The 225906-nt window shown below is 64.0% G+C and carries 212 protein-coding genes, 2 tRNA genes and 2 pseudogenes (2 of these 216 only partly in view); 83 read left to right on the top strand and 133 right to left on the bottom strand.

Annotation, left to right across the window (positions count from 1 at the left end; all coding sequences use genetic code 11):
• A protein-coding gene (locus QNA11_RS02850) for a type II toxin-antitoxin system TacA family antitoxin (RefSeq protein ID WP_283481900.1) crosses the window boundary here: on the bottom strand, window positions 1-250 show its 5' portion. It extends 26 nt beyond the left edge of the window; 250 of the gene's 276 nt are visible here — the first part of the coding sequence; its start codon is at window positions 248-250; its stop codon lies beyond the left edge, outside the window.
• Window positions 251-381: 131 nt separating this feature from the next.
• Entirely contained in the window at window positions 382-1791 is a 1410-nt protein-coding gene (gene mgtE, locus QNA11_RS02845; protein ID WP_283481899.1) for a magnesium transporter, read from the bottom strand.
• Window positions 1792-1861: 70 nt separating this feature from the next.
• Between mgtE and QNA11_RS02840 the strand changes: the two genes are divergently transcribed.
• Window positions 1862-2737, top strand: coding sequence for a polysaccharide deacetylase family protein (locus QNA11_RS02840; protein ID WP_283481898.1), 876 nt, complete (start codon window positions 1862-1864; stop codon window positions 2735-2737).
• Here the strand turns inward: QNA11_RS02840 and QNA11_RS02835 are convergent, their stop codons facing one another.
• From QNA11_RS02835 to QNA11_RS02820, 4 genes are all read right to left on the bottom strand, one after another.
• Window positions 2738-3664, bottom strand: a complete 927-nt coding sequence (locus tag QNA11_RS02835; RefSeq protein WP_283481897.1) for a hypothetical protein — start codon at window positions 3662-3664, stop codon at window positions 2738-2740.
• 326 nt (window positions 3665-3990) lie between these two features.
• Window positions 3991-4797: a molybdate ABC transporter substrate-binding protein gene (modA, locus tag QNA11_RS02830; RefSeq protein ID WP_283481896.1), complete on the bottom strand. Its 807-nt coding sequence runs from the start codon at window positions 4795-4797 to the stop codon at window positions 3991-3993.
• A 329-nt stretch (window positions 4798-5126) separates the two neighbouring features.
• On the bottom strand, window positions 5127-5549 hold the full coding sequence (locus QNA11_RS02825; protein WP_283481895.1) for a VOC family protein: 423 nt from the start codon (window positions 5547-5549) through the stop codon (window positions 5127-5129).
• Window positions 5550-5819: 270 nt separating this feature from the next.
• Window positions 5820-5904: transfer RNA gene (locus QNA11_RS02820), tRNA-Leu, on the bottom strand.
• A gap of 384 nt (window positions 5905-6288) precedes the next feature.
• Between QNA11_RS02820 and QNA11_RS02815 the strand changes: the two genes are divergently transcribed.
• Window positions 6289-7380, top strand: coding sequence for a fatty acid desaturase (locus QNA11_RS02815; RefSeq protein WP_283481894.1), 1092 nt, complete (start codon window positions 6289-6291; stop codon window positions 7378-7380).
• A 69-nt stretch (window positions 7381-7449) separates the two neighbouring features.
• Here QNA11_RS02815 and QNA11_RS02810 read toward each other — a convergent pair whose 3' ends face one another.
• The gene (locus QNA11_RS02810) at window positions 7450-7662 is read right to left on the bottom strand and encodes a hypothetical protein (RefSeq protein ID WP_283481893.1); all 213 of its coding nucleotides are present in this window, start codon (window positions 7660-7662) and stop codon (window positions 7450-7452) included.
• A gap of 327 nt (window positions 7663-7989) precedes the next feature.
• Between QNA11_RS02810 and QNA11_RS02805 the strand changes: the two genes are divergently transcribed.
• Window positions 7990-8592: a J domain-containing protein gene (locus QNA11_RS02805; RefSeq protein WP_283481892.1), complete on the top strand. Its 603-nt coding sequence runs from the start codon at window positions 7990-7992 to the stop codon at window positions 8590-8592.
• Here the strand turns inward: QNA11_RS02805 and QNA11_RS02800 are convergent.
• Window positions 8583-9383, bottom strand: a complete 801-nt coding sequence (locus QNA11_RS02800) for a DUF72 domain-containing protein (RefSeq protein ID WP_283481891.1) — start codon at window positions 9381-9383, stop codon at window positions 8583-8585. The genes QNA11_RS02805 and QNA11_RS02800 overlap by 10 nt on opposite strands.
• A 263-nt stretch (window positions 9384-9646) precedes the next feature.
• Here QNA11_RS02800 and QNA11_RS02795 point away from each other — a divergent pair, with 263 nt between their 5' ends.
• The 6 genes from QNA11_RS02795 to lipB all read left to right on the top strand — a co-directional run bounded on the left by QNA11_RS02795 (window position 9647) and on the right by lipB (window position 13500).
• Window positions 9647-10051: a DUF350 domain-containing protein gene (locus tag QNA11_RS02795; RefSeq protein ID WP_283481890.1), complete on the top strand. Its 405-nt coding sequence runs from the start codon at window positions 9647-9649 to the stop codon at window positions 10049-10051.
• A gap of 4 nt (window positions 10052-10055) precedes the next feature.
• Window positions 10056-10409 carry a hypothetical protein gene (locus tag QNA11_RS02790; protein ID WP_283481889.1) on the top strand — a complete coding sequence of 118 codons (354 nt, stop codon included), beginning with the start codon at window positions 10056-10058 and terminating at the stop codon, window positions 10407-10409.
• On the top strand, window positions 10409-11566 hold the full coding sequence (locus tag QNA11_RS02785; protein ID WP_283481888.1) for a glutathionylspermidine synthase family protein: 1158 nt from the start codon (window positions 10409-10411) through the stop codon (window positions 11564-11566). Before QNA11_RS02790 ends, QNA11_RS02785 begins: the two co-directional genes overlap by 1 nt.
• A 65-nt stretch (window positions 11567-11631) precedes the next feature.
• On the top strand, window positions 11632-12090 hold the full coding sequence (locus QNA11_RS02780) for a YbhB/YbcL family Raf kinase inhibitor-like protein (protein WP_283481887.1): 459 nt from the start codon (window positions 11632-11634) through the stop codon (window positions 12088-12090).
• A gap of 346 nt (window positions 12091-12436) precedes the next feature.
• Entirely contained in the window at window positions 12437-12784 is a 348-nt protein-coding gene (locus QNA11_RS02775; protein WP_283481886.1) for a hypothetical protein, read from the top strand.
• Entirely contained in the window at window positions 12781-13500 is a 720-nt protein-coding gene (gene lipB / locus QNA11_RS02770) for a lipoyl(octanoyl) transferase LipB (protein ID WP_283481885.1), read from the top strand. Before QNA11_RS02775 ends, lipB begins: the two co-directional genes overlap by 4 nt.
• A 181-nt stretch (window positions 13501-13681) precedes the next feature.
• Here lipB and QNA11_RS02765 read toward each other — a convergent pair whose 3' ends face one another.
• Together QNA11_RS02765 and panC are read right to left on the bottom strand one after the other, a co-directional pair.
• Window positions 13682-13972: an acylphosphatase gene (locus QNA11_RS02765; RefSeq protein ID WP_283481884.1), complete on the bottom strand. Its 291-nt coding sequence runs from the start codon at window positions 13970-13972 to the stop codon at window positions 13682-13684.
• Entirely contained in the window at window positions 13969-14829 is an 861-nt protein-coding gene (panC, locus tag QNA11_RS02760; protein ID WP_283481883.1) for a pantoate--beta-alanine ligase, read from the bottom strand. Before panC ends, QNA11_RS02765 begins: the two co-directional genes overlap by 4 nt.
• A 468-nt stretch (window positions 14830-15297) precedes the next feature.
• On the opposite strand from panC, the gene QNA11_RS02755 reads away from it, so the two are divergent.
• The 4 genes from QNA11_RS02755 to QNA11_RS02740 all read left to right on the top strand — a co-directional run bounded on the left by QNA11_RS02755 (window position 15298) and on the right by QNA11_RS02740 (window position 17077).
• Window positions 15298-15576 carry a hypothetical protein gene (locus tag QNA11_RS02755; protein WP_283481882.1) on the top strand — a complete coding sequence of 93 codons (279 nt, stop codon included), beginning with the start codon at window positions 15298-15300 and terminating at the stop codon, window positions 15574-15576.
• 227 nt (window positions 15577-15803) lie between these two features.
• Window positions 15804-16013 carry a cold-shock protein gene (locus tag QNA11_RS02750; protein ID WP_202073445.1) on the top strand — a complete coding sequence of 70 codons (210 nt, stop codon included), beginning with the start codon at window positions 15804-15806 and terminating at the stop codon, window positions 16011-16013.
• 225 nt (window positions 16014-16238) lie between these two features.
• The gene (locus tag QNA11_RS02745) at window positions 16239-16616 is read left to right on the top strand and encodes a hypothetical protein (RefSeq protein WP_281928168.1); all 378 of its coding nucleotides are present in this window, start codon (window positions 16239-16241) and stop codon (window positions 16614-16616) included.
• A gap of 176 nt (window positions 16617-16792) precedes the next feature.
• On the top strand, window positions 16793-17077 hold the full coding sequence (locus QNA11_RS02740; RefSeq protein WP_283481881.1) for a hypothetical protein: 285 nt from the start codon (window positions 16793-16795) through the stop codon (window positions 17075-17077).
• 15 nt (window positions 17078-17092) lie between these two features.
• Here the strand turns inward: QNA11_RS02740 and QNA11_RS02735 are convergent, their stop codons facing one another.
• Entirely contained in the window at window positions 17093-17545 is a 453-nt protein-coding gene (locus QNA11_RS02735) for a gamma-glutamylcyclotransferase family protein (protein ID WP_283481880.1), read from the bottom strand.
• A gap of 60 nt (window positions 17546-17605) precedes the next feature.
• Here QNA11_RS02735 and QNA11_RS02730 point away from each other — a divergent pair.
• A tRNA-Ser gene (locus QNA11_RS02730) sits at window positions 17606-17695 on the top strand.
• A gap of 47 nt (window positions 17696-17742) precedes the next feature.
• Here QNA11_RS02730 and QNA11_RS02725 read toward each other — a convergent pair.
• Together QNA11_RS02725 and QNA11_RS02720 are read right to left on the bottom strand one after the other, a co-directional pair.
• Window positions 17743-18939 carry a GGDEF domain-containing protein gene (locus tag QNA11_RS02725; protein WP_283481879.1) on the bottom strand — a complete coding sequence of 399 codons (1197 nt, stop codon included), beginning with the start codon at window positions 18937-18939 and terminating at the stop codon, window positions 17743-17745.
• Window positions 18940-19328: 389 nt separating this feature from the next.
• On the bottom strand, window positions 19329-20024 hold the full coding sequence (locus QNA11_RS02720; RefSeq protein WP_283481878.1) for a LysM peptidoglycan-binding domain-containing protein: 696 nt from the start codon (window positions 20022-20024) through the stop codon (window positions 19329-19331).
• Between the two features lie 133 nt (window positions 20025-20157).
• On the opposite strand from QNA11_RS02720, the gene QNA11_RS02715 reads away from it, so the two are divergent.
• Entirely contained in the window at window positions 20158-21369 is a 1212-nt protein-coding gene (locus QNA11_RS02715; RefSeq protein ID WP_283481877.1) for an NADH-quinone oxidoreductase subunit D, read from the top strand.
• Window positions 21370-21496: 127 nt separating this feature from the next.
• Here QNA11_RS02715 and QNA11_RS02710 read toward each other — a convergent pair whose 3' ends face one another.
• On the bottom strand, window positions 21497-22030 hold the full coding sequence (locus QNA11_RS02710; RefSeq protein WP_283481876.1) for a hypothetical protein: 534 nt from the start codon (window positions 22028-22030) through the stop codon (window positions 21497-21499).
• A 260-nt stretch (window positions 22031-22290) separates the two neighbouring features.
• Between QNA11_RS02710 and QNA11_RS02705 the strand changes: the two genes are divergently transcribed.
• Entirely contained in the window at window positions 22291-22548 is a 258-nt protein-coding gene (locus QNA11_RS02705) for a hypothetical protein (protein WP_283481875.1), read from the top strand.
• Window positions 22549-22573: 25 nt separating this feature from the next.
• On the opposite strand, the gene QNA11_RS02700 is transcribed toward QNA11_RS02705, so the two are convergent.
• From QNA11_RS02700 to QNA11_RS02625, 16 genes are all read right to left on the bottom strand, one after another.
• Window positions 22574-24769 (bottom strand): CDC48 family AAA ATPase, encoded by a 2196-nt coding sequence (locus QNA11_RS02700; protein WP_281928179.1) that lies wholly within the window; start codon window positions 24767-24769, stop codon window positions 22574-22576.
• A gap of 12 nt (window positions 24770-24781) precedes the next feature.
• Window positions 24782-25366 (bottom strand): hypothetical protein, encoded by a 585-nt coding sequence (locus tag QNA11_RS02695; RefSeq protein ID WP_283481874.1) that lies wholly within the window; start codon window positions 25364-25366, stop codon window positions 24782-24784.
• 30 nt (window positions 25367-25396) lie between these two features.
• On the bottom strand, window positions 25397-25915 hold the full coding sequence (locus tag QNA11_RS02690; protein WP_283481873.1) for an Hsp20/alpha crystallin family protein: 519 nt from the start codon (window positions 25913-25915) through the stop codon (window positions 25397-25399).
• Complete coding sequence (locus QNA11_RS02685) at window positions 25912-26250, bottom strand: gas vesicle protein (protein WP_202073468.1); 339 nt, start codon at window positions 26248-26250, stop codon at window positions 25912-25914. The genes QNA11_RS02690 and QNA11_RS02685 overlap by 4 nt, the downstream gene beginning before the upstream one ends.
• A gap of 11 nt (window positions 26251-26261) precedes the next feature.
• A complete protein-coding gene (gvpJ, locus tag QNA11_RS02680; protein ID WP_283481872.1) occupies window positions 26262-26849 on the bottom strand; it encodes a gas vesicle protein GvpJ in 588 nt (195 codons plus the stop codon).
• A gap of 7 nt (window positions 26850-26856) precedes the next feature.
• Window positions 26857-27105 (bottom strand): gas vesicle protein GvpG, encoded by a 249-nt coding sequence (locus QNA11_RS02675; RefSeq protein ID WP_283481871.1) that lies wholly within the window; start codon window positions 27103-27105, stop codon window positions 26857-26859.
• Window positions 27106-27257: 152 nt separating this feature from the next.
• Window positions 27258-27992: a GvpL/GvpF family gas vesicle protein gene (locus QNA11_RS02670; protein WP_283481870.1), complete on the bottom strand. Its 735-nt coding sequence runs from the start codon at window positions 27990-27992 to the stop codon at window positions 27258-27260.
• Between the two features lie 57 nt (window positions 27993-28049).
• Entirely contained in the window at window positions 28050-28454 is a 405-nt protein-coding gene (locus QNA11_RS02665) for a hypothetical protein (RefSeq protein ID WP_202073472.1), read from the bottom strand.
• Between the two features lie 39 nt (window positions 28455-28493).
• Window positions 28494-28811, bottom strand: a complete 318-nt coding sequence (locus QNA11_RS02660; protein ID WP_283481869.1) for a hypothetical protein — start codon at window positions 28809-28811, stop codon at window positions 28494-28496.
• Window positions 28812-28833: 22 nt separating this feature from the next.
• The gene (gene gvpN / locus QNA11_RS02655; protein WP_202073474.1) at window positions 28834-29850 is read right to left on the bottom strand and encodes a gas vesicle protein GvpN; all 1017 of its coding nucleotides are present in this window, start codon (window positions 29848-29850) and stop codon (window positions 28834-28836) included.
• A gap of 124 nt (window positions 29851-29974) precedes the next feature.
• Entirely contained in the window at window positions 29975-30427 is a 453-nt protein-coding gene (locus tag QNA11_RS02650) for a hypothetical protein (RefSeq protein WP_283481868.1), read from the bottom strand.
• Between the two features lie 82 nt (window positions 30428-30509).
• Window positions 30510-30728, bottom strand: coding sequence for a gas vesicle structural protein GvpA (gene gvpA, locus QNA11_RS02645; protein ID WP_165053833.1), 219 nt, complete (start codon window positions 30726-30728; stop codon window positions 30510-30512).
• A 228-nt stretch (window positions 30729-30956) separates the two neighbouring features.
• Window positions 30957-31307, bottom strand: a complete 351-nt coding sequence (locus QNA11_RS02640; RefSeq protein ID WP_202073476.1) for a response regulator — start codon at window positions 31305-31307, stop codon at window positions 30957-30959.
• A gap of 75 nt (window positions 31308-31382) precedes the next feature.
• Entirely contained in the window at window positions 31383-32846 is a 1464-nt protein-coding gene (locus QNA11_RS02635; RefSeq protein WP_202073477.1) for an ATP-binding protein, read from the bottom strand.
• 96 nt (window positions 32847-32942) lie between these two features.
• Window positions 32943-33776: a GvpL/GvpF family gas vesicle protein gene (locus tag QNA11_RS02630; RefSeq protein WP_283481867.1), complete on the bottom strand. Its 834-nt coding sequence runs from the start codon at window positions 33774-33776 to the stop codon at window positions 32943-32945.
• Window positions 33773-35167, bottom strand: a complete 1395-nt coding sequence (locus QNA11_RS02625; protein ID WP_283481866.1) for a sigma-54-dependent transcriptional regulator — start codon at window positions 35165-35167, stop codon at window positions 33773-33775. Before QNA11_RS02625 ends, QNA11_RS02630 begins: the two co-directional genes overlap by 4 nt.
• 364 nt (window positions 35168-35531) lie before the next feature.
• Here QNA11_RS02625 and QNA11_RS02620 point away from each other — a divergent pair, with 364 nt between their 5' ends.
• The 6 genes from QNA11_RS02620 to QNA11_RS02595 all read left to right on the top strand — a co-directional run bounded on the left by QNA11_RS02620 (window position 35532) and on the right by QNA11_RS02595 (window position 40336).
• On the top strand, window positions 35532-36887 hold the full coding sequence (locus QNA11_RS02620; protein WP_283481505.1) for a transposase: 1356 nt from the start codon (window positions 35532-35534) through the stop codon (window positions 36885-36887).
• 133 nt (window positions 36888-37020) lie between these two features.
• Complete coding sequence (locus tag QNA11_RS02615; RefSeq protein WP_281928199.1) at window positions 37021-37212, top strand: hypothetical protein; 192 nt, start codon at window positions 37021-37023, stop codon at window positions 37210-37212.
• 222 nt (window positions 37213-37434) lie between these two features.
• Entirely contained in the window at window positions 37435-38160 is a 726-nt protein-coding gene (locus QNA11_RS02610) for a DUF1614 domain-containing protein (protein ID WP_283481865.1), read from the top strand.
• 22 nt (window positions 38161-38182) lie between these two features.
• Window positions 38183-38977, top strand: coding sequence for a DODA-type extradiol aromatic ring-opening family dioxygenase (locus QNA11_RS02605; protein ID WP_283484150.1), 795 nt, complete (start codon window positions 38183-38185; stop codon window positions 38975-38977).
• 44 nt (window positions 38978-39021) lie between these two features.
• Window positions 39022-39264, top strand: coding sequence for a hypothetical protein (locus QNA11_RS02600; protein WP_283481864.1), 243 nt, complete (start codon window positions 39022-39024; stop codon window positions 39262-39264).
• A 22-nt stretch (window positions 39265-39286) separates the two neighbouring features.
• Window positions 39287-40336, top strand: a complete 1050-nt coding sequence (locus QNA11_RS02595) for an SGNH/GDSL hydrolase family protein (protein WP_283481863.1) — start codon at window positions 39287-39289, stop codon at window positions 40334-40336.
• Window positions 40337-40613: 277 nt separating this feature from the next.
• Here the strand turns inward: QNA11_RS02595 and QNA11_RS02590 are convergent, their stop codons facing one another.
• Window positions 40614-41432 (bottom strand): cell envelope integrity EipB family protein, encoded by an 819-nt coding sequence (locus QNA11_RS02590; RefSeq protein ID WP_283481862.1) that lies wholly within the window; start codon window positions 41430-41432, stop codon window positions 40614-40616.
• A 113-nt stretch (window positions 41433-41545) separates the two neighbouring features.
• Here QNA11_RS02590 and QNA11_RS02585 point away from each other — a divergent pair, with 113 nt between their 5' ends.
• Window positions 41546-42028, top strand: a complete 483-nt coding sequence (locus tag QNA11_RS02585; RefSeq protein WP_283481861.1) for a RidA family protein — start codon at window positions 41546-41548, stop codon at window positions 42026-42028.
• Window positions 42025-42792, top strand: a complete 768-nt coding sequence (locus tag QNA11_RS02580) for a glycerophosphodiester phosphodiesterase family protein (protein ID WP_283481860.1) — start codon at window positions 42025-42027, stop codon at window positions 42790-42792. Before QNA11_RS02585 ends, QNA11_RS02580 begins: the two co-directional genes overlap by 4 nt.
• A 398-nt stretch (window positions 42793-43190) precedes the next feature.
• On the opposite strand, the gene QNA11_RS02575 is transcribed toward QNA11_RS02580, so the two are convergent.
• The 3 genes from QNA11_RS02575 to QNA11_RS02565 form a co-directional block, all read right to left on the bottom strand.
• Window positions 43191-44756, bottom strand: coding sequence for a SulP family inorganic anion transporter (locus QNA11_RS02575; protein WP_283481859.1), 1566 nt, complete (start codon window positions 44754-44756; stop codon window positions 43191-43193).
• A gap of 208 nt (window positions 44757-44964) precedes the next feature.
• Window positions 44965-45612: a carbonate dehydratase gene (can, locus tag QNA11_RS02570; RefSeq protein WP_283481858.1), complete on the bottom strand. Its 648-nt coding sequence runs from the start codon at window positions 45610-45612 to the stop codon at window positions 44965-44967.
• Window positions 45613-45775: 163 nt separating this feature from the next.
• Entirely contained in the window at window positions 45776-47314 is a 1539-nt protein-coding gene (locus QNA11_RS02565) for an NAD(P)H-hydrate dehydratase (RefSeq protein WP_283481857.1), read from the bottom strand.
• Between the two features lie 122 nt (window positions 47315-47436).
• Here QNA11_RS02565 and QNA11_RS02560 point away from each other — a divergent pair, with 122 nt between their 5' ends.
• Entirely contained in the window at window positions 47437-47952 is a 516-nt protein-coding gene (locus tag QNA11_RS02560; RefSeq protein ID WP_283481856.1) for a transposase, read from the top strand.
• Here the strand turns inward: QNA11_RS02560 and ypfJ are convergent, their stop codons facing one another.
• From ypfJ to QNA11_RS02545, 3 genes are all read right to left on the bottom strand, one after another.
• Window positions 47953-48849: a KPN_02809 family neutral zinc metallopeptidase gene (gene ypfJ / locus QNA11_RS02555; RefSeq protein WP_202073490.1), complete on the bottom strand. Its 897-nt coding sequence runs from the start codon at window positions 48847-48849 to the stop codon at window positions 47953-47955.
• Between the two features lie 393 nt (window positions 48850-49242).
• Entirely contained in the window at window positions 49243-51441 is a 2199-nt protein-coding gene (locus QNA11_RS02550; RefSeq protein WP_283481855.1) for a TonB-dependent receptor, read from the bottom strand.
• 323 nt (window positions 51442-51764) lie between these two features.
• Window positions 51765-52589, bottom strand: a complete 825-nt coding sequence (locus QNA11_RS02545; protein ID WP_283484149.1) for a TIGR00282 family metallophosphoesterase — start codon at window positions 52587-52589, stop codon at window positions 51765-51767.
• A 322-nt stretch (window positions 52590-52911) separates the two neighbouring features.
• On the opposite strand from QNA11_RS02545, the gene QNA11_RS02540 reads away from it, so the two are divergent.
• Window positions 52912-54099: an aminodeoxychorismate synthase component I gene (locus tag QNA11_RS02540; protein ID WP_283481854.1), complete on the top strand. Its 1188-nt coding sequence runs from the start codon at window positions 52912-52914 to the stop codon at window positions 54097-54099.
• Between the two features lie 145 nt (window positions 54100-54244).
• Window positions 54245-55060: an aminotransferase class IV gene (locus tag QNA11_RS02535; protein ID WP_283481853.1), complete on the top strand. Its 816-nt coding sequence runs from the start codon at window positions 54245-54247 to the stop codon at window positions 55058-55060.
• 244 nt (window positions 55061-55304) lie between these two features.
• Here the strand turns inward: QNA11_RS02535 and QNA11_RS02530 are convergent, their stop codons facing one another.
• Window positions 55305-56600: a cell wall hydrolase gene (locus QNA11_RS02530; protein WP_283481852.1), complete on the bottom strand. Its 1296-nt coding sequence runs from the start codon at window positions 56598-56600 to the stop codon at window positions 55305-55307.
• A 462-nt stretch (window positions 56601-57062) separates the two neighbouring features.
• Here QNA11_RS02530 and glyS point away from each other — a divergent pair, with 462 nt between their 5' ends.
• Window positions 57063-59231 carry a glycine--tRNA ligase subunit beta gene (glyS, locus tag QNA11_RS02525; RefSeq protein ID WP_283481851.1) on the top strand — a complete coding sequence of 723 codons (2169 nt, stop codon included), beginning with the start codon at window positions 57063-57065 and terminating at the stop codon, window positions 59229-59231.
• Window positions 59232-59571: 340 nt separating this feature from the next.
• On the opposite strand, the gene QNA11_RS02520 is transcribed toward glyS, so the two are convergent.
• Complete coding sequence (locus tag QNA11_RS02520; RefSeq protein WP_283484148.1) at window positions 59572-60795, bottom strand: penicillin-binding protein activator; 1224 nt, start codon at window positions 60793-60795, stop codon at window positions 59572-59574.
• Between the two features lie 199 nt (window positions 60796-60994).
• On the opposite strand from QNA11_RS02520, the gene rsmI reads away from it, so the two are divergent.
• Window positions 60995-61909: a 16S rRNA (cytidine(1402)-2'-O)-methyltransferase gene (rsmI, locus tag QNA11_RS02515; protein WP_283481850.1), complete on the top strand. Its 915-nt coding sequence runs from the start codon at window positions 60995-60997 to the stop codon at window positions 61907-61909.
• Between the two features lie 202 nt (window positions 61910-62111).
• A complete protein-coding gene (locus QNA11_RS02510; protein ID WP_283481849.1) occupies window positions 62112-62492 on the top strand; it encodes a YraN family protein in 381 nt (126 codons plus the stop codon).
• 62 nt (window positions 62493-62554) lie between these two features.
• Here the strand turns inward: QNA11_RS02510 and QNA11_RS02505 are convergent, their stop codons facing one another.
• Together QNA11_RS02505 and QNA11_RS02500 are read right to left on the bottom strand one after the other, a co-directional pair.
• On the bottom strand, window positions 62555-63487 hold the full coding sequence (locus QNA11_RS02505) for an IS110 family RNA-guided transposase (protein ID WP_283481848.1): 933 nt from the start codon (window positions 63485-63487) through the stop codon (window positions 62555-62557).
• A 253-nt stretch (window positions 63488-63740) separates the two neighbouring features.
• The gene (locus QNA11_RS02500) at window positions 63741-64475 is read right to left on the bottom strand and encodes a metallophosphoesterase family protein (protein WP_283481847.1); all 735 of its coding nucleotides are present in this window, start codon (window positions 64473-64475) and stop codon (window positions 63741-63743) included.
• A gap of 147 nt (window positions 64476-64622) precedes the next feature.
• Between QNA11_RS02500 and QNA11_RS02495 the strand changes: the two genes are divergently transcribed.
• The gene (locus QNA11_RS02495; protein WP_283481846.1) at window positions 64623-66326 is read left to right on the top strand and encodes a multiheme c-type cytochrome; all 1704 of its coding nucleotides are present in this window, start codon (window positions 64623-64625) and stop codon (window positions 66324-66326) included.
• A 114-nt stretch (window positions 66327-66440) separates the two neighbouring features.
• Entirely contained in the window at window positions 66441-67388 is a 948-nt protein-coding gene (haoB, locus tag QNA11_RS02490; RefSeq protein WP_283481845.1) for a hydroxylamine oxidation protein HaoB, read from the top strand.
• 264 nt (window positions 67389-67652) lie between these two features.
• Here the strand turns inward: haoB and QNA11_RS02485 are convergent, their stop codons facing one another.
• Window positions 67653-67868, bottom strand: coding sequence for a hypothetical protein (locus QNA11_RS02485; protein ID WP_283481844.1), 216 nt, complete (start codon window positions 67866-67868; stop codon window positions 67653-67655).
• Between the two features lie 119 nt (window positions 67869-67987).
• On the opposite strand from QNA11_RS02485, the gene QNA11_RS02480 reads away from it, so the two are divergent.
• Window positions 67988-68176, top strand: coding sequence for a hypothetical protein (locus QNA11_RS02480; protein WP_283481843.1), 189 nt, complete (start codon window positions 67988-67990; stop codon window positions 68174-68176).
• 12 nt (window positions 68177-68188) lie between these two features.
• On the opposite strand, the gene pdxR is transcribed toward QNA11_RS02480, so the two are convergent.
• Window positions 68189-69721, bottom strand: a complete 1533-nt coding sequence (gene pdxR, locus QNA11_RS02475; RefSeq protein WP_202073501.1) for a MocR-like pyridoxine biosynthesis transcription factor PdxR — start codon at window positions 69719-69721, stop codon at window positions 68189-68191.
• 245 nt (window positions 69722-69966) lie between these two features.
• On the opposite strand from pdxR, the gene QNA11_RS02470 reads away from it, so the two are divergent.
• Both QNA11_RS02470 and QNA11_RS02465 read left to right on the top strand, forming a co-directional pair.
• Complete coding sequence (locus QNA11_RS02470) at window positions 69967-70167, top strand: hypothetical protein (protein ID WP_283481842.1); 201 nt, start codon at window positions 69967-69969, stop codon at window positions 70165-70167.
• Between the two features lie 765 nt (window positions 70168-70932).
• Window positions 70933-71928 (top strand): AraC family transcriptional regulator, encoded by a 996-nt coding sequence (locus QNA11_RS02465; protein ID WP_283481841.1) that lies wholly within the window; start codon window positions 70933-70935, stop codon window positions 71926-71928.
• 396 nt (window positions 71929-72324) lie between these two features.
• On the opposite strand, the gene QNA11_RS02460 is transcribed toward QNA11_RS02465, so the two are convergent.
• Both QNA11_RS02460 and QNA11_RS02455 read right to left on the bottom strand, forming a co-directional pair.
• Window positions 72325-72618, bottom strand: a complete 294-nt coding sequence (locus QNA11_RS02460; RefSeq protein WP_283481840.1) for a type II toxin-antitoxin system RelE/ParE family toxin — start codon at window positions 72616-72618, stop codon at window positions 72325-72327.
• Window positions 72615-72875, bottom strand: a complete 261-nt coding sequence (locus QNA11_RS02455) for a CopG family ribbon-helix-helix protein (protein ID WP_202073505.1) — start codon at window positions 72873-72875, stop codon at window positions 72615-72617. The genes QNA11_RS02460 and QNA11_RS02455 overlap by 4 nt, the downstream gene beginning before the upstream one ends.
• A 193-nt stretch (window positions 72876-73068) precedes the next feature.
• Here QNA11_RS02455 and QNA11_RS02450 point away from each other — a divergent pair, with 193 nt between their 5' ends.
• Both QNA11_RS02450 and QNA11_RS02445 read left to right on the top strand, forming a co-directional pair.
• Window positions 73069-74487 carry a DUF1236 domain-containing protein gene (locus tag QNA11_RS02450; protein ID WP_283481839.1) on the top strand — a complete coding sequence of 473 codons (1419 nt, stop codon included), beginning with the start codon at window positions 73069-73071 and terminating at the stop codon, window positions 74485-74487.
• 310 nt (window positions 74488-74797) lie between these two features.
• Entirely contained in the window at window positions 74798-76525 is a 1728-nt protein-coding gene (locus tag QNA11_RS02445) for an MEDS domain-containing protein (RefSeq protein ID WP_283481838.1), read from the top strand.
• Between the two features lie 254 nt (window positions 76526-76779).
• On the opposite strand, the gene clcA is transcribed toward QNA11_RS02445, so the two are convergent.
• From clcA to QNA11_RS02425, 4 genes are read right to left on the bottom strand one after another with little or no spacing between them, the layout of a single operon-like run.
• A complete protein-coding gene (clcA, locus tag QNA11_RS02440; protein WP_283481837.1) occupies window positions 76780-78111 on the bottom strand; it encodes a H(+)/Cl(-) exchange transporter ClcA in 1332 nt (443 codons plus the stop codon).
• Window positions 78108-78995 (bottom strand): transglutaminase family protein, encoded by an 888-nt coding sequence (locus QNA11_RS02435; protein ID WP_283481836.1) that lies wholly within the window; start codon window positions 78993-78995, stop codon window positions 78108-78110. The genes clcA and QNA11_RS02435 overlap by 4 nt, the downstream gene beginning before the upstream one ends.
• On the bottom strand, window positions 78992-81529 hold the full coding sequence (locus tag QNA11_RS02430; RefSeq protein ID WP_283481835.1) for a circularly permuted type 2 ATP-grasp protein: 2538 nt from the start codon (window positions 81527-81529) through the stop codon (window positions 78992-78994). The genes QNA11_RS02435 and QNA11_RS02430 overlap by 4 nt, the downstream gene beginning before the upstream one ends.
• On the bottom strand, window positions 81519-84812 hold the full coding sequence (locus tag QNA11_RS02425) for a transglutaminase family protein (RefSeq protein WP_283481834.1): 3294 nt from the start codon (window positions 84810-84812) through the stop codon (window positions 81519-81521). Before QNA11_RS02425 ends, QNA11_RS02430 begins: the two co-directional genes overlap by 11 nt.
• 302 nt (window positions 84813-85114) lie before the next feature.
• On the opposite strand from QNA11_RS02425, the gene QNA11_RS02420 reads away from it, so the two are divergent.
• Window positions 85115-85777 (top strand): transglutaminase-like domain-containing protein, encoded by a 663-nt coding sequence (locus tag QNA11_RS02420; protein ID WP_283481833.1) that lies wholly within the window; start codon window positions 85115-85117, stop codon window positions 85775-85777.
• Here the strand turns inward: QNA11_RS02420 and QNA11_RS02415 are convergent.
• Both QNA11_RS02415 and QNA11_RS02410 read right to left on the bottom strand, forming a co-directional pair.
• A complete protein-coding gene (locus QNA11_RS02415) occupies window positions 85741-87078 on the bottom strand; it encodes a PAS domain S-box protein (protein WP_283481832.1) in 1338 nt (445 codons plus the stop codon). The two genes, QNA11_RS02420 and QNA11_RS02415, sit on opposite strands and share 37 nt — an antisense overlap.
• A 107-nt stretch (window positions 87079-87185) precedes the next feature.
• Window positions 87186-88421, bottom strand: coding sequence for a M48 family metallopeptidase (locus tag QNA11_RS02410; RefSeq protein ID WP_202073513.1), 1236 nt, complete (start codon window positions 88419-88421; stop codon window positions 87186-87188).
• 297 nt (window positions 88422-88718) lie between these two features.
• Here QNA11_RS02410 and QNA11_RS02405 point away from each other — a divergent pair, with 297 nt between their 5' ends.
• Window positions 88719-89738 (top strand): linear amide C-N hydrolase, encoded by a 1020-nt coding sequence (locus tag QNA11_RS02405; RefSeq protein ID WP_283481831.1) that lies wholly within the window; start codon window positions 88719-88721, stop codon window positions 89736-89738.
• 96 nt (window positions 89739-89834) lie between these two features.
• On the opposite strand, the gene QNA11_RS02400 is transcribed toward QNA11_RS02405, so the two are convergent.
• Window positions 89835-90698, bottom strand: coding sequence for a hypothetical protein (locus tag QNA11_RS02400; protein ID WP_283481830.1), 864 nt, complete (start codon window positions 90696-90698; stop codon window positions 89835-89837).
• 74 nt (window positions 90699-90772) lie between these two features.
• On the bottom strand, window positions 90773-91828 hold the full coding sequence (locus tag QNA11_RS02395; RefSeq protein ID WP_283481829.1) for a polysaccharide deacetylase family protein: 1056 nt from the start codon (window positions 91826-91828) through the stop codon (window positions 90773-90775).
• Window positions 91829-91942: 114 nt separating this feature from the next.
• On the opposite strand from QNA11_RS02395, the gene QNA11_RS02390 reads away from it, so the two are divergent.
• A complete protein-coding gene (locus QNA11_RS02390) occupies window positions 91943-93133 on the top strand; it encodes a GNAT family N-acetyltransferase (RefSeq protein ID WP_283481828.1) in 1191 nt (396 codons plus the stop codon).
• Window positions 93134-93485: 352 nt separating this feature from the next.
• Here the strand turns inward: QNA11_RS02390 and QNA11_RS02385 are convergent, their stop codons facing one another.
• The 3 genes from QNA11_RS02385 to QNA11_RS02375 form a co-directional block, all read right to left on the bottom strand.
• Window positions 93486-94295, bottom strand: coding sequence for a class I SAM-dependent methyltransferase (locus QNA11_RS02385; protein WP_283481827.1), 810 nt, complete (start codon window positions 94293-94295; stop codon window positions 93486-93488).
• Between the two features lies 1 nt (window position 94296).
• The gene (locus QNA11_RS02380) at window positions 94297-95049 is read right to left on the bottom strand and encodes a class I SAM-dependent methyltransferase (RefSeq protein ID WP_283481826.1); all 753 of its coding nucleotides are present in this window, start codon (window positions 95047-95049) and stop codon (window positions 94297-94299) included.
• A 105-nt stretch (window positions 95050-95154) separates the two neighbouring features.
• The gene (locus QNA11_RS02375) at window positions 95155-97236 is read right to left on the bottom strand and encodes a GumC family protein (RefSeq protein WP_283481825.1); all 2082 of its coding nucleotides are present in this window, start codon (window positions 97234-97236) and stop codon (window positions 95155-95157) included.
• A 224-nt stretch (window positions 97237-97460) separates the two neighbouring features.
• On the opposite strand from QNA11_RS02375, the pseudogene QNA11_RS02370 reads away from it, so the two are divergent.
• The 6 genes and pseudogenes from QNA11_RS02370 to QNA11_RS02345 all read left to right on the top strand — a co-directional run bounded on the left by QNA11_RS02370 (window position 97461) and on the right by QNA11_RS02345 (window position 103915).
• Window positions 97461-97996, top strand: a pseudogene (locus QNA11_RS02370) (polysaccharide biosynthesis/export family protein).
• A 34-nt stretch (window positions 97997-98030) separates the two neighbouring features.
• On the top strand, window positions 98031-99203 hold the full coding sequence (locus QNA11_RS02365; RefSeq protein ID WP_283481824.1) for a glycosyltransferase: 1173 nt from the start codon (window positions 98031-98033) through the stop codon (window positions 99201-99203).
• A gap of 16 nt (window positions 99204-99219) precedes the next feature.
• On the top strand, window positions 99220-100758 hold the full coding sequence (locus tag QNA11_RS02360) for an undecaprenyl-phosphate glucose phosphotransferase (protein WP_283481823.1): 1539 nt from the start codon (window positions 99220-99222) through the stop codon (window positions 100756-100758).
• Between the two features lie 20 nt (window positions 100759-100778).
• The gene (locus QNA11_RS02355) at window positions 100779-101159 is read left to right on the top strand and encodes a DUF423 domain-containing protein (RefSeq protein ID WP_283481822.1); all 381 of its coding nucleotides are present in this window, start codon (window positions 100779-100781) and stop codon (window positions 101157-101159) included.
• Between the two features lie 71 nt (window positions 101160-101230).
• Window positions 101231-101671, top strand: coding sequence for a response regulator (locus QNA11_RS02350; RefSeq protein WP_283481821.1), 441 nt, complete (start codon window positions 101231-101233; stop codon window positions 101669-101671).
• Between the two features lie 339 nt (window positions 101672-102010).
• A complete protein-coding gene (locus tag QNA11_RS02345; protein WP_283481820.1) occupies window positions 102011-103915 on the top strand; it encodes an AsmA family protein in 1905 nt (634 codons plus the stop codon).
• Window positions 103916-103918: 3 nt separating this feature from the next.
• Here the strand turns inward: QNA11_RS02345 and QNA11_RS02340 are convergent, their stop codons facing one another.
• The 3 genes from QNA11_RS02340 to QNA11_RS02330 all read right to left on the bottom strand — a co-directional run bounded on the left by QNA11_RS02340 (window position 103919) and on the right by QNA11_RS02330 (window position 106585).
• The gene (locus tag QNA11_RS02340) at window positions 103919-104215 is read right to left on the bottom strand and encodes a hypothetical protein (protein WP_281928270.1); all 297 of its coding nucleotides are present in this window, start codon (window positions 104213-104215) and stop codon (window positions 103919-103921) included.
• A 106-nt stretch (window positions 104216-104321) separates the two neighbouring features.
• Window positions 104322-104525: a hypothetical protein gene (locus tag QNA11_RS02335; RefSeq protein WP_202073526.1), complete on the bottom strand. Its 204-nt coding sequence runs from the start codon at window positions 104523-104525 to the stop codon at window positions 104322-104324.
• A gap of 335 nt (window positions 104526-104860) precedes the next feature.
• Entirely contained in the window at window positions 104861-106585 is a 1725-nt protein-coding gene (locus tag QNA11_RS02330; protein ID WP_283481819.1) for an aq_1923 C-terminal domain, read from the bottom strand.
• A 171-nt stretch (window positions 106586-106756) separates the two neighbouring features.
• On the opposite strand from QNA11_RS02330, the gene QNA11_RS02325 reads away from it, so the two are divergent.
• The 4 genes from QNA11_RS02325 (at window position 106757) to QNA11_RS02310 (ending at window position 110894) form a co-directional block, all read left to right on the top strand.
• A complete protein-coding gene (locus QNA11_RS02325) occupies window positions 106757-107290 on the top strand; it encodes a SixA phosphatase family protein (RefSeq protein WP_281928272.1) in 534 nt (177 codons plus the stop codon).
• Window positions 107291-107320: 30 nt separating this feature from the next.
• Window positions 107321-108427, top strand: coding sequence for a hypothetical protein (locus QNA11_RS02320; RefSeq protein ID WP_283481818.1), 1107 nt, complete (start codon window positions 107321-107323; stop codon window positions 108425-108427).
• A 57-nt stretch (window positions 108428-108484) separates the two neighbouring features.
• The gene (aroC, locus tag QNA11_RS02315) at window positions 108485-109558 is read left to right on the top strand and encodes a chorismate synthase (protein WP_283481817.1); all 1074 of its coding nucleotides are present in this window, start codon (window positions 108485-108487) and stop codon (window positions 109556-109558) included.
• Window positions 109559-109889: 331 nt separating this feature from the next.
• Window positions 109890-110894: a histone deacetylase family protein gene (locus tag QNA11_RS02310; protein WP_283481816.1), complete on the top strand. Its 1005-nt coding sequence runs from the start codon at window positions 109890-109892 to the stop codon at window positions 110892-110894.
• A 7-nt stretch (window positions 110895-110901) separates the two neighbouring features.
• Here QNA11_RS02310 and QNA11_RS02305 read toward each other — a convergent pair whose 3' ends face one another.
• Window positions 110902-111660 carry a phosphodiester glycosidase family protein gene (locus QNA11_RS02305; RefSeq protein WP_283481815.1) on the bottom strand — a complete coding sequence of 253 codons (759 nt, stop codon included), beginning with the start codon at window positions 111658-111660 and terminating at the stop codon, window positions 110902-110904.
• 127 nt (window positions 111661-111787) lie between these two features.
• Between QNA11_RS02305 and QNA11_RS02300 the strand changes: the two genes are divergently transcribed.
• From QNA11_RS02300 to QNA11_RS02290, 3 genes are all read left to right on the top strand, one after another.
• Window positions 111788-112177 (top strand): hypothetical protein, encoded by a 390-nt coding sequence (locus tag QNA11_RS02300; RefSeq protein WP_202073533.1) that lies wholly within the window; start codon window positions 111788-111790, stop codon window positions 112175-112177.
• Between the two features lie 75 nt (window positions 112178-112252).
• On the top strand, window positions 112253-113335 hold the full coding sequence (gene ribB / locus QNA11_RS02295; RefSeq protein ID WP_202073534.1) for a 3,4-dihydroxy-2-butanone-4-phosphate synthase: 1083 nt from the start codon (window positions 112253-112255) through the stop codon (window positions 113333-113335).
• 125 nt (window positions 113336-113460) lie between these two features.
• Entirely contained in the window at window positions 113461-114555 is a 1095-nt protein-coding gene (locus QNA11_RS02290) for a right-handed parallel beta-helix repeat-containing protein (protein ID WP_283481814.1), read from the top strand.
• 23 nt (window positions 114556-114578) lie between these two features.
• Here the strand turns inward: QNA11_RS02290 and QNA11_RS02285 are convergent, their stop codons facing one another.
• Both QNA11_RS02285 and QNA11_RS02280 read right to left on the bottom strand, forming a co-directional pair.
• Window positions 114579-115571, bottom strand: coding sequence for a tyrosine recombinase XerC (locus QNA11_RS02285; RefSeq protein ID WP_283481813.1), 993 nt, complete (start codon window positions 115569-115571; stop codon window positions 114579-114581).
• A 139-nt stretch (window positions 115572-115710) separates the two neighbouring features.
• On the bottom strand, window positions 115711-116034 hold the full coding sequence (locus tag QNA11_RS02280) for a DUF1476 domain-containing protein (protein WP_281928288.1): 324 nt from the start codon (window positions 116032-116034) through the stop codon (window positions 115711-115713).
• A gap of 364 nt (window positions 116035-116398) precedes the next feature.
• Between QNA11_RS02280 and purC the strand changes: the two genes are divergently transcribed.
• From purC to purQ, 4 genes are all read left to right on the top strand, one after another.
• A complete protein-coding gene (gene purC, locus QNA11_RS02275; protein ID WP_165047872.1) occupies window positions 116399-117193 on the top strand; it encodes a phosphoribosylaminoimidazolesuccinocarboxamide synthase in 795 nt (264 codons plus the stop codon).
• 24 nt (window positions 117194-117217) lie between these two features.
• Window positions 117218-117784 (top strand): Uma2 family endonuclease, encoded by a 567-nt coding sequence (locus tag QNA11_RS02270; RefSeq protein WP_283481812.1) that lies wholly within the window; start codon window positions 117218-117220, stop codon window positions 117782-117784.
• Between the two features lie 81 nt (window positions 117785-117865).
• On the top strand, window positions 117866-118102 hold the full coding sequence (gene purS / locus QNA11_RS02265; RefSeq protein WP_202073539.1) for a phosphoribosylformylglycinamidine synthase subunit PurS: 237 nt from the start codon (window positions 117866-117868) through the stop codon (window positions 118100-118102).
• A gap of 117 nt (window positions 118103-118219) precedes the next feature.
• Window positions 118220-118909 (top strand): phosphoribosylformylglycinamidine synthase subunit PurQ, encoded by a 690-nt coding sequence (purQ, locus tag QNA11_RS02260; RefSeq protein WP_283481811.1) that lies wholly within the window; start codon window positions 118220-118222, stop codon window positions 118907-118909.
• Between the two features lie 74 nt (window positions 118910-118983).
• Here the strand turns inward: purQ and holA are convergent, their stop codons facing one another.
• The 3 genes from holA to leuS form a co-directional block, all read right to left on the bottom strand.
• On the bottom strand, window positions 118984-120006 hold the full coding sequence (gene holA / locus QNA11_RS02255) for a DNA polymerase III subunit delta (RefSeq protein ID WP_283481810.1): 1023 nt from the start codon (window positions 120004-120006) through the stop codon (window positions 118984-118986).
• A gap of 153 nt (window positions 120007-120159) precedes the next feature.
• Window positions 120160-120762 carry a hypothetical protein gene (locus tag QNA11_RS02250; RefSeq protein WP_283481809.1) on the bottom strand — a complete coding sequence of 201 codons (603 nt, stop codon included), beginning with the start codon at window positions 120760-120762 and terminating at the stop codon, window positions 120160-120162.
• Entirely contained in the window at window positions 120749-123382 is a 2634-nt protein-coding gene (gene leuS / locus QNA11_RS02245; protein WP_283481808.1) for a leucine--tRNA ligase, read from the bottom strand. The genes QNA11_RS02250 and leuS overlap by 14 nt, the downstream gene beginning before the upstream one ends.
• 116 nt (window positions 123383-123498) lie before the next feature.
• Between leuS and QNA11_RS02240 the strand changes: the two genes are divergently transcribed.
• Window positions 123499-123807 (top strand): CCDC90 family protein, encoded by a 309-nt coding sequence (locus tag QNA11_RS02240; RefSeq protein ID WP_283481807.1) that lies wholly within the window; start codon window positions 123499-123501, stop codon window positions 123805-123807.
• A 61-nt stretch (window positions 123808-123868) separates the two neighbouring features.
• On the opposite strand, the gene QNA11_RS02235 is transcribed toward QNA11_RS02240, so the two are convergent.
• Window positions 123869-124453, bottom strand: coding sequence for an HdeD family acid-resistance protein (locus QNA11_RS02235; protein WP_202073545.1), 585 nt, complete (start codon window positions 124451-124453; stop codon window positions 123869-123871).
• A 198-nt stretch (window positions 124454-124651) separates the two neighbouring features.
• Between QNA11_RS02235 and QNA11_RS02230 the strand changes: the two genes are divergently transcribed.
• The gene (locus tag QNA11_RS02230; protein WP_283481806.1) at window positions 124652-125326 is read left to right on the top strand and encodes a YggS family pyridoxal phosphate-dependent enzyme; all 675 of its coding nucleotides are present in this window, start codon (window positions 124652-124654) and stop codon (window positions 125324-125326) included.
• A 171-nt stretch (window positions 125327-125497) separates the two neighbouring features.
• On the top strand, window positions 125498-126808 hold the full coding sequence (locus QNA11_RS02225; RefSeq protein WP_283481805.1) for an IS4 family transposase: 1311 nt from the start codon (window positions 125498-125500) through the stop codon (window positions 126806-126808).
• A 115-nt stretch (window positions 126809-126923) separates the two neighbouring features.
• Here the strand turns inward: QNA11_RS02225 and QNA11_RS02220 are convergent, their stop codons facing one another.
• Window positions 126924-127454: a L,D-transpeptidase family protein gene (locus QNA11_RS02220; protein WP_283481804.1), complete on the bottom strand. Its 531-nt coding sequence runs from the start codon at window positions 127452-127454 to the stop codon at window positions 126924-126926.
• Window positions 127455-127508: 54 nt separating this feature from the next.
• Here QNA11_RS02220 and QNA11_RS02215 point away from each other — a divergent pair, with 54 nt between their 5' ends.
• The 4 genes from QNA11_RS02215 (at window position 127509) to QNA11_RS02200 (ending at window position 131001) form a co-directional block, all read left to right on the top strand.
• Entirely contained in the window at window positions 127509-128084 is a 576-nt protein-coding gene (locus QNA11_RS02215) for a winged helix-turn-helix domain-containing protein (protein ID WP_283481803.1), read from the top strand.
• 34 nt (window positions 128085-128118) lie between these two features.
• Window positions 128119-128568 carry a cyclic nucleotide-binding domain-containing protein gene (locus QNA11_RS02210; RefSeq protein WP_283481802.1) on the top strand — a complete coding sequence of 150 codons (450 nt, stop codon included), beginning with the start codon at window positions 128119-128121 and terminating at the stop codon, window positions 128566-128568.
• A gap of 146 nt (window positions 128569-128714) precedes the next feature.
• Entirely contained in the window at window positions 128715-129101 is a 387-nt protein-coding gene (locus QNA11_RS02205; RefSeq protein ID WP_283481801.1) for a hypothetical protein, read from the top strand.
• A 271-nt stretch (window positions 129102-129372) separates the two neighbouring features.
• The gene (locus QNA11_RS02200; RefSeq protein ID WP_283481800.1) at window positions 129373-131001 is read left to right on the top strand and encodes an alpha-D-glucose phosphate-specific phosphoglucomutase; all 1629 of its coding nucleotides are present in this window, start codon (window positions 129373-129375) and stop codon (window positions 130999-131001) included.
• Between the two features lie 296 nt (window positions 131002-131297).
• Here the strand turns inward: QNA11_RS02200 and QNA11_RS02195 are convergent, their stop codons facing one another.
• The gene (locus QNA11_RS02195; RefSeq protein WP_283481799.1) at window positions 131298-133049 is read right to left on the bottom strand and encodes a pilus assembly protein TadG-related protein; all 1752 of its coding nucleotides are present in this window, start codon (window positions 133047-133049) and stop codon (window positions 131298-131300) included.
• A 16-nt stretch (window positions 133050-133065) separates the two neighbouring features.
• On the bottom strand, window positions 133066-133488 hold the full coding sequence (locus tag QNA11_RS02190; protein WP_283481798.1) for a TadE/TadG family type IV pilus assembly protein: 423 nt from the start codon (window positions 133486-133488) through the stop codon (window positions 133066-133068).
• A 270-nt stretch (window positions 133489-133758) separates the two neighbouring features.
• Between QNA11_RS02190 and QNA11_RS02185 the strand changes: the two genes are divergently transcribed.
• The gene (locus QNA11_RS02185) at window positions 133759-134574 is read left to right on the top strand and encodes a lytic murein transglycosylase (RefSeq protein ID WP_283481797.1); all 816 of its coding nucleotides are present in this window, start codon (window positions 133759-133761) and stop codon (window positions 134572-134574) included.
• Window positions 134575-134840: 266 nt separating this feature from the next.
• On the opposite strand, the gene QNA11_RS02180 is transcribed toward QNA11_RS02185, so the two are convergent.
• The 5 genes from QNA11_RS02180 to QNA11_RS02160 all read right to left on the bottom strand — a co-directional run bounded on the left by QNA11_RS02180 (window position 134841) and on the right by QNA11_RS02160 (window position 140761).
• Window positions 134841-136427: a peptide chain release factor 3 gene (locus QNA11_RS02180; RefSeq protein ID WP_283481796.1), complete on the bottom strand. Its 1587-nt coding sequence runs from the start codon at window positions 136425-136427 to the stop codon at window positions 134841-134843.
• A 495-nt stretch (window positions 136428-136922) separates the two neighbouring features.
• Window positions 136923-137513: a DUF3501 family protein gene (locus QNA11_RS02175; RefSeq protein WP_283481795.1), complete on the bottom strand. Its 591-nt coding sequence runs from the start codon at window positions 137511-137513 to the stop codon at window positions 136923-136925.
• A gap of 160 nt (window positions 137514-137673) precedes the next feature.
• Window positions 137674-139017 carry a heterodisulfide reductase-related iron-sulfur binding cluster gene (locus tag QNA11_RS02170; protein ID WP_283481794.1) on the bottom strand — a complete coding sequence of 448 codons (1344 nt, stop codon included), beginning with the start codon at window positions 139015-139017 and terminating at the stop codon, window positions 137674-137676.
• A gap of 165 nt (window positions 139018-139182) precedes the next feature.
• The gene (locus QNA11_RS02165) at window positions 139183-139602 is read right to left on the bottom strand and encodes a rubrerythrin family protein (protein ID WP_165051722.1); all 420 of its coding nucleotides are present in this window, start codon (window positions 139600-139602) and stop codon (window positions 139183-139185) included.
• Window positions 139603-139741: 139 nt separating this feature from the next.
• Window positions 139742-140761, bottom strand: coding sequence for a methyltransferase (locus tag QNA11_RS02160; protein ID WP_283481793.1), 1020 nt, complete (start codon window positions 140759-140761; stop codon window positions 139742-139744).
• A gap of 34 nt (window positions 140762-140795) precedes the next feature.
• Here QNA11_RS02160 and QNA11_RS02155 point away from each other — a divergent pair, with 34 nt between their 5' ends.
• On the top strand, window positions 140796-141383 hold the full coding sequence (locus QNA11_RS02155) for a poly-gamma-glutamate hydrolase family protein (protein ID WP_283481792.1): 588 nt from the start codon (window positions 140796-140798) through the stop codon (window positions 141381-141383).
• A gap of 7 nt (window positions 141384-141390) precedes the next feature.
• A complete protein-coding gene (locus QNA11_RS02150; protein ID WP_283481791.1) occupies window positions 141391-141648 on the top strand; it encodes a hypothetical protein in 258 nt (85 codons plus the stop codon).
• 102 nt (window positions 141649-141750) lie between these two features.
• On the opposite strand, the gene der is transcribed toward QNA11_RS02150, so the two are convergent.
• Window positions 141751-143154 carry a ribosome biogenesis GTPase Der gene (der, locus tag QNA11_RS02145; RefSeq protein ID WP_283481790.1) on the bottom strand — a complete coding sequence of 468 codons (1404 nt, stop codon included), beginning with the start codon at window positions 143152-143154 and terminating at the stop codon, window positions 141751-141753.
• 249 nt (window positions 143155-143403) lie between these two features.
• Between der and QNA11_RS02140 the strand changes: the two genes are divergently transcribed.
• Complete coding sequence (locus tag QNA11_RS02140) at window positions 143404-144714, top strand: IS4 family transposase (protein ID WP_283481789.1); 1311 nt, start codon at window positions 143404-143406, stop codon at window positions 144712-144714.
• 85 nt (window positions 144715-144799) lie between these two features.
• Here QNA11_RS02140 and QNA11_RS02135 read toward each other — a convergent pair whose 3' ends face one another.
• Complete coding sequence (locus QNA11_RS02135; protein ID WP_283481788.1) at window positions 144800-146107, bottom strand: UDP-glucose dehydrogenase family protein; 1308 nt, start codon at window positions 146105-146107, stop codon at window positions 144800-144802.
• A 244-nt stretch (window positions 146108-146351) separates the two neighbouring features.
• On the opposite strand from QNA11_RS02135, the gene QNA11_RS02130 reads away from it, so the two are divergent.
• The 3 genes from QNA11_RS02130 to QNA11_RS02120 are packed head-to-tail and all read left to right on the top strand — an operon-like array spanning window position 146352 to window position 147587.
• Entirely contained in the window at window positions 146352-146609 is a 258-nt protein-coding gene (locus tag QNA11_RS02130; RefSeq protein ID WP_202073720.1) for a type II toxin-antitoxin system Phd/YefM family antitoxin, read from the top strand.
• 4 nt (window positions 146610-146613) lie between these two features.
• Window positions 146614-147024, top strand: a complete 411-nt coding sequence (locus tag QNA11_RS02125) for a type II toxin-antitoxin system VapC family toxin (protein WP_283481787.1) — start codon at window positions 146614-146616, stop codon at window positions 147022-147024.
• Between the two features lie 32 nt (window positions 147025-147056).
• Window positions 147057-147587, top strand: a complete 531-nt coding sequence (locus QNA11_RS02120; protein ID WP_283484147.1) for an AAA family ATPase — start codon at window positions 147057-147059, stop codon at window positions 147585-147587.
• 297 nt (window positions 147588-147884) lie between these two features.
• Here QNA11_RS02120 and QNA11_RS02115 read toward each other — a convergent pair whose 3' ends face one another.
• From QNA11_RS02115 to QNA11_RS02070, 10 genes are all read right to left on the bottom strand, one after another.
• Entirely contained in the window at window positions 147885-149972 is a 2088-nt protein-coding gene (locus QNA11_RS02115) for an acetate--CoA ligase family protein (RefSeq protein ID WP_283481786.1), read from the bottom strand.
• Window positions 149969-150970: a coenzyme M biosynthesis enzyme XcbE gene (gene xcbE / locus QNA11_RS02110; protein WP_283481785.1), complete on the bottom strand. Its 1002-nt coding sequence runs from the start codon at window positions 150968-150970 to the stop codon at window positions 149969-149971. The genes QNA11_RS02115 and xcbE overlap by 4 nt, the downstream gene beginning before the upstream one ends.
• Window positions 150967-152328, bottom strand: a complete 1362-nt coding sequence (gene xcbD, locus QNA11_RS02105; RefSeq protein WP_283481784.1) for a 3-sulfopropionylcysteine synthase XcbD — start codon at window positions 152326-152328, stop codon at window positions 150967-150969. Before xcbD ends, xcbE begins: the two co-directional genes overlap by 4 nt.
• Complete coding sequence (xcbC, locus tag QNA11_RS02100) at window positions 152325-153836, bottom strand: 2-phosphosulfolactate phosphatase XcbC (RefSeq protein WP_283481783.1); 1512 nt, start codon at window positions 153834-153836, stop codon at window positions 152325-152327. Before xcbC ends, xcbD begins: the two co-directional genes overlap by 4 nt.
• Window positions 153833-154714 carry a phosphosulfolactate synthase gene (comA, locus tag QNA11_RS02095; RefSeq protein ID WP_283481782.1) on the bottom strand — a complete coding sequence of 294 codons (882 nt, stop codon included), beginning with the start codon at window positions 154712-154714 and terminating at the stop codon, window positions 153833-153835. The genes xcbC and comA overlap by 4 nt, the downstream gene beginning before the upstream one ends.
• On the bottom strand, window positions 154711-155628 hold the full coding sequence (locus QNA11_RS02090) for an XcbA family protein (protein ID WP_283481781.1): 918 nt from the start codon (window positions 155626-155628) through the stop codon (window positions 154711-154713). The genes comA and QNA11_RS02090 overlap by 4 nt, the downstream gene beginning before the upstream one ends.
• Window positions 155628-156488, bottom strand: a complete 861-nt coding sequence (locus tag QNA11_RS02085) for a CoA transferase (protein WP_283481780.1) — start codon at window positions 156486-156488, stop codon at window positions 155628-155630. The genes QNA11_RS02090 and QNA11_RS02085 overlap by 1 nt, the downstream gene beginning before the upstream one ends.
• A complete protein-coding gene (locus QNA11_RS02080; protein WP_283481779.1) occupies window positions 156485-157441 on the bottom strand; it encodes a CoA transferase subunit A in 957 nt (318 codons plus the stop codon). The genes QNA11_RS02085 and QNA11_RS02080 overlap by 4 nt, the downstream gene beginning before the upstream one ends.
• A complete protein-coding gene (locus QNA11_RS02075) occupies window positions 157438-159036 on the bottom strand; it encodes a GMC family oxidoreductase (RefSeq protein ID WP_283481778.1) in 1599 nt (532 codons plus the stop codon). The genes QNA11_RS02080 and QNA11_RS02075 overlap by 4 nt, the downstream gene beginning before the upstream one ends.
• Before the next feature lie 299 nt (window positions 159037-159335).
• Window positions 159336-160466 (bottom strand): cobalamin-independent methionine synthase II family protein, encoded by a 1131-nt coding sequence (locus QNA11_RS02070; protein ID WP_281928347.1) that lies wholly within the window; start codon window positions 160464-160466, stop codon window positions 159336-159338.
• A 505-nt stretch (window positions 160467-160971) separates the two neighbouring features.
• Between QNA11_RS02070 and QNA11_RS02065 the strand changes: the two genes are divergently transcribed.
• Both QNA11_RS02065 and QNA11_RS02060 read left to right on the top strand, forming a co-directional pair.
• A complete protein-coding gene (locus QNA11_RS02065) occupies window positions 160972-162528 on the top strand; it encodes an FAD-dependent oxidoreductase (RefSeq protein WP_283481777.1) in 1557 nt (518 codons plus the stop codon).
• A 10-nt stretch (window positions 162529-162538) separates the two neighbouring features.
• Window positions 162539-163306, top strand: a complete 768-nt coding sequence (locus QNA11_RS02060; protein WP_283481776.1) for an SDR family NAD(P)-dependent oxidoreductase — start codon at window positions 162539-162541, stop codon at window positions 163304-163306.
• A gap of 619 nt (window positions 163307-163925) precedes the next feature.
• Here QNA11_RS02060 and QNA11_RS02055 read toward each other — a convergent pair.
• From QNA11_RS02055 to QNA11_RS01955, 21 genes are all read right to left on the bottom strand, one after another.
• Complete coding sequence (locus tag QNA11_RS02055) at window positions 163926-165914, bottom strand: tetratricopeptide repeat protein (RefSeq protein ID WP_283481775.1); 1989 nt, start codon at window positions 165912-165914, stop codon at window positions 163926-163928.
• A gap of 158 nt (window positions 165915-166072) precedes the next feature.
• Window positions 166073-166801 carry a hypothetical protein gene (locus QNA11_RS02050; RefSeq protein ID WP_283481774.1) on the bottom strand — a complete coding sequence of 243 codons (729 nt, stop codon included), beginning with the start codon at window positions 166799-166801 and terminating at the stop codon, window positions 166073-166075.
• A gap of 56 nt (window positions 166802-166857) precedes the next feature.
• Window positions 166858-168195, bottom strand: coding sequence for a YiiX/YebB-like N1pC/P60 family cysteine hydrolase (locus tag QNA11_RS02045; protein WP_283481773.1), 1338 nt, complete (start codon window positions 168193-168195; stop codon window positions 166858-166860).
• Window positions 168192-169061, bottom strand: coding sequence for a nucleotidyl transferase AbiEii/AbiGii toxin family protein (locus QNA11_RS02040; RefSeq protein WP_283481772.1), 870 nt, complete (start codon window positions 169059-169061; stop codon window positions 168192-168194). The genes QNA11_RS02045 and QNA11_RS02040 overlap by 4 nt, the downstream gene beginning before the upstream one ends.
• Complete coding sequence (locus QNA11_RS02035; protein WP_502867506.1) at window positions 169054-169671, bottom strand: type IV toxin-antitoxin system AbiEi family antitoxin domain-containing protein; 618 nt, start codon at window positions 169669-169671, stop codon at window positions 169054-169056. Before QNA11_RS02035 ends, QNA11_RS02040 begins: the two co-directional genes overlap by 8 nt.
• A 130-nt stretch (window positions 169672-169801) precedes the next feature.
• Window positions 169802-170029: a DUF2274 domain-containing protein gene (locus QNA11_RS02030; protein WP_283481771.1), complete on the bottom strand. Its 228-nt coding sequence runs from the start codon at window positions 170027-170029 to the stop codon at window positions 169802-169804.
• A 1-nt stretch (window position 170030) separates the two neighbouring features.
• The gene (locus tag QNA11_RS02025; RefSeq protein WP_283481770.1) at window positions 170031-171254 is read right to left on the bottom strand and encodes a TraB/TrbI/VirB10 family type IV secretion system protein; all 1224 of its coding nucleotides are present in this window, start codon (window positions 171252-171254) and stop codon (window positions 170031-170033) included.
• Entirely contained in the window at window positions 171251-172318 is a 1068-nt protein-coding gene (trbG, locus tag QNA11_RS02020) for a P-type conjugative transfer protein TrbG (RefSeq protein WP_283481769.1), read from the bottom strand. The genes QNA11_RS02025 and trbG overlap by 4 nt, the downstream gene beginning before the upstream one ends.
• Window positions 172315-172998: a conjugal transfer protein TrbF gene (trbF, locus tag QNA11_RS02015; protein WP_283481768.1), complete on the bottom strand. Its 684-nt coding sequence runs from the start codon at window positions 172996-172998 to the stop codon at window positions 172315-172317. Before trbF ends, trbG begins: the two co-directional genes overlap by 4 nt.
• Window positions 172998-174323: a P-type conjugative transfer protein TrbL gene (trbL, locus tag QNA11_RS02010; protein ID WP_283484145.1), complete on the bottom strand. Its 1326-nt coding sequence runs from the start codon at window positions 174321-174323 to the stop codon at window positions 172998-173000. Before trbL ends, trbF begins: the two co-directional genes overlap by 1 nt.
• Before the next feature lie 2 nt (window positions 174324-174325).
• Window positions 174326-174595 carry a putative entry exclusion protein TrbK-alt gene (gene trbK-alt, locus QNA11_RS02005; protein ID WP_283481767.1) on the bottom strand — a complete coding sequence of 90 codons (270 nt, stop codon included), beginning with the start codon at window positions 174593-174595 and terminating at the stop codon, window positions 174326-174328.
• 10 nt (window positions 174596-174605) lie between these two features.
• Window positions 174606-175364: a P-type conjugative transfer protein TrbJ gene (trbJ, locus tag QNA11_RS02000; RefSeq protein WP_283481766.1), complete on the bottom strand. Its 759-nt coding sequence runs from the start codon at window positions 175362-175364 to the stop codon at window positions 174606-174608.
• Complete coding sequence (gene trbE / locus QNA11_RS01995; RefSeq protein WP_283481765.1) at window positions 175361-177799, bottom strand: conjugal transfer protein TrbE; 2439 nt, start codon at window positions 177797-177799, stop codon at window positions 175361-175363. The genes trbJ and trbE overlap by 4 nt, the downstream gene beginning before the upstream one ends.
• 12 nt (window positions 177800-177811) lie before the next feature.
• Window positions 177812-178093 carry a VirB3 family type IV secretion system protein gene (locus QNA11_RS01990; RefSeq protein ID WP_283481764.1) on the bottom strand — a complete coding sequence of 94 codons (282 nt, stop codon included), beginning with the start codon at window positions 178091-178093 and terminating at the stop codon, window positions 177812-177814.
• Window positions 178093-178386 carry a TrbC/VirB2 family type IV secretion system protein gene (locus tag QNA11_RS01985; protein ID WP_502867553.1) on the bottom strand — a complete coding sequence of 98 codons (294 nt, stop codon included), beginning with the start codon at window positions 178384-178386 and terminating at the stop codon, window positions 178093-178095. Before QNA11_RS01985 ends, QNA11_RS01990 begins: the two co-directional genes overlap by 1 nt.
• Before the next feature lie 35 nt (window positions 178387-178421).
• Window positions 178422-179429: a P-type conjugative transfer ATPase TrbB gene (gene trbB, locus QNA11_RS01980; RefSeq protein WP_283481762.1), complete on the bottom strand. Its 1008-nt coding sequence runs from the start codon at window positions 179427-179429 to the stop codon at window positions 178422-178424.
• 226 nt (window positions 179430-179655) lie between these two features.
• The gene (locus QNA11_RS01975; RefSeq protein WP_283481761.1) at window positions 179656-182946 is read right to left on the bottom strand and encodes a DEAD/DEAH box helicase; all 3291 of its coding nucleotides are present in this window, start codon (window positions 182944-182946) and stop codon (window positions 179656-179658) included.
• Entirely contained in the window at window positions 182939-183820 is an 882-nt protein-coding gene (locus tag QNA11_RS01970) for a hypothetical protein (protein ID WP_283481760.1), read from the bottom strand. Before QNA11_RS01970 ends, QNA11_RS01975 begins: the two co-directional genes overlap by 8 nt.
• Before the next feature lie 210 nt (window positions 183821-184030).
• Window positions 184031-184468 carry a ribbon-helix-helix domain-containing protein gene (locus QNA11_RS01965; RefSeq protein ID WP_283481759.1) on the bottom strand — a complete coding sequence of 146 codons (438 nt, stop codon included), beginning with the start codon at window positions 184466-184468 and terminating at the stop codon, window positions 184031-184033.
• An 8-nt stretch (window positions 184469-184476) separates the two neighbouring features.
• Entirely contained in the window at window positions 184477-186468 is a 1992-nt protein-coding gene (locus QNA11_RS01960; protein WP_283481758.1) for a conjugal transfer protein TraG, read from the bottom strand.
• A gap of 117 nt (window positions 186469-186585) precedes the next feature.
• Window positions 186586-186885, bottom strand: coding sequence for a DNA -binding domain-containing protein (locus QNA11_RS01955; protein WP_283481757.1), 300 nt, complete (start codon window positions 186883-186885; stop codon window positions 186586-186588).
• Between the two features lie 106 nt (window positions 186886-186991).
• Between QNA11_RS01955 and QNA11_RS01950 the strand changes: the two genes are divergently transcribed.
• From QNA11_RS01950 to QNA11_RS01930, 5 genes and pseudogenes are all read left to right on the top strand, one after another.
• Window positions 186992-187255 carry a helix-turn-helix domain-containing protein gene (locus QNA11_RS01950; RefSeq protein ID WP_283481756.1) on the top strand — a complete coding sequence of 88 codons (264 nt, stop codon included), beginning with the start codon at window positions 186992-186994 and terminating at the stop codon, window positions 187253-187255.
• Window positions 187256-187315: 60 nt separating this feature from the next.
• Window positions 187316-187432: pseudogene (locus QNA11_RS01945) on the top strand (helix-turn-helix domain-containing protein); the annotation flags it as partial.
• 252 nt (window positions 187433-187684) lie between these two features.
• Window positions 187685-188338 carry a hypothetical protein gene (locus QNA11_RS01940; RefSeq protein ID WP_283481755.1) on the top strand — a complete coding sequence of 218 codons (654 nt, stop codon included), beginning with the start codon at window positions 187685-187687 and terminating at the stop codon, window positions 188336-188338.
• Complete coding sequence (locus QNA11_RS01935; RefSeq protein ID WP_283481754.1) at window positions 188335-190263, top strand: coiled-coil domain-containing protein; 1929 nt, start codon at window positions 188335-188337, stop codon at window positions 190261-190263. The genes QNA11_RS01940 and QNA11_RS01935 overlap by 4 nt, the downstream gene beginning before the upstream one ends.
• 25 nt (window positions 190264-190288) lie before the next feature.
• Complete coding sequence (locus QNA11_RS01930; RefSeq protein ID WP_283481753.1) at window positions 190289-192205, top strand: hypothetical protein; 1917 nt, start codon at window positions 190289-190291, stop codon at window positions 192203-192205.
• A 219-nt stretch (window positions 192206-192424) separates the two neighbouring features.
• Here the strand turns inward: QNA11_RS01930 and QNA11_RS01925 are convergent, their stop codons facing one another.
• Together QNA11_RS01925 and QNA11_RS01920 are read right to left on the bottom strand one after the other, a co-directional pair.
• Window positions 192425-193408: a LysR family transcriptional regulator gene (locus QNA11_RS01925; RefSeq protein WP_283481752.1), complete on the bottom strand. Its 984-nt coding sequence runs from the start codon at window positions 193406-193408 to the stop codon at window positions 192425-192427.
• A gap of 18 nt (window positions 193409-193426) precedes the next feature.
• A complete protein-coding gene (locus tag QNA11_RS01920; RefSeq protein WP_283481751.1) occupies window positions 193427-194575 on the bottom strand; it encodes an MFS transporter in 1149 nt (382 codons plus the stop codon).
• A 99-nt stretch (window positions 194576-194674) separates the two neighbouring features.
• Here QNA11_RS01920 and QNA11_RS01915 point away from each other — a divergent pair, with 99 nt between their 5' ends.
• Window positions 194675-195328 (top strand): TetR/AcrR family transcriptional regulator, encoded by a 654-nt coding sequence (locus QNA11_RS01915; RefSeq protein ID WP_283481750.1) that lies wholly within the window; start codon window positions 194675-194677, stop codon window positions 195326-195328.
• A 26-nt stretch (window positions 195329-195354) separates the two neighbouring features.
• Here the strand turns inward: QNA11_RS01915 and gstA are convergent, their stop codons facing one another.
• Window positions 195355-195972, bottom strand: coding sequence for a glutathione transferase GstA (gstA, locus tag QNA11_RS01910; RefSeq protein WP_502867552.1), 618 nt, complete (start codon window positions 195970-195972; stop codon window positions 195355-195357).
• A gap of 101 nt (window positions 195973-196073) precedes the next feature.
• Here gstA and QNA11_RS01905 point away from each other — a divergent pair, with 101 nt between their 5' ends.
• On the top strand, window positions 196074-196952 hold the full coding sequence (locus QNA11_RS01905; RefSeq protein WP_283481748.1) for a LysR family transcriptional regulator: 879 nt from the start codon (window positions 196074-196076) through the stop codon (window positions 196950-196952).
• Between the two features lie 39 nt (window positions 196953-196991).
• Here the strand turns inward: QNA11_RS01905 and QNA11_RS01900 are convergent, their stop codons facing one another.
• A complete protein-coding gene (locus QNA11_RS01900) occupies window positions 196992-198509 on the bottom strand; it encodes an MFS transporter (protein ID WP_283484144.1) in 1518 nt (505 codons plus the stop codon).
• Window positions 198510-198698: 189 nt separating this feature from the next.
• Between QNA11_RS01900 and QNA11_RS01895 the strand changes: the two genes are divergently transcribed.
• Window positions 198699-199559, top strand: a complete 861-nt coding sequence (locus tag QNA11_RS01895) for a LysR family transcriptional regulator (protein ID WP_073625748.1) — start codon at window positions 198699-198701, stop codon at window positions 199557-199559.
• A 59-nt stretch (window positions 199560-199618) separates the two neighbouring features.
• Here the strand turns inward: QNA11_RS01895 and QNA11_RS01890 are convergent, their stop codons facing one another.
• Window positions 199619-200542: an EthD domain-containing protein gene (locus QNA11_RS01890; RefSeq protein ID WP_283481747.1), complete on the bottom strand. Its 924-nt coding sequence runs from the start codon at window positions 200540-200542 to the stop codon at window positions 199619-199621.
• Window positions 200539-201762 carry an MFS transporter gene (locus QNA11_RS01885; RefSeq protein ID WP_283481746.1) on the bottom strand — a complete coding sequence of 408 codons (1224 nt, stop codon included), beginning with the start codon at window positions 201760-201762 and terminating at the stop codon, window positions 200539-200541. Before QNA11_RS01885 ends, QNA11_RS01890 begins: the two co-directional genes overlap by 4 nt.
• Window positions 201763-201884: 122 nt before the next feature.
• Here QNA11_RS01885 and QNA11_RS01880 point away from each other — a divergent pair, with 122 nt between their 5' ends.
• A complete protein-coding gene (locus QNA11_RS01880; RefSeq protein WP_283481745.1) occupies window positions 201885-202808 on the top strand; it encodes a LysR family transcriptional regulator in 924 nt (307 codons plus the stop codon).
• 30 nt (window positions 202809-202838) lie between these two features.
• Here the strand turns inward: QNA11_RS01880 and QNA11_RS20705 are convergent, their stop codons facing one another.
• From QNA11_RS20705 to QNA11_RS01795, 17 genes are all read right to left on the bottom strand, one after another.
• The gene (locus tag QNA11_RS20705; RefSeq protein ID WP_502867551.1) at window positions 202839-203993 is read right to left on the bottom strand and encodes a DUF3363 domain-containing protein; all 1155 of its coding nucleotides are present in this window, start codon (window positions 203991-203993) and stop codon (window positions 202839-202841) included.
• Between the two features lie 1186 nt (window positions 203994-205179).
• Complete coding sequence (locus tag QNA11_RS01870; protein WP_283481743.1) at window positions 205180-206109, bottom strand: lytic transglycosylase domain-containing protein; 930 nt, start codon at window positions 206107-206109, stop codon at window positions 205180-205182.
• Window positions 206110-206113: 4 nt separating this feature from the next.
• A complete protein-coding gene (locus QNA11_RS01865) occupies window positions 206114-206449 on the bottom strand; it encodes a DUF736 domain-containing protein (protein ID WP_283481742.1) in 336 nt (111 codons plus the stop codon).
• Window positions 206450-206494: 45 nt separating this feature from the next.
• Complete coding sequence (locus QNA11_RS01860) at window positions 206495-207040, bottom strand: S26 family signal peptidase (protein ID WP_283481741.1); 546 nt, start codon at window positions 207038-207040, stop codon at window positions 206495-206497.
• On the bottom strand, window positions 207037-207558 hold the full coding sequence (locus QNA11_RS01855; protein ID WP_283481740.1) for a DUF2840 domain-containing protein: 522 nt from the start codon (window positions 207556-207558) through the stop codon (window positions 207037-207039). Before QNA11_RS01855 ends, QNA11_RS01860 begins: the two co-directional genes overlap by 4 nt.
• On the bottom strand, window positions 207555-207806 hold the full coding sequence (locus tag QNA11_RS01850) for a hypothetical protein (RefSeq protein ID WP_283481739.1): 252 nt from the start codon (window positions 207804-207806) through the stop codon (window positions 207555-207557). Before QNA11_RS01850 ends, QNA11_RS01855 begins: the two co-directional genes overlap by 4 nt.
• Window positions 207803-208456 (bottom strand): ParA family partition ATPase, encoded by a 654-nt coding sequence (parA, locus tag QNA11_RS01845; RefSeq protein WP_283481738.1) that lies wholly within the window; start codon window positions 208454-208456, stop codon window positions 207803-207805. The genes QNA11_RS01850 and parA overlap by 4 nt, the downstream gene beginning before the upstream one ends.
• Window positions 208453-209523: a replication initiator protein A gene (locus QNA11_RS01840; protein ID WP_283481737.1), complete on the bottom strand. Its 1071-nt coding sequence runs from the start codon at window positions 209521-209523 to the stop codon at window positions 208453-208455. The genes parA and QNA11_RS01840 overlap by 4 nt, the downstream gene beginning before the upstream one ends.
• Window positions 209524-209793 carry a helix-turn-helix transcriptional regulator gene (locus QNA11_RS01835; RefSeq protein ID WP_073625759.1) on the bottom strand — a complete coding sequence of 90 codons (270 nt, stop codon included), beginning with the start codon at window positions 209791-209793 and terminating at the stop codon, window positions 209524-209526.
• Window positions 209794-209948: 155 nt separating this feature from the next.
• The gene (locus tag QNA11_RS01830; protein WP_283481736.1) at window positions 209949-210434 is read right to left on the bottom strand and encodes a DUF2285 domain-containing protein; all 486 of its coding nucleotides are present in this window, start codon (window positions 210432-210434) and stop codon (window positions 209949-209951) included.
• Between the two features lie 49 nt (window positions 210435-210483).
• Entirely contained in the window at window positions 210484-210738 is a 255-nt protein-coding gene (locus QNA11_RS01825; RefSeq protein WP_283481735.1) for a transcriptional regulator domain-containing protein, read from the bottom strand.
• Between the two features lie 296 nt (window positions 210739-211034).
• Window positions 211035-211877: a DUF932 domain-containing protein gene (locus QNA11_RS01820; RefSeq protein WP_283481734.1), complete on the bottom strand. Its 843-nt coding sequence runs from the start codon at window positions 211875-211877 to the stop codon at window positions 211035-211037.
• Between the two features lie 376 nt (window positions 211878-212253).
• Complete coding sequence (locus QNA11_RS01815; RefSeq protein ID WP_253709073.1) at window positions 212254-212568, bottom strand: DUF736 domain-containing protein; 315 nt, start codon at window positions 212566-212568, stop codon at window positions 212254-212256.
• Window positions 212569-213274: 706 nt separating this feature from the next.
• Window positions 213275-213787, bottom strand: coding sequence for a hypothetical protein (locus QNA11_RS01810; RefSeq protein WP_283481733.1), 513 nt, complete (start codon window positions 213785-213787; stop codon window positions 213275-213277).
• A gap of 44 nt (window positions 213788-213831) precedes the next feature.
• Window positions 213832-214254 carry a hypothetical protein gene (locus QNA11_RS01805; protein WP_283481732.1) on the bottom strand — a complete coding sequence of 141 codons (423 nt, stop codon included), beginning with the start codon at window positions 214252-214254 and terminating at the stop codon, window positions 213832-213834.
• Between the two features lie 131 nt (window positions 214255-214385).
• Window positions 214386-216404 carry a ParB/RepB/Spo0J family partition protein gene (locus QNA11_RS01800; RefSeq protein WP_283481731.1) on the bottom strand — a complete coding sequence of 673 codons (2019 nt, stop codon included), beginning with the start codon at window positions 216402-216404 and terminating at the stop codon, window positions 214386-214388.
• Window positions 216405-216798: 394 nt separating this feature from the next.
• Window positions 216799-217152 carry a DUF2958 domain-containing protein gene (locus QNA11_RS01795; RefSeq protein ID WP_283481730.1) on the bottom strand — a complete coding sequence of 118 codons (354 nt, stop codon included), beginning with the start codon at window positions 217150-217152 and terminating at the stop codon, window positions 216799-216801.
• Between the two features lie 258 nt (window positions 217153-217410).
• Between QNA11_RS01795 and QNA11_RS20595 the strand changes: the two genes are divergently transcribed.
• Complete coding sequence (locus QNA11_RS20595) at window positions 217411-217896, top strand: helix-turn-helix transcriptional regulator (RefSeq protein ID WP_349362177.1); 486 nt, start codon at window positions 217411-217413, stop codon at window positions 217894-217896.
• Window positions 217897-218144: 248 nt separating this feature from the next.
• Here QNA11_RS20595 and QNA11_RS01785 read toward each other — a convergent pair whose 3' ends face one another.
• The 3 genes from QNA11_RS01785 to guaA all read right to left on the bottom strand — a co-directional run.
• The gene (locus QNA11_RS01785) at window positions 218145-222590 is read right to left on the bottom strand and encodes an NACHT domain-containing protein (protein ID WP_283481729.1); all 4446 of its coding nucleotides are present in this window, start codon (window positions 222588-222590) and stop codon (window positions 218145-218147) included.
• A gap of 237 nt (window positions 222591-222827) precedes the next feature.
• Entirely contained in the window at window positions 222828-224075 is a 1248-nt protein-coding gene (locus QNA11_RS01780; RefSeq protein WP_283481728.1) for a tyrosine-type recombinase/integrase, read from the bottom strand.
• 316 nt (window positions 224076-224391) lie between these two features.
• On the bottom strand, window positions 224392-225906 hold the 3' portion of the coding sequence (gene guaA, locus QNA11_RS01775; RefSeq protein WP_283481727.1) for a glutamine-hydrolyzing GMP synthase. It continues 87 nt past the right edge of the window; 1515 of the gene's 1602 nt are visible here — the last part of the coding sequence; the start codon falls outside the window, past its right edge — the gene reads right to left on this strand; its stop codon occupies window positions 224392-224394.

The following is a 225906-nucleotide window of genomic DNA, read 5'->3' as shown; positions in this document are numbered from 1 at the left end:
CGAGGCGCGCCAACCGCGCGGTCGGTTTGGGCGGCGCATCGAGAGCAGCCTGGAAGGCCTCCCAATCCGTCGCCCCGAGCTTGATCACCCGGCGTTCCGCCAGCACTTCGTCCGCCTTGAGGAGGGCGCTCTCCAGCACGAAGTCGCTGACGGTCTTGTGGCTGGCGTCGGCAGCCTCGCGCAGCGCCTGCTTCGCCGCCGCCGTCAGGCGGATGTCGATTTTCTCGGTGCGAGTCGCGCGAGCGGCCATGTCATCTCTTTCCTCAGACAAATCCTACCGTGGGCGCCCGACATTGTCAGCACAATTTCTGTCGGTCAGGCGAGCCTGAAGGCTCGCGGTCCAGGGGGGGCGGACTTTGGACCGCGAGCCTTCAGGCTCGCTTATTTCAAATGGAACCACATGGTCGCGATCGTTAAAAACGCCCCATAACCGACCACATCGGTAATCGTCGTCACGAACGGCCCCGAGGACACCGCCGGATCGAATTTGAAGCGGTTGAACAGCAACGGCACCGCGATGCCCCCAAAAGCGCCCGCCACCAAATTCGTGAACATCGCCAGGGCCATGACCGGCCACAGCCCGACATTCTGGAACCAGTTGGCGGCGACGATCCCGGTCACCAGGCCGAAAGCCGCGCCATTCACCGCGCCGATCGCCAATTCGCGGAAGATGATCTTCATCGCGTTGGCGCGGTTCAGTTCGCGGGTGGCCAGCGCGCGGACGGCGACGGTCATCGTCTGGGTCGCCGAATTGCCGCCCTGCCCCGCGATGATCGGCCCAAGCACCGCAAGCGCGACCATCTGCTCCAGTTGCGACTGGAAGGTCTTGAGCACGCTGGAGGTGATGAAGGCGGTCAGCAGATTGATGAACAGCCAGGTGAAGCGGCTTTTGGCGATCCACCAGAAATCATCGGTCAGCTCTTCTTCCGGGTTCACGCCGCCGAGCGCCTTGATCTCCTCCGAAGCCTGCTCCTGAATGACGTCGACGATGTCGTCGATGGTGAGTGCGCCGACGAGCCGCTCGCTTTCGTCGACGACCGGCGCTGACACGAGATTGTAGCGCTCGAAAAGACGGGCTGCCTCGGTTCCGTCCTCGGTCGCCTTCACCCGGCGCCGGTCGGCCTGCATGATCTCATCGAGCCGCGCATTCGGCTTGGCGCGCACGAGGGCGTCGAGAAAGACCGTGCCGAGCAGGTGATAGCCGGGGTCGACGACGAAGACCTCGAAGAAAGTTTCAGGCAATTCGTCGCCATCCGTCTCGCGGAAGAAGTCGAGCACGCGGCCCGCCGTCCAGAAGGGCGGCACGGCGATCAGCGTCGTCTGCATCAGACGGCCGGCGGAGCCTTCCGGATAATCGAGCGAGCGGCGCAGGACGATGCGTTCCTGCGCCGGCAGGGCTTCGAGAACCTCCGCCTGCTCCGCAGGCTCGAGCGTCTCGAGAATGGCGACGGCGTCGTCGCTTTCGAGATCGCGCATCCCCTCGACCAGGGTCTCGACCGGCAGCTCTTCGAGAATATCTTCGCGGGTGGCTTCACCCACTTCCATCAGCGCGGTAAAATCGAAGTCCGCGCCCATCAGCTCGACGAGGCGCGGGCGGGCCTCATGGCTCAAAAGCTCGAGCAGCGCGCCGAGATCGGCCTCGTGAAGATCGCCGACGAGTTCATGGACCTTGTCGGAGTCGCCGAGCGCGACGGCGGCCTCGACCGCGAAGACGAAATCGCGGTCCGGCCCGCCGTTTTCTTCGCGGAAACCCTCGGCGCCCGCCGCCGTTTCTTCATGATCGAGTGGCATGCCGATTCCCGCTACCAGGCTTCAGGCTCCTTAACCCGCGCAGATGCGGAAGCAAACCGGCAAAACCGAAATGATCAAACTTTCCAGCGTAGCGCTCTGCGCCCTCCTGACCCTCGGCGCGACGGCCGCCGTCGCCCGCGACTGCGAGCCTGACGCGCTCGGCGTCTCGCGCACCATCGCCATCGGCCCGAAGGGAACCGCCGTCGGATTGCAAAGCTATCCGCGCACGCTCGATCTGCAGGACCATGAGGTTGTCCTCACTTTCGACGACGGGCCGGCCGAGCCGACCGCGCGCGTGCTCGATGCGCTCGCCAAGGAATGCGCGCTCGCGACATTCTTCGTCATCGGCCGCAACGCCGAGGAGGCGCCGGCGATGGTGCGGCGCGAGGCGACCGAAGGGCACAGCGTCGGCTATCACTCCTACAGCCATCCCGCCAATACGCTTCGGCTGATGTACGACGAGGGGGCAAAGGCCGATATCGAGAAGGGCGTTGCGGCGGTGCAGAAGGCGTCGGGCGACAAATCCGCGCCCTTCTTCCGCTTTCCCGGCTTTGCCGATACGCCGGAGCTTGTCGCTTACCTGGAAGGCAAGGGCTTCACCATTTTCGGCTCGGACTTATGGGCCTCCGACTGGTCGCCGATGGCGCCGAAGGCCGAGCTTGATCTCGTGATGTCGCGGCTGGAGAAGGCCGGCAAGGGAATCGTGCTCTTCCACGACTCCAAGGCGCAGACGGCCGCGATGTTGCCCGATTTTCTAAGCGCGCTGAAAAGCCGGGGCTATAAGCTCGTCCACATCGTCCCCGGCGAGGGCGAGACGCCTATCGTCGAGGCGGGACCGGATTGGACGTCGACCACCGAGCCGATCATCGCGAAGACGCTTGCGGGCAAGGTAAAGGGCGCCGCCGCGGGAGACGGCCATGGCCACTCCCACGGCGGCGAGAAGTAATCAGCCGTTCTCGCAGGCGTAGAAGCCCTTGGCGCCCCAGCAGGCGCCGGTCTTGTAGACTTGGCCGAGATTGCGGCCGCCGAGCGTCGCCGTCCAGACGCGTCCGTGCTTATGGGCGATTTCGAGCGGCTTGCCCGGCAGGTCGAAGGTCACGGCCTCGGCGGTATGATGCACCTTGCAGCTTCCGCTGTTCTGCACGCGGCCAGAAAGCTTCAAATAGCATTTCGCCATATGCGCGTCATCCGCGGGCGCTTCCGCCTGCCTTGCGGGTGAAGCAGGTTCCGCCTTGGCCTGCGGCGCCGGCGCGGCGGGAAGCTCGGCGACATTGGCGTCGTCGGGCGGCGTCGCCGTCTCCTGGCTTTCGCCGCCCTGCCCGGCTCCGAGCTTCTCCCGCACGGAGACTGGCGGCGGCGCCAAAGGCTCCGGCGCGCGCGCGGGCGCGGCCGCTGTTTCGGTCATGGGACGCGCATCAAGGAAGGGATCGAGGGCCGATGTCTTCAGCGCGGGAGCCGCAGGCTGCGGCGCGGCTGGCTGCATAGCGGCGGCGGGCGCCGTCTCGGTCGCCGGCGCCGGTTTCGCGCCCATCTCCTCCTCGACGGGCGCCGCGACGGCGACGGCTGCTTTCGGCGCCACGAACTCGGGCTGGGCTTCGCTCGTTCCGCCGAGCGGCGCGCCCGGGCCAAAGAGCGCCGTGCTCATGATCGCGGCGGCGCCGCCGACAATCGTGAAGGCGAGAACCAGATGGATAACGCCTTCGACGCGATCGTAGGACAGGCCCCACAGCGGCGCACGATAAGCGTCGCCCCCTGGCGGCGCCGTGCGTGGGCGAGACAGAAAGGCAGAAATGCTGGAGGCGCGCGCGACGGGGCGCTTGGCTTCCGGCTTGGCGGCGCCGTTACGACGGCGGTTTTCTAGAATGACGCTCATGTTACTCTCTCCGGGCACGAGGCTCGAGAGACGACAGGGGCGCGCCGCGCTTCCCGAGCGGCCTTTGACGCGCCACGTCTCGCGAGTCCGATATGCCGGGACGCTCTCCCGGACGGTTTTTCCCAGCCCAACCAGCGCGGGCAGCCATGCTCGGCCCTCTCTCTGCGCCAGTTCCAGACGCATCTTGTGAGGGAAAATGTGGCTGATCTTTGCCCTGGCCGGAACTTCCGCTTTCGGACCGCCGGCGGCGCCCAAAAGAGGCGCCCACTTGGATAATCAATAATTTGGCGTCGCGGATCGACTGCCTCGATCCGCGACGCGAAGGATCAATGGGAAACGCTGAACCCCTGCTCGGCGAAGATCGCCTTGCCGGGCTTGCTCAGAAGGAAGGAGAGCAGCTTGGCCGCCCCGTCGCCCTGCGCCGTGGCGGTGAGGGCGATCGGGTAAACGATCGCCGGGTGAGAGTTCGCCGGGAAGGTGGCGACGACTTTCACCTTGGGCTCCGATTTGGCGTCGGTGAGATAGACGATCCCGAGCGGCGCTTCGTCACGCGCAACGAAATTGAGCGCCGCGCGCACATTATCGGTGAAGGCGAAATTCGGCTCGGCGACAGACCACAGCCCCAACTTCTCCAACGCCGCCTTCGCATATTTGCCGACGGGGACGGAGGCGGGGTCGCCGGTCGCGATCTTGCCTGAGCCGATCGCCTGCGTCAGCGCGTCCTTCGTGAAGGCGAGCTTTTCCAGCTTCGATGATTTCGGCGCGACGACAACAAGCACATTGCCGAGGAAATCGGCGCGCGTATCGGCGCGGATCAGATTTTTGCCGGCCAGATAGTCCATCGACGCCGCATCGGCCGAGACGAACACATCCGCCGGCGCCCCCGATTCGATCTGCTTGGCGAGCGCCATCGAGCCCGCATAGCTGATTTTCAGCTCGATCCCGCTTTTCGCCTTGAAGGCGGCGGCCGCCGTGTCCAGCGCGTTTTTGAGGCTCGCCGCGGCGAACACGGTCACCGTAGGCGCGCTCGCCTGGGCATTTGGCGGCGGCGACGCGACGGGACCTTCCGCGAAAACCGAGGCGGCGACGAGCGAGAAGGTGAGCGTGAAGGCGAGGGTGAGTAATCTGATCATGGACAATCCTCGAAGAGGCGTGGGCTCCCGCAGAACCGCGGACATGAATATGTGAACTTAGGAATAGTTTAACGCCACGCTGGAGTCATGCGCATATTTTCCGCAAATAACGCCTAACTTTACACCAAAATGCACCTATGCAGCAGGGCCAACGACCGTTGCGCGGACTGCTGTCATTCCCGACGCCCGCAAAGCGGGCGATCGGGAATCCAGAGCAAAACCAATGCTCTTGTGGCTCTGGGTTCCCAGTCGCGATGCGTGCTATTCAAAGGGGAGTGGATTAAGGGGTCGGTCCGGGCTAAGCGGACCCAGGCCCGCTCCCGTACCCCCTAGACGCCGAAGGTCACGAGACCGCGCTCGTCGATTGGCCAGGCGGGGTTCCACGCGATCTCCCAGGCATGATCGTCGGGGTCGGCGACGTAGCCGCGAAAACCGCCATGCGGCGGCTCGTCTGCAGGGCGGATGATGACGCCGCCTGCCTGCGCGAGCCTGTTCATCAAGGGAATCACGTCCTCTTTCGCCGATACATTATGTGCGAGAGAGAAAGCGCCCGGTTGCAGCAGACCGGCGCGATTCATATCGGCTTCCAGGGCGGCCTTCAGGAAGGTTCCCAAAACGAAGCCGTTCATTTGATAGAAGACGATCTGGCTGGCCTCGAAAACCGGCGACCATCCGAAGCCATCGACGTAAAAGCGCCGCGACCGATCGAGATCGACGACGCCAAGGGTAATGACGGAAATTTGCTGTTGCACCCTACGACCTCCTGTTCGCCGACACGCGATTGCATCGGACGTTAAAGGCCAGGGGACTCATCGCTGTCGCGAAGGTCAGGACCCGCTTCCACGGGGATCGGGCTAACCGCACCGATCTCTCCTTTTTTGACAGTCGGGGATTAGCAGCGCTTCGCCTGCTGTTCAATGCCCCGTTGGGCAGAAACAGGCGTGTTTGCGTTGAAGAATTGCAGCGGCTTTAGAGCCGCTCACCGATCTTCCGCGGCTCAGGGAATGCCCGCTGGAAAATTTTGGTGCGGTCGAGAGGACTCGAACCTCCACTGGTTGCCCAACTAGCACCTCAAGCTAGCGCGTCTACCAATTCCGCCACGACCGCATCGGGCGCTTCGACTTGTGCTGTGAAGCGCCGGCGCGCAGCCTCTAACAAATTGACCGGGCGCTGACAAGGGCGGCGCCATAATTTTGCAATCGACCGGGCGCCAACGGGGGAAAAGTCGAGCCAAACCAAGGGAAAACCACGCATGGGGACATCTGGAAGAGCGGCCGGGCGCCCATGCGGGGCCTCGGGCGGGGGGCTTAGACCGTCCCTCCTCGGGCGTACAGATTCGACGCGCCCGAGCCTGGGTCGAGATGCCGCATAATCTTTCAGAAATGCAGGGGCCTGAGTGATTTGACAAGAGCGCGGCTATAGCCGAAGGGTTTCCCGGCGGCAAAAAACAAGAACGAAATGGCGCGTCGCGCGCCCCCGGGGAAGAAAAAATTGAACGACACGATCGCTACTTTAGGCGGTAGCCTGGAAACAGGCGAACCGGACGGGCGGGCGCTCGCCCAACGCATGGCGGCGCTCAAAAACGAGGCGCGCGAAAAGGGCTATTTCAACGTCCCGCTCTGGGAGCAGGCGCTTCGCGGCGTCGAGCTCGTCGGCGTTCCGACGCTGGCTTTCGCTTTGCTCGCGAAAGGCGGGCTCGCGGCCGCGGCCGGCGCGCTGCTGCTCGGCGTCCATTATCCGCGCACGGCCTACCTCGGCCATGACGTCGCCCATAACCAATGGGGACCGCGCGAGGAGCCGAAAGCGCGCGTCATGCTCGCGGCGGCGGCGCTGTTCCAGGGCTTCGGCGCCTCCTGGTGGGTGGAGAAGCACGAGCTGCATCACTCCTTCCCGAACGGGTGCAAGACGAACGCCGACGGCGTGCTGACGCCGATCGACGGCGACATCGATTCGGCGCCGTGGATCGTGTGGGACAAGCTCCTCGTCCAGCACAATGATACGGCCCAGATGTCCGGCTTGTCGAGGTTCCTCGCTCCCTTCCTGCGGCGGTTCCAGGTCGCCCTCTTCTTCCCGCTGCTCATGCTCGCCCGCTTCAACTGGAGCTGGCAGAGCATCGCGACCGCAGCGCGCAAAGAGAAGACGCTCGAGACGGCGCTTTGCGTGGCGCATTGGGTTCTGGGCCTCACGCTCGCGGGCTTTCTCACGCCGGGCGCCGCCTGGACGGGTTGGGCCTGGTTCGTGTTCGCGCAGCTTCTCGGCGGCTTCATCCTCGCCTTCGTCTTCGTCCTCAATCACACGGGGATGGAAGTCTATGACGCGGCGAAGGCCATGGGCTTCTATGACCGTCAGGCGCGCTCGACCCGCAACACGCCAACCTCGACCTTCCTGGATTGGCTTACCGGCGGCCTCAACAGCCAGATCGAGCACCATATGTTCCCGACCATGGCGCGGCGCAATTTGAGCAAGATGCGCGAGGCGACCCGCAAAGCCATGCAGGAGTGCGGCTACGCCTATGACGAGCTGAACAACCGCGAGGCCATGCGCGCGGTTCTGACGACCTTGGACGAAGCCGCAAGGGCTTAAAACAATTCGGGAGGCTGATGCTTTCAGCCTCCCTACCAAAGGGCGCCAGAGCCCAGCCTCGCCTAAAAATTAGATTGGCAGAATCGCAGCCATTGCGCCGATCGTGATGAAGCCGGCCAAGGCGATCATTATCGTAAGCTTGTCCATCCGACCCTCCCCTGCCTCCGCCCAAATTGGCGCGAGCACGTCAATAACGCTGGCGTTTTCCTTTGGTTGCATTTTGTGACGCAGCAAAATGCGCTGGAATTCTTCGCAGACGCACACGCGCGCTGAGGCGGTCACAGTCGAGCCCGAGCAAAATACTGTTCAGTGTCGAGATCCGCTCGATAAGTTCGTCGCCATCCGCGCCGCTCGCGCCGTTTGGGCACACAGGAAATCACCGCCGTCATTGCGAGGAGGCGGAGCCGACGAAGCAATCCAGAGCCGTATCGCCGCCCTGGATTGCTTCGCTTCGCTCGCAATGACGGGCTCTGGGCAAAACTTCGGCCCGTGGAATGACAAAATCGCCTCAGTGTTCCACAACCGCCGAAAGAGACGTGTCGCTTCCGCCTTGATCCTGCCCGCCAACTCGGCAAAAGATAGCCGCATTCACCCGATCCGGTCTGAGCGATGGCGAGTCACTACGAGGTTCTTGGCGTCAACGAGGACGCGACGCGGCGCGAGATCAACGCGGCCTATCGCCGTCTCGTCAAGCAGCATCATCCGGACAAGGGCGGCGACCCCGCCAAATTCCAGCGCGTCACGCAAGCCTATAATGCGCTCAAAAGCGCGCCCGAGCGCGAGGCCTATGACTTCGAACATAAGTTCGGCAGCTTCCTCGACGAGACCGCCAACAAGCGCACGCTGCTGCAGCGGCTGAACGCGTTTCTACGCGACCGCGCCTTCGCAGCGCTGAGCGCGCTGTCTTTTCTGCTCGGCGTGCTGCTGATCGACGCCGGCGACGGCGTCAACGAGAGTTACAACCCCTTTCTGCTCGCGGCGGGCTGCGCTTTCATCCTGCTATGCGTCGGCTTTTTCGCCAATCGCGGACAGGCTTACGACGGCCTCGGCGCGGCGCTGCTGCGCGCTGTGTTCTCGATCCTGTTTTTCCTGTTCGACGTGCTCATGCGCGTCTATGTGATTCTGGCGCTGATGTTTTCGGTCGTCGTTCTCGTCGCGCTGCTCAATTGGCTCAAGAAAAACTTCCTGCACCTGCTTCCGCTTCATTTCTGAAGGCGTTCGATCAGCGCCATGGCGGCGGCGGGGTTTTTCTCCTTCGCGCCGCGAATGACATAAAGATAAACATCGCGCCCGCTGCGTTTGGGCGTATTGGCGCAGATCCGCGGCAGATCGCTAGGCGCGCCGCCTTCCGCCCATTTTTGGGCGCGGGCGGCCCAGAGATCGAGCCGCTCGCGATCGTAGCCTTGCTTGCGCGACGCGCGCGTTCCCATGATGCGCGCATAGACGAAGGGCGCGGTGAGATCGGCGATCAGCGGAAAATCAGAATCGCCTTCGACGACGATCGCTGCGTGATGCGCGCGCGCCAAAGCGATGAATTCGCTCGTCACGAAGCTTTCGTCGCGCGCCTCGATCGCATGACGCAGCGCGACGCCTTCGCTCTCTCGCGGCAATGCTGACAAAAACGCCGCGCAAAAATCAGGATCGAACTTGCGCGTCGGCGGGAATTGCCACAGCACAGGCCCGAGCTTTTCGCCGAGCGCCGCGACGCCGCTGTCGAAGAAATGCGCAATCGACTCTTTCACATCATGCGGCGTTCGCCGGCTCATGGCGTAGCGCGGCGCCTTCACGCTGAAGACGAAGCCCTCGGGCGTCTGGTCGCGCCAGCTCAGATAGGTCTCGCGCGTTTGCGTTCGATAGAAAGTCGCGTTGATTTCGATCGAGGTGAGATGACGGCTCGCATATTCCAGCTCATGCGACGTCGGCAGTCCCGGTGGGTAGAACGCCTCGCGCCAGGGCGCAAAGCTCCAGCCGCCGACGCCGACATAAATGCGGCCCGTCGTCATCCGCGCTCCTTTGCCCACGACTGGAGTTAGCGCGCGCGTCGCGGCGAGCGAGGGTGAACCGGCGCTGGGAAATTGTCTTGTGATCATTGCTCCTCGAAAAAGTGATCGAGAAGAAAGGAAGGATTATGGCTGAGCGGCGGGAAGACGGCGCCGAAATGTGATTGTCCTCGATTACAATCGAGCGCGATGTGCGGGCGCGCACAGGACTTTTTTGCGGAGCTTGTTACTGTCGCGCCCAACTCGAACCAAGAGAGATTCGGCTCGTGCCAGACTTTTTCTCCGGCCTTTTGGCGTTCGCTGTTTATTTCACGGGCGCAGCAGGCTTCTGCGCCATTTTCTGTCTCGTTTATACGCGGGTGACGCGGCACGACGAATTCGCGCTCATTGTCGCGACGCAGAGCGCCTCCGCGGCAATCGCCTTCGGCGGCAGCCTTGTGGGATTTGCGATCTCGCTTGCGGCGGCGATCCACCATACAGGCTCCATCGCCGAATTCGCCGTCTGGGGCGTTGTCGCGCTCGTCACGCAGATCATCGCCTATGGGCTTGCACGGCTTGCGCATCCGGGGCTGTCGCAGGCGATCCAGGAGAATGTGCTCTCGGCGGCCATCTGGGTCGCCGCGGTCTCCATCGCGGCCGGCCTGCTCAGCGCCGCCTGCATGAGCCCGTAACGCCATGGCCGACGGGACGCCCAAGGAATTCGGCAGGCGCGCGCCGCCCGTCGTTCTGCAGAAACCCAAAACGTCGAAGGAACGACCGAACCCGATCCTTCCCCAACGGAAGCGTTCGCTCGCCGTGTCCCTCGCAGTAATGGGCGCGGTCTCGCTCGGCGGCTACGGGCTCTACGAATGGATCGAAAGCCCGCACTGCGAGCCGGACCCGAAAAATCCCGACCAGCAGATCTGCAGGCATAGCAACGGCTCGACCTCACACAGCTCCAGGGGCTGGCATTGGTCGTCGGGCTCCAGCGCCTCGACCCATGGCGTCTCCTTCGGCGGCTTCGGACACTCTGGCAGCGGCGGCGGCTGATGAAACGAGAAATCTCACGACCCCGCCACGGCGTCGAAGCGCATTTCAAAAACATCGGCTTCGCCTACGCCCATATGGACGGCGAGCCTTATTGGGAGGAAAGCGCGCGCTATATCTTCACCCTTCGCGAGATCGAAGACGACATCGAGGCCGCAACGCGCGAGCTCGACGCGCTCTGTCTGGAGCTCGTCGGCCGCATCGCGGAAAGCGAAGAGACGATGAATCGCCTGCATGTGGCGAAACATGCGCGCGAGCTTATCGCCGAGAGCTGGAAGCGGCGCGACCCTTCGCTTTATGGCCGCTTCGACCTTGCTTACGACGGCAAGGGCCCGGCGAAGCTCCTCGAATATAACGCCGACACCCCGACGAGCCTGTTCGAAACAGGCGTCGTGCAATGGCATTGGCTGGAGCAGCTCACAGCGAGCGGCGAGCTGCCGCAGCACGCCGATCAGTTCAACTCGCTGCACGACAGGCTGATCGCGCGCTGGGCAGAGATCGCGCCCGAGCGTCTCGTGCATTTCGGCGCGATGAGCGACAGCGTCGAGGATTTCGGCACCGCGGCCTATCTCGCAGATTGTGCGGTGCAAGCGGGATGCGGCGCCGCGCTGCTCGACATGCACGACGTCGGCCTCGACGGCGCGCATTTCTGCGACCGCGACGGGCGCAAGATCGAGACGCTGTTCAAGCTCTATCCTTGGGAGTGGATGTTCGCGGATACGTTTTCCCATGCGCCGGCCATGCGCGCCACGCGCTTCGTCGAGCCGCCATGGAAGGCGCTGCTCTCCAACAAGGGCATGTTGGCGCTGTTGTGGGAGATGGCGCCGGGACATCCAAATTTGCTCGAATGCTATTTCGCCGACGATCCCCGCGCGGCGGCGCTCGGCCAGAGCTACGCCAAAAAGCCGATCTACTCGCGCGAAGGCGCCAATGTGCTGCTGGTGAACGACGGCGCCGCCATCGCCAGCGCGCCCGGCGATTACGGCGCCGAGGGCCATGTGCGGCAGGCGTTGCATATGCTGCCCTGTTTCGATGGGCGCTATCCGGTCGTCGGCTCCTGGGTGGTTGGCGGCGAACCGGCCGGCATGGGGCTGCGCGAGGACGCGACGCCCCTCACCTCGAACCGCTCGCGCTTCGTTCCACACGCGATCGTCGGCTAGGCGCGCGACCGCCGCCGCCCGGCCGCTAAATAAATCCCTAGCCGGACCAACAGACGGAGGCGATCATGCGGCTGACCTCGACGGCGTTACAGGACGGCGGCAATATTCCGCGCGACTTCACCTGCGACGGGGACGACCGCTCACCGCCGCTCGCTTGGGCGGAGGCCCCCGGCGAGACGCAAAGCTTCGCTCTGATTGTCGACGATCTCGATGCGCCGAGCGGCGTGTTCGCGCATTGGGCCTGCTACGACATTCCCAAGGATTTCGCTGCTCTCGAGGAAGACTCCGGGCGGCCTACGACCTCTGACATTCTTCGCCACGGCCAGAATGATTTTCGGGAGCTTGGCTACAATGGCCCCTGCCCGCCGCATGGCCACGGGCTGCATCGCTACCGTTTTCGTCTGTTTGCGCTGGACTGCCCCAAACTGCCGCTCGGCCCGCGCCCGAGCTGTAAGCAGGTCGAGGAGGCGACGCATGGGCGCGTTCTCGCGGAAGCGCGGCTGATGGGACGTTACGGGCGCTGAGACGAGATTCAAGTTCGTTGTCATTCCCACGCTCGCGAGCGAACGATCGGGAATCCAGAGCAGACCAGCGCCGTCATTGCGAGCGAAGCGAAGCAATCCAGAGCGCCGCCTCGGCCCTGGATTGCTTCGTCGCTTCGCTCCTCGCAATGACGGTGGGGGCTGGATTTCTGATCGGGCCTTCGGCCCGCCGGGAATGACAAGGGCTCGACGCGTGCTGTTTAAACGGAAAGTATGAGACGCCTACAATCTGACGCTTTCGCCGCATCTCCCTGTCGTGCTTGCGTGCATAATCTGGATTCAAAAATGCTGTAAAAGAGAGTCATTGCTTTTGTTATCGGAGGTTGTCATGGCGGTTTTCAAGCTTCCCCTCTCGGGCGACGTGCCTGTCAACGTCGCTCCCTTTTTGAATCCCTTCGGGATTGTCGGCAGCAATTTCTCCTTCATGAATATAGATCTTGGCCAATCCAGCGCGCCGCAGGTCGAGCAACAGGTGCTGAAAGACGTGGGCAGCTATGGCAAACAACTCGGGCGCGTTGGCGACGCGCTACGCGTGCTCGTCGAAAAGCTCGACGAGAATGACTTGTCGAAGAAGGAGAAAAAGGCCGTCCGCGCTTTTCTCGCCATGCTCGATGAAATCGACGACATCAAGCGCGCGCAAGGCCGCGCGCCGGCGTCGAATGGCGAGGCGCCATGACGGCTTCCTCCTGCCCTCCCCGCGGCTCGATCGCGCCCGCGCTCTCGCCGCACGCCGGCGCGCCGCCGGTTGAATGGCGCGTCAGCGAGGGGCTCGTCGGCTATGAGGAGGCGCTCGCCTTTATGGAAGACCGCGTGGCGGTGATCGCGCACGGCGCAGCGCCGGAATGCGTCTGGCTACTGGAGCATCCGCCGATCTACACGGCCGGAACCTCGGCCAAGGACGGCGACCTTCTCGACGCGCGCTTCCCCGTCCACCGCACGGGACGCGGCGGGCAATTCACCTATCACGGCCCCGGCCAGCGGATCGCCTATGTAATGCTCGACCTTACGCAAAGGCGCCGTGACATCCGCGCCTATGTCTGTGCGCTGGAATCCTGGCTTATCGCCACGCTCGCGGATTTTGGCGTCGCCGGCGAACGCCGGGAGGCGCGCGTCGGCGTCTGGGTGCAACGGCCCGACAAAGCGCCCGGCCCGAACGGCGAAATGGCGGAAGACAAGATCGCCGCCATCGGCGTGCGTCTGCGCCAATGGGTGAGCTTTCATGGCGTCGCACTCAATGTCGCGCCCGACCTATCGCACTTCTCGGGCATCGCGCCCTGCGGCGTGCGGGAGCGGCATCTGGGCGTTACGAGCCTGAAAGACTTGGACGCGCCCGCCACGATGGCGGACGTCGACGCGGCGCTGCGGCGCCATTTCGAGGCGATCTTCGGCTGACTCTGCTCTCATACGAGATCTGCTTGACTGGTTCGGCGTCATTCCCGACGCTCGCAAAGCGAGCGATCGGGAATCCAGAGCCAAACCAGCGCTTTTGTGGCTCTGGATTCCCGGTCGGGCTTTCAGCCCGCCGGGAATGACACGTCCCCCATGCGAGCTATTCAACCGGAAGCGGTCTTGTCTAAACGGTCTCGCCCACTGTGAAGGCCGTGGCGTCGCCAAGCTCTGCGAAGTCCGCCTCCGCCTCGCGCAAGCTCTCGACCCGCGCGAGAAGGGGGCCGCGCCGGGCCGCTGCCATCAAGGCCGCGACTTTCTCCTCCGGCCCTGCGGCGAGAGCCTCCACTGAACCATCCCGGCAATTGCGCGCCCAGCCGACGAGCCCAAGCGCATTGGCCTGCCGAATGAGAAAGGCGCGGAAGCCGGCGCCCTGCACGCGGCCGGTCACGAAGAAACGGACGACGCGGCGGCTCATGTGTTCGGAACCGCGACATTGTCGATGAGCCGGGTGGCGCCGAGCCGCGCGGCGGCGAGGATGCGCATCGGCCCGTCGAGGCGGCGCGCAACGCGCGCAAGCGTATCGGCGTGGCGCGCCTCGACATAGTCGATATCGAAGCCCGCGCCCACGATCGCCTCGTGGGCCTCGCCCATCACATGCCCGACGACCTCGCCCTCTCCAATGCGGCGCGCCGCCTCGGAGAGGGCGCGATAGAGCCGCGGCGCGCGGGCGCGATCCTCCGCCGAGAGATAGATGTTGCGCGACGACATCGCGAGCCCGTCGGGATCGCGCAGCGTCGGCCCCGCCAGGATGCCCGTCCCAATGTCGAGATCGCGCGCCAAATGGCGAATGACGAGAAGCTGCTGATAATCCTTCTCGCCGAAAACCGCGACATCCGCCTGCGCCTGATTGAGCAGCTTGGCGACGACCGTGGCGACGCCGGCGAAATGGGTGGGGCGGAAACGGTCCTCGAGGTCGGCCTTGGCCGGGCCTTCGAGCGTCACCGTCGTGCAAAAGCCTTCCGGATACATCTCTTCGACCGCCGGCGCGAAGACGAGATCGGCGGAGACGCTTGCGAGCTTCTCGCAATCGGCCGCCAGCGTGCGCGGGTAACGCGAGAAATCCTCAGTGGGGCCAAACTGCGTGGGATTGACGAAGATTGTCGTGATGACGCGATCCGCGTGGCGGCGCGCCTCCTCGACGAGCGAGAGGTGGCCGGCGTGCAGCGCGCCCATGGTCGGCACGAGGCCAATGCGCTCGCCCGCCGCACGGCGCGCGCGCACGAAGGCGCGCATGTCCTCGACAGTATGGACGACAGGAACCTCATAGCTCATCCGCGCAGGCCTTTCGTTTGTTCCGCCGGCATAAGATGGAGCTTGCCAGAGCATGTCAATACACGCCAAAGCGCGTGCGCAGGCTCCTGTATTTCTTGGTTTTCAGACGACTTGACGCAAAATCGTGCGCCCCTTGGCGACACTTCCGGGCCGCCCCTTTTAGCGAGCGCTAAACAACTCGGGACAAAGAGAGCGCTGGAGGGTATTCGCAGGTGCACAGCGCCCTATATGGCGGGAATGCCCAAGCGACCATACGAAGATGAGGCCACGCGTCTCGCGAAAGCCAGACGCCAGTTGAGAGCCAAAATGGTTCAGTCTGGCATGCTGCCAGGCCTCTTCGTGAAAGGGACCAAGACGCTGCGTCCCGAGATCAAGGCGCTCATAGACAAGGCAGTCGCGGAAAAAGCCCGCGAAAAGTGAACGTGACCGCCAAAGACCGACCCGCTCTGCTCAGACTGGAGGGCCGAGATGTCCCTCGAACGGCTCGACACGGAAACCTTGCGCGAGGCGCAGGGGTTTTCGTTCTCCATGCGCATCACCGGAACACATGAGAATGTGCGGGTGTTCGTCGCCGACGACGCGCTCGATGACGGCATGGCGCGCGGCCTTGCCGAGCTGCGCTCGCAGTTCGATAAAGACAAGCAAGGGTTCCAGGATATTGCCAGCGCCCGACATTCGCACGGGAGAGTGGCGGCGAATGGCACCGTCACGATTACGGCGGCCGACCTTTTCGGGATCATCGACTAGACTTTTAGGCCTCGCCCGAGGAGCGGGATCGAAATCCCATCTGTCCGCGCAGGCGGCGGATCGGCTACGATTGTTTATTCGTTCGCGAGACGTTATCATCCACCCATCGATAACGAACGGCCTGACGACTCGGCCCTGTTCCTCCGGGAACTGCTGATGATCACCCTCCAGACATCGATCGACCCGGCCCCGCGCATGCGGGCCTTTCTCCGTGCTTGGAGAGAAGAATGGCAACTGGAACCGTAAAGTGGTTTAACGCCCAAAAGGGCTTTGGCTTTATTCAGCCTGACGAGGGCGGGCCGGACGTTTTCGTCCACATCAGCGCCGTCGAACGCGCGGGCATGAACGACCTCCGCGAAGGCCAGAAGATCAGCTATGAGATCGTGGCGGACCGCCGCTCGGGCAAGTCGTCGGCCGATCAGCTCAAGCCGGCCTGAGGCGCTGACCCCGAACAAGATCGAGGGCCGCCGTCGCAACGGCGGCTCTTTTTGTTTTTGCTGGACGCAAAAAAGCAGGGCGCGACTGGGCGTTCGAGCCGCCTGCAGCAAGCGCGGCGGGCGCGCGGGCGCTTTCTACGTAGTTTCCCTAATTGAGCGTCACCATGAGCGGCGCCAGCATCTGGCGGTAGCGGCGATAAGCCGCAATTTACCCGCGTGACCGCGATGCGTCTTGTCCTCGTCGAGTGGGCCTCCGACAGAGTCCTTGGAGACACGGCGGATTTTGCCAAAGATTCGGCCGAATGGGCCGATTGCGCTTTTCGTGAAATTGCCCTCGAGCAACTCGCCGTCGTCGCCGCGCGGCTCTTCGATGAAAGTCGGGGACGGCGAGGGTGGCGCTACCAGTTCGCCTGTTTCGGTCGGAAAGAAAACACGACGTATGAGATTTTCACGGTGAACGAAGAAGAGGAGGAGGCGATCTTCCGTCCTGACGCCTCTTCGATCATGCAAGCCGTCATCACCCGCTGCGCCTATGCCGGCTTTGTCCGCCGAAAGCCGCCAGAGCCGCGGATAGCCACTTTGCCGAATACGAAAGCAGCATAGCCGGGGCCTCGCCCTCGATATATCGGTTTGACGCGCAGCGCGCCGCGAGATGATTTGTCCTCACGGAGTCAACAGGCTCCGATGAGTTATCCAAAGAATAAGTAAATTTACGCAATTGAAAGCTGGCCCCTAAGTGCGGCAATCTGTCGCAGAGCTGGTTGGGCAAGGATTGCAAGATGCTGAATGTTCAAGAGATTACGATCGCGACACGCCCGCACGCCGGCGAGACGATCCTTGCGGCCGCGCCATCCGCCAGGAGCCGCGTGCTGCTCTCGTCTTATCTGCTCAACCTCTGGCGTGGGCCCGACGCCGTGCGCGACATGATCGTTGCTGATTTCTGCGCGGCGACCGATTTGGGGGCGTCGGCGCAGGCGGCCGACCTCTTGCTGGTTCTGCGCCAGTTTCTCGAAGACTGGCCCGAGGCCGGCCTTGTTCCATGCGCCTGCCTGCGCCAGTGGTGAAAGCGCGGCGGCGTTTCAGCGGCCTTTCTTCTGCTCCGCCGCGAGATAAGCCAGATAGGCGACATGCGCGGCGGGCAGCTCCAGCGCCTGCGCCGCCGCGATAATGTCGGCAAGATAGCCCGGCCAGGCCGACGCGCCGGCCGCGCCCGGCGGCGGGGCGGCGCCAATATAGACGAGCGCCGGGGACGCGCCGAAGGGCTCGCGCAGGACGGGTATGATTTTCTTGGCGTAGAGCCCCTGCCCCACCTGCTCGTAGCGGTCGAGCGCCGCAACGTCTGAGGCCGGAACGTCCCACAGCGCGCCATGGACGGCGGCGCGCGCATCGGGAACGACGCTGGCGAAGCCCGAGGGCAGAATCACGAAACGCCAGCGCGCGAGCCGCGCCCGCCCGAGAAGCCGCGAACGCGGACAACGCCGCGCCATGGCGGCGGCGTCCATATTGGAGCCATAGGCAAAATGCAGCGGCACAGTCGATCTCTTCCTTTGCCCTCTCGCGCAACGGCGCCGCCGTGCTATATCACGCGCCGGGGAAGGGTGGCCGAGTGGTTTAAGGCAGCGGTCTTGAAAACCGCCGTGGGGGCAACTCCACCGTGGGTTCGAATCCCACCTCTTCCGCCAACCTCCAATTCCGCCTTTCACAGGCGAGGCGCCGGGCGTCCGCCCGCTCAGGCCGCCGTCAACGGCGGTAAGAAGTCGTCGAACCGGTTTCTTGTCGCTCGCGACGCAACGCGGGCGGCGTCTGGAGACAGAAAAACCCGGTTCCTGCCTGCGGCCTTCGCCATGTAAAGCGCTTCATCCGCCGCGCGCATCAACGCCGCCAAACCGGCGGTCCGATCCTGCATCGCCGCAACGCCCGCGCTGACCGTTGCGAATCCATCCGCAAGGGTGGCCGCTTCCTCGGCGAAATCGCACCGAATCCGTTCTGCGGTCGATAAGCCTGTCGATGGTTCGCAGATCAGCAAGGCGGCGAATTCTTCTCCGCCGACCCGAGCCAGCACGCCGCCCGCCGCTTTTGTGTTACGCGCGGCAACATCGGCGAAGCGCCTCAGCACCCGATCGCCCTCGGCGTGTCCGAAACGGTCGTTGATCATCTTGAAGCGGTCGAGATCGAAGACGAGCAGAACCAGAGTCTCAGTTCCACGCGATTTCTCGATGGCGCGTTCCGCAGCAAGATCGAAGGCGCGCCGATTCCCCAAGCCCGTCAGCGGATCGGTCAGCGCCGCAATCTTCTGCCGCGCCGTGGCCCGCACCTTCGAAAGCGCGAGCAGCATGAAACCAAGCACGATCCCGTGGCTCATGCCTTCGGCGGCCATGAATTTCGCGATTGGCGAATCGTAAACCGACTTCATTGGCATATCGACAGTCACGAACTGGGCGTAGATCCCCATGAGCGCCATGAAGCAGCCATGGAACGCCGAAAGCGCCGCCGTCGCGCGCGCGATGGTCAGACGCTCCTTGTTGTAAGAGTAGAGCTCATAGGCGATCGAAAACGCATAGGCCGCGGCGATCGTCACGCGCCCGTCGATGCGAATGAGAAGCGAGACGTCGGAAAAAGCCAGGATCCAGATGGCGCCGCCGGCTATCGCCGTGACTCTGCTGAATGGTTTTTCGACAAAAACCCGGATCCCCGCCCAAAGCGCGCCCACCCCCCAGAGATTGAGGGCGCCCGCGAGGACGGGAGGGATCGCGGCGAGATCGCTCGCCGCATACACCAGCAACGCGCCGCTGTTGAGGAAAAACGCCAGGGACCAGAAGCGGAACTCTCCCGCTCTATCCTCGCGCCAGATGAAATACATGAACGCGCCCAGGAGCGCATAGATGAAGGTGTTGAAGGCAAAAAGCGTCGGTAGCAGAATGCTCATCAGACTCTCGCCAACCTTGCCGATGCACGCGCCTGCAGCCGCCGGCCACGCGAGCGCCTCCATCGCTGTTCTTCCTGGATTCGCGCTACATCACGCGACGTTTCCGCCTCGTCTGCATGACAAGGTTTGGCCGAACCTTAGCCCGCTCTCCGCTCGCAGGAATCGTGCCCGCGATGAGGAAAGCGCGCAGATTCAAAAAGCTGGAGCGCACTCATATCGCAAAAGTCTATCGACTTTTGCGGAATGCGTTCCAGCGGCCCGCGCCACTGCTCCAATTGAGAAGCTTTATACTGCAACATGTTAGCGCGCGCATATTTAATTGTTAATTTAAAGCGTCATTCGTGGTTAGTCGTTCGCAAACAAATCAGAATACGCCGGCCGCTATCGGATTATTTGTGTCCCGCCAGCCTGGGCGCCTTTGGCAGCGCGATGACCTGCCCGGGGCGTAACCGATTGGGATCGATGTCGGGATTTGCCTGCGCAATGTCCCGCCAGCGCCCGGCGTCATGGAAGAGCTTCTTCGCGACCCCGCGCAAAGTGTCGTTGGCGACGACAGTATAGCTGCTCGGCGCGCCTTCGCCCGAGCCCATCGGCTCCCCGCCGTGGGAGCCAGCCGGTTGTTCCTTCGCGGCCTGTGCCGAGGGCCCGCCGCCTGTTTCGGGCTCTGGCTTTGGGGCCTCCACGGGGCCCGTCACGGCGCCGCCATGCGACGCTTCCCCTCCCGCTGTTTCGGTCCCGCTCTCGCCGGGCGCCCAATTACGGATCGCTATCACAGCGATGACAGCGACCATGGCGCTCGCCATCAGCAAGCCGGCCGCAAGCCGCCCCTTGTTCTCGCCCAGAGACTGTCTCGCTCCTTCGCGCGTCTCCGCGGCCGGCGCGCGGCGAATGAGAGGGCCGTTCTCCACTTCCGTTTTGTGAAGCGCTTCCAAATCGCGAAGCCCCAGCGGGGCGCCACGATCGTCCGTGATCTCGATCGGCGCTTCGGCGCGCGCCTGCAGGGTCTTGACCAGCTCGAGGCATTCGCTGGCGCTTGCGGGTAGATCGCGAGCTCGGTCGGCTCCATGGACAACGACATAGGCCACGACGACCCTCATGGATTTTGGCGGCAACAGTGACCTAGAAGACGGAAGCCAACGAACAAGCGCGATGAAGCCTATCAACTTTTGCGGAATGCGCGCTATCTCGCAGCCGAGCGAGACCAACCCGGCGAGACCGATGCCGCTACAGCCCTCTCACGCAAACGCCGAGCCGCTGAGAAGCTTCATGCTCAACTTCGGGCCGGTGCATCCGGCCGCGCATGGCGTGCTTCGGCTGATCCTGGAGCTCGACGGGGAGGTCGTTCTACGGGCGGATCCCCATATCGGCTTTTTGCATCGCGGCACGGAAAAGCTCATGGAGAGCCGGCCCTATTTGCAATCCATTCCCTATTTCGACCGATTGGATTACGTCGCGCCGATGAACCAGGAGCACGCGTTTTGTTTGGCGGTCGAAAAGCTATTGGAGATAACGCCGCCCAAACGCGCGCAGCTCATTCGCGTCCTGTACTGCGAGATCGGCAGGCTGCTGTCGCATCTCCTGAACATCACCACGCAAGCCTCGGATGTCGGCGCACTGACGCCCAATCTCTGGGGCTTCGAGGAACGCGAGAAGCTCATGGTTTTCTATGAGCGGGCCTCCGGCGCGCGGATGCATGCGAATTATTTCCGCTTCGGCGGCGTTCACGAGGATTTGCCCGAAAAGCTTTTGGACGACATCTACGCATTCTGCCCGCCGTTCCTGCAGGTTTGCGACGACCTCGATGAAATTCTGGGTGAGAACCGGGTTTTCAAAGAGCGAAATGTCGGCATTGGCGCGATCACGCTCGACGAAGCCTGGGCGTGCGGCTTCTCCGGCGTGATGGTCCGCGCATGCGGCGCGCCCTGGGATCTTCGCAAGGCTCAGCCCTATGAATGCTACGAGGAGCTCGAATTCGACATCCCCGTCGGCGCTAACGGCGATTGCTATGATCGCTACGGCGTGCGGATGGAAGAGATGCGCCAGTCCGTGCGCATCATGACGCAATGTATCGAAAGATTGCAATCGCCGGAGGGCTATGGCCCCATCATCGTCCAGGACGGCAAGATCGCGCCGCCCAGGCGCAACGCCATGAAACGATCGATGGAAGCGACGATCGGGCAGTTCAAGCTCTATTCCGAAGGCATTCACGTTCCAGCCGGCGAGGTTTACGCCGCAGTCGAAGCGCCCAAAGGCGAATTCGGCGTCTATCTTGTCTCGGAAGGCGGCAACCAGCCCTACAGATGTAAGATACGAGCCCCTTCCTTCGCCAACCTCGAAGCCATGGACCGCCTTGCGGCCGGCCATATGCTGGCCGACGTCTCGGCCATCGTCGGCTCGCTGGATATTGTGTTCGGGGAGATCGATCGATAGGCCTTCCATAGACGAGACTCGGCGACTGCGCCGTCATTGCGAGGAGCGAAGCGACGAAGCAATCCAGAGCCGCGATGGCGCTCTGGATTGCTTCGCCCCGCTCGCGATGACGGACGCCAACCGCAAGCTAACGCTTGCTCATTCGCCGCGCAGCTTCCCTTTTTAGCCAACCCCATGAAGCGACGGCGTGGGGTTGCGCCCATCTTAAAAATGTAACAGCGCTTTTCAGCCCGAAGCGTCCCCCGGCTTTCGCCAGCGCGACCACTTTGTCGAACCAAGGCAGAAACGCGCTCTCGGGCGGAATTCTCGCTCTCACCCAGGCGATCGCATCCTCGATGATCTGCACGACGGCAAGCGACAGCACGCGCCAGGGGCGCTCATACGGCCCATACTCGATCGTATGGCGCAGACGCGCCATTTCCTCGGCGCGCGCCGCGCTCTTGCGGCGCTCCTCGTCGAGTTCGCGCAAAAGTTCGTTGGCGCGCGCCGCTTCACACTCGGCGCGTTCGTCAGTCTCCTTCGCCATTTTGGCGTTGTGTTGGGATTCGACCAGCGCCTCGTCAACCTCCCGCACCGCTTCATCGACCTGCAGCGCCATGGCCTCATATTGCGAAAGCACCGTGTCGCGCTGCTCCATTACGTCGCGCAGAAGCGCCAGCAATTCCTCGCGCCCGAGCTTCTCATGTTCACGCTCGAAGCTACCTTTGGGAGTAGGCTGATCCGACAGCGTCGCCTCCGCGTGATTTCTGACGGCGTCGCGAGAGCGGCGCCGACCGAAGCAGCTCTTATCTAATTCAGGCCAATTCGGCTTCCAGGCAGCCCGCGAAGAAGCGAAGCGACGCTTGGTTCTTTCCGGCCTCTCGAGCTTGAACTAGGATGGCGCAAAGTGTGATCCGACGAGCCGACAAAGGGAGCCGTGAGATGACAAGCTGGGCCAAGATCCTGATGGCAAGCGCATGTGTGGGCCTCGCAACGCCATGCGTCGCTCAGGAATCGCCCAAGCAAGTCCTCGCGGCGCATTTGCGCACGCAGGGCTATAAATGCGATGCGCCCAAAAGCGCGACCCGCGACGCCGCCGCGTCCCGGCCAGACGAGGCGGTGTGGATCATAAGGTGCGAAAACGCGCGTTACCGGGTTCGTCTGGTCCCGGATATGGCTGCGAGCGTCGAATCTTTTTAGGCGCGGCCGTGGAATTTAATTCGGATCAGGAATAGGCGGCGCCGGACAGCGCCGCTTGTTTCGAGGCCGCGATTTGCGCCGTGAGCGCATCGTCGAAATCGCGTTGCTCGATACGCAGCGCGCCGACGTCGACGGCTTGCGTTCCGCCGGTCGGGTAAATGCGGCGGATGGCGCTCATTGCGGCGCGATCACATAAAAAGCGCACTTCGGCGGCCGACATGCCTTCGGCCGCTTGGGCGAGCGCGTCGAGATCGACGCGTTCGTCGACCGGCTTTTTGCGCAAATGCACCGCAAGAATGGCGGCGCGCGCCGCGAGATCGGGCCGCGTCACCTCCAAGTGGAAATCGAGCCTGCCCGGCCGGAGCAATGCGTCGTCGATAATATCGAGACGGTTCGTCGCGCCGATCACCCAAACCTGCTTCAACGTCTCGACGCCGTCCAGCTCGGTGAGCAACTGGCTCACGACGCGGTCCGTTACCGGCGACCGGCCGTCCAGGCCGCGTTTGGGCGCGAGGGAGTCGATTTCATCCAGAAACACCACGCAAGGCGCCGCATGACGCGCGCGCGCAAAAAGCTCGCGGACGGCCAATTCTGACTCGCCGATATATTTCGACAAGAGTTCCGGGCCCTTCACCGAAATGAAATTCAGATTGCTCTGAGAGGCGAGCGCTTTCGCAATCAGCGTCTTTCCGTTTCCGGGCGGGCCATAGAGCAATATCCCGCGCGGCGGCTGCAAGCCGATCGCCTCGAAGAGCTGCGGCTGGCTCACCGGCCAGGCGATCGCTTCCTTCAACGCTTCCTTGATCGAATCGAGTCCGCCGACATCCTGCCATTCGACATTGGGCGTCTCCACCGCCACTTCGCGCAAGCCGGACGGCGACACCTCGCTCATCGCTTCGGCGAAATCCGCCATAATAACCTCCAGCGTCATCAGCGCGTCATAGGCCATAGGGCTATCCCCCAGCGTCAATGCGGGAAGCTGGCGACGCAGCGCCGCCATGGCCGCCTCCCGGCAAAGCGCATTCAGATCGGCGCCAGTGAATCCATGCGTCGTCGCTGCGAGATCGGCAAGATCGATGTCGATCCCAAGCGGCATGCCCCGCGCGTAAATCTCGAGGATTTCGCGCCGCGCCTGCTCATTGGGAATGCCGATGGCGATCTCCCTGTCGAACCTGCCGGGGCGGCGCAATGCGGGATCGAGGCTGTTGGGACGGTTCGTCGCCGCCATGACGATAACGTCGCCACGGCTCTTCAACCCATCCATGAGCGCGAGCAATTGGGCGACGACGCGCTTTTCCACTTCGCCTTCGACCCGCTCGCGCTTAGGAGCGAGGGAATCGATTTCATCGAAGAAAATGATGCAGGGCGCGCGCTTCTGCGCATCCTCGAAAATCTTGCGCAGCCGCGCCTCGCTCTCCCCGTAGAACTTTTGAATGATCTCGGGGCCGCTGACGTAAATGAAATCCGCATCCGACTCGTTTGCGACCGCGCGCCCCAGAAGCGTCTTGCCGCAACCGGGAAGGCCATGCAGCAAAACGCCTTTCGGCGGCGTTATGCCGAGCCGCTCGAAGAGTTCTGGATGAAGCAGCGGCAGCTCCACCATCTCGCGGATCTTAGCGACCTCGCGCTCCATGCCGCCCAAATCGTCGTAAGTGATGATGTCGTCGGACTCCGAGGGCGCGGCGGAAGAAGAGGACGTCGACCGCGGGCGCTCCAGCGACAGCAACGTATCCGGGTGAACGATGACGGGCCCATCCGGCTCCGTTCGGCCGACGAGGAAATCACGATGCGTTCCGCCGAAAAGCGCGATCCGCACACGGTCGCCGGTGCGGATGGCGAGACCATCCAGCCGGCGCGCGGTATGTTCGATTTCGTCTTCGTGCAAAGCCCCGGCGCCGAGCGGAGTCACCACGAGCTTTTGCGCGATCGCATGAGCAACTTTCCGGATCGTGACCATTTGGCCCAGCGCCACGCCGGCGTTGGTGCGGCACACGCCGTCGAGCTGAATAAGATGCTGCCCTCTCTGTTCCTTGAAGGTCGGCATCGCCTTGGCGACGGTCTTTCCCCGGCCCGCAATTTCGAGAACTTCTCCGGGAGCGGCGCCAATCTGACGCAATGTCTCGGGATCGAGCCGCGCCACGCCGCGTCCAACATCTTCACGCCGCGCCTCGACCACGGTGAGACGCAGGATTCCGTCGCCTTGCTTGGCTTTCTCGATCATGGGACGCTCGCCTCACATTCCGGGTTGTTCCTGGCCGTGCGGCAAATCGCTTCGGATCGCCACATAGTCGACTTTGATGCGCGCTGGCAGAAATCGGGCGACCCGATGCAGCGCGCCGATGAAAAGGACTCCGACCTCCGCCTCGCCGAGCGTCTGATCGATGCGTTCGGCGATAAAGCGGTCGCGGGCGTCGAGAAGCGCCGAAGCCTTTGCGTCCGTCCGATCCGGCGATTGCACGAGCTTATATTCATCGACCAGCAGCGCCGGCGATTCCGTGCCCATGAGAGTCGCGCCGCCCCGCATGAGGCTTTCGAGAAGTTGATGGTTGGGACTTCCCTGCGCCGCAAGGTCCGTCACCAATTCACGCTCTTTATCGCAAACCGGCAGGCTGTCCTGGTAGAGCTTGACGCGCGGGAGATCGAGGCGCAACGCCTTGATCGCCTCTGCGATGGAGCGCCAAATCGCATCGAAGGCCGCACAGCGCTCCGCCCATTTGGCGGCGCCATGGCGGGCGATGAATGCGGCCTTATATGCGGGCGCGGCGGCGCCCATCTCAGCCATGCTGTGAAGGACAGGCACGTAGATCAATCGCGCCATGACACAACGCGCTCCCCTGACCACGCAACGCTAGGATTGCTTGGCGAGCCGCACTTCGAGAACGCCATTCCGCAGATTGAGTTGCGGAGCGTTCCCCGCAAGCTTTTCCTCGATGAAGGTTTCCTTGCGATAGAGCCGCACGCCCGATTTCGCTTCGAGAAGCAGAATGTCGCCGTCGAGAATGCAGCGAATATCCTCGCGCTCGACGCCTGGAACCTCGAAAAGGAACACCAGCTCGTTTCCTTCGTCGAACATATCCGTCACCGGTTCGAGCATCTCGACAGTCGTTCGTTTCGCGGCGCGGCGCCGCGGTTGTTCCGGCGCCGGCGCCTCTTCCTCCGCCGCCACGCGCCCTTCGGCCGCCTCGCGAAGCGTGCGCGCGCCGAAGGAATATTCCATCACGCGGCCATCCTTTTCATGGCGTCCCCGTCGCGGAAGATTGTCGAAGTCGGCCAGCACATTGAACAGGTTCGACAGGCCCCGCGCGATCTTCTCGAGCCCGGCGACGCCAGTGACGTCCTCGTTGTCGTTTCGGTCTTTCCGCGTCATGGATGCGCCTCCCCTGCTTTGCTTGGCGCCGCGACAAGGGCGCACAGCGCCTCCTCCAGCCTTTCCATTCGCTGCTCGATCGCGCCGAGCTTGGCCTCGCCGTCCGACGCGCCGAGGCGGGCGCCATTGTGGTTCCACCAATCGAGCCCGAGTTCGCGCGCCTTGTCGACCGAGCAGACCACGAGCCTCAACTGAATAGTGAGGAGCTCGACCTCGACCAGCTTAATGGAAATATCGCCGGCGACCACGACGCCTTTGTCGAGAATGCGCTCCAACAAATCCGCGAGATTGGTGCTATCGACCGAATGCGTGATGGGTTGATGCATCGTTGACATGAACGGTCCTTTCACGGCGCGCTGTCGGGGACGCCAAACTGCAGCGAAAGCTCTCTCTCCGAGAAACCGAATTGCCGTTGCAGACGCGTGATTTCCTGCGCCTGCGCGAAAAGCGCGGCGCCCAGTCGCTCGATCTGCGCATCCGACAGGCGTCCCCCTTCCATCCGCCGCACCGCCTGGCGTTCGAGGACATCATGAAGAACTCGCACGAGCGTGAGCACGAGGCGCAGAAGACCATCGGCGGTCGAGCGGCCGGAGCCCTCCGGCTTTCGCTCGATTGCGCTCGCGAAACGATCGTCTTGCGGCAATTGAATTGGATCGGCGGGAGACGCGCTCCGCGGCGCGTGAGATTCGGTGAGTGCGCCGGACGGCGTCGCGGACGCGGGAGGCAATTTTGGTTCGATGATCGATTGCGCCGGAGCGCCGTCCGGCCAAATCGTGTCGACGGCCCCGAGCAAGAGTCTCACGTCGAGAAAGATGAGGTCCACGTCGGCAAGACCAATGGTTAGATTGCCTTGCGCCGAGACGCCACGATGCAGCAGGCGATCGAGCGCTTCCGAGAGCGAGAGATCGCGCTGCGGCGCACTCAAATTAGCCATGCCGCGCTCACGAATTGACATCGGCGCCGCCCTTCCCTTGCAGGCTATCGAGCCGCGTCAGTAATTTTCCCTCCCGCGCGTCGAACTCCGCTTCGGTCAGCGCGCCAGTTTCGAGCGCACGGTAAAGTTCCGATAGCTCCGCCATGATGGCGCGCTCCTCCGCCTCCCGCTCCTGTCGAGCGGCTTCGTTGATCTTTTCCAAAACGAACAGCAGCCCACGCATCGGGGCGGCCAGCAAATCATCGATCAGCAGCATGGCGCCGCCCCTTTCGATCTGAATCCGGTGGGTTTGGCCCAAAGTTCGCCCTGCGCGTCGCATTTCCCGATCTGACCTTGAAAATCTTGCTCAGAACGAAGCCGACGCTTTTCGTCACGATCTTCACGGCGTCATCGAGGATGAACATCGCCCTAACCCTCGTGCGGCGCAAATTGCACGAAATTATGAGGCGGCCATGGGCCGGCGATGTTGAAAGCAATATCTTCCTCGATCTCCGCCGCCGAGGCCTGCACAGCCCGCTCGAAATCCTCCAACCCTGCCCTGGGAACGAGCGCGGCCAAATTCGCAATCTCTCTATCGTTGCGAACCGGCAAAGAGACGACTTCGAGGCAGGCGTCCCCCAAGACCGAGATCACCTGAGCCGATTGTGCTTCCCGATAGCGCCGAAACGCCTCGTCCACCATTTGACCCAGACGCACTCTGGCCTCATGCGACGGCGGGCGGCTGCCGACATAGGTTCGGTCACGAGCGGCCTGCAACGCCGGGTGGCGCGCAACCAGATAAGCGATGGGATCGGCGGCTTCAATATTCAGCCGCACCCCCATTTCCACAGCGCCGGAAACTCTTTCCAACTGGCTGACGAGCCGGTCGCGCTGCCCGTCGAGAAACCGCCTCAGATCGTTTTCCGATTTCGCGATTGTGCCGAAGGCCATCGGCAGCAGATCGAATTTCGCGTTGAGCGCGGTGAGCACGCGCTGCGCTGCGGCGAGATTGCGCCTTTCGGCCCGCAGAGCGCCCACGGGACAATCGCTAACGATCGCGTTCAAGGGGCCCGAGCCCACAAGAAAGGTCGTACGATCGAGAACGCCCTGCAAGGCCGGCGGATCGTTGTCGTTGCTCGTCACCGCATAGACATAGAGGCCCATCGATCTTCCTCCCCCGCCAACGACCCTAAGTCACGAACCATCGAAATAAGAAAGGATTCAAATCTCTTCTTCTTCGATATGACCATAGGCCCGGACCGTTAAATCCTCGTCGAGCTCGACGGAGTAAGTTTCTCTTTCGAGCACTTCTTGCGTCAGCGGCAAGCCGAGCATCTTCACTTCAAGGTTCGGCACGAGAATTTCGGCTTCGGCGCTCCAACCCCCGTCGCCGTGCCGGATCGGCGCGATCTTGGTGATGCGCAGTTCCTTTGCGCCGAGTTCGGTCGTGAGAAACTGTTGAACAGCCGCGCGGGCGCCCGACAATTTACCGCCGAGAGGCGCCGCGGGCGCTGCAGGAGCCGGTTTCGTTTTGGGCGCCGAGGACGCGGGAGGCGGCGGCGCGGGAGGCGGCGGCGCGGCGTTGGAGGAACTCTGTTCGGAGCCGATGTGAGTCTTAGGCGGCATTGGATCATTCTCCGTGAACTGGCGTTGAACCTGCGCCACTCAATAAGTGAAGGAAAAGCGCTTCGACGCCTGCCGCATGCCGATCGGCGACTTGCGAACCGCTGCGACGGGATGGGCCGGCGGCGCCGTTCCATTCATCTTTGCCGCAATTTCCCCGATTTCCTTGTCGATTTCGCGAAATCTCGCCTGTATGGCGTCGGAACGGTCGGTCGCCGCTCTCAGCTCCATCGAGCGCCGCGCGCGTTCGAGTTCGAGGAAGCTCATCCGCAGATAGGCCTTGTGCGCGGGGACGCTTTTGTCATTGCGCCCGGTCAAGGTTCGCAGATCGTTCAGGCCGCGGGATGGCTGTCGATGCATCGCCATGTCGCCTTCTCCCAGCTTAAAAATGCACAGAGTGATTGGCCGGGCCTTGCGCATGCATGCGCTGCGCGCGTTCGAGCGCTTCCAGCTCGAATTGCAGCAACAGCTCGTCGACGACGTCGGCCGTAAATTCTGCGGGCTTGGCGGAATTTTGAGACCCGCGACCAAGGATATCCCGGCACGCCCAGCGGAAGACCGGATTGGAGACGCTGGCCTCGCCGCCGCGCGCCGCCAGCACGCGGGCGATGGCGATCGATGCGCGCAAGGTCGGATAATGCGGGTCAGATCCCTGACGGCGGCACAAGCGAACGAAGTCGACCACCTTTTCCGCGCGCGCCTGATCGACGCCGCCTTTTTTCGCAGCAATCGCAACCTCGGTATCCCGGTCATAGTGATCGAAATAAAGTGTGATCATGCGATCGAGCAAAGCGTCCTGCGCGCGATAGACGCCCGCATATTCAACCGGATTCGACGTGAAGATGGCGCGAAAATGTGGATGCACCTTGATGTATCCCTCGCCGCGCCCATGCAGACCCGGAACATTGAGGACGCCTTCCGACAATATGCTCAGGAAGGGGTTGTTCGCCTCCGGCTTGCTACGGTTGAACTCGTCATAAATGATCGTATGACCGAGACGGCAGGCGGTGGTGATGCGATTGTCGGTCCACAGCGCGCGTCCCTCTTCCTGCAGCTTCACGACGGAAGAAATATAATTATCGACCACGCGCGATCTGCGATATCCACTCTCGCGTCCGATCAGATCGGAGCTGCCGAACTCGTGATCGCCATGGAGCAGGATGCTCGGACGGCCGAGCTGCGCAGCGACATGAAACGCCAGCGTGGTTTTGCCGCTGCCCGCCGGCCCCGAAAAATGCACGGCATATCCGGCGTCGAGATAGGCGAGCGCACGATCCGCAATCTCCTGAACCGCCGGCGAGCTGACGAAAGCGTCGCTCGGTCCGAGCGCGATGGAGCCGTCGTCGTCGGAGAAATCCTCGGCGTCCTGACCTAGGCTGGCGAGTGCTATCGCGCTCATGACGTGACCTTTCCCAAAATGCGCTGAACTGCCGTGCGCGTTCGCGTGGCGGAGATGAGAAGAGGAAGCCAGATGGCTGTTGGCGCCGTGGCTTCCGAATTCGGTTGGAGGGCCCGCATTCCCCTTAATGGTGAGCGGACGCTTTTCCATGCCAGATGGCAGCCGCGTGCTTGCGGTCGCGCGCATATTCCGAGAAAGAGCGGTGCAGGGACGACGCTCGATCGTGATTGGCCTTCGCAAAGGATGCGAGAAGGGCGGCGACGCCATTCGTCAGATCGCGCATGAACGCATCGGCCTTTTCGTGATAGGCTTTGCTTTCGCGTGCGCGGTTCGACTTCAGACCATTCAGAGTCGCGCGGACTTCATTGCTACGCGCCACCGTCGCTCGTCGGAGCTGCGCCGCCTGGTCGCGACCCGATCTGATCCTCGCGGCCTTCAGATTATCCAGAAGCGCCTCGATGTCCTTGTGGCGGTTAATCGCGGCGTCCTTGATCCGTTCGGCAAGCTCTTCCCGTGAGTGCCGGCCCGAGTCGATGCCGCTTTTGACGCGCGAATATCCTTCCGACAACTTCGCCATGACCCAATCCTCCATCAGAAGTTTCCAAACTGCCGGAAGGGCGGGTTAAAAAAACACGCCCTTCCAGCGATGGCGGATAGACTTAGGCGGGGGCCGCCGCGGAAGCGGTCAGGCCGACAGCTTCGGCGTATTTCAGGTAGGTCTCGACCGAGGCCACCACAACGCGCGCTTCGATAGTGATCAGCTCGATGCCGACGAGCGAGACCTTGACCCAGGCGTCGATCACGATGCCCTTGTCGAGGATACGGTCGACAACTTCGCCGAGGCTTGACGAGTCCACAGATTTTTGAACGCGTGCCATGAAGCTTCTCCATTCTTAAAAGCGCTTTGAGCACTTTGCGAACACACCGAAGAGAACTCATCATTCCCCCGGCCGAATTGAATAGAGCAACCGCGGCGCCAGAGGGGCCGGTAAGCTGACAAATCGATTTCAGGCTTATATTTCATGGCTTTTCAATTTTGCGCGTTCACATGGTTTCAAGTATCGCGTTGGTAGGTCGGGCGTCGGCGCCCGGGTCCAGGGGCGGCGTTACCCTTTGGCGCCCTTGCTCACAGCCGCCGCGATTGCGTCGATTTGAAAAGGTTTCGCGAGGAAACCGTCGATCGTCGACGCCCGCATCGCATCGAGGATGCCGGCGTCGTCCGCGAGGAAATATCCCGAGATCAGGATGACGCTCATGGCGGGGCGTATGATGCGGAAGCGCGCGCTCAGACGGAACCCGTCCATATCGGGCAAACGCGCGTCCACGAAAGCGATCGGGAAGGTTTGCTGACTGATCAAGCCGAGCGCTTCCTGCGCGCTATTGGCGGTAACCGCCATCCAATCGATCCGGCTCAAAGCGGCTTCGAGCACCCAGCACATGTCTTGATCGTCGTCCACGACGAGCGCTGTTTTCGGCGCGAGGCAAGCGGGGAAAGGAGTCAATGCGTCGAACCCTCCAGAGAGCCATTCCGCTCAAGACGCCTCGCGCGCTGCAGGGATGCGAACGGCGAATGTCGTCCCCATGCCCAAGGCCGTCCGCACGCTCACATCGCCGCCATGCTGGCGAACGATGGAATGCGACACCGACAGACCGAGGCCTGAACGTCTGCTATCCGAGCGCGTCGTAAAAAACGGATCAAAAATCTTCCTCAAATGCGCCTCGGGAATACCGGGGCCGCTATCGCCGATCTCGACGATCACTTCCTTGCCGTCGCGGCGCACGTCGATTGTCAACACGCCGCCATTCGGCATCGCCTGGAATGCGTTGAGCATAAGATTGATGAAAACGAGCTCCAAAAGGTTTTGCACGCCTTCGGCGCAAATATCAGCGGTCTCCGCTGGCGGGTTCCACTCATATCGCGTGCCGACCGCCGCTTCGCCGGCCGCGAACATCAGGGCGTTCTTCAGCATATTCACGACGTTGACCTGCGTCGTTTCGGTGATCGGCTGCGGCCGGGCGAATCGAAGCAGACTTTCGACCACGAGCGATGCGCGATCGATGCCGCCGATCACCTTGTCGATGCATTCGCCGAGCAGAATGGGAGAGCCCATTCTATTTCTCATGAGCTGCGCCGCGGCGGAGCTGACCCCGAGCGGATTACGAATCTCATGCGCGATTCCGCCGATGACAATGCCCAGCGCCGCAAGCTTCTCGCCCTGATGGATCTGAGCTTCCATCGCCCGCTGCTCCACGAGGCTGCGGCCAACCACGACGACGCCCGTCACGTCGCCGGTATGGCTGGTCATCCGCGATAAGCGCCAGGAGACTGGTATCGTCTCGCCGCTCTTGCAGCGCATCGGCCATTCGATCGAGTGGCAGTCGTCGATTTCGCTGATCCCCCGGAAGCAGGATTCGACTTCCTGTTGATGCGGTTCCTCGAAATGACCGGACAATTCGGAGCCGCGAACTTCGCCCTCCGCATAGCCGGTCGATTTTTCCGCGGCTGTATTCCAGGTCATGATGGCGCCGTGCGAGTCCGTCGAGATGATCAGATCGCCGGCGCTCTCGACGACGCTCGCAAGATGCAACTGCATACGCCGCACCTCCTCCCCGAGCTGCAAGAGATCCGTCACATCGTCCATGACGAGAATGACGCCGCGCGAGCCGCCCTGGAGCTGCAAGGGACAAATGCTGTAGGAATAAGTTCGCAGGGCGACGCCGGGCGCACGATAGGTCATCCGGCGGCGTCTAAGCGTTTTTCCCGACCCGATGACTTCGCGTATCTGCTGATCCAGGGGCGTATCCTGGAACGCCGCCGGGAAGATTTCCTGCAGGCGTTTTCCAAGCGTCGTATGCAAGCTTCCATGCGACTTTTCGAGAAAGTTGCTATTGACCGTTCTGACGATGAGGCTTTCGTCGAGAATGAGAATCGAGGAAGGGATCGTGTCCATCACCGCATGGAAAAAGCTTTCGTGATCGAGCGTGTCTAGAAACATCGGCTTCTCGAAAGGTTTGTGTGGCCGAAGATCTGCAAGAAGAGATTGTTTCTTTGCGCCAGCGACGTTTTTGCGCGTCCTCGAACGGCCGCGATCTCAATTCACGGAATGAAGCGGTGGACGGTCCAGCGGCGGTCGAAAACTGAAGGGCGGCCAAGGCCCCGACAGAGTCAGTTCGACGGTCTCGGCCCCAAGCCGGTTGTTGAGTTCCGCAACGCGCCGGCTCAAAGCGGCGGCGTTTTCCTTGGGGACGAGAAACGCATGGCGCGCGACCAGATCGGTCCCATCGAGATTGCGGTTGCGTCGCCCCGCCGTCAGGGGCTCGAGCTCCTGCACCAGCCGATCGGCGACGGCCGCCGCTTCCGCGCGGCCGAAGTCGCGCAGCGATTCTTTGTCTCGGCACAGGCGCATGTAGCGGATGCCGCTCGTCAGCGACGCCCACTCCGGCCACGCCTTGCGCGCGAGTTGATCCAGAATTGCCGGATCATCGAGACGCGCCGCCGCGCGAAGCTCCCACTCCTCTTTGTCGGACGCATCGAGAAGGAAACGCGCGATCGTCGCCTCATGCGCGGCCATGAAGGCGCCCAGACTCTCGATGCTCGTGTAAAGCGTTCCAAAAGGGACGGGAAATACCGGCGAGAATTGCATCGCCCACGCCAGAATTTCCGCATGGCGGCGAACGCGCGGCGCCAGCCATGAGACGTCGGTCAAACGACGCTCCGCATCGACGCCGCAGAAGTCCGCGATCGGGACAAGGTCGACGATCGCAGCGACGGCGCCGGCGCGATGCAGCCGCAAGGCGCGCCCCTCCGGCGCAGGCAATCGCTCGGCAGAGATGCGATCGGGGTCGACGAAGGCAACGAGAGAGATCGCCTGCTCGATCGACCCTGACATCGCGCCGTCCGCTTCGGGTTGATCGGGCGTCCTCATTGCCGGATGTCTCCGCCCTCACCTTCCAGTCTTTTCAGCTTCAAGCGGTATGTCTTGTAATCGACGCCGAGCAGCCGTGCGGCTTCCGCCTTGTTGCCCTTTGCGCGATTGAGCGCGTCGAGCACGGCGTCGCGTTCGACCGCCCGCACCTGGCAGCGCATCTGATCGCGCAAAGGCGCGGCGGCGGCGGCCATTTGCGTTTGCGAAGGGGGCAGCGGGGCGCGATTGAGACGATCGGCGATATGCGCGGGGGAGACGGCGTCCGCCGACGTCAGCGCCGCGCGCCGCATCACATTGCGCAATTCTCTCACATTGCCGGGCCAATGATGCGCCTGCAACAGCTCGAGCGCCTTCGCGTCGATGTCGATCGGCGCCTGTCCCAGACAGTCACGCGCCTGCACCAGAAAGCGCTCCGCGAGAAAAGGCACGTCCTCCGGGCGCGCGCGCAAGGGCGGCACCGAGATCACATATTCGGCGAGACGATAGTAGAGGTCTTCGCGAAAGTCCCCCGCCTCGGCGCGCTCTTTGAGGGCGTCATTCGTGGCGGCAATGACGCGGACGTCGAGGCTGATTTGTTCGCTGCCGCCCACGCGATGGATCGTGCGCGCTTCGAGCGCGCGCAGAAGCGCCTTTTGTCCGGCGATCGAGAGATTGCCGATCTCGTCGAGGAAGATCGTCCCCCCCTTGGCCGCGGCCTCGAAGCACCCACAATGGCGTGCGGCTGCGCCGGTGAACGCCCCCTTCTCATGACCGAAAAATTCGCTGTTGATGAGGGATTCGGCGATCGCGCCGCAGTCGACGATAATGAACGGCTTGGCGACGCGGCCGCTGTGCCGATGCAGGCTTTGCGCGACGATTTCCTTGCCGCTTCCGGTCTCGCCCTGAACGACGACCGAGTAGTCGGAGCGGGCGACCGCTTCGATCTCATCGGCGAGCTTTTGGATGGCGGCGCTTTTCCCCATGAGGCCGAATATGTCAGCGCGCACATTTTCGGCGCTCTGCTTGTGAATCGCCGCTCGCCGGGCGACAGCCCGCTTCACGACATCGACGAACTGATCGTTGCGAAACGGCTTGGTGAGATATTCGAACGCGCCTTCTTTGATGGCGTTGATCGCGCCGGTGATCGTGCCGTAAGCCGTGGCGATGACAATGGGGAGACGCCGGTCGCGTTGCAATAATCGGCGCAAAACCTCCTCGCCGCCGATTCCGGACATGCGCATATCGAGAACAACCGCGTCCGGTGGATGGCGCGACGCCAGTTCGAGACCTGGCTCGCCGGCTTGCGCTTCCATCACGTCAAATCCGGCGTCCACCAATATGCTGCGCATTGCCCAGCGCATATCGTGATCGTCGTCGATCAGCAGGACCGAGCTTCGATTGCGCGTCAACATGATAGAGCCAATCATTTTTGAGGCTGGGGGGCCAAAGCGCCCGCCAGCACGTGCAATCTCAGAGCTGAAGCGAGCTTAGTCTACCATCGCGTCCAACTTCATTGATTACTGTCAAGTTCGCTACTTATTCCTCCTGGAGCCCCAATAAAAGTAAATACGGCGTTAGCATTTCGAGCAAATTGTAGCGATTACGCTTGATGTTTACATTCACACATATCTTTCTTTGCTGAAATGACAGTCGCCCGCGCGAGAATATGACTGTTCAATGACGCTGTGCGCGGCGCCGCGAGCCCTTGACAGCCCGTTGACGAAGTCGCGTCTGACTGATTCCGTTTCCAAGTGAGATTCGGCCGAGGTTGGTTCGATGGCGATGCGGCGTGAGACGGGGACGCAGGAAGATCTGGTTGTCGGCTGGGCGGATCTGCCGCGCTCTCCGGGGCACGCATTTTACGACGAGCTTCAGAAGGTTCTACTGGACGCGGGCTTCGACGTTTTCGTCGAGAACGCCTGCAAGCCCTACTACGCGGCGAAGATGGGCGCGCCCTCGTTGCCACCAGGGCGCTATTTCCGCATGCACATGGTGGGCTACTTCGAAGGGCTCGACAGCGAACGCGGCATCGTATGGCGCTGCGCGGATTCCTTTTCGTTGCGGGATTTCTTGCGGCTATCGACGCGCGAGAAAGTCCCGGATCATTCATGGCTGTCGAAGACGCGCTCGCGTCTGCCGCATGAGGTTCACGAGAAGGTATTCGGTTTCATCTTGAAGCTCGTCGCCGAGCGCGGCCTCGTGAAGGGCGAGCGCATCGGCGTCGACGGCTCGACCATGGAGGCGAACGCGGCGCTGCGCAGCATCGTGCGGCGCGACAATGGCGAGACCTATCGCGCAATGCTCGAGGGCATGGCGAAGGAAAGCGGGATCGCGACGCCGAACGCCGAGGATTTGGCGCGTTTCGACCGTAAGCGCAAAGGCAAGAAGCTCTCGAACGACGATTGGACGAGCGCCACGGACGCCGAGGCGAAGATCGCGCGGATGAAGGACGGAACGACGCATCTCGCCTACAAGCCGGAACATGCGGTCGACCTCGACACAGGCGTGATCGTCGCCGCGCCGATCCACGAGGCGGACAAGGGCGATACGACGACGCTTGGCGACACGCTGGAGACGGCGAAGGCCAATCTCTCGGCTGTCGGCCTCGCGCCGACGCCGGACGATCCTTGCGAAATCATCGCGGACAAAGGCTATCATTCGCGCGAGGTTTTGAAAGGCCTTGACGACGGCGAGTGGAAGAGCCGGATCAGCGAGCCTTTGCCGGCGAAGGGCTATTTGCGCTGGCATGGAGACGAAGAAGCGCGCGACGCCGTTTACGCCAACCGCGCACGGCTGAAATCGGGCGTTGGACGCGCCGCCATGCGCAAGCGCGGTGAGCTGGTCGAACGCAGCTTCGCCCATGTGCTGGATGGCGGCGGCATGCGCCGGGCTTGGCTTCGCGGTCGCGAGAACATCGCCAAGCGCTATCTGATCCACGTCGCAGGCTTCAATCTTGGCGTCCTGATGCGCGCCCTCGTCGGCTGCGGGACGCCAAGAGAACGCGCCGAGGCGGCCAGAAACGCCTTTTTGTTCGTTATTCGGACAGATAGCGCCACGGGCATCGTCATCATCGCCGACATCGGCGGCGCGCCGGCCTTGCTCGCCGTCATCGCCGCTCCGGAACCCGATTAATCAAGCTGCGACTTCGTCACCGCGCTGTTGAAGGCGAACATCAATTTGCTGGCAAGATTGTTGCGTGCGCGCGATTGCGCAGCCGCGTCGCGCGCAACTTGTTACAAAAACGCCAAATGCAAGGGGAGGATACATGGCGGACGAGAAGGTCACAGTCGAACAACTGCCAAATGGCAAATGGGCCTGTTTTCTCCATCTGGCGGGCCATGACGAGCCCATCAATCTGGGCCGGGAATTCAAGAACGACGAACAGGCCGAAAACTGGCTGAATGTTTCGGAGTCCGTCACCGCCATCGAGATGATGGTGCGGAAATACAAGAAATAGCCACTCGAGCGCCCCGTGCTTGCATTCGGCCCGGGGCGTCTCTCACTCGTGTTGCGCTCGCGGGGCTCCCTTCCCGCGGATAATATTTGCGCGGATCGCCAGCCGTAAGCTCGTCCCGGCGTCGTTCAGTCCTCGGCGGAGCCGGCCTTTGATGCCCCCTTCGTTATGGAAGAACAGGCGCGGCCGCCCCATCTTCCTCGGCAGAAGCCGGGAGGCGCCCCCATGCATTTCAGCGATGCGCAATATCTGCCTATAGCGGCGCCGGCCTTCGCCCTGCTGGCGGGCGTCGTCGTCGTGCTCGTCATTCTCGTCGAGCTGCGCATTCTCAAATACGCCTATATGCAATTGGGCGTCAGCTCCGGAACGGCTGTCTTCCTGCTCCTGGCCTCGCTGCTCGGCAGCTATATCAATATTCCGGTGGCGACGCTCGGGAGCGAGCCGATCATCGATGCGCGCGAGGTCGTCTATTACGGCGTTCCCTATGTCGTGCCGAGATTTGTCGAGGAGCCTCAAGTCATTCTTGCCGTCAATGTCGGCGGCGCCGTCATCCCGACCGTGCTGTCGATCTTCCTGCTGTCGCGAAACGCCATCTGGATCAGGGGCGCCATTGCGGTCGCCTGCGTCGCTGCGATCAGCTATGCTTTAGCAGAGCCGGTGCGCGGCGTCGGCATCGCGCTGCCAATCTTCGTCGCCCCGCTGGCGGCGACGACCATTGCGGCGATCATCTCCTGGCGCCATCTTGCGCCGCTCGCCTATGCAAGCGGGAGCCTCGGCGTTCTGGTCGGCGCGGATCTGTTGAATTTTGACAAGCTCGCAGGCCTCGGCACGCCCGTGCTGTCGATCGGCGGGGCCGGCACATTCGATGGGATTTTCCTGACCGGCGTGCTCTCGGTTCTGCTCGCGAGCCTGATCGGGGGCCGCACGCAAAGCGCCGTACAGGCTTCCTGAAGGCGAAAGTGAAAGCGACGACATCTTGAGACTGCCGACTTATTTCGTCTCCCATGGCGGCGGCCCCTGGCCTTGGGTTCCCGAATGGCGCCGCCACTTCGTCAATCTCGAAGCCGCTTTCGCCCGCATGCCCTCCGAAATCGGCGAGCGCCCGAAGGCGATCATCGTCGTCTCGGGCCATTGGGAAAGCCCTGAATTCGCAGTGATGTCGGCGCCCCGGCCGCCGATGGTCCATGATTATTCCGGCTTTCCTCCCGAGACCTATGACATCGTCTATCCCGCGCCCGGCGCGCCGGCGTTGGCCGCGCGCGCTGCGGGCCTCATCCGCGCCGCAGGCCTACCCGCGCGGCTCGACGAAGCGCGCGGCTTGGATCACGGCGCCTTCGTGCCGCTCTATGCGATGTATCCGGCGGCGGACGTCCCGGCGATCCAGGTGTCGCTCAAGACGGGCTACGATCCCGCCGAGCATCTTGCGCTCGGCCGCGCTTTGGCGCCGCTGCGCGAGGAGGGCGTCCTCATCATCGGCTCGGGCCTCAGCTACCACAATCTGCGCCTCTTTGGCCCGCAGGCGCGCGAGCCCTCAGAGGCTTTCGATCAATGGCTCGCCGCGGCGCTCGCGGCGGCGCCCGATGTGCGCAGACAAGCCATCATAGACTGGGCCAAGGCCCCTTACGCCCGCATCTGCCATCCGCGCGAGGACCATCTCGCGCCGCTTTTCGTCGCGCTCGGCGCAGCCGAGGCCGAGACGGCTGTCCGCGTCTATCACGACGTGGGGCTGTTCGGCGGCGTGACGGCGTCGAGCTACCGCTTCGGTTGAGCGCTCAGCTTGCGCCATCCCGCCTTTGATGGCAGGAAGCCGCCATGACGCGCTTTTTCGCGATCCTCCTGAGCGCAGGCATAACGGCCGCCGCCCCTGCCCTCGCCACGGATGCCCTCGGACGGGCTCCCGCCATGCGCGGCCCCAAGGCCGAGCGCGGACGGAAGGCGGATGTTCCGCTTCACGGCCGGCCGATCGAACCCATGACGAAGAAAGAGGAAAAGCCCCACGCAGGCTGGAGCGGCTTCTACGGCGGCCTGAACGCCGGCGCCGCGAGAGATCCTTGATCGAGCGCGCGAGGGCTGCAGCGTGAAAATCCTCCTGCTCGGCGGCTCCAATGCGGGCATCAAGGATGGCTGGGCCGTCCAATTCGCCCAGCGCGCCCAAGATCACGAGGTCGAGAACCGCTTTCTCGGCGCGGTCGGCTCGCTCTATGGCTTGATGGCGTTGCTCAAGCGCGCGCGCGACGGCGCCGAAGCGCCCGACCTCATCGTCTTCGAATATTGCCTCAACGACATTCTTCTTCTCGACGCCGACGTCCTCGAGCCCGCGTTGATCGAGGACGCGCTCGAGGCCGTCATGGACTTCTGCGCCCACGCGGGGATCGGCTTGTTCCTTTTGTGCCTGGAGCCGCGCCCTGCCGACCGCCAGCGTCGCGCGAAGACGCGCGTGCAAAGGATTTATCGCAAGGCGGCGCAGCGAAGGTCCGTCGCCGCGCTATGGCTGTCCGAGGTCTTCGAGCGGCGCTTGGGGCCGGCGCAATTCCAGGACGAAAACCATCTGACGACTGGCGCCGCAAAACGCATCGCGGATGCGTTGCTCGCTGCGCTACGCTTAGGCGTCCCGGCGCCATCTCACCGACATTCCGCGCCGGCGCGCTTTTCCTATGTCGATGCGGCTGAAGCGCGTTTCCAAGGGCCCTGCGCCCTGCGGGCGCTGTCATCGCGCGTTTTCGACGGCGATTTCCTGGAAATTTCGCGCGGCGGCGCCAGCGTCTGGCCCGGCGAGGGACGCCTTGCCGGGCTGATGCTGCGCTCGAGCGACGACAGCGGCGTTTTCAAAATCCAGGGTACGAACGCCGCCTTCCGCAAAAGCCCGCGCTCGCAGATGCAGGAGCTCGTGCGTCATCTGATGCTGCTCCACTATCCGACCCGGCGCATCCTCGCGCGCGGCGAAATCGAAATCGCCATGCCGGAAGACGAGCGCGATCTCATGCGCCTGCCCGAAGACCGCGGGCTCCTCATCGCGCCATCCATCGCGCCCTTTGAAAAGCAGACGCTCGATATTCACGGCGTCATCTTCTGGCGCAAGAAGACGTTCGTCGAACGCCTGCGGGATTTCTTTCGCAGCGTCGGGTAACCAGACAACCCGCGAGGCCGAGCCTGGTCATTCCCGACGGGCTGAAAGCCCGATCGGGAATCCAGAGCAACCACAGCGCGCGTTTGCTCTGGATTCCCTCGCTCATACGAGAGCGTCCGAATGACACTATTTCCGCTTGAACGGCTCGCATGCGCCGTCCTTGCGAGCGAAGCGAAGCAATCCAGGGCCATCGCGTGGCTCTGGATTGCTTCGTCGCTTTGCTCCTCGCAATGACGGCGAGGCGGCCCCGACGCCACCTGTTCAAGGGGAAATGGCGTTACTTCTTGCAGACGGCCGTCGGCTGGAGAGTCAATTCCGTCATCTCTCCCTTGAGAACGAAATCGCCGTAATCGAGCGTCAGCGCGCGCGAGACGCCATTCTCGTAGAGATCGAAAGACAGAACATAGATCGGCTGGCCGTCGCGCTTGCCCGGCTCGAAATAAGAAACCGAAACGCGCCAGCGCGGCATGCCCTTGAGCGCGTTTGCCTGCACGGCCTTCTCGGCCGCCGGCGTCTCCAAGCGCTTGCCGATCACCGTGAGCGTGTCGAAAGCCTTGTCGCCTTCGCCTGTCCCATCATAAACGCGCGCTTCGAGGAGCTGCTCTCCCTTGCGCGCGGCGTCGACGATGCGGCGAAGATGTTCGCTCGGGAATAAGGCGGGTCCGGCGATGTCGAGTTGCGCGCGCTTGGGGCGTGAGAGATCGACCGCGACGCGCGGGCCCTTTTCCTTACGCGCCTTGCCGTCGACCTGCTCGGCCGAGGTGCTGTCGACCTTGGTCTCTATCTTGAAGCGATATTCATTCGAATCGAGCGACTCGAACGTCGCCGAGCGCATGTCCGATAGCTTCGTGGCGCCCTCCTCGGGCACAAGCTCGGTGATCTGGCGAAAATTCTGCACATAGCCGTCGCAGGAGGCGGCAAAGTCGAAAACGATGCGCCCGCGCGCCTGCGCCGGCGCCTTCGAGCCTGTCGCCTTTCCCAGGGTCAGCTCATAGACCGCGCGGTGGCTCGCGAGCGGCGGCGCCTCTTCGGCCAGAGCCGCCGGCAGATTCGATGCAAGTGAGACGACGATGAAGAGCGCGCGCTTGGAAATCATGAGAGGATGTCACCCGGCAAATCATGCGCCGCCGTTGCGTCGCGGGAGGGCTGAAATTAGGGTCAGCCAGACGCCGGAGCAAATGTTTTCTGGACAGAGAAGGAAACCCGACCATGTCGAATTCGGCCAGCGATACGCCCGCCGCGCGCCTTGCCGCGCTCGGGCTCGTTCTGCCCGCCGCGGCCGCGCCTGTCGCGAATTACGTTCCTTTTATGCGAACGGGCAATCTCCTTTTCGTCTCCGGCCAATTGCCCATGGGCGCCGGCGGAATCGATCCCGCCCATAAGGGCAAGCTCGGCGTGAGCGTGTCGCTCGAAGACGGACAAGCGGCGGCGCGGCAGGCGGCGCTGAATGTTCTGGCGCAGGCCAACGCCGCCGTCGGCGATCTCGCTCGGCTCAAGGCGGTCCGCATCGGCGGCTATGTCAATTGCACGCCCGATTTCGGGCCGGTGCCGCAAGTCGTCAACGGCGCCTCCGATCTCTTCGCCGCCGTTTTGGGCGAGAATGGCAAGCATGCGCGCTTCGCCGTGGGCGTCGCGCAACTGCCGCTCGACGCCGCCGTCGAGGTCGAGGGCATTTTCGAGATTCTCGGGTGACGGGAAAAGACCTTAGCTGGCTTACCGCCACGCCGATTGCGCATCGCGGCCTGCATGACGGCGGGCTGGTCGAGAATTCAATCGGCGCGGCGATCGCGGCGATCGCTGCGGGCTACGCTATCGAATGCGACGTGCAGGCGACGATGGACGGTCTCGTCGTCTTCCACGACGAGGCGCTGGAGCGTCTCACCGCGCATGCCGGCAGGGTCGCTGATTACGATACGCGAAGCCTCGAAGCGATGGCGCTGCGCGGCGCTTCGGAAACCATACCGTCTTTCGACGCCTTTCTCACGGCGATCGGCGGCCGCGCGCCGCTCGTTGTGGAATTGAAGAGTGACTTCGACGGCGATCTGACTGTCGCAAAGCGCGTCGCCGAAAGGCTGGCGCATTACGATGGGCCTGTTGTGGTCGAAAGCTTCGATCCGGAGCTGATCGCATTCTTGCGCGCGCAGGGAGAAGCGCTCGGCGTCGCCCATATCCCGCTCGGCGTCGTCGGCGAAGCCGGCTACGACGAAGCCGACTGGCCGATGTTGACGCCCCAACGGCGCGCGGAAATGACTCATTTTTTGCACTATCCGCGCACGCGGCCGGATTTTCTTTCCTGGAACGCCGCCGATCTTCCGCACGCCATTCCCTTCCTCGCACGCGAAGCGCTCGGCATTCCCGTAACGGTGTGGACGATCCATTCGGCCGCGCAAGCCACTGTCGCGCGGCAATGGGCGGACCAAATCGTCTTCGAGAATTTCAGGCCGGATGAAGGTTGATACCATCTCCGTTTGAACAGCTCGCATTGGGACTTGTCATTCCCGGCGGGCTGAAAGCCCGACCGGGAATCCAGAGCCACAAAAGCGCTGGTTCGGCTCTGGATTCCCGATCGCTCGCTTCGCGAGCGTCGGGAATGACACCGCACCAATCAAGCAAATCTCGTATGAGACATAGGCGCGCGCTTCAGACTGCTGATAAAGCCTCGTCTAACGCCCCTCGTGCTTCGAGACGCCTGCTGCGCAGGCTCCTCAGCATGAAGGGCTTCTGCAAAATACGCCATACCCGCTAGGCCTCATCCTGAGGAGCGAGCGAAGCTCGCGTCTCGAAGGACGAGGTCGCCTCGGGGTTTGTCAACCAGGGCGGCGGCGAGCGCCATCACTTGCCGCCGCCGCTTTGATCAGGCCGCCGCCACGAGCCCGTTCACAGGCGCCAGCCCGCGCATATTCTTCAGCTCGACGCGAATATTGTCGTCGCCCGCCGCTTTGAAGAAATCGTCGAGCGTCTCCATAATGTCGTGGTCGATGAAGGTCGCGCGCGTGCCGTCGATCACGACGTAGCTGTCCGGCTCGATGCTGTCGAGAATGTCGCGCAACGGCGCCTTGTTGAGGAAGGACACGTCCTTCTGCAAGCGCAGCAGATAATTGCTTCCGTCGCGGGTGAGCGCGAAGGCGGAATGGTAATTGCCCCGCAGCACGAAGAAAATGCCGACCGCCATCCCGATCGCCATGCCTTCCAGCAGATCGGTCAGGAGGATCGCCGCGATCGTGATGGCGAAGGGCGCGAATTGGTCGAATCCCTTCTCATATTGCTCGATCGTCAACTTTGGCTTGGCGAGCTTGTAGCCGGTGAGCAGCAGCACCGCAGCGAGACAAGCGAGCGGGATCATGTTGAGAATCGAGGAAAGAAACATCACGGCCAGCAGCAGCAACAGTCCGTGCACGACGGCCGAGACCTTGGTATGGGCGCCGGCGTTGATATTCGCGGAGCTGCGGACGATCACCGCCGTGATCGGCAGGCCGCCGACCATTCCGGATATGAAATTGCCGAGGCCCTGCGCCTTCAACTCCTGGTCCGGCGGCGCCGTACGCTTCAAAGGATCGAGCTTATCGGCCGCCTCCAGGCTCAGCAACGTCTCCAGGCTGCCGACGAGCGCGATCGTCGCGGCCGTGACATAGACTTGCGCGTTGGCGAGCAGATGGAGATCGGGGAAGTGAAACTCGCGAAAGAACTCCAAAGGACCGGAGATCGCGGGCAGCCCGACCAGATGTTGCGGCGCAATCGCCAACGAAGGAAGCGCCGACCGCGCAATAAGGTTGAAGAACACGCCGAAAATGACGGCGACCAGCGGGCCGGGCACAAGCGAGAGGATTTTGCGCTCCTTGATCGTCGGCGTCTCCCATAGGATGAGAATGCCAAGCGAAACGCAGGCGACGAGGGTCGCGCCCGGCGAGATCGACTGCAAGGCAGACGTCAGGAACGAGAAGCTTGTATGGCTGTCCCCCTCGAGGAAGGACAGATCGCTCTCGGCGTCCGCATCGTACCCGACGGCATGCGGCAATTGCTTCATAATCAGAATGACGCCGATTGCGGCGAGCATGCCCTTGATCACCGACGACGGGAAATAGGCGCCGATCACGCCGGCGCGCACATAGCCCATGGCGACCTGGATGAGGCCGGAAAGCGCGACAGCGAGCAGCATGCCGTCGAAACCGAGCTTCTCGACCGCCGCCGCGACGATGACCGCAAGGCCGGCCGCCGGCCCCGAGACGCTGAGCTGCGATCCGCTGGCGATCGAGACGACGAGCCCGCCGACGATGCCGGCGATGACCCCCGAAAACGGCGGCGCCCCGGAAGCGACGGCAATGCCGAGACAAAGCGGCAACGCCACGAGAAAGACGACAAGCCCCGCCGGAATGTCGTGGTCGAGATAACGTAGGTAGTAGTCCAGATGTTTGCGAAGCACGGCTGAAGTCTCCTGTTCAGTCGCTTGGGTTCAATAGCAGGGCGAATCGCGCAAGAAACTCCCTCATTTTGAAGAGCCGTCACAGACGACGTCTTCATGACGAGAAAGCCGATCGCGCTATTTTCCCCTTCCCTCGTCCTCGAGGGCCTCTTCGAAGCCGCCTCGGGAGGAAGGAGAGGAAACGCCAAATCGCTGGAAAAACTCGGAATTAGTGCGGTGCGTCCTCCCATCTGTAGAGTGGGTCGATCTCGCTATCCGGCCCCAAGGTAATGAGCTGATTCAACAGCCCGTCCTCGACGCCGAAGACCCAGCCATGCACCATCGGGCGCCGCTCCGCCTTCCAGGCTTTCTGCAAAATCGACGTATGGGAGAGATTATTGACCTGCTCGATCACATTGAGTTCGACGAGGCGGTCCGCCTTATCATCCAAAGAGTTCAGAGCGTCGAGCTCTTCTCTGTGAAGGCGATAGACGTCCCTGATGTGCAGCAGCCATTTGTGCACGAGCATCAACTCGGGCGTTTGATGCGAAAGCGCCGCTTTCACGCCGCCGCAGTTATAATGCCCGCAGACGATGATATGCTTGACCTTCAAAACCTCGACTGCATATTGCACCACGCCGAGGCAGTTGAAGTCGGTCACGATCACCTGATTGGCGATATTGCGATGCGCGAAGATGCGCCCCGGCTCGGCGTTGACGATGATATCGGCGGGCACACGGCTATCGGCGCAGCCGATCCAAAGGAATTCGGGGTCTTGGCCACGCGCGAGGCGCTCGAAATAGTCGGGCTCCCGACGACGAACTTCCTGCGCCCAAGCCTTGTTTTCCAGAAGGAGCTTATCGTGTGCTTTCATCATCCGCCCGTCGTTGATTATTGTGACTCTTATAGACCGCCAGCGCACGCAGTTGGACGCAACCTAGCCCTAGAAGAGACACGCGCAAGCGCCAGGGGGCGAAAGGTCATGGTTCCACTACTCTTCTTTTACCGCGCCAGACTTATTTTATCAGATTAAAACTTATTCATTTGACGGGGCCATAAAGCTCCCGCCAAACTTGCGGCAGCGACGAGGTTATGTCGTCCGCGATCAGCCCCGGCCCGAAAATTTCGGCGGCGCGCGCATGCATCCAGGCGGCGGCGGAGGCGGCGAAAAACCCGTCCATCCGCTGGGCGAGGAGACCGGCGACGATTCCCGTCAGCACGTCGCCCGAGCCGGCGGTGGCGAGCCAGGGGCTCGCATAGGGCAGAATGGAAACGCGGCCGTCTGGCGCGGCGACCACCGTGTCCGGTCCCTTGAACAGCACGACCGCCCCGCTCACCCGCGCGGCGTCGCGCGCCCTGTCGAGCTTCGAGCGCAGCGCGCAATCGGCGTTACATTCCGCGAAAAGCCGCGCAAATTCGCCCGCGTGCGGCGTCATCACCACCGGGCCCGGCGCGGCGCGCGTCGCGCGCCACAGGCGGAAGGGGTCGCTCTCGAAACTCGTCAGCGCATCGGCGTCCAGCACGGCGGCGCGGCGATAGGCCTGCGGCGTCAGCGCGACCTCCACCTGCCGGCAGCTTTCTTCGCTGACGCCGAGGCCTGGGCCGATGGCGACGGCGTTCTTGCGCTCGTCGGCCAGCACCGCGGCGAGGCCAGCGGCGCCGTCGGCCGGCCGTACCATGACGGAGGTGAGCGCGCTGGCGTTGACCGGCAAAGCGTCGCTCGGGCTCGCCAGCGTGACCAGCCCCGCGCCCGCGCGCAAAGCGGCCGCAGCGGAAAGCCGCGCGGCGCCGGTGAAGGAGGCGCCGCCCGATACGACCAGCGCATGGCCGCGCGTATATTTATGCCCGTCCACCTTCGGCCGCGGCAGCGCCGACAGCCACAGCTCGGGGGCGTTGACGAAGGTCCGCACCGCCATTGATTCGAGGGTCGAGGCGCGGATGCCAATATGGGCGCAGGTGAGCTTGCCGCAACGCAGCCGGCCCGGCAGCAGCAGATGCCCGGTCTTCACGCGAAAGAAAGTGATGGTCTCGTCCGCCTCGACCGCCGCGCCGCGGATCGCCCCGGTGGTGCCGTCGACGCCGCTCGGAATATCGACGGCCACGACATTCTGCTTGGTTTCGCGGCGCCATTGGTTGAGGCGGTTCACCAGCGCCTGGGCGTCGGGATCGAGATCGCGCGCGAGGCCCGTGCCGAAGAGCGCGTCGATAACGAGATCGACCCCGTGAAAATCGCATTCTTCCGCCGGCAAAAGCGTGCCGGTCCAGCCGGCCGCCGCACGCGCCGCGTCGCCGCGCAACTGGTCGGGCGGCACGAGCGAAGCGACGCGCACCTTGTAGCGTTGCGCCTTCAGGAGCCGCGCCGCCACATAGCCGTCGCCGCCATTATTGCCGGGACCGCAGAGCACGAGCACCCGGCGCCCGCTGGTGCGCTGGAGAATGCGGCTCGTCACCCGCGCGATCGCCACTGCGGCGCTCTCCATAAGCTCCATGCTCGGCACGCCGCTCTCGATCGTCATCCGATCGGCGCGGGCCATTTGTTCGGTCGTGAGGAGCTCGAGCGGAAAGGGACTCGTCGGCATGGGCGGGATGGTGGCCGATGGCGGCGGCGGGCGCAATGGCCGGCGCCAGGCAAATGAGGCGAAAGCCTCTTTATTTGGCGCCACATTCCGTCGCGCAGCGGTTTAGGCTATGCATTGTCGCGATGTTGACAGCCATTCTCCTCGCCTATGACGCACACGCCCAACCGCTGCGCCGGGACGCCGTCACGCGCAGCCTCGCCTCGCTGGTCGAAGCCTGTGTCGAGGGGCTGGTCGCCGACGCGGTTCTTGCCGGCGCGCCCGGCCGCGGGCTCGATAAGGTGGCCGATGAAGCGGGCTGCGAGCTGGTCGAGGCCGAGCAAATGTCGGAAGGGCTCGCGCAGGCGCTCGCCGCCGCGCGACGGGAAGGGATTTTGCTGCTGAATGCGGGCTATGCGGTCGAGCGCGGCTTCATCGACGAGGTGAACGACGCCTTCGCCTATGGCGGCGGCGATCGCTCCTATGTGCTGCGCGCCGCGCCTGCGTCGCTTGTCACAAGGCTTGTCCCGAGGCTCGCCGCGCCGGCCGGAATCATCGCACGCAAAAGCGCCTTGCGGGCGCAGGCGAGCGCCGATCTTTCGCGCCTCGCCAGGCGGCTACGCTGCTCGGAGCTCTCGAGCAGCGCGCGCCGCACCTTCTGATCACCGACCGAAGGTGTCGCAGGCGTCGATCCTGCCGCTTTTCAGGCCCCGCTGCAGCCACTCGGTGCGCTGGGCAGAGGAGCCATGCGTGAAGCTGTCGGGCACGACATAGCCGCGCGAGGCCTTCTGCAAACGGTCGTCGCCGATCGCCTGGGCCGAAGCCACGGCTTTCTGGATGTCACCCTCCTCCAGAAAATGGCTGCGCGCGTCGCCGTTCTTCGCCCAGACCCCCGCGAGGCAATCCGCCATCAGCTCGACGCGGACGGAGAGCGCATTGGCCTCGGCGCGGCTGCCGGCGCGGGCCTGGGCGCGCTGCACCTTGGGCAGAATGCCGAGGAGGTTCTCGATGTGATGCCCCATCTCATGCGAGATGACATAGGCGTAGGCGAAATCCCCGCCGCCGCCGTAGCGTTGCTTCATGTCGCGGAAGAAGGAGGTGTCGAGATAGATGCGCTGGTCGAGCGGACAGTAGAACGGCCCCATCGCCGATTGCGCCTGCCCGCAGCGCGAGGTCGTCTCGCCGTCGAAGAGCACGAGGCGCGGCGCCTTGAACGAGATGCCCTTCTGCTCGGGGAGCACCGCCGCCCACACATCTTCGTTCGAGCCGAGAATTTTGGAGACGAAAAGGCCCATCTGATCGGTCGGCTTCGACGTCTGATGCGGGCGCTCCTCCTGCTGCGCGATCTGACCGCGCTCGCCATGCATCTTGCTGAGCATCTCCGCGCCGCCGATGAGCACCGCCGGATTAATGCCGAGCGCCCAGCCGATGAGGCCGAGAACAACCATCGTGCCGAGCCCGATGCCGCCGCCGCCGACGCTCGGGCCCCCACCGTAGCCGCCCTCTTCGCCGCGGCGGTCCTCGATGTTCTCAGACGTCTGTAAATCTTCCCACTTCATAGGCTGGCTCCGCTCCCGCCGCAGCTTGCGGTCACGGGCTATTTAATGGACCTTGACGGCGATGGGTAGACGGCGGGCGGGCGCGCCTCTCCACGAGGCGCTCATCACCGCGCCTTCCCCCATCCTCCATCCTCCCCTCGAGGGGCTTGGGAGTGACAAATTTCGGGAACCGTCATGGCCGGGCTTGTCCCGGCCACCCACGCCGAGGGGCACAGCCCTGCAGGACACGTTGGCGCTTTCGATGAAGTTCAGGGCGGGCGGGCTTCATGATGCTTCGAAGCACTGCTCACGCCAAGAGGCGACCTATGCCAAGCGTTAGCTGTATTCGCGCGGCGTGGGCGGCCGGGACAAGCCCGGCCATGACGTACGCCGCAGCTTGTGTCGATCCACCCCTCAAAACGCCTGCTTCAGCCCGACGAAAAAACCCCGGCGCGGCCCGTATTGCGGCGCAAAGACGCCGATCCCGGAGCCGTCGCGCAATTGATAGGCGTGGTCGAGAAGATTGACGATGTCGAAGCGCAAGGTCAGGGGCCGGTCGAAAACCGTTCCGATCTCACGCGCAAGACCAAGATTGAGCTGCGTATAGGGCGAGGCGTGCGTGGTGTTGGCGAAGCCGCTGCGCAGGCCGCTGCCGTAAATCATGCTGACGGACCCGCGCGTCCCCCAGAAGACATAGGAAGCGCCAGCGGAGCCGCTCAGCGTCTGCGCATGGTCAGTGTAGATGTAGTGGCCCGAGATGTAGTCGATCTCGTCCGAACCGAACAGGAACTGGTTCGACGTTACCTGAGTCGCGCGCTGGCGCGCCCAGGCGAGATTGGCGTAGGCGCGAAAATCTCCGTCGCGGAAAAGCGCCTTCAACTCGACGCCCGTATTATAGGCGCGGGCGTAATTGAAAGCGGTCTGGACATAGGCTTGTCCGAATTGGCCGTCGTCCAGGAGGTTTCTCGCCCGCTTGTAATAGAAATCGACGCCCGCTTCGAGCTGCGGCGTCAGCCTTTGCGTCACGCCGACGTCGATATAATGCGCGCGCTCGGGCCGCACGGGGCTCGAGAGCGGGACCTCCGCCTGCTGGGTCGTATTGGCGTAGACCGCGAGATTGGTGGGCGCGGCGAGGGCCTGCGAGGGCGGCGTAAAATAGCGCGCATAGCCGACATGGAACGTCGTGTCTTCCACCGGCTTGAAGGTCAGCGAGACGCGCGGGCTCAATTGATTGGCGGTCACGAATTGCCACATCTGGTCGAAACGCAGGCCCCCGTTCAGCGTGAGTTTATCCGTGAGCTTCCACTCGTCTTGCGCATAGACGCCCGCGAGCCAGCCCAGCTTGACGTTGGGGTCATAGGCGCCGATCGGCGTGTTGCCCGGGTTGCCGTCGGCGTCGAGCGGGAAGACGAGCGAGGAGTTGATCACCTTGCTTTGCTCGCCGCTGACGGTGAAGCCGCCGCGCAGCGTATGGTCGCCCAAACGGTAGGCGGCGTCGCCCTGCAACCCATTGACAAGGCCTGCGCGATAGACGTTGGACGCGACGCCGTTGAAAGTGAGATCGCCGATCGCGTCCGGCACGTAATGGACGGTCGAGTAACGGGAGAAATAGGAGATCTGAGCGTCCAGCTCGGCTGTGGATTTCGACAGCGCCAGCACGTTGTAGAATGTGCGCTCGACCTGGTTTTCGTTGAGCTTGCCGGAGTCGAACCAGTTGACCCCATAGGGCGCGAATTGCGGCTGTTGGCGGGGATTATTAGGGATTTGATAGCCGACGACGGATGTTCCGGTGATGAAGCTCAGCTTGGTCGACTCGTCGATCGCATAGGAGGCGAAGCCGAAAAACCGTCCCTGTCGCGTCCGGTCGTGCAGCGCCTCATGGCCAGGCGTCGTATTTTGGAGGCCGAGATTGTTCATGGTCAGGCGGCCGGAAGCGAAGGCTTCCCAACGGCTCCCCTGGGCGCCGTAATCAAAAGCGCTCTGTCCGGTGGCATGGCTGCCGCCATAGATGCTGACGTTGCCGCCCGGCGTCGGCGGGGGCGGGCGCGACACGATGTCGACGACGCCCGCCGTGCGCAATCCATATTGCGCCGGAAGCGCGCCGGTGATGAGCGAGACGGAGCCGATGAAGCCCGTATCCATTACTTGCGAGAAGCCGCCGGACACGCCGTCGGGCAAGAGAATGCCGTTGACGCGATACTGAACGTTCCCGTGCTCATTGCGCACGTGGAAACTGCCGCCCGCCGCGGAATCCTGCGTCACGCCCGGGTTTTGCAGAAGGATTTGGTCGAGCGTCGCCTGATTGCCCTGCGGCAGCGACTCGATCGCGCTGCGGTCGAGCCTGTAAACATTGGCGCCGGTTTTCGGCAGCAGCCGATCGAGCCGCGCCGTTTGTTTGTCTACGGTGGATGGCGCAGGCGCGCCCAGCGGTGAAACCGGCGCCGAACGAGGCGTCGCGGTGGCGGCGCGCCTGGGAGCCGTCGTCCGCTGGCGATGCGCCGCGCCTACCTCGATCGTCGGCAGCGCCCGCTGCGCAAAGGCGGGCCCGTTCGGATCCGCGACACCGACGATGGCGGCGAGGGCAAGCAAACGCCGAAGGCGAAAAGGCGACATGGGAGGATAGTCCGGTAATAAGAGCAGCGCGACTCATGTAACAATATAACATTACGCTTTGGGGCGCTACTCGGAAGTAGCGCGCCTGCGCTTTGTCGATGTACACATAATCTATCGGATGTCTATACTATATGGAGGCGCGGGCCCGGCAAAGGTGGTCGTATGCGCGCATCTTCATGTCGCTTACCGCTTCATGGCCCCGCTTGTCCGAGGAAAAGCCCGGACATGACTTTGCCCCGGAATTGGGGGGGGCGAACTCAAGCGCGCAGCCAGATCGCAATTACCCTATCGCCCGGCCTCTCGCTCGCCCTCGGCGCCCGCCCTTACGGCGCGCCCCACTCCTGCGGCCATTCGCGCTTCAGCCGGCCGCCGAGCCGCACGGGCGTTATCATTGTCGCGAGACCGTCGGCGCCGATCTCCGCCGCCACGCCGCAGAAGGTCGCCTCCCCGCTCGCCGGCTCGTAGCGCGCGCCCGGCGTCTTGCGGATGAAGCGGCGCATCGGCTCTTCCTTGTCCATGCCGATAACGGAGTCGTAGTCCCCAGTCATGCCCGCGTCGGTGAGATAGGCCGTGCCGCCCGGCAGGATTTGCGCGTCGGCGGTCGGCACATGGGTATGCGTGCCCACCACCAGAGAGGCGCGGCCGTCGACGAAATGGCCGAGCGCCATCTTCTCGCTCGAGGTTTCAGCATGCATGTCGACGACGATGGCGTCGCAGGCGACGCCCAAGGGGCAGGCCCCGAGCTCGCGCTCCATCGCGGCGAAGGGGTCGTCGATGGCGTCCATGAAGACGCGGCCCATGGGATTGATCACCAGCACCTGCTGGCCGCGCGCGGCGGTGAAGAGATTGGAGCCCCGACCCGGCGTGCCCGGCGGATAGTTGATCGGCCGTAGCAGGCGCGGCTGGCGCTCGATGAACACAAGCGTCTCGCGCTGGTCGAAGGCGTGATTGCCGAGCGTCACGCAATCGACGCCCGCCATCAGCATCTCCTCGCAGATCGACTCGGTGATGCCGAAGCCCCCGGCGGCGTTCTCGCCGTTGCAGACCACGAAATCGAGCGCCCATTTTTCGCGCAACCGCGGGACATAGCGGACCACCGCGGCGCGGCCGGCGCGGCCGAGCACGTCGCCGACGAAGAGGATGCGCATGGGTTGCGCGTTTTTGGGGCCAGTGGACATGATCCTCAATAGCCCGCAAAGGGCCACAGAGCAAAACTTGTTCTACGCCGCTGGGAAGATTTCCCGATTGCGAAAACGCCCGCCCTTTCATAGGTGAGGGCGTCTGATGTGTCGGGGCGATCCAGGCTGTCAGGGAAAACTCAGCCCCGTCATTGCGAGGAGCGTAGCGACGAAGCAATCCAGCGCCCCCCTCCCCGCAAAGGGCAGATCGAGGCGCCGAAACTGCAAGATTGCTCTTCGCCCAATCGCCCTGTTGTGTTGTAACATAATCGTGAAACGAGCCCCGCCCAAAATGCCCGACGTCGCCGCCAGCCCAATTTCTCCGACGCTCACCGACGCGCCGGCGCGGCCCTATGTCGTCTTCGAGGACGGGCGCGACGGCCGCACGCTGCTCTTTAGCGAGCCAGAGGAAATCATCGTCGCGCGCGAGCCGCGCGAGGCCAAGGACGCTTTCGCTCGCATGGAGGCGGCGACGAAGCGCGGGCTCTATCTCGCCGGCTACGCCAGCTATGAGCTGGGCTATGCGCTGGAGCCCAAATTCTGGACGCAGACGACGCCGCGCTCGCGCACGCCGCTGCTGCTCTTCGGCGCCTTCCGCGCGCCTCAGCCCTGGACCCTACCGCCCGCCGAAGCCGCGGCGCCCTATGTCCCGCTGACGCCCGCCTGGTCGCAGGCCGAATATGCCGAGCGTTTCCAGGCCTGCCGCGACTACATTTTCGCGGGCGACGTCTATCAGATCAATCTCACCTTCCCGCTCTACGGCCGCTACGAGGGCGACCCGCTGGCGCTCTATCGCGGCCTGCGCAAGCGCCAGCCCGTCGCCTATGGCGGCGTCGTGGCGCTGGGCGAGGAGACGGTCGTCTCGCTCTCGCCGGAGGTCTTCTTCGAGGCGCAGGGGCGCGCCATCCGCGCCCGGCCGATGAAGGGCACGGCGCAGCGCGGCGTCATGCCGACCGAGGACATGGCGCGCGCGCAATATCTCGTCGAGGACGAGAAGTCGCGCGCCGAAAACCTCATGATCGTCGATCTGCTCCGCAATGATCTCTCGCGTCTCGCGGAGGTCGGCTCGGTGAAGGTCACGGACCTCTTCACCGTGCAAACCTATCCGACGCTGCATCAGATGACCTCGGGCATAGAGGCGCGGCTGCGGGACGATGTGACGCTGGCCGATCTCTTCACGGGGCTTTTCCCCTGCGGCTCGGTGACGGGCGCGCCGAAGATACGCGCCATGGAGATCATCCGCGATCTCGAATGCGCGCCGCGCGGGGTCTATTGCGGCTCGCTCGGCCTCATCGCGCCCGATGGCGACATCCGCTTCAATGTCGCGATCCGCACGCTGACGCTCTTTCCCGACCACGAACTGGTCTGCAATGTCGGCTCGGCGGTCGTCGCCGATTCCCGCGCCCGCGAAGAGTATGAGGAATGTCTGATCAAGGCCCGATTCCTGACCGGGACGCAGTCGAGCGAACGCGGGGCGTGAGCCGATCCCTCCCCTTTACGGGGAGGGTGGCCCCGCGAAGCGGGGTCGGGTGGGGCCCAGCCACCCATTGCCGTCGCTGCTGCGAGAACCTCACCCGACGGCCTTCGGCCGCCGACCTCCCCGTAAAGGGGAGGTATCAGGGCTCATGACGCCAGACCGCCATTTGCCCGATTCCGACCAGGGCTCCGACTTCGGCCTGATCGAAACGCTGCTGTGGACGCAGGAAAACGGATTCGCGCTTCTGCCGGAGCATCTGGCGCGGCTTGCGGCGTCGAGCGCGGCGCTGGGGTTTCGGCATGATGAGGAGAAGGTTCTGGCGGCGCTCGCCGAAATCGTTTCCGGTTTGAGCCCGAACGCCGCAACCGCGTCCCCTCTCCCGCAAAGCGGGGGAGGGACAGGGAGGGGGCCTTTCAACCCTGAGTTAGCCGGAGCTGATGTTCCCCCTCCCCAACCCTCCCCCGCTCCGCGGGAGAGGGAGCAGATTGCGGCTCCCGTCCGACGGCTTCGAGTTCGTTTAGTTTTGTCCAAAAACGGCTCGATCGAGACCTCCGCCACGCCCATCGATCCCATCCCACCCGAAACCATCTGGCGCGTCGCTCTCGCCGAGCGTCGTTTCTCCTCCGCCGACCCCCTGCTGCGCCACAAGACGACGCGCCGCGCCCTCTATGAGGGGTCGCTCGCCGAGGCCGTAAAGCGCCACGGCGCGGACGAGGTTCTCTTCCTCAATGAGCGCGACGAGCTATGCGAGAGCGCGCGCTGCAATCTCTTCGTTCCCTCGGGGGACATTCTGCTCACGCCGCCGCTCTCGAGCGGATTGCTGGCGGGGACGCTGCGCGCGAGCCTCATCGCTGAGGGCCGCGCCCGCGAAGCGGTCTTGCGGCTCGATGATCTGGGGGATGAGTTCTACCTCGGAAACTCTGTGCGCGGGCTCGTGCGCGCCAATCGATTAGCTTTTCCTTAACCACGCGCCGACGACGCCTTCGCAAGCGGAGCGTTTCCCTGACCGCATCGCCGAAAAATTAACCGCGACGCGCCGAAGCTCGCAACATTATTTGAGTGTGAGGCTTTCGACATGGACGCTTTGAGACAACTGATCCTCGCGCATCCCTTCGCCTGTGCAAGCGTCGCGTCGGCTTTTGTGATTTGGTTTGCGATCTATGCGCGCACCGGCGGCTTCCGGCGACGCAAAGCCTCTGCCGCTGCAATCACGTCTGACCCGGCTTGAGCCGATAGAAGATATGACGCCCGATCATATCCATCCGCGTCAGCGCGCGCGCCCATCTCGGCTTCACGTAGGTCGCATGATAATGCGTCGAGCGGCCGACGTCGGTGATATAGGTGCGCCCGTCCATCACCTCATTGGCGATGCGCACGGCCGTCGCCCATGATTCCGGCTCGGTGATGCGCAGCGACTTGCCTTCGCAGGCGAAGGAGAATTGGCACGCCTTGTAGTGGTGCCGGTTCTGATAGACGACGCCGCAGATCGACGCCGGATAGAGCCCGCTCTGCGTGCGGTTGAGCACCACTTGCGCCACCGCCGCCTGACCGGCCTCCGGTTCGCTGCGCGATTCGAAATAAACCGCCTCGGCAAGGCAGCGCCGCTCGCGATCCATGCTGTCGCGATCGATGAGAGAGGCGTAATCGGGCCGCGCCGCTCTGTCGGGCGCGCCGAGCGCGAGAGTGGCGCGCGGGAAGGACGACACTTCGATCGGCACCGCATCGGGCTGGGCCGGCGTCGAGGAGCTGAGCGCAACCGCGCGCGAAACCGATGGCGTCGCGCCATGCAGCGCGCGATCGGCCAGCGCCTGATTGGCGGTCTCGCGTGGCGGCTCGGCGACGGGCGGCGTGGCTTTCGAGGCGGTTTGCGAGGGCGAGGCCGCCGCGGTGGCTTTCTGGGTCTGCGTGGTGTTCAGCGATTCGGCGCGTTCCGCCTCCGCCTCATAGATCGCGTCGTCGCCCGGAAGCGCGCCGCGCGGGGCAAGCGCGAGGCTTGTGCGCGCCGCGTGTTTTCCCTCGATACGGAACGTCAGACCCGCCGGCTCGGCAAGGCCGAGCGCGGCCGGGTTGATCACGCGCGTCTCGAAGGTCGGCCGCATGGCGATGACGGGATCGCCCTTATGGGTGCGGTCGACCTCCGGGAAATCCTTGGCGTCGGGCTTCAGATCGACATGCGGCTCGCGCTCGTCGGGGATGGAGCGCATCTCGTCCGGGGCGCCCACCATGAGCCGCGCGCTCTGCGCCAAAGCGCGGCTCTGGCCGGAGAGGCCAAGCTCGCCCGTGGCGATCTCGCCGAAAGACGCGAGCTGCAAAGTCGCCGGGGCGGCGGCGGCACGGGCGCGGGCGGTGAGCGGCGCCACATTCCAGTCGCCGACAGTGTCCTGCCCGGCGCTCGCGGTGAAGGAGACGAGCGCGCCGACGCCGAGCGCCCAAGGCGCCATCACGCTGACGGCCCAGGGGGCCAGCACGCCAACAAACCGACGCGATTTCGACCGACGACGCATAAGCCTACCCGCATCTGACGCGGCCGCGGGCCGTCGCGGGCCGCGCGTCGCAATGCGAAAATTTTTGTGAATTTGATTATCGGAGCATTAGGCTTGCGGAAGCGTTTCGGCTTGCGCCGCGCCCGCGTGCCAGAATGAGGCGCCCAGAGGGAGCCACGCCGTACGGGCGTGAGCCAATCCCTCCCCTTTACGGGGAGGGTGACCCCGCCAAAGGGCGTCTTTTAGACGCCCGTCTTTCAGTCGGGCTATGGCGGGGTCGGGTGGGGCCCGGCCCCCATCACCGCCGTCGCTGCGAGAGCCCCACCCGGCGGCCTGCGGCCGCCGACCTCCCCGTAAAGGGGAGGTATTGGGGCTCATGACGCAGATAACCGTTGGCCCTACCCCACCCCGCCCCCTCGACAAGCCTCGACATGTTTCCGCCGCCGCTGTACGGGTCTCCCCACCGAGATTCAGGACGAATAAATGCCCGACCTTCTGCTCGAACTCTTCTCCGAGGAAATTCCCGCGCGCATGCAGCGGCAGGCGGCCGACGAGCTGCGGAAGCTCGTCACCAATGCGCTTGTCGAGCGCGGCCTGACCTATGAGGGCGCGGCCGCCTACGCCACGCCGCGGCGGCTCGCCTTGCAGGTGGTCGGCCTGCCCGGCCGCCAGCCGGATGTGCGCGAGGAGCGCAAAGGCCCGCGCGTCGGCGCGCCGGAGGCGGCGGTCGCAGGCTTTCTGAAAAGCGCCGGTCTCGCCTCGCTGGATCAGGCCAAGATCGAGAAGGATAAAAAGGGCGCAGAATTCTACCTCGCGGTGATCGAGCGCCCCGGCGCCGAGACCATCCAGGTCCTCGCCGACCTCCTGCCGGGGATCATCAAAAGCTTCCCCTGGCCGAAATCCATGCGCTGGGGCGCGGCCTCCGAGCGCAGCGACAGCCTGCGCTGGGTGCGCCCGCTGCACTCCATCGTCGCGACCTTCGGCCCGGAGACGGAGACGCCGGAGATCGTGCCCTTCGAGGTCGACGGCATAAAGTCGGGCGACGTTACGCGCGGCCATCGCTTCATGGCGCCGGGCGAAATACGCGTAAAGCGCTTCGAGGACTACGCCATGTCGCTGGAGCGCGCCAAGGTGGTCATCGACCCCGACCGCCGGCGCGACATTATTCTGCATGACGCGAAAGACCTCGCCTTCGCCCAGCATCTGGAGCTCGTCGAGGACGCCGGCCTGCTGGAGGAGGTCTCGGGCCTCGTCGAATGGCCTGTGACGCTGATGGGGTCCTTCGACGAAAGCTTCCTCTCCGTTCCGCCGGAAGTCATTCGCGCGACGATCCGCGTGAACCAGAAGTGCTTCGTGCTGCGCAAGCAGGACGGAAGCCTCGCCAACCGCTTCATCCTCGTCTCCAACATCGAGGCGAGCGACCATGGCGCGACCATCATCGCCGGCAATGAGCGCCCCATCGCCGCGCGCCTGTCGGACGCGAAGTTCTTCTACGAGACCGATCTGAAGACGAAGCTCGAAGAGCGCCTGCCCAAGCTCGACCAGATCGTGTTTCACGAAAAGCTCGGAACCCAAGGCGAACGCGTGCGGCGCATCGCGGCGCTCGCGAAGGAGCTGGCGCCGATCGTCGGAGCGGACCCCGAGAAGGCTGAACGTGCGGCGATGCTTTGCAAGGCCGATCTCGTGACCGAGATGGTCGGCGAGTTCCCCGAGCTGCAAGGGCTGATGGGCAGCTATTACGCGAAAGCGCAGGGCGAGGACGCGTCGGTCGCGAACGCCTGCTACGAGCATTACAAGCCGCAGGGCCAAGGTGACTATGTGCCGACCGCTCCTGTCTCCATCGCCGTGGCGCTCGCCGACAAGCTCGACACGCTCGTGGGCTTCTGGGCGATCGACGAGAAGCCGACGGGCAGCAAAGATCCCTATGCGCTGCGCCGCGCGGCGTTGGGCGTCATCCGCATCATTCTCGAAAACGAACTGCGGCTGCGCCTCGTCGCGGCTTTCGACCAGCACTACAACGCCTTCTCCTTCCACTCGAAGGCGCTCAAAAAGCTTGATGACGAGTTGGCGGGAACGAGCGCGCTCGACCTTCTGGAATTTTTCGTCGATCGCCTGAAGGTCTACTTGCGCGACAAGGGCGCCCGTTACGATCTCATTGACGCGGCGCTCGGCGCCGTGGCCCTCGCCGACGGCGAGGCGGCCGCGCCGCTTCAGGACGATCTCCTCATGATCACCAAAAAGGTCGAAGCGCTCGATTCCTTCCTCGCCACTGACGACGGCAAGAACCTGCTCGCCGGCTTCAAGCGCGCGGTGAATATTCTGAAGGCCGAGGAAAAGAAGGACGGCCCCGAGGCCTACGCCCAACGCCACGCGCCGAATCTGCGCATCGAGCCGCAGGAGCACAAGCTCGCCGCGGCCATCGCCCGCGCCGGCGAGGAGACCGCCGAGCGGCTCACGAAGGAAGACTTCGCCGGCGCCATGCGCGCGCTCTCGAAGCTCCGGGAGCCGGTCGACGAATTCTTCGACAAAGTGACGGTGAACGCCGAAAACGCCGACCTGCGCCTCAACCGCCTGCGCCTGCTCGCCGAGCTGCGCCGGGTGATGATGGGCGTGGCGGATTTCGGCAAGGTCGCCGGCGAGGCGACGGCGTAACGCATCCGCTCACACGCTGAGCGCGAGCCGCTTCCCTCCCCCTTGCGGGGAGGGGTTAGGGGTGGGGGTCGACAATCTTTATCGCTACCGCGGCTTTCCCCCACCCTGCCCTCCCCGCAAGGGGGAGGGATGGATTGTGGTCTTCATCCAAGCAGGTCATTCCGGGCGGACTGGAGGCCTCCCGTCATTGCGAGCGAAGCGAAGCAATCCAGAGCCGCTATAGCTGCCCTAGATTGCTTCGTCGCTTACGCTCCTCGCAATGACGCGGGCCGATATAGCGCTGGTTTTGCTCTGGATTCCCAATCGCTCGCTTTGCGAGCGTGGGATGACGCCGAACCGATTACGCCCCGTTCCCCGTAAAGCTCCTCGGCGCCGGGGAAATAATCTTCGCCGCGCCGCCGCCGATCTCGAGCACCGAGAGCCCGCGTTCATTCGTGCCGTCGGGCCGGAAGCGGAAGACGCCGTCGGCGCCGTTGAAGCCCGATGGATTGGTGAGCACGCTCTCGGAATAGCGCTGCGACCCCTGCGAGCGCGACAATGCGATCGCCAGCGACACGGCGTCGTAAGCGAGCGTCGCGATGCGCGCCGGATCGGAGCCGAACTTCGCCTTGTAGCGCTGCGCGAAGGCGTTGAAGCCGGCGTTCTCCGGCGCCGTGAACCAGGCGCCCTGCAGCGCCGGCAGGTTCAGCGCGCGCGCGTCGTTCCACAGGCCGGTGCCGATGATCTGCACCTTCTTCGAGTCGATGCCATTGGCGACGAGTTCTTTCGAGACGCTGCCCATCGCGTCGGCCTGTTCGGGGACGAAAATCGCGTCGAACTGGTCGCGGGCGGCGGCGAGGCGCTGGACGGATTCGCCAGGCGCTCCCGGCTTATAGCGCTCGATCATCGGCACGCGCAGGCCGTAATTCGCCGCGCTTTGCTGGAACTGCGCCAGGGCCAGGGTGCCGTAATCATTATCGGGCGCCAGCACGGCGATGGATTTCTTGCCCCGCTGCGCCGCGAAGCTCACGCCGCGATCGACATAGCCTTCCACGAGGAAGGAGAGGAGATAATTCCCCTTCCCCGCCGCGGAGGAATCGGTCGAGAAAGCGATCACGGGCTTGCTGGCGGAATGCGCGACCCGACCCGCTTCCTTCACATCGGTCGCGAAGACCGGCCCGAGAATAATCTCCGCGCCCTCGTTGACGGCCTCCTGGGTCGCCGCGGCGGCGCCGGCCGGCGTGGATTTGTCGTCCTTGACCAGAATGGTCACGTCATTGGAGCCGCTGTCGGCATAGGCGAGCTTGGCCGCGTTGCGCAAAGAGGCGCCGACCGACGAGGGGCCATTGGGGCCGGTCAGCGGCACCACGAGGCCGACCTTCACCGCGCCATTGCCGATCATCTCATTGGCGTCGGCGGTCGCGACCTGCCCCGAGGGCGGCGCGCCGGCGCCGAGATTCTTCGCGCCGGGGATGCCCGGCCCTGCTCCCGGGTGGCACGCCGCGAGCGTCAGCGCCGCCGCGCCGGCGAGAAGCCCCGCACGCAAGCGCCTGACAGCGCCGGGAAAACCGACTGAAAAACCCATCTTCATAGAGACCCCGAGCCCCCGCGCCTGAGCCGCCAGGGCCGCGCGCGCATGTTTCCTGTGCATAGGGTCCGTCTCCCGATGCGAATGTCAATAGATGCGGTTTTTGGGGGTAAATTGGGGCCTTGCCGAGACGGTCCGGATCGTTCCATATTCCGAACATTCGGACGAAAAAACGAACGATTTGGAGATTGCCAGCATGGCCGCCGACGACGCCCCCTCTCCCGCCGCGGGCTACACGGCGTTCGGCCTGCGCGCCGAGGCCGAAAAAATCGAACCTGGCCTGCATGTTGTCGCCACGCCAATCGGCAATTTGAAGGATATTTCCTTCCGCGCGCTCTCGACGCTCGCCGCCGCCGACGCCGTTGTGGCGGAGGACACGCGCGTCACCAAAAACCTGTTGGCGCATTATGGAATCTCGACGCCGCTCGTCGCCTATCATGAGCACAACGCGGCGGTGATTCGTCCGCATCTCCTCGCGCGGCTCGAATCCGGCGCGAAGCTGGCGCTCGTCTCCGACGCCGGCACGCCGCTCGTCTCGGACCCCGGCTTCAAGCTGGTGCAGGAGGCGCTGGAGAAGGGGCTGCATGTCACTTCCGTCCCCGGCCCTTCCGCCGTCCTGGCCTCGCTCGTCGTCGCCGGCCTGCCGACCGACCGCTTCTTCTTCGAGGGCTTCCTGCCGCATAAAAGCGGCCCCCGGCGGGCGCGGCTTGCGGAGCTCGCGCAGATTCCCGGCACGCTGGTCTTCTTCGAAAGCCCCCGCCGCCTCGCCGAGACGCTCGCCGATTGCGCCGCCGTGCTCGGCCCGCGCAGCGCCGCCATCGCCCGCGAGCTGACCAAAATGTATGAATCCGTGCGGCGCGGGCGGCTGGACGCGCTCTCCGAGGCGCTCGCCAATGAGGAGCCGCCCAGGGGCGAGATCGTGCTGCTGGTGGCGCCGCCAGAAGCGGGCGCTGCGGAGGTCGCGGCTGCGGATCTCGACGCCAAAATCGAGGCCGCCCTGGGGTCTTATTCCGTCAAGGACGCCGCCAGCGTCGTGTCGGCGGAGACCGGCCAGCCGCGTCGGCAGGTGTACGCGCGGGCGCTGCAATTGGCGGCGCAGCGCGGGAAGTAATGAGCCCTGTCATTCCCGACGCTCGCGAAGCGAGCGATCGGGAATCCAGAGCAAAAACGCTATTTTGGCTCTGGATTCCCGGTCGAGCTTGCAGCCCGCCGGGAATGACAGACGCCCAAAAGCGACGTGCTGAAGCGGAAGCTGCCTGATAAGTTAACGCGGAACAGCTCGTTTTTTTCATAATTCTTTTCATGGCGCGGCGATGAAGCACAGGAACGAAGACGCGCGCCGCTCGGCGTTTGCCTATGGCCTACGCTCGGAAACCATCGCAGCCCTCTGGCTGCGCTTGCAGCTCTATGCCGTTCTCGACCGGAATTTCCGCACGCAGGGCGGCGAGATCGACATTGTCGCGAAGCGTGGAAACACCGTCATCTTCGTCGAGGTGAAGGCTCGCGGAGATCTGGCAGAGGCCGCCATTGCAATCACGCCGCAGAAGCAACGCCGCATCTCACGCGCTGTCGACCGTTGGATCGCCGCGAACCCTTGGGCGATGCGGTGCACGCTGCGCGGCGACGCGATCTTCATCGCACCGGGGAAACTGCCGCGTCATTTGGAGAATGCTTTCGAGCTGCGCGTGGGATGAGACCATTCTGCTTGACGAATGTCATTCCCGGCGGGCCGAAGGCCCGACCGGGCAACTGTGTTTTACGCAGCCGCGTAAGCGCCGTTGTCTCGCATGATTGCGTTGAGAATGACGAGGATCTTTCTCGCCAGAGCGACAAGGACGACCTTCGGGGGCTTTCCGAGCTTCCGCAAGGCGCGCGCGAAGTCGCCAAGTCGCGATTTCGATCGCGAGGCGGAGAGCGCGGCCATGTAGAGGGCGCTCCGGACGCGCCTCCGTCCGCCGCGGATCGAGCGTTTTCCACGCCGGGCGCCGCTGTCGTCGTTGAAGGGGGCGAGGCCAGCGAGCGCGGCGATCGTCTTGGGCGAGCGCCGGCCGAGCTCGGGCATGAGGGCGAGCAAGGTCACGGCGGCGACGGGTCCGACGCCTGGCACGCTGCGCAAGCGCCGCTCGCTTTCGCGCAAGGCCGCGTCGGCGTCGATCATGGCGCGGATGCCGGCCTCCACGGCGGCGATTTCCTGATCGAGCCAGGCGATATGCCGCTCGATGTCGGTGATAGCTGCGGGATCGGGGCACTCGCTGCGGCGCACCTTTTCCTGCTGACGCATGTCGACGAGCTGGTCGCGCCGCTTGTGCCGGAAGGCAAGCTCTTCGCGGGTGCGATCGGCGGCCTCGCGCTGTTCGGGCGCGAGCTTGCTGCCAAGCTCGGCGAGCATGCGGGCGTCGACGGCGTCGGTTTTGGCGCGCCGGCCGATGGCTCTGGCGAAGTCGCGGGCGCGTTCCGGATTGACGCGGGCGTGCGCGACGCCAGCTTCCTCGAGGCCGCGCCGCAAAGCGGCGTCGTAGTGGCCGGTGGCCTCGAAGACGACGAAGCAGTCCCTTTCCAGGAAGGAGCGCGACAGCTCGGCGATGCGTGGGCCGACATTGGCGACCCGGCGGTGGCCTTCGATGGCGTCATAAATATCGAGATGTGTTTTTGAAACGTCGATTCCCACGCAAACAGGGGATAAAGTCATTTGGCCTGTCCCTGTGATGCGAGGTCTGTTGGCGCAGCCTCGTGCAACTGTTCAGGTGGATACAAACGCGGGCGGGGACCAAGCCCGGTCTCGGTGATCGTCACCAGGAATCTAACGGTCTCCCGCCCGTACCCACTTTCGCACAGTTCGGACACACAGGAATCTAGAACCACTGTCACGCTGGTTTTGCTCTGGATTCCCGATCGCTCGCTACGCGATCGTCGGGAATGACGGCGAACCAATCGAGCGGATCTCAGGCCGTATCAAGAAACCGCCGCTGCTTCCCCTCCAGCGCCGCCGCCGTGAGCACGCCGCTCTTGAAGGCGTGTGTGTCGAGGTTGATGCGGGTCAACAGATTTTCCACGCGCGCATGCGGCGTGTGCCCATGCACGATCACTTTTTCGTACGGCCCCCGGTAATTCAAGAACTCATAGCGAATCCACATGAGATCGCCGGGGTCTTGCCGTTCCAGCGGGACATGCGGCCGCACGCCGGCGTGGCAGAAGAAATAGTCGCCATATTCTGCAGAAAACTGCGTCTCTTCGAGAAAACGCCGATGCGACGGCGGGAAGCGCTCGAGAAACGCCGCCAGCACCGCCGGCGCGCCGCCGCGCTTCATCTCCCGGCCCGCGTCGACGCCATAGGAGGCGAGCGTGGTCAGACCGCCAAAGGCGACGAATTGGTCGAGCATCGCAGAATCGTCCAGATAGCGCAGCATCTCGTCTTCGTGATTGCCGCGCAACGTCACGATCGGAGTTGGGAAATCGCGACGCGCCAGCCGGTCGATGACGCCGCGCGAGTCGAGGCCGCGATCGACATAATCGCCGAGAAAAACGCAGACTGCCGCGCTGTAGTCGCCTTTGCGCAAATCGTCGTCTATGGTCTGGGCAAGACGGTCCAGCAGATCGGCGCGGCCATGAATGTCTCCGATTGCATAGATGCGCATGCCGTCCGGCGCCGCGGCGTTCGAGATCGTTGTTTCATCCATCGGAACCTCCGATCCAATATTTTGGGCGCGCGGCGCGAATGGCGAAAACTGCCGATGGCGCCATTGGCGCCACGGGCTGTGGTGCTTCCAATCATGGTTCCGCTATCGACAATGCCACGATGACGAATCTCCCAGGCCGAGGGGCTAATGCCGAAATTTAGTGCAATCCTGCGCCGCCGCTTTCTCGTCGGCCTTCTCGCGCTTTTCAGCGCCCTGACCGCTTCGCTTGCGCCCGGGCGCGCCGAGACGCCCGACGAGACCTACAAGGCGCTTGGCGTTTCCAAGGGCGCCACCCCCAAGGAACTCTATGAGGCGCTGGAAAAGCGTTATCATGATGAAGCCCAGGGCGCGGGCAAGGGATCGCTGGCCAAATATTGGGAGCCGATCCCGATCTCGAAATATCTAAATCCGCATTCTTTCTATAAGCCGCCGCAGACGATCGACGTCGACGCCTCGCGGGCCCAATGCGTCGAATGCCACCAGCAGACCTCCCCCGGCTGGACTCATAGCTGGCAAAGGAGCGTTCACGGCAATCTGGATCAAATCCGCAATCTGCCGGAGAGCGACTCCCGCGCCTATAAGAAGGCGATGATCAAGGAGGTCGAGGCGAACCTTCAGTCGATGGGCAAGCTCAAGGCCGGAGAGACATTGAAGGAAGTCGGCTGCATCGACTGCCACATGGGCGTCGGCCAGGATCACGGCCAGCACAAGACCGAGCTGAAAATGCCCGACGCCGCCGCCTGCGGCCAGTGTCACGTGCAGCAATTCGCCGAGCGCGAATCCGAGCGCGACACTTTCACCTGGCCGCAGGACCAATGGAAGCCGGGCCATCCGTCACATGCGCTCTCTTATAAGGCCAATGTCGAGAACGCCATTTGGGCGGCGATGGAGCAGCGTGAAGTGGCCGAGGGCTGCACCTTCTGTCACACGCCGCAGACGACGTGTAACTCCTGCCATACGCGCCACGAGTTTTCGGCCGTGGAGGCCCGCAAGCCGCAGGCCTGCGCGCAATGCCACAATGGCGTCGATCATAATGAGTTCGAAGGCTACATGCTTTCGAAGCATGGCACGGTCTATCAGGCGCGCGGCGATCAGTGGGATTGGAACGCCCGCCTCGCCGACTCGCTCGACAAGGGCCATATGAACGCGCCGACCTGCCAGTTCTGCCATATGGAATATGAGGGCAAGTTCACGCATAATATGGTGCGCAAGTCGCGCTGGGCCTTCATGCCCATGCCGAAGATCGCCGACAATCTGAACCACCCCTGGTTCACCGCGCGCAAGGAATCCTGGGTCTCGACCTGCTCGAACTGCCATTCCGACAGTTTCGCGCGCGCCTATCTCGACGGCATGGACAAGGGCGTCATCTCGGGGCTCGAAATCACCGAGAAATCGCGCAGCGTGCTGGTGAAGCTCTACACCGACAAGCTGCTGCCGGGCCAGAAGACCAACCGCCCCGCGCCTCCGGCGCCCGAGAAGGACGACGCCGGCGCCTTCTTCCAGCTCTTCTGGCAGAAGGGCAATAATCCTTCGGCGGTGGAATATGAATTCGCCGAAATGTGGGAGCACCATCAGATCAAGCATTATAAGGCGCTCGCGCATATGAACCCCGGCGGCTACACCTATTCCGAAGGCTGGTCGCAGCTCGTCAAAAGCGCCGCCAAGATCAACGACGAGGATACGCGCTTGCGCGAGGCGGCGGAGATTCGCACGGAGTTGAAGCGCATCTCCGGTGAGAAGCGCGGCGATCTCGAGTTCGACTCGCCGCAGCAACGCCTCATCGCGGCGGGGCTTGGCGCCATCGCCGTGCTCCTGGGCGGCGCCTTCCTGCTGAGAAGGAAGCGTCAGTAGAAGCCTCTCGTCATTGCGAGGAGCAAAGCGACGAAGCAATCCAGAGCCGTGGCGTCGCTCTGGATTGCTTCGCTTCGCTCGCAATGACGGCTCCAATCGACTGCGAGAGGTCGCATGAAAACCATCGTCGGCGCCGGGCTCATCGCCATAGGCTGCGCGCTCCTCGGCTGGGCGGGATATTCAGCCCTGCGCCCCGCGTCCCACTACGCGCTGACGATCGCCGCCGCGCCCGAGGATGCGGCGAAGGAAGTCGCCAGCCTTGGCCTCGCGCCCGACGCGCTGCAGCGTATCGAGATTTCGGTCCCCCAAGAACGGCGCCCCATCGCCGCCGGCCTTGTCGCGCGCGACGGCGAGCGCTTGACCCCGCTCGTCTGGCGCAACGAGGTAACGGAGCCAATTCTGTTTGCGGACGTCTCCGCCGCGGACATTACCAAAGTGCTGGGGGCCCTTCGCGATCATGTCGGCGAAGACGCCATCGTTCTCGCCTGGTGGGATTTGTCGCGCGCCATTCGCACCGCCGCAAAACGCGACGCCCCGCTCGACGACGCGCGCGCAAGCGGCCTGCTCATTCCCGCGGCGTGGCCCGGCGCGCAGGGCGCCGAGCGGGCGCGCTGGGGCGCCGGAGCGGCGCCGAAATCATCGGAAACATTCGACCGTTTCATCGACGCGCTGCTCTCGGACGAAAAGCGCGGCGCGCAGACCTTATCTGAAATTGCGGCGGGCAAACCCGCCTATGTCGCCGTGCATATTTCCGATGTCTGGAAGGCGGCCGCCGCGCGGCCCGAGCGCCTGTCCATCGCCTATAAGGATTTCCCCTCCTCAGGCGTGTCGCATGGCGTCATCAAATCCGCCACGCAATGGATGCGTGAGCAGAAGATCGACGGCGGCTTCGCCGTGGAGCCGATCGGCGGCGCGACGCGGCTGCACTATTTCGCGCGCAAGGGCGACAGCGATGCGTTGATCGCCAAGCTCCTGCCTTTCTCGACGTCGAATCCGGCGCAATTGGAAAGGCTGGAGCTTGTGTATCAGCACAAGGGCTGGTGGATTTATCGGTTGAAGTAATAACGAGATCCGCTTGATCCGTTCGGTGCCATTCCCGACGCTCGCGCCGTTTGGACACACAAGAAATCACCGCCGTCATTGCAAGGAGGCGGAGCCGACGAAGCAATCCAGGGCAGCGATGCGGCCCTGGATTGCTTCGCTTCGCTCGCAATGACGGGCTGAGTAAAACCAGCGCTCTCGTGGCTCGGGCTTGCAGCTCGCCGGGAATGACAAGGCCCGATGCGAGCCGTTCAACCGGAAATGGCAATAAGACAAAAGCCGCGCTTATTGCGGCGTGCGTGCGCGCCGCTCGGACAAGCGCGCCATGGCCGCCTGAGCGGTTTGGTAGGCCCTCGCCTCCGAGCCTTTATAGAGGCCTTTTTCAATCGGAAGCGCGTTTCCCGCCGCGTAGACTTCCCATTGCCACATGGCGTTATGCCCAGCGCCCCCTCTGGAGCGCACTCTCACGGTATAGGCCTGGTCCGGCTTTTCATTGGTCATGGCTGACTATCGCACGCCGAACCAGCCAATGAAAGCTCGCGAGGCGCTCCGCTCTTGACGAGCGCTCGCGTCACCCTGATCTCCCATGCGTTGCCAACGCAAAGCATAGCGGATCGAACATGGCTCATCCCGTAAAAATTTCACGGGGCGTCAAGTTACGCCCCCACCATAATAATGACGGTCGCGCGCGCATTCGAGCCGGTAAAACCACCGACGATGTGATGGCGATCGCGAAGAAGCTGGGCTTGAAATACAAGACCAAATATAAGGCCCAACGCGAAAAAGACCGCGCTGCCGACAGAACCTAAAGGCATGCGCCCTTAGCTGCGAAGCGCCGTCGCCAGCCGCGCTATCCCTTCCTCGATCTCTTTTTCGGTGAGCGCGACGAAGCCCAGCATGAGCAACCGGTCGCCCCCATCGTTACTATCGAAGCGCAGCGCCGAGCCCGTCGCCAGCGAGCAGACGCCGACGCCCGCCGCCAGCCCCTTGGCCTCGACTTCCGCCGCGCTGGGGAATCGGTCGGGCAGCTTCCACACGAGATGCATGCCGGCTTGCTCACCGTAAACCTCGCACTCGCCGAAATGCTTGTGCAGGGACGCCAGCAGGGCGTCGCGGCGCTCGCGATACATCTGGCGAATGCGGCGCAGATGGCGTCCGAATTCGCCGCTGGACATGAAGTCGGCCATCGCCGCCTGCTCGAGCCAGCTTTGGCCGTTGTTCATCAGCATTTTCATGCGGCGGAAGCTCTCGACCAGCCGGCGCGGCGCGACGACGTAGCCGAGCCGCAGCCCCGGCCCCATACATTTCGAAAAAGTGCCGAGATAAATCACGCGCTCGTTGCGGTCCAATCCTTTCAGCGCCGTCAGCGGCGATCCGACGAAGCGGAAGTCGCTGTCGTAATCATCTTCCATGATATAGGCGTTATATTGCGTCGCCCACGCCAGAAGCTCGATGCGGCGCTGCAGGCTGAGCGTCACGCCGACGGGATATTGATGCGAAGGCGTCACATAGGCGACGGCTCCCTCGACCTGCGGCAGCATCGTCACGTCCAGCCCATCGCGGTCGATCGGCACGGGATGCAGCTTGGCCCCGAGGCTTTCCAGCACATAGGCCGCGCCTTGATAGCACGGCGATTCGACGACGGCCGGCGAGCCGGGCGTCACGAGAAGGCGCCCGACGAGGTTGAAGCCGTCCTGGCAGCCGCCGACGATGATGATCTGCTCAGGATCGCAGACAACGCCGCGCGCCGGCGCGAGGTGTTTGGCGATCGCCTGACGCAATTCGAGAAGCCCGGCCGGATCGCTGTAGGTCGTGAGCTCCGAGCCCGCCGATTTCAACCGCGCCTTGATGTGGTGGGACCAGGCCTTGAGCGGGAAGCTGCGCGCGTCGGGCTTACCCACCCAGAAATCGGCGACGAGACGGCGCCGATCGGGGTCGGCGAGGCGGTGCGTGCGCATGTCGCGCAGAGGCTCTGTCAAGCCGCCGTCTTTCAGCGGCGCCGGCGCGGCTGGCGCTGTTTCCGGGGCGCTGGAGGAAAAGAAAGCGGTGTCCGGCAGATCGGGGGCGACGAAGGTGCCGACATAGGGCTTGGTGCGGATATAGCCTTCGGAGACCAGCCGCTCATAAGCCAGCACTGCCGTGTTGCGTGAAACGCCAAGCTGAGCGCTGAGCTCGCGCGTCGTCGGCAACGGATCGTTGCCGCGCAATCTGCCGTTCAGAATCATGGCGCGAATCTGGTCGAAAATCTGCGTCTGCAGAGTCGCCTTGTCGGACTCCTTCAGCATGATCGACAGTTGCACTTGGCCGCTCCGGATCACCGGAGTTAGACGACCGAGAGAGGCGATGCTCGTCATTTAGCCGTTCCCGCCCAGGGGTGGCGCCGCGCTGGCGACTTTATTCGAGGATTAAGGCGCTCTTTTGCAACCTCATAGCTCCACTTCCATGCGCATTCCTGGCGCCACGGCGCCCGCCAGCCTTGTCGGACAGCAGCAACTCGAAAAAGCTTTGCCTGGCGCCATTGGTCGCAGCGCATCTGGCGCTTTTCCCCGGAGAGTACTTTAGGAATTCTTGAAATCCAGAGAAAAAAGGGAGGACCGAAATGGCGCTCGCGAAGTCGAAAATTGCTCCGGCAATCTTTTGGATCGGTTTCCTCGCTTTGGGCTTCGTTTCCAGCTTCGCCGAGCCCGGCAAGCAACATAAGACCCTTGCTTCAGGGAAGCAGCAGCCCGCCGTCGACGCCCTCCTCGCGGAGACCGACAACCGGCCGGCGCCGAAACCCAGCCTCGCGAGACAGAATTAGTCGCGGCCGCAAGGAAGCGGGTCATGAGCCATGCCGCCGCTTTTCTTCTGTTACTGACGCTGGAGCTCGCGAGCATTCTGACGCTCTGGCTCGTCGCCACTCTCGCTGGTTGAACGCGCGCCCGCCTTGCCAACGGCCAGGCGCCTTGCCATATTTTCCAAGGGGGCCGCGGGAAGCGGCCGCCTCTTAGAAAGCGGCCCGGGCGCGATGGAGCGACGGGTCGTTTTGACGAGGAGCAGGCGGATATGCCGGACGGGCTTGTGAAGGTCATTATCATCGGCTGCGTCGGCTTTTTCTTCGGCGCCGCGATTATCGGCTGGGTTTACGGCTGAACGAGCGCTTTCCGCCCGCCCTGACAGAAGGCTAAAACTAAGTCGCCTCGGGCCGATTTGGCGCGCCGGGCTCGAGGGCGCGCTTTCGGATAGCCGCGCGCCCTTGCGCATGTGTCTTCTTTGCAACGCCAGGGCGCCTTCACGGGGGGAACACTGTTCCTCGCCACGGTCCAGCTTGGCCCAGGTTCGCTTTGGCGTTAGCAATTTTCTCGTTTGAGAGCAGCCATTCAGCGGTCTTTCAGGGCGGGATTTGAGGGGAACCGACGGCCTGTCCCTATGGGGCGCACCCGGACAGGCCGTCTTTCTCCCGTGCGGCGACGCAAAACAAAACCGTTGAAAAGCGCGACATTGCCGCCCCCAACGCCCCGCCTCCGTTGACAATTCGCGATCGTCTGCGTGACTCTGACGCTGGTCGGTTTGGCGGGGTCGATTGATGGGGCACAGCGACTTGCAGAAGCCCGCGCTGGGCGTCGCCACGATTCAAGCGAAAACCCCGGAAGCCGCCGCCAAACGCCTCAGCGTCTTGTTTGGACAAGACTTGTCCGTCTCGTTCCTCGAGAACAAGGACGCATTCCGGTTGCGCTGCACGGCCGTCCGGCTGGGCAAGGCGGTATTGGTTGCAACCGAAACATCCGATGTCTTCCTTCGGCGCCCTCCATCCAACGCCGCTCTCGTCTTTGTCCCGCTGAAGGGCTCGATCTCCTATAAAATGGGTGACGGGAACTATAGTTTGGCCGCGGGGCGGAACGGCGCCATCTGGCCCCCGTTCGAAACCGTCGATATGCGGCTTCCCCAAGCCATGAGCCTGAGCCTTCATCTTCCGATGGCGGTGGCGGCGGCGCAGGCGGAAAGGCTTACCGGCCTTCCCTTCAGCGGAACGCCTTTCCACGGCATGGTGACGGCGTTCGATCTGTCCGATCCGCTCTACGCGACGCTCGCGCGCAACATGAAGCTCATCATGTCCGAGATTCTCGCTTTGGAGGCGACCGGTCTCGGCCAGCTCGCGCGCGCCGGCTATGATGAAACCCTGCAGACTCTCGCGACGGCTGCGCTGTTTCCCACTGTCGCGCGCAAGATCAATGCGGCTGGCAGAGATACGAGCCCGCTCCCCATCCGCAAGGCCCGGGATTACATCAAGGCCCATGCGGCCGAGCCTGTGGAGTTGTCGCGGCTCGCCGCCTCGCTCGGGATGAGCATGCGGACCTTGCAGGACAATTTCAAGAAAAGCTACGGCTGCTCGCCGCGCGACTATCTGATGGAGTGTCGTCTCGAAAACGCGCGAGACCGCCTGACGCTCGCCGGCGACGCCGCGTCGGTGATCGAGATCGCCATGGACTGCGGCTTCCCCGACCATGGGCAGTTTTCGTCGAAATACCGGGCGCGTTACGGGGAGCTTCCCTCTCAAACGCTCAAGCGGGCACGGGGCTGACGCGGGGACGCCGCCGCTCGAAATCGGCCTAAAGAAACGACAAGGCTGAAAAACAGAAGACCGCCAGCGCTCCCACGCTGGCGGCCTGGAAACCGGACCGCTCGCGGCCGGTCATCCGCTTACCGACGCGATTAGAGGCGCGTCAGAGTCACAGCGGAGATGACGATCATAGCCAACATGCAAGCGGGAATCAGCCAACCCATTTGAACCTCCCTCTGGGAAACGCCATTAAAGGCGTCGTTTTTGCTGCTTTATGCGTCGGGCAGTACACCGGAGGGCCTGCTCTTTGTCAAGCCCCAACACGCCTAGCCAAGCTTCGCCGACGCGCCGAGACGCCTACCCCCTCCCGGCGAGTCCCTGCCTCGCACACCGTCGGGGCGCAATTTTGCATCATCCTCATAATTCCTGCGGCCATTCCTGGGCGGCGTGCATTACGGTCAGTATCTCAACGTCGTTCCGCGTGACGCGATAGGGGATAATGTAAGGGATGTCTGCGAGCACCAGTTCACGGGTGCCGGTCAGGCGGCCCGTGCGTCCCATGGCGGGGTGTTCGGCAAGAGAATCCACAGCCGAAACGATCCGCGCCACAACGCGCGCCGCGGCGGCGGGATTGTCCTCAAGGATATACGCGCCGATCTGGTCGAGCCGTCGCAAGGCCCGCTTGGTCCGACGGATAGTTCGGTGGCTCATGCCTGCCGGGCAGGCTTCACATATTTGGCGATAACCTGCGCCAGTTCGGCGCTAGTGGCAAAGTCCCCGCGCTCAGCGTCGGCCAGTCCGGCCTCGATCTCTGCGAGCTGCCACGCTTCGCGCTCCACAAAGTCCTCGATCGCCTGCGCCGCGACAAAGGAGCGGGGGCGGTCGAGTTTCTCGGCCAGCTTGTCGAGCTTGGCGGCCGTTGCGTCCGGCACTCGGACAGTGAAGGCGGTCACGGGCTTAGCTTTCATTGGCTCACTTTGATTATGGGTGAACCTACTTGGCGCCGTCAACGGATTTCCTGACGTGGAGCAAGGCCCACACTTGGGCCTTGGTCGGGCCGCTTAGAATTCATCAGAACAAACGGCCTCGACGCGCGTTGCACGCCATTACCCGCCCCTAGCAGGCGCGGCGTTCCGCCCGCGCCGCCGGATGGAGACCGCAATGCGTGCCAGGCTTCTACTCTCCGTCGCCATTACGGCGCTGTCTCTCGGGATGCCCCAGAGCTATGCGCAAAACCCCGCTCGCGACCAGCCGGGCGGCGAGCCGCAAAAGCCTGCGCAGGCGGAGCCTGCGGCGCGCCCGCAAAAGCCGGACGAACAGGGCGCGCGGGAGCGTCGTGGCGAGATGCAGAGCCGGGAGCGCGGCGAGGCGAAAGGCGAACGGGAGGCAGCCTCCCCCGGCGCAAATGAGTCGGCGGAGAAAGCCGCGCGCCAGGAAGAGCGCCATCCCGAACAGCGCGGCGCCGCCGTGAAGCACGGCGAGAAAAAGGGCGAAAAGCACGGCGCCGCCAACGAGAATCTCGACCGGACGCCGGGCGCGCAAACCGAACGGCGGCGTGAGCATGGCGCAAAGCAAACGCCAGGCGGCCAGCCCGGCGCCGAAACGCGCGGCTCGAAGGCCGAAACGCAGGGCGCCAAAGAGGCCGAGAAACAGGACAAGACCGGCCGCGCCGGCTCCGCGGCCACAGAGAATGAGCGACGCGGAGAAAGAGCGGCCGGCGCCGAGGAGCGGAGCAGAAGCGCGACCGAACAACGGACCCCCGGCGCCGAACAGCGCGCTCCCAGCGCGGCCGAACGCGCGCCCGGGCAGGAAAGGACCGGCGAGGAGACGAAGCGCGGCGCGGAAGCGACCCAGGGCGGCCGCGTGCAGGGACGCGAAACCTACGGTTACGCCGGACGGGAGGCCCAGCGCGGCGGCGTCCAGCTCGATGCGCGCCAGGAAAGCCGCGTGCGCGACATCATCGAGCAGCGCGGCGGACGCCGAATCTCCCGTACTGATTTCGACGTTCGGATCGGCGCCATTGCGCCGCCCAGTGTCGCCTTCGCCCCGCTTCCTCCGGAAGTCGTCTCCATCGTTCCGCAGTACCGCGGCTTTGATTACGTGATGGTGGAGGATCAGATCGCGATCATCGATCCGAACGATCGCCGGGTCGTCAGCATGCTCGACGTCGGCGGCGGGCCGATGCCCGGCGGCCCAGCCTATGAAGAACGGGGGGGCCGTTATGGCGGCGGCGCTTATGAACGGCGCGACGGCGGCCGCCAAGCGCAACGCGGCGGCTATGGCCGGCGGGAGCGTGGCGGCGAAGCCTATGGCTACGCTCCGCGCGTGCGACTGGACGCCCGCCAGGAACGCACGCTTTATCGCGGCGTGATGAGACAGGCGCGCGAGAATTTGCGGCAGGTCTGCGTCCATGTGGGCGACCGCGTGCCGGATTACGTCGATCTCGCCCCCGTGCCCCGCAACGTCGCGCTCGATGCGCCGGATGTCGAACGCTACGACTACTTCGTTCTCAACGATCAGGTCGTGCTTGTCGATCCCGACAGCCACGTTGTCGTGGACATCATCGAGGAGCCGAGGTGATCGGAGCGGCGCCGGGCCTTCCCGCCCGGCGCCGCCTCTTTCGACCTGACGCGATGGGGACGACAAGAGAGGAGAGAGCGCTTTTTATGTCTCGACGCTCGTGTCGTCCCCTGCGACGCAGAACCAAATTGGCGGGACCGCCGAACGCTCCGTAAAACGCATTTCATTCCGGCACGAGCCGAAGCATCAGCTAAGCAATACTAGCAAAAGCCCCGCAATTTACAGGCACTTTTTAGTGTCTTCGGCGCTGGCGCTTGTGTAAGCTCTTGCGACTTACACCCGACATTCGCGTAGTGAGTAGGGGAAGACGGTGGACGATTATACGCGCGATTACCCTCGCGATTTGCGATATGAACCGCCACGGAAATCCGGCCTCGAGACCGTCGGCGATCTGCCGTGGGGCACGCATTTCTGCCTTTTGTACAACGACGCCGAGCAGCTCCTCGAGATCCTGATCCCCTATTTCGCTGAGGGGCTTGCCGCCAACGAGTTTTGCATGTGGGTGACGTCCGAGCTGGTCGACGTCGAGCAAGCTAAAGCAGCGCTGAGAGCGGCCGTTCCCGACCTCGACGCCTTCATCCTGTCCGGCCAGCTCGAAATCACGAGCTACGCCGACTGGTATATCCAGAACGGCCGGTTCGACGGCGACCGCGTGCTGCGCGCATGGGTAGATAAGCTGGCCTCCGCAGAGCAGCGCGGCTTCGAGGGCCTGCGCCTGACCGGCGATACGTTCTGGCTCGAGAAAGTGGCGTGGCAGGGTTTCATCCACTACGAGTCGATGGTCGATCGCGAGATCGGCTCGAAGCGCATGCTCGCTTTGTGCGCCTATCCATTGCCGTCATGCAATCCGAGCGAGATTTTCGACATCATCGCCAATCACGATTTTGCGGTGATCAACGAGAACGGTCGCTGGCTTTCGTTCAAAAGCGCCAATCGGGGACGCATGGGGCGCGCCTTGCGCGAAAGCCAAAGGCGGCAACATGCGATCCTGGAAACTGTCCAAGACGCCATCATCGCTTTCGACGCCGCCGGTTCGATCTACTCAATCAACCCCGCCGGCGCGGCCATGTTCGGCTATGGCGAGGACGAGCTGCTGGGCGAGGACATCAGCACGATCCTTCCCGAAAAATGGGCGACGGATTTCGACCTGCACAAAATCAGGGGAAGCAAGGAGACGCGAGGCCGACGCAAAAATGGCGAGCTGTTCCCGGCCGAAATCGCTTTGGCCGCGACGCGCCATGACAACGCGCCCCTTTTCGTCGGCAGCGTGCGTGACTTGTCCGAGAAACATCGGGCCGAGACCCGCCTCAAGCAAATTCAGATCGATCGTCTGGCGGCGATGGGCGGCATTGCGGCGGGGCTCGCCCACGAACTCAACCAACCCCTCTCGGCGATGAAAACCTATCTCAAGGTGGCCGAGCGCCTGATCGAGATTCCGCCCGAGAAGCGTCAGCTCAAAATCGAGGAAGCGCTGGCGCGCGCCTCGGCGCAAGTGGAGCGCGCGGGACGCATCATCAGCAGCCTGCGCGGTCTCGCCTCGCATGGCGAACCCAACAAGCTCATTCTGAGCCTCCATGAGCTTATAGAGCGCACATGCGAGTGCTTCGCGACGTCGTTCAAGGACCGCAACGCCGAGATCAGTCTCGACCTCGGGGCCAGCAAGGATACGGTTCTCGTCGACGGCGTTCAGATCCAGCAGGTTCTCACCAACCTGATCAAAAACGCCAAGGAAGCGATGAGCGACTCGCGGGCCCGCCGCCTCGTCATCTCGACCTCCCTGACGGGGGACGACAGAATCCGCGTCGACATCGCAGATAATGGCCCCGGCATCCCCGACCATATCAAGAGCCAATTGTTCGAACCCTCGCCCTCGACGAAGGAAGGCGGCATGGGCGTCGGACTGCCGATGTCGCGCGTGATCATCGAAGCGCATGACGGAAAAATATGGGCGCAGCCCAATCGCGACGCAGGCGCCGTGTTCAGCTTCACATTGCCGCTGATGGACGCGCTCGGCAGCTTCGAGGAAGCTGCGGAGTAACGCCGTCTCGTCGTGAGCAGCTCGCTTGGGGCCTTGTCATTCCCGGCAGGCCAAAGGCCTGACCGGGAATCCAGAGCGCCACAATAGCGCAGGTTTTATTCACAGCCCGTCATTGCGAGCGAAGCGAAGCAATCCAGGGCGGCGATGCGGCTCTCGATTGCTTCGTCGGCTTCGCCTCCTCGCAATGACGGCGGTGACGGCGCGAGCGTCGGGAATGACAAGGAGCCAACCGAGCCGACTTCTTTGATACGCGCCTAATCCTTTTCGCGGACGCGGTCTTTCCCAAGGAGACGCTCCCGCAGCGAGTGATAGACGGGCGGATCATTCAGCAGCGTCGGCGCCAACATGGCCAGGAAACAGGCGGCGAGCATCGGCAAGAGCAGGAACACTGCGCCCGTCATTTCGGTGACGAGCACGATGCCGGTGAGCGGCGCGCGCACCACGGCGGTGAATAAGGCGGTCATGCCGACAATGGCGAAGGCTTGCGGCTGAATATCGAGCCCCGGCAGCAGCAGCCCGCAGACGACGCCGAAAAAGAGTCCCGCGAGTGCGCCCAAGGCAAGGAGCGGCGCAAAAATGCCGCCCGGCGTTCCCGAGCCGTAGGAAACCGAGCCTAGCCCAAATCTCAGCGCCAGCACGAAGGGCAAAAAGAACAAATCCTGCGAGCCGGTGATTGCAGCTTGCGTGAAGGCGTCGCCGCCGCCGACGAGCCCCGGCGCGAACCAGGCCAGCGCGCCGACCATTGCGCCGATCATCGCCGCCTTGTTCTCGGGAGCGAGCCGAAACCGCTCGACCGCAGAGATCGTGGCGAGCAAAACTCTGTTGTAGACGACCCCGAACAACCCCATCACCGCGCCAAGGATAAAGAACAGCGGGCCGATGGCGGGCGCTGGATAGACGAGCGCGGGAATCGTAAAATCAGGCGCGTCGCCGAGCAGCAGATGGGCGACCGCGATGGCGGTGGACGACGCAGCCAATGCCGCGATGGCGACGCGCTGATCGAATTTCTGGGTCAGCTCCTCCAGCACGAAGACGGCGCCCGCCATGGGCGCATTGAAGGCGGTGGCGAGCCCCGCCCCTGCGCCCGCGGCAAGCAGCGCGCAATTATCCGCTTTGCTGCGCCGAAAAGCGTCGCCGGTAAGATGGCCGATGACGGCGCCCATCTGCACGCTCGGCCCTTCGCGCCCGAGCGCAAGGCCGGCGCCGATGGCGAGACAGCCGCCGAAGAATTTCACGGGCAGCAGGATGAAGGGCGCCGGCGCGGCCTCGCTATGCAGCACCGCCTCGACATGCGGAATGCCGCTCCCTGAAGCGTGCGGCGCAAAGCGGCGCACCATCCAGACGGAAATGAGCGCGGCCATGGCGCAGAGACCGACGACGACGAGAAATCCAACGATCGCCCCGCCCTGCGCCCAGTGAACGATCGCGTCGCGCAAACGGTCCGCCGCCGTCAGCGTCAATCGAAACATCGCGCCCACGAGCCCCGCCAAGCCGCCGACGAGGAGCGCCAGGATCGCAAGAAAGAAAAGGCTCATTTCGCCGCTCTCGGACGCGACCTCGCTCTCGACCTCTACGCGCAGGTTCATCGCGCCTCGCTTACGGGTTTGATGTCGACGCTGACGGCGAGCGCCTGGCGCCCCGCGCCGACGATCACGCCGTCGATCGGCGAAACGTCCGCGTAATCGCGGCCGATGGCGACGACGATATGATTGTCGTCCGCATACATTGCGTTGGTCGGGTCGAGGTGAATCCAGCCGAAGGGCTCGCCGCACCATACGGCGACCCAGGCGTGGGAGGCGTCGGCGCCCTCCAACCGCGCCTGCCCCGGCGGCGCCTGCGTGCGGATATAGCCGCTGACATAGGCCGCCGGCAGCGCAAGGCCGCGCAGCCCCGCGATCATGATATGCGCGAAATCCTGGCACACGCCACCGCGCGCCTCGAAAGCCTCTTCGAGTGGCGTCGCCACATGGGTGGCTTCGGGATCATAGGCGAAATCCGCCTTGATGCGGCGCATCAGCTCTTGCGCGCCTTCGAGCACGGGGCGACCGGCGGGAAAGCTCTCGCGGGCGTAATCGGTCGCTGGCGCGTAGAGCGGCGTCTGGCGGCTCGGGAACAGCCAATGCGCGGGCGACTCGCGGTCGAGGGCGCGCACCGCCATCGCCGCGCGGGAAATCGTCTCCCAGGCCGGCGTCAGCGCCGCGGCGGGCGGCTCCTCGCGCGCCACCTCGACCCGCGCCGAGACGGAAATGCGCAATGTCTCATGCGCCTCGCGAATCGTCGCCTCGACGACGCGATTGCCGAAGAAATCCACGCTCTCGCGCGTCGTCTCGGGCGAGGGCGCGGCGTCGACGCGCGCGCGCAGGACGCGCTGGCCCTTGCCGTCGCGTGGCGTGAGCCGGATCGCGCAGCGCGTCGACGCGACGGCGGCCTCATAGCTGTAGGTCGTAACGTGGCTGATGTCGTAGATCACGCGAGCTTGGATCGCTTGTCGGCCGGCGCCGGGTCGCTGGAATGCGAGAAATACCGTTCAGAAATGGCGTTGGCTAGCGCCAAGAGCTTCTGCTCGACGGCGCGCACGCGCTTGGCGTCCAGGCCGCGGGCGTCCTCGGCTTCGAGATCGGCGCGCAACGACACGGCAAGGCGGCGTTGCGGCTCCATCATGCCGTCGTCGACAAGCGCCGGCAGCGATGCGAGATGCTCGTCTATTCTGCGCATCTGAAAAGCGACCGAGCGCGGATTGAACGGATCGAGCAGCGTGATGTCGAGCGTCGGCGCGAGCGCCGCGCCGGCGAGATAGCGCGAGCGATAGGTGATCTGGGAATCGACCAGTTCGAGCAGCGCGTCGAGCGCTTCGATCGTCGGATCATTGTCCGCGAATTGCCGCGCGAAGCGGCAGGTGTTGATCGCGCGCTCCATACGCTTGCCAAGATCGATGAAGGCCCAGCCGGAGACGCGGTTGAAATTCTCGTCCATGAGGCCCGAGAGCGCCGCGAGCGTATGCAAAGCGCGCTCGGTGAGCTCCAATATCTCCGGCTCCAGCGGCGGGCGCGCCGCCGCGCTTTCAAGCCGCGTCTCCAGCCGCACGAGCAATTGCCACATGTCTTGCGACAAGCGCTCGCGGATGATGGAGGCGGCGCGCTTGGCCTCCCCGACGACGGCGCGCGCGGAGCCATAGAAATCCGCGTTGCTCGCGGCGGTGAGCGCGATGACCGCGCCGGGATGCGCGGCGGCGAAAGGCGCCGCGGCGCCCCACTCGAAGAGCAGACGCTCGCAACGCTCGATCGGCTGGCGCCCCTGAATCGTATTGCTCTGGATTTCCGTCATGCGGTTGCACAGGCAGCGCACGATGCGCAGCGTCGCTTCGGCGCGCTCCAGATAGCGGCCCATCCAGAAGAGATTGTCGGCGGCGCGGCTCGGCAGATGGCCCGGGACGCGCACGACCGGCACGTCATTATTGGGCGGCAGCAGCGTCGTTGCATGTTCCGACGCCTTTTGGCCAATGACCCAGACATCCACGGTTTGCGCCCCGGCGCCCATGGTGATGGCGCGCGCGTCGCGGCGATCCGAGACGCGGCAGAAGCCGCCGGGCATGACCTTCCAGCCTTCGGGCGTCGCGGCGGCGAAAATGCGCAGCGAGAAAGGCCGCGGCGTCAACGCGCCATTGTCCCAGGCCGGCGTGGTCGAGAGCTTCACGACCTCCTGCCCGACATAATCCATCCCGCGCGCCCGAATGGCGGCGATGAGCCGCTCCTTTTGCGCCGCGTCGAGCTCCGCGCCGACGGCGGCGGGCGCGCCCAAGAGCCCCTCCGCTTTGTCGCCAAAGGCGCCGGCGATGGCGCGGCTGTCGAAGGCGCGCAGGATTTCGGCCCGCTCCGCCTCCTGCCCGCACCACCAGGTGGCGACATTGGGGAGCCGCAGGCTCTCGCCCATGAGCCGTTGCGCCAGCGCCGGCAGGAAGCTCATCAGCGCGCGCGACTCGACGAGCCCAGCTCCCGGCATATTGGCCATGGCCACGGAGCCGCGCCTTATGGCGTCGAAGAAGCCGGGCGCCCCGAGCCGCGAGGCGGCGTTCGCCTCCAGCGGATCGAGCCAGTCGGCGTCGACGCGCCGCCACACAACGTCGGCGCGCTTCAGCCCCGCGACCGTGCGCACATGCAGCTTGCCCTCGCTCGTCGCGAGATCCTCGCCCTCGACCAGAAGAAAACCGAGATAGCGCGCGAGATAAACCTGCTCGGCGTAGGTCTCGCTCCACGGCCCCGGCGTCATCAGGCAGATGCGCGGATCGTTGCGCGTCGCGGCCGCCGCGAGCCCGGCGCGGAAATCGCGGAAGAAGCCCGCAAGGCGGCGCACCTTCATCTCGCGGTAAAGGCTCGGGAAGGCGCGCGCGAGAATGAGGCGGTTCTCGATGGCGTAGCCGGCGCCCGAGGGCGCTTGGGCGCGGTCGCCCAGCACCCACCATTTGCCGTCAGGGCCGCGCCCGATGTCGACAGCATAGAAGCGCAGCCAACGCCCGCCGACGGGCGCGACCCCGCACATCGGGCGGATGAATTCCGGCGAGCCGGCGACCACGGCCGCCGGAAGCGCGCCCTCCGAGACGAGGCGGGCGTCGCCATAGACGTCGTGCAGAATGCGATCGAGCAGCTCGGCGCGCTGCGCGACGCCCGCCGCGATCTCCGACCACTCGTTTTCGGTGAGCAGCAGCGGCAGGCGGCCCAAAGGCCAGGGCCGCTCACGCGCCTCGCCACGCACGCGATAGGTCACGCCCATGTCGTTGATGCGCCGCGCGGCGGCGGCAAAGCGGTTCTCGACGCCCCGCCGACCAAGGCCCGCCAGAGTCTCGAGCAACGTCATCCAATGCGCGCGCGGGCGCCCGTCCGGGCCGATCAGCTCGTCGGGAACGCCCGGCATCGGTTTGTAATCGGCGATCCACGCCGCAAGCCGCCCGGCTTCTTCGCCGAGAGCGGCTTCGGCGTCGGTCGCCGGCGCGTCGAGCTCAACGGCCAAATCGCCTCCGCAAATCCAGCGTCAGCGGGAAATCGCCCGCAGGCTCCTCGCGCGGCGGCTCGATGCGGCCGGGCGTATGGCCGTGGTCCTGGAAGCGCGCGAGGCGCCGCGACTCGGCCTCGTGAAAGTTGACCGGGAAGGTGTCGTAATTGCGCCCGCCCGGATGTGCGCTGTGATAGACGCAGCCGCCCAGCGACCGGTTACTCCAGCTGTCGACAATGTCGAAGGTCAGCGGCGCATGGACGGGGATCGTCGGGTGCATGCCCGAGGCTGGCTGCCACGCCTTGAAGCGCACGCCCGCCACGGCCTCGCCCGGCGTTCCGGTCGAGTGCAGCGGCACGCGGCGGCCATTGCAGGCGACGACATGGCGGTTGGGCACGATGTTCCTCGCCCGCACTTCGAGACGTTCGACAGAGGAATCTACATAGCGCACCGTGCCGCCGATCGCCCCCTCCTCGCCCATCACATGCCAGGGCTCGAGCGCGTGGCGGATTTCGAGCTCTACCCCGCCATGCTCGACACGGCCGGCGAGCGGGAAGCGGAACTCATATTGCGCCTTGAACCACTCCGCCTCGAAGGCGTAGCCGGCGCTCTTCAGATCGTCGAGCACGCCGAGGAAGTCAGCCCAGACGAAATGCGGCAGCATGAATTTGTCGTGCAGCGCCGTTCCCCAGCGCACGCAATTGCCGTCCTGCGGCTCGCGCCAGAACCAGGCGACGAGCGCCCGCAGCAATAGCTGCTGGGCGAGGCTCATGCGCGCGTCGGGCGGCATCTCGAAGGCGCGGAATTCGACAAGGCCGAGACGGCCCGTCGGCCCATCAGGCGAATAGAGCTTGTCGATGCAGATTTCCGAGCGATGCGTATTGCCCGAAACGTCGACGAGCAGATTGCGATAGAGCCGGTCGACGAGCCAGATCGGATAGCCCCACTCATTCGGCCCCGGCGTATTGGCGAGCGCCGTTTCCAGCTCGTAAATCGCGTCGTGGCGCGCTTCGTCGATGCGCGGGCTCTGGCTCGTCGGGCCGATGAAAAGGCCGGAGAACAGGTACGATAGCGACGGATGCCGCTGCCAATAGAGCACGAAGCTCTTCAAGAGATCGGGCCGGCGCAGGAAAGGCGAATCCGCCGGCGTGACGCCGCCGAGCACGACGTGATTGCCGCCGCCCGAGCCAACGCATCTCCCGTCCGTCATGAATTTGCTGGTCGTGAGCCGCGCGTCGCGGGCTTGCTCGTAAAGCGCGCTGGTGTTCTCCACCGCCTCGCGCCATGACGCGACAGGCTGGACATTCACTTCGATGACGCCCGGGTCCGGCGTCACCTTGATGACATCGAGGCGCGGATCGACCGGCGGCGGATAGCCTTCGATATGCAGCGGCATGCCGAGATCTTCCGCCGTCGTCTCGACGGCCACCAGCAGCTCCAGATAATCCTCGAGCCGCTCTACGGGCGGCATGAAGACACACAGAACGCCGTCGCGCGGCTCGACCGCGAGCGCCGTGCGCACGATGCCCTCGACAGCCGACTGGCCAAGCTGTTCGTCCCGGCTCGATCGCGTCTCGCTGTAAATCTGCTGGAGATGCGAGGGATCGGGCAAAGGCCCGCGATCCTCCAATGGGTCCTGGTTATGGACATAGGGATAGACGGAAGGCGGCACCCAGGGCAGCGCGTTCAATGGCAGGCGCAGGCCGATGGGCGAGTCGCCGGGCGCCAGGAATAATCTGCCGCGCCGCAGGGGCCAGCGCTCCGACACCCAACGCTGCTCGGCGCGCGCGTTCCAGCGCTGGATCGGCAGCACATAGCCGGTCGGCGTCGAGAGGCCGCGCTCGAAGACGCGCAGCATGCGGGCGCGCTCTTCGGGGTCTTCGATCTTGGGATCGAGCGGATCGACATTGACGGGGAGCTGCCCCTCTTTCACCATCCAATGCGCGGGGTCTTCATAGGCCGGGATCACATAATCCTTGCCGACGCCGAGCGTCTCGGCGAGCTCGAAACTGAAGCGCCCGGCGTTGACGGGGTTGGCCACGTTCGAATTGGGCGACATGCCCGCAACGAGCGCCGGATTGTTCCAGATCGGCTTGCCGTCCTTGCGCCAATAGAGCGCGAAGGCCCAGCGCGGCAGGCTCTCGCCCGGATACCATTTACCCTGTCCGTAATGCAGAAAACCCCCTAGGCCGAAACGGTTTCGCAAACGGCGGATGAGATCGTCCGACCGCGCGCGCTTGGTCGGGCCCACCGCCGCCGTGTTCCACTCGGGCGATTCGAAATCGTCGATCGAGATGAAGGTGGGCTCGCCGCCCATGGTGAGGCGCACGTCCTGCGCCTGCAAATCCGCGTCGATGTTTTCGCCGAGACGATCGAGTCGCTCCCAGGCTTCATCCGAGAAAGGCGCAGTGATGCGCGGCGCCTCACGAATGCGGTCGACGCGCATCTCGAAGGCGAAATCGCATTCGGCCGGCTCCACCAATCCAGAGACCGGCGCGCAGGAGCGGTAATGCGGCGCGCCGCAGAGCGGCAGATGGCCCTCGCCGCAAAAGAGGCCGGAGGTGGCGTCGAGGCCGATCCAGCCCGCGCCTGGCAAGTAGACTTCCGCCCAGGCGTGAAGGTCGGTGAAGTCGTGATCCGTGCCCTTGGGGCCTTCGATCGGATCGACGTCCTCTTTAAGCTGGATGAGGTAGCCGGAGACGAAGCGCGCCGCGAAACCGAGCCGCCGCAAAATCTGCACGAGCAGCCACGCGGAATCGCGGCAGGAGCCCGAACGCTGCGTCAGCGTCTCGTCCGGCGTCTGCACGCCGGGCTCCATGCGGATGACATAGCTGATGTCCTGCTGGAGCCGCATGTTGAGATCGACAAGGAAGTCGATCGTGCGCCGCCGCTCGCGCGGGATCGTCTGCATATAATCGTCGAGCGCGGCGCCGGCGGGCTCGATTTCGAGATAGGCGGCAAGCTCGGTCGCAAGCGCCGCGTCATAGACGAAAGGGAATTCCTCGGCGTAGGGCTCGACGAAAAAGTCGAACGGATTGAACACCGCCATCTCGGCGATGACGTCGACCTCGATCTTGAACTCGCGCGTCTTCTCGGGAAAGACGAGCCGCGCCTGCCAATTGCCGTGCGGGTCCTGCTGCCAGTTGATGAAATGCTCGGCGGGGAGGATTTTCAGCGAATAGCCCGCGACCCGCGTCCGGCAATGCGGCGCTGGCCGCAAGCGCACGATCTGGGGGCCGAGGGCGATGGGACGGTCGTATTTGTAATGCGTGACGTGATGAAGCGCGACCTGGATAGACAAAGGGATCCCCGCCTTCGCGACAACGGCCTATTGCGCCGCAGCAGCGGATTAGCGGGAGCGCAAGCGGGGAAGTCAATCCAATCCGCAGGCAATCTGCGGCTTTTGACGGCAATTCCCGCAGGATGACCGGGGGATGGGCAGGAGTTGCACAAGCGGCGGGCGGGGAGTTGAATAGCTCGCATTGGGGCGTGTGTCATTCCCGGCGGGCTGAAAGCCCGACCGGGAATCCAGAGCCAAATTAGCCCTGGTTGCTCTGGATTCCCGATCGCTCGCTTTGCGAGCGTCGGGAATGACACTGGACCATGATAGATCTTCCCGAGATCGACCCTGAAAACGAGCTTCATCCTTTGAAAGACAAATTCCTCGACGCTAGCAAATATATCGACTTCAACCATCCTGCCGTCGCCGAAGCCGCGGCCCGCATTGCGCAGGGTGCACAAAGCGAGACGGACATCGTCCACAACGCCTTCACATTCGTTCGCGACAAAATCCATCATAGCTGGGACTGCCGACGCAGCGGCAGGCCAACATGCAAAGCGTCGGAGGTTCTTCAGGAAGGCACGGGATGGTGTTACGCCAAAAGCCATCTCCTGGCCGCGCTGCTGCGCGCCAACCACATCCTCGCTGGCCTCTGCTATCAACGCCTCATCCTCGACGAGGCGGCGGCGACTTACTGCCTTCACGGCTTGAACGCGGTCTATCTCGAAGAGCATGGTTGGCTGCGTCTCGACGCGCGGGGGAACAAGCCCGGCGTAGACGCGCGCTTCGATCCGCCGGGGGAGTTCCTGGCCTTCTCTCTCTCACATCCGGGAGAGTTCGAACTGCCGGAAATCTGGCCCGAGCCGCTTTACGAGATCAGACGGACGCTCGAAGATTGCGAGAGCGACGAAGCCGTTTTCCTCAACCTACCCGACGTAACGCCCTTGCCTCACCTTATGGCCTCCAACGGCAGCCGCAGCCGATAGGTCGTCCCCTTCTCCCCGAAATCCAACTCCGCCTCGCCGCCGAATTGTCTGGGCGTCTCCAGCAGGATGAAAGAGCCGAACCCCTTGCGCGTCGTGGCGACGGCGGGCGGGCCGCCGCTTTCCGACCATTGGAAAACAAAAAACGACTGGCCGTCGATGGTCTCGATTTCTTTCTCGATTGCGACCGCGCCGCGCGGCGAGGACAGCGCGCCGTGCTTCACCGCATTGGTGACGAGCTCGTGAACGATGAAGGAAATCGCTTGAGCAGCGCGCGCATTGACGGCGATGTCGACGCCCTTTGACGTGACCTGATCCTTGAAGCTGCCGACGCCGATGTCGATCAGCTTGTTCAACGGAATATTCTTGAACATGGATTCGGAGAGCACCGCATGCGCGTCCGCCAGGAGCTGGACGCGCTGCGTCAAAATCTGCGCCGCCTCGACGACATTTCGTCCCCTCGTCAGCGTGCGACGGATGGTGGCGAGAATGACCGCAAAAATATTGCCGACCCGATGCTCCAATTCGCGCGCCAGGATCGCCTGCCGCTCCTCGTGCTGCTTACGCTCGGTAATGTCCGTCACGGTCGCGAGCACCGCCCTTTGGCCGTCCCATTCGATGGGATTGAGCCCAATTTCCAGGGGAAACTCGCTGCCGTCCTTGCGCCGCCCGCTCAGGTCGCGCCCCGCTCCCATGGCGCGCGTTTCTGGCGCCTGCTGGAATTTCTCACGCAAGCCGACATGGACGCGGGCAACTTGGGCGGGGACGAGAATTTCCACGCCTTTGCCCAACAGCTCGGCGCGCTCATAGCCGAAGAGCCCCTCCGCGCTGTGGTTCAGCCCGATGATTTTCCCGCCGGCGTCCACGATGACAATGCCATTGGGCGCCGACTCGATGAGGGAATGCTGATTATGCGCCTGGGCGGCGATACGATCGATCGTCTGCTCGAAGAAAGAGACGACGGCGGCGACGGCGACGCTGGCGAAGGCGAAAGCAAAGAGCGCAGCCGCCGTCGGCGGCTCGAACGCCCCGGCGAAGGAGCTGCTCTGGACAAGAAGCCCAATCGCGACCATCGAGGCCGCCATCGCAAAAAACCCGACCCAGAATCCGCCGGCGACCGCAGCGATCAACACCGCCGGCAGAAACGTAATGAAGTGAACGCCTGCCCCAAGCGCGCCAGCGGCAGACCAGCGAATCCAGGCGGCTACCATGACCGCCGCCAGCGCGACTCCGTAAGCGGCCCAAGGGTTTCGCCGCCTTGCCATCGGCGACAGCCGCGCGCCCAGCGCCGTCTCGATGCTCATCTCTCTCGCCTCCGATGAGGCGAACAGATAGTGGCCAAGCCTGCCGAGGCGAGAGCGCGCATCGAATTGTCACGCCTGCCGCCGCAGGCCCCGGCTCGCAGGCTTTTTCAGCCCGCCGAGCGAAGCTGCGCCACGCGCACCGGCACGGGCGGATGCGAGAAGTAGAACGTCGCATAGAGCGGGTCGGGCGTCAGCGTCGACAGATTATCGCGCGTCAGACGCGTCAAGGCCGAGATCATCGGCTCCTTGCCGACGATCTGGCGGGCGAAATCATCGGCCTCGAACTCATTCTTACGCGAGCGCCAGGCGAGCAAGGGACGCAGCAGATGCGAGAGCGGCTCCTTGGCGAGCAGCAGCGCAATGAGCACGACCCCGGGATCATTGGGCAGGCCGAACCAGCCCGCGAAGGTCTGATTGCCGAATGCCCAATAGAGCGCGGCAAAGCCGATGAAGGCGATGATCGCCGCCTGCAGGATCATCCCGCGCACATGGCCGAATTTGAAATGGCCGAGCTCATGCGCAAGGATCGACTCGATCTCGTCGACGGAGTGTTTCTCCAACAGCGTATCGAAGAAGACGATGCGCTTGGCTTTGCCGAAGCCCGTGAAATAAGCGTTGCCATGCGCCGAGCGCTTGGAGGCGTCCATCACATAAAGGCCGTTGGATTCGAAGCCGCATTTGGCGAGCAGCGCCTCCATGCGGGCCTTCAACGTCCCCTCCTCCATCGGCGTGAATTTGTTGAAGAGCGGCGCGATGAAGGTCGGATAGATCACGGTCATGGCGACGGTGAGCGACATGAAGGCGACATAGGCGACAAGCCACCAGGTGTCGGGCAAGGCGCCGAGCAGCCAGAACATGCCGTAAAGCAGCGGCGTCCCGATCGCGGCGCCGAGCAAGGCCGCCTTTGCTTCGTCGAGAATGAAGGTCTTCAGCGTCAGGCGATTGAAGCCGAACCGCTCCTCCAGCCAAAAGGCGTTGGTGAGCGAAAACGGCAGCTCCAGAAGATGCCCGAACGCCGCGACCGCGAGCACGAAGACGACGCTGCGCGTCAGGCCCGGCGCGAGAAACTGCGACACGAGCGCATAGAGCGGCGCCATCCAGAGAGCGAGCCACAGGATGGAGACCGCGGCGTCGTAGAGCGTCTCGCCCATCGCGAAACGGGTGCGGGCGATGGTGTAGTCGGCGGCGCGGCGATGTTCGTCGAGCGGGACGTCACGGGCGAAATCGGCAGGCACGGCCTCGCGGTTTGCCGCGACATTGTCGGTCTGCCGCTTACGCAGATAGACGCCCAACGCCGCCGATAGCGCGATGGCCAAACAAATTACAACGCCCATGGCGCTCATTCTGTCCACTCCGGGTTTTTGTGATTTACGTCAAAAATAAGCGTTTCGCGCCAGCTTTGCCAGAGCGGAGTTGCTTACGGCATAGCCTATGTCTGACCGCCTCAGCCTGAACAATGCTTTGCCTTTGTTCACTGAACGGTGATTCAGAAAAAATTGAAGCTTCTTCGCAACTATTGAGCTGGAAACGCCGATAAATGCGCCTGGACGTCGGCCCGACCTCCACGGCGTGGAACGGCTCCAAAGATAGTGTCGCGGGCGTTTTCTTCGTCTCGTCACGCACAAAGGAGGCCGATACTCATGCCGTCCAGAGCAATCGTTGTCGCCGCGGTCCTCGCCACAAGCCTGCTGACGTCGAGCGCTTTCGCCTGTTCCCGAATTTTATGGAACACGGATCAGGCCAATGTCGTCGCGCGGACAATGGACCTTTACATGAGCGACAAAGCGCGGATCGCCGTTTTCCCTCGCGGCGCATCGCATGGCGGACCGGCCGGCATGCCGAACATGCTGTCGTGGAAATCCAAATATGCCAGCGTAGGCGCCACGGCGTTGGGCATCGCCGTGAGCGACGGCCTGAATGAAAAGGGTTTGAGCGCGAATCTGTTGTATTTGCACGATACGAAATATGAAAAGCGCGACAGCCGGGCCGGAGTGACCAATGCCGCCTGGGCGCAATATATTCTCGACAATTTCGCCTCTGTCGAGGAGGCCGTCGAGGCGATGAAGCAGCTTCAGATCGTCTCGCTCGTCGCCGAAGGACGGGAGTGGCCCTTGCACCTGTCAATCGCCGACGCCAAGGGCGACTCCGCCATATTCGAGTTTGTGAATGGGAAATTGACCGTCAATCGCGGGCCGGAAACTCTGGTTATGACCAACGAGCCCGCGTTCTCCGTCCAGCGGAAAAACCTGCTGCGATACAAGTTGTTCGGCGGGAAGCTACCCATGCCGGGGGACATCGACCCGAAGAGCCGCTTTGTCCGCGCCTCGAGCTATCTCAAGACGCTCCCCAAGCCCGCGTCGCTGCGTGAAGCCGTGGCAGGCGCCTACAGCGTCATCCGAAATGTCGCGGTGCCCTTCGGCGCGCATGACACGTCGGGCGGCGACTCTTCGGATACATGGCCGACGCTTTGGGCCTCGCTCGCCGACCTCTCGAATAAGGTCTACTTCTTCCAGTCGACAAAGAGCGCGAACCTGTTCTGGGTCGATCTCGGCAAGTTGAACGTCGCTGACGGGGCGCGGATCTTGGATGTCGACGCCTATGACGTCAATTTGAGCGGGGAAATTTCCGACAAGCTGAAGCCGTCCCAGTTGAAGATGTAGGCGCGCAACCTCGCGCCGGGCGGATCGCGAGCCTTCAGGTTCGCACTTCCTTAAAGCGCGCCCGAAGGCGCGCGGTCCGTGGCCCCCGGCGCGCCGTCAACGCCCGAGCAGCACGTCCCTGGCGGCGTTGAGCGCCGAGGCGCGCTCCACCGAGCCGCCGTGATCCGGGTGGGCGCGTTTCATTTGCGCGCGATAGGCGCGCTCGATTTCGCGTTTGGAGGCGTTGGAGCCGACGCCGAGAATAAGGCGGGCCTTGGCCTCCGCATTCGAGGGGGCGCTCGGCGGCGACGGCGCCTCGCGCGCGCCGAAGTTGGTCTCGGTCTCCGGCCCGCCCGCGCTGTCGCGGCGCCGGCTATGCGCCGACGGGTCCGGCTTGGACGACGGCGCGCGCCGAGCCGCCTCATGCGCTTCGACAAGGCCGAAGTCTTCCAGAGCCTCTCGCAGCCGGTAACCGAGGTCATGGCCAAGCAAAAGGAAGAACGCGACGAGCATGGCCACGGCGCCGCTGCGCTCGAGAAGCACGATGACGGGCGATAGCTGAGCGCTCCGCCCATTCGCTGCAAGAGACGTGAGCAGATAATCGAGCTTTTGCGCGGAGACTTCGGGAAAGATCCACGTCGCCAAAGCGAGACCGACAACGGTCGAGGCCCAAAAGGCGTTGGACCAGCCGCGCGGCCGGGGATTGGCGTAACCGCGTCGGCAGCCATAGACGAAGGACATCAGCATGGCGAAAAGGCCGCCGAAGGTCTGAAGCCCGGCGAGCGTCGCCAAAGCGCGCCGCTCCGCCGCATTCGCGGCCGCCATCAGCGGAAAATAGCCCTGCTCGGCATAACGCCGCAGCGCTTCCTCATTCGCCGGCAGCGTCGCCATCTCGCCCGGCTGGCTGGTATAGAGCGCAAGGACGCCGAGCAGCGTCAGGCAAACCACCGCCAGCGCCACAGTCAGCGCCGGCGCCAGCATGCCGCGGCTCTCGCCCTTCTCGATCTCCCGCCAGGGCGCGTTGAACGGGTCGAAGCTGATGGCCCCCTCCCTCGCTATGCCGTGACGCGCCGGCCGCGGTTCATCACCGCGAAAGGCGCGCCGCTCAGCAATATGTCGAGCGCAGCGAGGCTTTGATGCTTGCCGTTGACCGAGAGACGCGGCAGCGCGTGCAAATAGTCGCGATGCTCGGGAAAGATCATTCCCGGCCGCGTGGTGACGGCGCTGTCGAAGCCAAGCTCCGCTGCAAGCGCGAATTCGCGCGCGCCGGCCGAAGTGGGATCGCCGACCGGGTAGCAGAAATGCTTGGGCGCAATGCCCGTATGGTGCGCGATGGCGTCACGGCTTTCCGCCATCTCGCGCCGCGCATCGGCGGCGTCGAGCTTGGCGAGACGCGCATGCGTGACCGAATGCGCCCCGATCGTCGCAAGCTCGTGACGCGCCAGCGCTGCGATACCCGACCAATCGAGACAGGTTTCAGCGGTGAGGGCATGGGAGTCGAGGCCCGCCGCCGCCGCGAGCCGAGCAACGACGTCGAGGAGCTGCGCCTCGCCGCCGTCGCGGATCGCCCAATAAATATCGCCGAAAGCGTCGCGCTTTTCCTGCGCCGTCGCGCAGTTGCGCGCGATCCGCCGACCCTCGACGACAGTATCGACGCGCGACTGCCGGCGCAGGGCCTCTTCCATCTCGAGCCACCAGAGCCGCGCCGTTTGATCGGCGAAACCCGACGTCACATAAGCGGTGAAGGGCGCGCGATGACGCTCCAGCACCGGCAAAGCGTGCTCGACGAGATCGCGATAGCCGTCGTCGAAAGTGAGAACGACAAAGGGATGCTTTGGAGCCGCGTGCGCGCGCAGCACGTCGAGAGCGGCGTCAAGCGAAAGAATATCATAGCCCCGCGCGGCGAGATGGGTCAGCGTGGCGTCGAGGAATTGCGGCGTGATCTCGAGGCCGGCGTTGGGCGCGAAAGCCTCTCCCCGCTCGGGCCGCACGCGATGAAACATCAGTATCGCGCCGAGGCCGCTGGTGAAGGGGGCGGCGAGCCGATGCGCGCCGCTGGCCTTGAAAAGCTGCATCCCGGCTTCGATCGCAAGCTCGCGCCAGCTCGCCATGAATCCCTCAACCCACATAAGAAAGCCTTCATAGCTTTAGGGCCAAGGTTCTAACGATCTATTATGCGCCTTGCGGCGATTATGGCGCTGGCGAACCTTTCGGCTGCGAGTTTCATGAGACGCATCGTTACGGGGTTGGAGACCATTCGATCAGCGCGCGAAAATCGGCGCGTAAGCGCCGCCGGCTCCATGAGCATCGACGTCTTCGTCACTTTCGAGGACGCACGCGGGGATTGGGCCGAGCTTGCCGAAAAAGCGGTCGTCAGCCCCTATCAATGCTATCGCTTCCTCTCCGCCTGGCACGAGACAATGGGCCGGGCGGATGGCGCGCGCCCGTTGCTCATCGTCGCGCGCAACGCGGCCGGGCGCCCGCTCGCGCTGCTGCCTTTGTGCATCGAGCGCCATGCGGGGCTCGACATCGCTCTTTTCCTCGGCGGGCGCGAAAGCAATTTCAATCTGCCGCTGTTGGACCCAGCCGCCGGCTTCACCGAGGCGGACCTGCGCGGATTGCTTCTCGACTCCGCACAGCGGGCCCCAATTCGGCCGGATCTGATCTATCTGCGCAATCAACCGCGACGCTTCGAGGGGCTGGATAATCCGCTCGCCTTTCAGATGGCCAGGGACAGCGCCAGCTTCGCCTATGGCGCCGCGCTTCCGACGACAGTCGACGAACTGGCGGCGCGCCTTTCGAAAGATACGCGCAAGAAACTACGAAAGAAGGAAGCCCGTCTCGCGGAGCGCGGCGCTCTTTGCTACGAGCATGGCGCGACGGGGCAACGCGCCGAGAAAGTCATCGACGCGCTGATCGCGCAAAAATCCGCGCGCTTTTCCGATATTGGCGCGGAAGGCGCTCTCGATATGGCGCGCGTGCGCGCGCTGCTCGATCGCCTGTCCTCCGGCGGCGGCGAAGGCGCCATCGAGCTGCATGCGTTGAACGTCGGCGAGCGCATTGTCGCGACCTATGCCGGCCTCGTGCGCCGCGGCCGTTTCTCCGCCATGCTCAATTCTTTCGACATGGACGACGACATTGCGCGCTCATCGCCCGGGGAGCTGCTGTTGCATGCGCTGATGCGCAATCTCGTCGCGCGCGGCATGACGCATTTCGATCTCGGCGCGGGCGAGGCGCGCTACAAGAACGCTGTTTGCACCGAAACGATCGCGCTTTGCGACGAGGTCATTTCGCTGACGACGAAAGGCGCCCTCGCGGGGCCGCTGTTCTCGGCGTTTCTCGGCCTCAAACGATACGTCAAACAGAACCCCGAGCTGACGCGCCTCTACCGCAGAGCGCGCAGCTTGCTGTCATAGTCCGTCATTGCGAGCGCAGCTAAGCAATCCAGGGCCGTGATGTGGCTCTGGATTGCTTCGTCGCTTGCGCTCCTCGCAATGACGGATGATACGAGATCCGCTTGATTGGTTCGGCGCCATTCCCGACGCTCGCGCCGTTTGGACACACAGGAATCACCGCCGTCATTGCGAGGAGGCGGAGCCGACGAAGCAAGCCAGGGCCGCGTCGCCGCCCTGGATTGCTTGGCTTCGCTCGCAATGACGGGCTCTGAGTAAACCAGCGCTTTTGTGACTCTGGATTCCCGGTCGGGCTTTCAGCCCGCCGGGAATGACACGCGACCGATGCGAGCAGTTCAAATGGAAATGGTATGACTTACCTGACAGCGACACTGTATAGCACGTTCGTCGTGATTGCCTCGCATCGCTCCAGAAGCGCCAGATTTCTCTCGCGCACCCGAGCCAATGTTGCGCCGTCGAGCTGCGTGAGCGTTCCGCGATAGCCGCTTCCCATGGCGATCAGCCACCAATCGTCGGGAGAGCGGATCGGACGGCTCCCCGCTTCCGCGACAATCTCCGCCTCGGCGATCCCGGCTTCAAAAAGCATCTCGCGCAGGCCTGCCGGCGTCGAAATCCGCTCCCACGGATTGAAGCCCCTCAGAAGATCGGGACGCTCGTCGCGGATCGCCTCCCAGAAGGCTGCGTTGGCGGGCTCGAATAGTTCCGGCCCCCAGGTGGTGATGGCCAGCCGTCCGTTTGGGCGCACCATGCGCCACAACTCTCTCGTGGCCGCGACCATGTCGGGAACGAAGAAAATCCCGAACACGCAGACGACGACGTCGAAGCTTGCATCCGGGTAGCCAAGCGACAGCATGTCCGCCGCCTCGAAGTCGATATTGCCGAGACCTCTCTCGCGCGCCTTTGTTTTCCCCAAGGCGACGAGCCGCTCGGCAAGATCGACCGCGACGACCTTGCCGTGCGGTCCAACGGCTTCAGCGGCGGGCAGCGCGGAGCCGCCGCTCCCGCAGCACACATCGAGGACAGTTTCGCCGGCCCGCAAGCCGAGACGCTCGACGGTGCGTCGCCCGAAGCGGTGCCAGAACGAGCTGACGGGGTGGTCGAAATAATCGGCCGCAGCATTATAGGCCGCAGCGGCTTTGGCTTTCGCCGCTTCCAACTCGGTCACGTCAATCGGTCCGCTCGCCCACCGATACGATCCGCACAGCGACCTGCTGGTGCGCAGGGACGTAGCCGATATATTCGTAGCGCACGCCCATCGCCTCGACGAACTCCATGAAGGCGAGATATTCATGTCGGCGCCAGCCGACATAGTTGAAGAATTCGTCGAAGACCAAAATGGTCCCGGCTACAATTCGCTCCTTGCAGCAATCGAAGACAGTCTTGCTCGACGAATAGAGATCGCAGTCGACGTGAATGAGCGACGCGGGCCCGTCACGCCGCTCGAGAAATTCCGGCAACGTCTTATCGAACCAACCGACGACCAATTCGACGTTGGGCGCGACGCTCGGAAGCCCTGCGCGAAAGGCCCCTTTGCCGACGTCGGGCCGCCAGTCTTCCGGCAACCCTTCGAAGCTGTCGAAACCGAATATCTGCTGCGATGTCTGAGCGGCAAGACGATTGATGGTCCGGCCGGAGAAGACTCCAAATTCGAGGATCAGGCCGTCGACTTCGCGGCGGCGCATCGCCTCGTCGAGCAAAGCGCCGGCATTGGGGAATTTCGCCGCCTCGGGAAGATGCTGGGAGACGAAGATGGCCGTGTCGACTCCCGCCGCGAGCGGCGCGACCGCGTCGAGATTGGCGCCGTCGCAAGGAAACAGGCCCATCCCGAATATGCGCTTGATCTCGGTTTCCACCAGCAGACGGAGCGTCTCGGCGACGTTGGGGGCAGTCGAATGATCGAGCGATTGAGCGTCTTGCACCAGCGTCCCCGCCAAAAATGATGCCGATGATCGCTCTTAGCCGCTCAGCCTTTCGGGAGACTGACCTGCCCGCCGCCACGCGCGCGCGTGAGCGCTCCCATAGTATCAGGCGGCGAGTTCATCGAGGCTCGCAGCGTCTTCGAGAAGATGCGCATCGGCGCCCTCTTCCGCGAGCGTGGCGCGCAGGGCTTCCGCAGTGGCGTCCCCGCCGAGCACGAAGGCGAGGTCGACATGCCAGGCGAGGTCGAGCGCTTGCGTCGCCGACGCCGCGAACACCACGAAGTCATAAGTGTGCGCGACCGCCGCGACAACGAGCGAAAGGTCGTCCCGCTCCGCGCCCTCCGCGACGCCGCCCGGCATCACATGGAGACGCGAGCCGATGTCGCGATGGATCGCCTCGGTGAAATCCGCCCCGCCCGTCAACAGATCCGACAGACCTTTGGGCGTGCGGCCCGGCGAATGCACGAGCGCGTCGAGGCTGCGGACGCCGGCGTCGGCCGCGACGAGCAGCGTGCGTCCGCGCCGCGCGAGGCTGCGACCCAAGGCAATCGCGGTCTCGATCGGCTTGCCGCCTGCCTCGCAGGGCGTCACCAGCACCTTCACGCAGGAGCTGACGGCGCGCGCGCTCTCGATCCGGCGCAAGGCGTCGGCGTCGCTTCTCCGCCAGCCTGTGTCGATTGTCTTGGCGGGCGCGGGTCCGCCGGCAGGAGCCGGGCCGGCCGGCGCCGGCGACGCCGGAGGCGGCGTTTCCGGCGCATCCCCTTCCACAAAATCTCGCGACGATGCGCGCGCGCGTCCGCTGAGCAATTCCCCGGCGACGACCGCGCCCGCGGAAAGAATGAAAGCGGCGAGCGTTGCGAAAGCTGTGATCGGAATTTTCTTCGGGAAGGAGGGAATCTGCGGCGCCAGCGCGCGCTGAATAATACGAGCGTCGGCCGGCGTCGCCTTCACGCGCTCGCGCGCCACCGCCTCTTGATATTTCGCCGTCTCGGCTTCGAGCTGATCTTTGAGGAGCCGCGCGCCCCGCTCGAGATCGCGCAGTTTCACTTCCTCCGAGCCGGCGGCGCCGGCGACGCGCTTTTGATCTTCGAGCGCGCGGGTGAGATTTTCGACGCGCGCCGAGGCGATGCGGGCGTCGTTTTCGAGCGTGTGCGCCGTGCGCTCTGCGGCGGCGCGCCATTGCATGTCGAGATCGGAGAGCTGCGCGTTCAGCTCCTTGATGCGCGGATGCTGTGGCAGCAGCGTGCGCGACTCCAGCGCAAGCTGTGCGCGCAAGGCGACCCGCTGCTCGAAGATACGGCGCATGACTTCATTATTGGCGACGTCCGGAATGTCGCCGATGCGGTTCTGACGCAGCATGTCGCGCAGAAGATTGGCCTTTGCCTGCGCATCCGCCTGCGCGCCACGCGCGATGGAAAGCTGATTGTTCAGCTCGCCGAGCTGCTGCGTCGAAATGACCGTATTGTTCGAGCCGACGAGAAGACCGGTTTTGGCGCGATAATCCTCGACTTTGGCTTCGGCCTCGGCGACGCGCGTATGGAGGTCGGAGACGAGCGTCGCGAGCGACTGCGCGGCCGAGCGCGCCAGATCGCGCTTCGCTTCCTGCTGCATTTCGATATAGGCGTCGGCGACGGCGTTGGCGCCGCGGGCGGCGAGGTCGGGGTCGCGAGACGAGAATTCGATGGAAAGAACGCGCGTCTTGGTCGGCGAGAGCACGGCGAGCTTTTCGCCGAATTTTTCCAAAATGCGGTCCTCTGGCGACATGCGCGTGGGATCGCGCACGATGCCGAGCAAAACCATCACGCGCGTGAGCGCCCCCACGCCATTGGCGAGCGGGTCGAACTCCTGATTTCCCTGCAGACCGAGCTGCTTGATCACGCGGCGCGCAAGGTCGCGCGAGGTGAGAAGCTGGATCTGGCTCTGCACATCTTCGGCGTCGGGCTCGGTGGCGGAGACGCGCTCGCCCTTGTCGACGCGCGTAAAAAAACTGTCCTGATTTTCAAGAAGGAGCTTGGCGTCCGACGTGTAGCGCGGCTTCACGAGATTGACGAAGGCGAACGCGCCGACGAACGCCACGAGCGTCGGGCCGATCACCCACCACCGTTTTCTGGCGAGCGCGCGGCCGATTCCGGACAGATCGATCTCGCCCGTCGTGGCCTCTGTTTCTGATGGAACGCCCGAACGCATGGCTTACTCCGAAGATGAAGCGTTGAGGTCATACGAAATTATGGTTGAGGCGGGGTTAAGCCGCGCCCGGCCGGCCAGGTCAAAGTTTGTTAACCATGAAGCAATAAAAGGAAGCCGTCGCCCTGCGGCGGTCTTTTGATTTGTTTACAAGGCACGGAACCGAAATGGCGAAGATACTCGCCTCGAAGAGGGTCGCCCGCAAGACGCTTGCCTTGGCGATGGCAATGATGACGAGCGCTTTTCTGTCGTCCTGCGCGGCGCCTGGCACTTATCGGGGGAGCTCCTCGTCGCCACCGCCGACGCCCCCTACACCCTCGCCGCCGGCGACAGGTTGCGGGTGATCGTTTTCGGCCAGGACTCGCTTTCAAACAGCTATTCGGTCGATGGCGCGGGGCGCATCGCCATGCCGCTCATCGGGTCCGTGCCCGTGCAGGGCCGCACCGTGCCCGACGTCGAGCGCGAGATCGCCGCCCGGCTGCGCAACGGCTTCATCCGCGAACCGCGGGTTTCCGTCGAGGTCGAAGCTTTCCGGCCCTTCTTCGTGCTCGGGGAAGTGACGACCGCCGGCCAATATCCCTTCCTCGAGGGCATGACCGCACGCACGGCCGTCGCCATCGCGGGCGGCTTCAGCCCGCGCGGCTATCAAGGCGGCGTGGACATCACGCGCATGATCGACGGCTATCCCGTCACCGGCCGCGTGCCGCTCGATACGCCGGTCAGGCCCGGCGACACAATCACTGTCAAAGAACGAATTTTCTAACCGAAAGGGCGGTTGTGGCCCCTTGCGAAACAATATGGATGGACATGAGGCGCTGCGCGTTCTGCATGTAATGCGCGCGCCGGTCGGCGGCCTGTTCAGGCATGTCGCCGACCTCGCGCGCGCGCAGGCGCAGGACGGCCATAGCGTGGGCCTTGTCGCGGATTCTCTGACCGGCGGCGAGGCTGCGGCGCGCGCGCTCGCCGAGCTTTCGCCCCATCTTGCGCTTGGAATAAGCCGCTTTCCGATGCGGCGCCTGCCCCACCCCGGCGATCTCGTGGCGGGCTGGCGGATTGCCCGCCTGATCCAAAGCCTGTCTCCAGACATCGTTCACGGGCACGGCGCCAAAGGCGGGCTCTATGCGCGCCTTCCGGCCTTGGCGCCCCTGTTTCCCAAGCCGGCGCGACCGCTGGCGCGCGTTTACACGCCGCATGGCGGAAGCCTACATTTCCGGACAAACACGCTTTCCGGACAAGTTTTCTTTACCGCGGAGCGCATAATGGGCCGCGTGACGGATCTGATGCCATTCGAGAGTGATTTTGCGCGGCGGCGCTTTCATGAAGCGGTCGAGCCGCCGCGCGCGCTGACGCCCGTCGTCCACAACGGTCTCGCGCCGAGCGAATTCGAGCCGGCGCTTCCCGCGCCAGACGCCGCGGATTTTTTGTTCGTCGGCGAAATTCGAACGGCCAAGGGCGTCGAGGAATTGCTTCACGCCTTTCGCGCTCTGCCCGACCATCTCAGCCTCGCGCTCGTCGGCTCCGGACCGGACGAAGCCGCCTTTCGCGATTTGTCCGATCGCCTCGGCCTCACGCCCCGCGTCCGCTTCCTCCCGCGCATGCCCACGCGCGACGCGCTGCGTTGCGGCCGCATTCTCATCGTCCCCAGCCGCGCCGAGTCTCTGCCCTACATCGTCCTGGAGGCCATCGCGGCAAGAATCCCTGTCGTCGCGACCAATGTCGGGGGCGTGCCGGAAATCTACGGGGAAGAGGCGCATCGCCTCGTTCCGCCGCATGATGCGCCTGCGCTCGCAGCCGCCATGCGCGAGATGCTGGAGACGCCGCCCGAGGCGCGCGCGGCGCTCGCCCAACGCATGGCGGATGTCATTCGCGCGCGCTTCACTGTCGCCTCCATGAATGAAGGCGTGCTGCGCGGGTATCGCGACGCGCTCGCGTCTGCGCGCATGCGCGCCTCATCTGGCGGCGTTTTTTAAATTTGGAGAGAAAGAAATGGGCGCTTTTGCCGCCGGCGACATGAAGGGCGGGCCTCATGATAAAGACCGCGCCGACAAGGAGACGAGCGAGAAAGCCTCGTTGAGCCCGACGCTGGCCGAAATCGCCAGCAACAGCACGCCCGGAAAGGCCTATTCGCCGATTGTGCTCGCCGGGAGCGTGCGGCTCATCGAGCTCGTCATGCTTCTTGGCGCCGGCGTTCTGGTTCACGAGCTGCATGTCGCGCCGAACTGGGGAAGGTCGCTCGACTATTATCTGGTGATGCCGGCGATGGCGCTGGCGGCGGTCGCGGTCATGCAATCTTTGGGGCTTTACTCGACGGCGTCCTTCCGCGCGCCGATCCGCGACGGGATGAAGGCCGCCGCCGCCTGGTCGCTCGTCTTTATCTTCGCCCTTGTCGCCCTGTTCTTCTTCAAGCTCGACGATTCTTTCTCGCGCGTCTGGCTCCTCGGCTGGTATGCGCTCGGTCTCGCGCTGCTTGCCGGCGAGCGGCTGGCGCTTTCCGTCATTGTCCGCGTCCTCACCCGCCAGGGCAAGCTCGAGCGCCGCACGGTGATCGTTGGCGGCGGCGAACTGGCCGATCCGGTCCTGCGGGAGCTTGCCGCGCAGGAAAGCGGCGATCTGCGCATTCTCGGCCTTTTCGACGACCGCGCCGACGCGCGCTCGCCCGATGTCGTCGCCGGCTATCCCAAGCTCGGCGCCGTTGCTGATCTCGTCGACTTCGCGCGTCATACGCGCATCGACCTCATCATCTTCACTTTGCCGATCACGGCCGAGGAACGCATTTTGGAGATGCTGCGCAAGCTCTGGGTGCTGCCGATCGACATAAGGCTGGCGGCGCACACAAATAAGCTCCGCTTCCGTCCGCGTTCTTATTCTTATATCGGCAATGTTCCGGTGATCGATATTTTCGACAAGCCGATCGCGGACTGGGACGTCGTCCTCAAGAATATCTTCGACAGGGTCGTCGGCGCGATGTGCCTGATCCTCGCCGCGCCGATCATGGCGCTCATCGCCATCGCCGTGAAGCTCGACTCGCCCGGACCGATCCTGTTCAGGCAACTGCGCCACGGCTTCAACAACGAGAATATCGAGGTCTATAAGTTTCGCTCGATGTATGTCGACAAGCTCGACCACTCTGCGGCGAAACAAGTGACCCGTAACGATCCGCGCGTTACGCGCGTCGGCCGCTTCATCCGCAAGACCTCGCTCGACGAACTGCCGCAGCTCTTCAATGTCGTCTTCAAAGGCAATCTATCGCTTGTCGGCCCGCGTCCGCATGCGATCATCGCGCGCGCCGCCGAGCACGTCTATGAAGAGGTCGTCGACGGCTATTTCGCCCGCCATCGCGTCAAGCCCGGCATCACCGGCTGGGCGCAGATCAACGGATGGCGCGGCGAAACCGACACGCCCGAAAAGATTCAAAAGCGCGTCGAATGCGACCTCTATTACATCGAAAACTGGTCCATTCTGCTCGACGTCTATATCCTGGCGATGACGCCATTCGCGCTCCTCAAGGCTGAAAACGCCTATTGAGCGCCGAGAGGAGAACCCGCGTGAATAAAGGCGCGATCATTGCAACCATCGCGGCGCTGCAGGGCGCGGCCGGCGTGTCTCTCGCCGCGGCGGCCGCGCATGTCGACGCCAATCCCCTGCTCGCGACCGCGAGCCAGTTCCTGATGATCCACGCCGGCGTGGGATTAGGGCTCTCGGCGCTGACGCGCAACAAGCCGCTCTTTCCCGGCCTTTTGACGAGCGCCGCTTTTGCCCTGCAGGCCGGCGTGACGTTGTTTTCCGCCGACCTCGCGGCGCGCGTCTATCTGGGGGGAAAGCTCTTTCCCTTCGCCGCGCCGACCGGCGGCTCGCTGACCATCATCGCCTGGCTTGCGCTGGCGCTTTGGGGCGCGAGGAGAATCAGCCGCGCCGACTGCGACTGAATTGCAACAGTCGACAAGCTTTTGAGGCGAGCGCTGGACTCGTGCGGTGAACGGCCGCACGATCCTTGCTTATGTCTGTCTCGGACGCGCCACACCCCAGACCCGGCGGCGCATCGAGCGATGCGCCGCAACGGCCGAGCGACCCCCTGCTCGGACGCCGGGTGCTGATTGTCGAAGATGATCCCTATATCTCGCTCGCTCTGGAAGAAACGCTGACGGATTTCGGCCTTGTCGTCGCCGGCTCGGCCCGCACTTTGTCCCAGGCATTGCTGCTTGCGCGAACCGCCGCCTTCGACATCGCGCTTCTCGACGTGAACATTGGACCGGACAGGATCGATCCGGTCGCCGACGCAATTTCCGCGCGCCAAATTCCTTTCGTCTTTACGACAGGTTGCGGGCGTGCCGGGCTTCCCGAAAGCTATCTGCTTCGGCCGATTATCGAAAAACCTTTTTATGTCGAAGAGATCCTCCGGACGTTGCGCGAGCAGCTCGCTCTCGCGCGAAGCGGCTAACGACGCCTGCCGGGCCCTCCCCCGCGTCGCGTGCCGGCGCATGCGTCATGGCCGGGCTTGTCCCGGCCATCCACGCCGCGCAACATCAGCCAATGCCGGAGAGCAATTGGAACATTCGCAACGACGAAAGGAACGGGGCCTTGAGCCTCCAAAGCCCTGCAGGATCTTCATCCGCAGTAATAACGCGTCTTGTTAGCCTTGCCCCTCGGCGTGGGTGGCCGGGACAAGCCCGGCCATGACGGGCCCCAGGATGTGTGACACAGGGAGCCATATTTCGTTCCCGCCACTTTATCGCCGCGCTTGCCCGCGAGAACAAATGAAAGCCAAGGAGAGATGAGCTTGTCGTCGGATGCGGAAGGCGATCCCAAGCAGGCGCCCAGCGCGCGAGGCAGGTTTGCGTGGGTTGCCGCGAACAAGCGCAACCTGCTGATCGGCGCGCTGACGGCGCTTCTCGGCGTCTGCGGCGCTGCGGTCGCCGTCGCTCCCTGGCTCTATTCCTCGACAGCCGCGCAATCCGCCATCGCCGCACAGCTCCAGGACGCGACGGGCCTCTACATCCAGGCGCATGGCAAGCCGCGCCTCCTGCTGGCGCCCCGCCCCAGCGTGTCGATCGAAGGGGTCGTCTTCGCCGATCACAACGGCGCCCTCGTCATCCAGGCGGAAGAGCTTTTCGGCGGGCTGAAGCTGTTGCCGCTTCTCTCCGGCCGGCTCGACGTCGATTCGATCACCTTGATACGCCCGCGTATCAAGGTCGACCTCGATCAGAAGCCGATTGACGCACCCGGCGCCGCCGCGCGCGCCGCCGCCACCCAGCCGGCGAGCCCGGCCGCGCAGAAGGCCGATAATTTCCGGCTAGGCGTCCTCAACCTCGTCGACGGTTCGCTGAGGTTGAGACGAAACGGAAAAGACTACGCCGCGGATCGCGTGTCGGCGACGCTCGACTGGCGCAAGATCGGCGAGCCGGCGGCGCTGACCAGCGCCTTCGATTGGCGCGGCGAGCGTCTGCAGCTCATTCTCTGGGTCGCGCGGCCCGGCATGCTCCTGCGCGGCGATCCTTCGGTCGTCACCGCCCGGCTCGATGGCGAAAGCCTGAAGCTCGAGGCGCAAGGCGTGGCGGAAGCGAGCGCCAATGCGCGTTACGCGGGGCGCGTCGCCGGTTCAGCCGCCTCGGTGCGACAGGCGCTCACTCTCTTCGATCTCGATGCGCCCCTGCCCGGCCCCTTCGGCGATGCGCGGCTTTCCGCCCAGGCGGTGATCACGGCGCGAGAAGCCGCGCTCAAAGATCTGCAGGTCCAGGTCGACGGCAATGCGTTCGAGGGCGACCTCACCTTACGCGACGACGACGGCAAGCCCCGCCTGACGGCCGCCTTGAAAAGCGATTTCGTGGCGCTGAAGCCGATGCTCGCCGATGCGCCGCCTCTGCTCGGGCCCGATGGGCAATGGAGCCGCGAGCCGCTCGATCCGCCCAATCTTTCCGGGGTCGACGTCGACCTCGACGTCACCGCCCGCCACGCCAGGCTTGGTCGGCTCACGATCGACGAAGCCCGCATCTTCCTTGCGCTGCGCGACGGCGTGCTCGACCTCTCGCTGGCCGAGGCCCGGGCCTATCGGGGCGCGCTGAAGGCGCACGCCACCTTCAAGCCGGCCGACGGCGCGCTGGCCGTGCACGCCTCGGCGCAGACCGCCGGCGTCGACGCCCGCGCCCTGCTCTGGGACGCGCTCGGCACGCAGACGCTCGGCGGCGCGCTCGATTCCTCGCTCGCGCTCGACGCCTCGGGCGCCGCCGTCGCCGACATGATGCACAGTCTGAACGGCAGGTTTTCGGCGGCCTTGAGCGACGGCGAAATCACCGGCGTGGATTTCGAACGCGCGCTTCGCCGCTTTGAGAAGCGCCCGCTCTCCAGCGCCCAGGCCGCCCGCTCGGGCAGCTCGGCGCTTCAGAATGCGCGCCTGAGTCTCCTCATCGAAAACGGCGTCGGCGCGCTGAGCGAGGGCGCGGCCCATGGGCCCGGTTTCGCCTTGCGCTTCGAAGGGAGCGCCAATCTCGCGGAGCGCATCCTGTCGCTGAAAGCCGCCGCCCAGGAGGCTGACGCCGCCGGCAAGCCGCGCGACAAGGGCCTGCAGATCGCTTTCGATCTCGCCGGCGGGTGGGACGAGCTGCGCCTCGCGCCCGATCCCCAAGCCTTCATTCGCCGCTCGGGCGCCGCGGCCCCTTTGCTGCCCGAGGCTCCGCCGATCGAATAGTCTTTACGCCGCCTCGGTTTCGCGCGGGGCGTGCTCGAGAAGCTCCGTCAGAGAGCTGGGAATGTCGAGATAACGGAACCGCCGCAGCTCGAAGCCGATCCCCACGAGTCCCCAGGGCGGCGTATAGGTCTGCCAGGGCGGGATTTCGCCCAGGACCACGACATAGCCGCCGTCGATCGCCGGCGCGATGCGCTCGACCGTGTAAATAGCGCCACGCCGCAGGCCGCCGTCGCCATAGCGTCCGGGCCGGGCTTCGACGCAGACGACCTCCGTTCCGGGAGGGGTGTCCGGGCTGATCATCTTGCTTCCTCACCTGAAAGCGGGCGGCGCACGCCGCGCCCTCATGCGCTGATATGGAGGGCGCGGCGGCTCCGGAAGCAAGACGCAAATCGTCAGCGCAGGCGGCTCACCAGAATTTGAACAAGCCCAGCAGACCTTTTTTCAACTTCTTACGATCGAGCGCCGCGAGCTCGTCATAGATTTTCCGGGCGTCGGCGCGCAGCGCCAGCAACTCGTCGTCGGGAACCTCGAAGTTGATGGCGGCGAGGCGTAGCTGGCGACGCGCTTCGTCGAGCCTCGTCTGTGCGTCGGCAATCAGAGCATGCAACATTGTTCTCCCCTCTTCAGGTGAGCGTGGCCGATTTTTCGGCGCTTTTTGCCCATCCGCAGGTATTTTAAGCGGAAATGACAGCGATGAAAATGGCGGGCGCCGCGCTGCAAAAACTGGCCCCGTCCTGGTCGAGATCGGCATTTCCTTGGGCGGCGCGGATTGAGGCGGTTTATACGAGATCCGCTTGATTAGTTTGGCGCCATTCCCGACGCTCGTGCTGCGAGCGATCGGGCATCCAGAGCCAAACCAGCGCTTTTGTTACTCTGGATTCCCGATCGGGCCTTCGGCCCGTCGGGAATGAGAAGCCAGTCCCAGCTCTTCAAACGGAAACGATATTACCTCTCGGCGACCGCCTCCACCTCCATGCTCTCCAATATGTCCCCCGGCCTGCGCGCCATCGCGTCCAGCGCATTGACGCCCTTCTCGGAGACGAGGCGCACATGCAGCCGCTTGGGCTTCATGACATAGGCGGCCACGGCGTCGGCGATCTTGCGCGCCTTCTCGCCGCCGCCGAACACCACAGCAACGGCGGCGGCCGCCGTTTTGGCGTAGTCGGCGCGCAGCTTGTCGACCGGCTTCTTCTCGGTTTTCGATTCGAGCGCCAGCACCCGCTCGACCAGCGCGCCGCCGTCCAGCGTCAACTCCGCCGATTTCAGCGACGACGCCAGCAATGCCGCCTTGGAGACGATCGCCATGGGCGAAAAAACCGCCGCCGAGACGCCGCCGAAAGTCACATTGAGCGTCGCCGCGCCCATGTCCTTCCCTTCGACGCGCAAGGGCGAAAAAACCGCCTCCTGAGTCTTCTCACGCCATTCGCCGGCAAGCGAGGCCGAGAGATCGAGAGTGCGATAGCCCAGCGCCAGAAACTGCGCCGTCGACGGCGCTTCGCCGCGCGACGCGAGGTCGATAACCAGCCGGTCCATGCGCCCGGAGAGTTTGGTCGGCGCAATCTCGCGGAAGTCCGCGAAATCCGCCTCGGCGCCCGCGAGGCTGAATTTCATGCGCGCGCTCTCGCCCAGCCGCGCGTCTGGGAGATCGCCGTCGAGGCCCTTGGCTTCGATATGGCCGACCTGAGGAAAGGGGCTTTCGACGAGAGAAGCGAGGCGCGCGTCGCGCAGGCCGAAGCGCTTCAGCGCCAGCCGACCGCCGTCGGAGGCGACGAGCGAGAGATCCTCCAGCGCGAGGCTTCCGAGCACGCCATTGGCGACGCCGCTGGCGGCGATGCGGCCGATTTTCACCGTATAGGGGCTCTCTGCCGGCGCGCCCTTGCCCGTGGCGGCAATCTCACGAATGTCCAGCGACGCCACGTCGAAAGAAGCCGCCGCGTCGATCACGTCCTTCAGCAGCGCCGGATCGGCCTCCGCCTTGTCGGCGTCGAATTTCGCCAGCCGGTCGCGAAGCTGCGGGAGAGGGAAAGGCAGCGCCCTGCCCTTCACGCCCGTGACGGCGAGACGGCCAATCGTGGTCGTCATCCCCCCGGCCTTGTCCTCGATAACGAGCTGCTCGACGCTTTCCTCATCGACGACTGGCTTCGTCGCCTCCTGCGAATCGAGCCGCGTCGCGAGCGCGAGATAGGCAAGCTGGCGCAGGTCGATGCCCTTGGCGACGCTCGCGCCCCAGAGATAATGCTGCGCGCCGCCATCCGGTTTTTCCACCGTCTGCTCGGCGCCGGCCGCCCGCAGGACCGCGACCCTGCCTGCGACGACGTCGGCGGCGTCGATGTCGCGATAGGCGCTTCGCTCGACGACGCCTCCGGCCCTGGTCTCGCTGGTGAGCGCGGGAATGCGAAGACTTTTGGCGGAGAGGCGCGCAAGCCGTCCATCCACAGCTTTTGCGTCGCCCTTGAAGAGATCGGCGAGATCAATGGCCGACAGGGAAGCGCCTTTGAGCTCCAGGTGGGGAATGCGATAGGTCGTGGCGTCGACCGTAAAGGTAAGATTATCCAGGACGATGTCGCTCTCGCCCGCGCGCGGGGCAAGCGGCGCGAGGGCCGCCGCGGCGACGAGGCCGAGGAAAACGAGGCGCGCCAGAGCCGCCTTCCGTTGTCTAAGCTCTTGCATGATATTTTACTCGAGGCCCTTGCCCGGGCGGGTGGCGGGGCGGAGCTTGCACGGCGGGCCCGACCGGGTAAAGCCTGCGACGATGTCTCCCCGCATTCCAAGGGGCGTGAGCTGGGTAAATCGCGCGCGCGACAATAGCCGCCGCTTTCGAATGCGTGCTAGAGAGGCGCCATGCGACGACTGCTTCTTCTGCGCCACGGCAAAGCCGACCGACACTCAGCGGGTGGAGACCGCGAGCGCCCGCTCACGCGGCGCGGCGAGGACGACTCCCGCCGCATGGGGGCCTTTCTGCATGAGGCCGGCATGACGCCCGATCTCGCCGTCGCCTCGAACGCGCGGCGCGCCAAGCAGACGATGGAGCTGGCGCTGCAAGCCTTTCCCGGCCATGTCACGCATGTCGTCGAGAACACGATCTATCTCGCCGAGGCCGACCACCTCCTCGATGTGCTGCGGCAGACGCCCGACAAGGCGCAGACCCTGCTGGCGGTGGGCCATAATCCAGGCTTCGCCGAACTCGCCGTCTGGCTCGCGGGCAGCGGCGACGAGAAAGAACTCGGCCATATGCGTTCGAGCTTTCCGACGGCCGCGCTTGCCATTCTGGATTTCGATACGGAACATTGGGCCGAGGTCCGCAGAGGCGCCGCGCGACTGCATCGCTTCGTCACGCCCTCGGCGCTCGGCGGCGACGCCGACGATCCCGACTGAGTTTTACCCAAAGGCGCGGGGGCGTGGCGCATGCTGATCGAAACGCTCGTGACGCTGATCGCCGCCGCCGCGCCCGCCAAGCCGCCGCCGCTCGTCATCGCGCCCGCCGCGCTTTTTTGGCGCACGCCGACGCCCTCCTATGCGCCTGAGAAACGCGCCGTCGACAATTGGCGCGTCGAAAGCGCCCTCTGGCTCGATATGAGCCCGCTCGCCGCCGCCAAGCGCGCCTTCGACGCCGACGACAACGAACCGGCGCGCTGCGTGAAGCTCAATAATTACTGGTGCGTGAAAAGCGCCGGCTGGAACGGCGAGATCGCCGCCGACGCGGACGGCCATGTCGCCTTTGCCTCGGCCGAGGAAGGCGCCGCCGTCGCCGCTTTGCTGCTGCGGCGCTATTACGTCGACTATAAGCGCCACAGCGCCCGCGCCATTATCGAGCGCTGGGCGCCGGCGCAATGCGCGACTGTGGTGGCGCGCGCGACGCCCCCCGCAGCAGCCGCCCGGCCGGCTCCGAGCCCGGCGACCGGCCCCACGCTGAGCGCCGCGCCGGCCTCGCGGGCCGGCATGATGCGCATGCTGCCGCAGCGCATCGTGCCGATGGGGATCGCGCCGCGCGGCTTGCAGAATACGCTGCGGGCCCGCTGGCTCGCGGCACATGGCCGCGGCGATGTCGGCTGGGGAACGCGACGCGCCGCCCCCGCCGCGCCGGACCTCATCCCTGCGCCGTCGATCATGGCCGGCGTTTCCGAGGCGCGGCCCCAACGCGCCAAAGCGCTGCCGGCCCCGTCGCCCGCCGCCCGCCTCGAGGCGACGGCCTCGCTCGCCGCTTTGCCTGCGGCGCTCCCGCCCCTGCCCACCATCGACTGCTCGGGGGAACTCGCGCGCATCGGCAATTACGCCGCGCATGTCTCGGAAGGAATCGCCGCGACGCCGAACGACGACCTCGCGCTGTTCGACGCAATGGGGCGCCCCACCGACAATCTCGCCCGGGCGCTGGCCAATATGGCCGCGGTGGAGATCGGCCCGGCCCGGCCGCGCTCGGGGCTGGTGAATGCGGCCGTCGCGCAGTTGCGCCGGCTTTTGGAGAACCCGGCGGCGCCCGGCGCGGCGGCGCCCGCAGCCACGTCGCAGCGCTGAGGCGGCTGTTGAACCGCTGGGTTTGACCCGCCTGCCCGCGCGACTTAGAACGCGCCAATGTCCCACAACAGCTTCGGCCACCTCTTCCGAGTCGCCACTTTCGGCGAAAGCCATGGAATCGCCATCGGCGCGATCGTCGACGGCTGCCCGCCCGGTATCGCGCTGACCGAGGCCGACATCCAGGGCTTCCTCGACAAGCGCAAGCCCGGGCAGTCGCGCTTCACCACGCAGCGGCGCGAGGCGGACGACGTCAAAATCCTGTCCGGCGTCTTCACCGACGCCGAGGGCCGGCAAGTGACGACCGGCACGCCCATCGCGCTCATGATCGAGAATACCGACCAGCGCTCGAAGGACTATGGCGAGATCGCCAATAAATACCGTCCCGGACATGCCGATTACGTCTATGAGGCGAAATACGGCATTCGCGACTATCGCGGCGGCGGGCGCTCATCGGCGCGCGAGACGGCGGCGCGCGTCGCCGCCGGTGCGGTGGCGCGCAAAGTTATTCCCAACGTCTCGATCCGCGGCGCGCTGGTGCAAATCGGGCCGCATAAGATCGACCGCGCCCGCTTCGACTGGGCGGAAGTCGAGCGCAATCCGCTCTTCTGCCCCGACGCCGTCATGGCCGCGCAATGGGCCGACTATCTCGACGGCGTGCGCAAGGCGGGCTCCTCCATCGGCGCCGTTGTGGAGGTTGTGGCCGAAGGCGCGCCGGCCGGCTGGGGCGCGCCGCTCTATGGCAAGCTCGACGCCGATCTCGCCGCGGCCATGATGTCGATCAACGCCGTGAAGGGCGTCGAGATCGGCGACGGCTTCGCGTCCGCGGAGCTGACGGGCGAGGAAAACGCCGACGAGATGCGCGCCGGTCCGACCTTCCTGTCGAACCACGCCGGCGGCGTGCTCGGCGGGCTCTCGACAGGCCAGCCGATCGTGGCGCGCTTCGCGGTGAAGCCCACCTCCTCGATCCTGACGCCCCGCCGCACGATCGACCGCGCGGGCAATGAGACGGAGATCGTCACCAAGGGCCGTCACGACCCCTGCGTCGGCATCCGCGCCGTGCCGGTGGGAGAGGCAATGATGGCCTGCGTGCTGGCGGACCACTTTTTGCGGCACAGGGGGCAGTGCGGATGAGCGAAGCGCTCCCTTTAACGGGCTAAGCGAGTCACATATTTCGGGGACGTCATGGCCGGGCTTGTCCCGGCCACCCACGCCGAGGGGCACGGCCCAGCCACGGACAGGACCGGCTCTACGCCAAAGACCGATCCGGGCGACATGCGAGTGGATAATTTTTCGAGATTGGCGTCCTCCCGCCCAACACGAGCCGTCACTGCGCGGCGTGGATGGCCGGGACGAGCCCGGCCATGACGGCGTAGTGCAACGGGGAGGTATGGGGCCGCCGCCTCTGCCTGCCACGAACACAATCGATGAGGCGCAGCGGAAATTTCAGAAGGGAGCCCCAATCATGGCCTCGATCACCCGCCGCGCCGCCCTCGCCGGCGCCGCAAGCCTCGCCGCCGTCGGCGCGCAGGCGGGGGCCTCGTCTACGCTCTTCGTCTCCAACCCGGCCGAACTCGAACACGATCCCGGCCCCGGCTTTCCCGACAGTCCCGCGCGGCTGACAGCAATCTTCTCCCAACTCGGCGAGCCCGGCTTCGCCGCGCTCTCTCGTCTCAAAGCGAGCGAAGCGTCGCGCGAGGCGCTGCTGCGCGTTCACTCGGCCGCGCATCTTGCGCATCTGGAGCAAGCCGCGCCCAAGGAGGGCGCCGCGCGCCTCGGCAATGACCTCGTCATGAGCACGGGAACGCTACGCGCCGCCTATCTTGCCGCCGGCGGCGCCGTCGCAGTGGTCGACGCCGTCATGAAAAAGCAGGCGCACAACGCTTTCGTCGCCGCGCGCCCGCCCGGCCATCATGCGCGCGCCGAAGCGCCGATGGGCTTCTGCTTCTTCAACAACGCCGCCATTGCCACGCGCCACGCGTTAGCGGCGCATGGCGCCGAGCGCGTCGGCATCATCGATTTCGATGTCCACCACGGCAACGGCGTGCAGGAAATTTTCTGGAGCGAGAAGAACGTCCTTTATTGCTCGACGCATCAGATGCCGCTTTATCCCGGCACCGGCGCCGTTACGGAGACCGGCGCTTACGACAACATCGTCAATGCGCCGCTGCGCAAAGGAGATGGCGGCGAAGCCTTTCGCGCGGCGCTCGAGGCGCGCATCCTTCCGCGCCTCGACGCCTTCCGGCCGGATATTGTCATCATATGCGCCGGCTTCGACGCGCATCTTCACGATCCGCTCGGCGGGCTGCGTCTCGTGGAAGCGGATTTTCGCGAGGCGACGCTGCGCATCATGGAAATCGCGGCGCGGCGCTGTGAGGGCCGCATCGTATCGCTGCTCGAAGGCGGCTATCGCCCGCCCGATCTGGCGGCGTCCGTCGCGGCGCATGTCGGCGCGCTCATGAGCGCTTAGATAAACCTCAGCGCGCCGCCTTCTCCACAACGCCAATCAGCGGCCCCATCGGATGAAACCGATCGTGGCGCGAGATCGAGGGCGCGTAGAGCGCCGAAGCAGAGCCGCCGTCGAGAAAGAGCGCGTCCGCGCATTTCAGCCGATCGCGAAACAGCGATGCGAATTGGTGGAAGGTGACCGGCTGGTTCGAGATGGCGAAGCGTACGACATGCCCGTCGAAGACGCCGACGCCGTTGCGAAACTTCTCCGACGTCCCACTCTCGTGAATATGCGGATTGATCCGCCCGCCGATCAGCAGCATCGGCCCGGATTGCGTGGCGTAGGCGGGGCGCACGCCCGATCTTAAGAACCGCCCTGTCTCCGTGACGCCGGCCCTTGCGCCGTCGATCCAGAAGACCCCGTTCGGCTTCAGGTGAAAATTACCCGCGCCATTCGCCGTATTCGCGGCATGCGACATTTTGCCCGCCTCGACATAGAGGCCAACGGGAGAAAAATCCTCGCCATACATCCCCGCGTTCATCGCGAAGATGAGGCTCTGCCCTTTCGAAGAAAGATCATCGGCGAGACGGGAGAAAGCGCCATAGGTTTCCCCCCGCGCGTCACGCAGAAACAGCCTGATCGCCGCTTTCCGCGCGTCATAGTCGCAGACCGTATAGGAGGCGCCCGCTTGCGACATCTCCGCACAGGCGGCGTTGGCGGCGCGCGGCGCGGCGCAGATCAGGCTCAGCGCAAGCGCTGTGGTTAACCGTCGGTGAGCGATGCGCATGAAGCCCTTTCGGAGCTCGAGGAAACGGGCAAGGCCCGCATTTCGATAAAATTGTTGCGAAAAACCGTTTCTAATTGTCAAGATATTGCGCGCATTCATTGCGGAGTGACAAGGGCAGGAGGCTAGATTGCTCGGCTTCGAAATCTGGAAGAACGGCGAGAAGCTCGCAACGGCTGGCGTCAACGAGAACGGCGTCATTTCCTTCATGCTCACCTGGGTCGGCAAGGGAGCCGGAACTCCCTCCCTCCTCGCCGGCGGCCCTGCCATCGAGGGCCTCGATCTGCGCGTGGGCGGCATCGACTCCTCCGATCCCTCCGGGGAGCAAAGCGTCGAATGGATCGAGGATACGGGCCTGCATATCGGCGACAATATCCAAATCAAGCTCGTCTCCACGGACGCCGTCGACGCCCCTGCCCGCCGCGAGCCGACGAACGGCCTTCCGGCGGGGCAGCTCCACTTCCTCCCCTGCGCCAACTGCGGCGCGCCGCGCATCGCGAGCGCCCAGCCGAGCGAATGAGCGCGATTTGAATCGGCGCGCCTGCGCCGCTACATATGCGGGAGCGGCGCCGTCCGGCGCCTTTTGGAGACCCGCTTGTCCCACTCCATCACCGAGGCCATCGAGGCCATTGCGCGCGGCGAGATTGTCGTCGTCACCGACGACGACGATCGCGAGAACGAGGGCGATCTCGTCATCGCGGCGTCGCTCTGCACGCCCGAGAAAATGGCCTTCATCATCCGCAATTGCTGCGGCATCGTCTGCGCGCCCTTGACGCTCGAAGAGGCGCGGCGGCTCCATCTTGCGCCCATGGTGGCGCAGAACGACGCGCCGCTCGGCACGGCCTTCACCGTCTCGGTCGACGTGCGCCATGGGCTCACCACCGGCATCTCCGCCGAGCAGCGCTGCAATACGGTGCGCGCGCTGGCCAACGGCAATATGGGCGCGGGCGATTTCGTGCGGCCGGGCCATGTCTTCCCGCTCATCGCCAAGGACGGCGGCGTGCTGATGCGCTCCGGCCATACGGAAGCCGCGGTGGATCTGTGCCGGCTCGCCGGCCTGCCGCCGGTCGGCGTCATCTGCGAATTGGCCAATGACGACGGCACGGTGATGACCGGCTCCCAGATCGTCGAATTCGCGCAAAAGCACGGCCTCAAGCTTGTCTCGGTCGCCGATCTTATCGCTTACCGCCAGGCGCGCGAGAAGCTCGTCGAGCGCGTCGCCACCTTCCCGGTGCATACGGAATATGGCGATCTCACCGGCCACGCCTATGTCACGCCCTTCGACAGCGTGCAGCATTTCGCCTTTGTGATGGGCGCGATCGGCGACGGCCGCGACGTGCCGGCGCGGCTGCATCGCGCCGATATTCTCGCCGACGTCATGGGCGGCGCGCCGACCATCAAGAAGACCCTCGCGCGCTTCGCCCGCGAGGGGCATGGCGTGCTCGTCTATTTGCGCGACGGCGCGGCCGGCGTGCCGACCAATGTGGTCGGCCTCCCGGACGAGAACGCCGAAGAGACGCGCAAGCGGCAATGGCTCGACGTCGGCCTCGGCGCGCAGATTTTGAAGGACATCGGCGTGTCGTCGATCCGCCTGCGGTCTTCATCCGCAAAGCCGCGGGCGTTTGTGGGACTGTCGGGATTCGGGATCGAGATTACGGCGGTGGAGCCGGTGGAGTAGCGCTCACCCACCGGCAAGGCATTCAATGCTTGCATAACATGCTCGGGCAGACTTCGGCCTGCCCGGCCAGGCTATAGATTTTATGACACTGCCGGATTTCGAGGGCCAAATATTGGGAGAATATTATGAAACGCTTTCTGATCGCGCTTGCCTTGTCGCTCCTTGCTTTCTCGTCGCCGACGCAGGCCGTCGTCATCGCATCGGTTTCGGATTATGGCGCGAATGGCGCTGACGCGAACGACGACACCGCCGCCTTCAATAACTGCCTCGCCGCCAATAAAACCTGCTGGGTCGACGCAGGCAGTTACATTGTCGGCAATGTGCATATGAACTCTGGAAACCGACTGCAAGGCTTCGCCGTCCAGCAATATGGCATGGACAACGCCACGAACACGGCGACCCGGCCAATCCTCAAGGGCAAGGCGGGCGCGGCTTATCTTCTCGACGTCACGTCGGTCACCGACGGCGGCGCGATTGTCGGCCTCTTCCTCGACTGCGCGTCATCCAACATGACCGGCATTTCACACGGCAGCTTTTCGCTCAGCATCGACAATCTGACTGTCGTCAATTGCGGCGTGGGTCTCGGCGGCGTCAATGCGCCCTATACGAGCTTCATGCGCATCACCAACAGCACCTTCGGCGCGAACAACACCGGAATCATGAATATCATCGATTCCTATCTGTCGAACGTCGACTTCGCCAATAATTGGGGGCCCGGACTCGACCTGCGCTCGGGGAGCAACGCGAACACCATCACGAACACACGCTTCGAATGGAACAATGGGCCGGGAATTTCCACCTGGGCCAGCGGCGCCGACGCGGCGTTTGGCAATAATGTTTCAAACTGCTTCTTCGATCGCAACGGCAAGGCCGCCATCGTGCTCGAACATGCGATCAATTGGAACATCTCGAACAATTTCTTCTATCGGAACGGACGCCTCGCAACAGTCGCCTCGGAAAACGCGCAGATCACCATGGCCAATTCGAGCAAGATCACCATCACGGGCGGATCGAGCGAGACGGGCAAGGACAACGATGGGGCTGGCGCGCGCACCCCGAGCTATGTCATCTCCTACGGCTCGGGGAACAGTTACTTCGCGCTGCGCGGATTGCTTGCCGGCGGCAAATATTCGGCGACGAATATTCACGGCGGCTACACCGTCGCGCCCACTCTCGGCGCCGCGCCCACGACCGGCAGCCTGATTGACCCGATCTACTGAAGTAATTCCTGCGCGGGCTGGCGCTAATCCGCCCGCGGATGCGCCGATTTATAGGCGTCGAGCAGGCGCTTCTTGTCGACGGCCGTATAAATCTGCGTCGTCGACAACGAGGCATGACCCAGCAGCTCCTGGATCGTGCGCAGGTCGCCGCCCCGACCCAGAAGATGCGTCGCGAAAGAATGGCGCAGCGCATGAGGGGTCGCGCTGTCAGGGAGGCCCAGCGCCCCGCGCAGGCGCTGCACCGCAAGCTGCACGATTCGCGGCGACAGCGGCCCGCCCTTGGCGCCCACGAACAGCGGGCCGCCGGAGAGTTCATAGGGGCATATCGCGAGATAGGATTCGATCGCGCGCCGCACGGGCTCGATCACGGGAAGCGTGCGCGTCTTGCCCCCTTTGCCGGTGATCGTCACCCGGTCGACCCCGCCGATCGGCGCATCTTTGTGCGCGATCGACAGCGCCTCGGAGATGCGCAGCCCCGCGCCATAGAGCAAAGCGAGCACGGCCGCGTCCCGCGCCAGCACCCAGGGTTCGCGCGCCTCGCCCGCCCGCTGCTCGGGGTCGATGAGATCGCGGGCGTCTTGGACGGCGAGCGCCTTGGGCAGGCTGTGCGGCTTCTTGGGCGCGCGCACGGCGCCGAAGAGGTCTGTTTTGGCGAGCCCCTTCTTCTCTAAAAACCGCAGAAAGTTGCGGATGGCGGCAAGCGCCCGCAGCAGCGAGCGGTTCTCGAGCCCCTCATTACGGCGCTTGGCCAGATAGGCGCGCAAATCCGCCGGCTGCAAGGCGAGGAGCGCAGCAGAATCGGGCCGGGCGCCCAGATGCTCCGTGAGAAAGGCCAGAAAGCCGGCGACGTCGCGCCCATAGCCGTCGATCGTGTGGCGCGAGGCGCCTTTCTCGCCCGCGAGCGCCTGCAGCCAAAGGCCGGCCTCTCGCGCGATTTGCGGCGCGGCTGAAAACCGCGCGGCGTCGGGCAGAGGCTTTGCAGCCGGACGGGCGATTCGAGAGGAGGGTTCGCGCATGGGCGGAGCTTGGCGCGCAAAGCTTAAAAGAACGCCTTTGGACCGCGAGCCTTCAGGCTCGCCTATCTTAAGCGAGCCTGAAGGCTCGCGGTCCAGAGCGCATTGCCTCCCCATGAAGGGGAGGCATTGCCGTTCGCGGCTACTCGCCCGCCTGGATTTCCGCCTTGGCCTTGGCGAGCATCTCGTCCATCGTGCGACGGATCTGATGTTCGGACTGGTCGACGCCGGCGGCCTCGAAGTCCTTCTTTACAGTCGCGACGACCTGCTCGTCGGCATGCGCGGAGACTTCCGCCGCCACCAGGGCCTCGGCGTAGGCCTGGGCGTCCGCGCCCGTCTTGCCGAGCTTCTCCGCCGCCCAGAGGCCGACGAGCTTGTTGCGGCGCGCCTCGGCGCGGAATCTCAGCTCTTCATCGTGGACGTAGCGTTTCTCGAACGAATCTTCGCGCTGGTCGAAAGTGCTCATGTCCATTCCTCGGCCGGTTTTGTCTTTATATTGGAATCCGGCGGCGAATCCGCCGCGCGCCGCATCTTGAATGCGCCGCACGCATATAGGCGAAAACTGCGCCCGGCGCCAATGCCAAGCCGCCTTTGCAAAATATTCGGGCGCCAATGGCAAAAAAAGGCGAAACGCAGCCAAAAATAGCGCGTTGTATCGGCTATCCGTTTCGGATAAAGTGAGGCGTCGCCTTTATAAGGCGGCCACTGGCTTGTCACTGGCCCCCAAAGACGTTACGACCGCGCATCGTTGCGGTCGGTCACCTTTAGCCCCCCGCTCCCTGGACGAATCCCGGTCGCGGGACCATATCGGAGGAGCCGCGGCCGACCCCATGGACTTTCTCAAGCCCCGGTTGATCCCAATGAACCGCCGTCGCCGTATCTACGAAGGCAAGGCCAAGGTCCTCTACGAGGGCCCGGAGCCTGGCACGTTGATTCAGCATTTCAAGGACGACGCCACCGCCTTCAACGCCAAAAAGCATGAAGTCATCGATGGCAAAGGCGTCCTCAACAACCGCATCTCGGAATATATCTTCCAGAACCTCAACAACATTGGGGTGCCGACGCATTTCATCCGCCGGTTGAACATGCGCGAGCAGCTCATCCGCGAGGTCGAGATCGTTCCGCTGGAAGTGGTCGTGCGCAATGTCGCCGCTGGCTCGCTGGCCAAGCGCCTCGGCATCGAGGAAGGCACGCAGTTGCCGCGCTCGATCATCGAGTTCTACTACAAGAACGACGCGCTCGACGACCCGATGGTCTCGGAAGAGCATATCACGGCCTTCGGCTGGGCGACGCCCCAGGAGATCGACGACATCATGGCGCTCGCCATTCGCGTCAACGATTTCCTGTCCGGCTTGTTCCTGGGCGTCGGCATCCGCCTCGTCGATTTCAAGATGGAGTGCGGCCGGCTGTGGGAAGGCGACATGATGCGGATCGTCGTCGCCGACGAAATCTCGCCCGATAGCTGCCGTCTGTGGGACATCAAGTCCAACGACAAGCTGGACAAGGACCGCTTCCGCCGTGATCTCGGCGGGCTGGTGGAGGCCTATACCGAGGTCGCCCGCCGGCTCGGCATCATGCAGGAAGGCGAAACCGTCCGCGTCGGCGCGCCCAAGCTGGTGCAGTAGGAGACCGACCAGAAAGAGGAGGCCATGGGCGTCCCTTTTCTCGACCCTCGACCGATGAACGCGGAGGAATTCTTCGCGTTCACCGCCGCACGCCCCGACGACGAAAAGTGGGAGCTGATCGAGGGGGAGCCGGTCTTGAACGCGTCGCCCAGTTTTCTGCATCAAATCATTGCGACTAATCTCATCGTGGCGCTTGTTGGGCTCGCCCGAGAAACCGATGCGAAATGGGTCGCAGTGCCGGGAATTGGCGTGCGCCTCTCAGGGATCAACGTCCCTATCCCCGATGTGCTGATTCGCCCGAATGATCGGCTAGCAGGCGTCGAATGCAGCGACATGATCGTCGCTTTCGAAGTTCTTTCTCCATCGACGGCCAACAAGGACCTGCGCTGGAAGCGCAAAGCCTACGCCGCTTTGCCCTCGCTTTTTCAATATGTGGTCGTCGCTCAGGACGCCGTCGAAGTCGTCTCCTACGACCGCCAGACGGGCTTCGCCGAGCGCCGTTTCGAAACGGCCGACGCCGAGCTCGACTTGCCGATCATCGGCGCGCGATTGTCGCTCCGTGACATCTATCGCGACACGGGCCTCCTCTGACCGGCGCGCCCCGCGCGGAACGCTTGCCCTTTGCGCGCGAGGCCGCTAACCGTATCGCAACTAAACCGGAATATGAGCCTCATGAAAGCACGTGTCGTCGTCACCCTGAAAAACGGCGTCCTCGATCCGCAAGGCAAGGCGATCGAAGGCGCGTTGAACGCGCTCGGCGTCGAGGGCGTCGCCAGCGTCCGTCAGGGCAAGGTGTTCGATGTGGAGATGGCGGGCGCCGACCCCGCCGCCGCCAAGGCGCAGCTCACCGCCGCCTGCGAGAAGCTCCTCGCCAACACCGTCATCGAGAACTACCAGATCGATCTGTGACATTCGCGCCCGTCATTGCGAGCGCAGCGAAGCAATCCAGAGCCACACCAGGGCTCCGGATTGCTTCGTCGCTTCGCTCCTCGCAATGACGCGGTTGATAGGAAGTGAGTTAAAGACATGAAAGCCGCCGTCATCGTCTTCCCCGGCTCCAATCGCGAAGGCGACATGGCGCGCGCGCTCGAGCAGGCGACGGGGAAGAAGCCCAACATGCTCTGGCACGCCGACCATGAGCTGCCGGCCGGCCTGGACTTGGTCGTTCTGCCCGGCGGCTTCTCCTATGGCGACTATCTGCGCTGCGGCGCCATCGCCGGCCGGGCCGCCATCATGGACGCGGTGCGGGCGCATGCGGCGCGCGGCGGCCTGGTGCTCGGCGTCTGCAACGGCTTCCAGATTCTCTGCGAGAGCGGCCTGCTGCCGGGCGTGCTGATGCGCAACGCCAATCTGCGCTTCGTCTGCAAGATGCAGCATTTGCGCGTGGAGCGAAACGACACGGCCTTCACGCGCCACTACGCCAAGGGCCAGGCAATCGAAGTTTGCATCGCCCATGGCGAAGGCAATTACGAAGCCGACGACGCGACCATCGAGCGGTTGGAAGGCGACGGACTCGTGGCCTTCCGTTACTGCGATTCCGCGGGCGTCGTAGGCGGCGCCGCTAATCCGAATGGCTCGCGCAACGACATTGCGGGAATCTATTCGGCACAGCGCAACGTGCTCGGCCTGATGCCGCATCCCGAGAATCTCATCGACCCGCTGGTCGGCGGCGTCGATGGCCGCGCGCTGTTCGAGAGCCTCGCCAGCGCGGCTTGAGCGGAATAGGACCGCGAGCCTTCAGGCTCGCTTAAAAAATGCGAGCCTGAAGGCTCGCGGTCCGAGACTCGCAATCACCTTCGCCGCGCCGCCTTCGCTACCCGCCACAACGCCCGCTCGGCCTCCATCTGCGCGCTTGCCGCATTGGCGCGGGCGCGGGTTTGGGCGTCGCGCAGGGGCTCGATCAGCGCGGCGAGACGCGGCGAGGTCCAGGCCTTGAGCTGCTCCTCCATCAGCGCGCGATGCATGAAGCCGAAGCCGGCGCGAAACAGCGCCGTGACACCAGCGTCCGTGCGTCCGCTCTCGCGCTCGATCGTGAGCCGCGCGCGATGCAGCGCCACGGCGTAACGCAAGGCGCCGAAGAGAATCGCGCCCGCGTCGCCCCCTTGCGCGAAATAAGCGTCGAGCGTCTCGCCCGCGTCGCCGGCGAAAGCCGCCGCTACAACTCGGTCAGAAGCGATGCTCGAGGCATGCGCGACGATCGCCTCGACATCCGCCGCTTCGACATGCTCGCGCCCATGCATATAAAGGACGAGCTTGGCGAGCTCGGCGCGACTCATGAGCCGATCCTCGCCCAGCGCCGCGAGGAGAAGCGCGCGCGCTTCCGGCGTCGCGACAAGATTGGCCTCACGCAGCGTGCGGTCGACGAGGGCGTGAATATCCTGCTCGGTGTCGGGCAGGCATTCGATCCCCGCTCCCTGCTTCGCCCCCTCGACCAGCTTGCGCAGCGGCGCGTCCTTCTTCAGCGCGCTGGCTGTCAAAACCACGGTGCAGGCGGCGGGCGGCGCCGAGACGAGCGAGGTGACCGCGGGAATGACGGATTTCGCGCCGGTCTCGACGAGAATGGCGCGCCGTCCGCCGAAAAGCGGCGTGGTGTTGGCTTCATCGAGGAGCGTCAGCGGATCAGAGGAAACGGCGTCACCCGAAAGCTCGACGAACTGGAAAGGATCGTGGCGGTCGTCCACGCGCTTGCCGACAATTGCGAGCGCCCGCTCGCGCACCATGCCGGCGTCGGCGCCATGGACGAGAAAGAGAAAGATATTCTCCGGCGGAGACGCAACGAAGCGCTCAGCCTCGCGGCCCGAGACGGCGACCAAGGTTCAGCCCCCTCCCTGTCCCTGCCCCGCTAACGGGGATGACCGTCATTGCGAGCGCAGCGAAGCAATCCAGAGCCGCGGGCGTTGCTCTGAGTTGGTTCGCTGCGCTCGCAATGACGGCGTAGTGGATAAACGCGCCACCCCTCTCCCGCGTCAGCGCGAGAGGGCCGGGGCCCGCGCCGCCATCTCTGTCGCAACGCGCGTGCGGATCGAATCCGCGATCACCTTGGCGTCGCGTATCTCGGCGTCGCGCGCCGCGCGGACATTGGCGAAGCGGTTCGAGAAGCGATCGTAGCTCGCAATGTTGAAGGCCGTCCCCTTGGTCACTTCCACATTCTGCGGCACAGTGACGAGGCGATAGTCGGCGTCGGCGATGACAGTGGCGGAGGTCGCGCGGCCGGTGACCGTGTCGAGGATCGGCGTCTGCACGCGCTCGCGCAGCGTGATGGTGAGGCGATAACGCGGCTGAACCGTCGAGCCGGTGCCGTTGAAGGCGTAGATCAGCTCATTGTGGAGATAATGGCCCATGCGGCCCTGAATCTCGTCGACTTGAATTGCCTGAAGCTCCGAGGCGAGCGGCGAGGAATCAAAAGCGCCATTCGCGCCGTAGAGCGGCTCGATGCAGCCGCCGAGCGGGAGAGCGGCGGCCAGCATCAGGAAAAAGCCCCGCAACCGTTCGGACCGCGCGCCGTCAGGCGCGCATGGCGTCGGGCGAGCCTGAAGGCTCGCGATCCAGAGTCGCTCAAACGACCACATTGACGATCCTCTTCGGCACGAGAATGAACTTCTTCAAAGGCTTGCCCTCGATGGCGCGGATGACGCCCTCCTGAGCCAGCGCCTCCTGGCGAATGGTTTCCTCATCGGCGTCATGCGCCACGAGAATTTCCGCACGCTTCTTGCCGTTCACCTGCACAGGCAAGCTTATCATATCCTGCGCCACGAGCGCCGGCTCGGCAATGGGCCACGGCGCCTCAGATACCAGGCCTTTGTGACCAAGATCCTTCCAGCACTCCTCGGCCACATGCGGCGTCATCGGCGCGACGAGACGCGCCAGCGCATCCGCCGCCTCGCGGAAGGCGAAGGCGAGATCGGCGCCCACAGGGGTTTCCGTCACGGCGTCGAGCGCCGTCGTCAGCTCATTCACATATTCGCGGATGCGGGCGATGGCGCTGTTGAAGCGCAGGCGCTCGATATTCTCGCTCACCTGGGCGACGGTCTTGTGCGTCGCCTTGCGAACTTTGAGCGCCTCAGGGCTCGTCTCGGCCGGCGCCTCGGCGCCAATCGGCGCGGCGACGCGGCCCAGCTCGCCGGTGATGCGCCACAGGCGCTGGACGAAGCGCCACGCTCCTTGAGCGCCTTCGTCGGACCAAATCACGTCGCGGTCGGGCGGGCTGTCGGAGAGCACAAAGAGCCGGGCGGTGTCGGCGCCATAGCTTGCCACGATGTCGTCGGGGTCGACCGTGTTCTTCTTCGACTTCGACATCTTCTCGATGGGACCGATCTCGACCTCGGCGCCGTTGTCGAGCAGGAAGGCGCGGCGGCCCCCCTCCCCGCTTTCGATGCGGATCGCGGCGGGCGAAACCCACTGCCCGTCAGCGCGGTAGGTCTCGTGCACGACCATGCCCTGCGTGAAGAGCCCGGCGAACGGCTCGGAGACCGCCGCATGGCCGCTGTCGCGCATGGCGCGGGCGAAGAAGCGGGAATAGAGCAGATGCAGGATCGCGTGCTCGATGCCGCCGATATATTGGTCGACGGGCAGCCAGCGCTTCAGCGCCTCGGGGCTGGCAGGAGCCTCGGCGTTGTGCGGGTCGGTGAAGCGCGCGTAATACCAGGACGAATCAACGAAAGTGTCCATCGTGTCCGTCTCGCGGCGCGCCGGCTTGCCGCAGGAGGGACAGGGGACGTTCTTCCAGGTCGCATGGCGATCGAGCGGATTGCCCGGCTGGTCGAAGGTCACGTCCTCGGGCAGCTTCACGGGCAGGTCGGCGTCCGGCACCGGCACGGGACCACAGGTCTCGCAATGGACGATGGGGATCGGGCAGCCCCAATAGCGCTGGCGCGAGACGCCCCAGTCGCGCAGCTTGTAATTCACCTTGCGGACGCCCTGCGGCGCGTTGGACAGCGCCGTCGTCTCAAGGCGGTTGGCAACCTCCTCCTTTGCCTGCTCGACGGTGAAGCCGTCGAGGAAGGAGGAGTTCACGAGCTTGCCGTCGCCGTCGAAGGCCTCGCCGCTCTTGGCGATCTTCGCTTCGAGTTCAACGGGGTCAACGCCTTCCGGGCAGACCACCGCCTTGAAGCCGAGGCCGTATTTGGTCGCGAAATCGAGGTCTCGCTGGTCATGCGCCGGACAGCCGAAGATGGCGCCCGTGCCGTAGTCCATGAGAATGAAATTCGCGACATAGACCGGCAGAGACCAGTTGGGATCGAACGGATGCGCGACGCGCAGCCCGGTGTCGAAGCCCTGCTTCTCGGCGGTCTCGATCGCCTCCGCCGAGGTGCCGCCGCGCCGGCATTCCTCACAGAAGGCGGCGAGCTCCGGGTTCTTCGCAGCGGCCGCCTTGGCCAGCGGATGGTCGGCGGCGAGCGCCACGAATTTTGCGCCAAAGAGCGTGTCGGGCCGCGTGGTGAAGACCTCGATCTCACGCGCGTCGTCGAGCGGTTGCGCCAGCGCAAAGCGCACCAGCATGCCTTCCGAGCGGCCGATCCAGTTGCGCTGCATGAGGCGCACCTTGTCGGGCCAGCGCTCCAGCGTATCGAGCGCTTCGAGCAGCTCGACGGAATAGATGGTGATCTTCAAAAACCACTGGGTCAGCTCGCGCTGCTCGACAAGCGCGCCGGAGCGCCAGCCGCGGCCGTCGATGACCTGCTCATTGGCCAGCACGGTGTGATCGACCGGGTCCCAGTTCACCTTGGATTTCTTGCGGTCGACGATGCCCGCCTTCAGAAAATCCAGGAAGAGCTTCTGCTGGCGCCCGTAATATTCCGGATCGCAGGTCGCGATCTCGCGTGACCAATCGAGCGACAGGCCCAGCGTTTTGAGCTGGGCGCGCATGGCGGCGATATTGGCGTAGGTCCATTTGGCCGGATGCGCGCCGGTCTGCGCCGCAGCGTTTTCCGCCGGCAGGCCGAAGGCGTCCCAGCCCATGGGATGCAGAACGTCGAAGCCCTTGGCGCGCATGTAGCGGGCGATGACGTCGCCCATGGAATAGTTGCGCACATGCCCCATATGGAGGCGCCCCGACGGATAGGGGAACATCTCCAGCACGTAATATTTGGGCGCCTCGGGCTTCGTCCCCGCCTTGAAGACTTGCGCCCCCTCCCAGACCTTCTGCCAGCGCGGCTCGGATTCGGCGAAATTATAGCGGTCGGGTCTCATCTGCGGCGGTTGTCCGGTGGGAGGCGTGAATGTGCGCCTCTAAATGCCGGGCGGGAGGGGGGATGTCAAAGGGGACGGCCGCGCCCGGTGGGGCCGACAGTGTTATATCTGGCCCCATGACAGCCCAGGTCCTTTTCAATCCCCTTGCCTATATCGACCGGCTCACGCGCGGCGGGTTCTCGCCAGAGCAGGCGCGCGCCTCGGCCGAAGCGCTGGAGACCGCCTTTGCCGAAAGCGTGGCGACAAAGACGGACGTCGCCGAACTCAAGCACGGAACAGAGCTGCTGCATCGCGACCTCGCCGAGGCCGAGGCGCGGCTTCGACTGGAGATTTCTCAGTCCAAGAACGACATTTTACGCTGGGTTTTCGGGTTCAATCTCGCGCTGATCGGGGCGGTTTTCGCCATCATAAAATTCGCGCACTAAAAGCCTTGCAGGGTCCCTGCAAGGCCTCACGAGCGGCCCCGGGGCGCCGATTAGCCCTGGCTTACGCCGCCATTCTCTCCGCAGGCTTCGCCGCGAGCCCCATCGCCACCCAGCCGACGCCCTCGAAGATGAGGTTCACGCCAAGAAAAAGGCCCAGGATGTAAAGCCCCGACACGGGCCATTCGGCGAGAATCAGCACGCCGAGCAGCAAGCTGAGGCCGCCAGCCAGCGCGATGAGCTGCCAGCGGCTCAGATCGCGCAACTGATAGGCGAGGACGAGCTTCATGATCCCGCCCGCGATCAGCAGCGCGCCGACGAGCGCCGTCAGCGACATGGCCGCGACCAGCGGATAGCGCGCGGTCGCCAACCCCGCGAAGACCGTGATCGCGCCGACGACGCCCCACAGCACGGCGCGCCCCATGGGGCGGATATGAAAGGCGGTGACGATCTCCCAGCCGCCCGCGACGACCATCGCCGCGGCGATATAGATCACGGTGACGATCGTCGCCGCAAAGACGTTGAACAGCGCAAAGACGCCGCCGGCGATGAAGAGCGCGCCCAAGGCGACGATCCAACCCCATTTGGCCCGGCAATGGGCGGTGTGGACGGCAAAAGGTTCGGTGGAAGAGGCTTCGATATGGGTCATTTTCAACCTCCCGGCCGCGCCGCTCCGTTGGCGGCGGCAAACATCGCAGACCTAACGGCTTCGAGAGGAAGGGGTTCCCTACGCGTAAGCTCCGGCGCCTCGAACGCGGCAAAAGCGCTATCGGGGCGTCTCATCCAGCCCATGGATTTTCGACCTCGGCCGTAATATCCGTTCAGCGAGCCCCGCGAGAGTGAGCCATTGTCCATCATCGACCGCCTGAACAACGCCAAAGACGCCATCGCGCGCGCCGCCTCGGATTGCGGCCGCGACCCCGCGACCGTCACGCTCGTCTGCGTGACCAAGACCTTCCCGGCCGAGGACGTGCTGCCGCTGCTCGACGCCGGCCAGCGCGTCTTCGGCGAGAACCGCGTGCAGGAGGCCATGGGCAAATGGCCGGCGCTGCGCGAGAAGTTTCCGGGGATAGAGCTGCATCTCATCGGCCCGCTGCAGTCCAATAAGACCAAGGAAGCCGTCGAGACCTTCGACGTGATCCAGAGCGTCGACCGCGAGAAAATCGCGCAGGCGCTCGCCGAGGAGATGGCAAAACAGGGCAAGCGCCCGCGCCTCTTCATTCAGGTCAACACCGGCGCCGAGCCGCAGAAGGCTGGCGTCTTGCCGCAGGACGCCGACGCCTTCATCGCCGCCTGCCGCGACAAATACGGGCTCGAGATTTCAGGGCTCATGTGCGTGCCGCCGGTCGACGAGCAGGCCTCGCCACACTTCGCACTGCTCGCGGATATCGCCAGGCGCAACGGCGTGCCGGAGCTCTCCATGGGCATGAGCTCGGATTTTGAGCTCGCGATCCAGCTCGGCGCCACTTATGTCCGCGTGGGGTCGGCGATCATGGGGACGCGGGAGTACCCGCAGGCCTGACCCCCTCCCTGTCCCTCCCCCGTTTCACGCTATCGAATGCACACATCGTGATTGCCTCGGTGGGGTCTGTTTGATTCCGTGGGTCGTGTATTGATTCGCGGGGTGGGGCATGGCGATTTCGTATGGACTGGGGCGGTTCGGCGACCGCCGCCTGGAAAAAGGGGGGTCTCGTTGCATCGGGGCCTCGTCGCGCGGCCGTGCGCGCGCATCCGTCGGATCGCCGGCGGGCGGCGGGCGCAGGAGGTGCGGCTCACGCGCTTCCTGCGCAATCCTGCGGTGACAGCCGAGGAGATGGCGCGGCACGCCGCCGGGCTCACAGCGGCGCGGGCGGCGGGTCGCGACATAGTGGTGGCGCAGGACACCAGCGAGCTGGCGCTCGGCGGCAAGCGCGCGCAGGCGAACGGCTATGGGCCGGTCGGCAAGGGCGGCGGGACGCGCGGCCTTTTGCTGCACGCGGCCCTGGCGCTCGACGCCGGCACGGGCGCGCTGCTCGGCCTCGCTCATGCCGAGGTCTGGAACCGCGACACGGGGGCCAAGGTCGCGGCGCGGCGCTCGCGCGCGCTCGCGGACAAGGAATCGCAGCGCTGGCTCGATGTGGCGGCGCATGCGCGCGAGGATTTCGCGGCGGCGAAGCGGATCACTGTCGTCTCGGATCGGGAGAGCGACATCTACGCGCATCTCGCGCAGCGTCCGGGCGGCGTGGAGCTGATTGTGCGCGCCTGCCAGAACCGGACGATCGCCGCAGACGGCGAGGATGCGATCGAGCTTTTGTTCCCCTTCGCCGACGGATTGGCCGAGGCGGGCCGCTTCGTCGCCGAGATCCCGGCGGCTCCGGGACGCAAGGCGCGCAAGGCGGCGCTCGCGGTCCGCGTCTCGCCGGTCACTTTGCGCAAGCCGCGCCACGGCGCGCGCGACTTGCCGGACGCGGTCGGCGTGACTTTGGTCGACGTGCGCGAGGTCGGGGCCGCGGAGGGCGTCGCGCCCATTCATTGGCGGCTTCTCACGACCTATGCGGCGACGAGCCTGGCCGAGGCGCGCCGGGTGATCGACCTCTATCGAATGCGCTGGACCATCGAGGAATTCTTCCGCACGCTGAAGACGGCGGGCTTCGAGATCGAGCAGGCCGACATCTGCGATCCGAAAGTGATGATCAAGCTGGTGGCGGCGACGGCGGTCGCCGCGGTGACGGTCATGCAACTGGTCAAGGCGCGCGACGGCGCGACCGACCAGTTGCTGACGGACGCTTTCGAGCCCGAGGACGAAGCGCTGCTGGAGGCCGTCTCGGCCAAGCTCGAGGGCGCGACGGCCCGCCAGAAGAACCCCCACCGCAAAGGCAGCCTCGCCTTCGCCGCCTGGGTCGTCGCCAGGCTCGGCGGCTGGACCGCCTATTACGGAAAGCCCGGCCCCAAAGTAATGCGCCAGGGCCTCGACGACTTTCGACGAATAAAGTTCGGAGCCGCGCTGACCTTCTACGATGTGTGAATCCGATAGCCCGTTTCACGGGAGAGGGGACGCTCACGATCAGCATTCTATACGGAGGCGCCAATCTACTCCCTCTCCCGCGAAGCGGGGGAGGGTTGGGGAGGGGGCGCTACCGTCAGCCGACCACGATTGCCGCCTTCCGCCCCAGCCTCGGCGCGAGCCGCGCCATGTCGCGCGCCCGCAGCGCCACGCAGCCGGCCGTCGGGCCCAAATCCTCCGTCGCAACGTGAAAGAAAATCGCGCTGCCCCTGCCCCGCAGGCGCGGGCAAATATTATAATCCATCACCCCCACGAGATCGTAGAGCCGATCGTTACGCCACATCTCCTCATGGCTTAGCCGCGACGACGTCTTGAGCGGGCGGTTGTAGAGAAAGCTCCCCGGATCATCGCACCAGATATCGTCGCGCCGCGTCAGCCGCCAGGGCGCGCGTAAGGGCGCAGGCTTTCTCGAGTAGAAGCGCAAGATCCGCCAGCGCCCGGCCGGAGTCGCGCCGTCGCCCTCGCGCTTCTGATGCCTGACGCCCGCGCGGCCCAAGGCGCAAGGGATCACGAGGGAGCCGGCGATCAGCCGCCCTTCATGCGGCTTGCCGCCGATGCGCCGGGCGACGCGGAGGATCGAGAGCTTCGTTGCGCGAAATCGAGGCATGGACCAAGATCGCCTTTCCGTTTCCCGCTCTATAGCAAAGATCGCACGCCTTTCATGGTCCGACGTCTGCTCATCGCCGCCAGCCCGGGGCTCTTTGCAAGCCTCGCGCAGCAATTCTCGGCGCTCGGAGGGCATGACTTGCGTACGCTCGCCGAGGCGGGCGCCTCTCCCGCAGAGGCGGATGCGGCCGTTCTCGACGGCGCCTTTTGCGACGCGCCCACATTGGCGCGCGCGCTGAGGGACGCGGGCTTTGCTGGGCCGATCGTCATTATCGGCGACGCGGCGCCCGACGCCGACGCGGCCCTGGCCCGCCCTTTCCGCTTCGCCGACCTTCTCGCCGCCCTCGCGCCGGCGCCGCTGGAAACGCCGGACCGCGGCGCGCGGCTCACGGAAAAGGAGGCGGCCATTCTCGATCGCCTCATCCGGGCAAGAGGCGCAATTGTCACAAAGGCCGAACTCCTGGCCGACGTCTGGGGCTACGGTCCGAGCGTCTCGACGCGAACCCTCGAAACCCATATTCATCGGCTGCGGAAGAAAGTAGAAACCGACCCGCGGCGCCCGCAGAAACTTCTGACCGAGGACGGCGGCTACCGGATCGAAAAATGGAAAGCGGCGAACCTCCCGCCATAAAAAAGCGGCATAAGTCGCGCTTGCTGAAAATCAAATGGCTCCGGAAGACGACATCGACAATCTGACGCGCATTCCGCTCTTCGCGATTTTCGAAGGAAGCGCGCTGCGCAAACTGGCGCTCTCCTCGGAGACGCGACTCTTTCGTTCGGGAGACACGCTTTTCCGGCGCGGCGAGGAATCCGACGGCGGCTATATTCTCGCCATGGGCTCGGTCGGTCTTCTACCTTATGACGACGCGCGCCCGCCGAGCCACATCCTGCGTCCCTGGGCGCTGATCGGCGAAACCGCTTTGGTGGCGCCCTCGCGGCGGCCGGTGACCGCGCGTGCGATGGAGCCGACGACGGCGCTCAAGATCGGGCGCGCTATGTTCCACCAGATTCTCGAACAATATCCGGCCACTGCGGCGCGGACGCGGGACTTCTTCCGCGACCGCCTCGTCAACTTCACCCGCCAGGCGATGACGGGACTTTCGGCCAGCGAGTAATCCGTATTTTCACCAATTGAGAAAAGAAACGCGCGCGCCACTCGACGGGCGGCGATTCAGGTTTAGATTCGAGTGTATTGACGCTCGAGTTCTGTGGGCTGTTGCGTCGCGTCTTCGCCGCGTCGCCCGCAAATTGGGAGGTGCATATGCGTAAGAGCCTGAATTTAGCGCTTTCCGGCGCCCTGATCGGCGCCACGGCGATGACGGCGATCCCGACCGAAGTTCTCGCCGGTCCGATGGGCGTCGCCCCGCCGGCGACGGTGGGCCTCTCGGCCCCGGTCGATCAGGTCTGGTACCGCCGCGGCTATGGCTATGGCTATCGCCGGCCCTATTACGGGGGCTATTATCGCCGCGGCTACAACCCCGGCGCGGCGGTTGCGGCGGGCGTGGGCCTCGGCCTCCTCGGCGCCGGCCTCGCCGCCTCGAGCAGCGGCTATTACGGCGGCTACTATCCCTATTACGGCGGCGGCTATTATTATCCCTCCTACGGATATGGCTACGCCTATCCTGCCTACAATTATTGGGGCTGGTAAGTTCACCGCTGACAAAGCGGCGGCAACGCCCCTCGCGCTTCGAGACGCCTGCTACGCAGGCTCCTCAGCATGAGGGGCACTTCTACATCACTTAGGCCTCATCCTGAGGAGCGAGCGACGCTCGCGTCTCGAAGGACGAGGCCGCCTCGGAAGTTTGTCGGCAAACGGCGGCGGCGCTAAAGCGCGCCGCCGTTTTTTTAACGCCGTTCCGACTATAGATTCCGCCCCGTCGGCGTTTTTGGGAAGATTCCAGCCGCACGCAGAGGCAGAAATGGCGAAAGAAATCGCGACTACCCCTTATCTGGATCAGCGTCCCGGCACCTCGGGACTGCGCAAGAAGGTTCCCGTCTTCCAGCAGCGCCATTATGTCGAGAATTTCGTGCAGTCGATCTTCGACAGCCTGGAGGGCTTCGAGGGGCAGACGCTCGTCGTGGGCGGCGACGGTCGCTACTATAATCGCGAAGCGATCCAGAAAATCCTCAAGATCGCCGCCGCCAATGGCTTCGGCCGCGCGGTGGTCGGCCGCGGCGGGATTTTATCGACGCCCGCCGTCTCGGCGCTCATCCGCTCGATCAAGGCTTTCGGCGGAATCGTCCTTTCGGCGAGCCACAATCCCGGCGGCCCGGAGGGCGACTTCGGCATCAAATACAACGTCGCCAATGGCGGCCCGGCGCCGGAGAAGGTGACGGAAGCCATTTACGCCCGCACCAAGGAGATTGCCTCCTTCAAGATCGAAGAGGCGCCCGACGTCGACATAGACAGCATCCGCGTCACGCAGCTCGGCGCCATGCGCGTCGAGATTGTCGACAGCGTCGAAAATTACGCGGCGCTGATGCAGGCGCTTTTCGATTTCGATCGCATCCGCGACGCTTTCCGTTCGGGCTTCACGATCAAATTCGACGCCATGTCGGCGGTGACCGGCCCCTATGCGCACGCAATTCTCGAAGGCATGCTCGGCGCCGCGCCCGGCAGCGTGCTCAACGGCGAACCCCTGCCCGACTTCGGCGGCCATCATCCCGACCCCAATCTCGTCTACGCCAAGCATCTCTACGATCTCGCCATGTCCAACAAGGCGCCGGACCTTTGCGCGGCGTCGGACGGCGATGGCGATCGCAATCTCATCATCGGCCGCGGGCGTTTCGTCACGCCCTCGGACAGCCTCGCCATTCTTGCCGCCAATGCGCATCTCGCGCCGGGTTACAAGAACGGCATCGCCGGCATTGCGCGCTCCATGCCGACGAGCGGCGCCGCCGATCGCGTCGCGGCGAAGCTTGGCGTCCACATGTATGAAACGCCTACGGGCTGGAAATTCTTCGGCAATCTCCTCGACGCCAGCCTGGTCACCATTTGCGGCGAGGAGAGCGCGGGCACGGGCTCGAACCATGTGCGCGAGAAGGACGGGCTTTGGGCCGTGCTGTTGTGGCTCGACGTGCTCGCTGCACGCAAGCAGAGCGTCGATACGATCGTGCGCGAACATTGGGCGACCTATGGCCGCAATTATTATTCGCGCCACGACTATGAGGAAGTCGACAGCGACGGCGCCAATGCGCTCATCAAAACGCTGCGCGATCGCCTGCCCTCGCTCAAAGGAAAAGCCTTCGGCGCACTGGAAGTGAAAGACGCCGACGACTTTGCGTATCACGATCCCGTCGATGGTTCGGATTCGAAAAACCAGGGACTACGCGTGATGTTCGCACACGGCTCGCGCATTGTGTATCGACTCTCGGGCACGGGCACGGCGGGCGCGACTCTGCGCGTCTATATCGAGCGCTACGAGGCCGATCCGGCGAAACAATTCGTCGAGACGCAGCAGGCGCTGTCCGACCTCATCGCGTTCTCACACGAGATCGCCGAGATCGAACGCTTCACGCAACGCAAGACGCCGAGCGTGATTACCTGACGCGGGCTGGAGTTATACCATTTTTGGTGAACAGCTCGCATTGGGGCGCGTCATTCCCGGCGGGCTGAAAGCCCGACTGGGAATCCAGAGCCACAGAAACGCAGGTTTTACCCAGCTCCCGTCATTGCGAGCGAAGCGAAGCAATCCAGGACAGCGATGCGGCCCTGGATTGCTTCGTCGGCTCCGCCTCCTCGCAATGACGGCGGTGATTTTCCTGTGTGTCCAAACGGCGCGAGCGTCGGGGATGGCGCCGAAGCAATTAAGCGATCTCGTATCAGTGGTGAGAATTGGCCTTTTTAATTCACCAAAACCCCCGCGCCGCATTTCACCCCACCAACCCAAGTATCCGCCTGGCCGAGCCCGACGCCGAGGGTCTGGAGCAGTTGCGACAGCGTCTGATCGATGGGCGTTGTGGCGCTCGCCAGCGTCGTCGCCACGGTCTGATCGAGGCCCGCGGGGACCAGCAGGCTCAGACCCAAGGCGGTCACCTTCAACTGTAAGCCGCCGAACAGATTGTAGAGCAGCGAAGATATGAAATCCGTGGTCGAGGTCGTCTTCTTCGTCGCCTGCAAGATCTCGGAATAGGAGAAAGAAACAGGGGTCGCCTGCAGATTTGTCACCGTCGCGTGGGCGAGCCCGGTCACTTTGGCGATATTCGCCAAATTGAGCAGTGTCGCCGGGCCGGGGTTGGGCGCGCTGGTAAAATTGCCGAACTCTGTGCTGGACACATTTCCGATCCAGGCGTCGACGACCGCCGGGGTAACGCCGAGCGTGACGGAAGAGCTTGTCGGGTCTCCAGAGGCGCATTGGACGCTCGAGAGCTGTGCTGTTCCCGAGGCAAGTTCGACATAGAGAGGCGCATGGACCGTGGTCGACAGGCCCGGAACCGTGATTTCGAGCGTCAGCAAGAGCCGCGTCTGCGCGGTGTGGACCGACGCCCCCGCCGCGCCGACCGCGACCCAGCTTGTTCCGACCGGTCGCTCGCCGATGGCGAGCTGCAGCGACGCCGAAGCGACGCCGGGAAGACCAAGATTGAGGCCCGCCTCGATCTGATGCTTGCCATTGGCGATTTGCGCAATGGCGGAAACAAGGTCGAGTGCAGAGACGCTGACGGAGATTGGCGCCGCGGAGCCGACTGTCATCGACCCATAGGGGCCGTAGGAAAGCAATTGATTGATCGGCGCCGTCACATTCGGCGCGGCGGCGGTGATCTGCGACAGCGCGCCGATCGCAGTCGATCCGACCGCCGTATTGGCTTTGGCGGCGTCGAGCGCCGCGCCCAGAAGATCGCCCGCCTTGAAGGTCCCTGCCGCGAGCTGGTCATAGGTGACGGCGGTCAGGCTCGCGCGCGTCGCAAGCGCATTGGAAAAAGTGAAGAGGTCGATACTGGTGCTAGCGAGCGCCTGATAATCCATAAGGGAGAGGCTCAGATTGGTCCCCAGCAGCGCACCGAGCACAGAGTTCACGACGCCGCCGTTCAGACTGGCGAGCCGCGATCCGATGGCGAAGGAGGCCAGCGCGTTTTGCGCCGCAGTCGCCTGAGCGGAAATCGCCACGCCCTGCTGAGGCGCGCTGCCGCCAGCCGCCCCGCAAGGCGAAGCGGTCGTGCATGAGTCGGAGATAGCGGCGACCGCGGCCGGCGCCATCATCGCAAAAATGGCGCTGAAAATGCGCGGCGTGGTGATCTGCGTCCTCAGCCGCACGCCGTTCGACGACGCGAGCGGCTGCACGGTAAAGCGCTTGTCGGCAGGCACGGAAGCGTCCGCGACATAGGCGCCGGTTTCCACGCTCTGCAAAGCGTTTGCCGCAAATCCATTCAGCGCCAGTGTCGCAATGGCGGCGTCCTGCGCCTTGGCGAGATTGCCCGCCGCCGCGACCGCGGCGAGATCCGTAGCCGCCTGGAGCCGTCTTTTTTGGTAGAAAAAGCTGCCGAGATCGACCGCCAATGCGGCGACGCCGACGACGACCAACATGGCGAGAGCCATGACGATCGCGACCGAGCCCTTGGCGTCGGAACAAAAGCGCCTGCGGCCGGGCGCGTTCGTCATGCGTCGTCTTTCCATCTCAGTATCCGCCATTCTGGACGGCCGCGGAGCGGGTGATGGTCGGCGACGCCGAGGCGAGAACATTGTAGAGCTTGAATGCGGGGGAGGCCGACATGTCGTAGCTGAGCGTCACCTGGAATGTCCCACCCTGCGAATTGGTCGCCACAGAGAGCTTTTGCGGATCGAGCATCCCGTAGACGCCGACGTTCTTCGTGACATAGTTCTTGGCCAATTGGTCGCGTTCCGTGGCGCTCAGCCCGCTGACCGAGGCGCGCGCCGATTCCGCGGCGAGTTGTTGCACCGAATTATAGACGCCGAATACGAGACCGAAGCATATGATCCCGAACAGGACCAAGAATAGGGCCGGCCCCACAAAGGCGAATTCTACCGCAACGACTCCCAAGCGATTGTCAAGGAATCGCCGATCCAGCCGTTTAGCCATTGAAGTTATTCCTGAATTTCCCGCCACAGCGCAGAACTCGAAAGTGGCGGCAAAGTCCTAATAAATGCATTATTCGAAAGGATTTATTTCGAAATATCCACGTGAAACCAGCATTGATAAGCTGAAACACAGCCATTGAGGGCTTTGTGCAAGCGAAAGCACTGCTTTAAACGCGCGGGTGCAAATCGAGCGGATTGGAGCATTGCGGCTTGCCCGAGAGTCGAACGGGACATTAGCCTAGACTTGCTGAAAACCGTGGGAACACGAAGAATGCTCAAGTTATTTCCTCTTGCTTTCCTCCTTATGCTGATCTCGCCGCTTCCAACGCGCGCCGCCTCTTGCGGCGGCTCGGCGACGGGCTTCGGCGCCTGGCTCGATGACTTCAGGCAGGAAGCCGCCGCCAAGGGGATTTCACAAAAGACGCTCGATGCGGCGCTTGCCGACGTCGCCTATGATCGCGCCATCATCTCGCGCGACCGCGGCGCGCAGAAGGTCTTCAAGCTCAGCTTCGACAGATTCGCCGCCCGGCTGATCACGCCCTCCCGGCTGGCGCGGGGTCGCGAGCTGCTTCAGCGCCATGCTGATCTCTTGCGCCGGATCGAAGCCCGCTACGGCGTGCCCGGTCCTGTGCTGATCTCGATCTGGGGCCTGGAGACGGGCTTTGGCGCTGACAACGGCAACTTCAAAACACTGCAGGCGCTGGCGACGCTCGCCTATGACTGCCGACGCTCGCCGCAATTCACGCAGGAATTGAACGACGCGCTCACAATCGTTCAATCCGGCGACATGTCGCCCGCCCGCATGCGCGGCGATTGGGCCGGCGAGATCGGGCAGACGCAGTTCATGCCGTCTTCCTATCTCAAATACGCGGTCGATTTCGACGGCGACGGCAGGCGCGATCTCATCCGTTCGACGCCCGACGCGCTTGCCTCGACCGCGAATTTCCTGCGCGGCAAAGGCTGGCAGGCGGGCGCCGGCTGGGCGGAAGGCGAACCCAACTTCCCCGTCTTTCTCGAATGGAACCAGTCGCGGGTCTATGCGCGGACGCTCGCCCTTTTCGCTACGAAGCTTGCAGGCGAGCGATAATACGCGATCCGCTCGATTGGTTAGCTGCCGTTCCCGACGCTCGCTCGAGCGAACGATCGGGAATGACACGAGCAAAATAGCGCTGGTTTTGCCCAGAGCCCGTCATTGCGAGCGAAGCGAAGCAATCCAGGGCAGCGATGCGGCCCTGGATTGCTTCGTCGGCTTCGCCTCCTCGCAATGACGGCGGTGATTTCCAGCGACGCCGACCCAATCAAGCGGATCTCGTATGACAAGTCCCAACGCGAGCTGTCCAAACGGAAAGAGTGTTACGCTGCGCTCTTTTGATAGTCCTTCACATCCGAGAACTTGATCGCCGGATTGCGTTCTGCGTCATAGTTGAGCTGAAACGCCGAGGTGCTCATGAACACCGGCGCGCCATCAAGATCGTCGGCAATGCTGGAGCCGTTCGAGTCGACGAAGCTTTTGAGCTTCGCGGGCTCGTCGGAAGTGATCCAGCGGCAGATGGTGAAACGCGAGGTTTCGTAGCGCGTTTGCAAGCCATATTCGGCGCCGAGCCGCGTCGCCAGCACGTCGAGCTGCAGCGCGCCGACGACGCCGACGATGGAGCCGGAGCCATCATGCGGCGTGAAGACCTGCACGACGCCCTCCTCCGCCAATTGCTGCAAGGCTTCGCGCAGCTTCTTCGCCTTCATCGCGTCGGAGATAAGAATGCGGCGCAGGATTTCCGGCGCGAAGCTCGGCACGCCGCGAAACACGATATCCTCGCCCTCGGTCAGCGTATCGCCGATGCGCAATTGCCCATGGTTCGGCAGGCCGACGACGTCGCCCGCATAAGCCTCGTCGGCGATGGAGCGGTCGCGCGCGAAGAAGAATTGCGGCGCGTTGATCGGAATGTTTTTGCCGGTGCGAATGAGCTTCGCCTTCATGCCGCGCGTGAGCTTGCCGGAGCAGACGCGCATGAAGGCGATGCGGTCGCGGTGGTTGGGGTCCATATTCGCCTGGATCTTGAAGACGAAGCCGCTCATCTTCGGCTCATTCGCCTGCACGACGCGCTTATCGGCCTCCTGCGCGCGCGGGCTCGGCGCATATTCGGCCATGGCGTCGATGAGATCGCGCACGCCGAAATTGCGCAGCGCGCTGCCGAAGAAGACGGGGGTGAGATGCCCCTCGCGAAAGGCCGCGAGGTCGAAAGGCTTCGAGCCCTCCTCTGCCAGCATCGCCTCCTCGCGCCAAGCGTCGGCCGCGTTGGGCAGGAGCGTATCGAACAACGGATCATCGAGGCCGTTCGTTTGCAACAGGTCGGCGTCCTTGTCGATCTGGCGCACCGTCTTGGTCGCGAAACGATAGGTGCCGGCGAAATTCTTGCCGCCGCCGATGGGCCAGGTGATCGGCGTGGTGTCGAGCGCCAGCGTCTTCTCGATCTCGTCGAGCAGCTCGAAGGGATCGCGGCCCTCGCGGTCGAGCTTGTTGACGAAGGTGACGATCGGAATGTCGCGCAGGCGGCAGACCTCGAACAGCTTGCGCGTGCGCGCCTCGATGCCCTTGGCCGCGTCGATCACCATCACCGCCGCGTCGACGGCCGAGAGCGTGCGATAGGTGTCTTCCGAGAAGTCCTCGTGGCCGGGCGTGTCGAGCAGGTTGAAGACGCAGTCGGCATATTCGAAGGTCATCACCGAGGTGACAACCGAAATGCCGCGCTCTCGCTCGATGCTCATCCAGTCCGAGCGCGTCTGCTGGGCGTTGCGCTTGGCCTTCACCGCGCCGGCAAGCTGAATGGCGCCGCCGAAAAGCAGGAGCTTTTCGGTGAGCGTGGTCTTACCGGCGTCCGGGTGCGAGATGATCGCGAAAGTGCGTCGCCGCGAAACAGGGTCGCGGGTGGTGGCGGTGGTCAAGAGCGGCTCGTTTCTAGAGGAATTGGTTTGCCGATGGGATTACCGGCAAGCCGCGCCCTTCGCAACTTCCTCGCCCTGCGGGACGCCGCCTTCGTCGGCTCCTCGTCACGATGAGGTCGCTCCCCAGCCTGCGGCTCCGCTCCTTGACGAAGCGCCGGGGCGCGAGCAAATCTGATCAGGAGCCCCCCATGATCAAGACTATATCCGCGCTCGCCGCATTATCGCTCGCCTTCGTCCCCCTTCACATCCCGGACGCCGCCGCGTGGCATCTGCCAAGCAAGCGCGCTTGCTTTAGACACGCCCATGCGCCCGACTGCGGCTCATCCGCAGTGGCGATCTGCCTGTCGAGGCGCGCGTGCGCCCTCGATACTGGAAAGACCATCCACGTCTGCACAAGCTGGCGATGCCAGCCGAAAGACATGCGCCGGATGTGAGACTTTTGACTCTGCGCGCTTTCTCATCGCTCGCATGATTCCATGCGGGGCGGAAAGCGCGCTAAGCGAAATCCGCCGCGAGCGCGTCGCGCGTCGCCTCCGACATCACCGCCATATGGCTGTAGTTCGGATGCGAGAGCCCCAGGATCGCCCGTGCATTCGGCTGCCGGAAGGCCTCGACCTGCGCGTCGGTGAAGAGAAAATGCACGAACTGCACGCTGCTCGCCTTGCCGTCGGCGGTGGTGCGGTCCTGGTCGGTCTCCGCCTTGCCGATGACGCGCTCGGCGCCGATCTCGATGAAGGCGGCGTCCTCGACGCCGCCCAGCCCCGCCAGCACGCGGGCGCGGCGCAGCGGATCGTCGATCTCGATCATAAAGGTCGCGACCAGCTCGCGCCCCTTGGGGATGAGCGGATTATAGGCGGCGAGCTCTTCGGGAATCTGCGCGTCGCCGCCACGCTCGATGTGCAGCATCTCCTGCACTTGCAGCCACATCGTGTCGAAGCTCTCGAAATAGAAGGTCACGAAGGGCCCGACCTCGACGCGGCGGTTGCGCTTGATCGCCGTGATGCGCTTGCGATGCTCCGCGCGCGTCCTGGCGTATTCCGCCCAGGGGAGAATGTCGGCTCGGGTGATTTCGTGACGGTTCGTCATCGTCTTGGTGCTCCGTAACCTTGAGCCCTCATGCTGAGGAGCGCCAAAGGCGCGTCTCGAAGCACGAGGGCGAGGCAAGATTGGCAATCCGTTTTTCCTCCCCTTCGAGACGCAGCCTTCGGCTGCTCCTCAGGATGAGGAAAAACCCCAGCGGCCCTTATTACTCGCTCGCGACGCCATAGGCCCGCGCCATCAGCACGATCGGGTGGCTCACCCGCTCGGGCTTCGGCTTGTCGCCAGCGAGCGTTTCGATCCCCTGCTCGATGTGGATGCCCGCAAGCGGGCATTCCGACACCACATGTTTCTTGCCAGCGGTGTCGAGCTGGCGCATGGCCGGCTTGCCGACCTTCATGGCGGTTTCGAAATTGCCCTTCTTATAGCCCCAGGCGCCGCCATGGCCCGAGCAGCGCTCGACCACTGCGACATCGGCCTGAGGAATGAGCCGCAGCAGCTCCGCGCCCTTTTGGCCGAAGTTCTGCGCGCGTGAATGGCAGGACATATGGAAGGCGACCCCGCCCTCGACAGGCGCCATGCCTTCGGCGAGCCCCTCTTTCTTGGCGATGTCGACGACATATTCGGACAGGTCAAAAGTCGCCTCGGCGAGGCGCTTCACGCTCGCGTCATTCGGCAGAATAAGCGGCCATTCGAATTTCAGCATTAACGCGCAGGACGGCACCGGCGCGACAATGTCGTAGCCTTCGTCGATATAGGGCGCCAGCGCCGCGGCGACCTTGCGCGCCCCATCGGCGACCTCGTCGAGCAGCCCCTGCTCCAGCTTCGGCATGCCGCAGCAGCCCGGATAGACCACTTTGGTCTCGACGCCGTTTTTCGCGAGCACCGCCAGCGCCGCCACGCCGATCGAGGTGTCGTTGTAATCGCCATAGCAGGTTGCGTAGAGAGCGACCTTACGGGCCTTGGCCGGGCCGGCTTCGTTGCGCGCGGGCGGATTGGCCTTGGCGAGCGCCTCCAGCGTCTGGCTGGCGTATTTCGGCAGCTCGGCGTTCGGATCAATGCCCGCGACTTTCTCCTCTAACCCGCGCATAGGGCTGCCGCGGCGCGTCGCCCAATTCACGGCGCCCGAAATCAGCGTCGCCCATTTGCCATTACGATCGGTCTCCGTCAGCGCGCGATCGGCGGCGCCGACGCCATTCTTCTTCGCCTCGACCGCGCGGTAACGCAGCAGCAGATGCGGGAAATCGAGATTGAACTCATGCGGCGGGACATAGGGGCACTTCGTGAGGAAGCACATGTCGCAGAGCGTGCAGGCGTCCACGACCTTCTTGAAGTCTTTGCTGTCGACCGTATCGAGCTCGCCGTTCGCAGATTCGTCGACAAGATCGAAGAGCCTCGGAAAGCTGTCGCAGAGATTGAAGCAGCGGCGGCAACCATGGCAAATGTCGAAGATGCGGCGCATTTCCGCGTCGAGCTTCGCCTCGTCATAGAAATCGGGATTTTCCCAATCCAGAGGAAGTCTGGTTGGCGCCTCGAGACTGCCTTCTCTCATGATCGTCCTGCTTGAAGCCGCGTTTTGGCCTCTCCCCATAAAAACGGGGAGAGGCTGGTCGTCAGGGGCCAGCGAGAGGAACTGGGGCTAGCCCGGCCCCTCACCCCCGCCGCACTTAGGCGTCTCGCGACGCCCCATGCGCGACGAGGGAATTCTTCGAAAAGCTTATTTCAGCTCGTCGAGCGCCTTCTGGAAGCGGCCGGCGTGGGAGCGCTCAGCCTTGGCGAGCGTCTCGAACCAGTCGGCGATTTCCTCGAAGCCCTCTTCGCGGGCCGAGCGGGCCATGCCCGGATACATGTCGGTGTATTCGTGGGTCTCGCCGGCGACGGCGGCCTTGAGGTTGTCGGCGGTCTTGCCGATCGGCAGGCCCGTGGCCGGATCGCCGACGACCTCGAGGAATTCCAGATGGCCGTGGGCGTGGCCGGTCTCGCCTTCCGCGGTGGAGCGGAACACGGTGGCGACGTCATTGTAGCCTTCGACGTCGGCCTTTTGAGCGAAATAGAGATAGCGGCGGTTCGCCTGCGATTCGCCGGCGAAGGCGGCCTTCAGGTTCTCTTCGGTCTTGCTGCCCTTGAGCGTTGCCATTATTGCCTCCAAGGAGAAATTTCGTAACGGAGCGCATGGGCCCCGCGACGCATTCTTAGAATAATTCAAAACTGAGCCGTCGTCCAACTGAAATCTGGCGACGCGCGGCGCCTTTCCCGCCCTTTTCGCCAGCCCTTTTTCACTCCGCCTGTTTGATCCCCACGACCATTGAGTCGGGGCCCACCAGATGCTCGACGCGCGTCTCGCTGAAGCCCGCCTCCTTCATCCAGCCCTGGCAGTCCGCGCCGGTGTAGTCGAAGCCGCCCTGGGTTTCGATCAGCATGTTGAGGCTCATCAGCAGGCCGAAAGCGTTTTGGCGGCGATCGTCGTCGATGAGCGCCTCGTAGACGATGAGCGCCCCGCCAGCGGGTAAGGCGTCATAAGCCTTTTTCACGAGGAGGCGTTTCTGCTCGAGATCCCAGTCGTGGAGGATGTGCCCCATGATGATCACATCCGTTTGCGGCAGCGCGTCTTTGAAAAAATCGCCCGCGTGGAACTGCAGCCGCTCCGACAGTCCGTTTGCGGCGACGAATTCCTCGAAGATCGGCCCCACCGGCGGCAGGTCGAAGCCGCCGCCGCTCAAATGCGGATGGGCGCGCGCGATGGTGACCGGAACCATGCCCTGCGCCACGCCGACATCGACGAAGCTTTTATAGTTTTTCCACGGAAACTTACCGGCGATGGCGTTGGCGGCGCCGGCGCTCACCCCGCTCATCGCCGCGAGGAAGCCGCGCAGCCTTGCGGGATCGGCATAGAGCGCCGCGAAGAAGTCGCTATCGTCCTTATTCTCGCTCTGGCGTCGGCCGGTCCTCAGCGCCTCGGTGAGATGGCCCCAGCTTTCGTAAAGCCGGGCGTTGGCCATCTCCAAAAGCCCGCCGACATAGCTGGGCCTGGCGCGCACGAGGAAGAAATCGGCGTCGGGCGCATTGCGATAGTCGCCATCCTGACGCTCCAGCAGCCTCAAAGCGACCAGCGCGTCGAAGAAATCCCGCGCCGAGCGCTCATGGAGGCCGAGCCGCGTGCGGAGCGATTCGAGATCGGCGGGGCCTTCGGCCAGCGCGTCGAAAACGCCGAGCTCCACGGCCGATAGCAGCGCTTTGGCGTTCCAGAACGACATGCCGAGGGCGAGAAGCTTTTCGGGCGAGGGCCTTACAGTCATGACAAACCTCTTCTCGCGACGCTAATTTCTTTTGATGGCCGACCAATATCACAGCTTCACGGCGCTCGCCGCGCGCGAGATCAAGGACATGCACTACCGCATCCGGCTCACGGCGCGGCGTTCCCCCATCGCCATCCTCGCGCCGCATGGCGGCTTCATCGAGCCCGGCACATCGGAGCTTGCAACGGCCATCGCCGGGAGGACGCATTCGCTCTACTGTTTCGAGAGCCTGACGCTGCGCGCCAAAGGCGACGGGCTGCACATCACCTCGACGCGCTTCGACGAGCCGCAAGCCCTGCTGCTGGCGGCGCGTTCGGAGATCGTGGTCGGCGTGCATGGGCGCAAGAACGGCGCGGACCCGGCGACGGTCTGGGTCGGCGGTCTGCACGAGGAATTGCGCGACGCCATCTGCGCCGCGCTGACAGTCAGCGGATTCCAAGCCAAAGCTGTCGGAGAAGGGCATCCGCTCGCGGGTCGCGATCCGGCGAATATTTGCAACAAGGGGCGCCTCGGCGCCGGCGTGCAACTGGAGCTGCCGAGAGCGCTCAGGATCGCCTTCGCGAAGGACGCGGCAATTAGCCGCGCCTTCGCCGAAGCAGTGCGGAGAACTCTGCGAAGCTGAGGGATTTTTGAAAAATACCGCGGGGATCGCGCAGCATGCCGCTTATTTTGGCTCGGTCTCAGATTTACTTCCAGCACCCTTTAGCCTAGCCGTGCTGCGTGCTGAAAAACGCACGGTCCAAAAATGCGGCCCAAAGGAAAAAACGATGTCGCTTCCCAACCAGCCTTCCAAAATGAAGCCCCTTTTCATCGCTCTGGGCGTCATTGCTCTCATTGTCGCGCTTATCACCCAGGCGCCGTCGATCGTCCGGGCGCTGTCCGCCTGAGTTAGATCGAATGCTTCGGGCGCGAGCTGGAAGCGCTTCCGGGGTCGCCATGGCGACCCCGTTTTCGTTTGGGGGCCAGCTCTGCGGCTGAAGGATTGGCGCTCAGCCTTTCCGCTTCTTGCCTGCGAAGGGATTATCCCCCGCCCGCCTCGAAATGCGGATCGGCACGCCCGGCAGATCGAAAGCCTTGCGTAGCCCGTTGATCAAGAACCGCTCGTAGCTCGACGGCAATTCCTCGAGCTGATTGCCGAACAGCACGAAATGCGGCGGGCGCGATTTCGCCTGGGTCATATAGCGGATCTTGATGCGCCGGCCCGAGACGGCGGGCGGCGGCGTCTCTTCCACCGTTTGCAGCAGCCAACGATTCAAGCGCGAGGTAGCAATGCGCTTGTTCCAGACCTCATGGGTTGCGGCGATCCCCTCCATGAGCCTGTCGAGCCCCTGCCCCGTCGCGCCGGAGACCGGCACGACCGGGCAGCCGCGCACCTGCGGCAGCAGCCGCTCGGCGTCCTCGCGCAGCTTTGTGAGCGTCGCGTTCTTGTCCTCGATCAAATCCCATTTGCCGAGGCCGATCACGAAAGCGCGGCCCTCGCGCGCGGTGAGATCGGCGATGGTCAAATCCTGCTTCTCGAAGGGGATCGTCGAGTCGATCAGCAACACCACCACTTCCGAGAAGCGCACGGCGCGCAGCGCATCGGCGGCTGAAAGCTTTTCCAGCTTGTCGATCACCTTGGCGCGCTTGCGCAGGCCCGCCGTGTCGAAGAGCTTGATCTTGCGGTCGCGCCACAGAAAATTGACGCCGATCGAGTCGCGCGTGATGCCCGCCTCGGGGCCGGTCAGCAGCCGCTCCTCGCCGAGAATGCGATTGATCAGCGTCGATTTCCCGGCGTTGGGCCGCCCGACGACGGTGATGCGCAGCGGCTTGGTGACGTCGAGATCGCTGCCGTCCTCCTCGTCGTCATAGAGGTTTTCGTCCTGCTCTTCCTCTTCCTCGGCGGGCTCGGCGGTCTCTTCTGGCAGCGCCTCGCGCAGCGCCGCGTAGAGCTCGCTCATGCCCTCGCCATGCTCGGCGGAAAGCGGCACGGGATCGCCCAGGCCCAGCGAATAGGCCTCGAAAGCCCCCGCCTCGCCCGCCTTGCCTTCCGCCTTATTGGCGATGAGGATCACCGGCTTGGCGGCGCGGCGCACGAGATCGGCGAAATATTTGTCGTCCGGCGTGACGCCGACGCGCGCGTCGATGACGAAGAGAATGGCGTCGGCGGAGAGGATGGCGTTTTCGGTCTGGGCGCGCATGCGCCCTTCGAGCGTCGCCGCCGCGCCCTCCTCCAACCCGGCCGTGTCGATGATGGTGAAGCGCAGATCGGCGAGCTTGGCCTCGCCCTCGCGGCGGTCGCGGGTGACGCCGGGGCGGTCGTCGACCAGCGCCAGCTTCTTGCCGGTCAGCCGGTTGAAGAGCGTCGACTTGCCGACATTGGGCCGGCCGATGATGGCGAGCGAGAAGGACATTTTTTCAGTTTTCTCCGGAACACCCGCGGGCATAACACAGATAAGCCGGCGGACGACCAGTTTACCCAAAAAAATGGGCCCCCTCCCTGTCCCTCCCCCGCTTCGCGCTATCGAATGCACACATCGTGATTGCCTCGGTGGGGTCTGTTTGATTCCGTGGGTCGCGTATTGATTCGCGGGGTGGGGCATGGCGATTTCGTATGGACTGGGGCGGTTCGGCGACCGCCGCCTGGAAAAAGGGGGGTCTCGTTGCATCGGGGCCTCGTCGCGCGGCCGTGCGCGCGCATCCGTCGGATCGCCGGCGGGCGGCGGGCGCAGGAGGTGCGGCTCGCGCGCTTCCTGCGCAATCCTGCGGTGACCGCCGAGGAGATGGCGCGGCACGCCGCCGGGCTCACAGCGGCGCGGGCGGCGGGTCGCGACATAGTGGTGGCGCAGGACACCAGCGAGCTGGCGCTCGGCGGCAAGCGCGCGCAGGCGAACGGCTATGGGCCGGTCGGCAAGGGCGGCGGGACGCGCGGCCTTTTGCTGCACGCGGCCCTGGCGCTCGACGCCGGCACGGGCGCGCTGCTCGGCCTCGCTCATGCCGAGGTCTGGAACCGCGACACGGGGGCCAAGGTCGCGGCGCGGCGCTCGCGCGCGCTCGCGGACAAGGAATCGCAGCGCTGGCTCGATGTGGCGACGCATGCGCGCGAGGATTTCGCGGCGGCGAAGCGGATCACTGTCGTCTCGGATCGGGAGAGCGACATCTACGCGCATCTCGCGCAGCGTCCGGGCGGCGTCGAGCTGATCTTGCGCGCCTGCCAGAACCGGACGATCGCCGCAGACGGCGAGGATGCGATCGAGCTTTTGTTCCCCTTCGCCGACGGATTGGCCGAGACGGGCCGCTTCGTCGCCGAGATCCCGGCGGCTCCGGGACGCAAGGCGCGCAAGGCGGCGCTCGCGGTCCGCGTCTCGCCGGTCACTTTGCGCAAGCCGCGCCACGGCGCGCGCGACTTGCCGGACACGGTCGGCGTGACTTTGGTCGACGTGCGCGAGGTCGGGGCCGCGGAGGGCGTCGCGCCCATTCATTGGCGGCTTCTCACGACCCATGCGGCGACGAGCCTGGCCGAGGCGCGCCGGGTGATCGACCTCTATCGAATGCGCTGGACCATCGAGGAATTCTTCCGCACGCTGAAGACGGCGGGCTTCGAGATCGAGCAGGCCGACATCCGCGATCCGAAAGTGATGATCAAGCTGGTGGCGGCGACGGCGGTCGCCGCGGTGACGGTCATGCAACTGGTCAAGGCGCGCGACGGCGCGACCGACCAATTGCTGACGGACGCTTTCGAGCCCGAGGACGAAGCGCTGCTGGAGGCCGTCTCGGCCAAGCTCGAGGGCGCGACGGCCCGCCAGAAGAACCCCCACCGCAAAGGCAGCCTCGCCTTCGCCGCCTGGGTCGTCGCCAGGCTCGGCGGCTGGACCGCCTATTACGGAAAGCCCGGCCCCAAAGTAATGCGCCAGGGCCTCGACGACTTTCGACGAATAAAGTTCGGAGCCGCGCTGACCTTCTACGATGTGTGAATCCGATAGCGCGAAGCGGGGGAGGGTTGGGGAGGGGGCCGCGGGAATCTAACGCCCCAGCGGCGCCCGTCCCCTTGCCCTCAACTCAGACCGGCCGGCCGATGCTGACATAGCGCAGGCCGTAACGCTCGGCCTCGGCCACCGGATAGACGTTGCGCAGATCGACCAGTATCGGCTCGGCGAGCAGCTCCTTCACCCGGCCCAGATCGAGGGCGCGGAATTCGTCCCATTCCGTCACCAGCGCGACGGCATGAGCGCCCGTCACGCAATCATAGGCGTTGCCGGCATAGTCGATCGTCGGCATGAGCGCCTTCGCCTGCGCCATGCCCTCGGGATCATAGCCGCGCACGGATGCCCCCGCGTCCAGCAGCGCCTGCACGATCGCGAGCGACGGCGCGTCGCGCATGTCGTCGGTATTGGGCTTGAAGGTCAGGCCCAGGAGCGCGATCGTCTTGCCGCGCACCGAGCCGCCGCAGGCCGCGATGATCTTGCGACCCATGGCGCGCTTGCGCTGATCGTTGATGCTGACCACGGTTTCGACGATGCGAACGGGCGCCTCGAAGTCGTGGCCAGTCTTGACCAGCGCCAGCGTATCCTTCGGGAAGCAGGAGCCGCCATAGCCCGGCCCGGCATGCAGAAACTTGGAGCCGATGCGCTTATCGAGGCCGATGCCGCGCGCGACATCCTGCACATTGGCGCCCGTCGCCTCGCACAGATCGGCGATTTCGTTGATGAAGGTGATCTTGACCGCGAGGAAGGCGTTGGCGGCGTATTTGATCAGCTCCGCCGTGCGGCGCGCCACGAAGACCATCGGCAGGCCGTTGAGCGAGAGCGGGCGATAGATCGCCCCCATGACCTCTCGCGCGCGCTCGCTCTCAACGCCGAGCACGACGCGGTCGGGCCGCTTGAAATCCTCGATTGCCGCGCCTTCGCGCAGGAACTCCGGGTTGGAGACCACGTCGATCTGCAGGTCCGGGCGCGCCTCACGCACGATGCGCTCCACCTCGTCGCCGGTCCCGACCGGCACGGTGGACTTATCCACGACGACGAGCGGCCCAGTCGCGGCGCGCGCGACTTCGGCGGCGGCCGCGAAAACGTAAGAAAGATCCGCATGGCCGTCGCCGCGACGCGAGGGCGTGCCGACCGCGATGAAGACCGCGTCAACGCCCGCCACGGAGGCTTTGAGATCAGTCGAGAAGCTTAGACGCCCGTCGCGGACGTTGCGTTCGACGAGCTGCTCGAGCCCCGGCTCGTAGATCGGCATCACGCCCGCTTCGAGCGCTTTGATTTTCGCCTCGTCGAGATCGACGCAAACGACCGTATGGCCGAAATCCGAAAAACACGCCCCGGACACGAGACCCACGTAACCACTGCCAATCATCGCAATGCGCAAAATCCACTCTCCCTCGGTTCGTGGGGGCGTTCGGCCGACAGGCTCTCGCAGCGGAAAGAGTTCCGCACAGGCGGGTTAGCGACCCAGTATTACAGATTCTTGTCGGCGATCTCTGGCAGAGGCTTCCTTACAGAAGCGAGGCGGGAAAGTCGACTTGGGGTTGAACGCTGGAGCGGCGACGGCTCTCGACATCGGATGAGCATGTGCTAACTAGTTATCTGACTAGTTCGAGAGAAAGCAGCCGATGAGTAGCTGGCCAGTGCAGGACGCCAAGGCGCGGTTCAGTGAATTGCTTGAGACCTGCCTGAAGGAAGGCCCGCAGATCGTCACGAAGCGGGGCGCGGAAACCGCCGTGCTCGCCCCGATCGGGGAGTGGCGGCGCCTGCAACAGGCGGCGCGGCCGAGCCTCAAGGAACTCCTTCTCGCGCCAGCGCCACGGGGCGAATTGCTTATACCCAAGCGCGGGGCCCGGCGCCGCCGCTCGCCGGTCGAGATCGACTGAACGCATGTATCTGCTCGACACCAATGTCGTCTCGGAGCTTCGTCGCCCGAAGCCCCACGGGGCGGTGCTGGCGTGGCTCGAAAGCGTCGACGACGCCGACCTGCGCCTCAGCGTCGTGACCATCGGCGAAATTCAGGCGGGCATAGAGATCACCCGCGAGCGCGACGAGGCGAAGGCGCGCGAAATCGAAAACTGGCTGGAGCTTGTAGCGCAGTCCTACAATGTGCTGCCCATGGACGCCGCCGCCTTCCGCTGCTGGGCGCGCCTGATGCACCGCCGCTCGGACGATTTGCTAGAAGATGCGATGATCGCCGCGACCGCGATGGTGCACGGGCTGACGGTAGTCACGCGGAATGTGCGGGATTTTGAGGCGTTTGGGGTCCGAGCACTCAATCCGTTTGAATTAAAAAGATAAAGGAACGCGCTTCCTTGGGTGATCGTTTCGTGATGATCTCTGGCTGTTCTGGCGGCGGAAAGTCGACCCTGCTGGCTGAGCTTAGCAATCGTGGATATGCCGTGGTGGACGAACCAGGGCGGCGCATTGTGAATGAAGAATTGGCAGCCGGGGGCACGGCTCTCCCTTGGGTCGATCTGGCGGCGTTTCTTCGCCGCGCCATAGATGCGGCTTTAGCTGACCGCGCCTCTGCAGCAGCTCATGAAGGATGGGTGTTCTTCGATCGCGGTCTCGTGGACGCGGAATCCGCCTTGGAGGCTCTGACGGGAGAGCCGATCTCCCGATCACTTTGCATGACCAATCGGTACCATCACCGCGCTTTCATGGCTCCGCCCTGGCCCGAAATTTACGTGAGGGACGCGGATCGCCGGCACGGATTGGACGCTGCAAAAGCAGAATATGATCGCTTGATGAGGGCGTTTCCCGCCCTCGGGTACGATGTAATCAGCTTGCCGAGGTCCACGGTATCGGCGCGCGCTGATTTCGTTCTAGCGTGTCTCGGTAACGCTCTGCCGAGCGGCTAACAGCGGATGAGTCGCGAAACGTCGCGAAGAGGTCACTACGCTCGATCGTTTAAAAATACAGATACCCTATTGATCTAGCTTGGTTATTTATCGCCCGTAGCCCAAGAAATCGGATTGCGGGGGTGCGACCGTAGCCATGCGCTTCGCCGCGGAAAATCGCCTCTCCTTCTTCGACGCTCGGAAAGGCGTAGGTGGACGTCATGAACACCGGAGGGGTCAGAGCGCCCAAGAAATTGCTCGCCTCCTGGCCTTCGTGAATCGCGCGTTGCAAAGCCGGGCTTCTTGTTTTTCAGCCTTTCACGCATGGGAACGCCCCCCCGCGTTGCAGACTCGCATGCGCACATCGACAATCTTGAATCCGTCGCCGGATGCGATCAGCGGATTAATGTCGAGTTCGTCGAGCCAGCTCGCGGCGGCGAACCATTGGGAGACGTCGGCCAGAAGGCGCGCGAACATTAGAATGTCGATCGGCGGCGCGCCTCTGAACCCTTCGAAAAGCCTCCGCCCTTTCAGCTTCTCCACCATGCGCACGGCTTCGTCTATGTCGATCGGCGCCAAACGGACGCCGACGTCGTTGAAGGCTTCGATCCAAACGCCCCCCAGACCGGCGAGCACGATCGGACCGAAGGAGGGATCGCGTCGGCCGCCGATGACGAGTTCAAGGCCCGGCTTCGCCTGCCGCTGCAGGAGCGCCGGTCCCGGTCCGAGCCTTTGGCTGAAATCCATGAAAGCGCCGACGACTGAATCACGGTCGGCAAGACCGAGGCGCACGGCGCCCTGGTCACTTTTGTGGACCAATCCAGGGCGCTCCGCTTTGAGGACGACCGGGAAGCCCATCTGTTCCGCAGCGGCCGCCGCTTCCTCGACGCATGAGACGACGACGAACGGCGCGATGGGGAAGCCCGCCTGCGCGAGCAGTGAAAATGCCTGAGGCGTTGGCGCCCAGCCATCCGCGTCGCACAGCGCCGGCGCCGCGCTCGGAGCGGCAATCGTATTTGGTTGCGCATCTGCGGCCCGTGCGGTGGTCGCGGCGAGCGCCGAGGCGGTCCCCGCCGGCCACAGATGACACGGTATTCCAGCCTCGAGCAGGCGCGCGCGATTGGCGTCGGCCGCCCTTGGCGCGACCCAGCAAATGTGAAGCGGCTTTTGCGACCCTGCATCCCGAGACTTGCGAAGCGCGACCGCAACCGCGTCGCCCACTTCCGGCATGAGCGCGGAGCGTTGCAGCAACACGGGAACAACCGCGTCGACTTCGTCGCTCCTCATGAGCGCTTCGACCGCAGCCCCATACATCTGCGGAAATCGCGCCCAATCGGTCGTCACGTCGATCGGATTGGCGGGCGATCCATGCGGCGGCAGCGTCTGTGCAATTTTCTGCTGCAGCTCCGGCGAGAGTTCCGGAACGGCGAGGCCGTGCGATTCCAGTAGATCGGTCAGTTCGACGCCGACGCCGCCCGAATTGGTGATGATGGCGATCCGTCGCCCCCGCAAGGGCGGCTGACGAGCGAGAGACGCTGCGACCTCGAGCAGCGAAAATCCGTCGTCGACGACATGCGCGCCAGCTTGACGCAGCGCCGCCTCGGCGACCACGGAGTCGCTCGAAAGCGCCGCCGTATGACTCGCAGCCGCGCGTTGCGCCGAAGGATTCCTGCCTGTCTTCAGCGCGACGACCGGCTTGGACGACGTTATCGCTGCAATGGTCTCGAAAAGGCGACGGCCATCACGAAACGACTCGAGCAGCAGCGCAATGACGCGCGTCTCGGGATCGCTGCCGAGATAGGCGATGATATCCGCTTCATCGACATCCGCCTTGTTCCCGAGCGCCACGATTTTCGAGAATCCCATGCCCTCGTCGATCGAGCGCGAATAAGCGGCCATCCCATAGGCGCCGCTCTGCGTGACGAGCGATATGCCGCCTTTTCGCGGAAGTCCGATCGAAAGCGAGGCGTTGAGCCCGCAATGCGCATTGATAACGCCGAAGCAATTGGGTCCGACGACCCGAACGCGATGTGTTCGCGCGGCCTCGATCGCCTTTCGCTGCAAGAGGGCGCCTTCCGCGCCTGTTTCGGCAAAGCCGCCGGAAATGACGACGGCGACGGGTATGCTTGCGCGGCCGCAATCCTCGATAACCGATGGGAGCGACGCGGCCGGCGTCACGACGATGGCGAGATCGACAGGCGCCGGCGCCGCGTCGAGACGCGGAAAGGTCGGACGGCCGAGGAGTTCGGTTGCGCTCGGGTGGATGCCGATAACGTCTCCGGCAAAGCCCGACTCGGCGGAAGCGAGGTTGCTCAGGAACAGCGCGCCGGCTTTGCCCGGCGTGGCCGACGCGCCGACAACCGCCACGCGGCGCGGGTTGAACAAAGCTGTGCGCCAATCGCTCATGACGCCTCCATGCCGGTTGTGAAAAGCGCCGGCGACCCGCCGGTGTGGAGGAACAAAACGTCGTCCGCGCTTGCATAAGCGCCACGCGCGCACAGGGCGCAATAGCCCGCCATTGCCTTGCCGGTGTAGACGGGATCGAGAAAGATCGCCTGCGCGCGGGCAGTCGTCTCGATCGCTTCTTGTCCCTCGCGCGACGGAACGCCATAGCCCGCGCCAATGAAGCCGTCGTGAACGCGAAACGCCACGGAGTCTACGTTGACGTCACTGCCGATCAGCGCCGCGCTCGCCGCCGCGAGACGGCGCGCCTGCGCCGTCGCTTCCGATGCAGGCCTGCTCACCGTAAAGGCTTCGATCCGCCATGGGGCGGCGAACAGCGCGGCCCCGAGCAGCCAACCTGCGAGCGTCGCTGCGCCGCCAACAGGCATGACGACGCATCCGGGCGACACGCCAAGCGCCGCGCATTGCGCCATGGTCTCGCGCACGGCGAGCGCGTGGGCGAGCGCCGCAAGCGGACAGGCGCCGCCGCGCGGGATCACATAGGGTCGCCCGCCACGCGAGCGGATATCGGCGGCGGCCTGTTCCAGGCCGGCGTCAACCGAGGCGCGATCCGCGTCGCCAGTGAATCGAATAACCGCGCCGAGCATGACCGTGAGGCGGTGATTGCCTTCGGCGCGCGGCGAAGGCGCGCCCCAATAAACCATGCGGCTGGCGAGCCCCTCAAGTGATGCGATCGCGGCGGTTGCGCGCACGTGATTGGACAAAACGCCCGCGCCCGTCACCAGCGTATCCGCGCCTTTTGCAAGGGCGTCCGCTACGACGAGGTCGAGCGCGCGCACCTTGTTACCGCCAAAGGCGACGGGGATCAGATCGTCGCGCTTGAACCAAAGTCTCGGACCGCCGAGCGCAGCGGACAATCGCGGCGCCGCGTGCAAGGGCGTCGGCTCGGGGATAAGCGACAGCCGTGGCAGAGCGTCCAGTCGCGTAGCCCATCCCGTCATGTCGACGCCTTCTGTGCAAGCAGACGATCGACGAGCGCGACGCATTGACCCGTCTGCGCGGATGGATCGAGCAGCCGCGCGATTTCGTCGTCGCCAAGATGCGACCGTATGGTCTCGTCACGCGCGACGACGTCCGGGAAGGAGCGGCCCTCCGCCCGCGCGACAGCCGAAAGGGACATCACCAGCCGATGCGCCTCGGGTTTGCCGATGCGCCGCGCGAGCGCAACCATCACGCCTTCCGAAAGAGCGAAACCGCCATTCGCCGCGAGATTGACGCGCATGCGTTCTGCATCGACTTCGACAGTCTCGAGCAGGGCGGCTAGGAGCGAAAGGGCTTTGCCGGCGGCCATGGTCAGCTCCGGAATCGCGTTCCACTCTACTTTCCAGGACCGTCCATCGCGCTCGTGATCATGCACCAGACTCTCGAGCAGCAGGCTCGAATTGGCGCGCACGACGCGGGCCAATGTTCCGAGATGCTCCGCCGTCTCGGGGTTGCGCTTGTGCGGCATGGTGATGCTGCCGACGTTATGGGCGAGCGCCGCCTCCCGCAACTCGCCGATTTCATCGCGCTGGAGATTGTATATCTCGTGGCCAATGCGGTCGGCGGTTGCCGACACGAGCGCGAGAAGTTGCCCCCACTCGGCATATCGATCCCGGCTTGCGGTCCAGGACATATCGGGGACCGCGAGGCCTACGCGCTCCAGGAAGCGCTGTTGCAGCGCAAGCGCATCCGTCCCGAGCGCCGAAAGGCTGCCGACGCCGCCACAAAGCTGACCGACATCCATGCGGGCGGCGGCTTCGTTGAAGCGCATTCGATGGCGGCGTAACTCCGCAAGCCAACCGGCGACCTTGAAGCCGAAGGTGATCGGGAGGCCCTGCTGGCCATGCGTCCGCCCGGGCATGATTGTATGTCGGTGACGCCGGCATAGGGCTTCGCAAGCTGTCATCGCGCGCTCAAGATCGTCAGTGAGCAGACGACGAGCGGCGCGCAGGGCAAGCACGAGCCATGTGTCGGCGACATCCTGCACGGTGGCGCCAAAGTAAAACCATTCGGAACCAGACGACGCGCAACGACGCGCAACCGCGGCGATGAGACCAGCCGTCGAATGCGCGGTCGCTTGATATCCGTCGCGACACTCAGCCAGAAAGTCATCGTCAACGCACAGCGAGGCGCAGGTTGTCTTTATGTCCTGCGCCGCGTCGGATGGAATCACGCCGTGCTCGGCCTGAACTTCCGCAAGGATGGCAAGAAGCTCGATCCATTTGCGGGTGCGCGGAATGTCGTCGAAAAGCTCGCGCATCTCGGGCGTGGACCAGGCGCCGCCATAAATCGCGGAGGCAAAGGACCAGCCTGTCATCGGGCATCCCCCGCAAAGCTGCGCGCCTCGGCGAAAAGCGCATCGATTGCGGCCTTCCGGTCGGCCCGCCTCTGCGCAATCTGTCCCCGGCGCTCGCGCGCCGCTCTGCTCAATTCTTCCGCCATCGCGGCCACTTCCTTCGGAGAGGCGCATCCGACGTCTTTTCGCGCCCCCACGCAACCCGTCACATCGAGCGCGCAGGCGAGTATGTCTGCTGTGTTTATGACTTCCTCTCCAGCCCCGGCGCTTCGCAGCGCGGCGCCCAGGTCTTCCGGCGTCGCATCCGCGAGCGTCCGCCCTTGCGCCTCCAGATTTGCAACGAGCCGACCAACCGCGCCATGCGCGCGCCGATAGTCGATCTTGGCTTCCGCGGTAAGTCGCTCAGCAAGGTCGGCGGCGCAGACCCCGCGATCTTCGAGCGCCTGCAAGGCGCGCTTCTGGTTGAATTCGAGATCGTCGACGCATTCGGCCACGAGCAGAGCCGCCTCTCCCGCGGCGCGCAAAGCCTCAGGGATTGCGCCGTAAGCATACAGGCGATTATCCATCTGCCCGGACGGCGTGCGCCCCGCCGCGGCAACCCCGGCCTGCACGCCAAGGAGTCGATTGGCCGTGGCGCGCGCAAAAGCGAGAGCGAAGGGGTTGCGCTTCTGCGGCATGATCTTGCTGGCGCGAGAATGGCCGTCGGCCAGCCGAACGAAGCCGAACTCGGCGCTCGCGAAGATCATCAAATCTTCCGCGAGGCGACTGACATTAACGCACGCTGAGACGGCGATTGCGCAGGCCTCGATGGCGAGATCGTGCATCCACATGGCGTCGCGCGCGTGCCGCACCGGCGCGGTGAAACCCAGGCGCCTTGCAATCGCTCGCCGATCCTGCGTGATTACCGAGCCATTGGCGCTTCCGATGCCCGCGGGACATTGGTTCATGCGCGCGTAAAGCTCGATCGACCGATCGGAGTCGCGCAGTAACGGCCAAGCAAAGCTTTGAACGTAATGCCCGAATGTCGTCGGTTGCGCGGCCTGCAAATAGGTGTAATCGGGCATCACACTGTCCTTGTGGCGCAAGGAGACAGCGCTCAACGCCTCGATGGCGACGCCGAGCGCGTCGCAGAGATTGCAAAGCGCGTCGCAGACCTTCAGATGATAAGCCGTTGTCAAGGCTTCGCGCCTTGCGCGCGCGACCCCGAGCCAGCCTGCGGCCGCCGTCTTGCGCGTCAGCCAGGCTTCCCGATTCGTGTAGAGATCCCCAAATTCGGGACGGGGTACGAAATCTCCGGCCCGTTGCAAGTCGAGCAGCGCGCCGATCAGCGCGCGCGCCGGCGCCTGCGGAATGACCCCGGCGTCGGCGCGGCAAAGCGTGTGGGCGAGATCGACCCAGCCGACCATCTCGGCAAGGCCCATCTGTGCGTCGAGTTCCTCGCTGAACGCCAGGGCGACGAGGCGCGCCGATGGCGATTGTGAGAGGCGCTCGCCGATCTCCAGCGCCCCAGCGCACGGATCGTCGCTCATTCGTCGCTCGCAGTTGATGAAAGAGTTCCGTCTTCGAGGCGTGCGGGGTCCCAAACCCCGGCGTCCCTCGAATGCTTGGCGACGGCTGCGAAGCTCTCGAACCGCAGGCCGCAGCGTAGCGCCTCGAGCGCCAGACACTGGTGAGGGGGAATGTTGCCGAGGCTCACATTGGCGCCGAAGCGACAGACGAGATAGGCCTGCTGCGCGCGTAGCGGAGCCTCCCAGATCATGCGGGACGCAGCGTCCCCGACGAGCCGCGTCACCTCATCCAGATAGGAAGAACGAATGTCGCCCGCACGATCGTAAATTCCGACGCCTTGGCCGCTCTCCCTTCCTTCGATGATCACCCATCTCGCGCCCCATTCGAGATCGCGCAGGACCTGCGCGGCAAGTTCGTCGGCGACGGGTTGTCGGGCCGGATCCTTTCGTCCCACCTCTGTGATCGGCTGCAATCCGGCGTTTCTGGCGCAATCGATCATCCTGCGGCGGCGTTCCCCGGGGAGGTCGATCGTGCCCTCGGAAATTTCAACGGCTTCAAATCCGAGTTCGGCGGCGCGCGTCATGAAGACGCGGCAATGCTCCTGCACGACGGCCGCCTCGAGAAGGGTCCCGCCCGGATAGGACACAATATTGTGGCTGCGCAGCAATGAAAGCTTTGCTTCGAGCGCAGCGCGCGGCATCAGGGCCGTCGTCCCGAAGCCGAATTTCCAGTGGTCGATATGGTGGGCCGCGAGGTCGAGTATATCGCGCATGGCCGACAGGCCGAGGCCGGTGTCGATCACCATGGTCACGCCGGCGACGCGCGGCCGGCGCAAGCGTCGGTTGACGATCGCATCGAGCGACCAGACGCCTTTCCAGGCGGAGTCGAGGCTATTCACGACTGCGCCTCCAAATGCTGGGACAGCGCCCGGAGGGCGCGTTCGACCATCGGCAGGTCCGCTCCCCACGGCACGATTAGCGTTCCCCCGTCGCGCTCGATGTCGAACTCGAGCAAACAGCATTTCAGAATAGTCGGCTCGCTTCGTCCTCCGGCGATGACGCGCGGACACATTTCGATACGTGGCGGCTCGTCGCCGTAATAGTGTCGGTGAAACTGAAGGCTTCGTTCGCAGCCGATCAATGTCCAGGCTTCGCGCGCCGGCGGCCGCTCGTCGAGATAGTGGATCGGCGCGCCGAGATCGTCGAGGCCGCCGGATCGGCAGGGTACGAGAAAGGCCGCGGGCGTTTCGCTTCGTACCAGCGAGGTCAGTTCGATGCGCTCGAGGATCGGGACGATGGGCGGCAGATCGGCATAGCTGAGCACGTGGCGCACCAGATCGAACAGCTTGGGAGGCTCCGGCGGCGTGACCTCGACCACACGCAGCATGAGAGGCCGCGGATGGTGGATGAAATTCACGTGGTCGAACTTGCCTTCGCAGATGAGCGTGCGATCGGCGCCGACATTATGTTCGAGCGCCAGCCGCGCCAGCGCCGAACGGTTGCCGCAATCGGTCTCAGGATCACGGACGTAGACGCACGTCTCGGGGAGACCCAGCACTTCGACGCCCATAATCGGCGAAAACAGCGGCGCGCGGTCCCGCGCGCTCACGGCCACGACGGCGTGCCGGGAATCGGGTCCGCAAAGAACAATGAATTCCGTGCGTCGATAAGTTTCGCGGCCCAGCAGATGCCCGACGATTGCCGCTTCGGTCATGTCGCCGGCATAGGGCTGCACGCTGACGCCACGGTAAGGCAGGGGAACGACATTGAGCCTGTCCAGATAGATCGGCGCGCAGGCAAGCCGCTCTCTCATTACGCGCGCTCCTCACGCTGCTCGACGAGGTCGAAGCGCCGCTTCAAATCCAACGGCCGGATTTCCTTCTCGTGCACGCGCAGCGGATCGAGCTTGCGGATCAGATCGACGACGGATCGCGTCGGCGGCGCGATGACGCCGACACGATCCGCCATCGGAAGCGCAAAGCCGGTGTTTTCCTGCGCGTCCTCGATCGTTGTGTCGGGATAAAGCGCGACGAGGCGCATATGCCCATCCGCCTCGTAATCGAAAAGACCGAGCTCTGTAATCAAAAACTGCGGGCCGCGGCCGCGATGGCCATATGCCTTTCTGGGCCGTCCCGCAGCGTCGCGGTGGCCGAGATTTGTGATGAAGTCGCAAGCCTCGACCAGCCGAAAGCGGCGTCGTCCCTTCGCATCGGTCTCGGCGCGATGCGCGGGCGTCCAGAGGGTGACGCGTTGCGCATCGCATGAGAGATTGCCGCCGCCGCCGCCGCCCGGAAGCTTCATCGCCATGCGCGGCGCGCCGAGCGCCGTCACATTGCAATTGCCCCACCGATCGATCTGCAGACCGGAAAGAAACATCCGCCCAAGCCGCCCGGCCGCTGCGAGATCGAACAATTCTTCGATGCCGAGCGAAGCGGCCGCGCCCTGATCCATGGCCCAGTCATTGGATGTGGGCGTCAGGAAACGCGGCGCGGGGTCGACCCCGTAAGTGGCACCGGCGACGAGCCCCATGCGCGGCGCATGCGTGCGCTTGGCGACATGCATCGCGAGTTGCACGAGGGGTGAGCCAAAACCGTGAAAGACGAGCTCGCCGTCCTGTATGGTGCGCGTCAACGCCGTGATCATCATTTCGCCGAGAGTGCAGCTTGCAATCATGCCGGCGCCTCGTCGCGATAGAGGTTCATCCAGGCGTCGTCGCCATTCGCCCAGGACGCAAGCCGCGCGCGCGTGGCCTCTCCGCCGATGCGTGCAAGATAGGCGTCATGGGACGCGGCGCCGTGCACGAAGACGTCGAGGTAGTTGCTCTTGAAGCTTTCAGCGCCTGCACGCGCCGCCGCGTGGTAGAGCGCCGTATGCGGCCGGTCGTATCCGTAGAATGGATAGCATGCTGTCGGATGGGCGCCCATCGGCGCTTCGCAGATTGCTGCGACGTAGAAATAGGGAAGAACAGCGCCGGGCATGCCTTGCAGGTCCTGCGTCGTAACGATCTTCTCCACGGTCGCCAAAACAAGTTTCGACGCGCGTGCGAAAAGCAGGTCGGCGACCGGCGGCCCTTGAATGACGAGATTGCCCTTCTCGTCCCCATATTGGGCATGGATCAACGCGACGTCTGGCTCGAGCGCCGGAACGAGAAGCAACTCCTCTCCAGTAAATGGGCAGGTCATGAGCCTGTATTCCGGGTGCAGCGTCATAAAGCTCGTGCCGCGCACGGAGCGTATCGGCATGAACGGCAATCCCTGGATCGCCGCGCGCAATTGCTGCACCAGAGTATAACAACAACTGTCCGCGGCTTCGACCGCGCCGGATTCGAGGGCGCGGCGGTAATTCGGCGCAAGGCCGAAATCCTGCTCGAAACCGACATAACTCTCGGCGGAACGCGCTAGGGCGCCGCCCGCGCAGAGAAGGTCGACGTCGATGCCATGCGCCGAACCGACGACCGTCAGACCCGTCGCCCCTCTGCGCAGCAGCGCGCGCAAGAGCGCCATGGGTTCGCGAGACGACAGGCCGCCGCCAACCGCGACGACGGCGCCGTCGGGGACCATGGACGCAAGTTCGTCCAGAGTGCGCCGCTTGTCCGGCTCGGTTCGAATTTCGCGCGGCGACGTCATGGGGCCCCCGCGGACTGGCTGCGGATCATGTCGGCAGCCTTTTCGGCGATCATGATAACCGGCGCGTTGGTGTTCCCACTGACGATCGTCGGCATCACCGAGGCGTCGACGATCCTCAGTCCCGTGACGCCCTGCACGCGAAGTTGCGAGTCGACGACGGCCATGTCGTCGTCGCCCATCTTACAAGTTCCCGCCGGATGCCAGGTCGTGGAGGCTGTGCGGCGCACAAACGCTTCGATTTCCGCCAGGCTTCTCGCCGCAACAACGCCCGGCGCAATCTCCTCGCCGCGAATATCGTCGAACGCTTTGGCGTGGAGAAGCTGCAAGCTGCATTGCACGCCCTCGATGGCGAGTCTCAAATCGTCGGGATCTGCAAGGTAGTTGCAATCGACGGACGGGCGGTCGAGCGGATCCGCCGATAAGAGCGAGACGGAGCCGCGGCTGCGCGGGCGATTGACATAGGCGGTGAACGTCAGTCCATGTCGATTGGTCGGCCCTGCTTCCGGATAGTCGGCCGCGAGCTGGGCCAGGAAGAAAAGCTGCAACTCGGGGCTTGCTTCCCGAAGTCTCACGAAAGCGCCGGCCTCCAGAAAATTGGACGCCAGCGCCCCGCTTCGGTCCTTTTCATATTGCCGCCGCGCCGCCGCCTTCTGCGTTTCATCGAGGCCGCCAAAGGTCAGCGGCTGCGTGATCGCGCATCTGACCCGCGTATGCAGATGGTCCTGCAGGTTCTTCCCGACGCCAGGCAGATGGACGCGGACGTCGATGCCCTGCCTGTCGAGTTCCGCCTTTGGCCCAACGCCCGAAAGCATGAGCAAAAGCGGCGACCGCAACGCGCCCGCTGAGAGAATGACTTCGCTCTCCGCGCGCGCGGTCTCGGCCGAGCCGAGTCGCACATAGTCGACGCCGACCGCGCGGCGTCCGTCGAAGCGCAACCGCGTCGCGCGCGCGTGCGTCAGTGTCGTCAGGTTCTTGCGACGGCGCGCTGGCGCAAGAAATGCGTCCGCGGCGCTGCATCGCACGCCATCCGCGAGCGTCGCTTGCAAAGGGCCGCAGCCTTCCTGCGTTTCTCCATTGAAGTCCGGGTTGAACGGAAGGCCAATCTCGTTTCCAGCCACGAAGTATCGCTCGACGAGCAAACCGGGCTTGTGACTCGAGACTGCGAGCGGCCCGTCGACGCCGTGGAAGCGGTCCGAAAAATCACGGTTTCCTTCCGATTTGCGGAAATAGGTCAGCACGTCCTCGTACGACCAGCCCTGCGCGCCCGCAGCCGCCCATCCATCATAATCTCTGCGATTGCCGCGAATGTAGATCATGTAGTTGATGGCGCTCGACCCGCCGAGCGCGCGGCCTTGCGGCAGGAAAACCCGCCTTCCATTCAAATTTGCTTGCGGCGGCGTGCGGTCGCCCCAGTCGAAAGCGCTGTCCTGCAAGCTTCCATACAGCGCCGGCGTCCGAACGAGCGGCGAGTCGCTTTCACCGCCCGCTTCGAGTAGCAGGACGCGGCAATTCGGGTCCTTGGTCAGCCTGTTCGCGAGCACGCAGCCGGCCGATCCCGCGCCGACGATGATGTAATCGTAAACAGCTTCGCCCATTGTCTAGCCGTCTATTGGAGCACACGTCGGCGCGGACGCCGCCGCAGGCCCGCAACACAGGCAGCCAGACCCGTGGCCCTCTTCCCACGGGTGTCTCTCCGCCATCGTCAGCTCGGGCGTTGCGCGTCGGACTTTGCAGTTGCCGCAGACCCATTCCGCGGGCATGCGGCAGCCGGCGAGGACGAGCGTCCTCGTGACGTTCCCGCAATCGGGACATGCAATGACAAATACGGGCATGGGCGCGGCTCCAGCGTGATCAAAGGGGCGCGGCGGGTACCTACCGCCGCGCCGTGAGAGGATCACTCGGCCGCGATTGGTTGCCTTATTTGTTCACGCACAAGCTTCACGCCTTCCACGAGAGCGTGCAGCTTGTCCTGTGCAATGTAGCGTTGCAGTAAGATGAGGCCGCAGTCGGTCGTCACGCCGAGACGGTCTGCCGGAATGACCTTCAACAGATTATTGATGCGCTCCGCCACCTGCGTCGCGGTCTCGGTGATGGTGCTTTTGACGTCGATGACGCCGGCCCAAAAATCAACATTATCGGGAAGCGGGAATTCCTTGAAGGCGTCGAGGCCCGACATGTCGTCGATGCGGCGACCGCAGTTCTCGAGGTTCAAGACGTTTATGTTAGCCTCGTAGGCCTTCGGCACGATTGCGCGAGTCGCCGCTGGCGCCTTCGCGCTATCCTTACGCTTGGTCAGGTCATAAATCTCGCCGGGCTTACCGGTCTCATCAGGATAATAGGCAGGCGTGCCGCCCCAATTGCCCCAGCACACATGCACGACGATGCGCGCGTTTTTCACGCCCTCGACAGCCGTGTTGAACGCCTCTATGGCCCAGTCCTCGAAGAAATATGGCCAGGTGAACTCATCGAGCTGAATGAAGTCGACGCCGAGCGCGTCGACTTCACGGATGTCCTCGTTCATTGCGGCGGCGATAGCGAGGGCGCGATCGCGCGAGCTCTTATAGAAGAGGTCGTTTGTGCACTGCGCAAGAACTTGAACGCCGGTATATTGCACTTTCGTCGGCTTGCTCGTCGCGCGCTTCAAGGCGCGCGCTTGCTCGACCATGATGGCGCCGCGGCGCTTGATCTCCTGCTCGACCGTGCCCGTGTGGAGGCGGCTGTAGATCGGGAAGCCGAGATGACCACCGCTCAGATTATATCCGAGCCGGCGGAAATAGTGGTACACTGCCGTGTCCGCGTAGTTGTCGCCATGCACGCGCCCGTCGGAAATAATATCCAAACCGGCGCGTTCCTGATCGTTAGCGATCGCGCCGATAGCATCCTCTAAAGCTTCGCGGCTAAGCGAATCCGGCGGCTCCCGATTGCCCTCGAACTGCCTGGCGAAAGAAGCGTCCCACCAGCGCGGATTGGGATAATTGCCGACCATGCTGGTCGGAATCAATATATCTCGGCCACTGATCTTCATGGGTCCCCTCCGTCGACTTTTTCTTCGAGCTTCGATTGGACCGCATCTCATCCATTCAAAAACCGAAACTGATGAAAGTCAACGCAGGGACGCCGCGTTAGGTTCCTTGCACGCACCCGACGGGAGGCAAAGCAGCGTCACAGCGACGAGCCTCGACCGTGTAGTCCCATTGCAGATTATGTCGGTCCGCCGCGCGCCTCGATCACCCAAATGAATGAAGCGGAGTTCGACTTTTCGCTGGGCGCGCCTTGTTCGAAAAAACGCGATCACGCTTTTCGGCTATGCGGTCTCGCCTTGGGGATCGCCATCAGGCACATGAAAGGGCATGGATGACCTTTGGTTCGTCATCATCGCCAGGGCAAAGTTTCTGATCCGTAGCGCCATCGAGATTTGAAGGCGCCTGGTTTTGACGGCTCCAATTTTCTGGAGTGTAATTCCAGCTTACCCGGCACGCCATCGAACGCCTGATCAAATCTGTCGGCGAGTAGCGTAATTGGAGAATCTGATGACGCTGCGTCGTGGCTTTCTAACCATCTCCCAATGGGCCGAGAAAATCGAAAACGCGCTCGCGCATCCGCAGACGGTCGGTCCGATCTACAACATTGACGCGCGCGATGGACGTCCCTTCGACGCCATTTTCATTGGCGGCGGCGCCGCGGGCAGGTTCGGCGCGGCTTATATGCGCGCAATGGGCGGAAGGCCGCTGATCATCGATCGCTGGCCCTTCCTGGGCGGCTCGTGCCCCCATAACGCCTGCGTGCCGCATCATCTGTTTTCGGATTGCGCCGCAGAGCTCATGCTCACGCGCAGCTTTGCTGGGGAGCTGTGGTTCCCGGATCTCAGGGGGAAGATCGTGAGCATCAAGGAGGTGGTCGACCTCTTCCGCAAAGGACGCACGGGCCCACACGCCGTGATGAATTATCAAAGCAAGGAGCAGCTCGATATCGAATTCGTGCTGAATGCGCCGGCGCGCATTCTCGATGCGGAGGCCGTGGAAGCGGCGGGCGAAATTTTCCGCGCGCGCGCCCTCGTGCTCGCCTGCGGCGCCGCGGCGGCCCCGTTGGATACGCCGGGCGCGCATCTTCTTGGCGTGCACACCTATGCGAGCATTGTCGAGACGCTCGACAAGGAGCCCGGGCCGACGATCGTCGTCATCGGCGGCGGCAAAACGGCTGTGGAATATGGCTGCTTCTTCAATGCAACCGGCCGCCGTGTCGTGATGCTCGTGCGTAATCGCCCGCTCGACATGATCGCCGACGGAGAGACGCGCGGCTATGCCCTCGATCGCATGCGGGAACAGGGCGTCGAAATCGTCGAGGGCGCGCATATCGTCGAGATCATCGGAGACGCCGAGGGCCGCGCCGCCCGTGTGATCGCGGAGACGTCGACAGGGCGTCTCGAAATCGAAACGGACTTCGTCTTCCACGCGCTCGGGGAGCGGCCGCGCTCGGACATGGCGGTTGAAACACTGGGCGTCGAGGTCGACGCAAAAGGCGCGATTGTCGTGGACGACGCGTTGAGGACGTCGATCCCCGGCGTCTATGCGGTCGGCGACCTCATCGGGGCGCCCATGGAAATGTTCAAGGCGCGCAAGAGCGGCGCCTTCGCCGCCCGTTCTATCATGGGCGAGGCGGTGAAGTATCGTGCGGCCGATTGGCCCGACTTTCTGCATACGCATTATGAAGTCAGCTGGCTTGGTCTGGGCGAGGAGGCCGCGCGGGCGCGTTACAGCAATGTCGTCGTTCTCAAATTGCCGCCGGACACGCCCGACGGGCTGAATGTGGGGCTGCCGGCGGGCGACCGTACGATGCTCTACGCAATGGCGCGCCCGCATATGTCCGGTTTCCAGAAACTGATCCTGGACGGCGACACCCGCCGGGTGATCGGCGCTTATCATGTCGGCTACGGGGCGAAGGATGCGTTTCAATATCTGAATGCGCTCGTCAAGCGCGGCCTGACGATTGACGAACTCGGCGATCTGGACGAGCTGTTCCTGAACCCGACCTATTTCATTCAACTGGCGCGGCTCCGAGCGGGCCAGAGAAAACTCACGAGCATGTAGCGACGCGCAGATGACCGGACGCGTTTCAGGAAAGACGATCATCGTGACGGGCGGCGCCGGCGGCCTCGGCCGCGCGATCTCTTTCTTGCTCGCTGAGGAAGGCGCCGCGGTGGGTGTCATCGACGTCGATGGCGCGGGCGCCGAGGACGTCGCGCGGTCGTTGATGGAGGATGGCGCGAGATCGATTGGCTTGGGAGCCGACGTTTCGGACTGGCGCGCAATATCGAGTGCGGCGCGGCAGGTCGGAGAGGCGCTGGGAGACATCGACGGATTGGTCAATAATGCCGGCGTCGCCGCTCTCGGCTCTGTGCACGAAGCCGACGAAGAGTCCTGGCGAAGGATCATGAGCGTCAATGTCTGCGGCGTCGTCATGACTTCCAAGGCGGTGTTGCCCGGCATGATGGAACGGCGCCGCGGCGTGATCCTCAACATCGCGTCGATCGCAGGCCTGGTCGGCATCCAGAACATGGCCGCCTATTGCGCATCGAAGGGCGCCGTCCTCAGCCTGACGCGCCAGATGGCCGCCGACTATGCGTCCTTCGGGATTCGGATCAACGCGATTTCGCCCGGGACTATAGCTTCGACCGAGATGGGCCTGCGCCTGCTTGGCGGCGACGCTTCCCCCGAAGCGCGGTCACGCCGTATGGCAAGGTATCCCATGGGTCGATATGCGACGGCGGAGGAAATCGCCCAGGCGGCGCTCTTCATGCTGAGCGACGAGGCCAAATTCGCGACGGGGAGCAATCTGATCCTGGATGGCGGCCTCACAGCGGTGTGATTTGCATTTAGCTTGTCAGCGCTGGCGTCCGCCTGAAGTAGGTTGGCCCCGTCATCTTTTCTACGCTATCTCGCTCCAATGCCCTCCACTGTGTCCTATTCCCCTACTCCCACTCGATGATTAACCGGAGCGGTAAGTATTTGAATTTTCGATGAGTGTAAAACGGAGAAATCGACAATTACCGTCAGATATACCGTCAGATTCATACGCAATTGATTTTTCACAATAAATGTAGCGCGGTGCGCGGCATCAATCTATAGGTTTGCATTATATACGAAGCGCGGGGGAAATAGCTATAGCCGACCGCAAAAGTTGGTGATTGACTGCGATAGGTAGCGATGCCGTATGCGCACTCTCCGCTGCTCTGCAGGCTACGCATTCGATGCCCTCCAGCCCTCACCGGGCTTCCAACGCTCGTATCGTCGCCGGGAACGCCAAAGACGGATCCGCCCGTTGTTGGGCAAACTTATATCGCGGGTTTGGAAGTCACCTCTTCGGACTGACCGACCATACAAGGTGCGTAGACTGAGGCCGTCGCTCCCTGCTGGCACCGTCAGCGGCAGCACTTGCCGACAAAAAGCCTAAGGCAATGCACTGTCTCCTGCGCTTTGCGGTCCTTCTAGAATTCGTTGCATTGGGTGGGATCGGGCGAAAAGAAGTCCGGCAGGTCATGTCGGAGTTTGGCGACGAGCTCATGATCTGGGAAGCGATCGATGGCCATCGTCCAAATCGCCAATGCCTCAATCTTCTCCCTCCTGTTCCAGTAAGCACCGCCGAGATTGAACATCGCCAGATCGTAGTCGGGGTCCAGCGCAAGGGCCTTCTCATAGGCGTCGATCGCTTGCGCAGAATGCCCAAGGTCGCCATAGGCCGCGCCGAGCTGAAACCAGCTCATGGCATCAGGCTGGATGCCCTCGGCCTGTTCGCGCAGGATCGGCAGGCTCTCTTCAAACCGACCAAGAAAGTTAAGGGCCGTTCCGAGACAGTAGCCATAGTGACCGCCCACCAGATCGTAGGCCTTCCGAAAACAGAACTCGGCCTCGGCCCAGTTCGCATCATCTTGCGCCCAGTGCCCAAGGCGATCCCATAAGAAGGCGCTTTGATCCTTGTCGTCAATGTGCTCGATTTGGCGAACGAACTCTGCACGGAATTCCGCGTAAGTCCGGCCAACATCTTGTCCCTCCGCTCTCAGGTACAAAGTCGACAACAGCAGCTCGCGACGGCCTCCGGAGCTCTCGGGGTGGGCACCGACATAGCGGTGCCAGAAGCCCAGCGCCTGGCGCGCATTCTCCGTCGTTGTCCGACCGAAGCTCGCCACCAGCCGTGCGAAAAACGGCCAGATCCATGGTTCACAATCAGCTTGGGCAAGGAGGCCATTGATCTCACGGAACGCCGCGCTCCCCTCTCCCATGTTGAAGAGCACGTTGGCTCGCCACCCTGCAACGCCGGCTGCCTTGACGCGCGTAGGGTCGGTGAAGACGGCCTGATCCAGATGCGTGAGGGCATGCTTCCACTCGCCCTGGCGCACGTAGAACTGGGCCAAGGCATTGTGCGCTTCAGGAAGGTGTGGGTTCAGCCGCAAGGCTTCGCGATAGTGCTCGACTGCTCGCTTCTCATCTCCGAGCCGCTCAAAACTCGTCCCGAGGTTCTTATGGCCTTGGGATGCTAGGTCCGGCGAACTGGCGAACGCAGTGTCGGCGAGAGCCGCCTCATAGGCGGCTTTGGCGTCCTCCTCCTGGCCGAGCGCAGAGAAGGCATTGCCGATCGTATAGTGAAGGCCGCCCCGCTCGTAGCGACCCAGGTCGAGCTGATTCCTGAAAAAAGTCACGGCAGCTTCGATCCGGACGCGCGACCGACTTATCCCCGCCATCCCTAGGTTGACCTCAGCCATGTAGGCGGGGCCGATGGCTTCGTTGCCCTCCCCCAGCACCGCCGCGAACCGATCGAACGCCGCGCTGATCACCACGTCGGCGTCCTGGTTGTAGAGGTGCGCAAGGAGTTGGCCGGCTAGGGCCGGATCGTCCGGAACATGGATGTCTGGAACACAGCGCCGAACGAGACCAGCGACATCGCCAGGCGCTGCCCGAGTCTGCTCGATCCGACGATCGCGCGCCGTCCGCGCCGCGGATCTAGCCAAAGTGGCCAGACGATCCAGCCGCACGTTCGTCAGCTCGTCAGTGAAATTGACGGTGAGCGATTGCTGGTGGGTCCAGTTCTTTCCTGCGTGCTCGTATTGGTGGATAACAGTCTCCGCTGGGCAGATGCGCAGCGACGACGTCGGGATGTGATAAGCGGCGTAGAAGCTGTGCGGGTGCATCAGCAGATAGTTCAGGTTTGAGCGGCCGACCTCGATGCTGAGAGAGCCATCCGCGTTGAGCGGGCGCTCTGTCCCTTTGAGCTGCACGTGGATCCTGACGTTGGTCGCCCGCTCCAGGTCGACGACTTCGAGCTCGCAGTCCGTACCATAGTCCTTTCGGTCTGCGCGCTGGAGGATGAAGCGACCGCTCGCCGTGAGGCGCCCCTGGAAGGCCGTTTCCGCCTTCTCTTCCACCACATGATTGGCGTCACGCTTCGGCAAGTCGTCGAGGTGGTCCAGATCGTCAGCCATCCCTATCCCCCAACAAACGTACGGACCGATCTGAACCTTCCGACCCTATGTAGGGTCCGCCAGCAATAGCCACCCCACGAGCGCAATCGGCTTGAAAGTCAGGCACTGGAAGGCCTAGCCGTTCGGATCTATGACGTCCATGTGCCCAGTGGCCTCGCTCAAACATACCGAGGCAAACCAAGCAGCGAAGATTGACGCAGCACCCCCCCGAGGCCCGCCTTCTCGACATGCCTCGTCACGATCTCGCGCTCCTCTTCTGAGGTAGTCGACCCAAGCACAATTCGCTCGATCAGCACCCTGAGATCGACGTCCACCAATATTCCATCGACCGGAACCGCCACACCGAACTCCTCTGCCATCCGAAGAGAGATCGCCAACCGGAACTCACTTTCCCATTCGAATGCACGGTGTTTGAAGAAGAACCTCTCTAGCATTCCTGCACCCCTCATACGGATCTGGGTGAGATCCACATAATCGACAGGCCCCGCCCATAAATCCTCAATCCCGTAATCCGCCCGCAGACGGAACGGACCGAAAGCAGCCCGCATGCGCTCAGGGGTCGTGCAGATGGCAATGCCCTTGTGTTCTCCGGCGTAGAGCTTCCACATAGCATCGCTTTCATATGGGGCGCGGTGCCAACAGCTTATCTTCGTCAGTCGCTTCAGTTCGAAGAACGCCTTCTCACCCCAGTCCATCTCTGCATAGCGCGGGTCAACGGGAGCTGCGTCCATCTGGACCGCAACCGCCCCTTCGAAAGGGTCAGAGAACTGATTGGCCGACGCAAAATATATCTGGCCGGTCTCAAGGGTCGAAATGAAACGCTCCATTCTGAAATATTTCCAGAGGACTTCCTTCCACTCAATTTTTTCGCTATTGACTTCGCGCACGGAATAGAATCTCCCGTTTTTATTGCAGCGCTGAACATGGCGTGTGCGGGGAAAAACTACGCACCCTCGTCAACATCACCGTTTGCTGCGTCAAATAATAGTATGAACGGTTCACCTGCCTGTCTGCGGATAGTGACGCAGTCATCGCAAAGGCGGAGCGTGTCTACTCCGCCTGGCGGCCGGCTTGCCTCCAACCGATAGTCCTTGGCGGGATCGTCGCCGCAGATTGAACAGACGTCCATTCGGCCAGCGAGTTCGATGACTTTGCGCGTCATCATCGCCTTTGGTGGATCCCATTGCTCCAGGGCAGTGAACCATTCCGGCGTATGCGGCGTGAGATGTTTTAGCGCCGATCGTGAGAAATGACCATTTGCGTGGAGCCATTCAGCCGCAACGTCTATGCGTTGCTGGTGGAGCGCCGCCAGATGCTCGTACAACGCCGCCATTATCCGGAAAAACTGAAGGTCGTATTGCCGGGAGAAAAGCAGATATCCGCCGCGATTGACGATATAGCGGTTCGGCCCTCCATCCTCGTTCTCCAGCACACTCCAGCAATAAGCCTCGGCCTGGTCGGCCGGCGCGGCGTTTAGGAGGGCGAGATCATACTGCCAGGGATTCTTGTCCCGCTCGACCTTCCAGAGCGAGAGGTAATTCGACGTCTCAAGCAGTCGACAGAAGTCGTCATCACATTCTGGATGGCTTACTAGATAACGATGGAGATCATCGAAGGTTTGTATATCAGGGTTCTTTGCACGCGCGCCACCAAGAACGGTGTTGATCGCATCCCGCATGAGCTGCGGGACGTCATCGTTTCCATCCCACCATGCGGCTTCTTCTGCAGTCACTGGCACGGTGGCATCTGCCACCGAAGCCAGAAGCGGGCTGCTCTGAATGTTGGCGGGTGAACAGAAATTGGGATTAGCGACAAGATGGATACCCGCAGACGCGAAGGCTTGCGCGACGAGGCGGGAGCAGAACTGTTTCTTGCTCCATTGGCGCGCCCCGCCCAGCAACGTCAACATCGCCTCTCTGGTGGAATATTGCGTGCCGATGTGCCCGCGCATGTAGTTTCGAACCGCCGCGAGCTGCTGATCGGAAAGGCCTTCACGCAGACGCAGGACGTAGACCGAGCAATCTCCATCAAAGAACAGTCGCTGCGTATTGCGCGCATGAACACCCTCGCCAGTCGCGTCTATGATCGATCTGTCCTCGACGCACACCATGGCATGAGAGATGTCGCTACCGGTTGCGACGCGGATGGCTTTGCTTACTGCAGCAGTCGTGGTCGTGAGAACGATATCGCCAGGCTTCATCACGGCTTCGTTTAGCCGCTTCAGACCTGGGCGCACCTCTTTCGCAGCCTGCAATCCGGCAATTGCGATCTCGCCACTCATTTGCTCACGCTCCCTGCTGAAACGGCTTGAGGCATAAGGAAAGCTGCCAAATCTCTGACGACAGTCCCTAGATCACCGGGATCGTGAGCAACGTCCCCGACGAACGCCCGCCACTGTCGCTGCTTCTGCGCATCCTTGGCAAAGGCCGTTGTCAACGCATCGGGCGGTTCTTGGGGAATCGGTGTTCCACGCCGCGCGAACGTGGCGGCAATCGCTCGTGGCAATCTGTCATCGTCGAAGGTGAAGGACCGGCTGAGAATCCAGATGTCGTAGAAGTCCTTCATCCGGCTGTTGGCACGCCCCAGCGCCACCATCGCTTGGAATTTCTCGGCGATCACGGTCTCACGCGCATAGGCTCGCAGGCGGGGCGCGGGAAACTCCAGCATCGAAGGATAGTCCAGTACTTCGGCACCAGGCTCCATCGCGTCGCCAAAGCCGATGTCGATCGTCAGACCAACGCGGGCTCCGCTGATCGACGCCGTTGTCCGCAGCCGCAGGCCCCCATATTCCAGCTCCTCACGGATGCGATCGACACGCAGCGCCGCAATGTCGAATTCCACGCCATCGGCGATTTCCTGCGCCATGATTTCGCGGAACGTTGCCAGCATTGGCTCGGCTTCGGAATTTCCAAAACCCAACAGATCAAGATCGCGCGTGCCACGATGCGGGTCGTCGAACCAGCTCATCATCAGCATGGCGCCCTTCAGGACGAAGCGATCGGCATGTGGCGATTGACCGAGCCTGAAGAGTAGCCGTTCGAGCGCGAAGCGCGTCAGGACGAGATCGAAGCTCTGGCCACTCGCCTTGGCGAGTTGCAGTAGCCGGGCACGCACCGAGGCTCCGATATTTTTGGTCTCTTTAGCCATTGGCGATCAGTGCCTCGAGATATGGTCGAATGACCGTCGCGACCGCGCCACGCTCCGCCTGCTTGGCAATTTCGTCTGGAGTCGCCTTGCGTTGACGCAGCGCTTCTTGGAGGCCTTCAATCGCGACGGACAGGCCAATCTTGTTCCGATATCGGAAGCAGTCTGCGATCGTCTTGGCGACACCGAAGACCTTCACTGACACCCCCTCGACGGTGTGGGTCTCGACACCATCCGCTAGCAGGCGATCCGTGAATCGGACTAGCCGAATTGACACGCCGTCAGACTTGGGCGCCCAATCCTTTTGGCCGATGGCCATCCACACATGCCTGGGCAGTTGATCGGTAAGGTCATGGAACGCGAGCGCCGAGACGAGGCAGACAACCCCCTTTGGCAGGCGTTTTGCGGCCTCTGCGAAACTGTGGTGAACGTGGAGAGGGGCATCAGGGAGCTGATAGAGTCCCCGCGCGAGCCGGATCACCTCGCCATCACGCTCCATGCGGCTCATAGTGGCTGCGGTCACGCCTTCCGCGCGCAGTTCCGCTAGGCGCGCGATGCCACGCGCTTTCAGCACGGTTTGGGCGATTTGGCGCTGGGACACGGATTGGGGCACGATACGACAGCTCGGAGAGTTGATGCTATTGTCCGAGCCTTTGTATCACGCCTCCCGTCCTGTAAAAAGGCATATCGCAACACAATCTAGCAACTGACCCGGACTGCAACCGATGAAACGGGCTCGTATTCTAGGCGATGGATTGCCCTCGCCGCGCCTTTGCAAATCCCCGATCCGTTGCAATGAACCGCTCCAGCATGGGCACGATCAGGCGAACGGGATCGGCGGCGGCTTGCCCGGCCTCCCGGCTGAGGATTTCGGCATAAGCGGTGAGGTCGCGATGCAAGCTTGCCGGCAATTCCAGCGTGACCTTCACCGGCTTGTCGTCGGCAATCGGGCCGAGTTTCAGCTTTGCCATGTCAGCCTCCGTAGGGTTCGAGTACCAAGTCTCGCGTAACGATCACACGGACGGGGAAACCCGGCCGGATGGTCAGCGTCGGGGCGATGTTGAGCTGGCGCTGCACAATCTGTTGGCCGGTCTGGTTGATGCTGTCGGAGGCACCGTTGCGCAGCGCGCGGATGATGTCGCTGTCATTGTTCGATGATCCGGATTGAGCACCGACGCTGAGCAGCGTCGACAGCGCTGCGGCCTTGAACAGCTCGCCCCAATGGTAATCGACACCGTCTTCGAGCCCGGCATAGCCCTCGGCGTCTGCGCCCGGCTGGCGTTCTAGGACGATGCTGCGACCATTGGGGAAGATCAGCCGGTTCCAGACCAGCAACACGCGGCGCTGACCGAAGCCGACTCCATTGTCGTACTGACCGATGATCCGCGTGCCCTGCGGCACGAGCAGAATGCGCCCGGTCGGGCTGTCATAGACGTTCTCCGTCACCTGCGCGGTGATCTGGCCGGGTAGATCGGAGCGGATGCCGGTGATGAGCGCCGCCGCGATCACCGCCCCGGCCTGAAGCACATTGGCCGACGCGGGCGCGGCGACACGATCCGGCGAGACCGTACGCTTGTCAGGCGCCTGATTCAGAAACGCGAGCTGGCGGTCCTGCGCTGATGGTGTCGAGGGCTGTGGCGCGAGACCGAGGCTGGCGAGGTCCGTCGGCGGCGAGGCGACCGCTTGCGGCTGTGGCACAGCGGTGCTGGCTGGCCGCGTCTCGGTCGAAGCAAAGAGGCGCGCCGTCCGCGCGGCCTCAAGCTCCTGAAGGCGGCGCTGCTCTTCCTGACTGATCCCCGGGTTGGGTGACGCGATCCCCGGTGTCAGCACCGGCTGCCCCGCATTCTGGGCGCTGAGAATCGGGCGGCCGAGGTCGCCCGGCAGCGGCGGACCGAGCTTCGGGATACCGGCATAGTCCTTCGGCAGGCCGGCGAGCCCATCGGGCGTCGTCCGGTTGTCGGTCGAATAGAGCTCCTCGTTCGTCTTGCCACCGTGCCGGGTTTGGAGCGCGTAGATCAACGTGCCGCCGATACCGGTGCCGGCAAGCAAACCGAGGGCGATCAGCACCTTTCGCGACAGGCGCGTCACGCGCGGCGGTTCGGGCCGCAGCCGCATCGGCGCGACCGGCTCTCCGGTCAGCGGCCGGGCCTCGTCGTCCGCGTCCGGCTTCTGACGATCGGGGTCGATCTCGCTCACGATGCCGGCCTCCCGTCGGTGCGAGAGATGCGGACGCGCTTCTGGTTCTTGTCGGCGCCGAAGCGCAATTCGGCGGCGGCGAACAACCGGTCGACGATCATGTAGTTGTCGCGGACGCGATAATTCACCAGTTCCGAGGTGTCGCCCTCCGGGCCGACGACAAAGAGCGGTGGCATCTCGCCCTGACCGATACCGCGCGGGAACTCGATGAACACCTGCTTGCCGTCGTCGAAGGCGCGGAGCGGCCGCCACGGCGCGCGATCGCCGGTCACCTCGTAGCGAAAGTTGACGCGAGAGAGATCGATGCCGGTCGCCACCGGCTGGACGGCCTGCGCCTCGGCATTCTGGCGGCGCAGCGCGATGAGCTGGTCCTGTGGATACTGCCAGGACACCGAGGCCATGTAGGTCTTCTCGGTCGAGCGCAGTTCCATATGGTAGGTGCGCGCGTTGGTGTTGATGACGAGATTGGTCATCAGCTCGGGCCGGGTCGGCTTGACGAGGATATGGACCTGCTTCGTCGTTCCGGAGCCGCTCTCGGTGTCGCCGATGATCCAGCGCACCGTATCGCCGGCGGCGACCGGACCCGAGCCGACCAGCGTTTCGCCGGACTGCAAGGCGATGTCTGTGATCTGGCCGGGCGCGGTGTAGACCTGATAGAGCGCGCCATCGACGAAGGGATAGACCTGGATGGCGTTGATGAAGCCGTTCCGGACCGGCTGCATCCGCGCGGCGGCATTGGCCTCGTTCACCCGCGCGGCGGGGTCCGGCAGTTCGGGCGTCGCCTTGACGTCTTTGCCGACGGGCTTCAACTGGCCGGGCAACGGCAGCGGCTTCGGCAATTCCACCACCCGAACCGGCGCGGGCGGATCGGCGGTCTGAACCGCAGGCATCGCATCGTCATAGGAGATTTCGGGCGGCTTCTGCGCCGTGGCGCAGCCGGCGAGCACGGATGTGCAAGCCAAGAGAAGCGGCAAGGCGGATTTACGGAAAACCTGAGAACTGCAGGTGAGGAAAGCCGGACGTCCCGCCTGTCCGGGGGCGGCTTTGCGGAAGGTCGGCGTCATTGGGTCAGCTCCTTCGACCAGTTTATGGCGGTGACGTAGATTCCGAGCGGGTTGGCCCGGAGCTTTTCGGCGTCGCGCGGCACCTGCACGACGACGGTCAGAATGGCGGTCCAGCGCTCGGTGGAGGCGAGCGAGCCGTCCTGATAGGTCCGCTGGACCCAGGCGACGCGGAAACTGTCGGGCGACGCACGGATGACGCTCGAGACATCGACGGCGATCTGCGTCTTGCCAACCTTGGTGAAGGGGTCGTTGGCGCGGGCGTAGTCGTTGAGCGCCAGTGCTCCGGCCTGTGTGGTGAAATCGTAGGCCCTGAGCCAGTTCTGACGGACGATGATCGCGTCCGCCGGGATCGAGCGGACCTCTTCGATGAAGCGCGCAAGATGGAAAGCGATCTGCGGATCGGTCGGCCGATAGTCGGCGGTTGCCGGAGCGACCGCCTGTGCTGCGCCGATCTTATCGACCTGCACCACCCAAGGCACGACCGAGCCGCTCAGCGATTGCCAGACCAGCGCCACGGAGAGCCCCGCCGACAAGGCCAGTAATCCGAAGGCCATCAGGCGCCAGTTCTTCGCCTGCACACGAGCCGAGCCGATGCGGTCGTCCCAGACCTGCGCAGCGCGTTGATAGGGCGTCTCGGGTTCTGGAGATCTGCCGTAGTGGGTGGAGGGTCGTTTGAACATCAGCGGTCGCTTTCGGAGAGATGGACGGACGAGCCGCCGCCATGGCTGTCACCGGACTTGACCGCGTGGGCAGCGGCCTGGACGCCGTGCGATATCGCTTGAGAGCGCTTCATGCGCCTGGCCCAAGCGGGCGGGCCGTCGGTGTTTGCTGGATGAGAAGCGGCAGCATCCGATGCGGTGCCGTCACCGGCGACCGATCGACCACCCGCCTCGAAGCTGTCCTTCATCGACGCGGCGGCGCGCCGGAACGGGCTGGCGATGACAGAGCCGAGTTTGGATGCCCCGATGCCGGCGACATTGCCGAGACCCGCTGCGACTCTTGTCGCGCCAGTATGTCCGGCCGCGCCGAGGCTGTAGGCAGACGATGCGCCCCCTGCGAGGGCCGCCCCACCACGCGCTGCCGCCGCGGCGCCTCCTGCCAATGCCGCGCCACCGGAGGCCACAGCGCCGACCGCCGCAGCACCCGCCATCGCCATGCCGCCGGCGGCAAGGCCCGTTCCGATCGCCGCGCCCGCACCGAGCTGCGGGCCGCCGGAAACGAGGCCGTTGGCGATGCCGGGACCGAAGATGCCGAGACCGAGCAGCGACAGCGCCGCCAGCACGATCGCCATGGCGTCGTCGATGGTTGGCGTCGCGCCGTTGAAGCCGGCGGTGAACTCGGAGAAGAGGGTCGAGCCGATGCCGATGATGACGGCGAGCACCATCACCTTGATGCCCGACGAGATGACGTTGCCGAGCACCCGCTCGGCCATGAAGGCGGATTTGCCGAAGAGGCCGAAGGGGATCAGCACGAAGCCGGCGAGCGTCGTCAACTTGAACTCAATCAGGGTGACGAAGAGCTGGACGGCGAGGATGAAGAAGGCGAGCAGGATCAGCGCCCAGGCGAACAGCAGACAGGCGATCTGGATGAAGTTCTCGAAGAACGACACCCAGCCCATCAGGTCGGAAATGGAGTCGAGCAGCGGCCGGCCCGCATCAAGGCCGGTCTGCGCCACCTTGCCGGGACGCATGAGATCGCTGACCGAGAAGCCGGTGCCGGACGCCTTCAGGCCCAACCCTGCGAAGCTCTCGAAGACGATGCGCGCGAGGTTGTTCCAGTTGCCGATGATGTAGGCGAAGACACCGACGAACAGGGTTTTCTTGATCAGCCGCGCAATGATGTCGTTGTCGGCGCCCCAAGACCAGAAGAGTGCGGCCAGCGTCACGTCGATGACGATCAGCGTCGTGGCGATGAAGGCCGCCTCGCCCTGCAACAAGCCGAAGCCGCTGTCGATGTAGCGGGTGAAGACCTCAAGGAAATGGTCGATGACGCCCGAGCCGCCCATGGTCAATGCGCCTCCGGTGAAGTAGCGCCGAGGAACCGGTCCCGGTTCTCCGCCCATGCCCTGAGGCAGCTTGCATCACGACTGGCGGCCTCGCCCATGTCGCGGCAATGCCGGAGCGTGGGTCGCGGCGATCCGGGATCGCTGACGTGAGGACGGCTGACGGTGCGGATCTCCGTCGCCTCGTCGGTGCGCGTCAGTTCGATCACCGTGGCGGTGATCGCGACTGCGACGAAGGCGACGGCGCCGATGCGTGCGAGGGTCTTGCCGTCCATCGCCGCGCCCTCAGTTGCTGCCGTAGAACATCTTGGCCGAACCGGGCTGATAACCCGTGCCCGGCGTCAGAAAGCGACGGCGCTGTTCGCGACCTTGCTCGGCCGCAGCCGCCCGCTCGGCATCATTGAGTGCCTGCGCCCGGCCGTTGGCGGCAACCACCGCCGTGAGATCGGCGAGTTGCTGCGCCTGGAGCGCCAGAAGCTGATTGCCGGCCTGCGTCGCCTGGAGCGCGCCGGTCGCCGACTGGCTGGCGCCGACAAGCGTCGACATCTGCGCACGGTTGCTGTCGATGTTGCCGACGGCGCCGGCCTGCACGCGCATGGCGTCCTGCAAGCCGCCGACGGTGTTCTGCCAGCGCGAGCGGGCATCCGCGACGAGCTGCTGGTCCGACGCCGACATCGAGGCGGTCGAGTATTTCTGCTGGAAGGCCCGATCGATCTGCTGGACATCGTAGGCGATGTTCTGCGCCTGCCCCAGAAGCTGCTGCGTCCGCTGCACGGACTGCTGAAGCTGCTGGAGCGACGAATACGGCAGGCTCGCCAGATTGCGGGCCTGATTGATCAGCATCTGCGCTTCGTTCTGCAGCGAGGTGATCTGATTGGTGATCTGCTGGAGCGCCCGGGCGGCCTGAAGGACGTTCTGCGCATAGTTCGAAGGATCGAAGACGATGATCGCATGCGCGGGCATCGGCAGCATGGGCGCCATGGTGGCGGAGGCTGAAAGCAAGGCAACGGCGAAGCGCGCCGCGCGCGAACGGCGCAGGGTCATGGGCGTTTCTCGAGATTGGTGAGGTCGGGAATGAGGTCGGCTGCCCAGCTGGCGCCGCGATGACGCAGCCAGGCGTCGAGGAAGCCGTCGCGGCCATGTTCGGCGACGATCTTCGCGATGGCCGCCTGATCGGTCTTGGACGATGCGGCGCAGAGCGCCAGCGCCACGTCCGACAGGCCCAGCTCGAACAGCCGGTTGCCGCGCCGCGACTGGCAGTAGTAGTCGCGCTTGGGCATGGCCCGCGCGATGATCTCGATCTGGCGGTTGTTGAGGCCGAAACGGCGATAGATGGCGGTGATCTGCGGCTCGATGGCCCGCTCGTTCGGCAGCAGCAGCCGGGTCTGGCAACTCTCGATGATGGCGGGCGCGATCGCCGATCCATCGATATCGGACAGGCTTTGCGTGGCGAAGATGACGCTGGCGTTCTTCTTCCTGAGCGTCTTCAGCCATTCGCGAAGCTGGCCGGCGAAGCCCTCGTCGTCGAGCGCCAGCCAGCCCTCATCGACGATGATGAGCGTCGGCGATCCGTCGAGCCGATCCTCGATACGATGGAAGAGATAGGCGAGAACGGCGGGCGCGGCTTCCGTGCCGATCAGCCCTTCGGTTTCGAACGCCTGTACAGTGGCCGTGCCGAGATGCTCGCTCTCGGCGTCGAGCAACCGGCCCCACGCTCCACCGATGCAGTACGGACGGAGCGCCTGTTTGAGGTCGTTGGACTGCAACAGGACGCAGAGGCCGGTGATTGTGCGTTCCTCGATCGGCGCGGAGGCGAGTGAGGTCAACGCCGTCCAGATGTGCTCTTTGACCTCCGGGGTGATGGCGACGCCTTCGCGGAAGAGAATGGCGACGATCCAGTCCCCGGCCCAGGCGCGTTCTGCGGTCTCTTCGATGCGGGCGAGTGGCTGCAGGCTGACGGAGGTCTCAGAGCCGTCGGTCAGCCCGCCACCGAGATCGTGCCAGTCGCCCCGCATGGCGAGCGCGGCGGCGCGAATCGAGCCACCGAAATCGAAGGCGAAGACCTGAGCGCCGGCGTAACGACGGAACTGCAAGGTCATCAGCGCCAGCAGCACCGACTTGCCGGCGCCGGTCGGGCCGACGATCAGCGTATGGCCGACATCGCCGACATGAAGGGAAAACCGGAACGGGGTCGAGCCCTCGGTCTTGCCGAAGAGCAAGGGGGCGGCACCGAAGTGCTCGTCCCGTTCCGGCCCCGCCCGCACGGCACTGAGGGGGATCATGTGGGCGAGATTGAGTGTGGAAATCGGTGGCTGCCGGACGTTGGCATAGACATGCCCCGGCAGACTGCCGAACCAGGCGTCCACCGCGTTGATCGTCTCCACCATCGCCGTGAAGTCGCGGCCCTGGATGACCTTCTCGACCAGCCGCAGCTTCTCGTCGGCGGTGCGTGGATCGACATCCCACACCGTCACCGTCGTGGTGACGTGAGCGACGCCTGCATAGTCGGCACCCAATTCTTGAAGCGCGAGATCGGCGTCCGCCGCCTTGTTCGAGGCATCCGTGTCCATCAGCACGGATTGTTCGTTGGTCATCACCTCCTTCAGGATCGCGGCTATCGACTTGCGCTTGGCGAACCACTGACGGCGGATCTTGGTGAGCAGCCTCGTGGCATCGGTCTTGTCGAGCAGGATCGCGCGGGTGGACCAGCGATAGGGGAACGCCAACCGGTTCAGTTCATCGAGCAGACCCGGCGTCGTCGCTGTCGGAAAGCCGGTGATGGTGAGGACGCGCAGGTGCTGAGCTCCCAGCCGCGGCTCCAGTCCGCCGGTGAGCGGCTGATCAGCCAAGAGCGCATCGAGATACATGGGCGTCTCGGGAACGCGGACGCGATGACGGCACGTGGAGACGCAGCCGTGCAGATAGGTCAGGGTCTCGCCGTCATCGAGCCAGCGGCATTCCGGCATGAAGGCTTCGATGAGATGCAACAGCCGGTCGGTGCGGTCTGCAAAGCCGGCCAACACTTCGTGCGCGTCGATGCCGGTCTTCTCGCGGCCCTCGTAGAGCCACGTCTCGGCGCGTGCCGCATCCTCGGCCGGTGGCAGATAGACGAAGGTCAGGAAGTAGCTGGACTCGAAATGGCTGCCCGCTTCCTCAAAATCCGCCTTGCGTTCAGCATCGACCAAGGCCGAGGCGGCATCTGGGAAACGGTTCGTGGGATAGATGCCTGCCGCATGGCGTTGTGCTTCGACGAAGATCGCCCAGCCACTCCCGAGACGACGGAAGGCGTTGTTGAGGCGGCCAGCGACGGCGACCAGTTCGGCAGGCACGGCGGAGTCCAGATCGGGACCACGGAAGCTTGCGGTGCGTTGGAAACTGCCATCCTTGTTGAGCACGATGCCGGGGCTGGCCAATGCCGCCCAAGGCAGAAAATCAGCGAGCCGGCGGTTGCGATTGCGATATTCGGCGAGGTTCATCATGGCCGCCTCCCCTCAGACCGAAAGGTGCGCGGGGATACGCAGATGGCGGCGACCTACGTCGACGAACAGCGGGTCGCGCTTTGCCGCCCACACCGCCGCGAAGTGCCCGATCGCCCAGATGGCGATGCCGACCAGCCAGAGACGCAGACCAAGGCCCACCGCGCCGGCGAGCGTGCCGTTCATGATGGCGATGGCGCGCGGCGCGCCGCCGAGCAGGATCGGTTCGGTCAGCGCTCGGTGAACCGGGACGGTGAAACCCGGCACTTCGCCGCTCTGGTCGCCGACACCCGCCATCAGACCAGCGCCCCGCCGCCAAACGAGAAGAAGCTGAGGAAGAACGAGCTGGCGGCAAACGCGATCGACAGGCCGAAGACGATCTGGATCAGGCGGCGGAAGCCACCCGAGGTGTCGCCGAAAGCCAGTGCCAAGCCCGTGGTGATGATGATGATCACGGCGATGATCTTGGCGACCGGACCTTCGATCGACTGAAGGATCTGCTGCAGCGGCTGTTCCCACGGCATCGACGAGCCGGAGGCATAGGCGGGTGCCGTCACCGCCACGCTGAGCGCGACGATGGATGCGGTTATGGCGAAACGTTGGCGCGCGAGGCGTGCGACTTGGGTCACGGAGTTTCTCCTTCCGGGTTGGTGCTGATCGCGTTCGGTGCGCCGTCGCCGGCGGGCACGACGCGGTAATCGCCGTCCAGGCCGAGGCCATCGACACGGGCGAGTTCGGTGAGCCGGCGGGCGGCACCACGGCCGGAAAGCACGGCGACGAGATCGATGGTCTCGGCGATCAGGGCGCGCGGAACGGTGACGACGGCTTCCTGGATGAGCTGTTCCATCCGTCTCAGTGCGCCGATGGCGCTGCCGGCGTGGATCGTGCCGACCCCACCTGGATGGCCGGTGCCCCAGGCTTTGAGCAGATCCAGCGCTTCCGCGCCGCGCACCTCACCGATCGGGATGCGGTCAGGCCGCAGGCGCAGCGAGGAGCGGACGAGATCGGAGAGCGAAGCGACGCCGTCCTTCGTCCGCAGCGCGACGAGGTTCGGCGCGGCGCATTGCAGTTCGCGCGTATCCTCGATGATGACAACGCGATCTGATGTCTTCGCGACCTCAGCCAGCAGCGCGTTGGTGAGGGTCGTCTTGCCGGTCGAGGTGCCGCCGGCGACGAGGATGTTGGCACGCGACGTGACGCCAACTCGCAACGCTTTGGCCTGGGCTGCCGACATGGTCCCAGCCGCGACGTAATCGTCGAGCGTGAACACCGCGACGGCGGGTTTGCGGATCGCGAAAGCTGGAGCTGCGACCACGGGTGGCAACAAGCCTTCGAAGCGCTCCCCGGTCTCGGGCAGTTCGGCAGAGACGCGCGGAACACCCGCATGAACCTCGGCGCCGACATGGTGCGCGACCAGGCGCACGATGCGCTCGCCATCGGCGGGTGACAGCACCTCGCCGGTGTCGGACAGCCCCTCGGAAAGACGATCGATCCAGATGCGCCCGTCCGGGTTCAGCATCACCTCGACGACGGAGGCGTCTTCGAGAAACCGGGCGATGGCGGGGCCAAGCGCCGTGCGCAGCATCCGCGCGCCACGAGCCAAGCCTTCCGTATTGTGATGCGAAGCCGCCATCTGATCCCCGATCTCGCCGGGGAGAAGTCAGACGGTCCCCAGACGGGGTCGATTAAAAGAGCCGGAAATTAGGCTGATTCAACAAGGATCTGGAGACGTGCGGCCAAAGCGTAGAGAAGGCGGTAATCGGCGAGTCTGGACTTCCGCTGTGCGCATCATGTCGATTGCCAATGCTATGATCGACTCTTTCCATATGCGGACGCGCTTTCCGCAATTCCTCAACTCGTTATTCGTCATCATCAAGATCGGGAAGTGACTGCATCAACATGGCGGTTGTAACTTCTGCTCGTACAATATCCATCTCAGCAGTTGCGCTAGCTTTGAAAGCCCCACCTAGTGCCACACGCGCCGCAAAGGTCTCAACCCGCGAGGCGTTCGTTGTCATTTGTCTCAAAGCCGTATGATGACGATCATAATCCCCGGCTCGTACCATCTGTGGCAGCATATCGATTACGGGAAGCATAACCCCCTCCTTTTCAACGGCCTTATAGGCGGCGATCTGTCCAAGCACGCCGCAAAGGAAGCCAAGATCGGGGGCAATACGTATGGCAAATCGGCGAGCCCTTTGCGCTGTTGAGGATTGATTTGCCTGTTGTCTGACCTCGCCCTCATGTTTTCGAACGAATGCGAGAAGCCACGCCTCAATTTCGACCAGCGTGCGCCCTCCGCACCACATTGAGACTAACGTCTTGAGCGCTCCCAATATTCGCTTGGCGGTGGCGTTGGGCTTTGTCGTGTTCGTGTAGGCGCGGCCGAACACAGACTCCAGAGCTGTTTCCCTGGCGAAGATCGTCAAATCCAAAGGATGTTCGGCCACGATATCCAGCAACCAGTTAACCCAGTCCTCGGTTGCCGTCTTTTCGACTGGCGCCTGGTTGAATGCCTCGACCAACCGCTCGATCAGCCTTGGTGGAATTCCGTTGCGAACGGCGATTTCCCGTTGCCAGTCAAGAACTGGCGGATCTTCCAGTTGCTCCTCCGCGCCCTTGAGCGCGGTTCGGCGACGTTCGAGCCATTTGTCCGCCCCCGGAGCATCAGCTTCCTTGCGCCGGAAGAACCCCAGAGAGCGGCGAACTATATCGTCGAAGCCGCTCTCTCCTGCTGTCGTGACAGCAGATAAACGCCGGATGATCGACTGCACTTTTGGATCGGGGTCGGCGGATACCTCAATCCGATCAAGCAGCAACTCGATCGGATCATAAATCTCCTCACAGGCATCCTGCTCGGAGAAGACGGTCTTCAGGATTCCCTCGGGCGGAAGGGAAAGGTTCTCTCTCTCCACACCGATCGGTTTTGCGGGAACAACGATCGCCAGACCGGTTGCTGCGTATGCCGCGCGGCCAGCCCTTCCGAGCGCGTTGAGTATCTCGTGAGGGCGCAAATCTGTGCGGGGATTGCCGCTTGGATCGTCAACAGCGCTCCTATCGGTGCCAGCAAGAATCACAACATCGCACGGAAGATTCAACCCTTGCGCAATCGTGGAGGTCGCAGCGATCACATCAAGACCTAGGTCCTCGCTCTCGGCATCCCTGCGAACCCGAAATACGCTTTCCGTCAGCCGCCGCTCCAATGGCAGCAGATCACCATGATGCACCGCCGCCCTGCATCCCGTGGGATCGAATGTGGCTTTGGCCGCTCCCACATCTTTGAGAACTGACCTGCGCATTTCCTCCTGCGTTTCATCCAATGCGATTGTGGCCGAGGCCAAGAGTCCATTGATCTGGTCCGCGACGCTCCCGCATGCCTTGGTATCGTTGCAGAAGACGATCACGCGCTTTCCGACGGCCGCATAGTCGGCTGCGATCTGCGCAGCGACTTCGTTCCTGTTCGATGTCAATTTCCCCTTGGTGTTTTTCACGAGCGGCGGTCGTCGGTCCGTGAGCGCTTGCACGATCAGCTTTTCCGGCCTCTTGGGATGCCATCCGGAGATCAACGAAAAGAGTCCGAGAGGTTGTGCGGGAACCCTGCTCCGCGCCGCCTGGGTCTTCGCCTTCGATGCGGCTTGCGCGGCCTTAAGCACGTCGGATCGATCATAGATGACGCAAGAGCGAAGTTGCCGTGTTGGCTTCCAAGGATCGTCGAACGCCTCGACCTCCCTTCCCGTCACGGCCCGTAGCCAACGCGCTATTTCGGCACCGTTGGCGACCATTGCAGACAGCAGCAGCAAGTCTGCTTCCTCGCGATGTCGGAGAAACGTCAGGAGCGCCAACATCGCGTCGATGGCGCGTGCGCTGACCTTCGACGAGGTAGCCGGGTCATCGGCACTAATGAGATGGAACTCATCGAAGACCAAGAGTCCCACCTTGTCGAACAACCCGGGCGCGAAGCCAAGGAGGGCGAGGCAACGCTCGGGCGTCATGACGGAGAACGGCGGCAGCCTGTCGCCAAGCTCATCAAGCGCCACATCTTCAACGACGCTGACCGCCTCCAGGCCCCCAATTTGCGCAGAGAGATCGGTCTCGACTTGATCGACGAGAGCATGGGTTGGAGCCAGGTAGACGACGCTCTCGCCCGCACACAGGGTCGCTGCGATTTTCAGGACGGATAACGTGGTCTTCCCCGAACCGGTGGGAGACGTCATCACCATGGACCTGCCACGGTTCAGGTAGCCCGTCCTGACCGCTTTCAGGTGATTGATCCACAGAAACGGGCGCGATTGCGTCTGCGACAGGAGCCAATCAGTCCATGCCTTGGCTTGCGCTCCAGATGGTGTTGGCAGCCGAACCAGCATTGCTGCCTGCATGCCATCGACGAGCCGGCTCAAGAGCGTTGCCAGATGATGCGGCCCGGCAAACTGGTGGTGCACGGTGCCTTCCACCGCAAGATTGATCTCCACCGCAGAGGCCTCCGACAAGCGGATAACTCGCTTAAGCCTTGAGCGGATGTCAGGGTCGGACACGGCACTCCCGCGCGCTTCCTGTCCAAGTCCCTGAATAACGTAAGCACATTCCCTCAAAAGAAGGTCCGTAGCTACTTCGCGGCTATCGCCCGTTACAATGCGGTCTTCGCTAAGGTTGCGTTCTATCAGTGTGGTGAGGTTGCCGGTTGCTAATTCCCGAAGGCTTAGGATTAGAGATCGTCGAACTGCCCGCCCTTCGCCCCTGGCCCGGAGTTGACCCGCGACTTCCGCCGCGTCCGCTGCCCGATCAGCAATCAGGAACAGGAGCGTCGCCGAAATTGATGATCCGATTGCATCACTCGAAACAACAGTTGGGCGGTCCAATGCAGCTTCGCGAACGTGGCTCAATATCTGATGAGCACTCGCGGCGACGAAAGCCGCGGCGCGCGTTTGCTCAGGTCGAAGATTGAGTGCGACATAGGCTTCGAAGGTCGAAGCAAGGCGTCGCACCCGGTCGAGCACATCGCTTATGGCCTCAGGCTCACCTTCGCGGGACAGAAGACGGACCGTCGCTAGCTCTATGTGAGCGGCCGTCAACAACTCGTCCAGCGTTTCAGGATCGAGGCCGGGCAGGTCAGGAGCCTGTCGCAGGAGCGCGCGGGAACTTGGGTCAAACACCGGCGATCTCCTCGACCTTCGTAGCTACCTCATCGGCGAGAAGAGCCAAACCCTTACGCACATCCTCGAAGGCCAGCACGCCGGCCGTGCGAGCTTCAAGCTCACCGCCAGCGACCGCTTCAAAACCGGCTATGATGTGCAAAAAACTTCCAGCCCTGCGCTGATCTTCGCCAGTCGCTACAGCAACCCTGAACTCGCGAGCGCCTTCCCAGAACATTTCGTCCACTGCCGCTTCGGCGTCGATATTTGGGACACCCTTCAGCAAGGTTACGAGGTCGGCGAGGATCTCATCATCGCGATCACCACCCCGAATGGTTCCGATTTCAGGCCATACGCTAGAACTTATGAGGTTGCGGGGAGATTTCGAAGCCTTGTCCTCACAAAGCACAATGCGTTTGATCTCGCGCCCACTATCATCCAGTTCGATGATAAAGCCGTCAAAGCCTTTATCTGCCTGCCGGACATGGGGCGACGTCATATAGCCGTTCGGAAGAGCCAACCGCGCGGCGACCCAGGAGATATGCTGGAACAGAAGCCCGTCGCGATGAATAATGGTCGTCTTGATCCGCTTTCTCGCCGCTTCTTTCTGTGCGTCGGTTCCTGACCGTAATAGCTCGACGTCCTCCGCGTGCGGAGCCGTCAGCTTCCTCACGACATTTTGGGCGACCCTGCCCTTTGACACGCGCCGATGCGGCTCCAGGGCATTGATGACTCGCTGGGCGTTTTCTTCCTGTCGCAAATAGAGATAGGCGACAACTTCAATCAGCTTGGTACGGTTCTTCTTACTAATCGTCCATTCCGAAAACGTACATTCTGTTGTGGGGGTAGGACTTAGAGAAATTGGCATCCCCGTCTCATCCATATCGGCAGTCACTGTCTGGCATCTTATCGAGTTTTCAGGAGAAGCGCTGAGTTTTCTGCAACCTAGCCTACAATCAGGACCTGAACGAGAAAACGCATTAGGCAACGAAGGTAGCGAACTAGGAAGTAACGAAAAGGTCGCGAATAGGACGTCGGCTTTCCAATGACTTCATTCCAGAAACTGCCAGACCGCTCTCGGCCCTAAATTCGAAATCTAGCCGGATCATTCAGTTTGAGTTCCGTGACTGGCTCGGCTCTCGACATCCCGCGACAGTTCTTTCAAAAACCGATCCCCAGTCGCGAGTCTCCGTCCGAGCGTTTGTAGGAAGCTTTCGAACCGCTCCGCTCCCTTAGCCCTTGCCGATGCCTGCGCGCTGTCGGGCAACGACGGTGTGATGGTCAGCCAGAAGCGGATGAACAGGGATAGCGTTTCTCCGACGATGGCGAGGTCTTCATCGAGCCCATCAATCTGGCGACCGATGCGATCCATGCGGCGGGCGAACACGGCCTCAAGTCGCTCGGACGCATCCGCCGACAGGAAGGAAGCGACTGCGGCTTCGATCACGGCGGATTTGGAGATGTTGCGACGGAACGCCAGCGCCTCGACCTTCTTCAATAGATCAGGGTCGAAATAGACATTCATGCGGGTCTTGGTCTGCATGGCCATCCTCACAATTCGAGGCCATCGGCCGGGTCCATCGTCGCCTGCCGAGCATTCGATGTGACCTGCTGGCGCAAACGGCTGGCCCGGGCGGCGTCCACATCGGGATCGTCGTCGAGAACGTCGAATTCGCTGAGGGGAGATAGCTCCGGTGGCGCGATCTCCTCGTGTTCTGGCAATTCCGGCTCACGGCGAATGCCGGCATTGGCCGGATCGACGCTCACGCCATTCCCATTGTCGGATGTCGCTCCAGCCGATGCCGTCGGGATCGCCAACGCCGACCAATCATCCGAAGGCGGCGCTGCCGGTGCCGTCGCTGTCGTCGGCTTCGGCGGCGGCAAGATGCGCTCCTTGAAACGAGCGTCCTCGTAATAGCGCGCCTTCTTCGCCCGGACCGGCGGCACGCCTGCGACCAGCAGCAATTCGTCGGCCGGTGGAAGCTGCATTACCTCGCCTGGGGTGAGCAGCGGTCGCGCTGTCTCCTGACGCGACACCATGAGATGCCCGAGCCAGGGTGACAGCCGGTGGCCGGCATAGTTGGTGGAATCGCGCATCTCGGTCGCCGTGCCGAGCGCATCCGACACGCGCTTCGCTGTGCGCTCGTCATTGGTAGCGAAGGCGACGCGCACATGGCAATTGTCGAGCACGCTGTTGTTCGCGCCATAAGCCTTCTCGATCTGGTTAAGCGACTGCGCGATCAGGAAGGACTTGATGCCGTAGCCCGCCATGAAGGCCAGCGCGCTCTCGAAGAAATCGAGGCGGCCGAGCGCGGGAAACTCGTCCAGCATCAGCAACAGTCGATGACGATTGGCGGATGTCTTCAGATCTTCGGTCAGGCGACGCCCGACCTGATTGAGCAGCAGGCGGATCAGCGGCTTGGTGCGGTTGATGTCGGACGGCGGCACGACGAGAAAGAGGCTGACCGGCTTCTCCCCCGCCACCAGATCCGCGATGCGCCAGTCGCATCGTGCCGTCACCTTCGCCACCACGGGATCACGATAGAGGCCGAGGAACGACATGGCGGTGGAGAGCACGCCCGATCGCTCGTTGTCGCTTTTGTTCAATAGCTCGCGGGCCGACGAGGCGATAACCGGATGGACGCCGGCTTCGCCCAGATGCGGCGTGTTCATCATCGCCCGCAGCGTCGCCTCGACCGGACGTTTCGGATCGGACAGGAAATTGGCGACGCCGGCCAGCGTCTTGTCCGGTTCCGCATAGAGAACATGTAGGATCGCGCCGACCAGCAGCGAATGGCTGGTCTTTTCCCAATGGTTGCGCTTGTCGAGCGCACCTTCCGGATCGACGAGGATGTCGGCGATGTTCTGCACGTCGCGGACTTCCTTGTCGCCGCGCCTCACCTCCAGCAGCGGATTATAGGCCGACGAAGCCGGATCGGTCGGATCGAACAGTAGCACGCGGCCATGCTTCGACCGAAAGCCGGCCGTCAGACCCCAGTTCTCGCCCTTGATGTCGTGAATGATCGTGCTGCCCGGCCAGGTCAGCAACGTCGGCACGACGAGGCCGACGCCTTTGCCGGATCGGGTTGGCGCGAAGCACAGGACGTGCTCGGGACCATCGTGGCGGAGATAGTCGCCGTCGAGCCGGCCGAGCAGCACACCATCGGGGCCGAGCAGACCGGCGGCCTTGATCTCTTGCGCGTCGGCCCAGCGTGCCGAGCCGTAGGTGGCGACTTTCTTCGCCTCCCGCGCGCGGATCACCGATAGTGAAATCGCGACGACGATCGCGGCCAACGCACCCGATACCGCGATACCAGCGCCCTCGATGAAGATCGCGGGCGCATAGGCGTCGTAGCAATACCACCACCAGAAGAAGAGCGGCGGATAGTAGATCGGCCAGCCCGCCGCCACGAACCACGGCCCGCCGAGCTGTCCCTGAAAGCCGAGCCGCCACGCCGTCCATTGCGTCGCGCACCAGATCGCGGTGAGCACGATCACGAGAACGATGGCGACTTGTCCCCACAGGACGCGGCTTCCGGACATAGGGGCTCCCAATCGGCAAAAGAGACGGAGCCGATCAGAGAATAGCCGTGCCAACCAGAAGCAACAGAAAATCCGAAACACCGGGGTTTCGGATACAGTGGCGAAGAAAAAGGACGGTTAGTGCCGGGCCGTTCTCGCCTCGGCTGCTGCCTGCTCCAATATCTTGCGATAGCCGGTCTTCGTCATCCACCGCGCGCGGGCAAAGTGGCTTTCCCAGCAGGTCCGGGCTCGACCCGTTTCCGATGTCGGATCACGGTGCAAAACGATGCGAGCTACCTCGGTCCAATCGGCTCCATCCGTCTCGGCATCAAGCAGCCGCAGATAGGTCACGAAGTGCCGTTCGTCGTAGGCAGTGATTTCTTGCTCGCTGGGAGCGAGATCGTCGACGTCGGGGTCAAGCTCCGGTCGCACCCTCATCGCACTGCCCTCCCTCGGACCTCGGCAGGAAAAAATCCTGAAATGGGATAATCCCGTATCAGGATTACCGGAATGGCTCCTCTTTTTCAATGGAGAGCCATCCCGAATGCAGAAATCCTTGCGCACGCCTCGACAAATACTTCTTCAGTCCCTCCTCGTCGAAGCGCGTAAGGCCACTGGACTGACCCAGGCGGAGTTGGCCGATGCGCTGGGCAAACCGCAGTCCTTCGTTGCCAAGTATGAGAATGGAGAGCGACGGATTGACGTCATTGAATTCGTCGACATTGCTTCGGCCTTGGGCATACCTACCGCGGACCTTCTGGCCAGAATCGAGCCCGCTGTGGCAAAGCCTTCGCGACGCGGGAAGTAACTTCGCGCCTAGATACAATTCTGGATCGGCGACCACGGTCCGGCCTGGGCGCGCGCTAATATCGGCTCGATCGAGCGCGCCGACGTTTCCGCCAGCATCACGGTTCTTGGGCAGATTGCTGAGGCGCTGGAAATTGAACCGGGCGAGCTTCTGAAGGAATCAGCCGGATCGCGCTGATCTGGTTCCTTGGTCAACAGGTAAATACGGAAACCGCTATACATCCGGATGCGGTTGCTATTTGTGCTGCGGCTGCAATGGGAGTTTGGAGCCTGACAGCTTCAGATATTCCTCGCCTCTAGCTCAAGTTCAGTATTATCTTGCGTCGGACATAGCTGGTTCGGCTGGGTTTGCGGGGCAATTGGGTAGAGAAGAGAGGGCGTCCTTCCCGGCGGCGCAAGTCCACGAAGATCGACGGCGGGGTAGCTTGAAGTGACGGAGATAGCTGTTGCTAGCGAAAGGCAAACGGCCATTCGCTTGCTTGCCTGCATTCAGGCTGCGGGAGACAGAAATGATGCCGACCGCTGGGGAAGCGATGTTGTCTGCGTCTTGCGCGCCCAGTCGCGCCTTCAAGCGCTCGATTTCTGGATGCGCAACCCAGACTATCTCGCCAACGAACTCCTAACGGAGTTCGAGACGTCCGGAGAACGCGATCTACTGACGATCGTGCAGCGCATATTCGATGATCGCGAACCCGATCTCCGGCGCTTACCGATGGTGCGCTATCTGTTCGGCGCTTTCGAGCCGCTCGACAATGCGCTGGCAATTTTGCGGGCAGCAGACCTTATTCGGATCAAGCGCGATGGTGTTCCCGGCGGCAAGATCCGCGAGCATCTTTACCTGTTAACCACTGCAGGCGAAGACGCGTTCGGGCGGATTGCTGCAGCGGCACCCGAGCTTGGCTGGTATCGCGATCGCGCCAGCATCGTGGCGCGGGTGGCGGGTGCACAGGGCGGCAAGGCTTTGAAAGACCGACAGTATCTACAGGCCGAATATGCGGGAACGGAGCTTAGCCATGTGATCCAGCCGGTCACCGATCGGGTGCAGGCCCGTCTCGCGACAATCTTGGAAGGGCTCGCTGAATGAGCGGTGGTTGGCTGGAAACAGTGGCGGCGAAAGCCGGGATGCGGCCTGCGGAGGCGGAGCTCGCGATGCGCAGGCGAGGAATCACGGCGGATCGGCCTTTGCGCCCCGCGCGAAAGCTGACAGTGCGGCGCATTGCTTTCAAGGGAGAGAAGCGCGGAACAGCGCAGGGGCCGATAGATTTCGACTGGTCGGACTTGGCCGCCGGCGTGTGGGCTGTAACGAGCGAACGCAACCTCCGTGGCAAATCGACCGTGCTGGAGATCCTGCTGTGGGCGCTGCGAGGCACGCCCAAGGGCTTGCAGGACGATGTACGCCGGTGGTTGTCCTCGGTGTGCGTCGAATTCGATGTCGACGATCAGCGTTACGTGGTGGAGTTTGCGGTAGAGGAGCGTATTCCCCGCGGTAACCTAGCGCGTCGTCGCGCGTCGGGTGAGACCGACGAGTTGGATCGCTTCATGTCGGACGAGGGGTTTGAGGCTGCGATGTCGCGCTTCATGATGAACACGCTCGATCTAGACCCGATCACTGCGATGCAGGGCAAGGAGGACGAACGTCAGGTCGTTGAGCATGGCTGGGCAGCGCTCTCGGGCGGCCTCTATTTCGGCGGCGACCACAAGCAGTTGCTCGGCGATGTCCAGATGGCGGGCCTGCCCGCACGCATGCTGCAGATGTATATTGGTATGCCTTGGGCGACGACGGTGATGCAGGCGGGCACCGCTAAGCGCGAACTTGACCAGGAAACCGAGAAAGCGTCCAGGGCAGCCACTACCGCGGCGAAAGACGGGGAGACGGCACGCGCGCGGATCGACCGCGAACTCCAGGCAGCGAAGAAGAAGCTTGACAGCTTCGCACAGGTGACCGGGACAGCCGCCGAGCTTGAGCGACTTGCTGGCGAGGTTGCCCGCCTTTCGCCGATCGCTTTCGATCTCGCGCAGCGCCTAGCCCACGCCGAGGCCGAAGCGACCGAGCTGGAACGTCTAGCGATCGCAGACGAGCGGGCGGTGCGTGATTTGCGCGAGAACATCGTTGCGACGCAATTCTTCAACGGCCTGCAGCCTGTATGTTGCCCGCGTTGCGAGACGCGCGTGTCGAGCGAACGGCTGAAGCGCGAGAGCGCCGAACTGAGCTGTTCGCTTTGCGCAGAGGAGATCCCGATCAACGAGATGGAGGGCGCGAGCGACGGTCTGGACGCGATCGAACAGCGCTTCGCGGCCGCTAAAGCGGCCGCCGATCGCGCGCAGGCCAACGCCAAGGCGCTCGGAGAGAAGTCGAGGGCTTGCAGCGCCGAGCTTGAGAATGCACGCCAAGCACTCACCAAGGCGGCGAGGAGCACCACGTTCGAACAGCGCCGCGAGGCGGAACTCGAAGTCGCCCGGCTGGAGGGAGCTCTGAAGGAGCGCCAGGCTCCCGCGACACCCGTCATCGTTTCTCCCGACGTAGCGCTTATCAGCGCAGCCTACGCAGAGGCAGAGAAGGCATATAAGGCTGGTCGTGGCGACATCCTCGAGCGGCTGAATGTCGAGATTCTTGCGCTGGGGCGGCAGCTGGGCGTGCAGATGCTTGAGGAGGTCAAGCTCAACACCAACGGTTCTCTCCTTCTTACCAAGGGTGGCGAGCCGACCAGCTTCAGCAAGGTGACAGCGGGCGAGCGACTGCGGTTACGGATCGCAACAGCAGTGGCCCTGATTCGGGTAGGAAAAGAACGGGGCCTCGGTCGCCATCCCGGCCTCCTAATAGTCGATTCTCCCGCTGCTGAAGAGGTAAGCCCCGATGACCTGACCGCCGTACTGAGTGAGCTTCAGGCGATAGCGCGTGAAACCGAGGGGCTGCAGATCATCATCGGGAGCGCCAACGCCAATGCGATAGTCAGTCGGCTCGGCGAGCAATGGTGCCGGTCCGCGAGAGGCGACGAATATTTATGGTAGTGCCACCGCCATGGTGCCTCTTGGCATGAGCGCGCTTGATCTTCTCGAGGCGCGTCTGGCTAATAGCCAACCGATCACGATCGACGATCTTGGCGGCGTGGATGAAATCCTCGCCGACGCTGATCGGCTTCATGCAGCGCCTTTCCTTGACGTTCTCGCGGACATGATCAGTGTGGCCCCGCCCACCGAAGGGGCGCTGCTGCATGATTTCCTGGTCAGCGGCTTCGATGTGGCACGCGATCCGCAATCCTTCCGCGACGCGATCGACCGGCTCATCAGGAGCACGACCCTGCGCGCGGCCATGGCGCAGGCAGTCATCGCTATCTTCACGCGGCGAATTCGGGAACACGGTAGCGAGCGCGAGTCGCTGATTGCTGCCTATGCGCTCGAAGGCCTTTTTCGTCTTGCGCTGGAGGGCGATGTGAGCCGTCACCGCCCCCTTCTCGAACTCGTCGAGGTCGCACCCGATGTGCCGGGTCCCTTCGCCCAGCATGTCGCGAAGATTGGCGGGGCCGCCTTCCACGCCTGGGGCGGTGATGACCTGCTGACGATGCTCCACCGCTTGCTCGACAATGAGGAAGCAGAAGGCGAAGCGGCGTTCGAGCTCGGCCGGGCATATCTGGCGCGCGCGCTCGATGGCGAAGATCTGGCAACAATCCTTGGCGGCTTGGATACGGCGCGTCTGCTTTTCGAGCGGGCACGCGAGGCGGATGATGATCGGTCGGACGCACGCGCCTATCGATCCGCGATTGATCTCGTGCTCGGATTTGCGGCGAACCGGAGTGCCGCAGAGATGCAGGAGACGATGACTGATCTGGTGACCGCTGCGCGGGATCGTGCAGCAGTGCTACGCACCGGCCATGTGGCGCCATGGCTCGCGCCCCGTCAAGACGTTGATATTGAGTGGTTCGAACTCGCGCGCACGGTCCAGCGCACGGCAGACGATCTTGCCCGTCCGAGCTGGGTCAATGCCGCCGCGACTATGGATCGCATCCTGGCTGTCTATGACGCAAGTTGCGCGATCGCCCACGGGGACGGTCTGCGGTCTGTGCTGCGTCCCCGGATCGAGGCTTCATTCCTGCGCGAACGCGGCCTCGCGGCCCATCTCGACGATCTACTAAGTGAAGGCCAATGGCCTGATGCAAAGCGAACGATCGCGCAAAAACTTCGCGCCGGATTGGATGAAAACTACCGCGGTGGTGCTGGGCCGGGAAAAGCCTGGGAGAATGAGCAATATCCGCTGCTCGCGCGCATTCTCCCAGAAGGTGCCTTGATCGAGCAGATTCCTTCCGACATGGCACGATCGCTTGAGGCTGGACTCGCCAGCCATGTCGCACACAGCCGTGTGCTTGCCAATCCGGTCCTGCAACGTGTGCTAGCGTCGTTGCGTGATCAGCTGTCCGCCAGCAGCGAATATGCAGGTGAGGTTCAGCAGGCGTTCGACGCTGTACTTCAACAAATTCTGATGTTTTGCAGTGACAGGCAGAACGCCGAGATTCGCGATCTCGGCGCGCGGGGCGCCTATCTGCGCGCCCGAGATCCGAGCGAGGCCGATCTCCAGTCTGATCTCCGCGACTTTCTGAAGGGCAACCTCGTAGGCGCGGAGGTGCTGCCCGAGGTACGAGGCATCGCGACCGGGCGAACAGATCTCTACGTCAGTCTGGGCGGTCCGGCGTTCGTTATCGAGCTCAAGAAGCATGAGGGTGAGTTTTCACCCGAAGCTGCCAACCGCTATCGGGCGCAGGCAACGAGTTATCAGGCGACCAATGTTCGGCTCGGATTTCTCGGTGCACTCGAACTTGTTGATCGCCCAGGACCGGCTCCCAGCATCGAGGAATGTCTCTGGCACAGCGCCTATGTTCCCGAAGGTGGCGCGCTCGCCCGGCATCTCGTCGTCTTCAGAGTTCCCGGCCGACTGAAATCCCCATCAGCGCTCCGATAGAGCGCCTCTGCTAAATGGGCACCGCACGTTCGCATCATGCTGGCTCCATTGCTATTAGACAGCAGACGTGAAGCGGACGGTCAGCAGTTCGGAAGTGCCGCTGAGCTCGGCGGTGGCGACAATGAAGGCGCAGAGTTGCTGTCCCAAACGAACGGGACAAAATCGTTGTCGGGTCACGGTTGGCCTATTGCTGGTGTCGGAGCGTGGGCGCCAATTATTCTAGATATATTTGGTATGAGTCTCAACCGGGTGGCGCAGTCTGTTCATCTCGATAGCGAGATCAAGCAGATGTCTGAGGGCTGGACCACGATTGTGCGGCGACCAGACGGCGCTAAATCTGGCGCGGTCCGGCTCATCGGCAATAGGCCGAAACAGAACGCCCGGCAAAGGAACGCAAGCAGCGGCTTCGCTTGTCAGCGCGATCCCTTCGCCATCTGCAATCAGGTGCATCAGCGTGTCTCGGCCGACATCGCACCGACGAATGCGTGGCGACTTCTCTCGTTCGACGAGTCTGCGAACGATATGATCCAGGGCTTGGGGACCGGCGCCGCTTTGTCGGACAAGGAAAGTTTCTGCGGCAAGGTCACCCCACACGAGATGCTCCGCGCACGCCAACGGATGACTCTGCGGCAACGCGACCATCAAGGCTTCCGACCATAGCTGCCGTGAATGGCAGTCGGGTGCTTCTACGGCCCCAACCACAAAGGCTATGTCGAGCTTGGCTTCGCGGACCTGGCGTATGATCTCGTCGGAGCGTCCCTCGAAGATGTCGAGTTCGATCTCCGGATGCTCATCTCGATACCGGCGGCGCAGATCGGCCAGGAAGCCTGAAGCGATCGAAGACAGGAGGCCGATTGACAGGTGACCAACTGCGCCGTTCATGATCGCCCCTGCCGTCTTGATCGCAAGATCGAGATGGCCTATCCCCGCCGCCACTTCCGTGATGAAGCTTCGCCCTGCGTCGGTCAGGCGGACGCCACGGTGGCGGCGCTCGAACAGAACAACACCGAGATCCTCCTCCAGCATCTTGATCCTGGTGCTCACGCTCGACTGGCTGACGCCGAGAGCATTCGCGGCGTGGCGAAAATTCAGATACTCGGCAACGTGTAGCGTCTGGATCAGCGCCACGAGCGGGATGCGGCCTCTCAACAGTGCATTCTGTTGATCGACAACCTCCTCGCCATTGTGCGCTCGTCGCCGCATAGCACCTCCGATCTCGCCCTATGCGTTCATCGATCGGATGCGACGAGGTGCAAGGCTCAATAGACCGAACAGGGCGAGCGCGAAGCCGACCCACAGCGGCGCGGTGAGGCCATAGCCGGCGGCGATCCCGACGCCCCCCGCCCACGCTCCGAAAGCGAGGCCGGCGGTGATGGCCGAGGTATGGACCGTGTTGACCAGCGGTCCCGGATGCGCGATCCGCATCACGCGCGCGACCATTGCCGGATTCATCGGCACTCCGACAATGCCGATAACCAGATAGGCTAAGACAGAGAGGTGGCTGTTGGTGGCGAAAACGGCGAAGGTCATCAGTGCCAGCGCAAGGGCAGTCAGCCCGCAGAGCAGGATCGGGATCGTATAACGGTCGGCGAAACGCCCAACAGCGAGATTGCCGATGACATTGGCTCCGCCATAGGCTGCCAGCAGCGTTGGCATGGTCGCCGGTGATAGCTTCGCCATTTCGACGAAGAGCGGCACCGCGTAGCTGAAAGCGGCGAAGGTTGCGCCAATGATGAGGCCGCTCGTCGCAAAGGCTGCCCAAAGGCGGCCCTTCTTCAACGCGTCGAGTTCCGCGTTGAGACCAATCTCGATGTGGCTCTTCGAGACGGGTACGAAGACGGCAACAAGGGATGTGACCAGCATGGCGAGAGCGGCGACGCTCCAAAAACTCGACCGCCATCCGAAGCCCTGCTCGATGGCCGTGGTCACCGGCAGACCGAAGACCGGCGCGAGCATGAGTCCGCCGAGCACGACGGATGCCGCCCGGCCTCTCTCTTGTGGCATCACCAAGTCCGCGGCAATCGCCAGTGCCACGCCGAAGCAGGCGGAACTGGCCGCGCCAGTCACGATCCGCGCGATCGCCATGACGCCGTAGCCTGGTGCGAGAGCCGCAAGCACTCCGCCGATGACATAGAGGCCGAGCAAAACGAGAAGCGCCGGCTTGTTCGGTGCGTTGAGGCGGAGGAGCAACACCATCACCAGCGGGCCGCCGATCGCCATACCGAGGGCATAGAGCGAGATCAGATAGCCGATCTCGGCCACCGAAACAGTGAAGGCCGCCGACAGGGCCGGCATCATACCGGCGACCATGAACTCCGAGGTGGTGAGCACGAAGATCGTCAGCCCGAGGAGATAGACGACCGACGGCATTCCCGCTCGCCCCTGCCTGCGATCTTGGCTTGATGCTGGATTGGCGTCTCTCGCCCCATACATGGCCCTCGCTCCATTTATATAGTCGAAATTACAGAAATGGATATCGCGCTTGCCCGAGTGGGTCAATTGATTTATATAAATATGACTACAGAAAGGATTTCCATGGCACTCCGTGGCCGCCCCCGCAGCTTCGATCGCGATCTCGCCCTCGAGAAGGTGATGGAGGTGTTTTGGGCCAAGGGCTACGAAGGTGCGCAACTCAACGACCTGACGGCCGCGATCGGTGTGACGCCACCGAGCTTCTATGCGGCGTTCGGCACGAAGGAAGCGGCCTTTCGGGAAGCGGTTGACCGCTACGTCGCAACGGTCGGCTCGGTACCCATGCGAGCGCTCGAAGAAGCGGGCACTGTCCGCGACGGTATTCGAGCCATGCTGGCCGGCAGCATCGACGTTGCCCTGTCGACCAAGCCGGGCGGGTGTCTGCTGATCCTCGGCGTCGTCAACTGTTTGCCGGAGAACCTGCCGGCACGCGAGCATCTGTTCCAGGCACGCCGCAAGACGGTCGAGTTGATCGCGGCACGTCTTGAACGCGGTACGCGCGAAGGGGAGATGCCGACGGGCACGAACGTCGCGCAGCTCGCGGCCTTCTATCACGGCATTCTGCAGGCCATCTCCTTCCAGGCACGGGATGGCGCGATGCGAGCGGAACTGGAGGCGCTGATCGAGCCAGCTCTCGCTGTGTTGAAGTAACCGGAACCAGCGTTCCGTGTCCTTCATCATTCGACCGGAGGCGTCTCCGCTTCCCGCGCCAGCGCAGCCCTCACAGATACCCGCACGCCGATCCGCTGCACGTAGAGCGCAATCGCCGGCCAACGGTCGAGATCGATCGAAAACCCCTTCATCCAGCCGAGCACGGTGAAGAGATAGGCGTCGGCGACCGTGAAACCGTCGCCCACCAGATAATCCCGCGATGCGAGGTTCACCTCGATGAAGTCGAGGCGCCGGAACAGCCGGTCCCGGAAGATCACCAGCGCCTCCTCCGGCAAGGCTCGATTGAACAGCGGGCTCGATCCGGAATGGATTTCGCTGGTGATGAAGTTGAGCCATTCCTGCAGCCGAACCCGTGCCAGCGTACCGGCGGCCGGAGCCAGTCTCGCCTCCGGCTTCAGGTCGGCCAAATACTGAACGATGGCCGGGCCTTCGGTCAGAACTTCGCCGGAATCGAGTTCGAGTGCCGCGACATAGCCCTTCGGGTTGATGGCGAGGAAATCCTCTCCCGAGGATGTGCGTTTCGTCCGATTGTTCACACGGACAAGCTCGTAGGGCAGTCCGAGTTCCTGAAGCACGATGTGCGGCGAGAGCGAACAGGTGTCGGGGGCGAAATAGAGCTTCATCGTCGGGACCTCGCGGAGGGGATAGATCGCCGCCCACATTGGCAGGTCCCGTGATATAATAAAAATTACTCCCATATTTTCTTGGTATAAGCTCGTCTACTATGAACCTGACCCAACTCCAGAGCCTGATCGCCGTCGCCGAGGCCGGCAGCTTCACCGCAGCCGCGGACAAGCTCGGCGTCACCCAATCGGGGATGAGCCAAGCCTTAGCCGCGCTCGAAGAGAGCCTGGGAGTGAAACTGCTCGTCCGCCAGCCACGGGGCGTCGCGTTGACCGCCTTCGGAGAGCGCGCGCTCGACCATGCGCGAACAGCCTTTTCGCATCTGGAGGCAATCGAAAGGGAAGCAATGGCTCTGATCGGCGAGGAGACCGGCACCATCCGTCTGGCGGGGTTCCCGAGCGTCTTCGCCACCGTCCTTCCGCCCTTGCTTCGGCGTTTTCGCACGCTCCATCCGGGCATCGATCTCGTGCCGCTCGAAACCGACGACCTGGAAGTGGAGGCATGGCTCGCGGCGGGATCGATCGACCTCGGCGTCGTTCTCAACCCGTCTTCGGCCAGAAAAGCCGTTCCGCTCGGACGGGATGCCTGGGTTCCGATCCTGCCGGCGGCGCATCCCCTGTCACGGCGACCTTCGATCTCGTTGGCCGAACTGGCGGCGGCGCCCTTCGTTCTCGCGACCGGCGGGTGCCATACGAACGCCCGCTCGCTTGCCGACGCTGAAGGATTGACGCTCCAGAACGTGCAGATCGAGGTGCGCGATTGGTCGAGCGCGATTGCCCTGGTGCGGGAGGGCGCGGGTGTCAGCCTCGTGCCGGAATCCACCCTGCCGGAACAGCACCGCGGCTTCCGGGTTTCGAAACTCACTTCACCGCTGCATCGCGAGTTCGGGCTCGTCGCTTCGTCGGCGCGCCCGTTGTCGCGGGCCGGGACTCTGTTCGTTGAGGTCGCTCGTCGCTCGACCGCGCCGACCTCGGCATAGCGCAAGACACTCGGACGGGCCTGCAGCCGTTCTCCAACCTCACCTAGCGGCATGGGCGTCCCTCCTCCTCCCGAAGGTGAAGAAGCTGAGTGCGGCCAGCACCCAGACACCAATGGCGCCGTAGAGCATCACCTCACCGAAGCCGCCGGCCAGTGCGGCAGGACCGAGCACCTTCGACATTCCCGGGGCGGCTTGATCGAGAGCACCGACGTTTCCGGCGGCGATCTGTTCGGCGATGTGCCGAAGTTGAGTGGCCTCGAACGCTCCTGACGCCGCACTCAGGCGCTTCAAAACACCGTCCACCAAGACAAAGCCCATGAGCGCGATGTTGATGGCAAGCGAGATCATCCGTGCACTCATGTCGATGCCGGATGCCATGCCGGCCCTGTCGCTCGACACAGATCCAGTCGTGGTGTTGGTGACCGGCGTGTTGGTCGCCCCGAGGCCGATCCCGGCCAGCAACGCGCCGATCAACGTCGTCGGCAAGGCCGCTGGACCACCGCCTGCTCCGATCTTCATGATGAAAAAGCCGAGACCGATCACGAACAGTCCCGCCGGGATGACGGTGCCGGCGCCAAGGCGTAGCGAGAGGCGTTCGGCAAAGGGCGGGACGACGAGCGTCGGCAGGGTGTAGGCGAGCAGTGCGAGGCCTGCGGTCAGACCATCGAGTCCGAGCCCAGCCTGAAACCAGATCGGCAGATAGATCATGAACGGCCAGAAGCTGAAATTCATGCCCATCGAGCCGAACAGCGCTCCGGAAAAGGGCCGGATCCGGAACACCGAGAAATCGAACATCGGGTGCGGCGTGATCTGCTCGACAATGACGAAGGCGATGAGGCTGAGGGTGGCCGTGGCGATGATCGCCAGCGCGATCGGACTGGTGAAGCCGAGTTCGCTGCCTTGCGTGATGACATAAGCGAGGCAAAAGACGGCCAGTGACAACGTGGCAATACCGGCGAGATCCAGGCGCCGAGCGGCTGGATCCTTCGATTCCCGAACACCGCGCCAAGCCAGGATGACGGTCAGCACGGCGATGAAACCGTGGATCAGAAACACCCAGGCCCAGCCCATCAGGGCGGCGATCCCGCTGCCGATCACCGGACCGAAGCCGAGACCGAACCCGGTAACGATGCCCCACCAACCGAAAGCCCGGGCTCGATCAGCCGCCGTGCTGAACTGATGCGAGAGCACGGCGATCCCACAAATCAGCATGGCGCCGCCGCTCGCGCCTTGGAGCGCACGCCCAACGATCAGGATCATCATGTTGGGGGCCAAGCCACACAGGACGGACGTGCCGCCGAACGCAACGATAGCGACGACGAGGAGACGCTTGCGCCCGAAGCGATCCGCCAGTGTGCCGGCAGCCATGAGGACCGTCGCCACGGCGATGGTGTAGGCGTTCATCGTCCACTGGAGCTCTTGGAAATCGGCGCGAAGGACTTTCTCCAGCGTCGGCAGAATCGCCGGAACGCTTGATATTTCGAAACCGAACATCAGAGCCGACAAGCAGATGGCGGCCAAGGCAAGGTTACCTTGCCGCGAGGAAGCAAAGGACATGGTCAGGCCTTTCAGCGCCGAGATCACTCGGCGTCTCGCGCGCGGCCGTTCACCCCCAACGGCTGAAGCCGGAGTGGCACGGCAGTCTTGCGAGCGACTGTTGTTGATGGACCTGATCGTAGGCGAAACTTGACGATATAAGAATGATATGGCTGAATATTTCAGAGACAACAAATCTGGATGATCGAAATGGCATCCCTCGATGTCGAGTCCGTTCAGGCCTTCGTGGCCATCGCCGACCTTCAGAGTTTCACGCGAGCGGCGGAGGCCCTCGGCACCACGCAAGGGGCGATCAGCGTCAAGCTGCGGCGCCTGGAAGAGCGGATCGGCCAGCGGCTGATCGAACGCACGCCGCGCCACGTCCGGCTCTCCGCACACGGCGCAGTCTTTCTCGACCGGGCTCGCGACTTTCTTGCCGCGCACGAAGCGGCGCTGTCGGCGCTCGCTTCCACCACCCCACGCCGCTTCGGGCTCGGCATCGCTGCGCATGTGGCCGGACCGGAGCTTCCGACCCTTCTGGCGCAACTCAACGCGTATGATCCGGGCCTGCGCATCGAGGTCCGCCTGGAGAATTCGCGCACGCTGCTCGACGCCTTCGATCGTGGAGAGCTGGACGCCTGTATCATTCGTCGCGAAGACGACCGGCGCGACGGCGAGGTTCTCGGTCCCGAACATTTCGGATGGTTCGCCGCGCCGAATTTCGAGCATCGGCAGGGCGAGCCTCTGCGGCTGGCGGCCCTGTCGCCGTCCTGTGGCGTGCGCGATATCGCGACCCGCGCCCTCGACGAGGCAGGCATCGCCTGGACGGAAGTGTTCCTCGGTGGCGGCTCGTCGGCGGTGACGGCAGCCGTCTCCGCTGGACTCGCCATGGCCGTCTTTTCCTGTCGCCTTGCTCCGCCCGGCACCGTCGAAATCGGCGAACGCTTCAGGTTGCCGCGCCTGCCGTCGTCCGAGATTGTGCTGCACTCCACGCTCACCGATCCCAAGTCGCGCGCTGCATTGCGCACATTGGCTGCGGCTTTTCGGGAGCACCGCGCGATGGCCGGATAGCGGACGCGGGACAACCGCCCGCAGCCGGCTACGTTTGTCGGACAGCGTCGCCGGCCCCCTCATGACGTTGCCGAGGCCCGTTCCGGCGCGAGCTGATCGACAACGGTGAAGGTCAGGCCGGTCCAATATTCGCCCGCCTCAACGATCGCGATGGAACGTTCCGCCTCCTCGATGGCGGCATAACTATTGGACAGCAGGAAGTTCTCGACATCCTTCATGGAAGCGAAGGCCATGAGCGTCACGCCATCGATCCGGCTGGCTACGGGGTGGAAGAACGGCACGCCCTCTGTGACGGGACCGATGTTGTGCAGTTGGACGTAGCGCTTCACGAGACGCTGCGTATCGGCCTGGCCGACCACCAACTCGGCATGGTCGTGCAGCCAGCGGCGCTGGAACGTCTCGCGGTCGAGATCATCGCGCCGGATGTGCGTCTTGATCAGGACGATCGAGTCGTCACCAGCCGTGTTCGGCATGATGATGAATTGGCGGGCGAGCACCGGCCCGAGATCCCGGAAGATCGCCTGATCCTCGGGAAGGATCTTGCGACGAACACGCTCGGCACCGAGAACCGCGCCGAGATCGTCGAGCCCCCCGAAGTTGAGATACGCGACCCCATCCCACTGCGGACGTCGGTAGGGCTCGACGTGACCGACGATGGTCTCGAACAGGCGACCGTCCGCGTCGAGCGGTGGCCGGTAAGGCGGCGGGTTCAAGCTCGTCGGTCCCGACGCCACGCGGTGAATCTGATCGTAACGCAGCAGGCGACTGATGGTCGTGCGATCGTCCGCCTCGTCGGGATGGAGGAAGCGCGGGCCATGCACCTTGCGCCAGTAGTCACCCCATGTTTCGAAGCTGAGATTGGGGTCGGTTTCGGACGCGTTGGCGGCCGGATCGGCGCGCGAGAGGAACGAGAACAGCACCGTCAGCGGAGCGGTTCGAGCGTCGGGCTCGGTTGAGGTGGACGGTGCGATAGAGGTGGTCATCGGGCGAACTCCTTTGCAGCGAAGGGAACGGATGGCGGAAGAAGGGAGCGCAGCAGCGCGGCGAAACCGGCAATCACGCCTATGAGGCACACACCGGTCCAGTCGTAGCGGCTCCAGGCCCAGCCGCCGGCGAGCGCGCCGATCGCCATGCCGATCATGGCGGCGGTCATCAGTAAGCCGTTCAGCCGGCTGCGCGCGGCGGGGTCGATCGTCGTGACGATGGTCTGGTGCGAAACCAGCGCGGCCATGACGCCGAGGTCGAATAGCACCGCCCCTGCGATCAGCGCGGCGATTGAATGCGGCGACGCCAGCATCAGGACAAAGGCAAGAGCGACCAGAAGGCAGCCGAGGCGGATCGCGATGGTAGGCCCGCGGGCGTCGGCGAGGCGCCCGAACAGAGGGGCGCCGAAGGCCCCGGCGGCGCCGGCCAATCCGAGGGCGCCGGCCGCACCCGCACCAAGATGGAGCGGTGGCTCCGCCAGCATCAACGCCAGCGTGGACCAGAAGGCGCCGAGGGTTGCCGCCAGCAAGCCTTGGGTCAGAAGAGCCTTGCGTAGCACCGCGTACCGCCCGACCAAGGTGGCGAGGCTCAGGAGCAAGGCGCCATAAGAACCGTTGGCGGTCGCCGGCTGGAGTGGCAACCAGCGCCAGACCGCAACGCCGACCAGCGCCACCATGGTGGCGGCCAACGCGTAGATCGCTCGCCAGCCGAAGAGATCGCCGACGACACCACCCAAGGTGCGAGACAACAGGATGCCACAGAGCAGGCCCGTGGTCACAAGCCCGATGATGCGCCCCCGCTCTTCGGCCGTCGCGAGTTGCGCCGCCATGGGCACGAAGTCCTGGCCGAGGCTGCCGAGCAGTCCGACGCCGAGGCTGACGGCGAGAAGCACGGAAAAATTCGGTGCGAGAGCCGTCGCCAACAGAGCAAGCACGAGCAGGATCGACTTGGCGAGGACGAGCCGCTTGCGGTCGATGAGATCGCCGAGCGGGGCCAGCAGCAGCATTCCGAGGGCATAGCCGGCTTGGCTCACCGCCGGGACGAGGCTCGCCGGTTCCGATCCGATGCCGAATGTCTCGCGTACCAGCGGGACCACCGGCTGGATGTAATAGACATTGGCGACGCCGATGCCGGCCCCGATCGCCAGGAGCCAGATCAGAGCCCGCGGGATTGACCGCCTCTCTTCGTCTTGGCGGGTGGGATGTGATGGTTCTGGCATAGCGCCGCTCCACGAGATGTGGGCCGCACGACCCTACCCGGAGCATTTTATTGGCGACCCCAGTGGCGATAAATCGCCTCATATGGCAATATGAGTTGACTGATAGTCGTCAATAGGTCGCGATGATTTCCGCCGAACACCTCAGTGGCATAACAGCCTTCGTCCAAGCCGCCGACGCGGGCGGATTCACGCTGGCGGCGGAGAGGCTCGGCCTTTCGAAATCCGGTATCGCCAAGAGCGTGGCGCGGCTCGAGGATCGGCTCGGGGTTCGATTGTTCAACCGAACAACACGCCGCTTTGCGCTGACGACCGAAGGTCAATCTTTCTATGAGACCTGCGTGCGCGTCCTGGCCGACCTGGAAAACGCCGAGGCGGCACTAAACGCCCATCGCCTGCGGCCACGCGGGCGACTGCGGGTCGATCTGCCCGTGGTGTTCGGCCGACGCTGGGTGCTGCCGGTGCTCCTCGACGTTAGCGAGCACTATACGGAACTGTCGCTGGAGGTCTCGTTGACCGATCGGCGCATTGATCCGATCGACGAAGGCATCGACCTCGTGATCCGCATCGGCGATCTCGATGACAGCTCCACACTCGTCGCCAGAAGGCTGGGTGTGCAGCAATCGGTGCTCTGCGCCAGCCCCGATTATCTCGACAGGCACGGGAGCCCTACCTCGCTCGATGATCTGGACGCTCATGCCTGCATCGTCTTCGGCCGGGGCGGACAGTCCTTGCCGTGGTGGTTCCTGGATGGCAAGGGCATGCCCGTGGCGAAGCCCGTCTCCGGACGGCTCTCGTTCAACCACAGCGACGCCATCTGTGACGCGGCCCTCGCCGGCCAAGGCATCGCTCTCCTCTCGACTTGGCTGATTGCCGACCACTTACGCGACGGACGACTTGCGCAGGTGCTGCCGGCGGTGCCGACGCGGGGCTTTCCGATCCACGCTCTCTGGCCGCAGACTCGGCAGATGAGCCCGAAGGTGCGCGTCGTGGTCGATGAACTGGTGAACCGCTTTTCGCCCGAACCGCCGTGGGATCGCGGTAGATAGCCCTTCGCTCCAGCTTTCCCTGTGTTGAGATCAGATCTCCAATCCTTTCTGCCGCCCCAATTGCCACGACACCGATCCGCCACGGACGATACCCGACACCTCGCGGCCAAGCTGACGGTCGATGACCGGCCGCCACGGGACAAGCGTGAACTCGTGGGATTTTTCCACGATGGCGAACTTGCCGCTCGATAGCTGCACGGTCCCGGTGAACGCACCACTGACAGTCTCGCCGTCGACAGCGGCTCGGAAAGGCAGGGCCTTCTTCGCTGCCATCTCTTCGCCGACACGAGTGACTTCACGCTCTTGAAGCACGGCGATCAGGTTGCGCCGATAGGCGACGCGGCCATCGGATTGACGGACAGCGTCGCCGTGGTCGATCAGCGCCTCGCGCCGGCGCGCCATCGCCTCGCGCACCTGTTCGCCAAATCCTGACGGTGAAAGGTCGGACACACCCGCGCCGACCAACCGCCGGTCGAGCCAGGTCGCGCCGTCCGATCCGATCTGTCGTTCGAGGTCGAAGGTCGAAAGGACGCGGATATTGGCGCGGCCGTTCCGCTCCGCATCATGCGCAACGGCGCGCGCCTCGAAGTCTTCCGGGATGCGCCACTGATCGCCGTCGATCCGCTCGGCGATGCCGGCGCGGCGCAGCGCCTCCAGCCGACGGACATGGGCATCGACGAACCCCTCGTAGTCGCCGCCCGGCACGCGACCTTCGAACCGGGCCTGCTCCAGATGACGGCTCGGCCGATAGATGCCGTCTTCGGCCATGCCGACAATGGCGCGATCGGATGGGCGGCCGGTGCCGTCGAGCGGCCCGATCTCGATCACGCTGCCGATGTGGGCGTCCTCGACGCGCGCCGGGTCGATGCCGGAGACATGGTGCGTGCGTCCATCGATGCCATCGACCAGCAGCGTTAGGTTCTCGCCCAGCTCATCGCTGAGATGCTTGTCGATGACGCGGCCGACGATCGGCGTCGCTGGCGCGGCGTCGTGAATCTCGAAGGTCATCGGATCACGCTCGGCGCCTTCAGCCCGGAGCGCCTTCTGCAGGGTGCGGATGATATCGCCGCGCTCGCCCATCTCGCGCAGGGTCGGCTCCAGCCGCTCACTCAATTCCCAGACACCCGGTGCGTCTTCCTTAGCGAGGCCCATGTCGCCCAGTTTGCCGAGACGGCGTAGCCGCATGGTCCGGTCAGACTGGCCGCGCAGATCGCCCGGTTCATATCGGAGGTCAACCAAACGGTCTTCGGCCTCGGCGATCATCGCCCGGTCGATGCGGGTGAGCCGATCTTGATCGATCTCCGCCATGAGCTTGCGACGCTGCTCGATCTCGGTGACGGGGCCGAGTTCCAGCGTCGCCAGTTCGCTCGCCCGCTCACGAATGCCATTGGCGAGATAGTCGCCATTGATGACGAGATCTTCGCCGAGCGCATCGCGACCGTTGACGATGACATGGACATGCGGATGGCCGGTATTGTGGTGATTGACCGCGACCCAATCGAGCTTGGTGCCAAGGTCGGTTTCGAGCCTCCCCATCAGCTCGCGGGTGTAGCCGGTGAGATAGGCAAGATCGGCGGCGTCTTCGGGCGAGACAATGAAGCGGAACTGGTGGCGATCGTCGTTTCCACGATCGAGAAAGGCATCGCCATCGGCGCGATCCTCCGTCGCCGAATAGAGCCGACCGCGCTCACCGTCGCGAGCCGTGCCGTCGCGCTGGATATAGCGCAGGTGCGCAGCAGCCTTTCCACTCTTGCCCGCGCCCCGGACGGAACGGGATTTGACGACGACGCGGCGGCTGCCGGGCTGGCGGTGGCTCCAACTGTTCGACAGGTTGCGGGCGCGCACGAAAACCGCGCCGCGACCGCGCTGCACGCCCCGGCCGGAGGCGACGATGCTCTTTCCCTTGGTGGCGCGACCGGAACCACCGCTCTTCGCCGATCGGCTTCGGCCAGAGGCTGCCTGTTGCTGGCGCGTGACCTTCCGCACCTTGCTGAGGAAGCTCTTGGCCTGTCCGGCTTTCCCGCCGTTGGATCCGACGCGGCCAGGCTTTGGCCGAAAATGATCGTCGTCTTCCCTCATGGCAGCCGATCCACCCGAAACCGCCGATTTCGGGCAGGAGTGCCGCGAGTAGTGCCTGAAATGCGGGCTTTTCCACGCTTCACGGCACCATGGCGGTCCGGCGACGGTGCCGCCCCAAACAGTGTGCAGGCAAGGGCTTGCCCCAAGGATCGGACCCGTAGGGTGCCGTCCGCTTTAATCTTGCCCTCCGCCCTTTGCCCCCTTCGTGCCCCTCCTGCTGATGGATGAGACCGTTGCCAGCCCCATCCGCTGCACACTGAAGTCTCCCGCCGGGCGGACGCGATCACGAGCTTCATGGCTGTTGTCTCGCATCCGCTCGCGCGATGAACAGACCGCCCGACTGCGGCACGATGGCGGACAGGTCGCGCACGGTGATCGCCTGCGGAATATCGTCCTTGTGCTCGTCGAACTGCACGGGAGGGACCGTCGTCTTGCTCAAAGGCTGCATGACGAAAAGCGGAGCACGGGTCCAGGAGAGCGGATCGGCGGACGCGACTACGACCGCACCGGGGGTCTCGCTGCCGCTGATGATCGGCGCGAGAATGGCGACATAGGCACGGGTTTCTGGCGGAAGTGGGCGGCCCTTCAGCGCCTCCTCGTAGCGCCCGGGACCGGCGTTGTAAGCCGCTATCCACTCCGGCGAACCATAGCGATCAAACAGTTCGCGGATATAAGCCGCGCCCGCCACGATGTTGTCGTGCGGGTCGTAAGGATCGTCGCCCAGACGGTAGCGCGCGCGCAGCTCGACCCAGGTCTCCGGCATGATCTGCATCAGCCCGATCGCTCCTTTGGGCGAGGTGGCACGTGGATCACCGTCACTCTCGGCGCGCATCACCGCGCGAATCCAGGCGGCGGGAAGCTCGAAGCGCTGTGCCGCTTCGGCGATGTGATCACTATGGAGATCGCGCGCAGACGGGTGAGCGACGGGCTTCGTCTGCGCCAGCGCAATCGCCGGGATCGCAACGCCGTAAAGCAAGCCCGAGAGAAGAATGACCGCCATTCGAACAGGCGCGCCTTCTCCACTGCGACACCAGCCTGCCAGCGTGCTCGCTGCGGTCAAGGGTACGCGCATTGCGCCGATCTTCGATCGCCCTTGACCTCCGCTGCGCGCGCCGGCCGACCGGTCGTCGAGCGGGACGAAGGGATGAGACGACTTTCCCGCGAACAAAGGGATGGCCGATCGCAAGGAGATGGCACAGGCGCGCAGGCTGACGGATCGCATGATGTCACTCCCGCTCGCCGCGCTTCGGGGTACGGTTCCAATGCAGCGACCAGGACGCGCCACCGTCGTCGTCACGAAACAGGTTCGCGCGGATCGGCTGCGGCAAGCCAGGATCATCGATGACGAGCGCGATGTAATCCCCGGCTCGTTCGCCGGTGCGCTTCCAGCCCGCGCCGATCTCCGGCCCTTCCTCGTTGCCGTTGTGGACGCGGTAGTCCGGCGCGTTGTCGGCGTCGGACGGCTCTGCCGGAACGATGGTGATCTCGCGGAAGAGCGTGAAGGTGTGGACGCGCCCGACAAAGCCGGTGGTTTCGCGCGTGAACTCGCCAATTTGCGGCATAGGAATCCTCTTCGAGTTGGTGGGGGAACGAAGGTGGTGCGACACTCACCGTGTCGGAGCGCGCCAGACGAAGTGGCCGTCACCCTCCTCGTCGGTGTAGATCGGCGTCGCCTTGCCGATGACGGTGCGCACTGGGATCGGGCCGAAGTAGCGGCCATCCAGGCTGTCGCGGACATCCGGGTTCATCAGGAAGAGCTCGCCCTGCGCGATCTTCCGGCAGCCTTGCCAGACCGGCAGATCGCGGCCCGCGCGGTCGCGATCGAGCGCGTCACCGAGCGGCACATGATCGACGGTGATGGTGCGCCCGGTGCGACAGACTTCATGTCCCGGTAGGGCCATGACGCGCTTCAACAGCGGCACGCCGCGGCCGATGTAGCCGCGCTCCACCATGAAGTCGGCGAGCGGTTTGTCAGGAAGCACTGCAACGAGATCGCCGACCTCCAGGTCCAGCGTCGCGGCTAGATGGTAGAGGCCGATCGGAACGCTCGTAGATGCGTTCCAGACGAGGCGCAGCGGCGTGGGAATGAACGATGCGACGGCAACGCCCATCACGGAGAAGTACGTCGCCATGACGTAGCCGAACCGGGTCATGGTTCAGCCCTCTGGCACAACAGAAACGCCTGGTGCTGATCGACGGTGTAGGCACGCGGCTCGTGTCCAACGGTCAAACGGTTGTGGACGTGCCGCCAGTGCTCGGGTGACACCTCGGTCGCGTCGATGCCTATCGCCTCGATGGCATCGATGTGCTGAAGCACGCTTTCGACCTTGGGCCAGCCCTCGATTCTGAGCAGGATCTCGCCGCCAGGACGCACGAAAGGCAGCGTCTGGTAGGGTTCGCCCGGCGCCACCGCACGCACGATGTCGATGCGCGACGTGATCGTGCCGAAGTCGTTCGACGCCCACCGCACGAAGGCAAAGACGCTGCCGGGTTGGTAGAAAAAGACGCGCCGACGGCGGTCGAGCACATGTTCGCGTACCTCTCGACCGAACCTGATCCAGTTCTCGAGCCGCTTCTCGATGTGCGTCAGCTCGACTTGCGTGAAAGCGTCGGCGGACTGCGTGCCCGGTGCGGCACCGCCAACAGAACGGGAAACGGTGGCGCCGGTCATGGGCGATCTCCATCGGTGGTCGGCGGAAATTCACGCGCGAGCAGATCGCGCAGCATGTCGGCCACGGTGATGCCGCGCTGAAAGGCGACGATCTTGATGCGGCCACGCAAGGCCGGCGTAATGTCGATGGTCAGCCGCGCGGTGAAGCGTGCCGCCTCGTCGTTGCGCGGTGCATCGGCTGCCTTGATCCAGTTTTCCGGATCGGCGGGCCGGGCCGCAAAGCGGCGACGGATCGGGTGTGCGCTCATGGCATCGCCCTTCCAGTGGTCAGCCTTCCGATCTCCGCAGCGAGTGCCGCAATCTCACGCGCGGCCTGACTGTCGGGATCGATTTCGGAGGCGAGCCGACCGGACTGTGCGGCATCGGCGAAGACGACGCGCTGGCCGATGGTCGTCGACAGCACCGGCGGGTCATGATCGGCGAGCGTCTCGGCAGTCTCGCGGGCGATGATGGTGCGCGCGCCGCAGCGGTTGAGCACGAAGCGCGCCGCCAAGGCCGGTCGGTAGATGCGCGCTTCGGCAACGAGCGCCAGCATCTCGGCCGAGGCCCAGCCGTCGAACGGAGATGGCTGCACCGGGATCAGCACCAGGTCAGCGGCCAGCAGCGCGGAACGCATCAGCCCGGCGATACGCGGCGGTCCATCGATCACGATGAAATCGGCATCGCGCGCCAGCTCCGGCGCTTCCCGGTGCAAGGTATCGCGCGCCAGGCCGACGACGCCGAACAGCCGGACGCCGTTCTCACGCGCCCGCTGCTGCGACCAGTCCAGCGCCGAACCCTGCGGGTCCGCATCGATCAGGGTGACACGCTTGCCCCTGCCGGCCCATTCACCGGCGAGATGAAGCGCCAGCGTCGTCTTGCCGACGCCGCCCTTCTGATTGAGGAGCGCGACGATCATGGCGTCCGCCTTCCGGCGGCACCGGCACCACGGCCGCGTTTCCCGCGCGCCAACAAAGAAGAGTTAGATTCTCTGTTAGAGTCTAAGTTAGTGGCCGGATTTCGTGTTTCAGGCCAGAGTGTTAACTGCGGTCCGTGCGCCCGATCTGCCGATAGGCCTGCGCCTGATGTGCCGACACCCGTTGCGCCCGATCTGCCGATGCTATTCACAGGCTCATCCACAGGCACTGTGAATTGTTGGACGGGCCGTATGCGGAGCAGTTCACGCCGCCCCTCGCGTTCGATCGATAGGCGATATCCAGGCAAGGGCTGACGGAGAGCGATCCGGCGAAGATCGAGCGCGAAATCAGAGATGCGCGCGAGACTGCCGGATTTGTCGTGGAGATGGCTGATCTCGAACAGCCAACCGTGTGGCTGATGGCCGGCGTGCTTGCGCGCGACGCGATAGAGCCAGCGCTCAATGCCCCCGGTCAGCCGGAAATAGTCCGGGTCGATGGTCAGCACCAACGAGCGGTCGACGACCCCGTTGTAGAACCACTCGGGCAGGACGAATTCCATGCCCTCGACGCGGCCCTCCCGCGTCGTCATCTCCTCCCACTCGTTGATCCAGGAGAACTGGCGCCGCCGCCATTGCACGCCGTTGCGGATCGTCGTGGCGATGACGGTCGACTGCAGCCGCGCCAGCGAAGCCTTCAGGAGAAGATACTGCTGGTTTCCGGTCGGACGGCCGACACCGCGCAGGAGTTGGTAGGGCGTGAAACGAAAGAAGCGCGACGTGCGCAGGCCGTGGTTCTCGGCCGCGACGATCTGTGAGGCGGCCCAGATCAGCACATCGGCATCCCAGATCGTCGCCATGCCGTGCTCGGGCATCCCCAGCACCTGCACCTCGACATCGGCGGCCTTGTAGAGGATCGGCTTGATGCGCGGCGTCTTCGACAACGAGAAGAACGGCCGTTCCATGAGATCGCGCTGATCGCGCGGGCTGGCATCGCCGGTGGCGACCACGAAGGGATCGAGCCGCTGGCGTTCGCTCCCGTGCTTGCCGTCTTGTCGAGAGGAGCCGCTCATTCAGCGCGCTCCCCGCTCGGCAGGCGTCAGAGGACGCGCCGGAAAGACCCGGCCGGCATTCTGGTCCGTGGTGGATTTGCGCGCGCCGATGGCCGTCCAGGCCTGCAGGTCCTCGAGCGCGTAGATCACGCGGCCGCCGATCTTGCGATAGGTCGGACCGGTGCCATAGGTGCGGTGCTTTTCCAGCGTCCTGAGCGAGATGCCGAGGAAACGCGCCGCGTCGGGCGTGCGCAGGAAACGCGGCGGCAATCCCGTCTTCGGGTCGAGCATGATCGGGCCTCCGGGGCGGTTCGGATGGCTGCCGGTGACGGCAGCGGGTCATGGCGAACCGTGGCGGAGGAACGGCGGCTTGCAGCGTGCCGAAATTAGGGGGTAGCGTTTCCGACCCTCCGGAGGCGCGAACGAAGACGATCGAACGGCAACGTTCAGCGGGGCGGCAGACGCGCGGGATAGCGCAGCAGGTCGCGATATCCGCCATGCACATAGTGGGTGCCGTCAGCAACGAGGCGGCGCGTCTGGTTCTTGCGAGGATCGCTTTCCCAATCGGCTTTGTTGCCACGAAATCCAAGCAGGGCTTCCGCGATCTTTCGATAGCTGGCGCCGTCTGTGCGACCGTCGAGGGCGCGCAAGATCAGGATGTGTCGGTCTCGGGTCTGCGCTGGAAGAGCGTGACGACGCTCGCCGATCGGCCGCCCCATCAGCGTTCGCCAGAAGCGCGACACCGCTTCGGCGCGATGCTCCAGCGAGGCGTCGAGCGGCAGCATAACGAAATAGGCCGTCTTGCTGCCGGACGGCGGATCTGCGAGCCAGAACTGATGGTCCACTCCCGCCGACCGCCAGAGGCCATGCCACTTCCCATCCTCGGTGGCACGAGCGTCGAGACCCGGCAACGTCGGCAGGCTGATCGTCATGCTGGCGGGATCAGAGTCGGCGCACGCGGATGGACGAAGCTCAAAAGCGTCAGGCAGCAGAGATGGCATCCAGAACAGCGCGGCCCGGTCGGCGGAGAGAGCCGGGTCCGCCGGGAAATCGCACCCCCCAGCGTTCCGAGAACGCCGTCTGCGCATCGCTGTCGAGGCGTGGTAATCGCCTCACGCGATGAAAGTCGCGGTGATAATCCTCATCGCGACGAAGATACTCCCAGGCAAAGCCGGCGGCAGAAATGCTCTTGGCATGTGCATAAGCGGCCGGCGAGCGCCAATCTGTACTCGGCATGGCGTCACCTCTCGTCCAGCAGTTATGCGTTGCTGGAAAGAGGAACTGTTCGCGATGCGAGGCTCGCGTTGAAGCCACTGTTGCCCGATATGTTGATCGCGTTGGACGATCAATATTTGAAGATAATTCGGATCGTTTTTGAGGTTCCTTCGCGAGCCGGGCCATGCCCGGCGAGCCGCGTTTCGTCTGCTCAGCGGAAACCCGCCGATCCGCAAAGACGGATCGGCGCGACATCTGATCCACGCTTCTGCGGAAAGCCGTGAAGCCGGGTTTCCGGCTCCACGGCTTTGCGAGGGTCAGGCGGTCTTCAGCCGCTGCATTCCCTCGGCCAACGTCCACAGGGCGCGGTTCAGCCCGACATTCTGGTCGATACCGTTGATCGGCCGCGTCCGGCTGCGGCGGATGCGGCCATCCGCAGTCTGCCGTCGTCCATCCAGCCCGCCCCGAATGAGGTTTTCCTGAATGACGTTGAAGGTCTGCCACAGGTTTTGCCCGACATCCTCGCGGCGGCGCGGAGCGATGATCTGATCCGGGCGAACCGGGCTTTCCTCCTCGCCATAGCGCGCGACAAGGCTCGCCTCGGCCAACACCTGCTGCTCGTCCCGTGAGAGCCGCGTGTCCTTCATGGTCTCGGTCGCATCGATCAGGCGCGGAAAGTCCTCCGCGACGGTGTAAACGCCCTCGATGATCCGATCCTGAATGCCGCCCTTGTGGGGCACGCGGACTTCCTCGAACCGCTCTCCCGCAATCATGCTGTTGGTGCAAACGAAGCGCAGCATCCCGGCGAACATCTGATAGGCGCTGGTCCCGTCGTGGCTGTTGACGATGATGACTTCCGCCGCCTCGGGCATGCCGATCCCATCATCCCGGCGCAGGCGCAGCATGTGCTTGGCGTGACCGTGGCGGCTACCGTCGCGCGGCACCGATTGCACCGCGAAGAACGGAAACCAGCCCTCCCGGCGCAATCCTTCCACGATCTCGATGGTGGGGACGTAGACGTAACGTTCCGACCGGCTGTCATGCGCTTCGCGGGCGAACACTGAGGGGACGTGACGAAAAAGAGCTTCGTTGTCGAGGGCTTCGCGTCCGCTGATCTGGTGAGAGTTGCGGCCGAACCGGGTGGCGAGATGGTGATACATGGTCTGTCTCCCTTGGGGCTGGGCTGGAGCGCAGCGCTGCGCTGCAACCCTGGCCGTCGCCGAGACCGGGGTAGCAAGGTGCAAGGGCGTCGGGGCCGGAGGGGGATCGCCCGGCCTGCACGCAATGAAATGGAGGAAGGCTGGGGATACCGGCCCGGACGAGCGCAAGCGATCCCTTGCGCCGCGCGGGGGCGGAGCCCTTAGCCAAGCTCACCCGGCATGAGCAAAGCGGGTGCCGGGCTAAAAGATTGGATCGGGATGCGCGCAGCAACCGAACCTGAAAACCGCGCATCCTGATTTCCGCATTTCCTGAATAGCTGCCGTAGCAAGCGTGACGAAGCCCCGCGTGAGAGCGGGGCTTCGGAGGTGTTCGGCCTCAGTCGCCGTTGCGGCGGGACCAGATGAGGTTGTGAGTTTCGCCGCCCTCGTCCTCGACCAGGCTGGCGTAGATCGGGGCGGGGAAGCTCGGATCGTCCAGCTTGACCGAGAGATAGTCGCGGCCGGTCTCTCGGGCGGTTTTCTTCCACGCCGCGCCGAACTCGGTGGTGCCAGCGAAGATCCGATAGTCCGGGCCGCGCTCGCTATCGCCCTCGGTGGGGACGAACTTAGCCTTGACGTTGAGGGTCAGGGTCTTGACCGTGCCGGTGATGTCGCCGTTCGCGGTCTTGGTGAAGGTGCCGATGGTCGCCATTGTCGTGTCTCCGTTCCTCGGGCCGCGCCCACGGCGACCTCGATGGTGGTCGTGCGGCCGAGGACGATCAGTCCGCACCTGAAAGGCTGGAACGAAGTAGAAGGCGCCCGACGACGGCTTTTTTGCCTCGCGATGCAAAGCGCGCTCGCGCGCGGCGGAAAAAAGCTGGGGCCGGACGTTGCGGGAGGATGATCGAGGCGCAGCCGATCTTCGGTCAGACCCAATCCATTCGAGGACGCCGTGGGTGTGGCTCGGCGAAACCATGGAGATACGATGATGCGAGCAGTTGCCTATCACGGGATGAGACCGGCCAACGGGATCACTGTTATGGCTGGCGCTGTCCCCGAGGCGGCTGGCTGTCCCGACCGAGATGGTGAAAGTTACGGTCACGGCTCGTGGATCATCGGCATTTCCAGACAGCGCGGCTGGACGTACCGCTCCCGCCGGGCTTCGTTATCGAACGACGAAGCTGAGTGACCTGCCCCGGCACGATCGCTGTTCTGGGGGTGGCAAAGCTGCGAGACTTCCACAATTGGGTCTCGCCGCCATACCGACTGACGCAATCCGCCATCGCGCATCGGTCGAATGCGGGGCTTCCTGCGTCCGGCCGCTACTTTGCGTTAGCGATCGAAGCCGAATGGCGGAAACGCGCCTCAGACGTGGTTCCGGCGCAGCCGAGAGCGCGGCCCAGGAGGGGCAACGCCGATCACACCTGTTGGCTGATGTAGAGTTCCCGAATGATGTCGGTGACAATCTCGAACGTGGTCAGAAACATGGGCGGGTTCAACACTGTATCGCTTCCGTGGGCAAACATATTGCGCAAATGACTCAGATGTTCGATCTCAGAGGAAATCAGGTTCTGCTTCTTGGCGGATTTCAACAGCTCGTCGAGCATGACAGGGCGAGGCTTTCCTCTCTTGTCCACTCTTCCGGCGAACTGGTGCCCGATCCGCTCGCGCAAAGCCAGTTCGAGGCAAGGGAATGTCTGGCTCGCCGCCATGGTCAAAAGATCATACGAGAAGTACGCGTAGATATAGGCGTGTCGCACCGCATCATGGGATCGCCGGACAGAATCAGGAAGTGAAGCGGGAAGCTCGAACGCGCACATATCCCTGTGCAAGTCTTGCAGTGCGGAGCCGATAAAACCGGCTTCCCCTGAAAAATAGGGGTCTGGCCGGGTGAGGTCTGACACGCTCTTTAGCACGGAATATTCTTTCATGTGTTGATCAGCTTAAGCAATGGTAGCGTGACTTACCGGGATTTTCAGCCTCCGCGATGAATTGTCGAGCCTGTTGCTGCCAATCGCATCAGCGCCGAAACGCTGACGAAACCACCTCCGACCAAGCAGAAGATCACGCGCCAGACATGGGACGGCACGGCTTCGCGCGCGATGCCGTCCACCAGCGCATAGCCGGCGATGGCAGCCGGAGCGGCGAAGACGAGCGCCACCGCAAGACGGATGATCGGCAGACGGACTGCCATAAACAGGATCAGCAACAGACCATAGGTGGCGACACCTGCCACCAGCCCTACCAGTCCCGCGCCGATCAGGCCGGAGCCCGAGGCGTAAGTCCAACGCGCCGCCTCCACGCCGAGCATGAAGGGCAGCGCATAGACGGCGAGTGCATAGGCCAGGATACAAAGACCGGCGACCAAGGCGACGGCCACGCCAAAGAGCGCGATCATTGCAATTTCCTCCTTACCCGATGACGGTCCCGGTCATCGGGCGGTCGCGCGAGGCTTGCCCTCGCGCGACCGCAATTGTTCCAAGCGACAGCGGGAAAAACCGGGACCACTCGCGCGGTCCCGGCTCGTCCTCACTCGGCAGCTTGCGCGATGGCTCCCGCCTCCGACTCCGCGTCTCGCGACAGAGGCCTTGCGGTGCGCAACACGGACGGCAGCCAGCCGGTTCCGGCGAGAAGCTGTTCGGCAGCCTGCGCCATCCCTGCCTTCTTCAAACCCGCGATCCGCTCGGCCGCCTCATCACCGACACCTTCCTGCACGGCGTTGAGAATATGCGCCTTGGTCACGCGGCCGAGGTAGCTCTGCACGGTCGGGGTCCAGTGTGCCTTCATGTCGAGCGTGGCCGCACTCGCCAGCTTTTCCGCCGTCGCGCGGGCATTAGGCTTCTGCTCCCAAGGTATCCTGACCGCGTTGACGGTCAGCGCGGCGCAATGGGCGAGCAAGGCCATGACGCTCGCATAGTCCAGACCGGCGACGAAGGCCCACAGGTCCGCAACGTCGCGCGGCATGTCCGACGCCCATCCGGCATGACGATCCGCCAGCGCCTTCGCGGCAGGCGTATCCTCGATCCCGTCCGCGTGGGAGGCGAGATAGGCGCTGGTCAGCCGGATTTCGAGGCACGACGCTTCCCCGCCGCGATAGAAGGTCTGCGCCGCCATCGCATGAACCACGGCGACAAGCGCCATCTCCGGCTGCTCGCCAAGGGCGAGACGTAGGCCGAGGGTACGATGGGCGGTCAGGTCGCGGATGAGAAGGTCCGATAGCGGTTTGCCCGCGTCTCCAGCCTCCTCGTCGTCCGGCTGTGGTTCGGCGTCCTCGCCGTCTCCCTCGTCCCCGACGATTTCGCCATCCTCCGTGACAGTGGCCCCCTCCACGTTCTCCGGTCTCGGAGCCTCGTCTTCGGCGCGAATGAAGCCGCGTTCGATGCGGGCCGTGCCGTCATGGTTCAGGATGACGAACACGCCACCGCGCGCGATCTCGTCGGCGTCATAGGCGTGGCGCTTGGCGTCGATCCGTTCGATCTCCGCTTCAAGCTCGCCGAACCGCCGATCCACCTCATCCGGCAGTTCCTCGTAACCTTCGTACTCCGACGACAGGCGGTCGTAGTCCTGCTGTGCCGCGCCATAGGCTGCAGCGTCTTCCTCTGACAGGTCCACCGGATGCGGATAGCTGCGGCGCATCCCGTGCGCGTGGGGGAAGTCAATGTGAACGGAAGCCCACTTCCATCCCTCGACTGCTCGCGCCTCGGCGGCGATGCCTTCCAACTTGTCGATGACGAGCCGATCCAGTAGCGCGGCGTTCTCGAAATAACCGCCCCGGTCCTCGGTGAAGAGGTCGCGGATGATGGTGCCGCCCGCCTCGGCATAGGCCTCCGCGCCGACCAAGATCGCGCGCCGGTCGGTCGCCGCGACGTTCATCTTGGTGAGGTCGCGCCGGATGGTGGATGGGTCGCGGTTCCACGACAGGTTCTCGTAGACCTGCACCTGCCGGTCATGGTCCTCGGTGATGGCGAAGGCCATCAACTGATCCAGCGACAAGCCGCCGTCCCGATAGACCTGCATCAGCTTTGGGCTGACCGCACCAAGGCGAAGCCGCTGCCTGACGACATGGGCGGTCACGCCAAACCGGGCGGCGATTTCCTCCGCACCCCACCCGCGATTTTCAGCCAGCTCGCGGAAGCGCTCGAACTGGTCGGCGGGGTGCATCGCCTCGCGCGTGACGTTTTCGTCGAGACTGATTTCCGTCGCGTCGTTCTCGGTGTCCAGAACGCAGCGGACGGCTTCCGTCTTCTTGATCTGCTTGCGCTTTACGCGCAGCAACTGCGCCAGCCTGCGGCCTTCGCCGATGGTGACGAAATAGAAGCCGGTCGGTTCGCCCTCCGCGTTCGTCTCAGGCTCCACCACCAGATTTTGCAGCATTCCCTTGGCGGCGATGCTGGCCGCCAGCGCCTCGATATGGGCTTCGCTGTGCGGGGTCTTGCGGGCGTTGCGGGGTGACTTCTTCAACTTGTTCAACGGCACGAACAGCACCGCGCCGTTCTCAATCGCGGAAGCCTCGAAAACTGTGGCGGTCGTTTCGATGGTGTCGGTCATGGCTTGATCCTTTGGCTTGGGTTGGAGCGCAGCGCTGCGCTGCAACCCTGGCCGTCGCCGAGACCGGGGGGTGCAAGGTGCAAGGGCGGCCGGGACGGAGGGGGATCGCCCGGCCTGCACAAGCGGATCGAACCTATGGGCGAGTCTGAAACAGGCATCCGCGCGGAAGGCCGGGGAAACCGTCCCGGCCGAGCGTCAGCGATCCCTTGCACCGCGCCAGGGGGCAGCGCCCCCAAGCAACCCGCCCGGCACGAGCGAAAGCGAGCGCCGGGGAATGATGACCGGATCAGGATGTGCAAAGCCGCCGAACCTGAAAGCCGTGCATCCTGATCACCGTCTTTCCTCATGAGCACGACGAAGCGCCCCGCCCGAAGGCGGGGCGCGATTGAGATCGTCAGTCGGTGACGATCCTGCCGGATTGGCGGGCGCGCTGAGCGTACCAGCTCAACGAATGCTCGGCCCTGAAGTGGAGGTCACGCTCGACCGGAAGCCGGAGCCGTCCGCGAACCGTGCGGATTTCGGCAAGGCTGACATAGCCGAGTTCGGGTTCGGCAAGGCCGAGATCGCAGAGGCCGAACAGACGGTCGGGGTCTTCGGGATCGGCTTCGGTGAGAAGCCAGGTGGCGCCGGCATCCGGTGTGAAGAGCTTGACGACAGGACGCGGATCAATGTCCTCGCCGGCGGCGCTGCGAGCACCATTGGCGAGAAGCCGGGCGTAGAGTTCGTCTGTGATGAGCGCTGCGGCCATGTCGGCCTCCATTCGATGTCACCCTCCGATCGAGGGCGAGGAGGCGTTCGGCCGGCGCAATCGAGCGGCGCGGTCAGGCCCTACACGGTCCGGTGCGGGCCGGGCTTGACCGCGCCGCGGCGGCGGCCAGCGTTACCGAAACTCGTCGAGAGGGAAATATCGAAAGCCACAGGCACAGTGCACTCAGGAAAGGATGCAACGGGCTTTGGGGAGCAAGGGGCGTAGCGTCGGTCGCGATTGCCTTCCGATTCTCGCGCGATGACCGCCGTTTCCCGCACGTCGACGCTCGATGTCTTCAATGAACGAGCGACATGCATCACCTTGGTCGCAGTCATTCCACTGCGATCGAAGGCGATCGAGATGAAACGCGAACAGTCGATTTCTCAAGAAGATCCGGCCTTGGCCTCAGACATTGTGCAGCCACCCGCCAGCGAGCCTGCCGAGAGCGGCTCCAAGCGGTTTCAGCCGCCAGCTGCCATGTTCAAGCGCGTGATCCGTCGCCCGGAGCTTCGCAAGATCGTGCCACTCGCCGACACGACGATCTACGAGATGGAACAGCGCGACGAGTTTCCCAAGCGCTTCTTCCTGACGCCGCGCTGCGTGGTATGGGACTTGGCCGAAGTCGAAGCATGGCTCGACGGACGACGCCACGCATCGGAGACAGACACCTTGCGCAAAGCACCGGCGCCGGATGTTCGTCAACGCCGCACCCGACCGGTCAAGCCCCCAACTCGGCTTGGATGAACAGAACTACATTTTCCTGCCGGTGATTCGAAAGGAGTGGTCAGCCAGATCGACGTTCAGCTGGCGCCAGAGTGGGCCTTGGTTGGCGCTTTGATAGCGGACGTTCGGCTTTGCGCCCTAATGTCGGTCATTCATCTATTGCTTGGTAGATCCCGGAACCTGCCGTTCGCCTCGCTAGTCATGCAGTTGGACCTGCCTGGGCTAAGCAGTTTGACCGCGAAGGCTACCCGCCCCATGGTCAATCGCGGTCACATCTCGACATCGGCATCTTCCTCGTCATCCGCCAAGCCGTCGGCATCCTCCCCGAGCAGGATCGCGCGCTGGCGTCGCGAAGGCTTGTCGAAGGTCTCGAACCGGGAAAGCGCCTGAAGCGCGCCGCCGTCTGAATGGAACAACCGGGTGAAAGCGCGGCGGCCGCCAAAACCATCGCTGTGCAGTTCGCCGAACACGCTTTTCTCGCCCGCTACCGCCCATATCGCGACCAGCTCCTCGCGCGCGAGCAAGTCGAGGAATGCGGCGCGGTCGACTAGGGCCGCGCTTCGTCCGACGCGGTGCACAGATGGATCCATGAACACCACTTCGCCTTCCGTATTGCGGTATTCGATCGACTGGCCGTCGAAGAGGCGCAGGCCAAGCGCGTCCATCAGCCAGCCCGCGGGCAGGTTGAGGGTGATGTTCTGTGTGATCGAATAGTCGTAGCCGGTGCTCTCCGCAGTATATTCGGCGGTGGGCGGCCGCACGGCCAAGGCAGGCGCCTGCCAGTCGCCGCCGCTGGGCCGCCACTCGATCCAGCCATGGTCACTTCGGTCGGACCACGCCCAGGGATGCTCGCCCAGATGCAGATGATAGCCGTCGGCACCGCCGACCGGCATGTCGTGATGCCCGGTCATGTGGACGCCATCGAGGCGGGCGAGCAACTGCCCGAGGTCGGCGGCGCGGACAATCGTGCAGCCGATCCTGCGCCAGGATTCCGAGCGGACCTGGTCGCGATCCTCCTCCCATAGCTCGAACCCGGTGAGCACGAGCCATTGACGGCCGTCCTGGTCGACGACCTCGACATTCTCCGCTCCGTCGAGCATCGCCGCGCTGGAATTGAGCCAGGCCAGCGCCTCGCCGGGCGTGGCGGCGTCGATGGTCGGAGCATAAGGCGCCCAGAAGCTTGCCTCGCGCGGCCGGCGCCAGCCATCGTCTTCGGTGCGCTCGCGCAGCATCGACGGGTCGATGTCGCGCAACCGGCTCGGTCCATCCTCCTCCTCGCCGGGCAGCACCGCGAGATTGTCTTCCATCCGCGCCGCGAGCTCGTAGGTCGCGAGCCATTGGTACTTCTTGCCGATCCGCTCGACCTCATGGCTGTTGCGGCCTGTGCCGATGCGCCGGTCGAATTCCTGGTGCAGCGCCTCGGACCAGCCGAGGTCGTGCGCGCGCCACGTCACCCAGCGGCGCGCCCAGGCCAGGTTGAACTCGGCCGGCCCGCGCGCCGCGAAGCCCTGGTACATGCCTTCGTCGCGCCAGCTCTCGGCGCGCGCGCGCCAGTCCTCAAACCGTTCGGGGCCGATGGCGTCGCGAAAGGCGCTCTTCGCGGCGCGGAGGTCGTCGCGCCGGTCCGCATGGACCGGCCCGTTCCGCTCCCCCTTGATCGCAGCGACCGCGGCTTGGAGCGTGTCGTAGGCGGCAAGCTCCGCCTCGCTCGCGCCAGCAGTGAACTCGGCTAGCCACTGGTCCCTCAAATCCTTCGCGGTGGGCAGCGGGTCGGTGCCGCGTGGTGCTGGGCTGAAGCGGCGAGCGATCGGATCGAGGATATAGCGCGCGAAGTCACCGTCCTTGAGCGAAGCGACGATCGTGTCGCGATGGCGCTCGCCATCCTCGCCATAAGTGACCTTAAATGCCGCCATCTGCTCCTCGGAGATTTTCTCGATCGGCCAAGCGCTCGAGAAAGGCGGGCTGGTCGACGCCAAGTCGAATCCCGCCGGCAGCGCGCCCTGTGCCGCAGCATATCCTATCAGGCCCGAGGCATGGTCGCGGAGCAGCTTGTTGGCGGGCGGACTGCCGCCGGCGAACAGGTCGGCGTGCAACATCCCGGCGACGGCGCGCAGCTCCTCCATGCTCCAGCGCCCCTGCATCGCCGCGCCGAACAGCGCGGCGGCGAGCCGCTCCACGACGTAGAGGTCGTCGATCCCGGCGAAGGCCCGCCAAACCTGCGTCGCCAGCGCGGAGCGGTCGGCGAACAGCACGACCAGCGCCTTGGTCGCCTTGTCGCGCAACGCCCGGCGCGTCGCAGTGAGGAACCAGGCGAGCTGCGTCGCGGCGAGCTCCGCACGTTCGGTGGCGATGCCGTCAACGTCGGCCGCGCGGACCCAGTCGATCAGATGGAACGCCGCATCGGGCGATTGGGCGAGGTGGATCGTCCAGCGCGCATCGCGTCCGCCCATCGGCATCGCGCGAAGCTCGGCGTCGAGATGCCGCACATTGTTGGGGTGGCCGGGCTCGATGGCGAGGGCGATCAGCGTATCATAGCGCAGGGTATCACCGCCGACTGCATCGACCAATTCCCAGGTCCGCGCGGTGAGCGCGTCGAGCCGGCGCGCCTGGAGGCTCTGCACGAACGCATGGTCGGGCACAGATGCGTCCGGCAGGTCGGGGAGGTCGGGCAGCTCGACCCCAAAACCCTCGGGCAACTGTACCGCCAGCGCTTCGAGCAGGCCGGGCACGATCCAGCTGTCGTCGTCGTCGAGCGCTGCGCGCAAGGGCGTTCCGCCCGCGCAGAGACCGGCCGCGCCACTCCCACTGCTACGCGCGAGAAGGTCGGCCGCGACTGCATGGTCGCCCATCCGCTCGAAGGTGAACCGCACCGCCTGGACGGTCCCGCCCGCGGCGGTGAACATCGGATCGACCGCGAGCATCCCTTCATTCTCGAGCTGGAAGAGCAGATCCTCATGGGCCGACCGGCCCGGATGGACCGCGCGGACGATCGCCTCGGCGCGGTCGAGCGGGATGTCGGCGCGGCCGGTGTCGGCCATCTCGCGCGACAGCCCGGCGAGCGCCTGCGCGGCCGGACTGCGGCCGGGCGGCACCTTCAGTTGGCGTTGCACGCGGCGCGCCACCGCGTCGGTATAGGCGCGGAAGATGTCGGTGACGCCGCCGAGCCCGCGTGCCAGCAGCGTCTCGCCCTCGAAGTCGAGCGCGTCGCAATACAGCCGCAGGAACAAGGGGGTGCGGAACTCGGCAACTTGGAGCGGCGTCTCGGGCAAGGTCATCCCGCGCTGCCGCAGATAGGCGCGCACCTCCCCGACCGAAAAGCCGCGGTGCTCGATCTGCGGTAGTTTCGCGGCGTCGAGCGTGTCGGGGATCACCAGCTCGAGATAGGTGGTGCGGCATGACAGGACGACGGCGATCCAGGGAAATTGCTCGATGTCGTGAAGCAGGCCCGTCAGCCGCTCGGGCCAGATCGCCTGTCCGTTCTTCTCGTTGAGCGCGTCTATAGAGATGAGCGTGCGCCCCCCCGCCGCCTCGCCCGCGGCATTGAGCGCGCCAAGGAACTGGCTGACTTCGAGATGGCGGGGAAGGTCAAGCCCTTTGAGGATCTGGCTCCAGGGCTCGTCGTCGGCGAGGGTGCCGCCCAGGATCATCAATGCCGGGCGGCCCGCCGCCAGCTGGTGCGCGCAGGCGTCGGCGAGGAGGTGCGACTTGCCGCTGCCGGCGGCGCCGTGGATGAGCAGCGACCGCCGGTTGAGCAATGCCCAATGCGGCATGCGAAGCTCAGCCAGGATGCTGCGAAGCCGCGCCGCCAGGTCCGACATCGCCCCCATCGCCGTGCTCGGATCGCGCTCGCCATTGGCGGCATCCAGCTCGCCATGCAGCGCGAAGGCCCCATCGGCGGCGGCGCGCACCGCCTCGCAAAGCGAAGCGGCCGGCACAATGCGGGACTGGGCGGCGGCATGGAGCGCCGCGACGGCGGTGTCGCAGGCGTCCGCAACCGGCGTCCCGACAATCGGGAACGCTTCGTCCGCAGCGCGACGAACCGCATCGCCGAGCTGGCCCAGCTCGACGAAGAGCGCGGGATCACCGGTGACGGCACGGATCGCGCGGCCGATCGGGAGATCGATATGGCCTTTGGGGTCGTAACGCTCGCCCAGCCCAGCCTTGGCGCGCGCGAATTTCCCCTCGAACCAGTCAGCTGTGAAGAGCTGCCGATCAAACCAGAAGGCGATGCGGCCCGCGGCGCGCGGATTGCTGCTGGTCAGCCGCTTCCGCAGGGCGTGTGCGTCCCAGCGCTCAATCTCGATCACTCGGCCGGTGTTGCCGGCCTGCTTGATCCGCTCGGCGCGCCAGGCGTCCCATTTTTCGAGCGCGGAGGTCGTGCCGTCCTTGCGGGCGTCGCCAAGGTCGAAGGGGAAGCAGGCGATGAACTTGCGCATCTTGGGATGCTTGACCAGCGCGGTGTCGAGCGACTTGCCGAGCGAGCGCAGCATCGAGTCGATGTCCCAGTAGAACTTGACCTGCCAGCCGATCTCCGAACCGTCGGCGAGCGTCTCGAAACATTCAACGCCGGCATCGCCCCCGCGTCCCTTGCGGTCGAACCGCACCCGGTCGAGCGACGCCTCGTCCGAAGCGAGCTGGCAGCATAGCTCCTCGAAGGCGTCGGCTTGGTTGCCGTGTAGGCGGATCTCACTAAAATCAATATCGGGCAGGGACATCTCGAATCCTCGGCAAGCCTTATCATCTAAGTATACAATGACCTGCCGCAAAGGTGCCGAGCGCCAGGCATTAGGTCGCTTCCGACAGGGTTCTCTGCTGCGGAAATTACATTTTTACTATCCGCTTATGGCGGCATCAGCCTAAAAGCGGCCTTGCTGGAAACAGCGCCATCCCGGACGTAACAGTCTAGCTGAGGAAATGCCAAAAAGTCCGGCGCTTCGTGCTTTGCCCGATTCTCAATTGCCTCCCATAAACGGTATCGACAGCGGCAACAGCGTCGGCACTCGCTTCACTCCGTTCACCCAGGCGTCGATCATGTCGGCCCATTCCTGGAGCATATGCCGGCGCTGCGGTTCGTATTCTGCTTTGTTGTAGACGCCGCGCGAGGAGCGCCCGTCCTCATGGGCGAGGCATTTTTCGATCCAGTCGCTATTGAAGCCCATCTCGTTCAAGAGCGTTGAGCCCGTCCGGCGCAGATCGTGGACCGTGAACGGCTCCAGCGGCAGTCCCTCCTTCTTCGCTCGCCCTGCGACGGCTGTGGTCACACGATTGAAGGTGGCGCGCGACATGGGGGCGTCGGCGTCGTAGCGGGACGGCAGCAGGTAGCGCGAGTTGCCGGCGCAGGTCTTGAGCGCAATCAGGATGTCGAGCGATTGTTGCGACAGGTAGACGTTGTGCGCCTTCGACCGCTTCATGCGCTCCTTCGGAATGGTCCAGACGGCGTTCTCGAAATCGACCTCGTCCCAGATGGCGTCCTGCAGTTCACTCTTGCGCACCATGGTGAGCAGGATCAGACGCAAGCCAAGACGGATCGTCGGCAGGGTCGGCACGTGCTCGATCTGCTGCAGCATGATCTTGATCTCGGCCGGCGACAGCGCCCGGTCCTTCGGCTGGAAGGTCGCGATCGAGGCCGGCCCGACCTCGTCAGCCGGGTTCGGCACCTTCTCCCCATGCAGGATGGCGAAGGCGAAGATCTGTTTGACGATGTCGCGGGCGTGGATGGCGGTCGCGGGGGCGCCGCGCTCCTTCACCTTGGCGCAGAGTTGGCGCAGATCATCCGGCGTCACCTCGGTCAGAAGGCGGTTCTTCCAGGCTGGGAGAATGTCGCGATCGAGGATGGCCTTGCGCATCGAGCGGGTGCTTTCCGCCATGCGCGCTTCCTTGATCCATAAGGCGCTCACCGCACCGAAGCTACGCTCCATGGCCTTGCGTCGCTTGTCGCGCTGTTTCTCGTGGGCCGGAGAAAGTCCCTCCGCCACCAGCTTGCGGGCAGTGATGCAGCGCTCGCGAGCCTCGGCGAGCGTGAGGCCATCGGCGCCATAGCGGCCGATCGTCAGCGTCTCCCGGCGACCGTTCAGACGGTAGTCGTATCGGAAGGTGATTTGGCCTGTCGTGGCGACGGAAACGTACATACCGTCACGGTCGGCTACCTTGTATAATTTATCCTTTGGTTTCAGCCTCTTGATGGCCATGTCTGTAAGCATTTGGACGGCCTCGTTGACGATCGAAAACGCCTTTTCGAGCCTCAATTTTACCGTCAAATCCGATACCGTCAATCAACGCGAATAATCGTTATAAAACAGCGAACTAACTTTGTTTTCCGTGGACTGCTGCCGTTTTCGGCCTGACGGTAGGGCAAAAACCCGGCGGACGGCGAAAAACGCATACCGTCGCGCGCACCGTCAGAGCCCACCGCTTCAAGGCGATAGGCTCCGATAGTGAACGTTTGACTTTTTGTTTTATTTCAGCTAGTTATGAGGATGTGGCGATAGTTCGCGAAACGCTGCGAACCACGTCAGATCATTCCCACTCGATCGTCCCCGGCGGCTTCGACGTCACATCGTAAACCACCCTATTCACCCCCTTCACCTCATTGATGATCCGCGTCGCCGCGCGTCCCAAAAACGCCATGTCGAAGGGGAAGAAATCCGCGGTCATGCCGTCGCTCGACGTCACGGCGCGCAGCGCCAGCACGTAGTCATAAGTGCGGCCGTCGCCCATCACGCCGACGCTGCGCACGGGGAGCAGCGCGGCGAAGGCCTGCCAAATCTGATCGTACAAACCCGCCTTGCGGATTTCGTCGAGATAGACGGCGTCGGCCTTGCGTAGAATATCGAGCTTCTCGCGCGTGATGAGGCCGGGGCAGCGGATCGCGAGGCCCGGACCCGGGAAGGGATGGCGGCCCACGAAAGCTTCCGGCAGACCCAGCTCGCGGCCGAGCGCGCGCACCTCGTCCTTGAAGAGCTCGCGCAGCGGCTCGACCAGCGCCATATTCATGCGCTCCGGCAGACCGCCGACATTGTGATGAGATTTGATCGTCACCGACGGCCCGCCGGTGAAGGAGACGCTTTCGATCACATCCGGATAGAGCGTGCCCTGCGCGAGAAACTGCGGCGCGCCGCGGCCGTCCTGCGCGATTTTCTTGGCCTCCGCCTCGAAAGTCTCGATGAAGAGCCGGCCGATGGTCTTGCGCTTGACTTCCGGGTCGTCGACGCCGTCCAGCGCGCCGAGGAACAGCTCCTCGGCCTCAACATGGTGCAGCGGAATGTTGTAATGGTCGCGGAAGAGGCTCACGACCTCCTCCGCCTCGCCGAGCCGCAGCAGGCCGTGGTCGACGAAGACGCAGGTGAGCCGGTCGCCGATCGCCTCATGAATGAGCACCGCCGCCACGGCGCTGTCGACGCCGCCGGAAAGGCCGCAGAGCACGCGGCCGTCGCCGACCTGCTTGCGGATCGCGGCGATGGCCTCGCCGCGAAAGGCGGCCATGGTCCAGTCGGACCGCAGCCCCGCGACCTTGTGCACGAAATTGGCGAGAAGCTTCGCGCCGTCCGGCGTATGCACGACCTCCGGGTGGAACTGCAGGCCGTAATAGCGGCGCGCCTCATTGGCGATCGCCGCCATGGGGGCGTTCTCGGAAGCGGCGATGACGCTGAAGCCCTCGGGGAGCCTGGTCACGCGGTCGCCGTGGCTCATCCAGACGGTGGCGGAGGCGCCCTTCTCCCAGACGCCGTCGAGGAGCGCGCTCTGCGCCAAAGCGGTGATCTCGGCGCGGCCGAATTCGCGATGATGCCCGCCTTCGACATGACCGCCGAGCTGCACGGCCATCGCCTGCTCGCCATAGCAGATGCCGAGCACGGGAACGCCGGAATCGAAGATCGCCTGCGGCGCGCGCGGCGAGCCGTCGTCCGTCACCGAGCAGGGACCGCCGGAAAGGATCACCGCCTTGGGGCGGATGTCGGCGAAGGCGCGCTCGGCGTTCTGGAAGGGCGCGATCTCGCAATAGACCCCGGCCTCGCGCACGCGCCGCGCAATGAG

Source organism: Methylocystis sp. JR02 (genome assembly GCF_030063565.1).
GTDB lineage: Bacteria > Pseudomonadota > Alphaproteobacteria > Rhizobiales > Beijerinckiaceae > Methylocystis > Methylocystis iwaonis.
Note: the sequence above shows the minus strand (reverse complement) of the source record. Positions and strands in the feature narration are given on the sequence as shown.

Bases quoted from the DNA above. Each gene is read 5' to 3' on its own strand.
- QNA11_RS02395 (WP_283481829.1), bottom strand. From the start codon at position 91,828: ATGGCGAGCTGGCGCGAGCTTGCGATCGAAGCCGGGATGCAGCTTTTC.
- trbK-alt (WP_283481767.1), bottom strand. From the start codon at position 174,595: ATGGACGGCAAGACCCTCGCACGCATCGGCGCCGTCGCCTTCGTCGCA.
- QNA11_RS01960 (WP_283481758.1), bottom strand. From the start codon at position 186,468: ATGTCCGGAAGCCGCGTCCTGTGGGGACAAGTCGCCATCGTTCTCGTG.
- QNA11_RS02420 (WP_283481833.1), top strand. From the start codon at position 85,115: ATGATAGATCTTCCCGAGATCGACCCTGAAAACGAGCTTCATCCTTTG.
- QNA11_RS02545 (WP_283484149.1), bottom strand. From the start codon at position 52,589: ATGCGCATCCTCTTCGTCGGCGACGTGCTCGGCCGCGCCGGCCGCGCC.
- panC (WP_283481883.1), bottom strand. From the start codon at position 14,829: ATGAGCTATGAGGTTCCTGTCGTCCATACTGTCGAGGACATGCGCGCC.
- QNA11_RS02630 (WP_283481867.1), bottom strand. From the start codon at position 33,776: ATGAGGACGCCCGATCAACCCGAAGCGGACGGCGCGATGTCAGGGTCG.
- QNA11_RS01810 (WP_283481733.1), bottom strand. From the start codon at position 213,787: ATGAAAGAATATTCCGTGCTAAAGAGCGTGTCAGACCTCACCCGGCCA.
- QNA11_RS02755 (WP_283481882.1), top strand. From the start codon at position 15,298: ATGTCCCTCGAACGGCTCGACACGGAAACCTTGCGCGAGGCGCAGGGG.
- QNA11_RS02320 (WP_283481818.1), top strand. From the start codon at position 107,321: ATGCTGATCGAAACGCTCGTGACGCTGATCGCCGCCGCCGCGCCCGCC.
- pdxR (WP_202073501.1), bottom strand. From the start codon at position 69,721: ATGACGAGCATCGCCTCTCTCGGTCGTCTAACTCCGGTGATCCGGAGC.
- QNA11_RS02665 (WP_202073472.1), bottom strand. From the start codon at position 28,454: ATGCCGCCTAAGACTCACATCGGCTCCGAACAGAGTTCCTCCAACGCC.
- purS (WP_202073539.1), top strand. From the start codon at position 117,866: ATGAAAGCACGTGTCGTCGTCACCCTGAAAAACGGCGTCCTCGATCCG.
- QNA11_RS02155 (WP_283481792.1), top strand. From the start codon at position 140,796: ATGGCCGACCAATATCACAGCTTCACGGCGCTCGCCGCGCGCGAGATC.
- QNA11_RS01915 (WP_283481750.1), top strand. From the start codon at position 194,675: ATGGATATCGCGCTTGCCCGAGTGGGTCAATTGATTTATATAAATATG.
- parA (WP_283481738.1), bottom strand. From the start codon at position 208,456: ATGATCGTCGCGCTCCTCAATCAGAAGGGCGGCGTCGGCAAGACGACG.
- QNA11_RS02610 (WP_283481865.1), top strand. From the start codon at position 37,435: ATGCATTTCAGCGATGCGCAATATCTGCCTATAGCGGCGCCGGCCTTC.
- QNA11_RS01890 (WP_283481747.1), bottom strand. From the start codon at position 200,542: ATGACCACCTCTATCGCACCGTCCACCTCAACCGAGCCCGACGCTCGA.
- QNA11_RS02695 (WP_283481874.1), bottom strand. From the start codon at position 25,366: ATGGCGCGATTGATCTACGTGCCTGTCCTTCACAGCATGGCTGAGATG.
- QNA11_RS02045 (WP_283481773.1), bottom strand. From the start codon at position 168,195: ATGAGTGGCGAGATCGCAATTGCCGGATTGCAGGCTGCGAAAGAGGTG.
- der (WP_283481790.1), bottom strand. From the start codon at position 143,154: ATGTCCTTCTCGCTCGCCATCATCGGCCGGCCCAATGTCGGCAAGTCG.
- QNA11_RS02360 (WP_283481823.1), top strand. From the start codon at position 99,220: ATGGGCGCTTTTGCCGCCGGCGACATGAAGGGCGGGCCTCATGATAAA.
- QNA11_RS02415 (WP_283481832.1), bottom strand. From the start codon at position 87,078: ATGAGCATCGAGACGGCGCTGGGCGCGCGGCTGTCGCCGATGGCAAGG.
- ypfJ (WP_202073490.1), bottom strand. From the start codon at position 48,849: ATGAAGTGGGAAGATTTACAGACGTCTGAGAACATCGAGGACCGCCGC.
- QNA11_RS01895 (WP_073625748.1), top strand. From the start codon at position 198,699: ATGGCATCCCTCGATGTCGAGTCCGTTCAGGCCTTCGTGGCCATCGCC.
- xcbE (WP_283481785.1), bottom strand. From the start codon at position 150,970: ATGACGGGATGGGCTACGCGACTGGACGCTCTGCCACGGCTGTCGCTT.
- QNA11_RS02740 (WP_283481881.1), top strand. From the start codon at position 16,793: ATGCTGAATGTTCAAGAGATTACGATCGCGACACGCCCGCACGCCGGC.
- QNA11_RS01785 (WP_283481729.1), bottom strand. From the start codon at position 222,590: ATGTCCCTGCCCGATATTGATTTTAGTGAGATCCGCCTACACGGCAAC.
- rsmI (WP_283481850.1), top strand. From the start codon at position 60,995: ATGGCCGCCGACGACGCCCCCTCTCCCGCCGCGGGCTACACGGCGTTC.
- QNA11_RS02250 (WP_283481809.1), bottom strand. From the start codon at position 120,762: ATGTGGTCGTTTGAGCGACTCTGGATCGCGAGCCTTCAGGCTCGCCCG.
- QNA11_RS02745 (WP_281928168.1), top strand. From the start codon at position 16,239: ATGCGTCTTGTCCTCGTCGAGTGGGCCTCCGACAGAGTCCTTGGAGAC.
- QNA11_RS02350 (WP_283481821.1), top strand. From the start codon at position 101,231: ATGTCTGTCTCGGACGCGCCACACCCCAGACCCGGCGGCGCATCGAGC.
- xcbD (WP_283481784.1), bottom strand. From the start codon at position 152,328: ATGACAGGCTGGTCCTTTGCCTCCGCGATTTATGGCGGCGCCTGGTCC.
- QNA11_RS02030 (WP_283481771.1), bottom strand. From the start codon at position 170,029: ATGGCAAAGCTGAAACTCGGCCCGATTGCCGACGACAAGCCGGTGAAG.
- QNA11_RS02560 (WP_283481856.1), top strand. From the start codon at position 47,437: ATGTTGACAGCCATTCTCCTCGCCTATGACGCACACGCCCAACCGCTG.
- QNA11_RS02600 (WP_283481864.1), top strand. From the start codon at position 39,022: ATGACGCGCTTTTTCGCGATCCTCCTGAGCGCAGGCATAACGGCCGCC.
- QNA11_RS01865 (WP_283481742.1), bottom strand. From the start codon at position 206,449: ATGCCGCAAATTGGCGAGTTCACGCGCGAAACCACCGGCTTTGTCGGG.
- QNA11_RS02780 (WP_283481887.1), top strand. From the start codon at position 11,632: ATGCGGCTGACCTCGACGGCGTTACAGGACGGCGGCAATATTCCGCGC.
- QNA11_RS02090 (WP_283481781.1), bottom strand. From the start codon at position 155,628: ATGAGAGAGCGGCTTGCCTGCGCGCCGATCTATCTGGACAGGCTCAAT.
- trbL (WP_283484145.1), bottom strand. From the start codon at position 174,323: ATGGGCGGCTCGGGCGTCATCGACCATTTCCTTGAGGTCTTCACCCGC.
- QNA11_RS02520 (WP_283484148.1), bottom strand. From the start codon at position 60,795: ATGGGTTTTTCAGTCGGTTTTCCCGGCGCTGTCAGGCGCTTGCGTGCG.
- QNA11_RS01965 (WP_283481759.1), bottom strand. From the start codon at position 184,468: ATGCAGACCAAGACCCGCATGAATGTCTATTTCGACCCTGATCTATTG.
- gvpA (WP_165053833.1), bottom strand. From the start codon at position 30,728: ATGGCACGCGTTCAAAAATCTGTGGACTCGTCAAGCCTCGGCGAAGTT.
- QNA11_RS02485 (WP_283481844.1), bottom strand. From the start codon at position 67,868: ATGACCAATGAAAAGCCGGACCAGGCCTATACCGTGAGAGTGCGCTCC.
- QNA11_RS02620 (WP_283481505.1), top strand. From the start codon at position 35,532: ATGGCGATGCGGCGTGAGACGGGGACGCAGGAAGATCTGGTTGTCGGC.
- QNA11_RS02535 (WP_283481853.1), top strand. From the start codon at position 54,245: ATGACGCCAGACCGCCATTTGCCCGATTCCGACCAGGGCTCCGACTTC.
- QNA11_RS02750 (WP_202073445.1), top strand. From the start codon at position 15,804: ATGGCAACTGGAACCGTAAAGTGGTTTAACGCCCAAAAGGGCTTTGGC.
- gstA (WP_502867552.1), bottom strand. From the start codon at position 195,972: ATGAAGCTCTATTTCGCCCCCGACACCTGTTCGCTCTCGCCGCACATC.
- QNA11_RS02200 (WP_283481800.1), top strand. From the start codon at position 129,373: ATGGCGAAAGAAATCGCGACTACCCCTTATCTGGATCAGCGTCCCGGC.
- gvpJ (WP_283481872.1), bottom strand. From the start codon at position 26,849: ATGGCTAATTTGAGTGCGCCGCAGCGCGATCTCTCGCTCTCGGAAGCG.
- QNA11_RS02455 (WP_202073505.1), bottom strand. From the start codon at position 72,875: ATGAAAGCTAAGCCCGTGACCGCCTTCACTGTCCGAGTGCCGGACGCA.
- QNA11_RS02840 (WP_283481898.1), top strand. From the start codon at position 1,862: ATGATCAAACTTTCCAGCGTAGCGCTCTGCGCCCTCCTGACCCTCGGC.
- QNA11_RS01850 (WP_283481739.1), bottom strand. From the start codon at position 207,806: ATGAGCGCACACCCGATCCGTCGCCGCTTTGCGGCCCGGCCCGCCGAT.
- QNA11_RS02615 (WP_281928199.1), top strand. From the start codon at position 37,021: ATGGCGGACGAGAAGGTCACAGTCGAACAACTGCCAAATGGCAAATGG.
- mgtE (WP_283481899.1), bottom strand. From the start codon at position 1,791: ATGCCACTCGATCATGAAGAAACGGCGGCGGGCGCCGAGGGTTTCCGC.
- QNA11_RS02495 (WP_283481846.1), top strand. From the start codon at position 64,623: ATGCCGAAATTTAGTGCAATCCTGCGCCGCCGCTTTCTCGTCGGCCTT.
- QNA11_RS02705 (WP_283481875.1), top strand. From the start codon at position 22,291: ATGACAAGCTGGGCCAAGATCCTGATGGCAAGCGCATGTGTGGGCCTC.
- QNA11_RS02120 (WP_283484147.1), top strand. From the start codon at position 147,057: ATGATCTCTGGCTGTTCTGGCGGCGGAAAGTCGACCCTGCTGGCTGAG.
- QNA11_RS02400 (WP_283481830.1), bottom strand. From the start codon at position 90,698: ATGCTGGCGCCGGCGCTGACTGTGGCGCTGGCGGTGGTTTGCCTGACG.
- QNA11_RS02235 (WP_202073545.1), bottom strand. From the start codon at position 124,453: ATGACCCATATCGAAGCCTCTTCCACCGAACCTTTTGCCGTCCACACC.
- QNA11_RS02280 (WP_281928288.1), bottom strand. From the start codon at position 116,034: ATGAGCACTTTCGACCAGCGCGAAGATTCGTTCGAGAAACGCTACGTC.
- QNA11_RS01860 (WP_283481741.1), bottom strand. From the start codon at position 207,040: ATGACCCGGTTCGGCTACGTCATGGCGACGTACTTCTCCGTGATGGGC.
- lipB (WP_283481885.1), top strand. From the start codon at position 12,781: ATGACGGCTTCCTCCTGCCCTCCCCGCGGCTCGATCGCGCCCGCGCTC.
- QNA11_RS02390 (WP_283481828.1), top strand. From the start codon at position 91,943: ATGAGACGCATCGTTACGGGGTTGGAGACCATTCGATCAGCGCGCGAA.
- QNA11_RS02530 (WP_283481852.1), bottom strand. From the start codon at position 56,600: ATGCGTCGTCGGTCGAAATCGCGTCGGTTTGTTGGCGTGCTGGCCCCC.
- QNA11_RS02625 (WP_283481866.1), bottom strand. From the start codon at position 35,167: ATGTTGACGCGCAATCGAAGCTCGGTCCTGCTGATCGACGACGATCAC.
- QNA11_RS02800 (WP_283481891.1), bottom strand. From the start codon at position 9,383: ATGACGACGGGCCGCATTTATGTCGGCGTCGGCGGCTGGAGCTTTGCG.
- QNA11_RS02115 (WP_283481786.1), bottom strand. From the start codon at position 149,972: ATGAGCGATTGGCGCACAGCTTTGTTCAACCCGCGCCGCGTGGCGGTT.
- QNA11_RS02650 (WP_283481868.1), bottom strand. From the start codon at position 30,427: ATGGCGAAGTTGTCGGAAGGATATTCGCGCGTCAAAAGCGGCATCGAC.
- QNA11_RS02690 (WP_283481873.1), bottom strand. From the start codon at position 25,915: ATGACGCGGAAAGACCGAAACGACAACGAGGACGTCACTGGCGTCGCC.
- QNA11_RS02375 (WP_283481825.1), bottom strand. From the start codon at position 97,236: ATGCGTTCGGGCGTTCCATCAGAAACAGAGGCCACGACGGGCGAGATC.
- QNA11_RS02330 (WP_283481819.1), bottom strand. From the start codon at position 106,585: ATGCAAGAGCTTAGACAACGGAAGGCGGCTCTGGCGCGCCTCGTTTTC.
- QNA11_RS01920 (WP_283481751.1), bottom strand. From the start codon at position 194,575: ATGCCGTCGGTCGTCTATCTCCTCGGGCTGACGATCTTCGTGCTCACC.
- QNA11_RS02290 (WP_283481814.1), top strand. From the start codon at position 113,461: ATGAAACGCTTTCTGATCGCGCTTGCCTTGTCGCTCCTTGCTTTCTCG.
- QNA11_RS01930 (WP_283481753.1), top strand. From the start codon at position 190,289: ATGAGCGCGCTTGATCTTCTCGAGGCGCGTCTGGCTAATAGCCAACCG.
- QNA11_RS01880 (WP_283481745.1), top strand. From the start codon at position 201,885: ATGATTTCCGCCGAACACCTCAGTGGCATAACAGCCTTCGTCCAAGCC.
- QNA11_RS02450 (WP_283481839.1), top strand. From the start codon at position 73,069: ATGCGTGCCAGGCTTCTACTCTCCGTCGCCATTACGGCGCTGTCTCTC.
- QNA11_RS02670 (WP_283481870.1), bottom strand. From the start codon at position 27,992: ATGGGCCTCTATGTCTATGCGGTGACGAGCAACGACAACGATCCGCCG.
- QNA11_RS02660 (WP_283481869.1), bottom strand. From the start codon at position 28,811: ATGCATCGACAGCCATCCCGCGGCCTGAACGATCTGCGAACCTTGACC.
- glyS (WP_283481851.1), top strand. From the start codon at position 57,063: ATGCCCGACCTTCTGCTCGAACTCTTCTCCGAGGAAATTCCCGCGCGC.
- QNA11_RS02215 (WP_283481803.1), top strand. From the start codon at position 127,509: ATGGTCCGACGTCTGCTCATCGCCGCCAGCCCGGGGCTCTTTGCAAGC.
- QNA11_RS01870 (WP_283481743.1), bottom strand. From the start codon at position 206,109: ATGCGATCCGTCAGCCTGCGCGCCTGTGCCATCTCCTTGCGATCGGCC.
- modA (WP_283481896.1), bottom strand. From the start codon at position 4,797: ATGATCAGATTACTCACCCTCGCCTTCACGCTCACCTTCTCGCTCGTC.
- purC (WP_165047872.1), top strand. From the start codon at position 116,399: ATGGACTTTCTCAAGCCCCGGTTGATCCCAATGAACCGCCGTCGCCGT.
- QNA11_RS01950 (WP_283481756.1), top strand. From the start codon at position 186,992: ATGCAGAAATCCTTGCGCACGCCTCGACAAATACTTCTTCAGTCCCTC.
- QNA11_RS02700 (WP_281928179.1), bottom strand. From the start codon at position 24,769: ATGATCGAGAAAGCCAAGCAAGGCGACGGAATCCTGCGTCTCACCGTG.
- QNA11_RS02725 (WP_283481879.1), bottom strand. From the start codon at position 18,939: ATGAGCATTCTGCTACCGACGCTTTTTGCCTTCAACACCTTCATCTAT.
- QNA11_RS02165 (WP_165051722.1), bottom strand. From the start codon at position 139,602: ATGGCAACGCTCAAGGGCAGCAAGACCGAAGAGAACCTGAAGGCCGCC.
- QNA11_RS01825 (WP_283481735.1), bottom strand. From the start codon at position 210,738: ATGCCGAGTACAGATTGGCGCTCGCCGGCCGCTTATGCACATGCCAAG.
- QNA11_RS02675 (WP_283481871.1), bottom strand. From the start codon at position 27,105: ATGCTGCTGATCGATGATTTGCTGGCCGCCCCGATGCGTGGGCTGCTG.
- QNA11_RS02805 (WP_283481892.1), top strand. From the start codon at position 7,990: ATGGCGAGTCACTACGAGGTTCTTGGCGTCAACGAGGACGCGACGCGG.
- QNA11_RS02685 (WP_202073468.1), bottom strand. From the start codon at position 26,250: ATGTCAACGATGCATCAACCCATCACGCATTCGGTCGATAGCACCAAT.
- QNA11_RS02635 (WP_202073477.1), bottom strand. From the start codon at position 32,846: ATGTTTCTAGACACGCTCGATCACGAAAGCTTTTTCCATGCGGTGATG.
- QNA11_RS02585 (WP_283481861.1), top strand. From the start codon at position 41,546: ATGTCGAATTCGGCCAGCGATACGCCCGCCGCGCGCCTTGCCGCGCTC.
- QNA11_RS02550 (WP_283481855.1), bottom strand. From the start codon at position 51,441: ATGTCGCCTTTTCGCCTTCGGCGTTTGCTTGCCCTCGCCGCCATCGTC.
- leuS (WP_283481808.1), bottom strand. From the start codon at position 123,382: ATGAGACCCGACCGCTATAATTTCGCCGAATCCGAGCCGCGCTGGCAG.
- QNA11_RS01820 (WP_283481734.1), bottom strand. From the start codon at position 211,877: ATGTATCACCATCTCGCCACCCGGTTCGGCCGCAACTCTCACCAGATC.
- QNA11_RS01815 (WP_253709073.1), bottom strand. From the start codon at position 212,568: ATGGCGACCATCGGCACCTTCACCAAGACCGCGAACGGCGACATCACC.
- QNA11_RS02175 (WP_283481795.1), bottom strand. From the start codon at position 137,513: ATGACGAACCGTCACGAAATCACCCGAGCCGACATTCTCCCCTGGGCG.
- QNA11_RS01935 (WP_283481754.1), top strand. From the start codon at position 188,335: ATGAGCGGTGGTTGGCTGGAAACAGTGGCGGCGAAAGCCGGGATGCGG.
- QNA11_RS02765 (WP_283481884.1), bottom strand. From the start codon at position 13,972: ATGAGCCGCCGCGTCGTCCGTTTCTTCGTGACCGGCCGCGTGCAGGGC.
- QNA11_RS02080 (WP_283481779.1), bottom strand. From the start codon at position 157,441: ATGACGTCGCCGCGCGAAATTCGAACCGAGCCGGACAAGCGGCGCACT.
- trbF (WP_283481768.1), bottom strand. From the start codon at position 172,998: ATGTTCAAACGACCCTCCACCCACTACGGCAGATCTCCAGAACCCGAG.
- QNA11_RS02070 (WP_281928347.1), bottom strand. From the start codon at position 160,466: ATGAAGATCAGTGGCCGAGATATATTGATTCCGACCAGCATGGTCGGC.
- QNA11_RS02340 (WP_281928270.1), bottom strand. From the start codon at position 104,215: ATGATCAGCCCGGACACCCCTCCCGGAACGGAGGTCGTCTGCGTCGAA.
- QNA11_RS02405 (WP_283481831.1), top strand. From the start codon at position 88,719: ATGCCGTCCAGAGCAATCGTTGTCGCCGCGGTCCTCGCCACAAGCCTG.
- QNA11_RS02130 (WP_202073720.1), top strand. From the start codon at position 146,352: ATGAGTAGCTGGCCAGTGCAGGACGCCAAGGCGCGGTTCAGTGAATTG.
- QNA11_RS01885 (WP_283481746.1), bottom strand. From the start codon at position 201,762: ATGCCAGAACCATCACATCCCACCCGCCAAGACGAAGAGAGGCGGTCA.
- QNA11_RS01835 (WP_073625759.1), bottom strand. From the start codon at position 209,793: ATGCTCGACCCGAAGACGGGATTGCCGCCGCGTTTCCTGCGCACGCCC.
- QNA11_RS02835 (WP_283481897.1), bottom strand. From the start codon at position 3,664: ATGAGCGTCATTCTAGAAAACCGCCGTCGTAACGGCGCCGCCAAGCCG.
- QNA11_RS01800 (WP_283481731.1), bottom strand. From the start codon at position 216,404: ATGACCGACACCATCGAAACGACCGCCACAGTTTTCGAGGCTTCCGCG.
- QNA11_RS02480 (WP_283481843.1), top strand. From the start codon at position 67,988: ATGGCTCATCCCGTAAAAATTTCACGGGGCGTCAAGTTACGCCCCCAC.
- QNA11_RS02365 (WP_283481824.1), top strand. From the start codon at position 98,031: ATGGATGGACATGAGGCGCTGCGCGTTCTGCATGTAATGCGCGCGCCG.
- QNA11_RS02160 (WP_283481793.1), bottom strand. From the start codon at position 140,761: ATGACTGTAAGGCCCTCGCCCGAAAAGCTTCTCGCCCTCGGCATGTCG.
- QNA11_RS02240 (WP_283481807.1), top strand. From the start codon at position 123,499: ATGACAGCCCAGGTCCTTTTCAATCCCCTTGCCTATATCGACCGGCTC.
- QNA11_RS02040 (WP_283481772.1), bottom strand. From the start codon at position 169,061: ATGGCTAAAGAGACCAAAAATATCGGAGCCTCGGTGCGTGCCCGGCTA.
- xcbC (WP_283481783.1), bottom strand. From the start codon at position 153,836: ATGAGCGACGATCCGTGCGCTGGGGCGCTGGAGATCGGCGAGCGCCTC.
- QNA11_RS02190 (WP_283481798.1), bottom strand. From the start codon at position 133,488: ATGGCTAAACGGCTGGATCGGCGATTCCTTGACAATCGCTTGGGAGTC.
- QNA11_RS02125 (WP_283481787.1), top strand. From the start codon at position 146,614: ATGTATCTGCTCGACACCAATGTCGTCTCGGAGCTTCGTCGCCCGAAG.
- QNA11_RS02790 (WP_283481889.1), top strand. From the start codon at position 10,056: ATGGCCGACGGGACGCCCAAGGAATTCGGCAGGCGCGCGCCGCCCGTC.
- QNA11_RS02185 (WP_283481797.1), top strand. From the start codon at position 133,759: ATGCTCAAGTTATTTCCTCTTGCTTTCCTCCTTATGCTGATCTCGCCG.
- QNA11_RS02055 (WP_283481775.1), bottom strand. From the start codon at position 165,914: ATGGCTGACGATCTGGACCACCTCGACGACTTGCCGAAGCGTGACGCC.
- QNA11_RS02325 (WP_281928272.1), top strand. From the start codon at position 106,757: ATGCGACGACTGCTTCTTCTGCGCCACGGCAAAGCCGACCGACACTCA.
- QNA11_RS02565 (WP_283481857.1), bottom strand. From the start codon at position 47,314: ATGCCGACGAGTCCCTTTCCGCTCGAGCTCCTCACGACCGAACAAATG.
- QNA11_RS02305 (WP_283481815.1), bottom strand. From the start codon at position 111,660: ATGCGCATCGCTCACCGACGGTTAACCACAGCGCTTGCGCTGAGCCTG.
- QNA11_RS02540 (WP_283481854.1), top strand. From the start codon at position 52,912: ATGCCCGACGTCGCCGCCAGCCCAATTTCTCCGACGCTCACCGACGCG.
- QNA11_RS02220 (WP_283481804.1), bottom strand. From the start codon at position 127,454: ATGCCTCGATTTCGCGCAACGAAGCTCTCGATCCTCCGCGTCGCCCGG.
- QNA11_RS02065 (WP_283481777.1), top strand. From the start codon at position 160,972: ATGACGCTGCGTCGTGGCTTTCTAACCATCTCCCAATGGGCCGAGAAA.
- haoB (WP_283481845.1), top strand. From the start codon at position 66,441: ATGAAAACCATCGTCGGCGCCGGGCTCATCGCCATAGGCTGCGCGCTC.
- trbB (WP_283481762.1), bottom strand. From the start codon at position 179,429: ATGGCGGCTTCGCATCACAATACGGAAGGCTTGGCTCGTGGCGCGCGG.
- QNA11_RS02410 (WP_202073513.1), bottom strand. From the start codon at position 88,421: ATGAGCGCCATGGGCGTTGTAATTTGTTTGGCCATCGCGCTATCGGCG.
- purQ (WP_283481811.1), top strand. From the start codon at position 118,220: ATGAAAGCCGCCGTCATCGTCTTCCCCGGCTCCAATCGCGAAGGCGAC.
- QNA11_RS02075 (WP_283481778.1), bottom strand. From the start codon at position 159,036: ATGGGCGAAGCTGTTTACGATTACATCATCGTCGGCGCGGGATCGGCC.
- QNA11_RS01955 (WP_283481757.1), bottom strand. From the start codon at position 186,885: ATGAGGGTGCGACCGGAGCTTGACCCCGACGTCGACGATCTCGCTCCC.
- QNA11_RS01990 (WP_283481764.1), bottom strand. From the start codon at position 178,093: ATGGCGGGTGTCGGCGACCAGAGCGGCGAAGTGCCGGGTTTCACCGTC.
- QNA11_RS02210 (WP_283481802.1), top strand. From the start codon at position 128,119: ATGGCTCCGGAAGACGACATCGACAATCTGACGCGCATTCCGCTCTTC.
- QNA11_RS01925 (WP_283481752.1), bottom strand. From the start codon at position 193,408: ATGCGGCGACGAGCGCACAATGGCGAGGAGGTTGTCGATCAACAGAAT.
- QNA11_RS01840 (WP_283481737.1), bottom strand. From the start codon at position 209,523: ATGAGCGGCTCCTCTCGACAAGACGGCAAGCACGGGAGCGAACGCCAG.
- QNA11_RS02590 (WP_283481862.1), bottom strand. From the start codon at position 41,432: ATGATTTCCAAGCGCGCGCTCTTCATCGTCGTCTCACTTGCATCGAAT.
- QNA11_RS01805 (WP_283481732.1), bottom strand. From the start codon at position 214,254: ATGATCGCGCTCTTTGGCGTGGCCGTCGCCTTGGTCGCCGGTCTTTGT.
- QNA11_RS02060 (WP_283481776.1), top strand. From the start codon at position 162,539: ATGACCGGACGCGTTTCAGGAAAGACGATCATCGTGACGGGCGGCGCC.
- QNA11_RS20595 (WP_349362177.1), top strand. From the start codon at position 217,411: ATGACCGCCGTTTCCCGCACGTCGACGCTCGATGTCTTCAATGAACGA.
- QNA11_RS01780 (WP_283481728.1), bottom strand. From the start codon at position 224,075: ATGCTTACAGACATGGCCATCAAGAGGCTGAAACCAAAGGATAAATTA.
- can (WP_283481858.1), bottom strand. From the start codon at position 45,612: ATGATGAAAGCACACGATAAGCTCCTTCTGGAAAACAAGGCTTGGGCG.
- QNA11_RS02715 (WP_283481877.1), top strand. From the start codon at position 20,158: ATGCCGCTACAGCCCTCTCACGCAAACGCCGAGCCGCTGAGAAGCTTC.
- QNA11_RS02085 (WP_283481780.1), bottom strand. From the start codon at position 156,488: ATGATTGCAAGCTGCACTCTCGGCGAAATGATGATCACGGCGTTGACG.
- QNA11_RS02205 (WP_283481801.1), top strand. From the start codon at position 128,715: ATGCGTAAGAGCCTGAATTTAGCGCTTTCCGGCGCCCTGATCGGCGCC.
- QNA11_RS02335 (WP_202073526.1), bottom strand. From the start codon at position 104,525: ATGTTGCATGCTCTGATTGCCGACGCACAGACGAGGCTCGACGAAGCG.
- QNA11_RS01830 (WP_283481736.1), bottom strand. From the start codon at position 210,434: ATGACGATCAGCCTGCCGACGTTGCCGGGTCTCGACGCTCGTGCCACC.
- QNA11_RS02195 (WP_283481799.1), bottom strand. From the start codon at position 133,049: ATGACGAACGCGCCCGGCCGCAGGCGCTTTTGTTCCGACGCCAAGGGC.
- QNA11_RS01905 (WP_283481748.1), top strand. From the start codon at position 196,074: ATGAACCTGACCCAACTCCAGAGCCTGATCGCCGTCGCCGAGGCCGGC.
- trbG (WP_283481769.1), bottom strand. From the start codon at position 172,318: ATGACGCCGACCTTCCGCAAAGCCGCCCCCGGACAGGCGGGACGTCCG.
- QNA11_RS01900 (WP_283484144.1), bottom strand. From the start codon at position 198,509: ATGTCCTTTGCTTCCTCGCGGCAAGGTAACCTTGCCTTGGCCGCCATC.
- aroC (WP_283481817.1), top strand. From the start codon at position 108,485: ATGTCCCACAACAGCTTCGGCCACCTCTTCCGAGTCGCCACTTTCGGC.
- QNA11_RS02460 (WP_283481840.1), bottom strand. From the start codon at position 72,618: ATGAGCCACCGAACTATCCGTCGGACCAAGCGGGCCTTGCGACGGCTC.
- QNA11_RS02170 (WP_283481794.1), bottom strand. From the start codon at position 139,017: ATGAGAGAAGGCAGTCTCGAGGCGCCAACCAGACTTCCTCTGGATTGG.
- gvpN (WP_202073474.1), bottom strand. From the start codon at position 29,850: ATGAGCGCGATAGCACTCGCCAGCCTAGGTCAGGACGCCGAGGATTTC.
- QNA11_RS20705 (WP_502867551.1), bottom strand. From the start codon at position 203,993: ATGCGGCTACGCCGTCTCGGCAAACTGGGCGACATGGGCCTCGCTAAG.
- QNA11_RS02505 (WP_283481848.1), bottom strand. From the start codon at position 63,487: ATGACTTTATCCCCTGTTTGCGTGGGAATCGACGTTTCAAAAACACAT.
- trbE (WP_283481765.1), bottom strand. From the start codon at position 177,799: ATGATGAACCTCGCCGAATATCGCAATCGCAACCGCCGGCTCGCTGAT.
- QNA11_RS02500 (WP_283481847.1), bottom strand. From the start codon at position 64,475: ATGGATGAAACAACGATCTCGAACGCCGCGGCGCCGGACGGCATGCGC.
- QNA11_RS02510 (WP_283481849.1), top strand. From the start codon at position 62,112: ATGAAGCACAGGAACGAAGACGCGCGCCGCTCGGCGTTTGCCTATGGC.
- QNA11_RS02270 (WP_283481812.1), top strand. From the start codon at position 117,218: ATGGGCGTCCCTTTTCTCGACCCTCGACCGATGAACGCGGAGGAATTC.
- QNA11_RS02470 (WP_283481842.1), top strand. From the start codon at position 69,967: ATGGCGCTCGCGAAGTCGAAAATTGCTCCGGCAATCTTTTGGATCGGT.
- QNA11_RS02785 (WP_283481888.1), top strand. From the start codon at position 10,409: ATGAAACGAGAAATCTCACGACCCCGCCACGGCGTCGAAGCGCATTTC.
- QNA11_RS02285 (WP_283481813.1), bottom strand. From the start codon at position 115,571: ATGCGCGAACCCTCCTCTCGAATCGCCCGTCCGGCTGCAAAGCCTCTG.
- QNA11_RS02310 (WP_283481816.1), top strand. From the start codon at position 109,890: ATGGCCTCGATCACCCGCCGCGCCGCCCTCGCCGGCGCCGCAAGCCTC.
- trbJ (WP_283481766.1), bottom strand. From the start codon at position 175,364: ATGACCCTGCGCCGTTCGCGCGCGGCGCGCTTCGCCGTTGCCTTGCTT.
- clcA (WP_283481837.1), bottom strand. From the start codon at position 78,111: ATGAACCTGCGCGTAGAGGTCGAGAGCGAGGTCGCGTCCGAGAGCGGC.
- QNA11_RS01795 (WP_283481730.1), bottom strand. From the start codon at position 217,152: ATGGCCGCAGCGCTCATCACAGACGAACTCTACGCCCGGCTTCTCGCC.
- QNA11_RS01855 (WP_283481740.1), bottom strand. From the start codon at position 207,558: ATGACCGGCGCCACCGTTTCCCGTTCTGTTGGCGGTGCCGCACCGGGC.
- QNA11_RS02465 (WP_283481841.1), top strand. From the start codon at position 70,933: ATGGGGCACAGCGACTTGCAGAAGCCCGCGCTGGGCGTCGCCACGATT.
- QNA11_RS02775 (WP_283481886.1), top strand. From the start codon at position 12,437: ATGGCGGTTTTCAAGCTTCCCCTCTCGGGCGACGTGCCTGTCAACGTC.